At 56.8% G+C, this 165,371-nt stretch carries 130 protein-coding genes, 2 pseudogenes and 2 riboswitches (2 of these 134 running past the window's edge); of the genes and pseudogenes, 55 read left to right on the forward strand and 77 right to left on the reverse strand.

The window, feature by feature from the left end; genetic code table 11:
- The 24 genes from ACZ46I_RS05910 to ACZ46I_RS06025 all read right to left on the reverse strand — a co-directional run.
- Nucleotides 1-2,146, reverse strand: partial view of a RelA/SpoT family protein gene (locus ACZ46I_RS05910; protein WP_464281748.1) — the 5' portion only. It extends 35 nt beyond the left edge of the window; only the first 2,146 of its 2,181 coding nucleotides appear in the window; its start codon is at nt 2,144-2,146; the stop codon falls past the left edge of the window.
- A gap of 170 nt (nt 2,147-2,316) precedes the next feature.
- Nucleotides 2,317-2,724 carry a thioredoxin family protein gene (locus tag ACZ46I_RS05915; RefSeq protein ID WP_013506931.1) on the reverse strand — a complete coding sequence of 136 codons (408 nt, stop codon included), beginning with the start codon at nt 2,722-2,724 and terminating at the stop codon, nt 2,317-2,319.
- An 18-nt stretch (nt 2,725-2,742) separates the two neighbouring features.
- Complete coding sequence (hemC, locus tag ACZ46I_RS05920; protein WP_464281749.1) at nt 2,743-3,669, reverse strand: hydroxymethylbilane synthase; 927 nt, start codon at nt 3,667-3,669, stop codon at nt 2,743-2,745.
- Entirely contained in the window at nt 3,666-4,925 is a 1,260-nt protein-coding gene (hemA, locus tag ACZ46I_RS05925) for a glutamyl-tRNA reductase (protein ID WP_464281750.1), read from the reverse strand. Before hemA ends, hemC begins: the two co-directional genes overlap by 4 nt.
- Nucleotides 4,922-5,734, reverse strand: coding sequence for a cytochrome c biogenesis protein CcsA (ccsA, locus tag ACZ46I_RS05930; protein ID WP_464281751.1), 813 nt, complete (start codon nt 5,732-5,734; stop codon nt 4,922-4,924). The genes hemA and ccsA (ACZ46I_RS05930) overlap by 4 nt, the downstream gene beginning before the upstream one ends.
- 79 nt (nt 5,735-5,813) lie before the next feature.
- Nucleotides 5,814-6,833 (reverse strand): uroporphyrinogen decarboxylase, encoded by a 1,020-nt coding sequence (gene hemE / locus ACZ46I_RS05935; protein ID WP_464281752.1) that lies wholly within the window; start codon nt 6,831-6,833, stop codon nt 5,814-5,816.
- A 73-nt stretch (nt 6,834-6,906) separates the two neighbouring features.
- The gene (locus tag ACZ46I_RS05940; RefSeq protein WP_464281753.1) at nt 6,907-7,965 is read right to left on the reverse strand and encodes a radical SAM protein; all 1,059 of its coding nucleotides are present in this window, start codon (nt 7,963-7,965) and stop codon (nt 6,907-6,909) included.
- Complete coding sequence (ccsA, locus tag ACZ46I_RS05945) at nt 7,965-10,841, reverse strand: cytochrome c biogenesis protein CcsA (RefSeq protein WP_464281754.1); 2,877 nt, start codon at nt 10,839-10,841, stop codon at nt 7,965-7,967. Before ccsA (ACZ46I_RS05945) ends, ACZ46I_RS05940 begins: the two co-directional genes overlap by 1 nt.
- A gap of 259 nt (nt 10,842-11,100) precedes the next feature.
- Nucleotides 11,101-11,664 (reverse strand): CDP-diacylglycerol--glycerol-3-phosphate 3-phosphatidyltransferase, encoded by a 564-nt coding sequence (gene pgsA / locus ACZ46I_RS05950; protein ID WP_013506924.1) that lies wholly within the window; start codon nt 11,662-11,664, stop codon nt 11,101-11,103.
- Between the two features lie 7 nt (nt 11,665-11,671).
- Entirely contained in the window at nt 11,672-11,902 is a 231-nt protein-coding gene (locus tag ACZ46I_RS05955) for a hypothetical protein (RefSeq protein ID WP_464281755.1), read from the reverse strand.
- 1,105 nt (nt 11,903-13,007) lie between these two features.
- On the reverse strand, nt 13,008-15,614 hold the full coding sequence (locus tag ACZ46I_RS05960) for a BamA/TamA family outer membrane protein (protein WP_464281756.1): 2,607 nt from the start codon (nt 15,612-15,614) through the stop codon (nt 13,008-13,010).
- Nucleotides 15,614-19,039, reverse strand: a complete 3,426-nt coding sequence (locus tag ACZ46I_RS05965; protein ID WP_464281757.1) for a translocation/assembly module TamB domain-containing protein — start codon at nt 19,037-19,039, stop codon at nt 15,614-15,616. Before ACZ46I_RS05965 ends, ACZ46I_RS05960 begins: the two co-directional genes overlap by 1 nt.
- 75 nt (nt 19,040-19,114) lie before the next feature.
- A complete protein-coding gene (locus ACZ46I_RS05970) occupies nt 19,115-20,740 on the reverse strand; it encodes a CTP synthase (RefSeq protein WP_464281758.1) in 1,626 nt (541 codons plus the stop codon).
- A 90-nt stretch (nt 20,741-20,830) separates the two neighbouring features.
- Entirely contained in the window at nt 20,831-21,244 is a 414-nt protein-coding gene (acpS, locus tag ACZ46I_RS05975) for a holo-ACP synthase (RefSeq protein ID WP_226508022.1), read from the reverse strand.
- The gene (locus ACZ46I_RS05980) at nt 21,241-21,981 is read right to left on the reverse strand and encodes a pyridoxine 5'-phosphate synthase (protein WP_464281843.1); all 741 of its coding nucleotides are present in this window, start codon (nt 21,979-21,981) and stop codon (nt 21,241-21,243) included. Before ACZ46I_RS05980 ends, acpS begins: the two co-directional genes overlap by 4 nt.
- On the reverse strand, nt 21,981-23,348 hold the full coding sequence (glmM, locus tag ACZ46I_RS05985; protein WP_464281759.1) for a phosphoglucosamine mutase: 1,368 nt from the start codon (nt 23,346-23,348) through the stop codon (nt 21,981-21,983). The genes ACZ46I_RS05980 and glmM overlap by 1 nt, the downstream gene beginning before the upstream one ends.
- Nucleotides 23,349-23,360: 12 nt before the next feature.
- Complete coding sequence (locus ACZ46I_RS05990) at nt 23,361-24,266, reverse strand: CdaR family protein (RefSeq protein WP_464281760.1); 906 nt, start codon at nt 24,264-24,266, stop codon at nt 23,361-23,363.
- The gene (gene cdaA / locus ACZ46I_RS05995) at nt 24,263-25,042 is read right to left on the reverse strand and encodes a diadenylate cyclase CdaA (RefSeq protein WP_013506916.1); all 780 of its coding nucleotides are present in this window, start codon (nt 25,040-25,042) and stop codon (nt 24,263-24,265) included. Before cdaA ends, ACZ46I_RS05990 begins: the two co-directional genes overlap by 4 nt.
- A gap of 30 nt (nt 25,043-25,072) precedes the next feature.
- The gene (folP, locus tag ACZ46I_RS06000; RefSeq protein ID WP_464281761.1) at nt 25,073-25,900 is read right to left on the reverse strand and encodes a dihydropteroate synthase; all 828 of its coding nucleotides are present in this window, start codon (nt 25,898-25,900) and stop codon (nt 25,073-25,075) included.
- 8 nt (nt 25,901-25,908) lie between these two features.
- Nucleotides 25,909-27,864 (reverse strand): ATP-dependent zinc metalloprotease FtsH, encoded by a 1,956-nt coding sequence (ftsH, locus tag ACZ46I_RS06005; protein ID WP_464281762.1) that lies wholly within the window; start codon nt 27,862-27,864, stop codon nt 25,909-25,911.
- 4 nt (nt 27,865-27,868) lie between these two features.
- Nucleotides 27,869-28,405 carry a hypoxanthine phosphoribosyltransferase gene (hpt, locus tag ACZ46I_RS06010; RefSeq protein ID WP_013506913.1) on the reverse strand — a complete coding sequence of 179 codons (537 nt, stop codon included), beginning with the start codon at nt 28,403-28,405 and terminating at the stop codon, nt 27,869-27,871.
- Entirely contained in the window at nt 28,392-29,720 is a 1,329-nt protein-coding gene (gene tilS, locus ACZ46I_RS06015; RefSeq protein WP_464281763.1) for a tRNA lysidine(34) synthetase TilS, read from the reverse strand. Before tilS ends, hpt begins: the two co-directional genes overlap by 14 nt.
- The gene (locus tag ACZ46I_RS06020) at nt 29,710-30,174 is read right to left on the reverse strand and encodes a regulatory protein RecX (RefSeq protein ID WP_464281764.1); all 465 of its coding nucleotides are present in this window, start codon (nt 30,172-30,174) and stop codon (nt 29,710-29,712) included. The genes tilS and ACZ46I_RS06020 overlap by 11 nt, the downstream gene beginning before the upstream one ends.
- Entirely contained in the window at nt 30,164-30,967 is an 804-nt protein-coding gene (locus tag ACZ46I_RS06025) for an RluA family pseudouridine synthase (RefSeq protein ID WP_464281765.1), read from the reverse strand. The genes ACZ46I_RS06020 and ACZ46I_RS06025 overlap by 11 nt, the downstream gene beginning before the upstream one ends.
- Nucleotides 30,968-31,802: 835 nt before the next feature.
- On the opposite strand from ACZ46I_RS06025, the gene ACZ46I_RS06030 reads away from it, so the two are divergent.
- Nucleotides 31,803-32,549 (forward strand): TrmH family RNA methyltransferase, encoded by a 747-nt coding sequence (locus tag ACZ46I_RS06030; protein ID WP_013506908.1) that lies wholly within the window; start codon nt 31,803-31,805, stop codon nt 32,547-32,549.
- Between the two features lie 42 nt (nt 32,550-32,591).
- Here ACZ46I_RS06030 and thyX read toward each other — a convergent pair whose 3' ends face one another.
- The 3 genes from thyX to rho all read right to left on the reverse strand — a co-directional run bounded on the left by thyX (nt 32,592) and on the right by rho (nt 34,958).
- Complete coding sequence (gene thyX / locus ACZ46I_RS06035) at nt 32,592-33,284, reverse strand: FAD-dependent thymidylate synthase (RefSeq protein WP_464281766.1); 693 nt, start codon at nt 33,282-33,284, stop codon at nt 32,592-32,594.
- A 95-nt stretch (nt 33,285-33,379) separates the two neighbouring features.
- Nucleotides 33,380-33,586, reverse strand: coding sequence for a 50S ribosomal protein L31 (gene rpmE / locus ACZ46I_RS06040; protein WP_013506906.1), 207 nt, complete (start codon nt 33,584-33,586; stop codon nt 33,380-33,382).
- 121 nt (nt 33,587-33,707) lie between these two features.
- Entirely contained in the window at nt 33,708-34,958 is a 1,251-nt protein-coding gene (rho, locus tag ACZ46I_RS06045; RefSeq protein WP_013506905.1) for a transcription termination factor Rho, read from the reverse strand.
- A 1,349-nt stretch (nt 34,959-36,307) separates the two neighbouring features.
- Here rho and ACZ46I_RS06050 point away from each other — a divergent pair.
- Both ACZ46I_RS06050 and ACZ46I_RS06055 read left to right on the forward strand, forming a co-directional pair.
- Nucleotides 36,308-37,318, forward strand: a complete 1,011-nt coding sequence (locus ACZ46I_RS06050) for a TAXI family TRAP transporter solute-binding subunit (protein ID WP_464281767.1) — start codon at nt 36,308-36,310, stop codon at nt 37,316-37,318.
- A gap of 105 nt (nt 37,319-37,423) precedes the next feature.
- Nucleotides 37,424-39,457, forward strand: a complete 2,034-nt coding sequence (locus ACZ46I_RS06055) for a TRAP transporter permease (protein ID WP_464281768.1) — start codon at nt 37,424-37,426, stop codon at nt 39,455-39,457.
- A 107-nt stretch (nt 39,458-39,564) separates the two neighbouring features.
- On the opposite strand, the gene mfd is transcribed toward ACZ46I_RS06055, so the two are convergent.
- The gene (gene mfd, locus ACZ46I_RS06060) at nt 39,565-42,711 is read right to left on the reverse strand and encodes a transcription-repair coupling factor (protein ID WP_464281769.1); all 3,147 of its coding nucleotides are present in this window, start codon (nt 42,709-42,711) and stop codon (nt 39,565-39,567) included.
- Nucleotides 42,712-42,820: 109 nt separating this feature from the next.
- Between mfd and pdxA the strand changes: the two genes are divergently transcribed.
- Genes pdxA through dapE form a run of 4 tightly spaced genes read left to right on the forward strand, consistent with a single transcriptional unit; the run spans nt 42,821 to nt 46,367 of the window.
- On the forward strand, nt 42,821-43,879 hold the full coding sequence (pdxA, locus tag ACZ46I_RS06065; protein ID WP_226508010.1) for a 4-hydroxythreonine-4-phosphate dehydrogenase PdxA: 1,059 nt from the start codon (nt 42,821-42,823) through the stop codon (nt 43,877-43,879).
- A complete protein-coding gene (gene rsmA / locus ACZ46I_RS06070) occupies nt 43,876-44,688 on the forward strand; it encodes a 16S rRNA (adenine(1518)-N(6)/adenine(1519)-N(6))-dimethyltransferase RsmA (protein ID WP_464281770.1) in 813 nt (270 codons plus the stop codon). The genes pdxA and rsmA overlap by 4 nt, the downstream gene beginning before the upstream one ends.
- A 3-nt stretch (nt 44,689-44,691) precedes the next feature.
- Complete coding sequence (locus tag ACZ46I_RS06075) at nt 44,692-45,282, forward strand: LolA family protein (RefSeq protein ID WP_226508009.1); 591 nt, start codon at nt 44,692-44,694, stop codon at nt 45,280-45,282.
- The gene (dapE, locus tag ACZ46I_RS06080) at nt 45,279-46,367 is read left to right on the forward strand and encodes a succinyl-diaminopimelate desuccinylase (RefSeq protein WP_013506898.1); all 1,089 of its coding nucleotides are present in this window, start codon (nt 45,279-45,281) and stop codon (nt 46,365-46,367) included. The genes ACZ46I_RS06075 and dapE overlap by 4 nt, the downstream gene beginning before the upstream one ends.
- A gap of 245 nt (nt 46,368-46,612) precedes the next feature.
- Here the strand turns inward: dapE and ACZ46I_RS06085 are convergent, their stop codons facing one another.
- Nucleotides 46,613-47,206 (reverse strand): nitroreductase family protein, encoded by a 594-nt coding sequence (locus ACZ46I_RS06085; protein ID WP_013506897.1) that lies wholly within the window; start codon nt 47,204-47,206, stop codon nt 46,613-46,615.
- A 1,163-nt stretch (nt 47,207-48,369) separates the two neighbouring features.
- Here ACZ46I_RS06085 and ACZ46I_RS06090 point away from each other — a divergent pair.
- The 4 genes from ACZ46I_RS06090 to ACZ46I_RS06105 all read left to right on the forward strand — a co-directional run bounded on the left by ACZ46I_RS06090 (nt 48,370) and on the right by ACZ46I_RS06105 (nt 52,215).
- Nucleotides 48,370-49,632, forward strand: coding sequence for an AAA family ATPase (locus tag ACZ46I_RS06090; RefSeq protein WP_464281771.1), 1,263 nt, complete (start codon nt 48,370-48,372; stop codon nt 49,630-49,632).
- Nucleotides 49,632-50,306 (forward strand): RloB family protein, encoded by a 675-nt coding sequence (locus tag ACZ46I_RS06095; protein WP_226508007.1) that lies wholly within the window; start codon nt 49,632-49,634, stop codon nt 50,304-50,306. Before ACZ46I_RS06090 ends, ACZ46I_RS06095 begins: the two co-directional genes overlap by 1 nt.
- Before the next feature lie 66 nt (nt 50,307-50,372).
- The gene (locus ACZ46I_RS06100; RefSeq protein ID WP_464281772.1) at nt 50,373-50,723 is read left to right on the forward strand and encodes a hypothetical protein; all 351 of its coding nucleotides are present in this window, start codon (nt 50,373-50,375) and stop codon (nt 50,721-50,723) included.
- A gap of 88 nt (nt 50,724-50,811) precedes the next feature.
- Entirely contained in the window at nt 50,812-52,215 is a 1,404-nt protein-coding gene (locus ACZ46I_RS06105; RefSeq protein WP_464281773.1) for a hypothetical protein, read from the forward strand.
- 119 nt (nt 52,216-52,334) lie between these two features.
- Here ACZ46I_RS06105 and ACZ46I_RS06110 read toward each other — a convergent pair whose 3' ends face one another.
- The 5 genes from ACZ46I_RS06110 to ACZ46I_RS06130 form a co-directional block, all read right to left on the reverse strand.
- Nucleotides 52,335-54,968 carry a PKD domain-containing protein gene (locus ACZ46I_RS06110; RefSeq protein ID WP_464281774.1) on the reverse strand — a complete coding sequence of 878 codons (2,634 nt, stop codon included), beginning with the start codon at nt 54,966-54,968 and terminating at the stop codon, nt 52,335-52,337.
- Nucleotides 54,969-55,042: 74 nt separating this feature from the next.
- Nucleotides 55,043-57,874: a TonB-dependent receptor gene (locus tag ACZ46I_RS06115; RefSeq protein ID WP_464281775.1), complete on the reverse strand. Its 2,832-nt coding sequence runs from the start codon at nt 57,872-57,874 to the stop codon at nt 55,043-55,045.
- 172 nt (nt 57,875-58,046) lie between these two features.
- Nucleotides 58,047-59,030 carry a FecR family protein gene (locus tag ACZ46I_RS06120; protein ID WP_464281776.1) on the reverse strand — a complete coding sequence of 328 codons (984 nt, stop codon included), beginning with the start codon at nt 59,028-59,030 and terminating at the stop codon, nt 58,047-58,049.
- A complete protein-coding gene (locus ACZ46I_RS06125; protein ID WP_013506886.1) occupies nt 59,027-59,542 on the reverse strand; it encodes an RNA polymerase sigma factor in 516 nt (171 codons plus the stop codon). Before ACZ46I_RS06125 ends, ACZ46I_RS06120 begins: the two co-directional genes overlap by 4 nt.
- Before the next feature lie 261 nt (nt 59,543-59,803).
- Nucleotides 59,804-60,301 (reverse strand): bacterioferritin, encoded by a 498-nt coding sequence (locus ACZ46I_RS06130; protein ID WP_013506885.1) that lies wholly within the window; start codon nt 60,299-60,301, stop codon nt 59,804-59,806.
- 98 nt (nt 60,302-60,399) lie between these two features.
- Nucleotides 60,400-60,592: riboswitch (cobalamin riboswitch) on the forward strand.
- A 180-nt stretch (nt 60,593-60,772) separates the two neighbouring features.
- Here ACZ46I_RS06130 and ACZ46I_RS06135 point away from each other — a divergent pair.
- From ACZ46I_RS06135 to ACZ46I_RS06210, 16 genes and pseudogenes are all read left to right on the forward strand, one after another.
- Nucleotides 60,773-62,839, forward strand: a complete 2,067-nt coding sequence (locus tag ACZ46I_RS06135) for a ribonucleoside triphosphate reductase (RefSeq protein ID WP_464281777.1) — start codon at nt 60,773-60,775, stop codon at nt 62,837-62,839.
- Nucleotides 62,836-63,009 carry an anaerobic ribonucleoside-triphosphate reductase gene (gene nrdD, locus ACZ46I_RS06140; protein WP_183730385.1) on the forward strand — a complete coding sequence of 58 codons (174 nt, stop codon included), beginning with the start codon at nt 62,836-62,838 and terminating at the stop codon, nt 63,007-63,009. The genes ACZ46I_RS06135 and nrdD overlap by 4 nt, the downstream gene beginning before the upstream one ends.
- On the forward strand, nt 63,006-63,716 hold the full coding sequence (locus tag ACZ46I_RS06145; RefSeq protein WP_464281778.1) for an anaerobic ribonucleoside-triphosphate reductase activating protein: 711 nt from the start codon (nt 63,006-63,008) through the stop codon (nt 63,714-63,716). The genes nrdD and ACZ46I_RS06145 overlap by 4 nt, the downstream gene beginning before the upstream one ends.
- 743 nt (nt 63,717-64,459) lie before the next feature.
- A complete protein-coding gene (vapB, locus tag ACZ46I_RS06150) occupies nt 64,460-64,693 on the forward strand; it encodes a type II toxin-antitoxin system VapB family antitoxin (protein WP_464281779.1) in 234 nt (77 codons plus the stop codon).
- Complete coding sequence (vapC, locus tag ACZ46I_RS06155; protein WP_464281780.1) at nt 64,693-65,100, forward strand: type II toxin-antitoxin system tRNA(fMet)-specific endonuclease VapC; 408 nt, start codon at nt 64,693-64,695, stop codon at nt 65,098-65,100. Before vapB ends, vapC begins: the two co-directional genes overlap by 1 nt.
- 286 nt (nt 65,101-65,386) lie before the next feature.
- The gene (locus ACZ46I_RS06160) at nt 65,387-66,373 is read left to right on the forward strand and encodes a DUF6602 domain-containing protein (protein WP_464281781.1); all 987 of its coding nucleotides are present in this window, start codon (nt 65,387-65,389) and stop codon (nt 66,371-66,373) included.
- 240 nt (nt 66,374-66,613) lie between these two features.
- Nucleotides 66,614-67,444: pseudogene (locus tag ACZ46I_RS06165) on the forward strand (DNA methyltransferase); the annotation flags it as partial.
- Between the two features lie 106 nt (nt 67,445-67,550).
- Entirely contained in the window at nt 67,551-68,765 is a 1,215-nt protein-coding gene (locus ACZ46I_RS06170; RefSeq protein WP_464281596.1) for an ISL3 family transposase, read from the forward strand.
- Nucleotides 68,766-68,939: 174 nt separating this feature from the next.
- Nucleotides 68,940-70,208 (forward strand): annotated as a pseudogene (locus tag ACZ46I_RS06175) (DNA methyltransferase); the annotation flags it as partial.
- Nucleotides 70,208-72,886 (forward strand): DEAD/DEAH box helicase, encoded by a 2,679-nt coding sequence (locus tag ACZ46I_RS06180; protein WP_464281782.1) that lies wholly within the window; start codon nt 70,208-70,210, stop codon nt 72,884-72,886. The pseudogene ACZ46I_RS06175 and the gene ACZ46I_RS06180, both read left to right, overlap by 1 nt.
- Nucleotides 72,887-73,281: 395 nt before the next feature.
- Nucleotides 73,282-73,815: a VOC family protein gene (locus tag ACZ46I_RS06185; protein ID WP_464281783.1), complete on the forward strand. Its 534-nt coding sequence runs from the start codon at nt 73,282-73,284 to the stop codon at nt 73,813-73,815.
- 138 nt (nt 73,816-73,953) lie between these two features.
- Nucleotides 73,954-74,196, forward strand: coding sequence for a DUF6868 family protein (locus ACZ46I_RS06190; protein ID WP_464281784.1), 243 nt, complete (start codon nt 73,954-73,956; stop codon nt 74,194-74,196).
- Between the two features lie 87 nt (nt 74,197-74,283).
- Complete coding sequence (locus tag ACZ46I_RS06195; protein WP_464281785.1) at nt 74,284-74,907, forward strand: class I SAM-dependent methyltransferase; 624 nt, start codon at nt 74,284-74,286, stop codon at nt 74,905-74,907.
- A gap of 150 nt (nt 74,908-75,057) precedes the next feature.
- Entirely contained in the window at nt 75,058-75,504 is a 447-nt protein-coding gene (locus ACZ46I_RS06200; protein ID WP_464281786.1) for a GNAT family N-acetyltransferase, read from the forward strand.
- An 899-nt stretch (nt 75,505-76,403) separates the two neighbouring features.
- Nucleotides 76,404-78,635 carry a hypothetical protein gene (locus tag ACZ46I_RS06205; RefSeq protein WP_464281787.1) on the forward strand — a complete coding sequence of 744 codons (2,232 nt, stop codon included), beginning with the start codon at nt 76,404-76,406 and terminating at the stop codon, nt 78,633-78,635.
- Between the two features lie 196 nt (nt 78,636-78,831).
- Nucleotides 78,832-79,413: a transglutaminase-like domain-containing protein gene (locus tag ACZ46I_RS06210; protein WP_464281788.1), complete on the forward strand. Its 582-nt coding sequence runs from the start codon at nt 78,832-78,834 to the stop codon at nt 79,411-79,413.
- 28 nt (nt 79,414-79,441) lie between these two features.
- Here the strand turns inward: ACZ46I_RS06210 and ACZ46I_RS06215 are convergent, their stop codons facing one another.
- The 6 genes from ACZ46I_RS06215 to ACZ46I_RS06240 all read right to left on the reverse strand — a co-directional run bounded on the left by ACZ46I_RS06215 (nt 79,442) and on the right by ACZ46I_RS06240 (nt 85,729).
- Complete coding sequence (locus ACZ46I_RS06215) at nt 79,442-81,430, reverse strand: methyl-accepting chemotaxis protein (RefSeq protein ID WP_464281789.1); 1,989 nt, start codon at nt 81,428-81,430, stop codon at nt 79,442-79,444.
- Between the two features lie 308 nt (nt 81,431-81,738).
- The gene (locus ACZ46I_RS06220; RefSeq protein ID WP_464281790.1) at nt 81,739-82,107 is read right to left on the reverse strand and encodes an ATP-binding cassette domain-containing protein; all 369 of its coding nucleotides are present in this window, start codon (nt 82,105-82,107) and stop codon (nt 81,739-81,741) included.
- A 90-nt stretch (nt 82,108-82,197) separates the two neighbouring features.
- Complete coding sequence (locus tag ACZ46I_RS06225) at nt 82,198-82,761, reverse strand: FmdE family protein (protein ID WP_464281791.1); 564 nt, start codon at nt 82,759-82,761, stop codon at nt 82,198-82,200.
- Between the two features lie 19 nt (nt 82,762-82,780).
- Nucleotides 82,781-83,548: an ABC transporter ATP-binding protein gene (locus ACZ46I_RS06230; RefSeq protein WP_464281792.1), complete on the reverse strand. Its 768-nt coding sequence runs from the start codon at nt 83,546-83,548 to the stop codon at nt 82,781-82,783.
- On the reverse strand, nt 83,545-84,618 hold the full coding sequence (locus tag ACZ46I_RS06235; protein WP_464281793.1) for a FecCD family ABC transporter permease: 1,074 nt from the start codon (nt 84,616-84,618) through the stop codon (nt 83,545-83,547). Before ACZ46I_RS06235 ends, ACZ46I_RS06230 begins: the two co-directional genes overlap by 4 nt.
- 7 nt (nt 84,619-84,625) lie before the next feature.
- Entirely contained in the window at nt 84,626-85,729 is a 1,104-nt protein-coding gene (locus ACZ46I_RS06240) for an iron ABC transporter substrate-binding protein (RefSeq protein WP_464281794.1), read from the reverse strand.
- 246 nt (nt 85,730-85,975) lie between these two features.
- On the opposite strand from ACZ46I_RS06240, the gene ACZ46I_RS06245 reads away from it, so the two are divergent.
- The 5 genes from ACZ46I_RS06245 (at nt 85,976) to ACZ46I_RS06265 (ending at nt 92,564) form a co-directional block, all read left to right on the forward strand.
- Nucleotides 85,976-88,291 (forward strand): glycosyltransferase, encoded by a 2,316-nt coding sequence (locus ACZ46I_RS06245; RefSeq protein ID WP_464281795.1) that lies wholly within the window; start codon nt 85,976-85,978, stop codon nt 88,289-88,291.
- Nucleotides 88,292-88,429: 138 nt separating this feature from the next.
- A complete protein-coding gene (locus ACZ46I_RS06250) occupies nt 88,430-88,711 on the forward strand; it encodes a hypothetical protein (protein WP_464281796.1) in 282 nt (93 codons plus the stop codon).
- A 298-nt stretch (nt 88,712-89,009) separates the two neighbouring features.
- A complete protein-coding gene (locus ACZ46I_RS06255) occupies nt 89,010-90,353 on the forward strand; it encodes a sigma-54-dependent transcriptional regulator (RefSeq protein WP_013506782.1) in 1,344 nt (447 codons plus the stop codon).
- 194 nt (nt 90,354-90,547) lie between these two features.
- Complete coding sequence (locus ACZ46I_RS06260) at nt 90,548-92,041, forward strand: ammonia-forming cytochrome c nitrite reductase subunit c552 (protein ID WP_464281797.1); 1,494 nt, start codon at nt 90,548-90,550, stop codon at nt 92,039-92,041.
- Between the two features lie 55 nt (nt 92,042-92,096).
- Nucleotides 92,097-92,564 carry a NapC/NirT family cytochrome c gene (locus ACZ46I_RS06265; protein ID WP_464281798.1) on the forward strand — a complete coding sequence of 156 codons (468 nt, stop codon included), beginning with the start codon at nt 92,097-92,099 and terminating at the stop codon, nt 92,562-92,564.
- A 132-nt stretch (nt 92,565-92,696) separates the two neighbouring features.
- On the opposite strand, the gene ACZ46I_RS06270 is transcribed toward ACZ46I_RS06265, so the two are convergent.
- The 12 genes from ACZ46I_RS06270 to ACZ46I_RS06325 all read right to left on the reverse strand — a co-directional run bounded on the left by ACZ46I_RS06270 (nt 92,697) and on the right by ACZ46I_RS06325 (nt 106,300).
- The gene (locus ACZ46I_RS06270; RefSeq protein WP_464281799.1) at nt 92,697-93,077 is read right to left on the reverse strand and encodes a hypothetical protein; all 381 of its coding nucleotides are present in this window, start codon (nt 93,075-93,077) and stop codon (nt 92,697-92,699) included.
- Between the two features lie 116 nt (nt 93,078-93,193).
- The gene (locus tag ACZ46I_RS06275) at nt 93,194-94,327 is read right to left on the reverse strand and encodes a 4Fe-4S binding protein (RefSeq protein WP_464281800.1); all 1,134 of its coding nucleotides are present in this window, start codon (nt 94,325-94,327) and stop codon (nt 93,194-93,196) included.
- A 12-nt stretch (nt 94,328-94,339) separates the two neighbouring features.
- A complete protein-coding gene (locus ACZ46I_RS06280) occupies nt 94,340-95,005 on the reverse strand; it encodes a TorD/DmsD family molecular chaperone (RefSeq protein ID WP_464281801.1) in 666 nt (221 codons plus the stop codon).
- Between the two features lie 133 nt (nt 95,006-95,138).
- Entirely contained in the window at nt 95,139-95,531 is a 393-nt protein-coding gene (locus tag ACZ46I_RS06285; protein WP_464281802.1) for a hypothetical protein, read from the reverse strand.
- A gap of 9 nt (nt 95,532-95,540) precedes the next feature.
- On the reverse strand, nt 95,541-96,002 hold the full coding sequence (locus ACZ46I_RS06290) for a hypothetical protein (protein WP_464281803.1): 462 nt from the start codon (nt 96,000-96,002) through the stop codon (nt 95,541-95,543).
- A gap of 39 nt (nt 96,003-96,041) precedes the next feature.
- A complete protein-coding gene (gene nrfD / locus ACZ46I_RS06295; protein WP_464281804.1) occupies nt 96,042-97,220 on the reverse strand; it encodes an NrfD/PsrC family molybdoenzyme membrane anchor subunit in 1,179 nt (392 codons plus the stop codon).
- A gap of 21 nt (nt 97,221-97,241) precedes the next feature.
- On the reverse strand, nt 97,242-97,994 hold the full coding sequence (locus tag ACZ46I_RS06300; protein ID WP_013506772.1) for a 4Fe-4S dicluster domain-containing protein: 753 nt from the start codon (nt 97,992-97,994) through the stop codon (nt 97,242-97,244).
- 221 nt (nt 97,995-98,215) lie between these two features.
- On the reverse strand, nt 98,216-100,711 hold the full coding sequence (locus tag ACZ46I_RS06305; RefSeq protein ID WP_464281805.1) for a flagellin N-terminal helical domain-containing protein: 2,496 nt from the start codon (nt 100,709-100,711) through the stop codon (nt 98,216-98,218).
- Between the two features lie 407 nt (nt 100,712-101,118).
- Complete coding sequence (locus tag ACZ46I_RS06310) at nt 101,119-101,586, reverse strand: hypothetical protein (RefSeq protein ID WP_464281806.1); 468 nt, start codon at nt 101,584-101,586, stop codon at nt 101,119-101,121.
- Nucleotides 101,587-101,860: 274 nt separating this feature from the next.
- Complete coding sequence (locus tag ACZ46I_RS06315) at nt 101,861-103,303, reverse strand: protein adenylyltransferase SelO (protein WP_464281807.1); 1,443 nt, start codon at nt 103,301-103,303, stop codon at nt 101,861-101,863.
- 223 nt (nt 103,304-103,526) lie between these two features.
- Complete coding sequence (locus tag ACZ46I_RS06320) at nt 103,527-104,027, reverse strand: 3'-5' exonuclease (RefSeq protein ID WP_013506769.1); 501 nt, start codon at nt 104,025-104,027, stop codon at nt 103,527-103,529.
- A gap of 143 nt (nt 104,028-104,170) precedes the next feature.
- Nucleotides 104,171-106,300, reverse strand: coding sequence for a hypothetical protein (locus ACZ46I_RS06325; RefSeq protein ID WP_464281808.1), 2,130 nt, complete (start codon nt 106,298-106,300; stop codon nt 104,171-104,173).
- Between the two features lie 1,298 nt (nt 106,301-107,598).
- On the opposite strand from ACZ46I_RS06325, the gene phnD (ACZ46I_RS06330) reads away from it, so the two are divergent.
- From phnD (ACZ46I_RS06330) to ACZ46I_RS06365, 8 genes are all read left to right on the forward strand, one after another.
- Complete coding sequence (gene phnD, locus ACZ46I_RS06330; RefSeq protein WP_425481179.1) at nt 107,599-108,564, forward strand: phosphate/phosphite/phosphonate ABC transporter substrate-binding protein; 966 nt, start codon at nt 107,599-107,601, stop codon at nt 108,562-108,564.
- 30 nt (nt 108,565-108,594) lie between these two features.
- Entirely contained in the window at nt 108,595-109,557 is a 963-nt protein-coding gene (gene phnD, locus ACZ46I_RS06335; RefSeq protein ID WP_226507973.1) for a phosphate/phosphite/phosphonate ABC transporter substrate-binding protein, read from the forward strand.
- Nucleotides 109,558-109,562: 5 nt separating this feature from the next.
- On the forward strand, nt 109,563-110,393 hold the full coding sequence (phnC, locus tag ACZ46I_RS06340; protein WP_013506765.1) for a phosphonate ABC transporter ATP-binding protein: 831 nt from the start codon (nt 109,563-109,565) through the stop codon (nt 110,391-110,393).
- A gap of 169 nt (nt 110,394-110,562) precedes the next feature.
- Nucleotides 110,563-111,354 carry a phosphonate ABC transporter, permease protein PhnE gene (gene phnE, locus ACZ46I_RS06345; RefSeq protein WP_041726084.1) on the forward strand — a complete coding sequence of 264 codons (792 nt, stop codon included), beginning with the start codon at nt 110,563-110,565 and terminating at the stop codon, nt 111,352-111,354.
- Nucleotides 111,354-112,166 (forward strand): phosphonate ABC transporter, permease protein PhnE, encoded by an 813-nt coding sequence (phnE, locus tag ACZ46I_RS06350; RefSeq protein ID WP_013506763.1) that lies wholly within the window; start codon nt 111,354-111,356, stop codon nt 112,164-112,166. The genes phnE (ACZ46I_RS06345) and phnE (ACZ46I_RS06350) overlap by 1 nt, the downstream gene beginning before the upstream one ends.
- Nucleotides 112,167-112,212: 46 nt before the next feature.
- Nucleotides 112,213-113,202 (forward strand): ABC transporter substrate-binding protein, encoded by a 990-nt coding sequence (locus tag ACZ46I_RS06355; RefSeq protein ID WP_464281809.1) that lies wholly within the window; start codon nt 112,213-112,215, stop codon nt 113,200-113,202.
- Between the two features lie 7 nt (nt 113,203-113,209).
- Nucleotides 113,210-114,307 (forward strand): ABC transporter ATP-binding protein, encoded by a 1,098-nt coding sequence (locus tag ACZ46I_RS06360; protein ID WP_464281810.1) that lies wholly within the window; start codon nt 113,210-113,212, stop codon nt 114,305-114,307.
- Nucleotides 114,307-115,974 (forward strand): ABC transporter permease subunit, encoded by a 1,668-nt coding sequence (locus tag ACZ46I_RS06365; RefSeq protein WP_464281811.1) that lies wholly within the window; start codon nt 114,307-114,309, stop codon nt 115,972-115,974. Before ACZ46I_RS06360 ends, ACZ46I_RS06365 begins: the two co-directional genes overlap by 1 nt.
- Nucleotides 115,975-115,987: 13 nt before the next feature.
- On the opposite strand, the gene ACZ46I_RS06370 is transcribed toward ACZ46I_RS06365, so the two are convergent.
- Nucleotides 115,988-117,082, reverse strand: a complete 1,095-nt coding sequence (locus ACZ46I_RS06370; protein ID WP_464281812.1) for an AAA family ATPase — start codon at nt 117,080-117,082, stop codon at nt 115,988-115,990.
- 142 nt (nt 117,083-117,224) lie between these two features.
- Entirely contained in the window at nt 117,225-117,539 is a 315-nt protein-coding gene (locus ACZ46I_RS06375) for a hypothetical protein (protein ID WP_464281813.1), read from the reverse strand.
- Nucleotides 117,540-117,653: 114 nt separating this feature from the next.
- Here ACZ46I_RS06375 and ACZ46I_RS06380 point away from each other — a divergent pair, with 114 nt between their 5' ends.
- Nucleotides 117,654-119,054 carry an IS4 family transposase gene (locus tag ACZ46I_RS06380; protein ID WP_464280369.1) on the forward strand — a complete coding sequence of 467 codons (1,401 nt, stop codon included), beginning with the start codon at nt 117,654-117,656 and terminating at the stop codon, nt 119,052-119,054.
- On the opposite strand, the gene ACZ46I_RS06385 is transcribed toward ACZ46I_RS06380, so the two are convergent.
- Entirely contained in the window at nt 118,959-119,210 is a 252-nt protein-coding gene (locus tag ACZ46I_RS06385; RefSeq protein ID WP_464281814.1) for a tautomerase family protein, read from the reverse strand. The genes ACZ46I_RS06380 and ACZ46I_RS06385 overlap by 96 nt on opposite strands.
- Nucleotides 119,211-119,467: 257 nt before the next feature.
- Here ACZ46I_RS06385 and ACZ46I_RS06390 point away from each other — a divergent pair, with 257 nt between their 5' ends.
- Nucleotides 119,468-120,841 (forward strand): DEAD/DEAH box helicase, encoded by a 1,374-nt coding sequence (locus ACZ46I_RS06390; RefSeq protein ID WP_226507967.1) that lies wholly within the window; start codon nt 119,468-119,470, stop codon nt 120,839-120,841.
- 627 nt (nt 120,842-121,468) lie between these two features.
- On the opposite strand, the gene ACZ46I_RS06395 is transcribed toward ACZ46I_RS06390, so the two are convergent.
- From ACZ46I_RS06395 to trpD, 3 genes are all read right to left on the reverse strand, one after another.
- Nucleotides 121,469-122,080, reverse strand: coding sequence for a phosphoribosylanthranilate isomerase (locus tag ACZ46I_RS06395; protein ID WP_464281815.1), 612 nt, complete (start codon nt 122,078-122,080; stop codon nt 121,469-121,471).
- Nucleotide 122,081: 1 nt separating this feature from the next.
- The gene (gene trpC, locus ACZ46I_RS06400) at nt 122,082-122,843 is read right to left on the reverse strand and encodes an indole-3-glycerol phosphate synthase TrpC (protein ID WP_013506755.1); all 762 of its coding nucleotides are present in this window, start codon (nt 122,841-122,843) and stop codon (nt 122,082-122,084) included.
- Nucleotides 122,844-123,340: 497 nt separating this feature from the next.
- The gene (gene trpD / locus ACZ46I_RS06405; RefSeq protein WP_083806032.1) at nt 123,341-124,411 is read right to left on the reverse strand and encodes an anthranilate phosphoribosyltransferase; all 1,071 of its coding nucleotides are present in this window, start codon (nt 124,409-124,411) and stop codon (nt 123,341-123,343) included.
- Nucleotides 124,412-124,505: 94 nt separating this feature from the next.
- On the opposite strand from trpD, the gene ACZ46I_RS06410 reads away from it, so the two are divergent.
- On the forward strand, nt 124,506-125,837 hold the full coding sequence (locus ACZ46I_RS06410; protein ID WP_013506753.1) for an SH3 domain-containing C40 family peptidase: 1,332 nt from the start codon (nt 124,506-124,508) through the stop codon (nt 125,835-125,837).
- A 15-nt stretch (nt 125,838-125,852) separates the two neighbouring features.
- Here ACZ46I_RS06410 and ACZ46I_RS06415 read toward each other — a convergent pair whose 3' ends face one another.
- From ACZ46I_RS06415 to ACZ46I_RS06440, 6 genes are all read right to left on the reverse strand, one after another.
- Entirely contained in the window at nt 125,853-126,656 is an 804-nt protein-coding gene (locus ACZ46I_RS06415) for a sulfite exporter TauE/SafE family protein (protein ID WP_013506752.1), read from the reverse strand.
- Between the two features lie 122 nt (nt 126,657-126,778).
- Nucleotides 126,779-128,830: a tetratricopeptide repeat protein gene (locus ACZ46I_RS06420; RefSeq protein WP_464281816.1), complete on the reverse strand. Its 2,052-nt coding sequence runs from the start codon at nt 128,828-128,830 to the stop codon at nt 126,779-126,781.
- A gap of 52 nt (nt 128,831-128,882) precedes the next feature.
- On the reverse strand, nt 128,883-129,041 hold the full coding sequence (gene ccoS / locus ACZ46I_RS06425; RefSeq protein WP_013506750.1) for a cbb3-type cytochrome oxidase assembly protein CcoS: 159 nt from the start codon (nt 129,039-129,041) through the stop codon (nt 128,883-128,885).
- Between the two features lie 1,110 nt (nt 129,042-130,151).
- Complete coding sequence (locus tag ACZ46I_RS06430) at nt 130,152-132,584, reverse strand: heavy metal translocating P-type ATPase (RefSeq protein WP_464281817.1); 2,433 nt, start codon at nt 132,582-132,584, stop codon at nt 130,152-130,154.
- Nucleotides 132,577-133,029 carry a FixH family protein gene (locus ACZ46I_RS06435; RefSeq protein ID WP_464281818.1) on the reverse strand — a complete coding sequence of 151 codons (453 nt, stop codon included), beginning with the start codon at nt 133,027-133,029 and terminating at the stop codon, nt 132,577-132,579. Before ACZ46I_RS06435 ends, ACZ46I_RS06430 begins: the two co-directional genes overlap by 8 nt.
- A gap of 161 nt (nt 133,030-133,190) precedes the next feature.
- The gene (locus tag ACZ46I_RS06440; RefSeq protein WP_464281819.1) at nt 133,191-134,744 is read right to left on the reverse strand and encodes a leucine-rich repeat domain-containing protein; all 1,554 of its coding nucleotides are present in this window, start codon (nt 134,742-134,744) and stop codon (nt 133,191-133,193) included.
- A gap of 385 nt (nt 134,745-135,129) precedes the next feature.
- On the opposite strand from ACZ46I_RS06440, the gene ACZ46I_RS06445 reads away from it, so the two are divergent.
- Nucleotides 135,130-136,812: a hypothetical protein gene (locus tag ACZ46I_RS06445; RefSeq protein WP_464281820.1), complete on the forward strand. Its 1,683-nt coding sequence runs from the start codon at nt 135,130-135,132 to the stop codon at nt 136,810-136,812.
- Nucleotides 136,813-137,317: 505 nt separating this feature from the next.
- Here ACZ46I_RS06445 and ACZ46I_RS06450 read toward each other — a convergent pair.
- From ACZ46I_RS06450 to ACZ46I_RS06485, 8 genes are all read right to left on the reverse strand, one after another.
- Nucleotides 137,318-138,547, reverse strand: coding sequence for a 4Fe-4S dicluster domain-containing protein (locus tag ACZ46I_RS06450; RefSeq protein WP_464281821.1), 1,230 nt, complete (start codon nt 138,545-138,547; stop codon nt 137,318-137,320).
- 68 nt (nt 138,548-138,615) lie between these two features.
- Nucleotides 138,616-139,110 (reverse strand): c-type cytochrome, encoded by a 495-nt coding sequence (locus ACZ46I_RS06455; RefSeq protein ID WP_226507954.1) that lies wholly within the window; start codon nt 139,108-139,110, stop codon nt 138,616-138,618.
- Between the two features lie 4 nt (nt 139,111-139,114).
- Nucleotides 139,115-139,267, reverse strand: a complete 153-nt coding sequence (locus tag ACZ46I_RS06460; RefSeq protein WP_464281822.1) for a cbb3-type cytochrome oxidase subunit 3 — start codon at nt 139,265-139,267, stop codon at nt 139,115-139,117.
- On the reverse strand, nt 139,267-140,121 hold the full coding sequence (gene ccoO / locus ACZ46I_RS06465; protein ID WP_013506741.1) for a cytochrome-c oxidase, cbb3-type subunit II: 855 nt from the start codon (nt 140,119-140,121) through the stop codon (nt 139,267-139,269). The genes ACZ46I_RS06460 and ccoO overlap by 1 nt, the downstream gene beginning before the upstream one ends.
- Nucleotide 140,122: 1 nt before the next feature.
- Nucleotides 140,123-141,538, reverse strand: a complete 1,416-nt coding sequence (locus ACZ46I_RS06470; protein ID WP_464281823.1) for a cbb3-type cytochrome c oxidase subunit I — start codon at nt 141,536-141,538, stop codon at nt 140,123-140,125.
- A gap of 129 nt (nt 141,539-141,667) precedes the next feature.
- Complete coding sequence (locus tag ACZ46I_RS06475; protein ID WP_464281824.1) at nt 141,668-143,098, reverse strand: HoxN/HupN/NixA family nickel/cobalt transporter; 1,431 nt, start codon at nt 143,096-143,098, stop codon at nt 141,668-141,670.
- A gap of 88 nt (nt 143,099-143,186) precedes the next feature.
- The gene (locus ACZ46I_RS06480; RefSeq protein WP_464281825.1) at nt 143,187-144,350 is read right to left on the reverse strand and encodes a trans-sulfuration enzyme family protein; all 1,164 of its coding nucleotides are present in this window, start codon (nt 144,348-144,350) and stop codon (nt 143,187-143,189) included.
- Between the two features lie 479 nt (nt 144,351-144,829).
- Nucleotides 144,830-145,975: a trans-sulfuration enzyme family protein gene (locus tag ACZ46I_RS06485; protein ID WP_464281826.1), complete on the reverse strand. Its 1,146-nt coding sequence runs from the start codon at nt 145,973-145,975 to the stop codon at nt 144,830-144,832.
- A gap of 67 nt (nt 145,976-146,042) precedes the next feature.
- Nucleotides 146,043-146,160, reverse strand: a riboswitch (SAM riboswitch).
- A gap of 903 nt (nt 146,161-147,063) precedes the next feature.
- On the opposite strand from ACZ46I_RS06485, the gene ACZ46I_RS06490 reads away from it, so the two are divergent.
- The 9 genes from ACZ46I_RS06490 to ACZ46I_RS06530 all read left to right on the forward strand — a co-directional run bounded on the left by ACZ46I_RS06490 (nt 147,064) and on the right by ACZ46I_RS06530 (nt 159,215).
- Entirely contained in the window at nt 147,064-147,945 is an 882-nt protein-coding gene (locus ACZ46I_RS06490; RefSeq protein WP_464281827.1) for a tetratricopeptide repeat protein, read from the forward strand.
- Nucleotides 147,946-149,028, forward strand: coding sequence for a coproporphyrinogen-III oxidase family protein (locus ACZ46I_RS06495; RefSeq protein ID WP_464281828.1), 1,083 nt, complete (start codon nt 147,946-147,948; stop codon nt 149,026-149,028). It abuts the gene before it with no gap.
- 328 nt (nt 149,029-149,356) lie between these two features.
- Entirely contained in the window at nt 149,357-151,585 is a 2,229-nt protein-coding gene (locus ACZ46I_RS06500) for an NADP-dependent isocitrate dehydrogenase (protein ID WP_013506733.1), read from the forward strand.
- 50 nt (nt 151,586-151,635) lie between these two features.
- Complete coding sequence (gene mdh, locus ACZ46I_RS06505; protein ID WP_013506732.1) at nt 151,636-152,601, forward strand: malate dehydrogenase; 966 nt, start codon at nt 151,636-151,638, stop codon at nt 152,599-152,601.
- 184 nt (nt 152,602-152,785) lie between these two features.
- Nucleotides 152,786-153,451, forward strand: a complete 666-nt coding sequence (locus ACZ46I_RS06510) for a succinate dehydrogenase cytochrome b subunit (RefSeq protein WP_013506731.1) — start codon at nt 152,786-152,788, stop codon at nt 153,449-153,451.
- A gap of 9 nt (nt 153,452-153,460) precedes the next feature.
- A complete protein-coding gene (locus tag ACZ46I_RS06515) occupies nt 153,461-155,374 on the forward strand; it encodes a fumarate reductase/succinate dehydrogenase flavoprotein subunit (protein ID WP_013506730.1) in 1,914 nt (637 codons plus the stop codon).
- Nucleotides 155,374-156,114, forward strand: a complete 741-nt coding sequence (locus ACZ46I_RS06520) for a succinate dehydrogenase/fumarate reductase iron-sulfur subunit (RefSeq protein ID WP_013506729.1) — start codon at nt 155,374-155,376, stop codon at nt 156,112-156,114. Before ACZ46I_RS06515 ends, ACZ46I_RS06520 begins: the two co-directional genes overlap by 1 nt.
- Before the next feature lie 251 nt (nt 156,115-156,365).
- Nucleotides 156,366-158,192, forward strand: a complete 1,827-nt coding sequence (locus ACZ46I_RS06525; protein WP_013506728.1) for a 2-oxoacid:acceptor oxidoreductase subunit alpha — start codon at nt 156,366-156,368, stop codon at nt 158,190-158,192.
- Nucleotides 158,193-158,195: 3 nt separating this feature from the next.
- The gene (locus ACZ46I_RS06530) at nt 158,196-159,215 is read left to right on the forward strand and encodes a 2-oxoacid:ferredoxin oxidoreductase subunit beta (RefSeq protein ID WP_464281829.1); all 1,020 of its coding nucleotides are present in this window, start codon (nt 158,196-158,198) and stop codon (nt 159,213-159,215) included.
- A gap of 197 nt (nt 159,216-159,412) precedes the next feature.
- Here ACZ46I_RS06530 and ACZ46I_RS06535 read toward each other — a convergent pair whose 3' ends face one another.
- From ACZ46I_RS06535 to ACZ46I_RS06555, 5 genes are read right to left on the reverse strand one after another with little or no spacing between them, the layout of a single operon-like run.
- A complete protein-coding gene (locus tag ACZ46I_RS06535; RefSeq protein ID WP_013506726.1) occupies nt 159,413-160,018 on the reverse strand; it encodes a ribonuclease HII in 606 nt (201 codons plus the stop codon).
- Nucleotides 160,015-160,809 carry a TIGR00282 family metallophosphoesterase gene (locus ACZ46I_RS06540; RefSeq protein WP_013506725.1) on the reverse strand — a complete coding sequence of 265 codons (795 nt, stop codon included), beginning with the start codon at nt 160,807-160,809 and terminating at the stop codon, nt 160,015-160,017. Before ACZ46I_RS06540 ends, ACZ46I_RS06535 begins: the two co-directional genes overlap by 4 nt.
- The gene (gene purF / locus ACZ46I_RS06545) at nt 160,806-162,194 is read right to left on the reverse strand and encodes an amidophosphoribosyltransferase (RefSeq protein WP_013506724.1); all 1,389 of its coding nucleotides are present in this window, start codon (nt 162,192-162,194) and stop codon (nt 160,806-160,808) included. The genes ACZ46I_RS06540 and purF overlap by 4 nt, the downstream gene beginning before the upstream one ends.
- A 14-nt stretch (nt 162,195-162,208) precedes the next feature.
- Nucleotides 162,209-163,195 carry a 2-hydroxyacid dehydrogenase gene (locus ACZ46I_RS06550; protein WP_013506723.1) on the reverse strand — a complete coding sequence of 329 codons (987 nt, stop codon included), beginning with the start codon at nt 163,193-163,195 and terminating at the stop codon, nt 162,209-162,211.
- Between the two features lie 18 nt (nt 163,196-163,213).
- Entirely contained in the window at nt 163,214-164,017 is an 804-nt protein-coding gene (locus tag ACZ46I_RS06555; RefSeq protein ID WP_013506722.1) for a hypothetical protein, read from the reverse strand.
- Nucleotides 164,018-164,116: 99 nt separating this feature from the next.
- On the opposite strand from ACZ46I_RS06555, the gene trpS reads away from it, so the two are divergent.
- The gene (gene trpS / locus ACZ46I_RS06560; RefSeq protein WP_013506721.1) at nt 164,117-165,100 is read left to right on the forward strand and encodes a tryptophan--tRNA ligase; all 984 of its coding nucleotides are present in this window, start codon (nt 164,117-164,119) and stop codon (nt 165,098-165,100) included.
- A protein-coding gene (locus tag ACZ46I_RS06565; RefSeq protein ID WP_013506720.1) for a segregation and condensation protein A crosses the window boundary here: on the forward strand, nt 165,100-165,371 show its beginning. Its footprint extends 436 nt past the window's final position; the window shows 272 of its 708 coding nt (coding positions 1-272); its start codon is at nt 165,100-165,102; its stop codon lies off the right edge, out of view. Before trpS ends, ACZ46I_RS06565 begins: the two co-directional genes overlap by 1 nt.

A 165,371-nucleotide genomic window follows, 5' to 3' on the forward strand; every position in this document is an offset into this window, starting at 1 on the left:
CCCGGTTGCGGATGTGGGTCAGCTGGTCCTTGTGGTTGACTTCAATGGTGAATTCCAGCAAGACTTCAGCGCGGTTGATGTCCTGCTTGACCATGCGGATATTGGTGATATTGGCCTTGTTGTCGCCCAGCACACTGCTGACTCCGGCCAGGACTCCAGGCTGATCCTTGCACAGAACAGTGAAATTCACGGCATAGATATTTTTTGTGGCGGCTTCACTCCAGCTGGCTTCGATCAGGCGCTCGCTGAAGGCGTCTCGCATCTGGGGGCAGTCCTGTTTGTGGATGCTGATGCCACGGCCATGGGTGACATAGCCGATGATGGGGTCCCCGGGCAGGGGGGAACAGCAGTTGGCTACGCGGATGAGAACATCAGAGATGCCCTTGATTTCAATGGTCGAGCCGCGTACCGATTCCTGATGGCGCTCTTTGGCCCCTTCGAAAACCGCTTCATCCTTATGCTTGCCGTGTTCATCCTGCTGTTGGCGTTTGGCGATATCGTCCTCAAAAAGCCGCTCCAGCAGGGTTTTGCAGTTGATCTTATACAGGCCCACGTTGCGGTAGAGTTCATCAAGGCTCGGCATGTGGGAGAGTTCCAGCAGCTTGCTACGGTTCTTGGGGCCGATGCTGTCCAGGGATTTGCGGTAGCTGCGCAGTCCCTTTTCCAGAATATCTTTGCCGCTTTCAATGGCCTTCTGGCGTTCCACTTTGTTCAGATATGAGGTGATGCGGATTCTGGCGCGGTTGGTGCGCACAAACTTGAGCCAGTCCTTGCGGGGGTGCTGCTTGTCGCTGGTGATGATTTCCACGGTATCGCCGTTTTGCAGTCGATGGCGAATGCCCACCATCTTGCCGTTCACATAGCCGCCGGTGCAGTGGTAACCCACTTCCGAGTGGATGGTGAAGGCGAAATCCAGGATGGTGGACTCATCGGGAAGCTCGATGGTGTCTCCCTTGGGGGTAAAGACGTAGACTTCCTTGACGTAGAGCTCCTGGCGCAGGGCCTTGAGGAACTCGCTGGAGTCCTCAAACTCAGCTCCCCCCTCCAGGATGCTCTTGAGCCAGGCAAAGCGCTGCGTCTCGTCATTTTCAGGGTGGACACCTTCCTTATAGGCCCAGTGGGCGGCAATCCCTTCCTCGGCGATCTTGTGCATTTCCGCCGTGCGGATCTGGAATTCCACCTTGAGGCCTTCCGGGCCGATAACCGTGGTGTGCAGGGACTGGTACAGGTTCGACTTCGGGTTGGTGATATAGTCCTTGAGGCGATTGGGAACGGCGCGCCACAGCCGGTGAATCTCCCCCAGAACCAGGTAGCAGTCAGAGACTTTCTCGGTGACGACCCGCAGGGCCAGCAGGTCGAAGAGCTCTTTTGGAGAGACATTCTGTCGCTTGATTTTCTTGTAGATGCTGAAATAGTGTTTCGGCCTGCCGTGCACCTCGCAGGTGATACCCAGACTGGCCAGGTGCTCGCTGATCCTGGCGATGAGCTCATCCACATAGCTCTTGCGGTCACCTTCCCGCGGCTCCACTTCATTGCGGATCATGGCAAAGGTTTCCGGATCAAAGTGTTCCAGGGAGCGATCTTCCAGTTCGGTTTTCATCCAGTTGATCCCCAGGCGATGGGCCAGAGGAGCATAGATATCCAGGGTTTCCTGGGCGATGGCCTTGCGCTTTTCCTCGGGCATGTACTCCAGTGTGCGGATATTATGCAGCCGGTCGGCCAGTTTAATGAGCAGGACGCGGATGTCCTTGGCCATGGCGATGAGCATCTTGCGCAGGGTTTCGGCCTTGACGTCGGAGGACTTGTTGCTCTTTCCCACCATGGTCTCAATTTTGGTAACACCGTCCACCAGGAAGGCCACATCGTGGCCAAATTGCTGCTGGAGCTCTTCAAATGTGGCCGTGGTGTCTTCTATGGTGTCGTGGAGCAGTCCGGCAGTGATGGTGTAAGGATCGAGATTCATGGTGGCGAGCAGATACGCGACTGCCAGGGGATGGCTGATGTAGGGCTCTCCCGATTTGCGCATCAGGCCCCGATGGGCCTGGGCAGCGTAGATATAGGCTTTATTGATAGGAGTGACGTCAACATCTTTGTGGCGCTGGCGTACTTCCGTGAGTATATCGTTGATGCGGATCATCTGAGCCATGGAGTACCTCGTAAATCAGGAACACTTGTATCTTTTTTGCCATGTTTTCGCAAGTGATGGCTTCGGGTTGTCCTGATATGTCGCTCCGGGAATTCATGCTGCGGAAAAATGCAACGGACCCTCTTTCATGGGAAAGAGGGTCCGGGGAGTATATGGGGGAAATACCGGATTCAGCGATGTGCCCGCTGAATAAATTCCTGTACTTTACGGTCGAAGGCACTGGCTTCCATAAACCCGATGTGCCGGTCGATCTCCCTTCCGCTGGGGTCAATGAAGACATAGGTGGGAATAGCGCGAACGCGATATTCCGCCGAGAGCTGGCGATCCACATTGGTGTCTACCATCACGACGCGCAGCGTGTCCTGGTAGTCGGTGATCGTGCGATAGACGGTGGGCTTCATCTGTACACAGGTTGGGCAGCCATCGCCGCCAAAATCAAGCAGAACGGGCATGCCGGAAGCCAGTGCTGCCTCCACTTCGTGGGCCATGCTGATGCCGGGTTCCGAGCGATCAGCACCACAGCCGCTTATGAGCAGGAGAACTGCAAGCAGACTCAGTATTGCGAGTACGTTTTTCACGGAGAACCTCCCGCAAGATCAATTGTTATGATAGACCACGGACAGAATTGCCCGTGCGCCACTGTTGAGCATCTGATTGGCCAGGGTGACCCCCAGCTCTTCTGGGTTATTCCCCTCCAGCTGCCCCTTGACCACTTCTTTGCCATCTACGCTGGCAACCAGGGCGTTCAGGGAAACGCTGCCATTCGCCTTTGGAACAGCATATGCCCCGATGGGCACCTGACAGCCTCCCTCCATGGTGCGCAGCAATGCCCGCTCGGCCAGAACGCACTGGGTGGTGACCGGGTGTCTGAGGAACTCCAGTCGCTCCTTCAGGGCGGTGTCGGCGCTTCGCACCTCCAGGCCGAGGGCGCCTTGGCCAATGGCGGGAATCATGACTTCCGGAGCGATGTACTCTTTGACCAGGTGCTCCAGCTCCAGGCGCTTCATGCCGGCGGCGGCCAGGATTATTCCGTCCATCTGGCGCTCTTCCATGCGCTTGAGGCGGGTCTGCACATTGCCCCGGATGGAGACGATATTCCAGTGGGGATAGAGGGTCAGCAGCTGGGCCTGACGGCGCAGGCTGCTGGTGCCGATGGTGACGTCCTTCAGCTGTCCCAGTTCGGCCATGCTCTTGCCATTGCGGCTGATAAAGGCGTCGCGGGGATCTTCGCGCTCGGTTATGGCAAAAAGCTCAAGGCCTTCGGGAAATTCGGTGGGAACGTCCTTCATGGAGTGTACGGCAATATCAATGGTGCCGTCGATGAGCTCATTTTCGATTTCCTTGACGAAGAGTCCCTTGCCACCGACTTTGGCCAGGGGAGAGTCGAGGATCTTATCGCCTTTGGTGATGATTTTTTTCAGCTCCACCTGTACATCGTCCCAGCGGCTTTCCAGCTCGGCCTTGATGTGCTCAGCCTGCCACAGGGCCAGCTGGCTGGCTCGAGTTCCGATAACTATCTTCATGAACGCTCCAGATCAAAGAGTTTTTTAAAGGTTTCCACATAGAGGGCACTGTTTTCATCATCGCTGAGCAAACGCTTGATGTTGGTCGAAGGAGCGTGAAGAAACTTGTTCATCAGGCGTCGACCGAAGCGCTCCATCTCCTGACGCATTTCGGCAGAGAGTTTGCTGGCGCTTTGTTCAAGCTCGTTGGCGAGAATACCTTCCGCGTTGGCGCGAAAGGCTACAATATACTGACTTATGTCGCGAACTTCAAGCCACTGGAGGTACTGGGCGGTTTCATGTTCAATTATGCCCAGGGCCTTCTCTTTTTCGTGGATGCGGGTGCGCTTGTTTTCTTCCACCACTTCCTGCAGGTCGTCAATATCGTAGCGATAGGCCATGGGAACGTCGTTGACCGATTCCTCCACATCACGGGGTACCGCGATATCGATAAAGAACATGGGGTTTTCCATGCCCCGCTTTTTAATGGCGCGTCGGGCCATATCTTTGGTAATGACGGGTTCCTGGGCGCCGGTGGAGCAGATGACGATATCGCAGGTGTGCAGATAGTCTTCCAGCTTGTCCAGTGTGCAGGCGGTGCCGCTGAACATGGTGGCCAGTCGCTGGGCTCGTTCCAATGTTCGGTTGGCGACAATGAAGTTTCTGACACCGTGGGATGCCAGATGGCGGGCGGCCAGCTCACACATTTCGCCAGCTCCGATAAGCATACACTGCTTTTCATCGAGTTTTTCAAAGATCTTGCGGGCCAGTTCAACGGCGGCAAAGGAAACACTGACCGCGTTCTGAGCAATGCCGGTTTCAGTGCGCACCCGCTTGGCGGCTTTAAACGCTCTGATAAAGAGCTTTTCCAGCTGTGGCAGCTTCTGCAGTTCGCGGGCCGCACGGTAGGCATCCTTGACCTGCCCCAGCACCTGGGGTTCGCCCAGCACCATGGATTCCAGGGAAGAGCTGACTCGAAAGAGGTGGTTGACGGCGTCGGCGCCGGTGAAGAGCTGGGCGCAGCTTTCCAGGCTTTGGAGCTCAAGCTGCGTGGCTGATTGCAGATAAGAGTAGATATGCTTGATGGTCTGTTCAAGGTCTCTGGACGTGCCATAGATTTCCACGCGGTTGCAGGTGGAGACGACAACCACTTCTTTCAGGCCCAGAGCCGCTGGGTCGCTGTGGATGGCCTGCAGGGTATCCGGGCCGAAAGCCAGGCGTTCACGGAATTCGACGGGAGCGGATTTATAACTGAAGCTTAATGCAATCAATGTCATAGCTGGTTCCGGGGGAAGATATGTCCAACGCCAAAAAGGGCCAGGATAATAAGGAACAGGGAGCCGATGACCGCGTATGAAGACTGGCGTGGATCCATGACCCCCAGTTTCGCGGTGAAATAGAGCGATCCGTAAATAAGCCAGGTGACAAAGGAGACCAGAACCTTGGGGTCACCGCTGAGCACGCTGAGGCCGTAGAGCTGGGTGCTCCAGTAGAGGGAGACGAGAATTCCTGCGGTATAGCTGAGAAAGCCCCACAGCAGCGCCTGGTTTTTCAGGCGGATCAGCGAGCCGATACTGGGAATGCGATGAAAGAGGGCTCCCTGTTTTTTATTTTTCAGCTGGTCTTCCATTATCAGATAGAACACCGCGGTACAGGCACACAGGAAAAAAAAGGAAAAGGCAATGGTCACAAGGAGAATATGCAGGGTGAACAGGGAGGACTGCAGGGCTTCAGGCAGGCCGAGGCGTGGTTCACTCATGACCAGCTGGCTGGCGGCGGCAAAGGCGACCAGAGGCATGACAAAGGTGCCGGAAATGGCGAAGCGGTGCTGGTGAGAGAAGATGAGGAAAATGACCAGAATGCAGGCGGCAAACAGCGAAAGCATTATCAGGGGATTTTCCAGGGGAAAGTATCCCGCGTCACGTATGATGATAGCCATGGGGAAGAGCTGGAAGATAAGCCCGCAGGTGGCAAAAAGATATGCAGCCCGCTCTGTGAACTGCGTATCTTTGCTGATATAGCGGAAGAAGAAGATACAGGAGAGCAGATAGGCGATGAAGCTCGCATGCTGAAGGGCACTGACCATGGCGAAATTTCCTTCTCATGCACAAAGGAACCTCCCGTCAACAACAGCACCGTAGTCGACGGGAGGCCCGTTATGCGAATCAGTTAATGGGGTACTCGTGTACCAGTTCCACAACCATTTTGACATTATCGACAGGGGTTTCCGGAGTGATACCGTGGCCGAGGTTGAAAATAAAGCCCTCGCGGCCGTTGTTGCGCCCCAGGATATCGAGCACGCGCTCCTTCAGGAGCTTCTGGTCTGCAAAGAGCAGGGTGGGGTCGAGGTTACCCTGTACGGAGAGATTTCCCGCACGCTGGCGCGCGTCATCCAGGGGGATGCGCCAGTCCAGTCCCATCACATCAGCGCCCGTGGACATCTGAGATTCCAGCAGGTGGGCGTTGTTGCCGATGAAGAAGATAATGGGCACGCTGCGGTTGAGCTGGCCCATCAGGCTCTTCATGTGGGGCAGTACAAAGTGGTCATAGTCCTGGCGGGAGAGGATGCCGCCCCAGGAGTCAAAGATCTGGATGGCATCGGCACCAGCGGCAATCTGGTTGTTCAGGTACTCAGCGGTGACCACCACAAAGGCGCGCATCAGGTCGGAGAAAAGGGCCGGGTCGCTGTACATCATGCGCTTCAGGGTGGGGTAGTTCTTGCTGCCCGCGCCTTCCACGGCGTAGCAGGCCAGGGTGAAGGGAGCGCCGCTGAAGCCGATCAGGGGGACATTGCGGCTGGCCAGCTCCTTCTTGAGCAGCTTGATGGCGTCATAGACAAAGGTGACTTCTCCGGCGGCATCCAGGCGCAGGCTGTCTACGGCCTGGCGGGTCCGGATGGGGTTGGCGATAACCGGTGCCGGATTGAATGCCAGATCCAGGCCCATGGGCTCGAAGGGTACCAGGATATCCGAGAAGAGGATGGCGGCATCCGTGCCGATGATGTCAATGGGCTGAATTGTTACTTCGCAGGCCACTTCCGGCAGTTTACACATTTCCAGGAAGGAGTAGTTCTTGCGCACGGCGCGGTATTCGGGCAGGTAACGGCCTGCCTGGCGCATGAACCACACGGGGGTACGGCTGACGGGTTTGCCGTAACAGGCATTGATGAAATCGTAATTTGGCATGCATTCCTCACTTATTCAGTAATTGAAACGGTAGTACCGCGGACGTTCTCCTGAGTTGCCGGAAGGTCATGTTCTATTGCAATCTCAGGGGAACATAATCGCAAAATGGCTCTTCATCCATGTAGTCGCCGGTGACACTGTAGGCGCGGGCGCGACAGCCGCCGCACACATTGATGTACTCACAGGCTCCGCAGCGCCCTTTGTAGGACTTGAAGTCACGCATGTCCCGAAAGAGCTGGGATTCCTCCCAGATCGTCTGAAAGGGCGTCTCCAGAATATTTCCAGCGCTCAGGGGCAGGTAGCTGCATGGCTTGACGTTCCCCCTGGCATCGATGAAGCAGATGGTCTGGGCGGCAATACAGCCCTTGCCTCCTCCGGTGGAAAAGGTCAGGGAGCGGCGCTCCAGTTTGGTATCGCTTTCGCGGTTGAGCTGGGGCACCATGCGGTAGTAGTGGGGGGCACAGGTGGGGCGCATGAGAATGGCGTCCTCTTCCAGTTTCTCCTGTTCATAGTGCCAGCGCAGGATTTCGTTGTAGTCCTCCTTGGCCACCAGCTCCGCCATCACATCCTCACCCCTTCCGGTGGGCACGATCATGAACATATACCACGCCTTCGCGCCCAGCTCTTTGGCCAGGCGGAAGGTTGCGGCAATATCGTGCTGATTGCGCTTGGTGAATGATGAGTTGATGAGAAAGGGAATGCCATGGGCCTTCAGCAGTCTGGTCGCCCGCACCACAGCGTCAAAGGAGCCGGGCACCTGGCGGAAGTTATCATGAACTTCCGCCGTGGAGCCATCCAGGCTCAGGGAGACCATACGGATGTTGGTGGCTTTCATCTGTTCGCAGATGGCATCGGTCAGCAGGCCACCGTTGGTGGCGATGCAGACACGGAATCCCTTACTGTCGGCATGGCGGGCGATCTCAAAGAGATCGTCCCGCATGAGGGGTTCGCCGCCACTGAGCACAAAGACCGGGGTGCAGAACTCGGCGATGCGGTCCACCAGCTCCAGGGCTTTCGCGGTATCCAGATGGAAAAGATCCTTTTCCATATCGGAAGAGCAGCGGCAGTGGATACACGACAGGTTGCAGCGCTCCGTGCTCTCCCAGGCAATCCACTTGGGAACGAATTCCATCAGCTCTCCCTCGCCAGGGGCATCTTGCCATCACGCTTGGGATAGGAAACCACAAACAGGGCCGTGATAACCACCAGACTGTACCAGACCCAGCTTGGGATTGGCATGGGGTCGCCCCCCGCGTAGGAGTGCAGACCGGAGAGGTAGAAGTTTACCCCGAAGTAGGTCATGAGCACGGTAGAGAAGGAGAGCACGGAACCAACGGCAATCCAGTAGAACTTGTTTTTGAGCTTGGGGATCATATCCATGTGGATGACCAGGCCGTAGATCAGGATGATGATCAGGGACCAGGTTTCCTTGGGATCCCAGCCCCAGTAGCGGCCCCAGGATTCGTTGGCCCAGACCGCGCCCAGGAAGTTTCCGATGGTGAAGAGGCCCAGGCCCACGATCATGGAAATTCGGTTAATGATCATCATGTCCTTGATGGAGGTGTCCAGGTGGGGGCGCTTTTCTGAGCGCACGGCGTACATAACCAGTACCAGCATACCCAGCAGCAGGCTGAGGGCGAAGAAGCCATAGCTGGCGGTGATAACCGCCACGTGGTAGACCAGCCAGTAGGACTTGAGCACAGGCACCAGGTTGGTGATCTGGGGGTTCATGTTGCTCAGGTGGGCCACCATAAGGGCGATGGCACACATGACCGCAGCTGCCGGAGCTGCCGCGTACTGCTTGCGGTGGAAAACCAGACCGGCCAGCACCGTGGACCAGGCAATGTAGATCATGGATTCATAGGCGTTACTCATGGGGGCGTGGCCGGAAACATACCAGCGTATACCCAGACCAATGGTGAAGGCCACGAAGCCCAGGGCCACCAGGGCAAACATCAGGTTATGGAACAGCGGGTAGTACCTATCCAGCAGGTTCTTCCTGCCCTTGCTCTGTTTGATGGGAATAAACATGCGGGCCAGAGCGCCAGCCAGGAAGGCCAGACCCACAAAGAGGAAGTAGGGCATCAGGTTCTTGAAGATGCTGTACTTGTTCAGGAACAGCTCTGCCTTTACTTCGGTTTCGGAAGGAATGGCCTCGGTGGGGTCGTGATCGCGCTGGTACTGGCGGATCTCCTGTACGAAGCGGTCGGCATTGCTCCAGTTGCCGGACTGAATAGCCTGCTCCACAGCGGTGAAGTAGTTGCCATAGAGACGCATGACTTCGCGGCGCTGATCCTCGGGGAAGCGCTCCATGGCTTCGGTGATGGTATACCAGGTGTTGGTAGTGCCCTCCTGGCGGGGGAAGAACTTCCACAGCATGCCGGTGTAGATCATATAGGCGATACTGACCCGCTCATCCACGGTGATGACGGCGCGATCGAAGGTATTGCGCAGGGAGGGGTCCTTCTGGTAGGCCGCTTCCACATAGGGCATAAGGACATACTGGTCGCGCTCGTCGAAGAAGTTGGCAAAGGACGTACGACGCTGGCTGTCGTTGGTGATGCCCAGGATGCGGCGCAGCTGAGGATGTTCCACGCGGATCATCTCCATGTACTGCCAGGCAAAGGGATCCACCATCATGCCCATGATGACCTGGTTGGGAGTGAAGCCCTCCAGGGTGACCGTGCGGGCGATTTTGTAGAGCAGTTCGTTCGTAAAGGTATCCATGGGCTTGATGCGACCGATGGCGGCATCAAGTACCAGCAGCTTGCCGAACTCCTGGGAGTGGCGCAGGTCAAACTGGTCAGGAACTGGCATAACCGGGCGCTGGCGCTGCATACGCTGCTGGGGTGGCTGCTGCTCCGCTGGAGGAGTCTGCTGCATCTGCTGTTGCCCTTCAGCACTTTCCTGATTGGCATATTCGGGGAAGGCCTGAGCGGAGACAGGGTTCAGAACCAGCATGGCTCCGGCCAGCATGGCCACTGCGGTCGCCTTGGCTGTCTGGGCTGTTTTGGCAGTGGAAAGCTGGCGCAGGAGGATGCGGCAGCGGCCCTGGGGCATAAAGAGGCTGACCACCAGTCCCACGGTCAGAAAAAAGTAGCCGATATAGGTGGGCAGTTTGCCGGGGTCTTTGGATACTGACAAGTAGGTACCCAACTCATCCGTATCATAGGACGACTGATAGAAACGGAAGCCCTGGTGGACGAGAATGTGGTTCATGTAAATGTGGAAAGGCTTGGGAGCGCCCAGCTCTTCATCATGGATGATCACATAACTGGAGTAGGAAGCTGGGGAATTGGAGCCGGGGTAGCGATCCAGGGCAAAGCGTTCCAGCTCCAGGCCGAACGGCAGGGGCAGAGGTTTGGCTCCATAGGCCATGACGGCGTCAAGTCCACCGATGGAGATACGCTGGGGGATGCCCTCAAGACCCTGGCCACCGACCAGGTTGATGGTGCGCTCTTCGTTGTTGTAGGAGATGAGCACGCTCAACTGCTTCTGGCGGCCGCCGGTGTGGTTCACGTAGCTGACGGAGAACTCTTTACCATCGACCTTGGTTGTATGGCGGAACGAATTGGAACCCATCTGGGAGATGAGCACTGGCCAGTCCACTTCCTTGTCACCAACGCGCAGCTGGACATAGGTGTCCGTGGAGAGGATGTGGCTGACGGTTTCTCCTTCGCGGATGTGCATCATGCCTTCGTACCCGAAGTAACGAGTCACCATGGCACCCACCAGGATCAGTATCAGGGAGAGGTGCAGCATAAAGGAAAAAATCTTCTCCGGGCGCCACATGCGATAGGTGAAGATATTGGCGATGAAATTCACCACCAGGTAGGCGTAGAGGAACTCAAACCAGCGGGTATTGTAAACCACTGCGCGGGCTGTTTCCGGCCCGTAGTCATTCTCGATAAATGTCGCCATAGCACAGGCCACTGCTATAATAAACAGCACCACCAGCATGGCTTTCATGGAAAGCAAAGCATCGGCATAAGACTTGAAAGACTTCATATCAACTCCAATGACATTCGGGAAGATTCCCGCAAATTCTACTCACACACAACACATCAACATTGCACAGCACACACTTTCCATGCAATCTGATCCATTTTATAACAACCCTGAAGGGCAATGGCAATGATTTGCGACCTGTTCCTGGTGATGCAGGTTCCAGGCGATAGCTGAACGGGATGCTGGCCACTTCGGCCAACCTTGCGCATTCTCGCACAGGCCCTGTGCGGGAACGAGTGAATTCTTCTTCACAGATGGGCTAGCTGAATTCGCCCATCCCCTGTTGCTTGCGGTAGGACCAGTAGTCGGCGAAGTAGCGCCATCCGCTGTAAAGGGAGATGATGATGGATATCCAGAGAATCAGCAGGCCGATGGCATAGATATCCAGGAACCAGATTTTCCAGCTGAGAATCAGCATGATAATGGCAGTAATCTGCAGTCCGGTTTTCCATTTGCCGAAGTTGTCGGCAGGCATTACGTAGCCATGGGAAGAAGCCACGGCACGCAGGGCCGTGACAGCGAACTCACGGGCCAGAATGAGAATGACCGCGTAGGCCGCCAGGTCACCCCGCTCAACCAGACAGATAAGTGCCGCCGCGACTAGAAGCTTATCCGCCACAGGATCCATGATTTTGCCGAAATCAGTCACCAGGTTGTATTTGCGCGCCAGGTAGCCATCGTAATAGTCGGTAATGGCAGCGATGGAGAAGACGGCCACGGAAATCAGATCCATAGTGAAGTTCTTGTAGGCCAAGGTGAATACCAGGAGGGGGATAAGGGCAACGCGCAATATGGTGAGCTGATTGGGAGTATTGATTTTCATGGGATCCTCATGCTGGCTTTATGGTGATCGGAACATCCACCACAACGAAACAGTCTAGCATACCTTTGCCTTTTGCCGAAACACTCAATTTCATAACGCAGCCGGTTGACAAGGCTCTGGCTTCTGCTGAAAAAGTCAGCAGGAACCGCTTACCGCAAATGGGATAATTCATGCAGAGCAGCCATTTTTCTCGCCAAGCCCCAGAGGACGCTGAGAAAAAAAGCAGGTAACCATTCACGGCTCCCCTGCGATTTTTCCAGCAGGAGCGCCAGTATTCCGAGAGCGAGCCCGGATGGTGAGCGGCAGAGACGTAGGTCCTCGGACGAAAGTGAGCGTCTCTGGGAGGAATGCTGGCGCGAGTGCCAACACACCGTGAAGAGTTACAAAAGCAGAAGCTTTCTTTCTGAAGTTTCGCACCCCGAAACGACAGGTTGTTAGCGTCTTCCCTTCTGTCATGCTGAAATGAGGGGGAGTGGTTCTCCACAGACTGCGTCGCTTACATTACCTTTACCTTTTTATAAGTTATTTGCCACTTTTGGATCGCCAAAAGTGGCTGGGAAGCGACCCCCAGTGCTGTCCTTTTCAGCCGTCCGCTTGCCTGGAACTGGGGACCGCAAACAACCGCCCTCCGTGGCTTTTGGTTTGCGGTTGCCGCCGTCGTGGCGGCAACCCTGCGGGTCTACCGCGTTCCAGTCGGCGCGTCCTGGCTGGGCCAGCACACGGGGGAGAGACAGAAGCAGGCCATTCCCCCCCTGAGCCCGTCCGGTGAGTGCGACGCCTGGCTGGCAAGACCCGAACGGGACACTCACAGGAAGTGAGTGGCCCGGCAGCACTGCAGGGAGGCAGGGGTCAGGCAACGCAAAGAGGCCCAGGTGCAAGGCGCGGGCAAAGCGAAGAGGGAGGCGTACTCCCTGTACGTCGCAGTGACGAGCGATGCCCGCAACGCAGCAGATGGGCCTCTTTGAGCAGCCTGCTGCCGGATCTCCAGAACAGGCAAGCAGGCGAGCCGCAAAAACGGGCGTTCGGGGGGCGCGTTTTTGCGTCCTTTTTGCGCGGTCAAAAAGGACAATATCCAGAGTCGAAAAGTGGAATACCAGATAAGTCAAGCATTCAAAATCAATACAGTTTCCGCGCGATAAATGTCAGGATAATAGCACCTTAACCCAAGACAACAAGATGCGAAACTTGAGTTTCTTTGCCTTTTCTCCGCGTACTTCGCGTCTTGAGTGAGCGTAGCGAACGGGCGTGAGAAATGCCTTTCTTTGTGGCTTTGCGGACGTTGTGTGAACCCCGGTTTATACACACTCCCGTATGGTGAATGGAGACAAAGCGGGAACGTGCATTCAGAAGCTGTAGCCGATGGTCAGGTAAATTTCAAAATCGCTGGCCTGGTCTTTGTGGCTTTGAGCCCGGGCGACATCCAGGCGGATGGGGCCGACGGGGGTGCGGTAGCGTATCCCTGTGCCCATGCCGGTGTAGGCTGTGGAGCTGCTGCTGTCTCCCAGGCGCTCGCTGTATACATTGCCGAGGTCGTAAAAAGCCACCAGTTCGAAATTTCCCAGGAAGTGGCGGTATTCAACGCTGAGCAGGTCGTAGGCAAATCCGCCGATTCGGGCTCCCCCGCTGCTGCGGGAGGCGATGTCCTCGTATTTGAAACCACGAATGGAGTTGGCGCCGCCGAGGCGGAAACGGTTTTCCAGGGGAACGGGCAGTGCGTCATCTTCACGGGTAATCTGGCCAGCGGCACCATGGAGTGCGATGACTCCCCGGGGCCAGGGAGGCAGGTAGTAGGTGCCCCTGACGATGCTCGTGTGGTAGTTGCTGAGGTTGGCCGAATCGCTGAGTGAATAGTGCTGGGTGGCGGAAAGCTCATACCCCTGGGTGGGGGAGATGATGTTGTCGGTTCCGTCCTTGCGGATGTTCAGCCCGAAATGGTGATAGGAACTCCTTGGCCAATAGTCAATTCCCTGGACAATTCCCGGGTGAACCGATGAATAGGAGTGGCTGGTGCGCCAGTAGGTTGCTGCCAGCGGGAGCGTGTCCTGCAGGTAGTATCGCACCATCATGGAAAACAGGTCGGTGCGGGACGTGTAGTTGTCGTACTCGTTAGAGGTGTGAGAGAGCGTATAGGCAGTATCTATAGGAATTCCGAAAGAGTGGCTCTCACTGTACTCCAGGGCGGTGACCTGGCGCTTTTCACTGTGCCGCTGGGTCGCGGTTACTTCGCCACCCCGGCCCAGGACGTTGCTGTATCCCACCCGGAACTGCACGTTGGGACCATAGGCCGAGTCATAACCCAGGGAGACAGCGCCGAAGAGATTGTCGCGGTCTTCGGCTTCGACAATATGGTGAACATTGCCGTCCACCAGTAACGGGGTGTACTGGCTGTAGGAGAATATGCGCTCTGCTTCGACAACCCGTCTGGCGCCTTCGATATCAGACGCCCTGGCGAAAGGTTGCATTTGCGGGTGGCCTGTCATGCGGCGGATGTAGCGCCTGGAAGTGTTCTCGGCACCGAAAGTGATAACCCCTGCGCTTCGGAAGCGTTGCCCTTCATCCACCCGCACGAGAACTCCCACGTGGTCGGGTGCCACGTGGCGCTCCACCCGCACCTGTGCTTCCAGGTAGCCGGCTTCAGCGTACACGCGCCGCACTCGCTGAGCGATCAGCTGGGGGTCATCCAGGGAGCGTTCGTTCTCCATATAGAGTTGGTGGAGGGTCATGAGCGCCTGCTGGCGCGTCTGCTCCTCCTCCTGGGCACCATCGTGAACGGCCATGTGCAGGGGCAGGCGCGGAAAGCGCATATCAAAGGACATGGTGGCCTGCCCCCCTTCCTGATCGGTAATGCGGATACGGCTTTCCACCGAGCGGTTCAGCAGCTCCAGGTAGGCCCGGCGCTGGAAGTCCGCCAGGGTCTCCTGCTCCAGGATGCCGTCCTGGAGCTGCTCCTGCAGGCGCTTTTCCAGAGAAGACTGCCATACCGGTGCCTCAATGGTGACAGCCGAGTAGCTTTTGCGGTGCCCCTCTACCCGGATGCGCAGGTGGGGAGCGGCGGGTTCGATGGATATGGATGTCGTGGTGAAGCCATTGCGCAGCATGAAGTTGCGGATGTCATGCTCCAGCAGGGGAATCTCAAATTCATCAATGGCCGAGCGCTGCTCCAGGCGCAGAGACTGCAGGAAGCGCCCGGGGTCTATTCCTTCGGGAACCTCCAGCTCCACGTCCAGCTTGTCACCGGGGAAGAGCCCGATGTAGAGGCTGACGCCCCGACGCTGGTTAAACACGTTGAAGAGCGTCTTGAAGGGGGCCGCGATGGAGAAGCCGGGAAAGGTGCGCTCATTGCGCTCAAAGCTGAAGAAATAGTCGGCCTGGGAGTAACCCTCGGAGAGTGCCTGGGCTTTCCAGTGTTCAAGGGCCTCAATAACCCGTATAGGCCGAAAAAAAGTGCCGGGCAGCACACGGGGAGGGCTTCCGGTTTCACTTCTGCCCACAAAGGAGGTGTCAGTCACCACATAGGGGCTGCCTTCACGGATCTGGATGACCAGAACACAGGTGTAGTCCAGGTTCACCACCTCCACTTCAACGCGGGCGTCCAGGTAGCCTTCCAGGATATAAAAATCCAGTACCTGCTGGCGCAGTTGCCGGATGGCTACGGCATCGGTGCCGGAAGCGGGGAAGGAAGTGATCTGGCTGAACAGGGTACTGTCCAGGAAAGCCCAGTTGCCCTTCAGGACGATTTTTTCAACCGGATAGCGTTGCGACATCTGCAGCAGCAGCTCCTGGTCGTGCACCTGCACCCCTTCCACGCTGAAGTAGGAGAGATTCTCCAGCTGCTTTGCCGTTTCCAGGGCAGTTTCCTGGCTCAGTGGCGTGGGGAAGAGCTGCTGCAGCTTCTCCCGGTCGGCGTCACTTATCCCCATGATGGTTATGGTCAGTATTTCTGCCAGCATCAGCGACCAATCCTGTATTCAATATCTATGCCGTAGGATCCGCCGATATGCTCGCGGCCACGCACGTAGAGGAAATCAAAGATTTTGTAGATCACCTGGAACTGTTGGGTGCCTTCAGCGCTGAGCTCACGGGCAATGCGCACCTCCAGCCGCTGGGAGAGCTCGCTGGTGAGGGCTATATCGGGACTGTCGCTCATCAGACCGCTGGATGAGACGCGGAACGAGGCCTCACCGCGCAGTGCGGGGCCGGTGATCTCATTGAGGGTTTCCGCGATGCGGTTGGCCAGGATATGGGAAGCCGCGGAAGCAGGGGAAAGTCCTTCGTCGTAGCTGCCCAGGAGAAGCAGGCTGATGATGTGCTCCTGGGGAAGACTGGGCACACTGCGGAAGAGAAAGCGCGGCTCGTCACTGGTACCGGTTATGGTAATGACAATCTGGTAGCCTTGCTTGGTGGTGGTCGCGCTGAGGTTCAGGTTTGCGATGAGGCTGTCGCTGAACTCTATTGATCCCCGCTGCAGGGTGTAGGTGTCCCGGTTAAAAAGCAGGCTGCCGGAGAGCACCTGGATTCTGCCGCGTGGATAGACTATTCCATCCTGCAGGCGAATCTGCAGCTGGGGGAGCAGCAGCATACTGCCCTCTGCCATGGAGAAGCGAATGGGAGAAGATGCCTGGACATTCAGGGTCCAGTTGCCGGGAAACTGCAGCAATGGTGAGGTGGGTGCTGCGGCTCCATTGCGGTCAATATTGAGCTGGCCACGCCTGATATCCACGGCGATTTCTCCCTGGGGTTCCGTGGCCGTGTCGCCGCTGACGCTGCCGGAGATATTGAGCAGCAGAACATTGCGCCCCTGTTGATAAAGCACATTGTGCAACTGGTAGCCAGCGGAGTAACTGAGCAGCCCCTGCTCATTCAGTGATGCCGACACCTGGGCCTCGCCAGTGCCATCGCGCCCGACCAGAAAGGCGATATCGTCGATGGAACCCCGGCGGGCCAGGCGATCAATGGTGACATTGGCCCTGAGTTGTCGCATGCGCAGCTGGGGCTGAGCAGCTGCGAACAGCTCTGCCGCAGTGCCGAAGGCGATGGTGCCCCTGATGGTATCGCTGCCCTCGATGGCCACGTCAACGGTGCCTCTGCCTTCCAGAGCACCCTGGGAGATGATGGTTGCCAGAGCCAGGTCAAGGGCACCCTCCACGCGCATGTGCTCCAGGGAGAAGTTCCGGAGCGAGGCCTCAGTCTCGAGGACGCCATGCTCCGTGGACGTGCGCAGGAAGAGCTCCTGGCGACTGGTTTCCCCGCTCATGTCGTGGAGGAATGAACTGCCGTGCAGGGAGACAATCAGGGGGCGCTGCAGGATCATGCGGGTGATGTCGGCGCTGAAGACGCGCTCCGCATAGGTAAGCTCCACATCTCCCCACAGGGAGATATCCTGTTCCGGGTTTTCCAGTTGAATGTTACCCAGGGTTCCTTCAAGGCGTGGCTCAGCAAAGGTTCCTGAGAGGTACAGCCCGTAGCTGTCCAGCAGCAAAGACCACTCGGCAGGCAGGGTGCGCATATAGGAGGAGAGGGGAATATCCTGCCCGGCCGCCCGGAAATTCAGCTTGCCGCCAAAATCCATATTCCCCTGGATTCTGACATGGGAGTGCTCGTCCTCGATGGAGGCGTGGACAAGCTGGTCGAGAAGCGCTCCGCTTACGGAAAGCTTCGGGCTGAACAACCCCTCGCGCCACTGGTGTTCCGCCAGCGACCCCTGCAAGGTAATCTGCAGATCCCGCACTTCGCCTTCAATCTGCCCATCAGCCTCCAGAATGCGTGGCAGAGAGGGAAGATTCGTCAGATTGCCAAAGGCCAGGGCATCCTCGAGTCTGATATTGTGGGCGGTGTAGGGGAAGCGCAGCTGAACATCATCGGCTCCGTAGACAGAGATCTGCCCCTGGCTGACCTGGGCTTCGCCAGTGGATGTGCGTGCGGTGATGCCATGCAGGGTGATATGGTTGAGATCCACCTGCACACTGCCAAAGGCGTGGGTCAGATGCCCCTGGAAGACCCGAAGATCGTTGGAGTCAAAGGCCACATCCACCAGCGGTGAGGTGGCTGGACCGTTGATACTGACCGCAAAGCGCGAGTTGCCGTCGATGAAGTTCACCCAGAAGCTTTCCAGGATGGGGGCCAGGTCGTGAACTTCGCCATGGCTCCACAGGCGAAAGAAGTCAGGACCACTGAAGGCCAGCTCACCGCCCGCTTCCGCAGTGAAGTGTTCAGAATTCAGGGTGCCATCGTGGAAGCGGATACCATGGCGGTCGATATCCATTGCTGTACTGAGCCGGGCTTTCAGGGGCCTGTGGAAAGCGTTATAGGAAAAATCCAGAACACCAGCGCCGCGCAGCACCCCTTCATCAGGGGAGAACGAACCCTCAACTTCGCCGGAAATATCATCAAAATCCAGAAAGCGGATATGGGGCAGCAGGTAGGGGTGCAGGTGAAAGCGGTCAAAGGTGGCCTGCAGGCTGATGGTCTCCAGGTCAAAGGGAACCGTGGCCCGCAGGTGGAAGTCTGATTTGTCCACAGGAGCGAGGTTCACCTCGACCTGCTGCATGTCGCCATGGAACTCTGCGCGCAGATCTGGAAAGGTACCATTGCCCAGAATGGTGGAACGGGAACTTGTGACCGAGCCCTCATGGTGCAGCTCCTGCCACTGGCCATGGGCGCGCACCTGAATATCCAGGCGCGTTTTCAGGAAGCGGATGTCGACGCTGTGGCTGGTTTCCAGGTGCATGTCGATTCCCCGCTGTCCTACGTGCCCCCGGGCACGCAGGACATGATCCTGCCATTCCAGGGCAGCCTCTTCCAGGGAGGCCGCCAGTGCAGCGGGGTGCAATGTGCCCGTGGCTTCAAGGTTCTGTATGGTCTGCCCGTGGAAGGAGAGCTCATCCAGGGTCACCTGGAAATCAAGGGAGCTGTCCATGGCCGCGGTCAGGTTGCTGGCACGGGAGCCATCTGCAAGGGCGATGTCGGTACGTTCAACGCGAATGCCCCGTACCACTGGACTGAAGCGGGCGGTACTCTGGTGCAGCTTGCTGCCCAGCACCTCAGGGTCAAGGGGTTCGCGATCCGGGGGAAAGAGATCGCCGAGGCTGATCTGGCCGTCGGAAATCACCAGCCCCAGGCCGGGTACTGCCAGGGGCCACTTCCAGAACACCGTGATCTGTGCCGACTCGAAAGTGGCCCGGTGGGTCTGGTATTCGATGACCAGGTCGGAGAAGTATATGCCGCGAAGATTGGCCGAAAGGGTGCTGTAGGTGACATCCAGGCCGTGTTCCAGGCGCAGATATTCCACCACCCCTTCAACTTTGCTGGATATCCAGACAATGCTCGCCATGGCGAGGAAAAGTATCAGAAAAAAGATGACCGTGAGTTTTTTCATGGCCGGTATGCCTTTGCCGTCAGTGTTCGCAAAACAGCCACGCTTCGCCGGGTCGTCATGGGGAAGTCAGCTCGCCTACTCCTCTTTGAAGAGTTTGCCACTCTTGACACTGGCTTTGATGAATTCGCGGAAGAGTGGGTGGGCCTTGGATGGCCGCGATTTGAACTCCGGGTGGAACTGGCAGGCCACAAACCAGGGGTGGTTAGGCACTTCAACGATCTCCACCAGGGTATCATCGGGGCTGGTGCCTGAGATGACCAGGCCAGCCTTCCGCAGCTCGTCGCGGTACTTGTTGTTGAACTCCAGGCGGTGGCGGTGGCGCTCGCTGACCAGCTCCTGGCCGTAAGCTTTGTGGGAGAGAGTATCGGGCTGGAGCCTGCAGTCGTATTTGCCCAGGCGCATGGTGCCGCCGAGATTGGTGAGATTTTTCTGGTCGGCCATGAAGTCAATGACAGGGTGCCGGGCCTCGCTGTCAAATTCAATACTGGTGGCTTCCTGTATGCCCAGGACGTTGCGGGCGTATTCAATAACCGCACATTGCATGCCCAGGCAGATACCGAAGAAGGGAACCTTCTTCTCGCGGGCGTAGCGGATGGCCTGAATCTTTCCTTCCACTCCCCGGTCGCCAAAACCGCCGGGAACCAGGATGCCATCAACATCCTGCAACAGGGTTGCTGCCCCCTGGCGCGTCACCTCTTCCGCGTCGATCCACTTGATGTTGACGCGGATGTCGTTTTCGATACCGGCATGGCCGATGCTCTCAGAGAGGGACTTGTAGGCTTCCTTGAGTTTGGCGTACTTGCCAACCACGCCGATGGTGGTCTCTTCAGAAGGATTGATGCTGCGATCCACAATGCGCTGCCACTCGCTCAGGTCGGCCTGGTTATATTCCAGACCCAGCACATCCAGAACCGCCTCGTCAGCTTTTTCATTGTAGAACTGGAGGGGGACGCGGTAGATGGTATCCACATCAATGGCTTCGATGACCCGCTTGGGCTTGACGTTGCAGAACAGGGCGATTTTCTCGCGGATATCGTAGGAAAGGGGGTATTCGGTGCGGCAGAACAGGACATCGGGCTGAATGCCGATTTCGCGCAGCTCCTTGACACTGTGCTGGGTCGGCTTGGTCTTCAGTTCACCGGAGGCGGCCATGTAGGGCACCAGGGTCAGGTGCATGTAGCAGACGTTTTCCCGTCCCACGTCGTAGGCGAACTGACGGATAGCTTCCAGGAACGGCAGGCTTTCAATGTCGCCGACCGTCCCGCCGATTTCCGTCATGATGATGTCGGCGTCCTCGTTGCCCAGGTAGATATGGCGCTTGATTTCGTCGGTGATGTGGGGGATTACCTGCACGGTGCCGCCCAGGTAATCGCCGCGTCGCTCCTTGGTGATGACGTTGTAGTACACCTGGCCGGTGGTGATGTTGGAGTAGCGGTTGGTGGTCATATTGACGAAGCGCTCGTAGTGGCCAAGATCCAGGTCTGTTTCCGCGCCGTCGTCGGTGACGAAGACTTCCCCGTGCTGGTAGGGGCTCATGGTGCCGGGGTCGATATTCAGGTAGGGGTCAAATTTCTGCAGTTTCACCCGGTAGCCGCGAGCCTCCAGCAGGGCTCCGATGCTGGCAGCCGCCAGCCCCTTGCCCAGCGAACTCAGAACGCCTCCCGTGATGAAAATATATTTTTTCTGTGTAAAATTGCTCATCATTCACCTGTGTATGTATCTTGTTTTGAAATATCGGTTTGCCCCGGCGAGGACGGGTGCGCACGAGCCGTCGGGTTTCAGGCTGTGGTGTCAGGAGGTATTGTCATGCTGGCCGTGGGGCACAGGCTGCGAACAGCATAACTCCCCCGTCTCAATCACGCAATAGGCGATGGCGTGCTGGCGGGTATGGGAGAGGGAGAGCTGTACATTGTAGCGCTGACGGTCATTATAACGGCTGAGATTACCGTAAAAAGTGAAAAATGGACGCCCAAGGGGATCGTGGCAGACCTCCATATCCTTGAGGCGACAGTCGCGCAGTCCAGTGCCCATGGCCTTGAGAAAAGCTTCCTTCGCGGCGAAGCGGGCGGCAAAGCGTTCCCGCGAATTGGCAACTCCCGAAGCATATTCGATTTCCACCGGGGTGAAGACCCGCTCCATGAAGTGCAGTTTCATATTGTCGAAGCGCTCCACCTCCACCATATCAATACCGACTCCCTGGATCATGGAAGCTCCCGAAGCCCCATGGACTGGTTGATGACGGTTTTCATCTGCTCCACTGCCCGCTGCATGCCCACGAAAAGAGCGCGGGCGACGATGCTGTGGCCGATATTGAGTTCGCGCATGCCGGGAATCTGGGCAATGGGTCCGACATTGGTGTAGTTGAGGCCGTGGCCCGCATTGAGCTGGAGGCCGATCTGGCGGGTGAAGTGGCTGCTCTCAACAATACGCAGCAGTTCGCGGTTGCTGGTGGCCTCGTCACGGGCGTCGGCGTAGTGGCCGGTGTGAATTTCGATGGCCTGGGCACCACAATCCCTGCTGGCCTGTATCTGCTGCTGATTGGCGTCAATGAAGAAACTGACCCTGATGCCCGCATCCCGAAGGCGTGTCGCGGCTTTCTCCAGCTCACGGGCGTTACCCAGCACATCCAGGCCACCCTCGGTGGTCAGCTCTTCGCGCTTCTCCGGCACCAGGGTGACCTGCAGTGGTCTGGCAGCGCAGGCAATGGCGATCATCTCTTCCGTGCAGGCCATCTCCAGGTTGATGCTGGTGCTGACGGTCTGCATGAGAATATGCACATCGCGATCCTGGATATGGCGACGATCCTCGCGCAGGTGAATGGTGATAGAGTCCGCTCCACCCAGCTCTGCCAGCGCGGCGGCGGCAACAACTTCCGGATCGTGGCCCCTGCGGGCCTGGCGAACCGTGGCAACATGGTCGACATTCACTCCCAGTTTTACCATCATACCCCCCTCGCGGCTATTTCGTTGACGATACACTCAGCGATATCATCGGCGTATTTCTTCAGCGTCTGCTCATCGTCGCCTTCCAGCATGACCCGCACCTTGGGTTCGGTGCCCGAATAGCGCACCAGCACACGGCCACTGCCGCGCAACGCCTGCTCAATGTCATGGATGCGTGCCTGGCTTGCAGGGAGATTCTCCAGGGGGATTTTTTCCGAAACGGAGCGGTTCACCAGCACCTGCGGGTAGCGGGGAATGTCGGCAGCCAGTTCATCAATATGGCGACCGTTTTCCACCATAATGGCCAGCAGCTGCAGGGCACTGATGATGCCATCTCCCGTGGTGGCGTAGTCCAGAAAGACCAGGTGGCCCGACTGCTCGCCACCCAGGTTGAACCCTCCGAAGCGCATGCGATCCAGCACATAGCGGTCGCCAACACTGGTGCGAATGAGTTTGATGTTCATGCCGGCCAGGAAGTGCTCCAGGCCGAGGTTGCTCATGACGGTGGTCACCACGGCACCCCCCTTGAGCAGGGAGCGCTGGTGCATGAAGCGGGCCGCGACGCCGATGATCTGGTCGCCGTCAATAACGTTGCCGTGGCGATCCACCACGATAAGCCGGTCGGCGTCGCCATCCAGGGCAATGCCGATTTCGGCGCCATGGCTGATGACCGCCTGGGCCAGCCCTTCCGGATGGACGGCACCGCACTGTTCATTGATGTTGATCCCATTGGGCTGGGTATTAATGGCAATGGTCTGGGCGCCCAGCTCCGAAAAGACTTCGGGAGCTACCTTGTAGGCGGCGCCGTTGGCGCAGTCCACCACGATCTTCATGCCGTCCAGAGTCATATTGCGGGGAAAGGTTCCCTTGCAGTATTCGATATAGCGCTCCGTGGCACCCTCGATGCGGCGGGCGCGGCCAAGGGCTCCACGACGGGAAGTATAGCGTTCCACATCGTTTTCCAGGACGATGCGCTCCAGCTCTTCTTCCACATTGTCATCCAGTTTGAAGCCATCGCGGTTGAAGAACTTGATGCCGTTGTCAAAGAAAGGGTTGTGGGAGGCACTGATGACAATGCCCGCACTGGCGCGCAGGGTCTTGGTCATCAGGGCGATGCCCGGTGTGGGCAGGGGACCGAGCTGGATAGCGTCCATGCCGGCGCTGGTGATTCCGGCCACCAGGGCGCTCTCCAGCATATAGCCTGAGCGTCGGGTATCCTTGCCGATGACGATCTGGCTTTTCTTGGAAGCATCACGGTCTTTGAATATATGGGCTGCCGCCATTCCCAGCTTCAGCACAAAGTCGGCGGTCATGGGATAGCAGTTGGCTTCCCCCCGTACGCCATCGGTTCCGAAAAATTGTCGCATGTCGTTATCCTCTCATCCCTGTGGTGTGCTTTTCTCCCCAGGGGGCTGTAATAGTGGAATGTACTGGGGATCAGCTTCGATAAATCGCACCCCCTGGGGCAGACCGCGTACCGCGTGTATCTGACCGGAGTCTGCCTGAGCCACGGCCTGCAGAGTCACTGCCTGGAGCGACGCCATGGTGTGGTATTTGCCTTCCAGAGTAAGTGATACCGTTGCGGGCATCAGGAGCTGCTCGCCACTTTCCGTCACAACGACAATATCGTGGAGGGTTCTGGTAACGGTTTTTTCCTCCACCTCTACGGTGATGCGCATTTCCTGGGGCTCCCACTGGATGGACGGTGGCAGGGTCAGGACAGTGTGAATACGCCTGGTTTCCCTGAGCTGGTGAATACTCAGGGGCGCGGTGCGAATAGCGGAGAATGCCTCCCGCTCCTTTTCCGGCACCAGGAGTTTGACCGTTTCCGGCTCCACGAGCACCCGCCTGATTTCATACCCTTCCGCCGGGTCTCCCATGAGCGAGGGCACCACGATGGCATGAATCGGCACGACCGTCTCCAGGTGATAGCGAATCATATTGGGCTTGATGGCCAGAATTTCCAGGCCGAAAGGCACCTTGATGTGCTCCGCGCTCAGGTTCAGCAGGCTCTCCTGGCCCAGGGGCTTGATGCTGACGGGGGCTTCAACACGGCTTTGCTGGAAGAGGCGGCCGGAGAGAATCGTATTGGGGCCGGAAACCTGAACCTCCACGTACTCGGCATCGCTGACGACAGTAATACCCTCGGGGACATCCTGGAAAAAAATGGGGAAAGTCGCGGTAATCGTACTCTTGTCGGTGCTCTTGACAAATGCCCACAGGACAAGGGCAAAGAGCAGAGCCACCACTTTATAGGTGAGGTTATCGGTAACAAAGCGGATCACTTCTTTCCTCCCCGGGGCTTTGGCGAAAAGATATTTTTCAGAACTTTTTTCAGGGTGGTGCTGTCAAGCTTGCGGATGATCTTGCCGCCGATGGCGATACTTATGGTTCCGGTTTCTTCACTGACCACGATGGCCACGCTGTCCGTCTGCTCGGTCACGCCGATGGCGGCGCGGTGGCGGGTTCCAAGCTCCTTGTCGATATCGGGGTTCATGCTGACTGTCAGAAAGCACCCGGCGGCATAGATGCGGTTGTTGCGGATGAGCACAGCGCCGTCATGGATGGGCGCGCTCTCCTGAAAGATAGTGATAAGCAGTTCCTTGCTGGCGATGGCGTCAAGGATAACGGTGATGTCCGCGTAATTATCCAGGTTGCTTTCCCGCTCCAGCACAATCAGGGCGCCGATTTTGCGGGAAGCCAGGTTGACACAGGCCTTGACAATTTCTTCCAGGGTTTCCAGCTGCTTCTCGTCGGACTTGGCAAAGAGGCGGAATATTTCGTTCTGGCCTATGGTGACCAGGAATTTGCGGATCTCAGGGTGGAAAAGGATGATCAGTGCCAGCACCAGATAGCCGGCGATATTCTTCACCAGCCAGTAGATGGTCTTGAGCTCGGCCACATGGGCGACGAAGGAGAGGCCGAGGATCAGCAGAATGGCGCTGAACACCTGTATGGCCGTGGTGCCACGCAAAAAGGTGAGGAGTTTGTACAGGATGACCCATACGAGGAAGATATCTACGGCATCGCGCCAGGTGAGGTTCAGGAGAATATCAAGCATGTCAGTGCCGCCACCGTATCAGTATAGGTATCAGAGCTTGTTGTTATCTGTATGTGCCCACAGTGCCGCCGCCATCTTCAGGGCCTGGACAGTCGCCGCAACGTCATGAACCCGCAGCATGTGCACCCCCTGCCGATATGCCTCCATGGCGACCACCAGGCTGCCGGGCAGGCGCTCCCGGGGGTCTTCCACCTGGCATATCGCGCCGATGAAGCTCTTGCGGCTGGCTCCCAGGTAGGTCTGGTAGCCCAGCTGCCGCAGCCTGCCCATGGACATGATGAGCCGGAGATTGGCCTGGCTGTCCTTGGCAAAGCCGATGCCGGGGTCCAGGAAAAGGCGTCCGGCGCTGCCACCCGCCTCAAGGAATGCCTGTGCCCGCATCGCCAGGTAGTGGTGAACTTCGTCAACCACATCGTCATAGCGCGTCAGCTGCTGCATGACAGCCGGGTTGCCCCGCTTGTGCATGAGGCAGATGTCAACTTCGCGTTCCACTGCCAGGGGGAACATGGCCGGGTCATCTTTTCCGGCGCTGATATCATTGATCATGGTGGCACCACGATCAATGCAGACTCTGGCCACCAGTGCGCTGGTCGTATCCACGCTGATCGGCACCTCGTGGGCAACCAGGGCATCGATCACCGGCAGAATGCGCTTCATCTGCTCTTCGGCACTGACTCTGGCCGCTCCCGGCCGGGTTGACTCGCCACCCACATCAATGATGTGCGCCCCCTCCACCACCATCTGCAGACCACGCTCCACGGCATTGCGCGTCTGCAGGTGACACCCGCCATCGCTGAAAGAGTCGGGGGTGACATTGAGGATACCCGCAATTTTCGGCCAGGGGGCGTAGAGGTTCATGGTAACCTTCAGGATTTTGGTTCGTTCTCGTCAGTTGGCGTGAGGGGTGTCCCCGTGTCACTGGTTTCTTCAGGCTCAGGCTCGCCTGGCGCCTCGGTGCTCTCGTCGACCTCCTGGGTGCGCTGTTTCTTGCGCTCCTCTTCGGAGGTGCTGACTGGCGGTTCATAATCGGGGTGGTATTTCAGGATGATCTCATCCAGCACCGCGCCGTCGATGGTCTCTTCTTCCAGCAGCCGCGCCGAGACATCATTGAGGATGTCCATGTTGGTTTCCAGGATTTCCCTGGCGACACCATAGGCAGTATCGACAATGGACTTGATCTCTTCGTCCACCAGCTCGGCGGTCTTTTCACTGTAGTTCTTATGCTGGGTGATCTCCTTACCCAGGAAGACCTCTTCGTCCTTGCGACCATAGGCCAGGGGACCCAGTTTCGCGCTCATGCCCCATTCGCAGACCATCTTGCGGGCAATGGCCGTGGCCCGTTCAATATCATTGCTGGCACCGGTGGTCATATGGCTCATCACCAGCTCTTCGGCAATGCGGCCGCCCATGAGAACCGATATCTGCTTCTGCAGGTAATCGCTGTCCACGGAGTACTTATCATCCTGGGGCAGGAACTGGGTGACCCCCAGGGCGCGGCCGCGGGGAATGATGGTGACCTTGTGCACGGGATCGGTTCCCTTGAGGAACTTGCCCACAATGGCGTGGCCCGCCTCGTGGTAAGCGGTGTTGCGCTTTTCGTACTCGGACAGAGCCATGCTGCGACGTTCGGGACCCATGGTCACGCGATCCTTGGCATCTTCCAGGTCAACCATGCGCACTTTGATGCGATTGCGGCGAGCCGCCATCAGGGCGGCTTCGTTGACCATATTGCTGATATCGGCACCACTGAAGCCAGGGGTTCCCTTGGCCAGGGTTTCCAGGTTCACGTCCTTGGCCAGGGGAACCTTGGTGGTATGCACTTTCAGAATGCCCAGGCGGCCTTTGACATCGGGCTTGGGGACGACCACCTGGCGGTCGAAGCGCCCGGGGCGCAGCAGGGCGGGGTCAAGAACATCGGGACGGTTGGTGGCCGCGATCAGGATGACGCCTTCATTGGATTCAAAGCCGTCCATTTCCACCAGCAGCTGGTTCAGGGTCTGTTCGCGCTCATCGTGTCCACCACCCAGACCAGCGCCACGGTGGCGACCCACGGCGTCAATTTCGTCGATAAAGATGATGCAGGGAGCGTTCTTCTTGCCCTGTTCAAAGAGATCGCGCACGCGGCTGGCGCCCACGCCCACGAACATCTCCACGAAGTCAGAACCGGAGATACTGAAGAAGGGCACGCCCGCTTCACCGGCGATGGCTTTGGCCAGCAGGGTCTTCCCGGTGCCCGGCGAACCCATGAGCAGAACGCCCTTGGGGATCTTGCCGCCCAGCTTGGTGAACTTCTTGGGGTCTTTGAGGAATTCCACAATTTCCACCAGGTCGTCCTTGGCTTCGTCAATGCCGGCCACATCCTGGAAGGTTATTTTGGTGTTTTCTTCAGTCAGCATCTTGGCACGGGATTTCCCGAAACTCATGGCACGGTTGCCGCCGGACTGCATCTGCCGCATGAAGAAGATCCAGACACCAATCAGCAGCAACATGGGGAACCAGGAGATCAGGATCTGCAGCAGCCAGGGGGTCCCTTCGGGTTCTTTGACTTCAATGCGCAGTCCGCGGGCCTTCAAGGTGGGTATCAGGTCAGGGTCATCGGGGGCGATGGTTTCAATGCGCCGCCCGTCCATGCCGCTGGCGGTGACCTTTTTCCCCTGGATCTGCACCTGGGAGATGGTGCCGCGATCCACCATGGAGATGAACTCACTGTAGGGGATCGTATTCTGGGGAGCAGTCGGGGCGCTGAAGGTATTGAACATCAGAATGACGATCAGTCCGATGACAATCCAGAGCGTGATATTGCGATAGAAATTGTTATTCAAAGTCTTACTCCTCTATGTTCATGATACCGATGCCGGGCAGCTCCCGGAAGCGGTGATTATAGTCGAGTCCGTAGCCAACCACGAAAAGATCGTCGATGACCTCGCCAACGTAGTCGGCCTGCAGGCCGTTGACTCTTCGGGAAGGTTTGTCCAGCAGGCAGCACAGGGCCATTCTGCGGGGATCACGGGTGCGCAGCAGGCGCAGCAGGTGCTCCAGGGTGCGGCCGGTGTCGATGATATCCTCCACAATCAGGACATTGCGGCCCGTAATGGAGCGGCTCATGTCGAAGTCCATCTTGACCGAGCCGGTGGATTCGCTGTCGGCGTAGGATGAAACCTTCATGAAGTCCACTTCCACTTCCAGGTTGTGGCGGGAGAGCTCGCGGGCCAGATCGGCGGTGAAGATGAAGGAACCGTTGAGTATGCATACCAGCAGCAGTGACTGCCCCTCGTAGTCCGCAGCGATTTCGCGGGCCAGTCGCTCAATGGTTTGCTGCAGTTGCTGGGGAGGAATAAGGGTCTGAATATCATAGGATTTCAACAGTATACTCCAGGGTGTCGGAACAGTTTTTTCGGGGGAGAATGGCACCAATGCCTTCAACAAAGATAATCTGGCTGGCACGGTTTTCCACCACCACAAGCGAATCCCGTATCTGGCGGGGAATCTTGCGGTCTATCAGAGCCTTCTTGAGTTTCACATGGCCTCCGGGAAGGGCCAGGGTGTCACCGGGGCGACGGCTGCGGATAATCAGGGGAAAGATAACAAGATTCGCGGGAAGAGAAAACCTCTTTTCGCTCTGGCTGGTAAATTGTGTCAGGCGAAGCTGTTTTCCATTCAGGGAGAACTCTCCGCAACTGACAACAGTCAATGGTGTTACAGGTTTCGCGACAGCGTTGTGGTCGCTGACACGGATATTTTCGTACGCAATCACCAGCTGGCGGCCTCCTCCGGCATCCATGGAGCGCGTACCCTTTGCTGTCAGCAGACGGATAAAGAGCGCCAGCTTTTCTTCGCTGGGAGGGATCCCGTGATGTTGCAGAAAGCGCAGGCAGATCTGTCGCTGTGGGAACGATGCCAGCTGACGAAGATCCGAAACACGCAGAGAGCCTTCCCGGAGTAAGGATGCGAAGAGGGCGTCCAGCTGTTCACTCAGAAACGTCATCCCCTCCTCCATATCCGTGATGAAGCGGCTTTGTATGGATTCCTGAAAGTCAAATTCCTCGCGGAGCAAAGGGATGAGCTGATTGCGTACGCGGTTGCGCAGATAGGAATCCTGGTGGTTGCTGGTGTCTTCGCGCCAGGAGATCTGTTGCCCGGTGGCATAGGCGATGAGTGCTTCCTTGCTGATGGTGCGCAGCGGTCGCAGTGTGTCGGGCTGCTGATGGCTCAGACTACCCAGCAGGCTGCGTCCGCGCAGGATATCCATGAAGATCTTTTCCAGACAGTCATCCTGGGTCATGGCGGTGGCAATGGCAAAGGCCCGACCTGAAAAAAAATCCGTTCCCACCTGGCGAAAAAAGGTGTAGCGCAGGGCGCGGGCTTTGTCCTGGAAGTTGCCCGCCTGCCTTTGCCAGAAGTGCTCATCAACAAAACGGGCGTAGCAGGGGATACCGAGGCGTTCGCAGGTCTGGATTACCAGGCGCGCGTCGGCGCGGGACTCTTCCCCGCGCAGGCCGTGCTCAAGATGGGCCACCACAAGGTTCAGCTTCAGTTCGGGCTGTATTTTTGCCAGCAGGTGCAGCAGTACCATGGAGTCCACTCCCCCGCTGACGGCCACGACCATACTGGTAGAACCACTCCAGCGGCAATACTGTTCCACGGCCCCATGGCAGTGGCGCTCAAGCTCACTCTTCATGGGCCAGCTCCCCGACGTGCTCCATGATCCGGAATATCTCCTGCTGGTCAAACCCGCGACGCCATAACACCTGCTCCAGAGCCCAGCGCCCTTCCTGCAGGGCCTCCTGATACTTGCGCGCAACGCGGCGGGCCAGTTCGTCCAGACGTTCCGCAAAGTGGCGCTCCCGCAGCTCATCCCAGCCTGTGGGCAACGCGATATCCTTCATTCTCAGATAGTGTTCCATATACACCGTGCCATGCAGCTTGCCCAGCTGCTGCCATACAAAGGTGTCAAAGAACAGTTCATCGTTGAGCAGCCCACCGACCTGCTCCAGGATATCGGCAGCCATCTCTTCGCTGTAGCCCTTGCTCAGCAGTTTGTGGCGGATCTCCGCGCTGTGGTAGCCGCGTCGGGAGAGCAGGCGACACACATAGACAAAGCCCCGCTTTGCGTCTGGAGCCTCATACTTCATGGAGTGTCTCCTTGGTAAATGGATCGGGCAGTATTTCTGCCAGCGGCTGTATGGCCTGTGGCAGCAATCCGGCGGGCAGGCGCACCATGATCAGCTGCCGACTGGTGGGATGTTCATAGGAGAGGGCCCAGGCGCACAGGGCGATGGACTGATCGGGTAGTGGAGCGCGAGCGCCGTAGCGCAGGTCGCCCAGGATGGGGCAGCCGATCCTGGAGAGCTGGAAGCGGATCTGGTGCTTACGCCCTGTCTCCAGGCGTATATGCAGCAGGCTGGTATCGGGCAGGTGTTGCAGCACCCGGTAGTGCAGCACGGCGGTTTTGCCCTGTCCATGGCGTCCCGCTATGGCAGTGCCTTCACGGTACTCCAGCAGGTGGCGCAGGGTACCCTCGCTTTCGGAGGGTGCTCCATGGACCAGGGCCAGGTAGTGTTTGTGGATGCGATGCTGGCGAAGCTGTTCCGAGAGGCGCGCCGCGCCTTTGGAAGTACGGGCGAAGACCACCAGCCCGCTGACGGGACGATCCAGCCGCTGAACCATGCCCACGAAGACGTTGCCTGGCTTCTGGTATTCCGCAGCGATGTACTGTCGCACCACTTCCAGCAGGCTGATGTCACCGCTGCTGTCGGACTGCACGGGAATGCGGGCTGGCTTGAATACCACGATGGTATGATTGTCCTGGTGCAAGACCTGGAGTTCACGGTGGCTGAAGCTGGCGGGATCGTGGGCAGTGGCGCTCATGGTTCCTCTCGCGTCACCGGTGAATTTTCCGGTGAACCCGGTGATTTTCTGTGTCATAGTATTGTAACTCAACTTTCGCATCCCCGAAACAGCTGGGTGTCTGGATCGACCCTGATGCCATGCTGGAATGGCCGAAATGATTCTGCACAGACGGGGGTCGCTTGACACTGCCCTCACCCTGTTTATGAGTTTCTTTTGCCACTTTTTACCCGCAAAAAGTGGCGCAAAAGCGGCCCCCAGTGCTGTCCTTTTCAGCCGTCCGCTTGCCTGGAACTGGGGACCGCAAACAACCGCCCTCCATGGCTTTTGGTTTGCGGTTGCCGCCGTCGTGGCGGCAACCCTGCGGGTCCATAGCGTTCCAGTCGGCGCGTCCTGGCTGGGCCAGCACACGGGGGAAAGGCAGAAGCAGGCTGTTCCCCCCTGAGCCCGTCCGGTGAGTGCGACGCCTGGCTGGCAAGACCCGAACGGGACACTCACAGGAAGTGAGTGGTCCGGCAGCACTGCAGGGATGCAGGGGTCAGGCAACGCAAAGAGACCCAGGTGCAAGGCGCGGGCAAAGCAGGAGGGAGGCGTACTCCCTGTACGTCGCAGTGACGAGCGATGCCCGGCAACGCAGCAGATGGGCCTCTTTGAGCAGCCTGCTGCCGGATCTCCAGAACAGGCGAGTAAAGGAGCCGGATAAACGGGCGTTCGGGGGGCGCGTTTTTGTGTCCTTTTTGCGCGGTCAAAAAGGACAATATCCGAAGACGAAAAATGGAATACCAGATGAGTCAAGCACGCAAAATCAATACGGTTTCTGCGTGGCAAACATCAGAGCAACAGTATCTTAAGTCAAGACGACAAGATGCGAGACGTCAGTTGTAACGCAAGAATGGAATTCAGAGGATTTTTCATGAAGCTGATTACCAGTCCGGCCAATCCCACCTATCGTCAACTGCTGCGCCTGCTGCAGGCGCGTGGCATCCGTAAATATCAGCAGGCTCTGGTTTCCGGAGAGAAAATCGTCCGCGAGCTCCTGGCTTCTGGCAGTCCTGAAGTGTTGGCACTGGTGTCCAGCAGCCGCCATGAAAACATCGAAGGGCTCAACGCGGTTTCCCGGCTGGTGCTGGAGCCGGAGCTTTTTCGTCAGCTGGATGTCTGTGGCACGGATTTTCCCCTGGTGCTGGTGCGCTGCGCCCAGCCTGTGGAGTGGGCTGGGAGTCTGCCCGTGGGCACCTGCGTGGCCCTGGCGTTTCAGGATCCCGAGAACGTGGGCAGTGTTCTTCGTTCCAGCGTTGCCTTCGGGGTGCGGGATATTCTCCTGCTGGAGCAGTGCGCCAGCCCCTTTCTGCCCAAAGCCATCCGCGCTTCGGCGGGGGCGGTTTTCCACTGTCGCTTCTTCGCGGGTCCGCGTCTGGAGGATATTTTCCATCTCCCGTATCCGGGGCAGATCGTCAGTCTTTCCGCCGAAGGAAAGCCCCTTGCGGAAACGGTCTTCAGCGATCCCACCATGCTGGTGCCGGGCATTGAGGGCGCCGGCATTCCCGCCCGCTGGCGTGAGCAGTCGGTTTCCATTCCCATGGACGCGGGGGTTGAGTCCCTCAACGCTGCTGTGGCGACTTCCATCGTACTTTATCACATGGCGCAGCGCAGGCGCTGACGCGCTCTTCACTTCGCCCGGCTGTTTCAGCAGTCGCGCAATTCACAAGCCTTCGCGATAACGCTCCCGTACCTGGGCAGTCTTGCCGCAGCACATGCTGCCTTCGGGGCAGGGGCCACGCAGGCAGCCGGGACCCGCGTCGGCAAAGATGGCAGGCGAAACGGTTCTGCACTGTTCGAGCATCTGATCGGCCATGGCGCGGATCTCCCACTGGGCTCGCTCGCAGCAGCGCAGGCTGAAAAAGAGCATCAGTTCGCGGGCGTTCATGGTCAGGATAATACGGGTTTCACAGGCGTTGGGCAGCAGGAAGCGAGCGTCTTCGGCAGGCAGTCCGGCATCCAGGGCTTCCTGGTACCACCGCTGCATGGTGGCCATCTTTTCGGCAAACCACCCTGCTGGCATGGCGGCCATGCTGTCTGGTTCAATATAGGAAAACTGTCCCTGGCGGACATAGCGCTGGGACTGCTGGGAGTAGCTGGCCAGGCGATGGCGGACCAGCTGGTGGGAGCAGGCTCGCGAGATGCCTTCCACGGCGAAGGTGAAGCTGACGTGCTCAAAGACGCTCAGGTGCCCGAGGTCGCGGATCTTCTGGACGAATTTCTGCTTCTCGGTGGCGCTGGCTTCCATGAGCTCTTCAATGTGGGCCGGGCTGTAGCAGAGCCGCGCTGCCGCGTATACGGAACCTTCAGGGTCTTCGGTGTGCTTGAGGAGAACAACGTTGCACTGTGTTTTCATAGGGGTACCTCGGCAGCCTGATAAGAAAAAACCCCGCGGCGGTGAAGTGCTGCGGGGATAAGCTGAAAAAGAAGTGGCAAGAGAGTGGCGGTGCCTTATCCCTTGTTAGCGTACTTCTTGCGGAAGCGCTCAACGCGACCGGCGGTATCCATGACCCGCTCCTGCCCGGTGAATACGGGGTGGCAGCTGGAGCACACGTCGAGCTTGAACTCATCGGAACGTGTGGAAAGGGTTTGTATGACGTTGCCGCACATGCACTCAACGTTGATCTGATTCATCTGGGGGTGGATGCCCTGCTTCATGTTTCCTGACTCCTTGTATTCGTCATATCCATAAGATGTTTTCTCTGAAAAACCCACAAGCGCAATCATCTATCACATCTGTGTGGATTTTTGCAAGCAGTTTTCTGCTCTTTTTGCTTCCCTACTTGTTCATGGTGTCAAAAAATTCCTGGTTGTTCTTGGTATGGCTGAGGCGGTCGATCATGAAATCTGCCGCTTCGTGGGTGGACATGGATTGCAGGAATTTGCGGATGATCCAGGATTTGCGCAGCTCTTCTTCGGTAAAGAGCAGCTCTTCGCGGCGGGTGCCGCTGCGCATGATGTCGATGGCCGGGAAGATGCGGCGTTCGGCCAGTCCGCGATCCAGATACAGCTCCATGTTGCCGGTACTCTTGAACTCCTCGTAGATGACTTCATCCATCTTTGATCCCGTATCCACCAGGGCCGTGGCCAGGATGGTCAGGGAGCCGCCGAATTCGATATTGCGGGCCGCGCCCAGGAAACGCTTGGGCTTATGCAGGGCATTGGCGTCCAGACCACCGGAAAGCACCCGCCCGCTGTGGGGGATGACCGTGTTGTAGGCGCGTGCCAGACGGGTGATGGAATCCAGCAGGATGATGACATCCTTCTTGTGCTCCACCAGGCGCTTGGCCTTGTCGATGACCATTTCAGCCACCTGAATGTGGCGGGTGGGCGGTTCGTCAAAGGTGGAGGAGACCACTTCACCGATGACCGAGCGCTGCATCTCCGTCACTTCTTCGGGGCGCTCGTCAATAAGCAGGACGATCAGGTGGGCTTCGGGGTGGTTATGGGCGATGGCGTTGGCCATATTCTGCAGAAAAACGGTCTTGCCGGCTTTGGGCGGAGCGACGATCAGGCCGCGCTGGCCTTTGCCCACCGGGGCGATGATATCCACCAGGCGGGTGGATATATTTTCCTTGCCGGGCATTTCCAGGTGAATGCGTTCATTGGGGTGCAGGGGGGTGAGGTTGTCGAAGAGCACCTTGGTTTTGGCCTGCTCCGGGCTGGCGTAGTTGATGCTTTCGATCTGCAGCAGGGCGAAGTATTTTTCCCCCTCCTTGGGCGGGCGGATCTCCCCTTCTATGGTGTCGCCGGTCTGCATGCTGAAGCGCTTAATCTGACTGGGGGAGACGTAGATATCGTCGGGGCCGGGCAGGTAATTGTAGTCGGTGGCGCGCAGGAAGCCGAATCCGTCGGGGTGAACTTCCAGAACGCCGCCGCCGAAGATGTGCCCGCCGGACTTGGCGTGCTTGATCAGCAGGTTGAAAATCAGATCCTGGCGCTTGAGAACACTGACTCCCTCTATATTGGCGTCGCGGGCCATCTCGACCAGCTCACTGATGGGAGTGACTTTGAGTACGTTTAAATCCATGGGGGATGAGTCTCCATAATTACGGGGGAAAGTTCGGATGAATAGCTGTGAGGGGAAGGGATGATTCGACAAGGGGATATATACACGGGTACCGGGAAAAGTCAATGGGAAATCCAGTCAAACACCTTGCTAAAAACCGACGAACCGGTATCAGAACACTGTGTGAAAAATTTCCCCATCCCGCGGCATGTTCATGGATTTTGGCCCGAAGAGCCCGTGCATGAACAGGGATTTTTGAGAAAATGTTTGTCCGTGATGCCGCGGATACCGGTGTGGCAGTCTTCAGGGAACGCAGCAGCTTCAGACGGGAGGAAGATTCCATTGATTGTTCAATTATCTCTGCTATGATAATGGAATAAGGTTTGATAGTGCGGGTGCGTTGGCTAATACGGGGATACTGATGTTAAACCTGAGGTATGTGCCAGTGAGAGCCTGATATCTGCACTTGTATAAATCTTACTTCTGAAGTTTCGCACCCCCGAAGCGGCAGGTTGTCGGCGCCGACCTGGATACCATAGTTGGATGGCCAAAATGGTTCTGCACAGACGGCGTCGCTTGACATTGCCCTCATCTTGTTTGTGAGTTTCTTTTGCCACTTTTGGGTCGCCGAAAGTGGCGCAAAAGCGACCCCCAGTGCTGTCCTTATCAGCCGCCCGCTTGCCTGGAACTGGGGACCGCAAACAACCGCCCTCCATGGCTTTGGGTTTGCGGTTGCCGCCGTCGTGGCGGCAACCCTGCGGGTCCATCGCGTTCCAGTCTTCGCGTTCTGGCTGGGCCAGCACACGGGGGAGAAGCAGAGGAAAGCCATTCCCCCCTGAGCCCGTCCGGTGAGTGCGACGCCTGGCTGGCAAGACCCGAAGGGACACTCACAGGAAGTGAGTGGTCCGGCAGCACTGCAGGGATGCAGGGGTCAGGCAACGCAAAGAGGCCCAGGTGCAAGGCGCGGGCAAAGCGAGAAAGGAGGCGTACTCCCTGTACGTCGCAGTGACGAGCGATGCCCGGCAACGCAGCAGATGGGGCTCTTTGAGCAGCCTGCTGCCGGATCTCCAGAACAGGCGAGCCAACGATCCGGAAAAACGGGCGTTCGGGGGGCGCGTTTTTGCGTCCTTTTTGCGCGGTCAAAAAGGACAATATCCGGAAACAAAAAGTGGAATACCAGATAAGTCAAGCATTCAAAATCAATACAGTTTTCGCGCGATAACTGTCAAAATAATAACACCTTAACCTAAGACAACAAGATGCGAAACTTGAGTTACTTGTTCCCGTGGACCGTGATCCATATACTCACGGTAAAACGACATTATGAAATGTCTCTTACGGGAGAAGACAAATTCAAAGGAGAAGTTACTATGGCAGTTGGAAAGCATTTTAAATGGATCGCCCTGGCCGTTGTGGCCATGGCCTTCGCCCTGAGCGGGTGCAGCAGTGATCCTCAGCAGGCTGAAGGTCAGCGTCCCTCGTCCATGACCATCGGTGCCGCGTCTATTGGTGGCGTGTACTATGTGTATGGTGGTGGCTGGTCACAGGTTATTGAGCGCGTTACCGGTATCCCCACTGGTGTTGAGGTGACCGGTGGCCCCAACCACAATATGCAGCTGGTTCACATGGGCGACCTGGAGCTGGGAATGACCACCATGGGCCCCGCCTATGAAGCCTGGTATGGTCTCGAAGCCTGGACCAATGGTATTGAGCACCGCAATGTGCGCGCTATTTTCCCCATGTACAACACCTACTCCCAGTGGTGGGCAACTGTTGCCTCCGGCATTACCAAAATTGAAGACCTGGCTGGCAAGCGCGTAGGCGTTGGTCCCCAGGGCGGAACCGCCGGTACCTTCCACCCCCGCTTCCTTGAGCTGCTGGGCATCAATGCCACCGTACGCCACGCTGGTCTGAGCGACCTGGTTGGACAGCATATGGATGGTCAGCTTGACGCCAACAGCTTTGCCGCCGGTCTGCCCGTTGGTGGTGTTCTGGAGATGGCCAATCAGCGCCGCATCACCATGTTCGGCATTGATGGCGCCAACCGCGAAAAAATCCTCAAAGAGTACCCCTACTTCGCGCCCGCTGTGATTCCCGCTTCCGTCTATGACTTCCTCGACCAGGACGTTGAGACTGTGGGCATCTGGAACATGGCTATCGCCAGCAAAAACCTCCCCGACGACCTGGTGTACGATATCGTCAAGGGCGTGTTTGAAAACCACGAGCGTATGGTAACCACCCACGCTTCCGCCAAGGAAACCCTGGCTGAGAACGTGGTGTTCAACGACTGGATGTGGATGCACCCCGGCGCTATCCGCTACTACGAAGAGCTGGGTATCGAACTGCATCCCAATGTGTACCCCCCGGAGTATCAGCGCTAAGCACGTGATCGATCTTTACCCATGATGAAGAAGCATTTCCGCTCTCTGCGCGAGAGCGGGGGTGCTTTTTTTAAGGCAAAATTCAGGATTACGAAGGATTATTAAATGAGCGACAAAACCCCTAAGGATGCGCAGTTGCAGGCGGACACCCCCAAAGGAACTGCGCAGGAATCGGGCCCCATTAACCTTGATGTTAATGAGGAAATTGAGCTGGCAGCACAGCGCGATATTGGTGGCTGGCTGGGTAAAACCATTGCGGTGGCGGCGGCGGTTATCGCCGGTCTGCACATCTACAGCCTTGTCTTCTACCCCATTGACCCCTGGGTGTTTCGTGTCTTCCACGTCATGACCCTCTCCGTGCTGGGCTTCCTGCTGCTGCCGGGCTGGAGCAGCGCCTCCAAAGCCAAGCCAAACCTTGTGGACTGGACCTTTGCCATCGCCTCGGTGGTGGTTGGCGTGTACATTATCCAGAACTATCAGGTGCTCATGTTCCGCATGGGTGTCCTGCCCACCAAGCTGGATTTCTACATGTCCATCGTGGGCGTCTTCCTGGTGCTGGAGATTGCTCGCCGCGCCAGTGGCTGGGCCCTGCCTATCCTCAGCGGTGTATTCATCGCCTACTCCTTTGCCGGACCCCACCTTCCCGGCGTGCTGAACCACCGTGGTTACAGCATGGAGCGTTTTTTCACCTACATCTACGGGCTTGATGGGGTCTTCAGTGTTCCCATCTCCATTTCTTCCAAGTACATCATCATCTTTATCATCTTCAGCTCCTTCCTGACCGTATCTGGTGTAGGACGCTACTTTGTCCAGTGGGCTTTCTCCGTCAGTGGACACCTGCGCGGCGGGCCTGCCAAGGTTGCCATCCTGGCCAGCGCCCTCATGGGAACCATTAATGGAACCTCCGCCGGGAACGCCGTTGCCACGGGCAGCCTGACCATCCCCCTCATGCGCAAGGTTGGATACCATCCCCGCTTCGCGGCGGCCACCGAAGCCGTGGCTTCCACCGGTGGCCAGATCATGCCCCCCGTTATGGGCGCCGGCGTGTTCATCATGGCCGAAATGACCGGAATTCCCTTCCAGCACATCATGATCGCCGGTATCCTGCCTGCCCTGCTCTACTTTGCCTCCGCCTACTTCATGGTGGACAAGGAAGCCAGCAAACTGGGTCTGATGGGTGTACCCCGCCATATGCTGCCACCTCTGGGCGAGGTCATGAAGAAGGTCTACATGTTCCTGCCGATAGTGATCCTCTTCGGCATGCTCATGATGGGAATGTCCGTTATCCGCTCCGGTTTCTATGCCATCATTGCCGCTCTGGTTATCAGCTGGGTGAACAAGGAAAACCGCATGGGACCATACCGGGTCTTCAAGGCCCTGGAAACTGGTGCCAAGGGCACCATTCAGCTGATGGCCGTGTGTGCCGCCGCTGGTGTTATCATGGGGGTTATCGCCCTCACCGGTATCGGCCTGAAATTTTCCTCGCTGCTGCTGGGCATTGCCGGCACCAGTGAATTCCTGGCCATGTTCTTCGCCATGTGTATTGCCATTATCCTGGGTATGGGCATGCCCACCACGGCAGCCTACGCCGTAGCGGCCTCGGTCGTGGCTCCCGGTCTCATCAGCATGGGAATTCAGCCCCTGCTGGCCCACTTCTTTGTCTTCTACTTCGCCTGCGTATCCGCCATCACGCCTCCCGTGGCTCTGGCATCCTATGCGGCGTCCGCCATCAGTGGTTCCGACCCCATGAAGACCGGGTACACCTCATTCCGCCTGGGAATCGCGGCCTATATCGTTCCCTTCATGTTCTTCTACGCACCTGACCTGCTCATGAACGAAGCCATGATGGAGCTGGCCGGCAGCGGACCCCTTGATGTAGTCCTGCGCTTTGGTACCGCCATGCTGGGTATCTTTGCCCTGGCATCAGCCGTGCAGTCCTGGTTCTTTGGAAAAGTGGATCGCTGGCAGCAGCCCCTGCTCCTGGCAGGCGCCTTCCTGTTGGTCTCACCCAACCACCTGCTTGACCTGAGTGGTCTGGCCATCCTGGTGGCCCTCTACGCCCTGCAGCGCTTTGTGCTCAACAAACGCCAGAGTGGAAAGCCGCAGGCGGTCGCTGAAGATCAGCCGCAAACCAACTAGACACACTGCCTTTCTCCTCTGTCATAGCAAAGCCCCGGGAATTCTCCCGGGGCTTTTTTCATTGCGGCCTGACCTGTGGAATGGATCAGATGGAAAATGTGATGACGTTACTGCCGTATGGCCAGCAGAAAGCGTTCGGTTTTTTCTGTCGATTCCGTTGGCAGGGTCACCTTGCCCTGGGGGTCCAGGGTGAGTTTTCGTTCCACGGCCATCTGGATGATGGTGGCCATGTTCACCCGTGATTTTTCACTGACCATGAAAGAGCTGTTTCTGCTGCCCAGGTAGAGCTGGTCGATGTGCAGCTGGCGGGCGAGGATCTTCATGTGGGTGACCCACAGCAGGCGTTCCACCTCCGGCGGGAGTGAGCCGAAGCGATCGCGCAGCTCGGCGGACAGCCTGGCGATCTCGTCTGCGCTGGTAACGGAGCCGAGGCGCTTGTAGAGGGAGAGGCGCGCCGGCATGTCCTCCACATAGGTTTCCGGAATAAAGGCGGCAGCTTCGGTGCGCACAGAGGGTTCAAAAAGCTCTTCGCTCTGGCCCCTGAGCTGCTGCACGCACTCGCGCAGCATATCGGTGTACATTTCAAAGCCCACAGAGGCAATCTGCCCCGACTGCTCCATGCCCAGCAGGTTTCCGGCACCGCGGATTTCCAGATCGTAGGTGGCCAGGCGGAAGCCGGCCCCCAGGTAGCTCAGCTCCTCGATGACGCGGATGCGTTTCTGGGCGACATCGTGCAAGGTGTCGAAAGGGGGGATGATCAGGTAGCAGAAGGCGCGGCGCTCGCTGCGGCCAACCCGGCCGCGCAGCTGATAGAGCTGGGCCAGCCCCAGGGTATCGGCGCGGTTGATGAATATGGTATTGGCGCGGGGAACATCCAGGCCCGACTCCACGATGGATGAACACACCAGCACGTCGTGCTCTCCGGCGGAAAACTCCAGCATCACCCGCTCCAGCTGAGCCTCGCTCATCTGGCCGTGGGCCACGGCCACCCGCGCTTCGGGAATCAGCCCCTGCACCCGCAGGGCGATGGCGTTGATGGTCTCCACCCGGTTGTGCAGGAAGTAGATCTGACCACCCCGGTGAAATTCGCGCATCAGACCCTGGCGGAGGATCTCATCCTGGAATTCGATGACCTCGGTTTTAATGGCGCGACGATCCTTGGGCGGCGTCTCGATGACACTCATCTTCTTGATGCCGCCCATGGCCATATGCAGGGTGCGCGGAATCGGTGTGGCAGTGAGGGTCAGCACATCCACATTGGCCTTGAACTGTTTCAGTTTTTCCTTATGGGTGACGCCGAAGCGCTGTTCTTCATCAATCACCAGCAGAGCCAGGTTGTGGAAACTCACCCCTTTACCCAGCAGCTTGTGCGTGCCAATGACGATATCGATTTCACCCGCAGCCAGGCGGGCGATCGCGTCCTGATTCTGTTTGGCGGAGCGAAAGCGCGAGAGCATGTCAACGCGAATGCCAAAGGGGGTAAAGCGTTCCCTGAAAGTACGGAAGTGCTGCTCCACCAGAATGGTGGTGGGTGCCAGAATAGCCGCCTGATAGCCTGATTCCACGCATTTCATGGCAGCGCGCAGCGCGATCTCGGTTTTGCCGTACCCCACATCGCCGCACACCAGGCGATCCATGGGATGGGGGCTGCACATGTCCTCAATGGTCTCATTGATGGCCTGCAGCTGGTCTTCAGTCTCCTCGTAGGGAAACTGGGCCACAAACTCATCGTAGAGGCTGCTGTCGCGCAGATAGGTGTGCTCCTTGTGGCGGCGTCGCAGGGCGTCTGTCTGCATCAGGCTCTGGGCAATGTCCTCCACTGATTTGCGGGCACGGCTCTTGCGCTTCTCCCAGCTCTTGGAGCCCATGCGGTCGAGTTTCGGATCACCCGTGTCGGAGCCGATATACTTCTGCACCAGGTGGAACTTGTCGTTGGGTACGTAGAGGATATCGCCACGGGCGTATTCAATCTTCAGGAAGTCGCCGCGGGTTCCGGCGGCGCTCAGGTTTTCGATGCCACGGAAGATGCCCACCCCATACTCCACGTGCACCACGTGGTCGCCGGGCCGCAGCATGGCCAGGTCGGTCAGGTAGGTGGTCATGCCCCGGAAGCGCTGTTCCTTTTTGGGCCTGGAAAGGCCAAAGAGTTCGCGATCGCTGATCAGGACACGGTGATCGTCAATGGCGAAGCTGTCCTGGAAGTCCGCTGGCAGCAGAACCGTGCCCTCCTGAACCGCCAGGGGCTGCTCCAGGTTCTGGGCTTTGATCCCGTGCTCCTGCAGCAGGGCCTGGAATTTGTCGCGGGCCTGCTCCGAACGGTAGCTCAGGAAGGCCAGGGGGGTGCGGCGCAGTATGTCCAGGCACCGCTCAACGCGCTGGCTGATATCCACATGTTCGCCTGCGGGCTCCAGCAGACCGGCTGCTGCCGGTGGTGGTGGCAGCAGGACGCAGTGGGCCGGAATATCGGCCAGGTTCAGCAGAATACGATCGGCACTGATGGACTGACACTGCTGGCGTTCGCGCTGCAGCACCATTTCCAAGTGGTCTGCATCAAAGAGCAGGATATCGGCGTCGCTGACAAAGGAGAACACCGACTGACGCTCCAGCTCCCAGGGAGACTGGCTGTACTCGCGGTACTGCATTACCATCAGCTCCTCCAGACCCTCCAGGCTGGTCTGGGTGTCCACGTCGAAGCGGGTGATGCGCTCCAGCTCCTCGTCAAAGAACTCCAGGCGGAAAGGGCCTCCCGGACAGTAGATATCCATGATATCGCCGCGCAGGGCGAACTGACCGAAGTCATCCACGATGGGAACACGGACGTAACCTTTGTCCACCAGGGTCTGGGCCAGATCGTCTATTTTGTAGCGGTAACCGTGACGCAACTCCATGATGCGCTGGGAAACCGGGGGGATCTTCTGGACAGTACTCTTGTGGGTGGCCACAACCACCGGCGCGCTGCCGCCCACAATGGCGTCGATGGCCTGGGCCCGGGCGGCGGCATTGGGTGCGTAGAAATCGTTGGCCTCCCCCGGCAGGATCTCCCAGGCCGAGAGGTAGACACAGGGAATATTCAGGGAGTTGATGGTGCGGTAGACCTGGCGGGCGCTGTCGTCGTCGGGCAGGCTCAGGAAGAAACGGCGGCCTGTCAGGATATCGTTCTTTGAAGGAAAGAGAATGCGGCGGCCTATCTGGAAACTGATCCAGGAAAGACTCTGGCCGGCAAGGGCATGGGTGGTGTGTTCAAGGGATGGCATGTTCCGTATGATCTCGTTGCGAAATTTTGCACCATAATACCGTATCGGCAGTACCCGTCAATGGGAAAGGCGGATGCCCGGCATCCGGTGGCCGCAGCGGAAAACTCCGATGATTTTTCCGAAACCTGCTCTTGAGCATTTTCAAGACTTCACATACATTATCCAGCAGCTTACCGAAGAGGAATATACCATGCCGCAGTCTGCGACACCCTGCCGCCTCGCCTTCACCCTTGGTGACCCCAATGGCGTTGGCCCGGAGGTCTTCCTGAAGGCCTTCAGCGAAATTACGAAATTGTGCCGCCCCGTGGTCATCGGGGAGCGTGGCACGCTGGAATACTACGGCCAGAAGCTGGGGCTGACGGTGCCCGACTGCGAGTATATGGACAAAGGCTACTATGGTCGCGAACCCCAGCCGGGGAAACTCAGTGCCGCTGCCGGGGCCGCCAGTGCCCGCTACGTCATCTGCGCCATCGAGGAAGCCATGCTGGGAGCGGTGGATGGCATGGTGACCCTGCCCATCAACAAGGAAGCCATCAACCTGGGCGGCTACCACTATGCCGGCCATACCGAGATGCTGGGGGAGTATACCGGCGTCACCAGCCAGTCCATGATGCTGGTGGCAGGCAATATCCGCGTCGTACTGGTCACCACCCATGTGGCCCTGGAGAGCGTGCCCGCTCTGCTCAATCGTCCCCGTATCATGCAGGCCATGGAAAACGCCTATCGCGGCATGATTGAAATCGGCATTGCCCTGCCCCGGGTAGCCGTGTGCGCCCTCAACCCCCATGCCAGCGATGGTGGCGTTTTCGGCTCCCAGGAAGAGCAGATTATCCTGCCCGCCATCAGGGAATATGACAGCACCCACGGCACCAGCACCGCCGGGCCATTGCCCGCCGACAGCCTCTTTGCCCGCATGGCAGCCGGGAATGAATTTGACGTGGCCGTGTGCATGTACCACGACCAGGGCATGATTCCCGTCAAGATGGCCGGATTCGGCGGTGGGGTGAACATCACCATGGGACTGCCCATCGTGCGCACCAGCGTTGATCATGGCACAGCCTTTGGCATCGCCGGCAAGGGGCAGGCCTCCAGCACGAGCCTGGTGGAAGCCACCCGCTGCGCGGTGCGCATTCTTGAGCATCGGCGCAGTTATGGAGGAAAAGCGTGAAAGTCCGCCAGATATTGAATATCCACGGCCTGATGGCCAAGAAATCCCTGGGGCAGAACTTTATCTGCGATGAATCCTTTGTGCAGCGCATCGTCAAGCAAAGCGGCGTGGGACCAGATGATACCGTGCTGGAAATCGGACCCGGGCTGGGGGTAATGACCCGCGTCCTGGGAGAGCGCTCGGCCAGGGTGATCGCCCTGGAGATTGATGGCCAGTTGCTGGACTACCTCAGAAGCAGTGCGCACCTGCCGGAAAATGTCACCCTGGTTCACACCGACGCCCTGCGCTACGACTGGGGCACCCTGCCCGCCGAATGCCGCGTCGTCGCGAACCTGCCCTACAATATATCAAGCCAGATCCTCATGGCCATCGTGGAACACCAGCAGCTGGTGCAGAGCTTCTCGGTCATGCTGCAGCGGGAGATGGCCCTGCGTGCCATGGGCGAAAGCGGCACCAAGGACTTCGGCCCCCTGGCCATCTACCTGCGCCTCTATTACGATCTGGAACTGAGCATCTCCCGTATCCCCCCCAGCGTCTTTTACCCCGCGCCCGGCGTGGAGTCGTCGGTGCTGCAGGGACGGCGACTGCCCCAGCCGCGCTTTCCCGTCGGAGATTTCGTCCGCTTTCAGAAGCTGGTGCGCCTCTCCTTCTCCCACCGCCGCAAGACCCTGAAGAATAATTATCGCGGAACCACCTGGTTTGAAACCTTCATGGATCAGGCGCCCGCCCTGGGAATATCGCCGGAGCTGCGCGCCGAAGCCCTGAGCCTGGAACAGTTCTACCTTCTCTACCGTCTTTTGGAGGATTAGCCTATGTTTGCCATTGCTCCCCTTCTGGTGGCGGCGATATTTTTCGTTGCCACACCTGTCGCCGCCGCATCGGACACGGCCCTGGATATCCTGACCTCCTACCGGAGCCTGCAGGCATCCTTTTCTCAGCAGACCCACTCTTCCGACGGCTTTGTGCAGGAAGGCCGGGGAACCTTCTCCATCTCGAAGGATGCCCGTTCCAGCATGTGGGAGTACACCAGGCCCGAGCGTCAGAAGTACCTCATCCGCGACCACACCCTGTGGCTCTACCTCTACGATGAGCGGGAACTGACCATCATGGATATCGGGGAATTTGAATCCATGAGCTTCTCCATGCTGGATCGCGAAGCCATGGAGCGCATCTACCATGTGCAGGAGAACACCCGCGACACCCTGGTGCTGGAATCCAAAGAGGAACCCGTGGTCTTCATTACCGTCCTGCTGGAGAACAATCTGCCCCGGACCCTGATCTACGAAGGGGCCAGCCTGGATATCACCACCATCACCTTTGATGGCGTGCGCCCCAACATCAGCTTTCCCGCCAGGCACTTTGAGGCCGACACCCCCCGTGGCTGGGAGGTTATCCGCCAATGAGCGAGCCGCAAAGCCTTGATATCCTCCAGGAACTGCTGGCCATCCCCAGCGTCACCGGGGACGAGGAGGCCATTGCTGCCTATGTGGAGCGATTCTGCCGGGAGTTCCTGCCTGCCGGACAGGTTATCCGCAGCGGCAATGCCATTATCGCCCTGCAGCCCTCGCTGAACCCCGCCGCCACCGAAACCATTGTGCTGGCAGGCCATACGGATACCGTCATCAGCCCCAACAACTTCACCGGCAAAATTCACGAAGGCAGGCTCTATGGCCTGGGCAGCAGCGACATGAAGGCCGGCGACGCGGTCATGATGGAGATTATCCGCGCATATGGCCGTCAGTGGGCCGGCGCGTACCATCTGGTACACGTTCTCTATGACGCGGAAGAAGGCCCCTACGAAGAGAACGGCCTCGGCCCCGTGCTGGAAGAGCACGGCCACCTCTTTCGCCAGGCCCTGCTGGCCATCTGCCCCGAACCCACCGATAACCTCGTGCAGGTGGGCTGCCTGGGCACCATTCACGCCACCGTTACCTTCAAGGGCGTGCGCGCCCATTCCGCCCGTCCCTGGCTGGGTGACAACGCCATCTACCAGTCCACCGGCTACCTCAATGCCCTGGCCCAGCTGCAGCCCGTGGATCACACCTTCGGCCAGTTGCTCTACCGTGAAGTGATGCACGCCACCACAACCACCACCAACAACACCAAAAACACCATTCCCGACACCTTCGCCATCAACATCAACTACCGCTTTGCCCCCGGCAAGAGCATCGAGCAGGCCTGCCGTGAAATCGAAGAGCTGGCCTTTGCCCATGGAGCCGCCAGCGTCGACTTCACCGACCTCTCCCCCGCCGGTGATGTCAACCTGGAAAATCCCGCCCTGCAGAAGCTCATCGCCATCAGCGGTCAGCCACCACAATCCAAACAGGCCTGGACGGACGTGGCCCGCTTCAGCCTCTTCGGCCTCGACGCCGTCAACTTCGGCCCCGGCCAGGGCAGTATGGCCCACAAGGAAAACGAGTACGTGGAAATAGCCATGGTTCGGGAGTACGAGCGCATGCTGCTGGAATTTCTTGGCGAGAGAGGCTGACATCCGCACAAGAGGAAAAAAGGGTTCACGCAATACCCTCAGCGACGAGCACTTGTGAGCAACGCCGCAGATGAGTCTTTTCAGCAGCCTGACAGTCGGTGCGTCCTGGCTGGGAAAGACGGGGGAAAGGCAAAAGACAGGCAGCTTCCCCCTCCCTGAGCCCCCCCTTTTTGAACCAGGGAGGGCAAAATCAAATCCCCCATCGCCACACTGTCGATGGGGGATTTTGTATTTTCAGCAAACGGTCAGCGGAAGGTGCGGAAGCGGATGGCATCGTCGATGAACGTTTTCTCGTCGATGGGCTGCTCGTTGGAACCAAAGGGCATCTGCGCCCGCAATTTCCACGAAGCAGGCAGGCCCCAGGTGCGCGCCACTTCTTCGTCAATCAGGGGATTGTAGTGCTGCAGGCTGGCACCGATGCCCACATTGGCCAGGGCCGTCCACACCGCAAACTGCGCCATGCCGCCGGACTGCTCGGAAAAGGTCGGGAAATTCTCAGCATAGAGCGGAAATTGCTGCTGCAGCTCCCGCACAGCGTCCTGATCCTCGAAAAACAGAATGGTGCCGGCGCCAGCCGCGAAACTGTCAATTTTGGCATCGGTACTGGCAAAGTTTTCCGCCGGCACAATGGCGCGCAGGGTCTCCTTGACAATACTCCACAGCTTTTCGCTTTCCCGGCCAAACAGTATCACGACCCGCGAGCTCTGCGAGTTAAAGGAAGAGGGTGCCTGGCGGACAACCTCGCGGATCAGGGCGTCAACCTCGTTTTCCGCCATCGGCAGGGTTTTGCCCAGGGCGTACTGGGTGCGACGCTTTTTCAGAATGTCGATGATATTCATGGGGTACCTCTCAGTGGTTCTGGATTTTTCGCGGTGCAGTGACGCTGGGGCACACGGCATCAGCGCACCTGCGCCGAGGGTGTTCTGGTGTGAACCCTCGAACTCTCTCCAGAGTGTAGGCCTTGAGGATATTTTGTAAAGTAGTCAACGCGAAGAAAGAGAGATTCGGCGGAAGATTTTCCGGCCACTCTTCGCGGGAAAGTCAGGCGTGCGTGCTTCTGATTGCCATGTTGCGCATATCTGAGCTCGTTATTTGACAAATTTCGCCAAAAATGAAAGGATATTTCTCTTATATAGAGATTATATCTGAAGTCCTGCATCTTTTCGCTTTGGGTTAAGGCGTTATTGTCCTGTTATTTTACACACGGAAACCGTATTGGTTTTGCATACTTGACTCATCCGGATATTGTCCTTTTTGACCGCGCAAAAAGGACACAAAAACGCGCCCCCCGAACGCCCGTTTTTCCGGCTCGTTTGCTCGCCTGTCCTGGAGATCCGGCAGACACTGCCTCCCTGCAGTGCTGCCGGACCACTCACTTCCTGTGAGTGTCCCTTCGGGTCTTGCCAGCCAGGCGTCGCACTCACCGGACGGGCTCAGGGGGGGAATGGCCTGCTTCTGCCTCTCCCCCGTGTTCTTTCCCAGCCAGAACGCGCCAACTGTCAGGCTGCTGAAAAGCCTCATCTGCGGCGTTGCTCACCAATGCTCGTCGCTGCGACGTACAGGAAGTACGTCTCACTTCTCACCTTGCTCGCGCCTTGCACCTGAGAGCTTTTCAATTGCCTGCATAACGCGATGGACCCGCAGGGTTACCGCCACGACGGCGGCAACCGCAAACCAAAAGCCACGGAGGGCGGTTGTTTGCGGTCCCCAGTTCCAGGCAAGCGGACGGCTGATAAGGACAGCACTGGGGGCCGCTTCCCAGCCACTTTTTGCGGGTAAAAAGTGGCAAAAGAAACTCATAAACAGGGTGAGGGTAATGTCAAGCACACAGTCTGTGCAGAACTATTTCCGCCATTCCAGCATGGCATCAGGGTCGATCCCGACAACCTGCTGTTTCGGGGCGCAAAACTTCAATTATATGCTATTTTCCCGTAGTCTTGTCTTTCTTTGTGCCCGCGTGGGGCTCTGTCTGTGAATACATTTCCATCCCAAGGAGGTTCCTGTGCTTGTTGAACTGAGCGTGGCCAATTTCCGCTCCCTGCGCGATCAGCAGACCTTCAGCCTGATCAAGGGCAAGGGGAGCGAACTGCAGGAGACCAACAGCTTCAAGGCCAACAGCATGGAGCTGCTTCGATCGGCGGCCATTTATGGCCCCAACGCCGGTGGCAAATCGAACTTTCTGCTGGCCCTGCAGGCCATGAAGCGCGTTGTTCTTGAGTCAGCCACCAGTATGCAAAGGGGTGATCAACTCCCTGTCATGCCCTTCCGCCTTGATCCCGGTACCCGTCTGCAGCCGAGCGAGTTTGAAGTGATCTTCATCGTCGATGGCGTGCGCTATCAGTACGGGTTCGCGGCCACAGCGGAGCGCATCCACGAAGAATGGCTGCTGGCATACCCAAAGCACCGGGCACAGCGCTGGTTTGCCCGCGTCTGGAATGCCAAAGGCGAACAGTACCACTGGGAGTTCGGGAGCCACCTGACGGGGGAAAAACTCCTGTGGCAGAAGTCCACCCGCGACAACGCCCTCTTTCTCTCCACTGCGGTGCAGCTGAACAGCCACCAGCTGCAGCCCGTCTTCGACTGGTTCAGGAGCAGGCTGCGCCTGTCGGGCGTCGGTGGCTGGAGCCCCGACTCCTCTGCACTCCTGTGTGAACAGGCCACAAAGTCACGGATTCTGGATTTCCTGCGGGCAGCGGACCTGGATATCGAAGATGTCCTGGTCGAAAAAACATCACTTGATGTCAAGGCCCTCCCCGAAAGCATGCCGGAGTCCCTGCGCGAAACCATCGCGGAAGATTTCACTGGAAAACAGCTGCTGAAAATTCAGACCGTGCGCACCGGAAGTGATGGCCTGCCGGTGCGGTTTGACCTCGCGGAAGAATCCGACGGCACCCGCAAGGTGTTCGCCTTTGCCGGGCCGTGGCTTGAGGCCCTGAAACACGGGCACGTGCTCTTTATCGATGAACTGCACGATAACCTGCATCCCGAACTGGTGAAGTTCCTGGTGCAGCTGTTTCACCATGAAGAGACCAATCCTCACCACGCCCAGTTGATTTTTACGACCCACGAGACCTCCATCCTCAATCAGGCAATGTTCCGCCGCGATCAGATCTGGTTTTGCGACAAGGACAAAGGCCAGGCCACTGTGCTCTATCCGCTGACCGATTTCAGCCCCCGCAAAGGACGCGAAAACCTGGAACTGGCCTATCTCTCGGGACGCTACGGGGCGCTGCCCTATGTGCGCTCACTGACACGGGAGGGCTGATGGGCACCGATGACCTGTTGCGCAGGCGCGGGGCAAAGGGAGTCGAGTGGCTGCAAAGACGTGCCGCGAAACGCGCCCCTTACACGAAAATCCTGATTGTCTGTGAAGGCGAAAAAACCGAGCCCGGCTATTTTCGGGAAATCTGCGACTACTACAAGCTGAACACCGCTAATGTGGAAGTCTATGGCTGCGGTTATGATCCCGTGGGTGTCGTGGAGTTTGCCAGGCAGCGCTACCGCCAGGAAAAAGACGCCGGTGACCCCTTTGATCGGGTCTACTGCGTCTTTGACCGGGATGACCACGCCCGCTACGGGGAAGCGCTGGACATCCTGACCAGCGCCACACCCAAAGAGACCTATCACGCCATACCCTCGGTACCCTGCTTTGAATACTGGCTGCTGCTGCACTACGTCTACACCACCAGATCCTACGAAACCCTGCCCGGCAACAGCGCGTGCGCGCAACTCCTGAAGGAGCTGCGCACCCATATGAAGCGCTATCGCAAAGGAAAACAGCCCCTTTTCGCCACGCATATCGACCAGCTGGAATTCGCCATGGAGAACGCCCGGCGATCCCTGGAAGCCGCCCGGCAAAGCGGCACCGACAATCCCAGCACCCATGTTCATGAACTGGTGGAGTTTATGCAGGGGATTCGCGAGGCATACGGAGTGTGACAGGCATGATGTCACGTTAAAAAGTTCAATTGCTTACGGAGTTTTATGAGAGCCAGAAATTGCAAAATGAGTCGCTTACTCGAATACATTCTATACGTCGAAGTTGATGATCTTCGTCTGAAATGGCTGTTTGATCACGTGAGAAATTATGGTCTTGCTGCAGCGGTGGTGGCAGCTGGCGTTTTTACTTTTCAGCAAGAAACTGATTTAGTGCTTAGAGTATTTATGGGGAAGATAATAGGAATTGTATTAATGCTAACAGGGCTCATGTTACTTGCGTTCAATTTTTTGCAACCTATTTTGATTATGGTACGATTAAAAATAAGAGGTGTTCCATATTACGCGGTTTATTTTGTTTTATATTTTTCGGCACTTAAGTTTACTTGGGCTCTTGTGAGCTCGTATTTAAATGTTTAGATATGACAGTGCTGTAAATGTTAAATTGTCGTTTCAAATATAGTTGCAATGTTATGGTTTTATGTGAATGACAAGGAGGAGATCTCTCATGCTTACATTTAAGACTCAGCTCCCAGTATCAAGTGATAAGTGCTCAGATGATTTGCTGGAATGTGCAAGAATATGGATAACTGGCAGTCCGCATAGCAACATGAAGGAGAAAATGAGCTCATCACTTACCGATGGATCGTTGGTAGCAACGGGTACTGAGAGTATTTCTTGCTCTGTTTATAAGGACACAAAGCAAGAAATAACAGGAATTCGGTATGAGAAAAAAGAAGACAATGAAATTCGCTGGACAACGGATATTGTTGGATTCTCTGATCTCATTCAAGAGAAATTTTCTATTGCGATACAATTAAGCGTTGACTCAGAACTTCCTGTTGAACATCTCGATAAAGGAAAGCCGCCATATATATTGAAAAATATTATTCAGTATCTTGGAGGAGGAAAGGATGGATGTTTAACAGTGAGCGATGCTCCATATATTTTAAATGATTTAGATATCGAGTTTGCAGAAAATTTGCTGCGAGCAAAATCTGATGCTACTATGCCAATAGTTTATGTCAGTGCAGGCAATGATAATAGGTTGTTTGTTGATGTCGCAAGAGTCGCAAAATCTTTGGCCGGAATGGCTCACGTAGTTGTTGAGCCAAGTCGCTCCTTTTCGTTCAAACTTATGAGAAAGGTATCTGGAGAAAATGCTTATGGTGGTGCAGTGGGAATCTACTGGCCGGATGGCATTGGAAAGTCACTTTTCTTACCGAGTAGATTTACTGATGGCAAAGAAATGCAGAATGCGATTATTGATAAAGTGCGTAATTCTCTATTGTCACAAAGAACAATAAGGGAGTGTACATGGTTTTATCTTCAGGAGCTTTTGGCTCGAAAGAAAATTACAGAGCTCAAAGAGTCAGATTCTAAGAACATAGAAGAGTATATTTATCATTTTGACACAGAGATTGCATCTAAGAACGAGGAGATTCGCCGACTAGAGGAAGAAATATTAAAGATGCGGCATGTCATTCAATTAAAATCCGATCGTATTGATAGGCAAGATAATGACATCGTAGTTCGCTCTACTGAACAAGATTTCTATCAAGCTGAGCGTTTGGATATCCTTATTGATGTTTTGCAAAGTGCTATCAGTGGTGTGGAACAAAATAGTCGCCGCTGGGCTATATTGAAGGATATCGTTGATGGTCATCAAGGTTCGGGAGAGCGGAACTCAATACTTGATAAGTTGAAAAGAATACTCAGTACATATGATTCTATGACAACTGTCATACGAGCTGAACTTATTTCTTTGGGATTTGAAATTTCTGAGGACGGAAAACACTATAAGCTTATATATCGTGGAGATCCCAGGTATTCTTTTGTGCTTTCAAAATCTGGTAGTGATAGACGAGGTGGAAGAAATGCCTTTTCTGACCTTAAGCGCCGCTTGTTCTGATTTTAATGTTGATCAGAGCCAATTACATGGTGAATTACCACCACGCACCCCGGGGGAATCGGTTGAACCGATTCCCCCGGGGCTTTTTTTGGAGGCTCTATTGAGGATGAAGGAAGGCGTTACTGTGCGGGGATGGTGAATATCTGATCACGATAGAAGCCACTGTGGTTTTCCGTGGCGACTTCGGGGATTTCGAAGCTCCACGTCATACGGTACCGCTCCTGGCTCGCTGCGGGGGCAGGAAGCTTGGGTACCCAGATACTGAAGACGACGGTTTCCCCGGCGTTGATGACGGTGGGCAGGTCGCGGAATTCCGGTGTGAAGGTTTCTGATCCTGCAAAGTCCCTTTCATAGGTTACCCCTATGCGTTTTTCCACAAAGGCTTCGACATTCTGGATGTTGAAGCTGCCACCAATGGCGGTGAGTTTGTAGTACTGCGCCACTCCGCCCTGATCGGCAAATTCCGCATAAGTACTGCCTTCAGCAAAAGAGGGGTTGGAAATACGGAAGGGGGGGTAGTGGATGTTGGTCAGATCGCTGCCATCGGCGGAACCCCTTCTGAGATTGGTGTCGTAGAGGTACCCGAGCTGCAGGGCCTGGTAGTCGTCGGGGAAGTCCAGCACGCGCACGGTGAGGGTTGCCGGGTCGCTGAGGTCGGTGCCATCGCTGGCCTGCAGGGTGAAGTGGTAGTCGCCGGGCACGGTAATGCCCGCCTGGCCTCTGCCACGGCCTATGTCCGCGGAGGCCCTTGGCGTTGTGTTAAAGCCTCCCGAGGTAAAGGCTCCGGTGTAGGAGGGCTGGAAGCTGCTGCCGGCGGGCTGTTGCAGTGTGATGTCGTAAAACAGGGGGTCGCCGTCGGGGTCGTAGGCGGTGACACTTACGGTGAAGTTGTCGGTGCAGTGGTAGTGCAAGGTTGATGGATTCGCGCTCCAGCAGCGATCGACAATGGAGCCCAGCTGGTAGGTGTAGATTCCGGTGGTCGCATCATAGTCGATACCATAATAGTCAAAGTGGGTCTCTTTGTATTCATTGCCATTGCTGATGATGACGTTGTTGAATCTCGCATAGGGCGGGTAGTTGGTCAGCTTGGCGTTGACGGTGGCGGTGGAGGGGGTGTAGTTGCCATGGGCCGGGCGGCTGGAGGCACCGTCGTTGTCGGTGACGATCAGCTCGGCGGTGTAGGGGCCGGGCAGGTCGGGTACAAAGCTGGTGCGGGCGGCATTGGGGGTGTTCAGGACGGCATTGCTGCCCGGTGGGGTATAGACCCACTGCCACTGGTACTGCAGGCCGGTGGTGCCGTCCTGGGGGTCACTGCTGTCGCTGCCGTCAAACCAGGCTTCGGTACCCACCAGCACGGTGGTGATGTCGACTTTGGCACTGGGAACCGGGCGGGTGTTGGCACCGGTGCGCACGTGGATGGTCTGTTCGACGGGGTCACTGTCGACGGTGCCGTCGTTGACGCTCAGGCGGATGGTGTAATATCCCTCGATGGGAACATACTCGTCACCCACTTTGGGTGCGGCTATGAAGGGAACGTTGGCGCCGCGCGTGTCCAGCCAATCCTGGGTGTAGTGGGTGGTGGCCTTGAAGGCCTCGGGCACTTCGACCCACTCCCACTTATGGGTCAGCGCATCGCCGTCGTTGTCGTAGGAGCCGGAGTAGAAGTAGGCGTATCCCCAGGCGGAGACTTCGGCTTCTCCCACGCTGCCGCCAAGACCGATGGGATAGTAGTCATAGATAACGGCGACGGGCGGGGTATTGGGATGGCCGTCGGGCTTGGTGACTGTGATGGTGGTGTCTTGCGCGGCGCTCAGGGCGGTGCCGTCAAAGACTTGCAGCTGCACCCTATACGTGCCTACCACGTCGGGGGTGAAGGTGACGGTGACGCCGTCGCGGCTGTCCAGTTCGGCGGAGGAGCCCCTGGGTTTTCTGTCGGTGGTGCTTATGGCCACCGACGTATTGTGCATCAGCGTCCAGTGGTAGCTGAGGGTGTCGCCATCGGCGTCGGAACTGCCGCTGCCGTCCAGGGTGACGGTCTCACCCAGCTCTATTTCATAGGGGCCGCCAGCGTCAGCGACGGGCACGGCGTTGGCCCTGGAAGCATTGATGATGACCTGCAGGGGCTTGCTGCTCTGATCGCCGAAGTGCACCTGCAGGGTTGCGATATAGATGCCTTCGCTGGTGGGGCTGAATCCGGGGGCGGCGCTGGTGGGGTCGTTGAGCTCGTCGGTGCTGCCATCGGGGGGGTTGAGGGTCCACGCGTAGGTGAGTCCGGCGGGGTCTTCGCCTGTGGGGGGCGCGCTGCGACTGCCGTCAAGGACGACCCAGGAGTCGACCAGGCGGTTGAGCAGGGTCGGAGCCACGGCCACCGGCTGGGTATTGGTGGCGGTAATGGTGATCTGGCTGGGCTGACTGATGGCGATATCCTGATTGACTACCCGCAGCTGCACTTCGTAGGTGCCGGGCAGATCGGCCACGAAGGTGGGGTTGCTTGCCGAGGAGTCGGAAAATTCCGCCAGGCTGAGTTCCGGTTTGCTGACAAAGGCCCACTGATAGCTCAGGCTGCCGCCATTGGGCGAACTGCTGGTGGAGCCATCCAGCTGCACGGTGCTGCCCATCTGGACGGTTTCCTGCAGGGCCGTGGCAACGGCGGTGGGTATGGGAGTGGTTTTGTCTTTGCCGTCACTGCCGCAGGCGGCCAGCACCAGCAGCAGGCACAGCAGTATGAAGGTGGGGAACAAAGAACGCTTCATGGTGTTTTCCTTTTTGTCTTGGCGTTTAGGGTTTGCGAAATATGGCAACGGATGACATCGGATTCAGCAGCCTGCTAGAAGTGCAGGGTCATGCTCAGGCGCGCGGTGCGGCCGGGTGCCGGCACCAGGCCCAGGCTGAGGGCGTCCAGGTAGTATTCGTCGGTGAGGTTGTCGATGTTGAAATCCAGTGTCAGCCAGTCGTTGGGCTGGTAGCTGACAAAGAGATCCCACAGGGTGTACTCGTGCCAGGGTATGGGTTGGGTGAATCCGTTGCTGGTGTCGTCGTGGAATTCGGCCATGGTGCGTTGGCCCATGAAGGTACCCCGTGTGCCCAGCTCCAGCTTCCGGGAGAGCAGCCGGACGCCGAGGATGGCGCTGGCGTGCCACTGGGGCGGGATCATATTGTTGATGTAGGAGTTGGAGATGCCGTAATCGGTGCAGTCGTAACGGCGCAGGCTGCCGTGGTGGCACATTTCTATATGGGTGTATTTGGTGCCGGCCAGCTCGGTGAACAGCCAGCCCAGGTCGTAATCCATATTCAGCTCAACACCATGGAAGCTGGCGCTGTCGATATTGCGCATGCGGAAGAATTCCATGGAGTTGGTACTTGACTCCTCCCAGAAATTGACGGAGGTGCGGGTGAGGTAGTCTTTGGTGTAATTGCGGAAATAGGCCAGTTTCAGGCGAAAGGTGTCGTTGGTGGTGAGCATCCCCTCGCGCATGACATTGAGCCCGACTTCGCGGTTCTTGGCGTGCTCCGGCTTGAGTTCAGTATCCATGTTGGGGTTGACGGAAAATCCCTGGGTGGTCTCGAACAGACTGGGCATGCGCATGGCTTCGGCATAACGGGCATACAGCTGGATATCGGCTCTGGGCTCCCAGGTGAGGCTGACAATGGGCGTGGTTCCCGAGCTGCTGCTTTCGTAGTACACCGGGTCACAGGTACCGTCGCCGGAGCTGTCTACGCACAGGCTGCTGGTGTTGCTCACCTCCGCAGCCTTGCGGTCTTCGGTGGAAAAACGCGTGTAGCGCATGCCGGCATCCAGTATGACATTCGGGTGCATGTACCACTGCACGGCGGTGAAGGCACTCAGCTCTTCGCGCAGGCCATCGCGGGAGAAATCATCACCCATCTGCCCGCCCTTGCTGATTCTGGTGGGGCTCAGGTCTTCATGCTGCAGGGAGATTCCGTAGGCCACAACGGGCTGACCGTAACTCCAGAAGTGCATGGTGTTGGAAAGATCGGCGCCGCGACGCTGGTAGTGCTCGGCGGAAGCGGAGCCCATTTCCGTGGCGCTGTTGTTGGAGAAGTCGCCTTCAAGGTAGTAAAAAATATTCTGGCTGCGGGTATCGGTCTGCCACAGGCTGACGAGTATGTCGGCCCAGTCGAGCTCGGCGGGTTGCCAGCGGTAGCGGGCGTTGTAGGTCTCTGCCAGTACGGTGGAGCTGTCGGTCTGGCGTACGGTTCCGAACCACATCAACTGGGAGGGCATGAGTTCGCCGTAGGTGCTGTCGTAGCGCAGGTAGCTCAACTCCAGGCTCTGATCGGCGGGCAGGTGGAACTGGCCCTTGAGCAGCAGGGATTCACTGGCGTAGTTGCTGTTGACGATGCGCTCTTCGGCGCGAAAGCGGGTTGCTCCTTCACGCTTTGGGCGCACTTCGGTGTAGAAGGGCAGTTTGCGCTGATCGGACAGATCCATGTACGGTGTCGGGCCGTGTTTGCCGGCATAGTAGTTCCCCTGGCTGCGCTCGGCGTAGGCGACCAGGAGACTGCCCCAGTCAAAGCGCCGGGCCAGGGCTATGCTGCCGGCGTGGCTTTTGGGGGAGAACAGGCTGGGACGATCCATGCCTTCGGCGGGGGCAAAGCTGTCGGGCAGGGCGTAGGAGCGCCCGGTGTAATGCTGCTGTTCGCAGATATCCGAGCGGGCGCAGTCGATACGATAGACGCCGTCATCATTGATTGCGCCCAGGTGGTAGCCGGCCGGTGTCCCCGCTGCAGGTACAGATCCCGAATTATTGCCCATGAGGGATCCGCGCAGGCGAATGCCCCACTCCTTGCCGGGCTTGATGATGTCGCCGGCTTCAATGGTGCGCATGCTGACGGTTCCGCCGGTGGCTCCGGTACCTTCCGCGCTCATGACCGGGCCCTTGTCGATGCGGATGCCGCCGATCAGGTCGGGATCCACGTAGCTGCGGCTGGAGACGCCGGCATAGCCGCGATAGACGGTGGTTTCCTGGCGCGCGCCGTCGATGAGCACCGGAACGCGACCCTGCCCCTGCATGCCGCGAATATTCACGTCCAGTCCGCCACTGTTGCGGTTTTCACCAATGAGTACACCGGGAGTTCCCTGAAAGATATCGCCTACGGAGGTGCCGCGAAAGCGTTCGATATCCTTCTGGGTGATGATGTTGACCGAGGCGGGAGCGCGAAAGGTGGCGTCGTCTTCGCGGGTACCGCGCACGGTTACGGGAGCCAGGACGACCTGTTCCCGTTCTGTGGGGCGCAGCCCCACCGGAAGCGGGACTCCCTGCAGCTCCTGAAGCTCTGTGACTGGCGTCACGGAAAGCTCCATGTCAGCTGTCCTGTGAGTGGTCAGTGTGATGAGGTTGTTGCCGTTGAGGTGCCACTGGAGTCCGGTTCCCTCCAGCAGTTGCTCCAGAGCCTGGTCACTGCGCCACTGTCCCTGCACTCCCGGCGACTGATGATCCTGGACGATGCGATCATCCACCAGGACATCAATGCCGGTGGCAAGGGAGAACTGCAGGAGGGCGCCGCCCAGTGGCTGGGCGGCTATGGAGAAGCTGTGGAAGGAGGCGAGGTTGGCAGCGGGAGCGGGTATGGCGTTCAGGAAAAGCGCCAGAGCGACAAGCGCGCAGGCACGTACCATGAGGCTGAGTCGGGGCATGCGGTGTTTTCTCCTCTTTTCTGGTTATCGATCCCTCTACCAGGTAAGACGGAAAACCATGCAAAATGTACGGGCCGGTGAAAACATTTTTTGCACAATCTTTAAAAATTCAACGAAGCTAATGTTTATGGCGAGGGTGAGCCCCTGTTGTTTCGTGCGGTTGCGGCATCAGTCAGTTGGCGGATATGCGGATGAAAAAATGGGTGTAGCGGCTCATGCGCACGGGAAAGCTGTTGACGATGCTGATCAGGGCTGCTTCGGGGTCGCTGGCGCTGAATATTCCGGTTACCGGGATGGCGGCCACGTCCGGGTCGACGCTGAAGCGGGCGGTGTGGTAGCGCTCCAGGTCGCGCAGGACTTCACCCAGCGGGGTGTTCTGGTAGAGCAGGCGCTTCTGGCGCCACAGGCCGATGCTGTTGACATCCACGTCGGGCAGGCGCTGGAGACGGCTGGTGTCGTAGTGCAGTACCTGGCCGGGGTTCAGGGTTACCTGGTGCCCCAGGGTGTCAACTTCCACCTGGCCGCTGGCCACGGCGACCCTGGCGCCAGCGGGCTCGAGGCGCAGGTTGAAGCTGGTGCCCAGCACGCGGACTTCGCCTGCGGCGGCTTTTACCCGGAAAGGAGTTGTGTCGGGGGCAACGTCAAAGAACCCTTCGCCATGGCGCAGGGTTACCTGGCGCTGGTGGTTTTCCATCTGGACGCTGATGGCCGAAGCGGCCCCCAGGGAGATGCGGGAGCCGTCTGCCAGGGTAATCTGGCGCAGCTCACCGGCACGGGTGCAGTAGTCTGCGCCCAGGCAGTGCAGACCGGGAGAGTGGTGCAGGCTGATACTTGTGATGCCTGCGACCACCAGAAGGACGGCGGCGGCGGTGGCCAGGGTGGACCAGGCGCGTTGCCGGAGTGCCCGGTGGCGGAAGGTGGTACTGGCCCGGCGCGGGGCCAGGTCCTCCATGCCGTGCCAGATGCGCTGTATTTTCCGCCAGGATTGGGCGTGGATGGGGTTCTGGTCCATCCACGCGGACCAGGCGCGGCGGTCGGTTTCGCTGGCCTGGTCGTCCTGCAGGCGTACAAGCCAGGCGATGGCCTGCTCGTCTGGACACTGGTTCTGGGGTGATGAAAGATCCGGGGTGAAGGAGGTCTCCGGGTGCTGGCTCATGATTTCTCCTGTTGCGTGGCGTACTCATCCAGGCGTCTGGTGCAGTGGGTGAGGGCGCGGGCCATATGTTCCATGATAGTGCTGCGCGTGATGCCAAGCTGTTGTCCGATTTCGCTGTAACTCAACCCTTCCAGGCGCTTGAGCCGGAAGACTTCCCTGGCCCTGGGGGGCAGTTCCGCAATGGCATCCATGAGGATTGCCAGCTCTTCACGGGACAAAGCGGTGTCCTCGGCTGAGGGGGCCCGGCCCATGGCACTTTCCAGCTCTTCGGGGCTGATATCCTCCACGGGCATGTGGCTCGCGGATCGATAGTAGTCGATCAGTACATTGTGGGCAACTTTCAGCAGGTACGCTTTGGGATTGAGCAGGGAAATGGAGCTGCGCAGCAGGCGCAGGAAGGTTTCCTGGGTCAGGTCTGCCGCTGTTCCGGAAGAGGATACGCGGCTGGAGAAATAGCGCAGGATATCCTTGTGGTGGTTGCGGTAGATGTCGTGGGGATTCTGATCTGACATGGATGCCCTCTTCCAGTCGCTCTTCCGGGTGCGTCGCGTTCACGCTGCTTCACCTTCTGGTGAGTGTGGAGGCACGGGCGATCATGTTAGTTTACGCAAACTTTCTAGCGCTTTTTTCGATCCTCTGTCAAGGGTATTCGGGCATTTCAGCAGGAAAGTGCTGTGGGTGAGGCTGTCGCAGGGGTGAAGGGGTGCCGTGGCCAGCAAAAGAAACAGGGAGCGCCGGCTGACGCTCCCTGGATATACATGTTCTGAGGGGTTTTACTCTGCGGGCTGTCCGGCGCTGCGGCTCTTGCTGCGCTCAATGGACTGCAGGGCCAGGTAGTTTTCGCCAAAACGCTTGAGGTTGTCGATTTCGTTGTCATACTGGTCGTAGTGACGCTCTTCATCCATGACCAGATCCTCGAAGAGTTTCTTGGAGACCGAGTCGGCGTTGGTGCCGCACTCGTTGGCCCAGCGGTTATAGTCCATGGCGCTCTGCTCTTCCATTTTGGCAGCCATTTCCAGCATTTTATTCACGTCCTGTTCTGGAATGACATTGGAGCCGGCTTTCATTTCCACATCGCCACCCAGGAAGAGGATGCGCTCGGCCAGACGCTCCACGTGGATCATCTCTTCGATGGCGGTGCGCTTGAAGAGCCCGGCCAGCAGGTCGTAGCCCTGGTCGTCACAGTGAAAGTGGAAATACATATACTGGTGGAGCGCGGCGATTTCTTCAGATACGGCCTTGTTCAGCAGAGCTATACTTTTTTCATGCATGGAATGCCTCCTGATATTCGAGATGGATAAAAATATGCGAGTCCGATGGGCAGATACTACTCCAGAAACCCGTGGCAATCAAGGGAAGCCGGGGGTGGGAAATCTTCCGTTGACATGGTCGCAGAGGCAGGGCACTATATCGATCCGGGATTCAGGGAAGTGCGGTGAAAATCCGTCGCTGCCCCCGCAACTGTAAGCCGGACAAGGCTCCATGCGCCACTGTGACAACACGGGAAGGCGGAGCTGAGGATGATGGCGAGCCAGGATACCTGCCCCGAGAACACACAGCGGAGGGATGTTCCTATGGAAGTTCTGTCTTCACGTTCCCGTCTTTTGTAGCCAGCGCTCTGCGGCCCACGTACCCATTTCTTTTATCACATGCGTACCCCTGCCACTGCCTGCCCGGATATTTGCCGGGATGATGTGCCGTCTTCGCGGACGGACAGTGGCGGAAGCCACGGAGCCTGAACTATGATCACTACTGTCATGAAGCGCGATGGTCGTTTTGTCCCCTTCGACCAGGAGCGCATCGCCACTGCCATCTTCAAGGCCGCCCGTTCGGTGGGCGGCAGCGACCGTAACATTGCCTCGGCCCTCTCCCTGCAGGTGCTGCGCGCCCTGGTGGACCAGTACGGCCAGTACGGTTCCTGCACCGTAGAGCAGGTGCAGGACTGCGTGGAAAAGGTTCTCATCGAGGGTGGCCACGCCAAAACCGCCAAAGCCTATATCATCTACCGCCACCAGCGCGCCGACATGCGGGCCATGACCGAAAGCTTCGAAGGTCTGGAGAGCATCGTGGAATCCTACCTGGGCGGCAGCGACTGGCGGGTCAACGAAAACAGCAACACCACCTATGCGCTGCAGGGGCTCAACAACTACATCTCTTCCACCATCACCGCCCGCTACTGGCTCAATAAGATCTATCCGCGCCAGGTGCAGGAAGCCCACTCCCGTGGCGACTTTCACATTCACGATCTGGGGCTGCTGGCGGTGTACTGCTGCGGCTGGGATCTGAAGGATCTGCTGGTGCGCGGCTTTCGCGGCGTGGCCGGCAAGGTGGAGAGCAAGCCGGCCAAACACCTGCGCTCGGCCCTGGGTCAGGTGGTCAACTTCTTCTACACCCTGCAGGGGGAAGCCGCGGGGGCCCAGGCCTTTGCCAATTTCGATACCTGCCTGGCACCCTTTATCGCCTATGACCAGCTGACCTACCCCGAAGTGAAGCAGGCCATGCAGGAGTTCGTCTTCAACCTGAATATCCCCACCCGCGTGGGATTTCAGACGCCCTTCACCAACCTGACCATGGACCTGTACGTCCCCTCCACCCACCGCGACGAGCCAGTCATCATAGGCGGAAAGCCCCAGGAACGCACCTACGGGGAGTTTCAGGAAGAGATGTTCATGCTCAACCAGGCCTTCATGGAAGTGATGATGGAAGGCGACGCCAAAGGGCGCGTCTTCACCTTCCCCATTCCCACCTATAACGTCAGCCGCGACTTCGACTGGCAGCACCCCATGGTGGGCAGGCTGATGGAGATTACCGCCAAGTACGGCATCCCCTATTTTGCCAACTTCGTCAACAGCGACATGAGCCCCGACGACGCGCGCAGCATGTGCTGTCGCCTGCGTCTGGACAATCGGGAACTGCACAAGCGCGGTGGCGGACTCTTTGGCGCCAATCCCCTGACCGGCTCCATTGGCGTGGTAACCATCAACCTGCCCCGCATCGCCCACAGCGTGGACAGCGAAACGGCCTTCTTTGAGCGGCTGGCCGAGCTGATGGAGCTGGCCCGCGACAGCCTCAAAATCAAACGCAAGGCCCTGGAACGCCTGACGGAAAACGGCCTCTACCCCTATTCCCGCTTTTACCTGCAGGACATTCACCAGCGCTTTGGCGAGTACTGGCGAAACCACTTCAACACCATCGGCATCATCGGCATGAACGAAGCGCTGCTGAACTTTATCGGCGTGGATATCACCCACCCCGAAGGACTGGAATTTTCCCGCCGCGTCATGGAATTCATGCGGGAGCGCCTGGGACAGTTCCAGCTGGAGGAAGACGTGCTCTACAACCTGGAGGCCACCCCCGCCGAAGGCACCTCGTTCCGCCTGGCCCGCAAGGACCGCCAGACCCTTCCCGGCATCATCACCTCCGGTACTGAAGAGCGCCCCTACTACACCAACTCCACCCAGATACCGGTGGAGAAAACCCGCGACCTCTTTGCCGCCCTGGACCATCAGGATCAGCTGCAGCCCCTCTACACCGGGGGGACCGTCTTCCACATCTTCCTGGGCGAAGCCGTGGAGGACGGCACCACCGTGGGCAAACTGCTGGACACCATCACCCGGCGCTACCACCTGCCCTACATCACCATCACACCGACATTTTCCATCTGCCCCGTTCACGGCTACCTCAAGGGCGAGCACACCCACTGCCCCCACTGCGCCCAGGAACAGCGGCAGGAAATTCAGACCCGGATTACCGAACTCAAAGGCCAGGACGGCCTGCACGAAATCAATCTGACAGGAGCACACTCATGAGCCAGCGCGAAGCACAGATTCAACAACTGGAAGAACAACTTGCCAGCATCAAAGGAACCCCCTGCGACATCTACAGCCGTGTCGTGGGCTACCACAGCCCCACCAACCACTGGAACGAAGGCAAAAAAGAGGAATTCGGCAAGCGGGAGACCTTTGCGGTCAACCCATGAGCCACACGCCCACCCTGGTGGCCGATTTCACCCCCGTCAGTCTGCTGGACTTTCCCGGTGAAATCGCCACCACCGTCTTCACCCACGGCTGCAACCTGCGCTGCCGCTACTGCCACAATCCCGCACTCGTCCTGGGACAGCCCGGAAGGAGCCGCCAGGACCAGCTGCTGGAATACATTGACCGGCACCAGATCGGGGCCGTCGCCATCACCGGCGGCGAGCCCCTTTTTCAGCGGGAACTTGAAACCCTGCTGCAACAGCTGCGCAGCCGCAAGATCCGGATCAAACTCGACACCAACGGCACCCTGCCCCATCGCCTGAAACAGGTGCTGGAACAGGAACTGGTGGACTTTGTGGCCGTAGACGTCAAAGCCTTTAATGATGCCGACATGGCCCACATCACCCGCGCCTGCACCAGCATACAGCCTCTGCTGACCAGCCTGGCCCATCTGCGCAGCGCCAGCATCCCCTTTGAACTGCGCCACACCCTCTGGAAACTGCCCGAACCCGAAGAACTGCGCGCCCTGGCCGCCCACTGCGGCAGCGCTCCCCTGGCCCTGCAGTTTCTGCGCGACCGCGCCCCCATGCTGGATAAACGCTTTCGCTCCCCCCTGTCGGCCACCGATTTCACCATCGCGCACCAGCGCTTCGCGCAGGTGTTTTCCCGCGTGATAACACGGGGAGAAAACACGGAAGCCACGAAATAAAGAGGGGAAGATATGCCTCTCGCAAAGCCGCCAGGCTCGCCAAGGAAAGGCAGGGGGGGGTTACCGCGAATGGACGCGGATAAACGCGAATAGATGCAGGGAGCTGTGAAGGCAGGTTTCTCGCGGAGCACGCAGAGGCGCGGGGGAAAGGCAGAAGAGTTGAACCACGGAAAACACGGAAGCCACGGAAAAAAAGGGAAAGACAGACCTCGCGCAAAGCTAGCCAAGGAAAGGCAAGAGGGGATTTCACCGCGAATGGACGCGAATGGACGCGAATGGACGCGAATGGACGCAGGGAGCTGTGAAGGCAGGTTTCTCGCGGAGCACGCAGAGGCGCGGGGAAAAGGCAAAGAGAGATTGAACCACGGAAAACACGGAGGCCACGGAAAAAGAGGGAAAGACATATCTCGCGCCAAGCCGCCAGGCTCGCCAAGGAAAGGCAGGGGGAATTTTACCGCGAATGGACGCAAATATACGCGAATAGGAAAGCAAGTGGGGCGTAAGCGACTGCGTAATCCGCCAGTTGGGATAATATGTCTCACACAAAGTCCACCAAGGCACAGAGAAAGGCACAGTCTCATGCAAAGCTGCGGAGGGAAAGCATAACAGCATTCTTTGGCCGCAGACAAAGGCAGGAAAGGGCAAGCAAGTGAAAACGTAATGGGATTCATGCGTTCGACCCTTGACTTTCCGTGTGGCTGCTCTCAGTATATAGCTAATGTATATACCGAGGAGGTGTCGCCATGGCTACTGGAACCGTATTTGAAAACAACCGAACTCAGGCTGTCAGGCTCCCAGCGGAAACCAGGTTCCCAGAGGGCGTGAAGAAGGTTCATATCCGCGTACATGGCAACGAGCGCATTCTCAGCCCCCAGAATGCCGCCTGGGATTCTTTTTTCAAGGCCTCGGAAAATGTCAGCGATGACTTCATGGAAGAGCGTGCCAGCCAATCCCCACAGGAACGTGAGGAGCTGTGATGCTTCGCTACCTGTTAGACACCAACATCGTTATCTATGTCATCAAGCGTCGGCCCATTGAGCTGCTGGGGAAATTCAACGAAGAAACTGGCCGGATGGCTATCAGCAGCATCACCCTGGCCGAGTTGATGCACGGCGTCGAAAAAAGCGCCCAGCCCACAAAAAACCTTCAGCATGTGGAAGACTTCATTTCCCGCTTGGAAGTGCTGCCATACGCAGCTGCGGCGGCGATGCATTACGGCCATATTCGGGCCACCCTGGAGAGACAGGGAATTCCCATAGGAAGTAACGACCTCCATATCGCTGCCCACAGTCGCAGCGCGGGACTCATCCTGGTGACGAACAACGTTAAGGAGTTTGAGCGAGTGCCCGGACTGCTCTATGAAAACTGGCTTACAGGATTGTAGAATGCAGGGCGGATAAGCGACTGCAGGCAACGCCGCAGATGGGGGGGAGTCTTTTGAACCGATCTGAACCCAGAGCATTTCCATAAGCCGCGTCAGGGGTAAGGTGACGCATCTGCAATTTTCATGGAAGTTAACGGTTTTAATGTAACATTTTTGTGGTATTATGCAGACTGAATCGGCTGTCTGGGCAATGCAGCGCTTCAGGAGTACGGTTTTCGAGAAAGTACATAGCGTTACTTTTGACGCTTAATTATAACTAGGCAGACCCTTCGGACAAAGGAACATAATGAGACTTTACGACATAATTAAATCGGTAGCTAAAAAAACAAATATCGATTATGAAGAAATTACAAAATTAATAGATCACAGAGGAGAAAAGGGTACTGCAAGAGAAGATTTAATAAAAGAATTCCTCCTGCAATATCTTCCACAAAATTTTGGTATTGAGCGCGGATTGATAATAAATTCAAATTTGGAACAAAGCAATCAGCAGGATTTGTATATATATGATAAAAGTATAACACCAAGGTTTATAGATACGGAGCATGTAAAGGTTGTACCTGTTGAGTCCATAGTTAGCATTATTGAAGTCAAATCAGAATTAACAACTGAGGAGCTAAAAAGTGGTTTGGATAATATATGTCGAGTAAGATCGATGGAAAAGTCATTCATTGACGGTTCAATGTCAAGTTATTTTCCATTGGGCTACATATTGGCATTTAAATCACAAATAACATTAAATAAAATTAAAGAAGAATTGACTAAATATTCTGAAGCAAAAAGCCTAGAAAATTTCCCAACATTGATAGTTGTTCTTGATCGTGGCGTTGTTTCAATGACAGATAAAAACAATCCGATGAAATATCAATTATCACCCAATGATAATACTATCTTTGCAATCTCTGAAAACGAAGAGCAAGCTGATAACTTGATGATATTTTACCTGTTATGCTCATATAGTATAAGTATAAAAAGTCACCGTCTTGATGCACCAGATTTAGCTGCATACGCACAAAAATCAGGTTTTGCCAATCTATCAAGGAATTTCCATAGGGATCAATTTAAAGGTGTTACAATTGATTTTGAAGGAAATCCTATGTCAATTGATGGCATGTGTGCTGCGCAGGCATTTTGGAAGGAAGTTTGCGATAAAGGTGAACACATGAAACCAGAAAACTACATTAAGCTGTTGATCCTGCTGGCTGAAGCACTTCCTGATATGAAAAAAGATGTGGGATCAATTATTGATGCAATAAAAGGGAAAAATGCCTAGCAACCGCCTCAACTTGACAAATATTCATGGTTAAAAGTGAAGTTGAGTATATAGAATTCTTAGCCAGAGACGGGGGACTGCCAGCAATTCTGCACAAGTGGATGCCTTTTTGAATTACGCATTAACACCCTTTCAACGTTTTATTTTAGCGATTGATTGAATACATTTTAGCATGTCGCAATTATTTGCCTATGCAGCTTCTACTTGTCGACACAGATAATTTCACTTAAGGATTTACTCATGCTGAAATTAGCAGATCAGGAAAAACAGGAAATAATTCGCTATCTTGAAGCTGGCAAAGAATTGCCTGATAAGTACCGCTTTCTACTGTTCAAGGATAAGCGGGAAGTGGAGCTTGTCTGGAATGGGAAAACAAACGAAGTCTGCAATATTGTGCTGCCATTTCAGACCATTGAGCAGATTGACGAGCCTCGGGCTGAAAATCCGGAAGACACCAATCTGGATGCGCCACTGCTTTTTGATGAGCGCGGTCGCCAGCTACAGGGCTGGACCAACAAGCTCATCTGGGGCGACAACAAGCTGATCCTGTCATCGCTCAAGAACGGCCCGCTGCGCGAGGAGATTGAGAAACAGGGTGGCCTTAAGCTGATTTACATCGACCCGCCGTTCGATGTGGGCGCTGACTTTTCGATGGACATTGAAATAGGTGGAGACACATTCACTAAGAAGCCCAACATCCTCGAAGAGATTGCCTACCGCGACACCTGGGGTAAGGGCGCGGACTCTTTCATCTCCATGATTTACGAGCGGCTGGTGCTGATGCGGGATTTACTGGCAGAGGATGGGAGTATTTATGTGCATTGTGATTGGCGGGTGAATAGTCACATACGTCTTGTAATGGACGAGATTTTTGGTAAAGATAACTTAATCAATGAAGTAGTTTGGCAGCGAACAAATGCTCATAACATGAAATCGCAAGGATATGTTAGAGCAAATGATACTATATGGTTTTACACGAAATCTAACAAGTACTCGTTTAATGAGCAATATACGGACTATAGTGATGCTCAGCTAGGCCGGTACAAAGAAGATAAAGATGGCCGACTCTTTACTGGAAGAGATTTAACGGCTCTTCCGTATTGAGGATACATTGACAAAAAAGTGAGCATGGTGCCATTTATCGGGATTACAACCAAATAATTCCGGGAGAAGCACCATGCCCACCAGTGTTCTTTACCATGCCTACGGCCTTGCTGGCTACGATTACATCCGTACACAGTATCGCGGCAATACCATCAATTTCCATGTCCGGCCCCGTAAAAAGCTGATTCGCTGCCCTGCGTGCCTTGGCCGTTCTGTCATATTGCGAGGCAGTAGCATTCGTCGGTTACGAGGTTTGCCTTTGGGGATCAAGTCCACTTGGTTGCACGTCCACGTTCCACGCATCCAGTGCCTTCAGTGCGGTAGCGTCAGGCGGGTGAGTCTGAAAATAGCCTCTCCACGGTGTTCCTACACCCATGCATTTGCTCGGTATGTGGTCTCCCTTGCCCAAGCTATGAGCCTCATTGATGTAGCACGGCTTCTTGGTATAGGCTGGGACCTGGTCAAGTCCATTTTCAAGCGGTATCTGCATCATCACTATAGTAGCCCTTCACTTGCTGGGCTTGAGTATATCGCCATTGATGAGAAATACACCGGACGCAAACATGGCTTCATTACTCTCGTCATTGACCTTGGTTCAGCCAGGGTCGTATACGTTGGAGCAGGCAAACAGGCAGAAGCGCTTGATGGTTTCTGGAAACGCCTTGGTCGTCGCAAGTCATCTATCAAAGCCGTTGCTGCTGACATGAGTCCGGCTTACCGGTCGGCAGTGCTCGAACACCTTCCATCTGCTGCGTTGGTGTTTGATCGTTTCCATGTCGTCAAGCTTATGAATGAACGCCTTACCGATATTCGCCGCGAGCTGTACCATGAGCTCACAAGTCAGCATGACAGGAGCATTCTCAAAGGCACTCGCTGGATGCTTCTCAAAAATCCGCAGAGCATTGGCGAGCAAACCAGCGATCATGAACGCCTTGAACTTGCCCTGCAGGCCAATCGACCATTGGCGGTTGCCTACTATATGAAAGAAGATCTCCGCCAGATATGGCAACAAACTGACAAGGTAGCTGCCACGGTATTCCTCGATGACTGGATCAACAGGGCTCAGGCATCAGCCATCAAAGGGTTGAAGAAAATGGCCAAAACGCTGGAGAAGCACCGAGAGGGAATCCTGAACTGGTATGATCACCCCATATCAACAGGACCACTTGAGGGGATCAACAACAAAATTGATACCCTCAAAAGGCAAGCCTATGGATACAGAGATATGGAATTCTTCGAGCTCAGAATAAAGGCCCTCCATAATTCAAAGTACGCTTTAACCGGATGAACCGATTTAACGTTTTCTGGTAGAAATCCAGACCGACAATTCGAGTGGCGAGGAACAAAACCGCCAGATAACAGATCGTGGGGGGCGACCTTGGACCAGCTTGAAGCGTGGTGGGATGAAGGGAAAATTCTTCTCAAACGCAATGGAGCGCCGCGGCTGGATGGCCTAAAGACATATTTGGATGAAACCAAAGGCGGGAAACGTTTAACTACGAACTGGAACGATATTGGAAGAGTTGCTAATACGTCCAATGAACGAATTGATTACCCAACCCAGAAGCCTGAAGACTTGCTTGAACGTATCATTAAAGCCTCTTCCAATGAAGGGGACTTGGTAGCTGATTTCTTCTGCGGTTCCGGCACCACTGCCGCCGTGGCCGAGAAGTTGGGGCGCAAGTGGATCGCCTCTGACCTCGGCAAGTTCGCAATCCACACCACCCGCAAGCGCATGATCGGCGTGCAGCGTCAATTAAAAGAAAATGGCAAGGACTACCGTGCCTTTGAAATCCTCAATTTGGGCAAATATGAACGGCAGCACTATATTGGTGTCAATCCAGATCTGCGTGAGGAGCAGAAGCAGCAGCAGTTAGCAGAGAAGGAAACAGCCTTCCTCAACCTCATTCTGCGCGCCTATCAAGCGGAAAAAGTGGTGGGCTTCACTACTTTTTATGGCAAGCGAGCTGGGCGGTTAGTGGCGGTGGGGCCAGTGAACATGCCTGTGACTCGACTACTTGTGGAAGAAATCATTCTGGAGTGCCGCAAAAAGCATATAACAAAAGTGGACGTACTCGGTTTCGAGTTCGAGATGGGCCTATTCCCCAACATACTGGACGAGGCACGCGGCAAAGGCATCGACATCGCACCCAAGTACATCCCTGCTGAGGTGTTCGACAAGAGGGCAGTGGAGAAGAATCAGGTTGTGTTCCATGATGTCTCCTTCATTGAGGTTAAACCTCATGTGAAGAAGAATACAGTGGCGGTGGAGCTGACCGACTTTTCGGTGTTCTATTCCCAGGATTCCATCGCCAACGCCGAAGCCGCCCTGGCTGCAAACAAACGCGCAGGCAGCAAGATTGTGGTGGAAAAGGGCCAGATCGTAAAGGTGAGCAAGGACAGTCAAGGCATCGTCACCCGCGAACAACTCACCCAGCACTGGACCGACTGGATCGACTACTGGTCGGTGGACTTTGACTTCGAGAGTAAGCGCGAGATCGTGCGCATCCAAAACGCGGAAACCGGTGAGACCGAGGAGCAGTGGACCGGCGATTACGTGTTCGAGAACGAATGGCAGAGTTTCCGAACCAAGAAGGATCGCTCCTTGGAGTTGACGAGCGTGGCCCACGAATGTACACCGGGGCGACGCAAGATAGCGGTGAAGGTGGTGGACATCTTCGGTAACGACACCATGACTATTGTGGAAGTGAACGTGGGAGGGAAGAAGTAATGGCGCTGCACCCTGACTTCCCAGAATCTCCGCACGCGATTCTCGATCCGGAAATACGCTGGTTTCCGGCAGATGAAGCCTTGCGTGAAACCAGCATGGAAAAGCTGATGCCGCCGTTGGTAGCGACGCTGCGCAAGAAGGTTAAGGAATTCCGTGACGGTGGCTATGTGGGCGCGTGCGACACCAGTAAGAGCCTGCTTAACTGGTGGTTCAAGGAACCGCACTTGCAAGCGCTGGCCGATGGCACAAACGCACAGTTTCAATACTTCTTCGCCCAGCGTGAGGCGCTGGAGACCATCATCTACTTGTATGACGTGCTGGGCGCAAAGGACAAGTTTGACCTGATGCGTTTCGACAGCAGCGGCGCGGTTTCGGCGCAGATGTTTGACGAAACTTGGCGGCGCTACGTGATCAAGATGGCCACGGGCAGCGGCAAGACCAAGGTTATGAGCCTGGCGCTGGCGTGGAGCTTTTTCCACAAGCTATATGAGCCGGATTCCAAGCTGGCGCGCAATTTCCTGGTCATCACCCCCAATATCATCGTGCTGGATCGCATCTATCATGATTTTCGGGGTTTACGAATTTTCTTTAAAGACCCAGTGTTGCCCGACAACGGTTTCGAAGGCCGCAACTGGCGGGATGATTTTCAACTGACGCTGCATAAGCAAGACGAGGTGAATGTAACCCATCCGGTCGGCAATATCTTTCTGACCAATATCCACCGCGTTTATACGGGCGAGGATATTCCGCTTTCGCCGGATGATGAAGACACCATGGATTATTTTCTGGGCAAACGACCTAGCGGCGCGACCACGGATTCCAAGGTCGATCTGGGCATGATTGTTCGCGATATTGATGAGCTGATGGTGCTCAACGACGAGGCACACCATATTCACGATTCCAGGCTGGCATGGTTCCAGTCAATCCAGGATATTCATAACCGGCTTCTGCAAAGAGGTGAGGCGCTCAGTCTGCAACTGGATGTAACCGCAACGCCCAAGCACAACAATGGCGCGATCTTTGTGCAGACAGTGACGGACTATCCGTTGGTGGAGGCGATTTCGCAGAATGTGGTTAAGCATCCCGTGTTGCCCGATGCTGCCAGCCGCGCCAAACTATCAGAACGCCAAAGCGCGAAGTATACCGAGAAATACGCCGACTATATCGACCTGGGTGTGATCGAATGGCGCAAGGCTTATGAGGAGCATCAGAAGCTTGGAAAAAAGGCCATACTTTTTGTTATGACAGACGACACCAAGAACTGTGATGACGTGGCCGAATACCTGGAAGGGCTTTACCCAGACCTTAAAGATGCTGTGCTGGTAATCCATACGAAGAACAATGGTGAAATATCTGAAGCGGCATCGGGTAAGGCTAAAGAAGAGCTGGAGAAGCTACGTCAGCAATCAAACGAAATTGATTCACCTGAAAGCCCCTACAAAGCGATTGTATCAGTATTGATGCTTAAGGAAGGTTGGGATGTGCGCAATGTCACCACTATTGTCGGGCTGCGCGCTTATTCAGCCAAAAGCAATATCCTACCCGAGCAGACCTTGGGACGAGGATTGCGAAAGATGTATCCGGGAAATATAAAAGAATACGTGAGTATCGTTGGAACAGATGCCTTTATGGATTTTGTCGAATCAATTCAGGCGGAAGGCGTAACACTTGAACGTACTGCCATGGGTAAGGGTACAAAGCCCAAAGCACCACTAGTTGTGGAAATTGATAATGACAACGAAAACAAAAATATTGAAGCCCTGGATATTGAAATACCGGTGCTATCGCCGCGTGTCTATCGTGAGTATAAAAACCTGGATGATCTGGATACTGGAGTTATAACATTCCAGCCTGTGATTTATGAGACCTTCAGCGAGGAGGAGCAGCGCGAGATTGTGTTCAAGGACATTACCACTGGCGAGGTGACGCATACCACGATTCTGGATACCGCTGGAGTGGCAGACTATCGCAGTGTGATTGGCTATTTTACCCAGACCGTGATGAAAGAGCTGCGTCTCGTGAGTGGCTATAACGTACTTTACGGCAAAATCAAGGCGTTTATTCAGGATACGCTGTTCAACCAGGTGGTTGATCTGGAATCACCTAACACGCTGCGCAATCTGTCCGAACTGGTGGCGACCAAAACAGTGATCGAGACTTTCAAAAAAGCAATCAATGACCTGACCGTGCGGGCTAAGGGTGGTGCGGAGATACGGGATACCATCAAGCTGCGTCAGACTCGACCCTTTGTGGTGAAGGACCAGGGCTATCTGATGCCGAAAAAGAGCGTGTTCAATCGTGTGATTGGTGACAGTCATTTTGAGCTGCAATTTGCCAATTTTCTTGAGAATTGCAGCGATGTAGTATCTTACGCGAAGAACTATCTGGCGGTGCACTTTAAGTTGGATTATGTGAATCGAGACGGTGACATAGCGAACTACTACCCTGATTTTTTTGTGAAACTGTCCGATCGCAGTATTGTGGTGGTTGAGACCAAAGGGCAGGAAGACCTGGATGTACCCCTGAAAACCGCGCGGTTGCGCCAATGGTGCGAAGATATCAACGCCGCCCAATCCAATGTCCAATATGATTTTGTGTACGTGGATCAGGAGGGTTTTGAAAAGTACAAACCGAAGAGATTTAGCGATGTCCTTGATGGTTTTCGAGAATATAAATAGTCTGATCATCTATAGTTAACTGTCGATTTTAGCATATAGAGAACGCCAAGTGCGCTGGGATAAGCTGGCAAGAGATCAAGAGGTGAAATTCCCTATCCGGTAAAGCTTAGTGAGTCGCCGCAGCTCTTGGTTATAACTAGTCGTGAGTCCCGTTGATAAGCGTTGTCAGGGGTGTAAGCTTAGCTGATAAATAGCTGGAAGGAATGGGATCTCTGGGATTTGAACAAAAAAAAGCCGACGCGTACACAAACGTGAAGAGGCGCCGGGCGTATTAAATATACACTACTTGTTGAAAAGCATGTTGTCAATACGTGAGCCACAATCAAAAAGAAGCCCCCTTTGTTCGAGCAGCATTCCGCTCTGCACGATCTTGATGAACACGTGGAGGACAGGTCATGAAGAGGATCACGCCATGTCTTGCATTCGGTCATAACGCCAGCGAAGCTGTTGAATTCTACGTTGCGCTTTTCGACGCTGTATTTGGGAATTCGGAGATAAGACGCGTTACTCGCTTTGACGAAAGGGAATTAGAGGAACTTCGGAACGTTCCTGAAATGAGTGATGACATCATGCCAAGCGCTGGCGTGAAGACGATCCGATTCGCGCTCGCAGGTCAGGAGTTTCTTGCTGTTAATGGCGGCGGGTACTTTGGGAAATTCCATGAAAGTATGTCGCTCTATGTCTCCTGCGAAACACAGGAGGAGATTGACAGGTTGTGGAGCAAACTTTCCGAAAACTGCATTGAACAGCAGCCTTGCGGTTGGATAAAAGACCGATTTGGCGTTTCATGGCAGGTTGTGCCGTCTTTTGTCTGGGAGATAGACGAAGGAGAAGACCGGGCAAAAGCTGAGCGAATGAACATTGCAATGTTTTCCATGAAGAAGATCGATATGGCCAAGTTGCGAGAGGTATGCGAGCAGGGCGCATGATGAGATGGATAACCAGCAATGTCGATCTCATGCTCGAAGCCGAACAGTAATGGTATGCGCATAGGCTGGAACTGCGCTGTGCTTCATCCCCGCCGGTGATGCCCGGCGTCGGATGCGGAAAGGTGAAGGTGGAACATCATGGACATTCAGGTGCTGACGAAGTTTTTCATGTGGTGCACGATCTTGAATATGGGGTTGCTGTTTTTTCTATTCCTGATTTTGGCATTTGCCCGTGACTTTGTGTACAAGATGCACGGCGAATGTTTTCCCATGCCGCAGGAGACGTTCAACGTGGTGTTCTACTCGTTCATGGGCATGTACAAGATCATCGTTCTTGTTTTCAACGTAATACCGTGGGCTGCGCTGGCGATTCTCGGGTAAAGAATCGCATTCATCAGACAGGCTCAGGCGACGCGGGCAACCCGCGCACCTGACTGACCTGCGCCGGCTCTTGCAAAGGAGTTCTTCTTGGGACGGTTTGGCGACGATCCTCATGTTTTCTTCAGTCAGGTGTACTCCGATGTCGCCCCGTGGGAGGTGGGCGGGCCGCAACCGGATATGGCTCGCATCCTTGACGAGTACCCACCCGCTGACCCCGTACTCGACCTTGGTTCGGCCACTGGCGATCTCGCTATCAGCCTCGCAATGCAGGGTCATGAAGTTGTTGGCCTCGAATTTGTGAAGTCCGCCGTCGACCAGGCGCGCGACAAAGCGGCTGCGCTTCCGCCGGAAGTCCGCGGCCGCCTGCGCTTTGAGGTTGGCGATGCCACTCGCCCTTCAGCACTGGGGGTGAAGTTCGGTTCGGTTCTCGATTCGGGATTCATCCACCTCCTCGACTCCGAAGAGACCGACCGCTTTGTCACGGATCTCTTTGAGGCTATCACGCCCGGAGGTCGGTACTACCTCCACGAATTTGCCATTGAGTACCCGATCGACAACGTCCCGCGGGCGATCACCGAGGAGGAGATTCACGCCCGCTTCAACCAGGCTTCCGGGTGGCGTGTCATCACAGTGAAGGAGGCCGTGTTTCACAATCGTGTCGCACTGCCGACGCCGGCCATTGTGGCTTGTATTGAGAGGCTCGCGGACTGAGGCTGTGGTGTGTGCGGCTTCAGCGCCATTGGGTTACAGCAGGAGCAGGTGTCTGACACCCACACTGAACCCGACGGCATGCGCTTGCGCAGCAGCGCATATTTGTGCACTCGTTTTGTCATTGCCAGACACTGCAAGAGGTGATTCAAAATGCTGATTGAAAGGGCCACAGCGGCTGACATCCCCGCACTGAGCGATTTGCTGTCAATACTGTTTTCGCAGGAGGCAGAGTTCACTCCAAACCCGGAGGCGCAGCAGCGGGGGCTGGCTCAGATTATTGGCGATCCGGGGATTGGCGCAGTGTTCGTGGCAAAACACGGTGAACAGGTCATTGGTATGGTGAATCTGCTTTTCACTGTATCCACCGCACTGGGTGAGCGGGTTGCCCTGCTGGAAGACATGGTTGTTTCCCCTGCTGTCCGAGGCATGGGGGTGGGCACGAAGCTTCTTGCCGAAGCAATTTCGCACTCGCGGGCGCAAGGCTGCAAGCGCATTACCCTGCTCACTGATCAAAGCAATGTATCAGCCCGGAAGTTCTATGAAAATCAGGGCTTTGTGCTGTCGGATATGGTGCCGATGCGCCTGATACTGGAATAAAACGAGAGAACTTTGATAAGAAACACGGGGTTGAGTATCTGCGCGGGTTGTGGGGCATCAAGCGTACTTCCCGTACATTGCAGTGACGGGCGATTACAGGGCAACTCCGCAGATGAGATTTTCAACGGACTGTAAGGGGGGTATCCGCAGATGGGGAAGTTGGAAGAGTTGAACCACGGAAAACACGGAGGCCACGGAAAAAGAGGGGAAGATTTGCCTCTCGCAAAGCCGCCAGGCTCGCCAAGGAAAGGCAGGAGGAGTTTGACCACGAATGGACGCCAATAAACGCGAATGGATGTAGGGCGGATAAGCGAATGCGCATCCGCCATTCCCCTCCATTGGAGGGGTGGCGCGAAGCGACGGGGTGGTCGTCTTGCAAAGCGGGTGGCCCTGTATTTTTTGCCACAGACAAAGGCAGGAAAGGAAAACCAGACAAAAGCCATGCCTTACCTGTACGACTTTCAGTAATTGGCTTTATCTGCGTAAATCAGCGTAATCAGCGGACGTGTTTTCTCTGCAGATTTCCGCAAGTGACTCAGCAGCCTGTTATGGCTCATGAAATCGATCGGAACCCAGAGCATCTTAACAAGCCGCTTCAGATGTAAAGTTACGCATCTGTCATTTTTGTATTGACTAACGGTATTCCTGTGACTTTGATTGTGGTATTGTGCAGACTGAATCGACTGACTGGGCAATGCAGCGCTTCAAGAGTGCGGCTTTGTAAATTGCATATTTGACGAAGAAACTGGTTCGGATAATAACCTGACAGAAAAGGTACCCTTTATGAAAGAGCTACAGAGTGCATTTCCTGGCGGGAATTTTTATTCGTTACTTTGTACGGTTATTGAGAAAGTACATAGTGCAGTGAACTTTATAGCATAGAAAGTTGGTGTATAATGATGAACAATTGGGAAGAGTTAGAGTATAGTGTAAAAAAATATGCCGAATATATTTGGGATAGAACTGCAGCTCCAGAGCGCATCGAAGGGGTTAATTTTGACTGCGTGTTACACATTCATGATAATGAGATTGTAATTATTGAAGTAACGAAAAATAACTCACTCCAAAAAATACGAGAAGATATAACAAAAATTGAAACTATCGCAATATCATTAATTAGAAAGTTTACGATACTAAAGCCATTTATCGTGTGTGATTTCACGCCAACTCCTGGCATGAGAGATGCTGGTAGGGAGAAACGCATATCTGTCTTGTCATTTAACGAATTTCAAAGATTATATTTTGATTTCCCTTCATATAAAACCCTACGAGATAAACAACAATTTGGCAGTGCAATTGATCCCATATCAGGTGAAAAAGACAACTCCGAATATATTCCTGTAAAGTACATTCTTAAAGATAAAAATACAGAATTATCTGTACAGGAAATCGCAAACCTGATCAAAGCAGGGAATAAAATAATATTAACTGGTGACTATGGCACTGGGAAAAGTCGTTGCTTCGCTGAGCTATTCAAAATATTAGCTGATGATTATTTAAAATGCAAATTAATACCAATAGCCATAGACCTAAAGGATACTTGGGGTCTTGTTTCTGCAGTTGAAATTATTAGAAGGCATTTTAGTCACTTAGGCATTAACGAGAGCAAAATTAATAATATTATAAAATCTTTTCAAAGCGATGGAGTCTGCTTCCTTCTTGATGGCTTTGATGAGGTCGGGTCGAAACCTTGGAGTGAAGACAAGGAAAGCATGCAAATGGTAAGAAGATTTGCATTGCAGGGTGTTTATGACTTAATAAAAAAAACAAATGCTGGAGTCATCGTCTCTGGAAGAGAGCATTATTTTAACAGCAATAAAGAGATGTATTCTGCCCTAGGCTTATCGGAAAACAATGCCATGTTAATTCATTGCAAAGAAGAATTCAGCTATGATGAATTTCAATATTTCCTTGACATTAACAATATTGATGTAGAATTCCCCTCATGGATACCAAAAAAGCCTCTAATCTTAAAAACTTTTTCATCAATGGACGCTAAAGATATAGAGGAAATTTTTGAAGAAAATGACATTAAGTTATGGTTTAAGTTTATTAAGCATATGTGTGATCGGGATTCCCGTATACATCCAGTGCTTGATGGCTCAACTGTTAGGCAGGTGCTCCAAGTTTTAGCGAATTTATCCAGGGAAAAGTCTTCCAGCGTAGGTCCAATTAGCGAAAAAGAAGTATTTGATGCCTTTTATGAAGTAACAAGAACCTATCCCAATGAACAAGCAACAATTATGTTACAACGGCTACCAGGTCTTGGGAGGGTAAGTAGAGAGTCAGGTGAAAGGAATTTTATTGATGAATTTATATTAGATGGACTTAGAGCTTTAGAGCTCCATGATCAACTAATATCAAATTCGCAAAAAAGCTATATGTCCAATTGGCTTCATCCTTTAAAGCATATTGGAACGCGAGTCCTCGCATATAAGATTAATGAAAACAATACCCTTGATATATTTGTCGATCTCTCTAAAGGACTTCTAAGAAAAGAAATAAGAAATAAAGCACTTGTATCAGATATAATTTCCTCCCTAAGTATGTCAAACACAAAAACTATCAACTATAACAATGTAGTTTTTGATGAACCACATTTTGGAATTTTAGATTTCAGAAATTTTAACATTGAGAACCTAGAGCTATCTAATGGAATTATAGAAGAAGTTCACATGGGGAAAAGTGATCCGACTGGAATACTAATAAAAAACTGTGACATATCAAAGATTTATGGCATTTCATCTAAGACAGGTTTGCCAGAATGGATTGTTAATCCACATATTGATCAGTTTGAATTAGTTGATACGCTTGGATCCATTAAAAAATCAGGACTCTCAAAGTCTCAAACAATCCTAGTGTCCATTTTAATTAAAGTCTACAGGCAATATGGTAGAGGAAGGCTTGAGCATACGCTAACAAAAGGCCTATCTCAAGTGGATAAAACTATGCTGAATAGAGTTTTAAAAGTTTTAGTTCAACATGGATTTATCGAATTAAGTAAAGATAGAAAGAAGAACGAAACTATTTATAAGCCTGTAAACAAGCTAAGAAACAGGGTTGAATCTATGCTATCTGAACTTGATACTTCAAACGATGATTTGTGGACAACTGTTTCCGCTCTTAAATAAAAGGCTGCACCGGAGCGCAATAAGCTGCGTCGGGCGAACATTTTTCAGCTTATTATACAAGCAGGCAATTGAAAAATGCTCAGGTGCAAGGCGCTCGCGGAGTACGGAATGAAGCGTACTCTTCGTACGTTGCAGTGACGTGCTACTGCGAACAACACCGCAGATGAGGGTTTTGCAGCAGCCTGAAGGAGTTCCCATGCAGTCCTACCTCGCCGCTACGAATATCATCGACTGGAATCACCCCGATGTTCTCGCCCGCGCCCGTGGGCTTGCTGCTGGTGCGGATTCGGTTCATGCTGTGGCGAAGCGGTGCTTCCAGTGGGTTCGGGATGAGATCAGGCATTCGCGGGATTATCAGCTGCAGGAGGTGACCTGCACGGCTTCGGAGGTGCTGCGTGTCGGCAGTGGTTATTGCTATGCCAAGAGTCATCTGCTTGCGGCGCTGTTGCGGGCCAATGGAATTGCGGCGGGTTTGTGCTATCAGCGTTTAAGTCGCGATGATAACGGAGCGCCTTTTTGCCTGCATGGGCTGAATGCGGTTTTCCTGCCCGATGTTGGCTGGTATCGCGTGGATGCCCGGGGCAACCGGGAGGGTGTCAATGCGCAGTTTACGCCTCCGGTGGAGCAGCTGGCCTATGCGATTCGGCTGCCGGGGGAGGTGGATTTTCCGGATATCCTGCCTGAGCCGTTGCCGGTGGTGGTGGAGGCCCTCCGGTCTTTCAGGACGGCTGATGAGTTGTGGGCTCATTTGCCAGATGTGAAAAAGCCCGTGACCTGAGTTGGTCACGGGCTTTTGATTTCAGGGGTTATCGTGAATTGGTGGCGGCGGCTATCTGGGCGATGGTGGTTTCCTGCAGTTTGAACTGCATGACGGTGCTGCGCAGCTCTTCGGCAACTTTGCTGAGCTGGGTGGAGGAGTTGGAGATTTCCACCAGTTCGCGGGCGCTGCTGTCGGCGATGGCGTTGATGCGTTCCACGTTCCGGGCGATTTCATTGGTGGTGGCGGCTTGTTCTTCGGCTGCCGAGGCGATCTGGGTGATCATGCCCGTGGTGGTGGTGACGTTGCCCATAATCTGGTTGATGGATTCGCCGGCCTGGTCGGCGGACTGGGCGCCCACTTCCACGCGGTCCACATCGGCGGCGACTTTGTCGACGGCATCCTTGGACTGTGCCTGAAACTTGCTGACCATTTCGGATATTTCCCTGGTGGCGGCCTGGGTGCGTTCGGCCAGTTTGCGGACTTCATCGGCAACTACGGCGAATCCGCGGCCGGAGTCGCCGGCGCGGGCGGCTTCAATGGCGGCGTTGAGGGCGAGCAGGTTGGTCTGGTCGGCGATATCGTTGATCACATTGACGATTTCTCCGATGCGCAGGGAGGAGTCGCCAAGTTCCTGGATGACTTCCATGGAGGCTTTGGCGCCGTCGGCGATCTTCAGCATATTCTCCACGGTGGCCATGACGGACTGCTGGCTTTCACCTGCGCCGCGCTGCATTTCCTGGGCCCGCTCGGCGGTGTCGGTGGCGTTGGCGGCGATCTGGCTGATGGTCTGGTTCATCTGTTCGATGGCGGCGGCCAGCTCTCCGGTTTTGGCGCTTTGCTCGTCGATGCCTTCGGAGATGACGGAGACGGTGCTGGAAAGCTCTGAGCTGGAAGAGGCCACATGGTGGGAGAGGTCGTCGATGTCGAGCATGATGCGTCTGATGCGCTGAATAAAGAGGTTAAAGAGGTGGGCCAGGGTTCCCAGCTCATCGCGGCGGCTTTCATCCAGTTGCTGGGTCAGGTCGGCATCGCCTTCGGCGATGTCGCGCAGGCGGTAGATCAGGGCGTCAATGGGGCGCAGCAGTGCCCGGAGCAGGAAGACGATGATCAACGCGCCGGCGATAAGGGCCATCACGGCAATGGTGATCTGGGAGCCCAGCAGGCTTATGACGGGTGCGTAGACTTCGCTGCGGTCGATGGCCACCATGACGAACCAGTCCATGCTTTCCAGGGCGGAGTAGGCCAGCAGTTTTTCACGGCCATTTTCCCGGAAGCTGGCAATGCCCTGTGAGGCTTGCTGCATGTCAGCAATGGTGCGGCTGAGGGAGGGGTCGATGTCGGAGAGTTTTTTCTGCAGGACCAGGTCGCCCTGGTGGTGGGCCAGAATGGTTCCGTCCTTGTGTACCAGGAAGAAGTAGCCGCTTTCGCCGATGGTGCGCGAAAGCACGCTCTGGACGATGGTGTCCATCCATACGTTGGAACTGAGGACGCCACGGAACTGGCCGTGGGCTGTCACGGGGTGCATAAAGGAGAGAATCAGCCCGGCGTCGCGGGTGGCGGTTCGGTAGGGCAGTGTCTGGGAGGCGCCACTGGAGCGCTTGCCTTGCTCATACCAGGGGCGGACGCGGGGGTCGAAGTCGGCGGGCAGATCCAGGTGGCGGGAGGGGTAGAAGCCTCCGTCGGCTTCGGCACCGAAGTAGACGACATCGAAGCCACCCACATTGGCTGTCAGGCCCATGTCACCGATGATTTCCGCCGCGGCCATGGTTCCCGCGCTGCGGTGGTGGGCGAGATCTGCCATATAGGCGTCCCAGTTGGCGCTGAGTTCTTTAGCCATGATGGTGATGCCGTTTTTACGGCTCAGGGACCATTCATCCACCATGGCTGCCAGTTCACGCGACTGGGCCAGCTGGAACTCCTCGGCGCTGTGGCCGAAGGTGGAGCGGGTGGAGAGGTAGGCGTTGCCCACAAGCAGGGCCAGGGTTACCAGGAAAATAGAGAGCATGGAAATGTACATTTTCGTTTTCAGGTTCATGGGTCACCTCAGGAGTACGTTTATCGGTTATCTCTACGAAAAACAAATACAGACGAAGTGGCGCGGAAACGAAAAGTATGAGTGTATTCCCTTGCGGTATACATGTGCTCTGGTGAAGGATGGACAATGCTGTGGGGTTGGTTGAAAAGATGAATCGGGACTTGTCTTATTGCGAACGTGACCAATTATACCAAAAAAATATGGATAACTGTCAAGAAAACAAATCCTTTGGGTCCGACCGGTAAAATCTCTACCCTGAGATGATATATGCCAAGCCCGAACTGTCTGGTGTCGTCGGCAGGATATGGTCATGGACGTCGTGGGGATGGCGGTGGCTTGCCCGATGATAGCGGGAGGCGCGGTACCACAAAGGGGATGCCGCGGTGGTCGATGATTTCAGACTCTATGCCGTAAACCTGCTGAATCAGCTCTTCGGTTATCACTTCCAGGCCACCGTACGCCAGCACCCTTCCCCGGGAGAGAAAGAAAAACCTGTCCGAGTAGTGGATGGCCAGGTTGATGTCGTGCATGGTCATGATGGTGCAGATGCCCCTGGAGTGCACCAGCTCCTCCACCAGGTGCATGGTGTTGTGCTGGTTGGTCATGTCGAGGTTGTTGGAGGGCTCATCCAGAACGAGTACCTGGGGCTCCTGGACAATGGCCCGCGCGATCTGCACCTTCTGAAATTCGCCACCGCTGATCTGGCCGAGGTGGCGCAGGGTACGTGAGCAGGCGTGATGGCACAGCGAGCAACGGGGGCAGATGGGTTACAGCACTTTCTGTTCCACCTGGCGGAAACAGGGAATGCACAGGGTGCGTCCTCCAAAGCGGCGGGTGCGCGACTCCATGGTTTTTTCACCGCAGTGTTCGCAGACCAGGCTTTCCAGAATCACTGCCGGGCGGGGTGCTGGGGTCGGGATCTCTTCTACGCGGAAGAGTGCTTCCAGGGGAGTCTCCATGATGGCGCGGCAGAGGGCTTCGCGCTTTTCCTGTTCGTGGGGGGCGGGCTTTTTCATGGCGGCAAATTCGGCGGGCGGCTGATAGAGGGCGCGCAGGGCCTGATTCGTGTCGGCGCGGTAGAAGCGAAAGGCCATCTTGCCGTGATCCAGGTGGATGAGGTTGCCCTTGCCGAAGGTGCAGCCGGTGAGGAACTGGATGGCGTCGACGCCGCACATGTCTGTCTCCACCACGGCGGTAACGGGTGCCTGGCGATTGTGCCCAACGCGCGCAAGGCACAGTTCGGCGGCGCGGATGCCGATGGTGAGTCCGGGGCAGTGGTGGCCGTGAAAGTCGATGGTGGCCTGAATCTGTTCGGGGGAGATGCTTGTCATATGGAGTTCCTTTACGAAGTTACTGTGGGCAGGTGGCACGTGGTACCACCAGACGGTAGCCGCTGTGCTCAAGAATATCCACCTCCACGCCGTAGACGGCCTGAACGATGGCGGGAGTGACGCCGCTGGCGGCGACATCGGCGTATATGCGGCCCGCTTTGACAAAGACAAAGCGGTCGGCAAAGCGCAGGGCGCTGTTGAGGTCGTGCATGGTCATGATGGCACTGACGGGGTGGCTGCGGGTGATGGCGCGGATGGTCTGCAGGATTTCAAACTGGTTTTTCAGGTCCAGGGAGCTGGTGGGCTCGTCCAGGAGCAGAATATGTGGTTCCTGCACAAGGGCACGGGCGATACAGACTTTCTGAAGCTCGCCGCCGCTCATCTCGTCGAGAAAGCGCAGGCTCAGCTCACCCAGGCCAATGCGCTGCAGGGCGGCTTCGACTTTCTGCAGGTCGTCGCGGGCGGGCCGCCAGCCCATGTGGGGGGTGCGGCCCAGCAGGACGGCATCGAAGGCGGTCATTCTGGCGCTTTCACCGCGCTGGGCCACGTAGCCGAAGTGGCGGGCGATGTCGCGGCTGCCCATGCGCAGGACATTTATGTCTTCAACGGTGATGGTGCCGCCCCGTGGTCGGTGCATGGCGTTGATGCAGCGCAGCAGAGTGGTTTTGCCAACGCCGTTGGGGCCGAGGACGGCCATGAGCTCGCCCTGGTGCAGCTCCAGGTCAATCTGCTGCAGCACGGCGTGTTGGCGGTAGTGGAAATCCAGATCCTTCACCTGCAGTTTCATCGGCGTTGCCTCCGGATAAGCAGGTAAATAAATGCCGGAGCACCGATAAAGGCGGTAAGCACGGAGACGGGGATCATGTGGGGTGCCATGACCAGGCGAGCCACGATATCGGCGGCCAGCAGCAGCGCGGCCCCGACCAGGCAGCTGGCGGGCATGAGAAAGCGGTGATCGTCGCCGATGAAGCGGCGTACGATGTGGGGGCTGATCAGGCCCACGAATCCGATGATACCCAGGAAGGCGACAATGACGGCGGTGATGGCCGAGCAGACGAGCATGCCCACTATACGCAGCCTTTCCACGTTTACGCCCAGGCCACGGGCGGTCTCATCTCCGGCATCGATGGCGTTGTACTGCCAGCGGTGCCAGATGAAGTAGAGGATTCCGGTGCCGACCACGGCCGCCATGATGGCCACTTCATTCCAGCCGGCCCTTCCCACGTCGCCAAAGGCCCAGAAGACGATGGCGGCCAGTTGAACGTCGTCGGCAAAGTACTGCAGGAACATGGTTCCGGCGGAAAACAGAGCCCCCAGCGCCACGCCAGCCAGTACCATCACTTCGGGTGTGGCTCCCCGCAGGCGGGCCAGAGCCACGATGACGAGGGAGGCTGCCAGGCAGAAGAAGAAGGCGCTGACGGTGATCGCCAGGGACTGGGAGGTTTTCAACATGGTCAGCGCCGGGCCGGAGGCTCCGGAGGCTCCCAGGGCCATGACCACCAGGGCTGCGCCGAAAGCGCCCGCCTGGGATATGCCCAGGGTGAAGGGGGAGCCCAGGGGGTTACGCAGAATGGACTGCATGGCGGCTCCGGCAGCGGCCAGTCCGGCTCCGGCCAGAATTGCCGCCAGGGCGTGGGGCAGGCGCATGTTCCACACGATGGCGTTATTGCGGACAGAGTCGCTGGTTCCCAGCAGGGTTCTGAAGACGTCTGCCACGGGTATTCTGGCTGGCCCCAGGCAGAGGGCGGCCAGGAGCAGCAGCAGGCTCAGCAGGGCGCAGATGAGAAGAAAGGTCCGCTTGTGCCTGAGGTAGGCGGTGTATTCAGGGGGAACGATGCCGTGGTGCAGGTGGGCCATGGGTGGCTCAGTTCCTGATGGGGATGGTCTGGAAAACCAGTCCGTCAAACTGCTGTTCCAGTTGACCGAAGACGGGTTTGCCTACCAGGAAGCGGTAGATGTCATCAGCCTTTGTGGCTGGGTCAACATCATGGAACGCTTGAGGGAAGAGCGCGCTGCCGATGTAGTAGGTGTTGGCCAGGATGGAGCCGAAGTTCTGGGTGTAGGAGTTGAAGGGCAGGACGCCACGAATGGTATTTTCCCGCACGGCAGTCAGGTTGGCGTAGGAGGGGTCGGTGCGCAGGGCGTGCAGGCCGTTGTTGGCGGGTTCCAGCATTGAGGTGGAGACATCCAGGAAGAGGCAGGCGGGGTCCCAGGCCAGAAGCTGCTCCTGGGAGACCACGGCATGGGCCGCCTGGGACTGGCGCGAGCCGCTGGCGGCCAGGTTGGTGATTCCCAGCAGTTCAAAGGGTGTGTAGGAGGGCATGGTGGACTGAAAGCCGCGTCCGCCGCGCATGGCGATTCCTCCCACATAGCAGGCGGGGATGGCGGAGGCATCGTGAGTGGCCATGCGTGTTTGCACGTCCTCCAGGGTCTGTTCGAAAAAGGCGATGACCTCTTCGGCCCGCTTCTGCTGGCCAACGATGCTGCCCATAAGGCGCAGGGAGGCGAAGAGGTCGGATTTGCCACTGGTGAGGTCGCCGTAGTTCAGGGTAATGACGGGGATGCCGGTTTTCTGCTGCAGCAGGATGGGGTTGTGCCCGGACTCGGGGGATGTCTTGAATATGACGTCAGGCAGCGGTTCCAGGGTGACAATGCGTTCGGGGTGATCGTGGCCGCGGAACTCGCCAAAGACGGGATAGGTGGCGAACTGGGGGTTGGCCATGGCGTAGGGGCGTGCGTCGGCATCGACTCCCCGCACTTCGATACTGTCAACGCCCACGATCATATGTTGTGCCTGCAGGTAGGTCAGCAGGCGCAGGCAGCCGGGGCCGGAGCAGATGACATGCCTGACTTCAGCGGGAATGCTGACCTGGCGCTGCATGGCATCGGTGATGGTGTGGTTTTGGGCGGCGTGTGCCAGGGGGGAAAGCAGCATGGTACAGAGGAGCAGGAGCAGCAATGGGCGCATGGACACGGGAACCTCCGCTGGTAATACGATTATTGGTTTCGTGTTACTGTATAGCAGCGACACTGTTTCCGGTCAAGGGATGAATGGCGAAATGGGCATGGGTTGGCAGGCTGTTCGGAGGGGAGTTTGCTGGCGCGTTGTTTTTTACAGAAAATTGACAGTTCCCTGACGTTTTTGCGGTTGCCTTGCGCCATGCTGACACCGGTTTCTGTTTGTGTTGAGCGAAAGCTCAGGAAGGTGTGCGCTATGGTTAAAGTCGATCTCCACCTGCACTCGGCGGCTTCCAGCCGTGGTGCGGGTTTTTTTTCCGAAAAACTGCAGATTCAGGAGAGCTATATCACCCCGCGCCAGGTGTACGATACCCTTTTTGAGCGGGGCATGAACCTCTTCACCATCACTGACCACGACAGCATTGACGGCTGCCTGGAGATTGCCCACCTGCCGGGTGCCTTTCTCAGCGAAGAGGTGACGGCCTATTTCCCTGAAGATCGCTGCAAGATTCACGTCATCGCTCTGGATATCAATGAGGAGATTCACCGCGAGATCCAGCGCCTGCGCTACAATGTTTATGAACTGGTGGACTACCTGCAGGGCCGCGAGGTGGAGTCCATACTGGCGCATCCGCTCTATGACATGGACGGCAAGCTGCGCCGTGAGCATATAGAACGCTGTCTGCTGCTGTTTGACAACTGGGAAATGATCAATGGCACCCGCTCGCGCCTCTCTTCCGGCCTGACGGAGGAGATCGTCGCCACGGTAGAGGGTCACGATCTGGAGTTGCTGGCCAACCGCTATGGCTTCAACCGCCGTCGACGGGAGCGCATTGCCTTTACCGGCGGCAGTGATGATCACGCCGGCATGGATATCGGCACCACCTATACCAGCTGTGAGGGCGAAACCCTGGCTGATCTCAAAGATGCCCTGCGGGCGGGAACCACGGAACCCCAGGGCAATCATGGCTCTCCCATGCGCCTGACCCATATGATCATGAGTATTGCCTACCAGTGGGGAAAGGCTCGCAGTGGATCCGAGGGGGTGCTGTTCGAGCACCTGCTGGGCATACAGAAGCCTTCGTTCCTGCAGCGGATGCTTGGCAGTCGCAAGGTGGAGGACTATATTGCCCGGATCGCGGGTATTCACCCTGGCGAGGAGTCCAGGCGCCATGAGATGATGCACAGCTTTTTCAAGAACTTCCTGCCCCACACGGTGCGTCAGTTTTCGGAAGTCCGCGATTTTGACTTCGAGAAGATCAGCTCCCTGGTAGGAAAAACCGTTCTTTCCAGCGTGCCCACGCTGTTTTATACCTCCACCTGCTGGCAGCGGGCTGTGGAAAAACGGCGTTCGCGGCAGATTGCCTGTGCCTTTGGTGTTGGCCGCAAGCACAGCGAGGGCAAGATCGCCTATTTCACCGATACGCTGAGGGAGATCAACGGCGTCGCTCTGACTTCACGCAAGCTGATGGCCATCGCCCGCGAAGAGAATTTCCACATGACCTTCATAACCGCGTACAGCGGTCAGGACAGTGATGAGTTCCACCGGAATTTCGAGCCCATTTTCTCCTTCGCGCTGCCGGAATATGAGGATCTGACCGTCAATATTCCCCACTTCCTGGAGATGCTGGAGTATGTGGATGCCGAGAACTTCGATGTGATCTACGCTGCCACGCCGGGGGTGGTGGGGCTCTATGCCTTTATTATCGCCAAAATCCTCAACATCCCCTATGTCACCACCTTTCATACGGATCTGCCGGCCTATATCCGCGACTATACCGGTGATCACCTCTTCACCCGCAACCTGTGGAGCGCCTTCGCCCTGCTCTTCAATAATTCAGCCCGGGTTCTGGCGCCTTCGCGCGAATACGGACGCATCCTCAAGGCCCATGGCGTAAAGAGAAAGCGCATCGAGGTCTTTTCGCGGGGCGTCAACCACGAGCGTTTCAACCCGGAATTCCGCGAGCCCTCTTTCTGGAGCCGCTTTGACCCGCAGTGCGATGGCAGGAAAATCGTGCTCTTTGTCGGTCGCATCGCGGTGGAGAAGAATATCGATATTTTCATGCAGGCCAGTCAGCTGCTGCAGAATCGCGATGATGTGCGCTTTGTGGTGGTGGGCGATGGCCCCTATCGTCGCGAGCTGGAGGCAAAATACGCTCACAATGTCCTGTTTGTGGGGTTTCTTGAGGGTCGCGATCTTTCGACGGCCTTTGCCTCGGCTGATATTTTCCTCTTCCCCAGCATGACGGAGACCTTTGGCAACGTCATCCTGGAGGCCCAGGCCAGTGGCCTGCCGGCCATTGTATCTGCGGAAGGGGCCACCAGGGAGAACCTCAGGCCCGGCAGTACCGGATTTGTCATCGAAGACAACAATCCCTTCTCCTATGCCGCGAAGGTGCAGGAGCTGCTGGAGAGCCCCGCCCTGCTGGCAAAGATGCGCCAGGAGGCTATCCGTCATATGGCCGATAAGGGGGAGCGGGATCTGCTCATTCAGATGATCGATCTGTTGTCCCTGGGAAAGGTCAGGCAGCGCAGGCCTATTGAGGGTGATGCCCTTGTGGTTTCATCGTGATTCTGCTCCTGATGGGGCTTGGGATAGTTCGCAGAAAAGTATTTTCTTTTCCTTGTATTCTGTTTCGCCAGCCAATATACTCTTTGGAAATTGTGTGCTGAGTTTTTTTGTTACACAAGTGACCGAAGGTGAATCCCGATGCCGTATTTCATTCTGGTTCTGGGGCTGCTGCAGATTGCGACTATTCTCTTTATGCGCTATGCCGGCAAGTGGCTGGTGCCACGCCCTTATGGTAAGGATATAACCGGTATAGCCCGCCACCCCGTGGTTTCACGCCTGCTGCTGTGGTCAAGTGCCCTGTTCAGCGTTTTTCTGATAGTGGTTGCCTTTCAGAGTACTGCCCACGGCTGGTGGTTCCTGGGTGGTTCCGCGGCCCTCTTTCTCCTCTTTACTCCTCCTCCCCACAGTTTCTTTCGCTGATCCGCGTTCTCTTCCCTCTCTGAGTTCTCCTTGTCTGTGTATTTCTGTTTTTGCGACGAAACCCCTGGAACAGCGTTCTGATTTCCCTGGTATGCGCCAGGGTTGTCCGGTAGTTTTTTAATCAGTGAGGTGGATTTTGCCATCTCCATGGTGGAGTGTCATTCGCCGCTATTTCAGTAACTGGCGCTGTTTTCGTTGGTTAAATAACTCTTGAATTCTTTTTCACGAGCGGTGATGTTTTGGAACGGTACTTGCAAATTACGAAAGCGAGCCCGCGTGGGCCGAGAAGGAGCCGCAGATGTCCTATGAAAATGCCAGCATTCTCATAGTCGAAGATGACCTGACCATAGGGGAACACCTGGTCGGTCATTACGGGAGTCTTTACAGTGTTGTCTGGTGCAGCGACATCGCGTCAGCCATCGAAACGGTGAGCTCCCACACCTTTGATCTGGTTCTGCTGGATATGCATCTGCCCGATGGTGAAGGAACCCAGGTGCTGCAGATATTGCCCGATGCGCCGGGAAGCCCCCAGGCAATTATCCTTACGGCCTTCCCCGAACATCAGATGGCTGTTCGCACCATCAAGATGGGAGCTCTGGACTATCTGGAAAAGCCCTTTGATCTGGATGACCTGGATCTGATCGTCGCCAAGGCTCTGCAGCAGAGCTATTCGCGCCAGAAGCTCGCCCTTGGCGATCGGCAGCGCGTTGATGCCCTGGACAGTATCAAGGGTGATTCTGATGCGGTGAACCATGTGAAAGAGCTCATCAGCACCATCGCCCAGTCGCCTGACACCACGGTGCTGATTACCGGCGAAACGGGAACGGGCAAGGAATTGGTGGCCCAGGCCATCCATGAACTGTCGGCGCGCCGCAGTCGCCCCATCGTGCGGGTCAACTGTGCCGCTCTGCCATCAAGTCTGATTGAGGCCGAGCTGTTCGGTTATGAGAAAGGCGCCTACACCGATGCCAAAAAGAGTCGCAAGGGCTACATCGAAATGGCTGCCGGTGGCACGCTCTTCCTGGACGAAATCGGTGAGCTGGGGCTTGAGGTGCAGTCGAAGCTGCTGCGCTTTCTGGAGGCCAAGACATTCACCAAAATCGGTGGCGAGCGGGAGATTCAGGTTGATGTGCGGGTGATTGCCGCCACTAACCGCGATATGGCCAGAATGCTTGAGGATAAATCGTTTCGGAGCGATCTTTACTATCGACTGAATGTGGTGCAGATCAATCTGCCGACCCTGCGGGAGCGCAGTGGAGATATCTCCACTTTGCTTCGGCACTACATTACTCACTACTGTCAGCGTATGGGGAGGCCTGTCCTGGAGCTTGGCGCCGAGATTCTGGCCGAGGCCACGGCCTATCACTGGCCTGGCAACGTGCGCGAGCTGCGGAATGTGGCTGAACGCACGGCTTTGCTGGGAACTTTCCCCAGTCTGCTGGGTGATGGACGAACGCACCAGATGCGTCAGCAAAATGGAGATTCCACTGAAGAGGCCTTTAAAACCCTCGCCGATGTGGAGAGGGAACTGATCATTGCCACGTACCACCGCCTGCAAAAGAACAAGACACGCACGGCGGAGGTTCTGGGGATAAATCGAGTCACTTTGCGCAAAAAACTGGAAGAGTATGGCGTGCAGTAGTGCGAGGAGGATTTATGCAAAGAACGACGGTGTTTTTGCTTATGGGTGTCCTGGTGGGCGCGTTTCTGATGACTATTGTCTCATACGCGGCCGCCACCGGATTTGTTCAATAAGAAGAATGCATTATGGAGGTGCCTCTGGAGAGATGTTCTTTTGCTTTCAAACTTGTTAATAACATGAAAAGGAGAGAAAAGATGCGTAAAACTCTTGCTGTGATCGCAGCGCTCTTTGTGGCTCTGGCCTTCGCCGGGAATGCCGCTGCTGTGAAAATTGATTTGGGTCCGGGGAACGACCAGTTCAAAAACCTGCCCCAGTACCAGTCTTACCTGAAGAACAATGATGACACTCAGATGACCGAGTATGGTGGATCTGTGCCCCATCGCAAGCACGATTGCGTCAATCCGCTGCCCAAGGGCTATGAGCATTGCCAGCCCTACCTGAAGAACCTGTGGCTCGGCTATCCCTTCAGCTACCAGTATGACCGTGCCCGCGGCCATACCTACGCCATCAAGGATATCTTTAAAATTGACCGCATCAACCGTTACAGCGAACAGGCCGGCCTGCCCGCCACCTGCTACAGCTGTAAGACCAACACCATTCCCACCCTCGTGGAAACCTATGGCGATGCTTTCTGGTCCATGAATTTCCACGATTTCCGTACATCACATGATTACGGCAAGCACTCCATCGGCTGTACCAATTGCCACGATGCCGACAACAACATGCAGCTGGTAATTACCCACCCTGCACTGATTGCAGCCCTTGAGCGCACTGGCAAGCCCTGGCAGGACGCTTCCCGCAATGAAATGCGCTCTCTGGTGTGCGCCCAGTGTCACGTTGAATACTACTTCGAAACCGGCGCCCATGGTGTAGCTGCCAAGCCTCACCTGCCTTGGGATCTGGGTATGGACCCTGGCGACATGTACGAGCTTCTGGGCAACGGCATTCCCGAGCGTGATGGCTTTAAAGGCCAGTTCGCTGACTGGACCCATGCCGTATCCAAGACACCTATGATCAAGGTTCAACACCCTGAATACGAAATGTTCTATGACTCTGTTCACGGCGCTGCCGGCGTTTCCTGTGCCGACTGCCACATGCCTCGCATGAAGCAGGGAGCCGTGACTATCACCTCTCACCACTGGACTTCGCCACTGAAAAATGACGAGATGATCCGCGTTTCCTGCCTTGGTTGCCACGACGACAAGTCTACCGGATACCTGCGTGAGCGCGTGATTTTCCATCAGGAGAAGACCTGGAACCAGCTGCTGATCGCCCAGGAGAAATCCGTACGCGCCCACGAAGCTGTCCGTCTGGCCATGGAGTTCAACGGAGTGGATGAGAAGCTGCTGGCTGAAGCCCGTGAGATGGTTCGTAAAGGTCAGTGGTTCTGGGACTTCGTCTCCGCCGAGAACAGTGCTGGCTTCCACAACCCCACCAAGGCCCTTGATACACTGGCCTCTTCACAGCAGTTCAGTGACAAAGCGGTACAGCTGGCCATGCAGGCCACTGGCTACGCCATCGCACCCAAGCTGGAAGGACCTATCGAGAAGCTGGTTCCCCCCATCATGGAGCACAGCCGCAAGCTGCAGCAGAGCCAGGAGCACCTGAACTCTCACAAGTGGCTGCAGTACCTGCCCAAGCTGCCTGAGGCCGAACTGGTCTGGGATGAACAGAAGAAGCTGCGCTGATTGCATCTGGTGAACTGCTAACTGAACAACGATAACCTTCTCACAAGGAGTGCTCATGAAAAACCTCAGCCCCAAAGCATGGATAATAGTGGGAGTTGTTGCCCTCTTTATCATCGTGGGCGGGACAGTGAGCGTGGCCAACAAAACTTCATCTGACAGCTTCTGCATCAGATGCCACGCTTATGAAAAGGTATCCTGGGACCATGGGGATCACCCCGATGTGGGATGCATAGCATGTCATACCAAGGGCATGATGACGGATAAGGTCAAAGGTATCCAGAAAGTGTATCTCACGTCCACCGGCCAGGTTAACCCGCATAACGATCTGCTTCCCAGCTACAAGGAAGCCATTACGGAAAACTGCATCGGCTGTCACCTGAGCCGTGAGCAGCGCTCTCAGCGGCCCATCTTCAGCGCTCGTCACGACGAGTACATGAAGTACCAGGCCACCTGCATGGGCTGCCATGACCCAGGGCACGTGAAGAGCATGCAGAACCAACGCTTTGCCGCCTCACGACGCTAACGCCATAGCGACCTCCTGATACTGCTCCCCTGTGGAAAGTACGCCTCCACAGGGGAGGCTTTTTCCAAAAAGAAAGGCCCCCGCTGTAAATCAGCGGGGGCCTTTTTCCGTAGTCAGCGTTTCGTGTCCAGCTTACTTGGAGAAAGTGTGCAGCTTCACGCGCTCCATGTTCCAGTCAGCAGGCTTGGCTGCAGGAGCTCCGGAGTGGCAGCCGGCACAGGCAGGCATGGCACCGAGAGCCGCTACGCTTCCACCCTTGAGGCTGGCAGCGGCGGTTGTCGCGTCTTTGAGCTTGCCAGCGTCATGGCAGTTGTTACAGGACTTCAGGCCCATGTGCATGGGGTTGGTCATCTTCTGGGTTACGCCTTCAAACTGGATGGGGTGAGCTTTTCCGCCTTGCAGGGCAGCTTCAGGCAGTCCGGCATGGCAGGCGTTACAGGCGGGTGTCTGGGCGTGGGCGCTTACGAGAGCAAGCACAAACACTGACATGAGCAAAAGCAGAGTTTTCTTCATAATGATCTCCTTAAGTAAGAATTCTAACCTGAAAAAATAGTATAAAACGCAGAGGTTGTAAAACCCCATTTTATTGTGAAGTGGAGTTTACAGGCCCTAAGGTCAATGGGGAGGCTTCATTGGGTGTCTGAACAATTTTTCAGGTCCGCAAGAAGGCGTTGCTGGTTCTTTGCCATGGTCTGACAAACCGGGCAGAGTAGTCCGTTTGTTTCTGGATTTTTCACAAACAGATCGTCGCAGCTCTCACAGGCTGCTGTGGCAAACTGGCACAGATCGCGGGTTCCACTGAAAAACTCCCCACAGGTGATGGACTGCAGGGTGAGCAGTTTGCCGGGGCACAGGGCGCAACGCTTGCAGGCGATGCACAGCGTGGGGTCAAAGCGCAGCGAACGCTGATTTTCTGAGTCCAGCCAGTACAGGGCCCTGGTCGGGCAGAGGCGGGTGCACACTTCGCACAGGGTGCACTCACCACCCCTTTCCATGCGTATCTGGCCAAAGGAGTGTCCTGGCAGCACCGTGGCTGAGGAGAGAGGGAAAGGGGTGCGGGAGAGGTACGCAAGCAGCAGTTGCCGCTTGTGGCAGCTGCTTTCACATGTGTCTGGCGCACTGTTCGCAGGAGCTGATGGCGCAATATGAGGTTCGCCGCTTCGGAAGAAGCGCAGCAATGAACGCCTGCTGAGGCCGCTGCCTGAAGAAGGGGGAGCGCCCTTCCCTGTTCGGTCTTTGCTGCTGACCTGCTGGAGCTCAATATCAACGGGGATACGCCAGAAAGCCGACTCCTCCTGCAGGGCAGAGATATGCGAAGGCAGTCCGCCATCGCCATTACACGGGCAGCGCGTACAGTCAGCCGTCAGAATCCGCATTGAAGCGGACTCGCCAGGTGATTCTGCGGCCCTCTGGGCCAGCAGGGAGATATCCACAATCCGCGCGCAGGGAATGCGGATATGCTCCTGCCCGGCGCTTTGCCGGAAACAGCCCAGGGCAAAGTATGGTTTTTCTGTGATATGTCCAGAGATACCGGCATACGGGTGCTGGCGCAGATTGACTGCCAGTACGGGGCACGCGGCCACACAGGCACCGCAGAGGGTGCACCGGTCATGGTCGATGTCAATGCTGGCACCCTGCTGCTGCAGGGCGCCAAAGGGGCAGGCTTCCACGCATCCTGAACAGACAGGGTGTGGCAGCTTGTGATTGAGGCACAGCTGGTGGAAAAAGAGTAGCCGGTCGTCAGTGGTGGCAGGTGATTTCATGATTCTTGAGCGTTACGGCTGGGGCTGCTGATAATCATTGATAATATCGCTCAGGACGACCTGATCTTCCGTAACCATCCCCTGGAGAAGCTGGCAGAACAGGCGGAAAAACTCTTCCTGGGTCTGCTGAACCGCACGCTGGCAAAGGGGGGACACCCAGGGATAGACGAACTGGCGCAGAAACTCCAGCTGTGTCGTGGCATTGGCCAGGGCAGTCGCGATCTCACCTGCTTCGCGGGCCTGTTCTTCACGCACCGCCAGGGAGTAAAGAAATTCCAGCTCTATGCTGATATGGTCGGGCAGCCACTGAATATCTTCGTGGGGCGTCAGCTCATGCTGTTCATACACCTCAAAGACCATCTGGGTCGAGGGGCCGTCAAAGCCCCCGTCTATCCACCAGGAGCCAAAGAGGGGGATAGGCTCCTCCTGGCCGCCGAAGAAGAGGCGGAAGTGCTCCTTGATGATCGCTTCGCTGAATGCTGGCGTCTGATTGATCTGGGAGGCCATTTCGGTGGCAAGCGCCCCAAGCTGTGGCAGTCCGATGTAATCAAAAGCTTCGGCCAGGGTTTCGGTTTCCCAGTCATCGGGCAGCTGCTGCTCGGCAAAGGCGATGAACTTTTCGGAAAACCAGGTGTATATGTAAGCTCGGGCTTCGGAACGATTATCGTGTTTTTGCACAGTGTTCTCCTGGTTCCACGGAGGAATTTGTCGGCAGGTTCAGCCTAGCATAGCCATGGATTTTGCCCCATGGCAAGAAAAAACCCCCAATGCGTCTTGGGGGTTTTTCTTGTTCAGGCTTCTGCGGTGCTGCTTAGTTATCTCTTTTGAAGATATGCAGCCGCAGGTTCTTCGAATCAGCCCAGGTGCCGTAGTAACCGGCAAAGCCGTTTTCGTTGTGGCAGCCGATGCAGTTCGGACGTGAACCCAGTGCCTCTATGCTGCCGCCCAGCAGGCTGGCGCCAGGGGACGATGATTCGCCGAGCCGCTGGACGTCGTGGCAGGAGCTGCAGTTTTTGAGGCCCCCATGCATCTGGTTTGTCATGCGGTTGTGCAGGCCCTCGTACTGAATGGGGTGGGCCTTGCCGCCAGCGAGTTTGTCAGCCGAAATATTGATATGGCACGCGTTGCATGCAAGTGGCGCGGCGTAAGCGTTTACACCGGCAAACACGCAAAGCACCATAAGGGTATAGAGTACTTTTTTCATGCTTTCTCCTTACTGCGCACGCTTGAAGGTATGGGGACGAAGCTTTTCTGAAGTCCAGTCACCCCAGTATCCACCAAATCCGCCTTCGCCGTGGCAGCCGACGCAGGAGGCCGCCAGGCTTTTGATGGAGCCACCGGTAAGGGACTCGGACGCGGTTTCGGCGTTGTGGATATTGGTATGGCAGACCACGCAGGAGGTGAAGCCAAAGTTGCCGTGAATGTGCCCTTGCGCTTCCTGTGTTTCAATGCCCTGTCGCTGGAGCTCGTGGATACGTGGTCCATAGGGGGGCAGCTCGGGGGGCCAGCCAGTCTGGTGGCATGAGCTGCATGCCTGCATGGCGACAAACTCATCGGGGTGAGCTTTGACTTTATAGGGTCCGTCTCCGCGGTACTTGACGATAGCGCTGGCACTGCTGAAGGCCATCAGAATGAACGCCACAGAGAGCAGCAGCGGAATCAGTTTCTTTATCATGGGAGTGCTTCCTTTCTGCAATTGTTTCCTTCGTTTCACTCAGTGTCCGGCTTCATCGAGGGCGTCGGATACCATATCCTCAAACTCCTCGAACTGGAAGAAGTAGGCACCAACCAGGTAGATCAGTCCGAACATGCCGAACAGGCCGGCAAAGAACATGATCTCCAGCATATTGGCGCTGTAGGTTCCCAGTGGCTGACCGAAGGGGGTCTGCAGCTGGCCGATGATAACCAGGTTGACACGTGCCATGACCAGACCCGCGATAACCATGATCGCGGCAATCAGGATGCCGAAGTGAGTGCGGGTTCCCTTGTACAGCAGAATGAAGATCGGGATGATCAGTCCGATAAGCACTTCGCCAATCCAGAAGCGAGCAGCGTATTCGCCGTAGAGAATCCAGTGCAGCTCGGGCTTGTCGGCATAGATACCGGAAGCGTTTTTCCAGAAGACAAAGAACAGCAGGGCGCACACGGCATAGCCGAAGACCTTGCCCATGTCGAGGATGAGCTCATGCATGCGCTGAGACATCTTGCGGTTCTTGGACTTGTAGCTGATGATCAGGATGATGCTCAGGGAAGCCAGTCCGGATACAAAAGCCGACATGATAAAGTAGATGGGCATGTAGGGGCCGAACCACAGAGGCTTGGCGTAGATCATGCCCAGCAGGGCGCCCAGACAGCCGTGGGCGATGACCGCTGAGATAAAGCCCAGGGTTCCCCAGAACTGGGTGGCCTTCAGGTTGCCGCGGATAATGAAGATCAGCTCCATGAGCAGCAGGAAGAAGTACAGACCATAGAACACGCCCATCCAGAACATGGGAGACGCAGGGTTGGGCGAAATGGCGTAATTGTACATCATCCAGGGGCGGCCGATATCCAGGAAGATAGCGGTCATGCCCACGGCCAGGAAGACCAGCGAGGCGAAAACGGCCCGCTTGGCGATCAGCTCGTATTTTTCAATGCCGAACACCGCGCCGAAGGCGGAGATAAAGCACAGGCCCGTACTGGTTACTACGAAGAAGATGTAAGCGGAAACAAAGATGTTCCAGGGCACCGGATCACTGGTGGCCAGCGTGTGCTGACCCTGGAAGAAAATGTACACGGCGGAATACGCGAGAATAAGGCCCAGGGCGCCGGAAACCAGAACCCAGAACCAGGTTCCCATGGTTGGCTTGAGGGGGCCGAAGTTGATCTTTTGAGCTTGAATATTCAGTGACATTGTGTATAGCCTCCTCTGCCCTTAACTTTTATCGCCATTGAAGCGTGTCTGCGTGTTGTACGGGAAGGCGAAGTAGACTTTCGGTTTCGTCTTCTGATCCGGCAACAGGGTGATGGCGTTGCGCTTCCTGATCATCTGGCTGATTTCACTGTCGGGGTCGTCCAGGTTGCCGAAGTAACGGATGCCAACCGGGCACGCCTCAATACAGGCAGGTTTCTGGTCGCGATCGGAGCGGTGGTCACAGAAGGAACACTTTTCCACCACGTGACGGGGGCGGGGCTTGACTTCGGGGTTGAGGTTGTACTGCGCCTGATCGCCGGGGAACGGACGGTACTTGTTGAAGGTGCGCACACCGTAGGGGCAGGCTGTCATGCAGTATTTGCAGCCCATGCACTTGCTGTCATCCTGCATGACTATGCCATCCTTGTCGCGGCGATAGGTTGCAGTGATGGGGCATACCAGGACGCAGGGCGGGCGGTCACAGTGCTGGCAGGCCATGGAGAGGTACGTGCCCTCGGGTTCGATGGGAAGAATCTTGGTGCGGCTCACCTTGGGCCCCACGTTGTTCTCCTTGTTACAGGCAACAGTACACATGTTGCAGCCAACACAGCCGTTGACATCGATGAACATGCCCAATCGCTTCTTGCCACTCTGTCCACTGGATGACGCCTCAGCGGTGCTCACCAGTAACTTGGTAGTCACATGGCTTCCCGCTCCCATGCCGGCAAGAATGCCAGCAGCGGCAGTGGCCCTTAGAAAAGTACGCCTTTTCATAGGTTTCAGACCTCCTGAAATAATTTCTCTCTTCATAGGAAAATACTATAATTCACAAGCTGCGACAATAACAGGAATTGCTATTGATCAGCACCTTTCATCATAACTTTTTTCCCTGGGGTTTGTATACTGTATTCTGAAAAATACGCTGGCCCGGAGACCAGCGTAAACATACGTGCTTTTTTTTTCAAGGGATGGAAATAAAACATATGGCAATTTCTTCATGCGTTGCGCAGCAGGCTCATGACCCCGTCGGGCAGCATATTGGCCTTGCCCAGCATGATGGTCGCCGACTCGGTAAGCATCTGACTGCGCACCAGGTTGCTGATCTCCTTGGCCACATTCACATCGCGGATGCGGCTTTCGGCGGCCTGCATGCTCTCGTGGGCCACGGCCAGGCTGTTGATGGTGTGATCCATGCGATTGGCCACCGCCCCCATTTTCCCCCGCGCTTCCGAAACCATGCCGATGGCCCGGTCAATGCGGGCAATGGCCTCGTTGGCCAGCCCCGTATCCAGCACCATGAGGTTTTCCAGTTCCAGGGCCCGCGAATCCATCCGCCCGATGGGCATGTTGATGCTCTGCCCCGGATTGGCGCCGACCTGGAATGAGGGGGAATTGTCCACCACGTGCAGGGTGAATGGTGATGGGGTGGCCTGGCTGGTGAAGTCGTAACGGGCGCGGCTGTCGTTGAAGCTGGTGTCGATGCCCACATTGCCCTTGACGGCGATATCCATGCCGGGAATCAGGTCGCGCAGCATGGAGCCGCTCACCTCGCCAAATCCCACCGCGCGGCCCGAATGGGCTTCGCTGACCCGCACCATGTAGCGATTCTCCTCCGGATTTTGCAGGGTGGCCAGGTTGAAGCCACCAATCACCGCATCCTCGCCCGCCAGGCCGATGCGCCCCTGGGCTCCGTTGATCAGGGAGCGAAACAGCATGGTTCCCTCCACCGCCGCGTGGGTGCTGTCCAGGCCAGATCCTTTGGCGATGAAATCCACCGCATGGTTGTCCACACTGCTGATTCCCGTACCCATGCCAAGGCCGTTTGTAATGGCCGTGGTGAACTTGCGCTCCACATCGGCGAGGGTGTCACTGCCCTGCAGGGTTACGTTCACCTGGCGATCATTGCCGTAGAGGGTCAGCTGCTGGGGGGCCAGAAAGACGCTGAGGCCGTCGGAAGTCAAAAAGGCGTCAATGTCCTCCAGACGGGTGTAAGCTGAAGCCAGGCCACTGGTTCCACGCACTTCCGCCAGAATGGAGCTGTCCGCTTTGGTGCCCGTGCTGTCAGCCCGTATGTCCAGGGTGATGGAACCGATGCTCACCGAGCCCGTGGAGCTTTCCAGCTGGGCCAGGTGGTAGGTGATCTGCTGGTTGCCATCGGTAAGCTGCATATTCTGAATGCCGCTGCTCTGGGTTTCGATGTAGTAGGCTCCCCGGTAGTCCACCACCGAAGCCGTGCCCACATCGTTGGAGAAGCGTTCGTCAATCTTGATGGCCCCGGCGCCCATGGACATGCTGCCCACGTCAGCCGCTGCAACGGCGGCGTTGATGGAGAAGAGGGCTTTGTCCCCCTGCTTCACATTGCCGGTGACGCTCAGGCTGGCGCCACCGCCAAAAACGGCAGCGCCGTCAAAGGTCTGGGCACCGGACCCCGCCAGGTTCAGCTCACCCGCTACCAGATCCACACTGGCCCAGGCACCCGCTTCGCCGGTCTTCACATCAATAAAGCGCACACTGGCCAGGCCGGTGACATCGGGATTGCTGTCCACATCCACGTCGTCGTCAAAGCGCAGCTCCAGGTAGCCGTGGCGGCCCGCCACAATGCCGCCGAAACTGACAATATTGGTCTGCTGGTTGGCGGTGGCAGCATCCTGCCCGCCCCCGGCGGTGATGGCCCAATTGGAACCCGCCTGCTGGTAGACTCCCATAAATCCAACATTGGCCGCCGTGATGCTGATGGTGCTGTTGCCTTCAATGGTCGTATTGGCCACATCGTAGCTGGTGACATTGATATGGTAGGTGCGCTCGTCCAGGGAGCCGGTGCGCACTCCTTCGGCAGCGTAAATACCCGCAATGCCCGAAGAGTTGGTACTGGCGGTGAGGGCAACTCCGTTCCCCGTGAGAAGATCCCCCGCGAAAGCGCCATCGCGCAGGGTCATGATATTGGAGCGCAGCACCTGGTTCTTGCCTGCTTTGGCGCTCACATCCAGCTGGTAGGTGCCCGACTGCACCCGGTCGCGGATGATGGCTTCCAGGCTGCCGGGGTCAGAGACCGACCAGCGGGCTGCCGCGTCACCACTGAGGAGCTTTTTCGTATTGAACTCAGTGGAACTGGCCACCCGGTCGATCTCCTGGCGCAGCTGGTCGATCTCCCGCTGCACATGCAAGCGGTCACTGGGCGTGTAGGTGTCATTGGCCGCCTGCACCGCCAGCTCGCGCATGCGCTGCAGAATGCCCGCGGTCTCATTGAGCGCGCCGTCAGCCGTCTGAACCAGGGACATGCCGTCCTGGGCATTGGCCATGGCGCGATCCACGCCCCGGATCTGGCCGCGCATCTTCTCGGAAATGGCCAGGCCTGAAGCGTCATCGGAGCCCCGATTGATGCGCATTCCCGAGGCCAGTTTTTCAATGGTCGAAGAGAGCTGCTGGGAGTGAAAACGCAGGGAATTCTGCGAATTCAGCGATGGAATATTGGTGTTGATGTAGCTGGACATGAAATCCTCCATGATAGCTGCGCTGACACCTTGCGAAAAATCCGGTTGCCGTGGCAATCGCGGCACGGTACCCCAGAGCACAGGGAGCCGTCAGCTCCTGGCCTTGCAGACGCCTTGCGCCGGGACATGTGCGTGCACAGCGGTCATCGGATATTTTCAGCGGGCTGCTTATGGAGAAACGGAGTTCAGGAGAAAAGAGAGGGGGAGATCTGCCACGCCATGGAGGATATCCCGCAATCATCTTTTCCTGTCAGCCGAGCCTCAGCAGAAGCCGTCAGCCTTGTTTGCGGAGCTTTCCCTGTGGCCCTGCAGCCACTGCTCCAAAAAAAACAGGAATTCTGCGACATGGTATCCTCCGTGATGGCGTGCCACCGGCACGCAATTCCAATCCATGGAATAGTGAGAAATTACAAAACGCGCATGCCTGTGGTGTTACCTCCTTGTATTGCGCCTGTGCCATGAATTTCCACTCTTTGGAAAGCACAGAAATCGTTGTCAAAGCCGTCCGGAATGGACATGAAAGAAAAGAAACTTCCCTGCGTCGAGAGGACCCCTTCCGTGGTCGTACAGTCGTAAATATAAAAACGGTTTTTTGAAATATCAAGCCATTTTTTCATCAGCGGTTGTGGCGCTCTCTTCAAGGGGCTCGCAGAGCCTTTCGGAAGAAAATACCAGGCAACACGGCAAATCAGGGTTTCCCGCAGAATATCAACAGGCTGCTGAAAAACCCCATCTGCGTGGATATTACCCTTTTTGACCGCGCAAAAAGGGCACAAAAACGCGCCCCCCGAACGCCCGTTTTTCCGGCTCGCCTGCTCGCCTGTTCTGGAGATCCGACAGACACTGCATCCCTGCAGTGCTGCCGGACCACTCACTTCCTGTGAGTGTCCTGTTCAGGTCTTGCCAGCCAGGCGTCGCACTCACCGGACGGGCTCAGGGGGGAACGGCTTGCTTCTGTCTCTCCCCCGTGTTCTTTCCCTGCCAGGACGCACCGACTGTCAGGCTGCTGAAAAGCCTCATCTGCGGTGTTGCTCGCCTTCGCTCGTCATTGCAACGTACGGGGAGTACGCTTCATTCCGCGCTCCGCGAGCGCCTTGCTCCTGAGCATTTTTTAATTGCCTGCGCATTTTGAAGTATTTCAGCAAGCTGTTAAGTGCCGCAAAAAGTCTGATATACCCTTTCCTGCGGGCTGGGCAGCTGTTGATACTCCCGGTCCTGATCGGCCACAGAGTAGGGTGACTTCACCACGGCAAGCAGCCGATGCACCAGGCTCATATCCCCTTCCGCCTCAGCCAGCTTCAAGGCCTGCTCCACCCGGTGGTTGCGGGGAATGACCGCAGGGTTGCTCAGGGACAGAATGTGGGCGCTCTCCCCGCGCTTCAGTGCGGCCCTTTCAATCCTCTGCTCTCGCTTGCCCAGCCACTGCTGCACCGCCTGCGCTTGAAAAAATTCCCTATCCCGCTCTTCCTCGTTCCCCAGGGCAAAAAAGCTGTTGGTAAAATCCTGTTCATGTTTTTCCAACAGCTGCAGCCACTGGCCAATCAGCTGGGCGTCGTCACTTTCGGGAGTCTCCCAGCCCAGTTTGCGGCACATTCCCCCCAGCCACTGCTCATGGAGCTCGCCAGGAAAACCGGCCAGCGTCTGCGTCGCCATTTCTGCCGCCCTGCCGCCATCGGCATCAATCAGGGGTAATAGCGTTTCCGCGAAGCGGGTAAGGTTCCAGTGGGCAATGGTGCCCTGATGGGAGTAGCGATAGCGTCCCTGCCGATCGATGGAGCTGAAAACCGTATCGGGCTGGTAAACATCCAGAAAGGCGCAGGGGCCATAGTCAATGGTCTCGCCGCTGATGGCCATATTGTCCGTATTCATCACCCCATGGATAAAGCCCAGCAACAGCCAGCGGGCAACCAGCGCAGCCTGTTGATCCTGGACCCACTGCAAAAAGGCCAGTGGAGGGCACTCGGACTCGACACACTGGGGCGCCAGCCGCTGCACACTGTAGTCAAACAAGGCCCTGAGAGCCTCAATATCTCCCTGGGCCAGGGCAAACTGAAACGTGCCCACGCGAATATGGCACCTGGCAACACGGGTCAGAATCGCCCCCGGCAACACCTCTTCCCGATACACCGGCTCACCCGATGCCACCACCGCCAAACCGCGCGTCGTAGGTACCCCAAGCGCCGCCATGGCTTCGCTGATAATATACTCCCTGAGCACAGGCCCAAGCGCAGCCCGCCCATCACCATTGCGGGAATAGCGGGTCCGCCCCGAACCCTTCAGCTGAATATCCCACCGCCGCCCCTGCATATCCTCATATTCACCCAGAAGATGAGCGCGGCCATCACCCAGATGGGTGAAGTGACCAAATTGATGACCACTATAGGCCTGGGACAGCGGCTGACTTCCCGGGAAAAGTCGGTTGCCACTGAAAAACTGCGCTTTCTGCAAAGCATCAAGCCCGGTAAAATCCATATTCAAGGCCTGTGCAAGCTCGTCATTCCATAACAAAAGCTCAGGGCTGGTCACGGGAGTCGGTGCAAGGCTCTGGTAAAACATCCCCGGTAATTGCGCGTAGCTTTGTGAGAGTTGCATGGCAGAAGACCTTTCGGGGTGGTGAGTGTGGTGAGGAAAAATAACAGCTTTTTGGAGCATCATACCCTTACCCCGTTCAGGCTGCCAGCGAATGCCGAATCTGGCAGCCCTGTATGCGGCTCAGGCAAAGGTGCGCAGGTTGCAGGCCGACTCATCAGAGGCCATCAGATACCAGGTCTTCCTGCGCTGAAGGGCGTGATAGCTGGCTTTTTCCCGCCATGGTTTACCTCTCCTGGTATAACTCCAGAATAATGCGCGCCGCCGCTTGGGCATCGCTGAGGGCGTCGTGGTGGTTCAATGGTATGCCGAAGTGCTTGCAAAGCGTGTTGAGTTTGTGGTTGACCAGCTGGGGGAGTAGCTTTTTCGCCATACGGCATGAGCAGACAGCGTCGGGAATATTGGCGGCAATGCCACTGGAACGCAGGCAGTGCTGCAGGACGCTCATGTCAAAGGAAGTGTTGTGGGCCACCAACAATGGAGCAGAAACAATATCCGCGGCAATCTCCGGCCACAGCTCACCAAATACCGGTGCACCAGCCACATCCGCAGCAGTCAGGCCGTGAACAGCCGTGTTGAAGGACGCAAAGCGCATGGGTTCCGGGCGAATCAGGCGCGCATACTGTCGCACGATCTGCCGATTCTCCACTACCACAACCCCGATGGCACAGGCGCTCGTGCGTTGTTCATTGGCGGTCTCAAAGTCGATGGCGGTGAAGTTCTGCATGCTGAATGCTCCTGTATTCTGCGTTATTGATTGCAGTCTACCATCGCATGAGGGACATGGAATGAGCAACCTTCTGCCATATGCTCCTCACAATACAGGCAGAAGGACATCATGCCAAACTTCTTGCATACGCTTCGCATGTCTCACCACAAACCGGAAAGTCCCAGCACCCGCCAATAGTTCCAGATGGGGCGATAGAACATGTCAAAACGCCCGGTGGCAACCTGCTCCTCTTCGCGCTGCCAGAAATACAGTTCATGGACGGGGTAGAGGTAGCCAAAGTCGTAGGCGGTGAAGCTCTGGCGTCTGCTGGCAATGTCGCTGACGGGGTAACGGTAGGCGACTTCGCGCTGGCGCACGATGGCCAGGGCTTCGCTTCGGATGCGTTCGGCCTGCTCCAGGTGCTGCTGTGCTGAAGGGGTGGGCTGGTGCCACAGGCGCGGCTTTTCACGGCGGGCGATGGTGGCCTGCAGGGTGGCACTGCGGTGCAGGGCGCGCAGGGCGGTGATATGCAGCCCATCCAGCAGCTCCCGCTCCAGGCCATTGCGGGGCTGGTGTGTCGCGATCAGGGCCAGGCTCTGGTGAGCAAAGGCTTCCAGCTGGCGGACGGGGCCATCCAGCACTGCCTGGGCTTCGGTGGCCGAAGCGCGCTTCATGAGGTGGGCGGGCCGCCGTTCGGGGCGGGGCTGAAATATAAAGTCAAAGGGCGGTGGCGCTTCGGCAAAGGGTTCGAAGGCGGGCAGATAGCGCAGCAGTTCGTGATCCTTCAGGAAGTGATTCTGGAGGTCCAGGGAGCGCTCCATCAACCTGGCCAGCTCCCCGTCCGCAGCCAGATGGTGCAGGCGTCCGGCGGGAAGGGGCTGGCGTTCCTGGCCTTCGTGCCACCACTGCCAGCTCCAGTGGGCGATACTCCAGTCAAAGAGCCAGTAGCCCCACTCCCAGCCGGAACTGAAGGTCACGTGGCCGTCAAGGCCCATGTCGGCGGTGAGCAGGATATCCCGCAGGCGACTGTCCAGATAGGGGAGCAGCAACAGGGGCACGGAATTGTCGAAGGCCACCCAGTAGGAGGATTCGGGCCAGTACCAGGTCTGGCGGCGCTGTACTTCGCAACGGGCCCGTTCGCGCATCCAGTGGAAGTCGCGGTTGCCATAGACACCGGGCAGGGGCTCCTGCAGGTCGTAACACATGACGGTATGGATGAGGATGCCGGAGCGGGGGTCCACCGGGTGTTCACAGTGAATGTCGTTGGTGCCGCCGCCGATGCGGTCGCGGGGATGGATGACGTGGGTGGCGTAAAACAGCGGTGTCTGGAATTCGTCCATGGTCATGCGCTCGATGGCCTCCAGCACGCCGGGGAAGAGGCGACGCATATCGGGCAGGTACTCCCCGGTGGTGGGCTCCAGGATCACCGCGTCCCAGGGTATGGCCATGAGCCATTCCAGGTTGCGGCGCGCCTGGGTGCTGTAGCGTTCGGGCCGCAGGAGTTTGACCAGCTGGAAGGCGTGCTGCTGCAGCATGGAGGCGGAAACCATGACCCCCACCCCCATATCCCGCTGGTGGGCGTAGTCCACAATGGCGCGGGCGTGTTCTGGCCAGTGGTGACGATCCACGGTGCGCAGCAGGTAAAACTGAAAGTGGTTCTGCCCGTTGCGGGCCAGCCAGTCGATATATTCCCGCACCATCTGCAGCGACTCGTTGCCAGGCTGGTGAAGTGCCATTTCCAGCTCCGTGGGGTGCTGGGTGTGCAGGTGAAAGCCCCGCACGGCAAAGCGTGGGCGGGCCCGGAGGTCAAAGTGCTCTGGTAGAGGCCACTGCCGGTATGCGGGGAAAACCGTCTGGCGCGGATGGAGAAACTGGATGCCCAGCTTTTCCTGCAGCAGAGCGTAGATGCCGCTGCTCATTTCCCCCGGTTCGCCTGCGCTGATGGTGATGCGCCGAATGTCCTGCCAGGTGCTGCCGCTCACCCGGAAGCCCGGCTCATCCGATGGCGCATACTCCAGGTGAATCTCCACCGCCATGGCTCCCGAAACCCTGTGGGCAGTGTCACAGCCGAAGGTGGTGTCCAGCAGGGAGCGCGCGTCCAGCAGGGTGCGCTGCAAAGCGGTGGTGGGTGGTCTCTCAAGGGCGTGGTGGAAGCTGATGAAGGGACAACCCGCCTGGGAGTGCTCCATGGCGGCGACACTGGAGTTCAGGCACAGTATGATAAAGACAATGGCTCCGCTGGCGATCTGCCTGAGCCGGGCGCGATCTTCCCTTTTTCCCGTTGGTGACATAGAGGGACGCCTCCTCAGTGACGCACAAGTGAGTAACATTTCCCTGCAGGGTAACAGGGGAGCGCCGAAAGATGTCGGGGAAGTGTAAAAGAGGAGTAAATCATCAAATTTCTCTCCCCTCCCTCCGAAACGGCAGGCTGTTGCGCCGACCCTGATGCCATGCTGAAATGGTTCTGTACAGACTGCGTTTCTTGACATTGCCCTCAGCTTGTTTGTGAGTTTCTTTTGCCACTTTTGACTCGCCAAAAGTGGCGCAAAAGCGGCCCCCAGTGCTGTCCTTATCAGCCGCCCGCTTGCCTGGAACTGGGGACCGCAAACAACCGCCCTCCGTGGCTTTTGGTTTGCGGTTGCCGCCCTCGTGGCGTCAACCCTGCGGGTCTACCGTGTTATACAGGCAATTGAAAAGCTCTCAGGTGCAAGGCGCGGGCAAAGCGAGGAGCGAGGCGTACTCCCTGTACGTCGCAGTGACGAGCGATGCCCGGCAACGCAGCAGATGAGGGCTTTTCAGCAGCCTGACAGTCGGCGCGTCCTGGCTGGGCCAGCCCACGGGGGAAAGGCAGATGCAGACCGTCTCCCCCCTGAGCCCGTCCGGTGAGTGCGACGCCTGGCTGGCAAGACCCGAAGGGACACTCACAGGAAGTGAGTGGTCCGGCAGCACTGCAGGGATGCAGGGGTCAGGCAACGCAAAGAGGCCCAGGTGCAAGGCGCGGGCAAAGCGAGAAAGGAGGCGTACTCCCTGTACGTCGCAGTGACGAGCGATGCCCGGCAACGCCGCAGATGGGCATCTTTGAGCAGCCTGCTGCCGGATCTCCTGAACAGGCGAGCAGGCGATCCGGAAAAACGGGCGTTCGGGGGGCGCGTTTTTGAGTCCTTTTTGCGCGGTCAAAAAGGACAATATCCAGAGTCGAAAAGTGGAACACCAGATGAGTCAAGCATGAAAAATCAATACGGTTTCCGCGTGGTAAACATCAGGACAAGAATGTCTTAAATTAAGGCGACAAGGTGCGAAACTTCAATAAATCCTTTTTCCGGAAGTTTTTTTCCTCTCCACCCTGGCGGCACACTCTTTTACGTTTTCCGCACATTCCCTTAATGCTTCCCGCTGCTGGTTTCTGCATAGTCGCTCACTGAGGACGGCAGGGAGTTGCCGATTCCGGAACGTTTCCGACAAAGGGTCAAGCCCTGTCGGGTCCACCTACGCACAACAGCAATCTGCCTTGCGTGGGTATGGATTCATCGGGTGTCGGCCCCGCATTCGGCGCGTATTTTTTCTGCGCAGGTGAACTATGAACCTATTTATGCGAGGCCGCACCATGGTCACACTTTTCCTGATTGTTTTCAGCCTTGTGGGTGGTGCCAGTGCCAAGGACTGCTTCCGTGGTCAGCTCAGTGAACGTTTCTGTGATCGCAATGGCGATATGGTGGCCGATGTGCCCGCTGATTCCAAAGACTGGATCAACCCCTCCACCCTGATCTTCTCCTACACCCCTGTCGAGGACCCTTCCGTCTATGCCCGCGTGTGGGACGGCTTTATCAAGCACATGGAACAGGTGACCGGCAAGCGCGTCCAGTTTTTCCCGGTGCAGTCCTATGCGGCTCAGTATGAAGCCATGCGGGCCGGACGCCTGCACGTGGCTGGTGTCAACACGGGTGGCGTGCCCGTGGCTGTGAACTGCTCCGGCTTTGTTCCCTTCACCATCATGGCCGCCAAGGACGGAAATTACGGTTATCGCATGGCCTTTATCACCCACCGCGACAGTGGCATAGGCACCCTGGATGACCTGCGCGGCAAGACCATGGCCTTTGTTTCCCCCACCTCCAACTCCGGTTTCAAGGCTCCATCGGCCCTGCTGGAAAAGGAGTACGGCATGGTGGCCGACAAGGATTTCAAAACCGCCTATTCGGGCAAGCACGATAACTCCATCCTGGGCGTGGTCAACCGGGACTATGACGCCGCTGCCATCGCCGACGAGATCATGGTGCGCATGGCGGCCCGCGGTGTGATCAACATGGACGACATCCGGGTCATCTACGAGTCAGAGCCTTTCCCCACCACCGGGTACGGTCACGTGTACAACCTGCATCCCGACCTGGCCGCCAAGGTCAGGGAAGCCTTTCTCACCTTCAACTGGGAAGGCACACTCATGCAGCAGGAGTTTGCTCCCTTCCAGCAGGAACGCTTTATCCCCATCACCTACAAAGAGCACTGGTCAGTGGTACGTGCCATTGACGAGGCCATGGGCGTGAAATACGAGTGTCGCTGACGGCCATAAAAAAAGAATGAGGTGCTTCCGATGAAATATGTATTCCGCAGCATGCTGTTCCTGGTGTTTTCTGTTTTAGCAACACTGAGTGCCCTGGCCCAGGACTGTCCACGGGGTCAGCTCAGCGAGCGTTTCTGTGACCGCAATGGCGACCTGGTGGCTGACCTGCCCGACAATCCCCGCGAGTGGGTCAATCCCTCCACCCTGATTTTCGCCTACACCCCCGTTGAGGATCCCTCGGTGTACGCCCGCGTGTGGGATGGCTTTATCAAGCACATGGAGAAGGTGACCGGCAAGCGTGTCCAGTTCTTCCCCGTTCAGTCAAACGCGGCCCAGTATGAAGCCATGCGGGCTGGACGCCTGCACGTGGCTGGTGTCAACACTGGCGGCAACCCAATTGCCGTCAATTGTGCCGGTTTTGTGCCCTTTGCCATCATGTCGGCGAAGGATGGTTCCTACGGGTATGAGATGGAAATTATCACCTATCCCGGCAGTGGTATTGAGCGCATTGAAGACCTGCGCGGCCGCACCCTGGCCTTTACCTCTCCCACCTCCAACTCCGGCTTTAAGGCTCCTTCAGCCCTGCTGGAAGCAGAATTTGGCCTGCAGGCCGATAAGGACTTCAAGACGGCCTTTTCCGGTCGCCACGACAACTCCATCCTGGGCGTAGCTAACCGCGACTACGATGCCGCCGCCATTGCCAACTCCGTTCTGGGGCGCATGCTGGATCGCGGCGCTGTGGATCAGAGCCGCATCAAGACGATCTATCGCTCCCAGACCTTCCCCACCACTGGGTACGGCCACGTGTACAACCTGCACCCCGATCTGGCGGCCAAGGTCAAGGAAGCCTTCTTCACCTTCGACTGGGAAGGCTCCGCTCTGCAGGAAGAATTTGCCAACGAGGGCCAGTTCCTGCCCATCACCTATAAAGAGCACTGGGCCGTGATCCGCACCATAGATCAGGCCATGGGTGTCACCTACGATTGCCGGTAAACGCCATGCTGTACATTGAAGGTCTCGTCAAACGTTATCCCACCGGCGATCTGGCCCTGAAAGGGGTCAAGCTCGCCGTTCCCCGGGGGCAGGTCATGGCCCTGATCGGGCCGTCGGGAGCGGGCAAAAGTACTCTGATCCGCTGCGTGAACCGACTGGTGGAGCCGACCGATGGCCGAATAACCCTGGGGAATGCGGAGCTGACCGCCCTTGGCTCGGCAGCTCTGCGTCAGCAGCGTCGTCGCATGGGTATGATCTTCCAGGAGTACGCCCTGGTGGAGCGCCTGAGTGTAATGGAAAATGTCCTTTCAGGACGCCTTGGCTATGTGGGTTTCTGGCGCAGTTTCCTGCGCCGCTATCCCCAGGCGGATATCGACGCCGCCTTTGGCCTGCTGGAGCGGGTGGGCCTGGACCACTTCGCCGACAAGCGTGCCGACGCCCTCTCCGGGGGGCAGCGGCAGCGGGTAGGCATCGCCCGCGCTCTGATTCAGGATCCCGATATTCTGCTGGTGGACGAGCCCACCGCCAGCCTGGACCCCAAAACCTCGCGCCAGATCATGCGCCTGATCTGTGAACTGTGCAGCGAGAAGGGTCTGGCAGCGGTCATCAATATTCACGACGTGGCCCTGGCCCAGATGTTCGCCGCCCGCATCGTGGGGCTGCGCCAGGGAGAAATTGTCTTTGACGGCTCTCCGGCGGAGCTGACCGCCGATGCCCTGACCCGCATCTACGGTGAAGAGGACTGGAACGCCTCCATCCAGTGTCTGGATGACGAAGAGGATGATCCGGTTCCCAGCAAGGCCAGCTTTCTGCCCCAGCAGAGCCTGGCCTTTTAGCAGCTTGTTGGAATATCTCAGAATAAGCAGGCAATTGAAAAACCTACAGGTGCAAGGCGCCCGCAAAGCAAGGAGTGAAGCGTACTCCCTGTACGTTGCAGCGACGAGCGACAGCGGGCAACGCCGCAGATGGGGTTTTTTCAGCAGCCTGTTAGGGGAACATGAACTGATGAGCAATCGCACCTGGCAACCAAAGCCTTTTATCGCCAATCCCTGGCAGCGCTATGGGCTCTATGGGGGTATTCTCCTCTACCTGCTGCTGGCAACTGCCAGTGTGGATATCAACTGGATACGAGTCTACGAAGGGTTGGAACGCGGACTGGCCTTTGTGGCTTCCTTTGCCCGTCCCGACTTCAGCAGCCGCTGGGGTGACATTGTGGACGGCATGATCGAAAGCCTGACCATGACCTTCACCTCCACGGTGATCGGCGTGGCTCTCTCCGTTCCCATCGCTCTGGGGGCAGCCCGCAATGTGGCTCCCTTGCCCATCTACATCGCCTGTCGTGGCATTATCTCCATCTCGCGTACCTTCCAGGAAATCATCATCGCCATCCTCTTCGTGGCCATGTTCGGCTTCGGCCCCCTGGCGGGTGTCATCACCCTGGCCTTTGCCACCATCGGCTTCATGGCCAAGCTCATGGCCGAGGACATCGAGGATATCGACCGTTCCCAGGTGGAGGCCATTCGCGCCACCGGCGGCAGCTGGCTGCAGATGGTCTGCTACGGCATTGCGCCCCAGGTCATGCCGCGCCTGATTGGCCTGTCGGTCTACCGCCTGGATATCAACTTCCGCGAAGCGGCCGTCATCGGCATCGTGGGTGCCGGTGGCATCGGTGCTACCCTGAACACGGCTTTTGACCGCTACGAGTACGATACCGCCGCCGCCATTCTGCTGATTATCATCGGCATCGTTCTGATGACCGAATACTTTTCCAGCTTCGTGCGCAAGAGGTTGCAGTAATGCCCGTAATTACCACTGCCGATGGCAGAATCTGGAAACACCGTAATCGTCGCCAGCAGCTGACCCAGTGGGCCTGCTGGTTCTTCGGGGTCTTCCTCTTTCTCTGGTGCTGGCAGATCATTTCCGACAAGACCATCTGGTTCTTCGCCCTGGACGCGCCCCAGCAGGGGGCCGACCTGCTCAGTCGCATGATTCCGCCCCGCTGGACCTACATGGAAAGGCTGTGGAAGCCCCTCTGGGATACCATTAATATTGCCACCCTGGGCACTCTGCTGGGCATCGTGGTGGCCGTGCCCACGGCCTTCATGGCGGCCCGCAACACCACTCCCCACACCATGGTGCGCACAGCGGCCCTGATGGTCATCGTGTCCTCGCGCTCCATCAACTCCCTCATCTGGGCCATGCTGCTGGTGACCATCGTCGGCCCCGGGGTGCTGGCAGGCATAATCGCCATCGCCCTGCGCTCCATCGGCTTCATTGGCAAGCTCCTCTACGAAGCCATCGAAGAGATTGACACCAGCCAGGTGGAAGCCATTGCCGCCACTGGCGCCAATGGGATGCAGGTCATGGCCTATGGCATCGTGCCCCAGGTAATGCCCGCCTTTGCCGGTATCTCCGTCTACCGTTGGGATATCAACATCCGCGAATCCACCGTGCTTGGACTGGTGGGAGCTGGCGGCATCGGCCTGCAGCTCATGGCTTCGGTCAACTCCCTGGCCTGGTCCCAGGTTTCCGTGATTTTCATTGCCATCTTCGTCACCGTACTGGCCAGCGAATGGGTTTCGGCCCGCGTACGCCACGCGATTATCTGAGAAACATGTACTGCAATTATAAATATCAGCAGTAAAAGGAGAGCTTATGTTGCGTCAATTATTTGGGGTTCTTGTCCTGGGAGTTTTTCTGGCAGTATCAGCCCAAGCCAGTAACCGTGTTGTGGTCTACTCTGCCCTGGAAAACGAGGAAATTGAAGCGTATATGCGAGCAGCCCGTGCGGCCCTGCCAGATCTGGACATTCAGGTACTGCGTATTTCAACAGGTGCGCTGGCGGCCAGGGTGAAAGCGGAATCCCGTTCGCCCCAGGCCGACCTTATCTGGGGAACGGCGGCAACCGCCCTTGATCCGCTGGCCAAAGAAGGCATTCTGGAGCCCTATCGCCCCCGCGATGCCCGTCGCATTCCGGCACGTTTCAAAAGCGATCAGGATTTCTGGTATGGCATGACCATGTATATTGGTGGTGTCGCGATCAACACCCGTGAATTACATGATCTGAAACTTCCTCTGCCCACATCCTGGAAAGATCTGACCGACCCGCGCTATCGCGGACTTGTGGTTATGCCCAATCCTGCAGAATCGGGGACAGGTTTCGTCCACGTGAACTCCTGGCTCAGCATTTTCGGCGAAAAGGAAGGTTGGGAGTACATGGAGCAGCTGAACAGCAATGTCCGTCAATACACCTCCAGCGGTTCTGCTCCCGCTCGTCTGGCCGGTTCTGGTGAGGCTGTCGTCGGTCTCTCCCTGGTGCTCAGCATCCAGTCTCAGGCCAATCAGGGCTTTCCCGTGCAGCTGATCTTCCCGAAAGAGGGCGTTGGTTATGAACTGGAAGCAAACGCCCTGGTCAAGGGTGGCCCCAATCCGGTAGCAGCCAAGCGATTTCTTGACTGGGCCATCAGTGAGAATGCCATGAAGTCCTATGCCGTCATGAAAGCCGGTGTCACCATGGAAGGCATTGCCACTTCTGAGAAGCTGCCTCAGCTTGGGGATATTCCTCTCATCTCCATGGATTTCAATAAGGTAGGAGAGACCAAGGACGCGGTGGTGCGTGAGTGGACCAGGCGCTTTGCCAGATAAGCACACCATGTCGACACAAAGCAGTCCACCATTTCTCCAGCTTGATGGCGTCAGGCGTGCCTATGGCGCGGTAAACGCCGTCGACAACATCGACCTGCAGGTGGTCCGGGGGGAGCTACTGACTCTCCTCGGACCTTCCGGTTGCGGCAAGACGACTCTGCTGCGCATGATAACCGGTTTTGAGGGGCTCTGCAGTGGGGCCATCCGCCTGGAAGGGCAGAATATCCATCACCAGCCACCCCAGAAGCGACCGTTCGGGATCGTTTTCCAGAATTACGCCCTGTTTCCCCATATGACGGTGCGGGAGAATATTGCTTTCGGACTGCGCTCACGGCGCTGGAGCCGGCAGGCCATCCATCAGCGGGTTGCCGAGATGCTCGAGCTGGCTGACCTGCAGGCTCATGCCTCCAAATACCCATCCCAGCTCTCAGGTGGTCAGCAGCAGCGGGTAGCCCTGGTGCGCGCCCTGGCACCGGGGCCGCGCGTCCTCCTGCTGGATGAACCCCTCTCGGCTTTGGATGCCAGAATACGGGTACATTTGCGCCAGCAGATACGCCAGTGGCAGCGCGCTTTGGGAATCACCATGATCTATGTCACCCACGACCAGGAAGAAGCCATGGAACTCTCCGATCGGGTGGTGGTCATGAATAGAGGGCGTATAGAGCAGTTGGGGCGGCCCATGGATATTTACCGTTTCCCGGCAACACCTTTTGTGGCGGGTTTTGTGGGGCAGATGAATTTTTTCCATGCCACTGTGGAAGAGGAGAAAATCCACTGGAGTGGCTACATGCTGCGCGCTGACAACATTCCAGTAAATAACCGGGAGATCCTGGCGGGGATTCGCCCCTCAGAGATTGAACTGTTGCCACCGGAATATGCCGGATCAATTGAGAACAGGGTGAAAGCCAGCGTCCGGGAGGTGTGCGCCCTGGGGTCGGTGGTGCGCCTTACCGTGGACGCCGGAAACGGCAGCAGCGCCAGTCAGCTGCACGTGGAGATTCCCCAGGCCCAGGCACGGATACTGGCGTTTGGCGAAGGGCAACAAGTTGTCTTGCGGTTGCCGAAGGAAGCCATACGGGTCTATCCCCGGAAAGGCCAGGCGTAATGAGCCATGGTGAATCGCGTTTTGATCGCCTGCTCCTCTATGGCACCGGAGCCTTCTGCCTGGCAGCCATGTGCATCTTTGTTCTGTGGCCGGTGGTAGAAATATTCTGGCGCAGCCTGCAGGGAAGTCAGGGTTCCCTGAGCTTTGAGCACTATCGCAGCTTTTTTCAGGAACCGCGCACCCTGCGAGCGCTGTGGCGCAGTCTGTACGTCTCGGTGATGAGTACGCTGATTGCGGTGACCTTGGCGTTTCTCTACGCCTATGCCCTGAGTCGCACACGGGTGCCCTTGCGTCCCCTCTGGTTCACCATCGCTCTGCTGCCCCTGATTGCCCCGTCGTTTGTCCAGGCCCTGGCCTTTATCTTTCTCTTCGGTCGCAACGGATTTATCACCCGGGAGCTGCTGGGACTTCGCTGGGACGGGATCTTCGGCGCGACGGGAATTATCTGCTCGGAAGTCTTCTACGTTTTCCCCCAGGCTTTTCTGATTCTTTATGCTGCTTTGCGGGCTGGTGATGCCAGCCTGGAAGAGGCTGCCCAGAGTCTGGGACACAGTTCCTGGAGCACTTTCTGGCACGTGACCTTGCCTGGTGCTCGCTACGGCATAGCCGCCGCTGCATTTCTGGTGTTCAGCCTGGTGATCACCGACTTCGGCAACCCCGCAGCCATCGGTGGCGACTACCAGGTGCTGGCGACAGAGATATACCGTCAGTTCATCGGCCTTTCCGACTTCCCCATGGCGTCAGCGGTCAGTATGGTGCTCCTGATTCCCGCTTTGCTGGCTTTTGTCATGGACCGGTACTTTTCCCGGCAGACTTTTGGCAGCATCAGTGGCAGGGCACGACCCTACAGTGGCCGCCTGCGCTGGTCCTCCCAGGCGCTCTTCACTTCATTTGTAATTGCTATCAGTGCCGCTATCGTACTTATTTATGGTACTCTGGTTGCCGCCTCACTGGTGCACGCCTGGGGCTATGAATATCGCTTTTCCCTGCAGCACTATCAGTTCCCCACGGTGGGTGGCCTCAGCCCGATCTGGACCAGCCTGAAAGTGGCTGTGATCAGCGCCCTGACGGGAGCGACCATTACTTTCCTGGTAGCTTTTCTGATTGTGCGGGGGATTTTCGCCCGCCTGCTGAGTTTCGCCATTTTTCTGCCCGCCGCCATACCCGGACTGGTTCTGGGAATCGGATACATTTTCGCCTTTAATACGGCTCCTCTGCAGCTGACGGGTACAGCGAGTATCCTGGTGGTTGCCAATATGGTGCACTTTCTGACCTTTGCGGTTCTGGTACACCTTGCCAACCTGCGTCAACTGGACGCCTCGGTGAGCGAAGCCGCGCGAAGTCTGGGGGCGGGAGTAACCCGCACCATCGCCTGGGTCATTTTTCCCCTGAACTGGCAGAGTTTTCTGGCCGCCATCAGCTATCTGTTTATTCAGAGTATGGTGACCATCAGTGCCGTTATTTTTCTGGTATCGCCACACGTGCGTCTGGCCAGCGTCTCCATCCTGCAGCTGCTCAATGAAGGACGCACCCAGAGCGCTGCTGCCATGAGTGTACTGCTGGTAGTAGTCATTTTGACCGTGCTGGGTATGCTGCAGGTACTGAATTGGCTTGGCAGGCGGATGATGAGACAAAAAACCAGCAGTCCGAAATATTGTGTTGCCTGAGTTTGTTTCCTGGCTATACAGGTGAGAGCCTTTCCACCCAGAGCTCCAGGGTGCGATCGGGCAGAAAGTAGCGGTCACCGTCACGGTCGAGTATTTCTCTGCCCAGCAGTGCGTCTATGGCAGATTGCAGGGTTTGCTTCTTGATGTGGTGTTCCTGCAGGATTGAGGCGTTATAGACAGCCCGCTTCTGTTTTCCGACAATCTTGAGGGCCGTTTTCTGATTCTGGCTGAGGGTGTCGAAGAGCATGCGGTAGCTGGCGTCTTTGGAAGCAATAATCTCATCCAGGGCCCGGTCAATACTCTCAGGTGTGACAGGGTGTTCCCTTTCCAGGTAGAGCAGGTGGAGAATATTCTGTAACAGTTTGGTTTCACCGTCGGCCAGGGTATACACGTGTTCGATCTGTGCCCGCTCGATGTTCAGATGCCGGGTTGCGTAGGCTTCAATCTCGTCCAGGCAGAGCGGGGGGAGCTCAACGTGGGTGGCCATTTCGTAGAGTGGAGCGCTGTACTCAAAGAGTGAAGTCAGGAGGTGGCGCTTGGAGCCAAGGAATATCCAGGTAATGTTATGGTGCTGCTGTATGTGAGAGCGCAGCAGTGCATCGAGCCGGACGTCGCCTATGGTGGCGATCTGCTGGAATTCGTCAATGGCTACGGCGATACGCTGTTGTTGGGCAATGGTTTCAATGCCCGCCATAAAGTCGGCCAGCATTTCCTCGAAGCTGAGCGTCGCGACAACAGGCCGAATGGTGTACTCCAGCGTGTGGGGATCTATGGCTGGTTCAACCCGCACTCGCTTCAGGAGTGATGTCAACTTTTTGATGGTGGATTTGAGATCGCCTTTGTGGGCAGATGCCAGGGCATCAAGCAGTGCCTGGGCAAAGCCTTCTTTGGAGGTTATGTGAAAAATGTCCGCGTAGAGGCACAGAGTGTCATTTGCCTGTTGCGCAAGCGCATGGCGAATCAACGCGCTTTTGCCCATGCGGCGCTTGGAGTGAATCAGAAGGTTGGTGCTGTGGTGGATTGCCTGGTTGATGCGGGAGAGCTCACGGGAGCGTCCGTAAAACTCTTCGACGCGTGGCAGGCGATCGTGGGCAAAGGGCGACTGCATGGCGATCTCCAGTGGTATGTTTTAAAGATACCGAAAGTATGTGCGCTGGTTGTTGTGCTGTCAATACCTTTGGTATTTTAAATGAGATACCGGATGTATACGGGTGCCACTGGTGCATCGTGCAGCTTTTGCTTCATCCATTTCACTGAGCAGTCTTCCCCACAGCCTCCATGCGCTGGCGATCGGCAGCGGGCAGACTGGCTGACCACTGGGCCTCCTGGCCCGGTTCTGGCAGGATGTGTCCGAATTCGGCCATCTGGGCAGCGGGTAAATCCACCAGATAGACCCACAGGGCACTGGCGGGAGCAGCAGCGGCGGGGCTGCATACCAGCAGAATCTTTTCAATCAGTTTGCGTTTGTCTTCCTCGCTTCTGCCAGCGCGGATCTGTCCGTGGATGAAGATCTGGTCGTGGGCCAGGGGGGCGCCGCCCACAAAGTAATTACTGAAGTTTCGCATCCTTTGATTCTAGCGCAAGGTCTTTAAAAGCTAGCATTTAACTAGCGATGACCCCCGCAATTTGGTATACTTGAGTTAACACAAAACGAGTATCCAAGCCACAGGAGGTCATCAATGGCAAAAGTTACCCTGAGTGATGAAAAACTGCAAGCGCGTCTTCTTGAACAGTTCGAAGTATTACGGGTTTTGCGCATGCTGGACTTTCAGCGTTTGGCCAGGAAGTGTGGCATGAACAAGCAGCAGGGCGAAGATGGGGTGAAGGTCTTTGTCTCCCTGTTTATGGCAGTATTTACCTCCAGCACGATAGCCAGGTTTGTGCGTAAAGCACAGGGCTCCGTATTCAGCCTGAAGAAGGACACTGCCTACCGCTATGCACAGCGCCAGTGCATTCACTGGCGCAAACTGCTTTTGTGTGTTGCCATGCGCGCTGTTGGCATCCTGGGTAAATACTATCCGGATAGTGGACGCTACCTGACTATTGACGACTCCCAGCTGGAAAAGACCGGCAAGCGTATTGAGTACCTGAGCTGGATATTCGACAAGAGCAAGAAGCGCTCAACCATGGGTTTCGAAATACCGTGCCTGAGCTACACCGATGGAACTTCCACTATCCCCATGGACTTTGCCATCAAGTCTTCAGCGAACCGGGTCAGTGAGCATTTGGAACCTGCTGATCTTGATGGGCGCTCGTATGCAGCAAGACGTCGCATGGAAGTGGGAATGAAGAAAACCGACCTGGTGCTGGAAATGCTGAGAAGAGCCCGGAACCAGGGAGTTGAGGCCGATGCGGTACTCTTTGACAGCTGGTATTGCTATCCCAAACTGGTGGGCAAGATTTACCACGAGATCGGCTACAACGTCTGCGCTCAGCTCAAAGCGACAAGGACGATCATGGTGACCTGCCAAGGGAAACCTTACGCAACACAGCAGCTTTGGAATACGGTTGTTCCCAGCCTGCGCGCAAAAGTCATCACCGTGCGCAATGTGGAGGTGGAAGTTCGCTCCATAAGAGCAGACTTCGGCAATACTCCGGTAAAGCTGGTGTTCTGCCGTCCTGTAGACAAGCGCAGCCACTACAAGCCTATTATCCTGCTGAGCACCCTGACCCACCACAGCGAGCAGGAAGTTATAGATACCTATGCCAATCGCTGGTCCATAGAAACGCTTTTTAAGGAGCTCAAGCACACCTGGGACTTTGGCAAAAGCCAGTGCCGCAACTTTGAGTCAAATATCTGCTTTTTAACCATCAGCATGATCAGGAGCATCGTGTTCACCATCATGCAGCGACAAGAAGAAGACTATCGCTACAAAGGAACCCTATTCGAGAAAACCGAGTGCGAGCTGCAAACACTCAGTGTGCTTTTTAATCTCGATCAGTACATTGAGTTCGTCTATGAGCTCTGCGGCGAGATATTGAAGTCAAGCACTGCTGTCTTTGTAGAACAAATCGCTGCATTCCAGCAGAGAATCAAAGACTGCGTCGTCAGCATGCTCTTTCAAGGGTGCGAAACTTGAGTAATTACCGGGCTGCACCTCCACGAAAATAACCTGGGCGAAGTAGGTGGGAGCTCCGGTGATGTCGTGGTGGGCACGGGTGATGGCGGTGGCGAGGTTCTGTTTCTGCTCGGCATTGAGGCGGCCGCTGGGTGCGGTGACGGTATAGGTTGGCATGTCTGGCTCCTTATCGTGCGGGTCGCTGGGTGGATAAGCAGGTTGCGAAAAAAGAAGTATACGAAGAATCTGCGCGGAAATGAAGTGTTCTGCAGCCTTTCATTTGCATTACCTGGTCAAGTGTGGTACAAGCTCTGCATTCCTGCCGCATTTCGGTCTGCGACCTGATCCTTTCGTGTTCAACGAATGTAATTTACCGATTTTTGCCTAGACCGACCCTCTTCTGGGTAGGCGTATAATCAGAAAGACTCTTCCATATGTTATTTTCCGATCTTGGCCTTTCGGCCCCGATTCTGCGTGCCGTTGCCGCTGAAGGCTACACGCAGCCAACTCCTGTCCAACAACAGGCTATTCCCGCCATTCTGCAAGGCAGAGACATTCAGGCGGGTGCCCAGACCGGCACTGGCAAAACTGCCGGCTTCACCCTGCCCATGCTGGAAATTCTGGAGCGCCAGGAAATTCGTGGCCGTCGCCATGTGCGCGCCCTCATCCTGACGCCCACCCGCGAACTGGCAGCCCAGGTAGAGGAAAGTGTACGCACCTATGGCAAGCACCTCTCCCTGAAATCCGCCGTGATCTTCGGTGGGGTTGCCATGGGTCCCCAGCTCGCCAATCTGCGCCGTGGCGTGGACATTGTGGTTGCCACTCCCGGACGCTTGCTGGACCACGTTCAGCAAAAGAGTATTGACCTGTCCAAAGTGGAATTCCTCGTACTCGATGAGGCCGATCGCATGCTGGACATGGGCTTTATCCACGACATCCGCAAGGTTTTGGCCCTGCTGCCCAAAGAGCGCCAGAACCTGCTCTTCTCTGCCACCTTCTCCCGCGAAATCACCGAGCTGGCCAGCAGCTTCATGAAGGATCCGGTGCAGGTGGAAGTGGCCCGTCGCAACACGGCTGCTGAAACCGTCGACCAGGTGGTTCACCTGGTCGACCGCGAGCGCAAGCGTGAGCTGCTTTCCAAGCTTATCAGCGAGGGAAAATGGCAGCAGGTGCTGGTCTTCACCCGCACCAAGCATGGCGCCAACCGCCTGGCCCAGCAGCTGGAAAAAGACGGCATTCACTCCGCTGCCATCCACGGCAACAAGAGCCAGAGTGCTCGCACCAAGGCGCTGGCCGACTTCAAAAAAGGTCAGGTCAGGGTACTGGTGGCCACCGATATTGCCGCCCGTGGACTGGATATTGACGAGTTGCCCCACGTGGTCAACTTTGAACTGCCAAATGTGCCCGAAGACTACGTGCACCGCATCGGCCGCACCGGCCGCGCTGGCAACTGCGGCAAAGCCTGCTCCCTGGTGTGCGTTGATGAAAAACAGCTGCTGAAAGGAATTGAAGGCCTGCTGAAGCGTGACATTCCCCAGGAGCATATCAAGGGTTTTGAACCCGACCCCTCTATCCCGGCTGAGCCCATCCAGAATGGTCGCAATAACCGTCAGGGGCAGGGACGGGCACGCAGTGGAGCGCAGCCCGCGAAAAGCGCCCGCGCGTTCCCCTCAACCTCCACAGGCGCTCGTCCGAAAAGCGCGGGCAGCCGACCCGCCCGTCAGGGAGCCTCTGCCGGCAAGCAGGTCAAATTCCAGGGTGCTTCCCGTGATGGCAAGCCCAGGGTATTTGATTTTCGTTCCCAGTAAACTGGAAGGTTACATAACCAAAACCCCCTCCTGCATCGCAGGAGGGGGTTTTTCTTTAGCAGGCTACCCCTGCGGTGTTACCCACTGCCCTCCATCTGCAACGAGCACTTGTGAGCATCGCCGCAGATGGGGCTTTTCAGCAGCTTGACAGCCTCCGGCGTCCTGGCTGGTCCAGCCCATGGGGAGAGGCAGAAACAAGCCGTTCCCCCCCTGAGCCCGTCCGGTGAGTGCGACGCCTGGCTGGCAAGGCCCGAAGGGGCACTCACAGGAAGTGAGTGGTCCGGCAGCACTGCAGGGAGGCAGGGGTCAGGCAACGCAAAGAGGCCCAGGTGCAAGGCGCGGGCAAAGCGAGGAGCGAGGCGTACTCCCTGTACGTCGCAGTGACGAGCGATGCCCGACAACGCAGCAGATGGGCCTCTTTGAGCAGCCTGCTGCCGGATCTCCAGAGCAGGCGAGCAGGCGATCCGGAAAAACGGGCGTTCGGGGGGCGCGTTTTTGTGTCCTTTTTGCGCGGTCAAAAAGGACAATATCCAGATGAGTCAAGCATGCAGAATCAATACTGCTTCCGCGTAGTAAACATTAGGAAAATAATACCATATCCCGAGACCGCAAGACGCGAAACTTCAGTTATCGTTTTCGGTAAACGGTCTTTACAAAGTCCTCAATCCTCTGCGGGCACTTCACGCCTTTTTCACGCTCTACACCTGAGCTGACGTCTACGGCATACGGTTTCACGGTGTCGATGGCCTGGGCCACGTTCTCCGGGGTCAGGCCACCGGCCAGTATCAATGATGTGCGGCGGGCCAGCCGGGCGGCTTCGCTCCAGTCGGCCTGCACGCCGGCGCCGCCATAGTGGGGGGTCTGGCCGTCGAAGAGCAGCCAGCTTTCAGGGTGTGTGTTCATGAGTTCATGGGCGATGGTGGCGTCGGCGGTGGTGAAGATGGTGCGGGCAAAGAGCTGGCGCAGCTCCAGGTATTGGGCAATGGTTCCATAGTACTGGATGATGCTGGTGCCGGCCTCGCGGGCCATGGCGGCGGCTTCCCGAGGAGCCTGTTTCACCACGAGGCTGACGGTTTCCACAAAGGGGGGCAGCGCCTTGACGATGGCAGCGGTGTGGGCGGGGCTGAGAAAGCGGGGTGAGTCGGGGTAGTGGACAAATCCGAGGGCGTGGACGCCCAACCGGACGCAGTGCTGGGCGGTTTGCGTGTCGCGGATGCCGCAGATTTTGACCCGTGTCATGTCAGCTCTGTCCCATGAGCTGACGCAGGGCGGCGGCGCGGTCCGGCTGTTTGACAAGGTATTCGCCGATGAGGAACATGCGGATGCCCTGACGGGTCATGGATTCAATATCGTCTCGTCCGCCGATGCCGCTTTCACAGACCACGGCCCGGCCCGTAGCGTGGGCGATGGTGACGGAGGTCTGCAAGTCCACATGGAAGGTGGAGAGGTCGCGGTTATTGACGCCCAGCAGGCCGCCGAAGTTGGTGGGCAGTTTGACCAGCTGGTCCTGGTGGTGGACTTCAAAGAGCACGTCCAGGCCGATTTCGCTTGCCAGGTCGTAGAGTTCCTGGGCCTGGGGGGCTTCCAGGGCTTCGCCGATGAGCAGAATGGCATCGGCTCCGATGGCAGCGGCTTCATAGACCTGGGAGGGGTGGATGATGAAATCCTTGCGCAGGACAGGCAGGCTGACGGCCTGGCGCACGGCGCTGAGATACGGGCTGCTGCCCTGGAAGAAGCGCTCGTCGGTCAAGACACTGATGGCGGCGGCACCGCCCTGCTCGTAAGCGCGGGCAATGGCGACGGGATCGAAGTCAGCGCAGATAAGCCCCTTGGAGGGGCTGGCCTTTTTCACCTCGGCCAGAATGGCGATATCTCCGCTGTGCATGGCCGTGACCAGGGAGCGGAAGTCGCTGCGGTCGGCAGCCTGAGCCTTCCAGGTATCGAGCTGGTGAATGCGGTCGGCGATTTCCTGTTGTTTGTGCTGGAGGATGGTGGTGAGCATGGTTCCCTCGAAAAGTATATGATTAACAGCTTGCTGAAATACCTCAAAATACGCAGGCAATTGAAAAATGCTCAGGTGCAAGGCGCTCGCGGAGCGAGGAATGAAGCGTACTCCCCGTACGTTGCAGTGACGCGCGACTGCGAGCAACGCCGCAGATGAGGGTTTTTCAGCAGCCTGTTAAACCTGGAATGAATCATTCAGGACTTACGAATACCGAAAAGACAATTTCCTCTCGCAAAGCCGCAGAGAACGCCAGGGAGACTGTCAGCCAAATCAATTTCCTGGTAACTGTTCACGGTGTAGCTGCACTCGCGCCCGCATTCCTCACGGAGATACTCGCTTTCGTCCGTGGCTCGCTCTCAGAATACTGGCGCTCCTCGTGTCCCCAATGGGCGTAACGAACGGGCGAGAGACCTGTTTCATTCTTCTGGATAAGCGTTCATTCGCGTTTATTTGCGGTCAATTCCTCTCTTTTCCCGGGCCTTGTGTGAAACCTTTTATTCACTGCTGCGGTTAAACTCCACAAAGCGCTGGCAGGCTTCCCAGGCCTTACCGCTGTCCAGCAGTCCCCGGGCGATTTCCACACCTTCGCGGATGTCATCGGTGATTTCGGCGGCGTAGAGGGCGAAGGCGGCGTTGAGGATGACGATATCCCGGCGCGCGCCGCTGATGCTGCCCTTCAGGATACCCAGGGCGATGTCCCGGTTCACTTCGGGGGTGTCTCCCCGAATCTCATCGGGGACCACCTTGTGGAAGCCGATGGTCTCGGGGTTGAACTCCATGGTGCGGATGTCGCCTGCCGTGCCGATGACCACCTTGGTGTCGGCGCACAGGGTCACTTCATCCATGCCATCCATGCCGCTGACCAGCACCACCCGTCTGGAGCCAAGTTCCAGCAGGACTTCGGCCAGGGTTTCCAGGATCTGGGGATCGAAGACGCCCATGAGCTGGTAGGGCGCGCCCGCGGGGTTGGTGAGGGGGCCGAGGATATTGAAGATGGTGCGGATGCCCAGCCCGCGTCGCACAGGGGCGGCGTATTTCATGGCGGGGTGGTGGTTGGCGGCAAAGATAAAGCCCAGGTTGCACTGCTCCAGCGAGGTGGCAATATGCTGAGGCGTGGCGTCCATATGGACGCCGAGGGCGCGGATGAGGTCGGCGCTGCCACTCTTGCTGGAGTTGGAGACGTTGCCGTGTTTGGCCACCTTTATGCCGCCATGGGCGCTGAGCAGCAGGGCCACGGTGGTGGAAATGTTGAAGGTATTGGTGCCGTCGCCGCCGGTGCCGCAGGTGTCCAGCACACGGTTCCGGCGGTGGTCGATGGGGACGTGGATGGAGCGTGAACGCATGGCGGTGGTGGCGGCGACGATTTCATCGCGGCTTTCGCCCTTCATGCGCAGGCCGGTGAGGAAGGCGGCCATCTGGATTTCCGAGCACTGGCCATCCATGATGGCGTTGAAGACCTCGCTGGCCTCCTGGCGGCTCAGATCCTTTCCGGCCAGAACTTTTTCGATGGATGGTCGCAGCATGGGAACTCCGGTACTTGTCAGGTTGCCGGAATAATATCGCATGCCTTCGCCGATTGCAAAACCTCTCTGCTCTTCACCTTGGCTTTGTTTTCGGGTATCCTCCCGGCACTGACCGAATCACCATGCGGGGGCCCTTATGTTTTTGACGCGCGCGCTTCTTCTGATACTTCTTCTGCTCTTCACCACCTGGGGTTGTGCCGGCCGCCAGCCTGTGGTTATCGCCGATCTGGAACGCTACCCCCAATATGTTCAGGCGTATCTGGGCGCGGGCTCTGAAGCGCGGCTGGCAGGGTCCGTCGAACAGCAGCGCTTCGCTTCCGAGTACCTGGATTTCTATTTCGCTCCCTGGGAGGACGGTGGCCCGCACGCTGAATACAATGAGGAGGGCGAACTGGTGAGTCCCTTCTGGGGCATTGAGATTGCCCTGAAGAATCCCGGCTACGGCGAAAACCGCTTGCCCAACGACCCGGCCTGGATAGAGCACCTGATTGCCGAGATGGACGTCATGCACTACCCCTCCCGCTCGGCTGCGGCCATCACGGTGCGCGAAACCCATGTGCGGGTCTTCCCCACCCACAAGCCGCGCTTTTATGATTTTTCCCGTGCGGGAGAGGGGTATCCCTTCGATTACTGGCAGGACTCCCTGCTTTTTGCCAATACCCCGGTGCGCATTGAGCACATGAGCCGTACCGGCGACTGGCTCTTTGTGCAGGCACCCTATGTGCGGGGCTGGGTGCGGGCTCAGGATGTGGCCCTGGTGGATGAACATCAGCGTCGGATTCTGCGGCAGGGGCCGTTTATGGTGATGGTTCGCGACCAGGTGCCGCTGTACGATGAGGCTGGGAGCTATATGATCCATGGTCGCGTGGGCGGGCTGTACCCTGTGGCTGGCGATGGCGCTCTGCTGGTGGCCCTGCGGGATGTTCACGGTCAGGCGCACCTTGAGAAGGCTTCCGTGCCGGCGGTGGATATGGCTCCCTTTCCGCTGCCGCTGACAGCGCAGAATATCGCCCGCGTGGCCGATGCCATGGCCGCAGAGAAGTATGGCTGGGGGGGGATGTATGGCAACCGCGATTGCTCAGCTTTCCTGCGGGATATTTTTACCAGCTTCGGGGTGTGGTTGCCCCGCAACTCCTATCAGCAGGCGCACTTCGTGGAGGAGAATCTCATTGACCTGAGCGCCATGAAGCCCGCCGAGCGAGAACGCTTTATTCGGGAAAACGCGGTGCCCTTCATGACGCTGCTGTGGATGCGTGGCCACGTCATGCTCTATATCGGTGAGCACGAGGGGCAGCCCATGGCGGTACACGATGCCTGGGGTGTGCGCACCCGCTCCTGGGGTCGGGAAGGCCGGGCCATCATGGGAGGCGTGGTGATCACCACGCTGCGTCCGGGACGCGAGCTCTCCAGTGTCCGCTCCGATGCTCTTCTGATCAGCCGCATCCAGGGAATGCGTGTGCTCCCCTGATTGCACCGCAGGGAATCAGGCGACCAGCTCCCAGGCCATCCTGGTGGCAACCACATAGAGGAAGATGGCGAAAAAGCGTTTGAGGCGATCGACGGGCAGGGAGTGGGCCAGGCGCGCGCCCAGGGGGGCGGTCAGCACACTGGCGCAGACAATGCCCGCCAGAGCTGGCAGATAGACGTAGCCGATGCTGTAGGCGGGCAGGCCGGTGACCTGGAGATTGTTGACGATGTAGCCGATGGCTCCGGCAACGGCGATGGGCAGGCCGATAGCCGCCGATGTGCCGATGGCGCGGTGGGCGGTGACATTGCACCACAGCATGAACGGTACCGAGAGTGAGCCTCCGCCGATGCCGACAAAGCTGGATACGGCCCCGATGGTCGAGCCGGTGGCGAACATTCCGGCATTGCCAGGCAGCTGACGTGACGCCTTCGGTTTTTTATTGAGGATGATCTGGGTGGCGATGGTGTACAGGAAGAGGCAGAAAAAACCCTTGAGGAAGTTGCTGGAAAGCTGCGAGGCCACCATGGTGCCCAGGAAGGTTCCCACCAGAATTCCCGGCACTATCCGGCGCACGATGGTCCAGTCAACGGCACCACGGCGATGGTGCGACAGAAAGCTGGAGATGGATGTGAAGATGATGCTGGCCAGGGAGGTGCCCAGGGCCAGATGCATGATATGGTCGGGCTGAATACCCTGCCGCAGAAAACACCATACCAGCAGGGGGACGATCACCACCCCGCCGCCGATACCAAGCAGCCCTGCCAGGAGTCCGGCAATCAGTCCCACCGCCACATACATCACGAGAATTTCCAGTCCCATAGCGTCTCCCAACCCTTCAGCATATTCCCGTCCGGTGGCGGGACCTTCTGTTTCTACCCCATGGAAGAGAAAGTGCCAATCATGTCGCGGACTGTCGGCGGAAAATACGGCTTCACCGGCGTTCAACGGGAGGCAGACTGTTCGGGAACACAGTGCTCCAGGTACTCCTGCCGCAGCAGATCATCGTCTTGCCGGGAAAGGGTCAGATTGTGGCGTGCGTCGCAGTTTCCGGCAGCTTTCCACAGCGTGTGTGCCCGGTCGTGATGACCCAGGCTGGCATGCACTATGGCCAGATTGTTCTGCACAGCCGGATGATCCAGGGGCAGGCGCTGCATATGTCGCAGCGCCTGCTGGAAGTTCCCCTGGTGAAAGTGCATCAGCCCCAGGTTGTGGATGGCGAGCTGGTCAGTGGGTGCGTGGTGGAGGTGGATCGTCAGCTGGCCGATGGCCTCGTTGAAATCACGCAGGTTCCAGTGAGCCAGGGCCAGGTAGAAGCGGCTGAACGGGCAGGTGGGTGAAAACCCCAGCGCCGACTGCAGCATGCTGAGCGCCTGGAGGTTTTCGCCAGCACCCAGAGCGTCCAGGCCACGCTGGAGAAAGAAATATGCCAGATCGTCGTTGGTCAGTGGCGGGGCATGGTCGTCCAGGGCGAGGGGAGCTCTTGCGCCAGCCTGGTATTCCAGCAGGCCGTAATGCAGGGGAGTGCTGTGATAGTCAACGGGGCCAGCGCTGTGGGAGTCAAGGCTTGGAATGATTTTCGGCGTCAGGACGATGACCAGCTCCTGACGGCTCTGCACCCTGCGGTCGGAGCGGAAGAGCCTCCCGAGCACGGGAATCCTGCTGAGTACGGGAATGCCGCTGGTGCTCTCCACGTTTTTTTCGTAGATCAGGCCGCCGATGAAGTAGGAGTGATTATTGCGGGTGCGCAGTATGGTGCGGATCGCCTGTTCCACGGTCTGTGGCTTTTCCCGTTCACCGGAAGCGGGGTTGAAGTTCTCCTCGTAAATCTCCCCCACCACGGGCAATACCTCCAGCAGAATATCCCCATTGTTCACAATGTTGGGTGTCACCGTCAGACTGACGCCGATCTTCACATCTTCAAAATAGGTTCGAGCCTCGCGGACATTGGCGCTGCTCTCGGTGGTTGTCACCTGGTAGGGATAGGTGCGGATGGAGTACACATTGCCCGTTACATTGTTCAGGGTGGTGATGGTGGGGTTGGAAAGGGTATGCACGGTGCCGTGGAGGCTGAGAAACTGCAGAAAGCCCGCGAACTTGCCCGGATTCAGGACCCCCACGGTGTAGTCCAGAACGCCCCGTTCGCCTGCGGTTCCGTCCAGACTGGCTCCCGCCTGGCCCTCAGTGCCGTGGAGGTTGAAGGCGATGGGGGTATCGCTGCCGCTGACCCGGAAGAGGGCCGAGTAGTCCACTCCCATGGTGAGGGAGTCGGAGAGGGATATCTGCAGGATTCGGACCGATATCTCCACCTGCTGGTCGTACAGGCGCCGCACCATGTCAAGGTACGCTTCGATGCGGCGCATGGCCGAAGCATTATCGCTTACCAGGATGGTGCCCGTCAGGTCATTGATGATCACGCGCCCGTCCTCGGAAGCCAGGCTGCTGAGGTTTTCGCGAATGACATTCCATATGCGCTGCCGCTCCGAAGCGTGAGCGGAATCCGTGAGATAGACCGGGGCACTGTTGAGCGGGCTGAAGGATTGTCCGGGCAGAACGGCGCCCTGGGCCAGGTAGTCGAGGGTGAAGGTACGGAAATCATTGCTGCTGATGACCAGGGTGCCGTCACGGCTGGTTATCTGCAGGCCCGCTGCGGTGGCTACGGCATACAGCGCCTCCGGGAGCGCCATCGGACGCGGAAAGGTGAAGGCAATATCCTGTTCAGGAATATCTTCAAGGATGTAGTTTATATGACTGTCCTGGAGCAGAAGATGAATCAGGCTGGACAGAGAGGCGCTGCGCAGGTTGCCGGAGACCGCTGGCAGTGTTGTGGGTGGTGGCTCGGCAAGGGCTTGCCGGGGCAGGTGGAGTTTGCTGATGCGGTAGCTGATTTGCCGGTGATCGCCCTGCTCCGGGGGAGCGTGTGATGGCAGGTCCAGAGCGCGTGAGCATCCGGATGCCACAAGGCAGCAGGTCAGTGCGAGAACGCGCAAATCCATAAATGCTCCTGCATGAAAGTTTTCCTATTGGTATTGCAGGAGACAGTAAAAGTCAAGACTGTTTTTTGTCGTCATCATCATCGAGCATGCGATATTTCGGCCCTTCCATGTCGTCGAACTGGTCCCGTTTCAGAGCCCAGATGAAGATGAGCCAGGCACCGGTGGCAAGACAGAGGCTGAGGATGATGAGGATGATATAGGTGTAGGGCATGGGGGGAGTATACCAGATGAAACCGCAAATGAACGCAAATGGACGCGAAGGAGCAAGAAAAACAAAGAGAAAAAGTAGCTGAAGTTTCGCACCCCCGAAGCGGCAGGTTGTCGGCGCCGACCTGGATACCATAGTTGGATGGCCAAAATGGTTCTGCACAGACGGCGTCGCTTGACATTGCCCTCATCTTGTTTGTGAGTTTCTTTTGCCACTTTTGGGTCGCCGAAAGTGGCGCAAAAGCGACCCCCAGTGCTGTCCTTATCAGCCGCCCGCTTGCCTGGAACTGGGGACCGCAAACAACCGCCCTCCATGGCTTTGGGTTTGCGGTTGCCGCCGTCGTGGCGGCAACCCTGCGGGTCCATCGCGTTCCAGTCTTCGCGTTCTGGCTGGGCCAGCACACGGGGGAGAAGCAGAGGAAAGCCATTCCCCCCTGAGCCCGTCCGGTGAGTGCGACGCCTGGCTGGCAAGACCCGAAGGGACACTCACAGGAAGTGAGTGGTCCGGCAGCACTGCAGGGATGCAGGGGTCAGGCAACGCAAAGAGGCCCAGGTGCAAGGCGCGGGCAAAGCGAGAAAGGAGGCGTACTCCCTGTACGTCGCAGTGACGAGCGATGCCCGGCAACGCAGCAGATGGGGCTCTTTGAGCAGCCTGCTGCCGGATCTCCAGAACAGGCGAGCCAACGATCCGGAAAAACGGGCGTTCGGGGGGCGCGTTTTTGCGTCCTTTTTGCGCGGTCAAAAAGGACAATATCCGGAAACAAAAAGTGGAATACCAGATAAGTCAAGCATTCAAAATCAATACAGTTTTCGCGCGATAACTGTCAAAATAATAACACCTTAACCTAAGACAACAAGATGCGAAACTTGAGGGGTAACCATTCACGGCTACCCTGCGTTTTCTTCAGCAGGAGCGCCAGTATTCCGAGAGCGAGCCCGGATGGCGAGCGGCAGAGACTCGAGCCACGGACGAAAGTGAGCGTCTCTGGGAGGAATGCTGGCGCGAGTACCAACACACTGTAAAGAGTGACGAGAAAATTCTCCAGGAAATGTGGTGAGCGTCAACACTCCGAAAGCGCTTGCCTTCTCCAGGCGTCGCACTCACCGGACGGGCTTAGGGGGGAACGGTCTGCTTCTGCTCTCTGCGCAGTCGCAATGAATTCCCCACCACGCACAGGGAGCTGATGGTCATGGCGGCGGCGGCGTGGATGGGTGCCAGGAAGCCAAGGGCGGCCAGGGGGATGGCGCTGACGTTGTAGATGAAAGCCCAGAAGAGGTTCTGGCGGATGCCGCGCCGGATGCGGCGGGCGATGGTCAGGGCGTCCACGATGCGCAGGGGCTGGGGGCGGGTCAGGACGATGTCGGAGACTTCCAGGGCGACGTCGGTGCCACCGGCCATGGCGCAGCCGATGTGGGCGGTGCTGAGGGCGGGGGCATCGTTGATGCCGTCGCCCACCATCATGACGTGATTTCCGCTGGCCATACGCTGGCTGATCCACTGGGCTTTCTCGGCGGGCAGCTGCTCTGCGTGCACTTCGTCAATGCCCAGCCCCTTGGCGAGGGAGTGCCCGGCGGTCCGGGTATCCCCGGTCAGCAGGGCGGTGCGTATTCCCATGGTGTGCAGGTGTGCGATGGTGGCGGCGCTGTCCTGGCGGGGGGTGTCCTCCAGCAGGATGACGCCGTGGTACTGCTGTTCCAGGGCCACGTGGACAGCGGTGCTGCCTTCGTGGTGCGCTATGGGGGAGCCTGGCACCGGGACGCCGCCTTCGTCCAGCAGGGTGGGAGTGCCCACGCGGATGGTGCCGTGGCGGGTGGGGCAGATTACGCCCTTGCCGGCAATGGCGGTGCTGCTGTGGGGCTCGCTGGGCAGGGGGATCTCCCGTCGGCGCGCTTCTTCCAGAATGCCCCTGGCAATGGGATGGACGCTGCCCTGTTCGGCCATGGCGGCCAGGCGCAGCAGTTCATCCGCAGTGCTGGAGGGAAATGGCTCCACGTGAATGACCCGGGGACGCCCTTCGGTGAGGGTGCCGGTTTTGTCAAAGGCGATGGTGTCGATGCGGGCGGTCATCTCCACAATGTCGCCGCCACGGAAGAGCATGCCGTGCCGTGCTGCGCTGGCGGTGCCCACCAGTACGGCCATGGGTGTGGCCAGGCCCAGGGCGCAGGGGCAGGCGATGATGAGTACGGCCACCGCCGCCAGCAGGGGGGTGGTGTGCTCCGCGGGGAAGGCGCTCCAGTAGGAAAAGGAACCGGCGCTGACCAGCACCACAATAGGCACGAAAACACGGGAGATACTATTGACCAGCTGTTCGATAGGGGCCTTGCGGGACTGGGCCTCTTCCACCACCCGCGCGATACGGGCGATAAAGGATTCGGCGGCGCTGGTGGTTACGCGCACCTGCACCGAGGCGCTCAGGTTCATGGCGCCGGCCAGTACCCGCTCGCCGGCACCGCGCAGCACGGGCAGGGGTTCACCGCTGATGATGGATTCATCCACCTCCGTCTGCCCTTCCAGCACCATTCCATCCACGCTGAAGCGTTCACCGGGGCGCACCAGCACGATATCGCCCACTGCCAGAGAGGCCGTATCCACCGTTTCGGTCTGCCCGTCCCGCAGGCGGCAGGCTGTGGCCGGGGCAACGCGCAGCAGGCGCTCCACCCCCTGCAGCGCCCGGTTGCGGGCCATATTCTCGAAGAGCCGTCCCGCCAGAATCAGGGTGACGATCATGGCGGCGGTGTCAAAATACACTTCCCCATCACTGACCATGGCGTGCAGGCTGGCAAAGTAGGCGGCCAGCACGCCAATGCAGATAAGGGTGTCCATATTGGGCGAGCGGTTGCGCAGGCTGTTCCAGCCTCCCACCAGGAAGGGCCAGCCGGCATAGAAGACCACCGGAGTGGTGACGATGGCGCTGAGCACCTGCATGAGGGCGCGCGCTTCGGCGCTCATGCCCTGGAAGTATCCGGCGTAGAGGGCCAGGGAGTAGCCCATGAGCTGCATGGAGAGGAAGGCCGCCGTAACAAAGCGGATGACGAGGGAGCGCTGTTCCCTGCGACGCGCCTCCTCCACATGGTTCTGCTCGTAGGGGCGGGGCAGGTAGCCCAGACGGGTCAGGGTCTGGAAAATCGTCTGGGCGCTGGTGCGTTCGGGATCAAAGGCCACCCTGGCCCGGTGGGTGCCGTAGTTGAGGCGGGCCTGGGTGACGCCGGGAATTTTCAGCAGCATGCGTTCCACCAGCCACACGCAGGTGGCGCAGCGAATGCCCTCCACAAAAATACTGATGCTGCGCTGGCCGTCCGGTTCCACAGTTGTGTGGCGCTCCAGGTATTCGGCGCTGTAGCGCTCATCGAAAGCCCCTGCGGGCAGACCCTCATCGTCCCACTGGCGCTGCTGGTAGAACTGCTCCAGCCCCGCGCCGCGAATCAAAAGAAAAGCGCTGCGGCAACCGTGGCAGCAGAAGAGGAAGCGCTGGCCGTTTTCCTCGTGGCAGATGGGGGCACCGGCGGGGTTGGGGTCGCCACAGTGGTAGCAGCGGGAATTACTCACCGAGATGCACCAGGAAATTGCGGCTGATGCGGCTTTCATCCCTGGCGAAACTGAAGGTCAGGTGCACTTCCCCCGACAGGTCGGCGGGCAGTGCGGCCTCGTATGCACCCTGGGGATGAGCTTCAAGGGCCAGTTCCATTTCCCCCTGGGAGGTGGCGAGCTCCAGACGGGCAGTGCCGCCCTCCAGGGCGGCTCCTGTGCCGTCCCGCAACGTTATGGACAGCTGGCGACCCGCCAGCTCTGCCGTCGCTACCCAGCCAAGCGTTGCCGCCATGCGCTTTTCCGCCACACTCTCGTAGTATTTCAGGCCGTGCTGGTAGTAAAGGGGGTCGGTGACCGCGCTGACCCCTGTGAAAGCGCGGTGAATCGCCGACGCGCTGAAGAGGAAGAAGGCCGCGAACAGTATGGCAATGCCCAGCCAGGGGGCGGATTTCGGGAAAAGCATGTTCTCTCCTCGGCGGAAGCGTTCTGTGCCGGTTTTGCAGCAGCTTGCCCGTATTCATGCCAGATTTTGGCGCGCCTGTACAGGGAAAGAAGGGGGGGAGGTGAAGGAGATGGTGCAGTGTGAGACCCACCCCTCCGTGGGGAGGGGTGGGTGGGGTGAAGTTATGGGCTGGTGCAGGTAGTGTCTGGATCTACATGTGAAGGGGAAACTCTATCTCCAAAAAGCTCAATGAGGGTTTCCAGCTCACTGCAACTCATGCCCGGATTGTTGTCCAGTTTGATCATTTGAATATTGGTGAGCTCCACCAGTGAGCCGACACCAGTGTCAATCTGGTTGCTCTCCAGTTCAAGCCAGACCAGGTTTGTCAGGGAAGTCAGGGGGCTGATGTCACTGATGGCATTTCCCCGCAGCACAAGATCCCTCAGGCTGTTGCTGAGGGCAGACAAATTCTGGAGGTCACTGATGCTGTTGTAGCGCAGCCCAAGCTGCTCAAGGCTGGTGAGGTTGCCGATATTCTCCGGAATGGCGGTTATTTTGAAACCATCGTCCTGGTCACCAAGGTCGAGCATTTTCAGGCTGGTGATGGCGGCAAGGCCTGAAAAGTCATCTATTCTGTTTTTGTCGAGGTAGAGAAATTCCAATTGGGACAGGTTTGCCAGGTGTGGCAGCTGCTCTTTTATAATGAGATTTCCTGGCAGATCCAGGCCTTTCAATGTGCTGAGCCCAGCCAGGGCAGAGATATCTGCGATATTGTTGTATGACAGGTCAAGATAGATTATAGCGGTAAGGCCACCCACTCCTGAAATATCGCTCATCTGATTATGGGGCAGTGTCACACTCATCAGGCTTGTCATGTTTGCCAGTGAAGGGATAGAGGGTATTTCGTTATTGCGCAGTTCCAGTGCGGTCAGGGTAGTCAGGTCAGTTATGGGCTGCAGCGAATTTACCTTGTTATAGCTGATATTCAACCCCTGCAGGTGAGGTAGTGCGCCAAGTGGGCTGAGGTTGCTGATGTTCTGATGGTTCAGGGTAATGCTGCGCAGGGAGGGAAGGCTGGCAAGGGGAGTCAGGTCTGCAAGTGTAGATGGTTCCTCTGCCGATTCGGTGATCTTCAGGGTTTCCAGGCCAAGTAGATAGTTCTCCATGCCGCTCAGGTTTGTGATGTTTTTTTCCGAGCAGGTCAGTTCATATATCGTGGTGAAAAATCCCATGTCGTGCCCAGCCAGGCACTCCTGCAAGTTGGGGTCAAACTTATTCTGCAGTGTTTCTGCTGTTATACGCTCCGATGGAATAGCCGAGACTTCACTGCTTGGCGCGCTCTCTCCATGCTTGTTCGAAGCGGTTACCACAAAGTAGTAGGTTTTGTAGTTTTCCAGGCCGGTGACAATGGTGTGAGGCTGCAGTTCGGGGTGGGTGGGAGTGAACCTGGTGCCGGTTGTGCCGCTGTCTGGTGTCCGGGAGTAGTATACGTGGTAGGCGGTGGCGTTGTTCACGCCCGTCCAGCTGACAGACACGCCACCATCCACCAGGGAGGCGGAGACATTCCACGGTGTTTCCGGTGCCGTTCCGCCGCCACCTCCTCCGCCCCCGCCGCAGCCGTTCATGAGCGTCAGGAGGGTGATTGCAGCGAGGAAAAGCGAAATCCGTTGGAATCGGAGCAGTAGGCATTGAGCAGGGGAGTCATCGGGAGCGGGCTCGGTACTCTGGGTACTCATGGCGGCCTCCTGTAGAGGGGGGATGTAAAGGCGAAATTTCTGTATCTGTTTGTTGTGAAGTGCTTCAGGGCCGTTAGAGGTAGGAGATTTAATCTCTATGATAGCCTTGTCGCGAAAAGAATCAACGACTTTTTTCATGGGATGTGACGGGCTATTGTGCTTGGAGTGATGGTACGCTCATGTCTGTTTTATGTTTGACGATATTGCAATTTCCAGCAAGAGTTTAGCGAGAAGCGTATCTTGATTGAAAGGCGTAATAGTATTTTGTAGAATAATTATATTGCTTGAAATTTCAGCGATCCTGTAACAATATGTGATTTTAACGGAAATGGCGTTTTATTATTGAGAATGTCACCTGGTTTTATCGGGAAGGGGTGGTGGTGATATGTGGCAGAAGCGAACGATGTATGGGGTATTGTGTGCTCTGCTGGCACTGGTGCTGGCGGGCTGTGGCGGGAGCAGTAGCGGGGGAGGTTCCAGTCCCAAGGGTCCCGTCACACTGGCTGGCTATTGCGACGCAAGCCAGAAGTTTGCCATGGGCAACGAGATTTGCCTTCGCGCAGACAGTAAGCACGGTGAGGGTTATGTTCTTTCCACGGCATTTCAGTGGACGTTGCTGGAGAAGCCCGAAGGGAGTGACGTGAGTATTCCTGGAGGCTGGGGTCCGGGCACCCTGACGTTTACTCCTGACAAGACGGGAGTCTACCGCGTGCGGGTAGTAGGGGATGCTGGGAATCGGCTGAGCGACCCTGTGGATCTGGAAATGGAAGTTCTGCCCTGGAGTGGAGGGGTGCCGATCAGCACACCCGATGCCATTCGTGTTACCCACTTTGAACTGGCTGGTGATGGTAACGGAAACGCTATCGCCATATGGCAGCAACTGGAGCAGGACGAAAATTTCGATGAGGTCTTGCGCCTGTACACGGCAGATTTCAATGCCAACAACGGCTGGGATCCGGCACATCTGCTCAGCGAGGATACGGGGAACGATGGGCCTCATGGTCCACAGGCGGTTCTCCACCAGGATGGACGCGCTGCAGCGATGTGGTTCTGTTATGAAGGATACGAGCTACAGCTCTGCGCGGCGGCGCGCGATTCTGGAAGTTGGAGTAGTGCGGAAGTAATTGGGACTTTTGACGAGTATCCCCATTTAAGCTCAGCAAAGCTTCTGCTGACTCCCACTGGCGAACGACTGGTGTTCCTGCCAACTCAAGACGGTCAATACGGCAGTGGCACCCTCTTTCAGTTCAGTGAGGGCACTCACAGCTGGGAGGAAGTGGGCACGCCCTCCCCCTCCCCATTCTATAGCGCAGTGATGCAAGTGGAGGGAGAAGACCGGCTGGTGCGGGTTGACCGGAAAGCCAGCTACTATGACCCGGACACTCAAGCTTGGGTAGAGTTTGGAGATCCTCGTGGGGATGATGCTACTCCTTGGTCACGGCTCATAGAAGGGGATGGTGCAGGGAATGCCATGTACGTATGGGTCCAGCGTGAGTATGAGGAGGATGAGAGTTCACCGTATCAGCATCGCGATCATTTCTACTCCAGCTACTATGATGGCGAAGAGTGGTCTGTACCGACATTGATTGCCGAGGACACACGCTGGACAGGCAGGAGTTTTCTCACCTTTGAAGGCGATGGAGAGGTGGTTTTCTGGCGATTTATTGAAGAGGATCCCCGAAAGCTCTGGCGCAGTCACTACAGTGACGGTGAGTGGTCGGAGGCCGTGGAAGAGGAGGCTCCTCTGACCCCCCTGCACATAGTTTCCCGATCAGACGAGAACTGGATGGTGATTGGTTCTTCTGGTTCCCAAGCCGAACCCTGGCAGATCGCTTCCTGGCACCACTCTTCCGCGTCCGGCTGGGAAAGTGAGGTCAGGCCCATTGAGAGCGAAAACCCAGGGGGAGTCATCGGCGGTGCGTTTCGCGCCAGCCATGACCAAGAGGGCAACACGGTGCTGATCTGGCGGCAGAGGCACGACCTTGAAGTAAGTTCTGGGCTCCCCTCGGGGTTGTATTCCGCTCGTTATGATGCTCAAAGTGATCGTTGGATCAGGGCCGAGCCGTAGCGTCGTGCGATGAATGCCAGGCGTCTATTGACTATGAACAGCAAAACATTTTGTTTATGGACTTTCCAGTCACTTTGGATTCGTAATCAACCGCCCTCCGTGGCTTTTCAGCAGCCTGACCGTCGGCGCGTTCTGGCCGGGCCAGCCCATGGGGGAAAGGCAGAAACAGGCCGTTCCCCCCTGAGCCCGTCCGGTGAGTGCGACGCCTGGCTGGCAAGACCCGAACGGGACACTCGCAGGAAGTGAGTGGTCCGGCAGCACTGCAGGGAAGCAGTGTCTGCCGGATCTCCAGAACAGGCGAGCAACGATCCGGAAAAACGGGCGTTCGGGGGGCGGCTTTTTTGGTTCTTTTTTGGCCGTACCAAAAAAGAACAACGTACACTCAGCTTGGATGCCAAATGAGTCAAGCAGGGCACGTTGAAGGAGTTTGATTGCGACAAATGACAATTATTGAATGTTTTACGCTGACATCATAGGGATGCGAAACTTCAGTATATGAGTCGCCTCATGGCTGAACTTCCACCACCCGCAGTGTCATCTCATGCACCACATCGCCATCCTGCACCAGCTGCAGGGTGGCGTTTGCTTTTGGCGGGGGTGTTGCGGTCTGCAGGGCGATGGTGATTTCCCTGTTTTCGCCGGCGCTCATGGTGATGGAGTAAGGAATTCCGGGCAGGTGGAAGTGTTCCTGGTCGGCGGGGGCCAGGCGCAGTTGATAGGTGCGCTCGTGCTGGCTGCGGTTGGCGATGCGGGCGGTGTAGAAGGTGATCTGCCGGTTTTCGGAGAGCAGGCGGCTTTCGATGGTGGCGGAGCGGCGGATGGTGAGGCTGGTGTCCGATTGGTTGGTGGCTATGGTGACGAAGGCGGTGGTGGCGATGAGGAATACGCTGCCGATGAGCAGTACGGGAGTGCTGAAGAGCTTGGGCCATGGCTGGTCGTCAATGCCGAAGGTGTAGCGGATGATGCCGCTTTCGCTCTTGCGGGCCATGACCTGGCGACAGGCGTCCAGGCAATTGCCGCAGTTGATGCATTCGATCTGATAGCCTTCCCGGATGTCGATGCCGGTGGGGCAGGCGCGCACGCAGGCGTTGCAGCGGATGCAGCGGTGGGCGTGGGCGGGGTGGTACTGCAGGGTCAGGGTGGCGGGGGTCAGCAGGGTGGTCTGGAAGCGTCCATAGGGGCATATCTGGGTGCAGAAGGTGCGTCGCAGCAGGCTGAGGCTTATGAAGATGGTGGTCGCGCTGAGAAGCCAGCCCATGGTGGCGGCAGCTCCCAGTTCCCATGAGAGCAGGCGCTGGAAAAAAGTCGCTGGTGCCAGAAAATACCAGACGAGGTTGGCGCTGACCAGGAGGGCGAGGATGAGGTTTGTCAGGTGGAAGAGGGTTTTACGCCAAGCGTTGCCGAAGACGTTTCCCCCTTTGACCTGAAGTCCCAGTCGACGGGCGGTGCATTCACTTATATTCATCAGCAGGGTCTGGGGGCAGAACCAGCCGCACCAGGCGCGTCCCAGGATAATGGTGATCAGTACGAAGAGCAGGATGAGGGCCAGGGTCAGGGGCAGCAGCAGGAGTATCTGGTGGGAGGCGATGGTGATGCCGAAGAGGTGCAGCCTGCCAGCGGCAAAGTCCATGCGCAGCAGGGGGCCGCTGGATATTTCGATAAAGGGAATGGTGAGGGCGGTGATGACCAGCAACCACTGGATGGCGCGTCGTTTGGGGGTCAGGGTGGCGGGCATGGTGCTTCCTTGTGCAGGCTGCTGAAAAATCGCCCCTGTGCTGCCAAAGCATCACAGGGGCGGGGTATCTATTCCCTGATAACCGATATGACGTAGTTGGTAATGTCGTCTATCTGGCGTTGGGAGAGCAGGTTGGCCGACGAGGGCATGCCGCCGGGACGTCCTTCGCGGATGCTCTGGAAGACAGCGTCACGGTCAAAGCCGTACTTGTAACGGCTCTTGATGGTCAGGTCGGTGGCAAAGCCACCACCGCCACCCTGGCCGTGGCACATGGCGCACTGATTGTCGTAGAGGTCTTTGCCGCGTTTGATGCTGGCGGGGTCATTGCTGGCCGGAGCTGCCTGGGGTTCGCTGCCCTGCTGCTGGGCGGTGCGTTCCTTATGGGCCTCCATGCGCTGGGCAAAGGCGTCTTCCTGATTCCAGCCGCTGATGAAGTGGTAGCCCATGTAGCCGATGGCCCAGATCACCAGGCCTGCCAGCAGGATGAGGTAGTAGGTGGGCGGGTTCTTTTTACGGTCTTCGCGGATGCCGTCTATTTCGTGGTTGTCATGGTTGTCGCTCATGTCTTCACTCCTGCTTGTCTTCGTCGTCGAGCATGCGGTACTTGGGGTCTTCCAGTCGATTGCGGTTCTTGCGGCTGTAAGTGTACACCACGATGGCCACAAAGATGCCGAAGAGGATGAAGGTGGTGGCCAGGTAGAAAATACTGCCCCAGATCATCACTCGGCCTTCATCAGGGTAATCAGCTTCCAGACGCGGTCGGAGCCCAGGTGGGAGTAGCCGGGCATGCCTTTTTCCATGATGCCGTTGTAGGTGATTTCATAGAGCTGGCTTTCACTTTTGCCACCGCCGCGCAGGGCCGGGCCTATGCCTCCCTGCAGCTCGGCGCCATGGCAGGCGGCGCAGTTCTGGGCGTAGATCTGGCGGGCTTCTGGCAGGACGGAGGCGTCACCGCTATAGGGGTTGGTCAACTCGCCCACGAAGGTGGTGCGGGCGGCTTCGCGCCAGGGAATGCCCGTGCCCAGCTTCTGCATGTAGGCAACCATGGCGTCCATTTCTGTTTTGCCTTCCAGGGCGGCGATTTCCGCATCCGTGTAGGGCAGGCCCAGGGCGCGCATGTTGCGCTCCACGCTGCGGGGGTTCAGCGTGCGGTCACTCAGGAAGGGGTAGGCGGGCATATTGGTTCTGGGGAACATGGAAGCGGGTTCGGCCATGTGCTGGTAGTGCCAGGCGTCGGGATACTTGCCACCTACCCGTGCCAGGTCGGGCCCGGTGCGGCGGGAGCCCCACAGGTGGGGACGGTCGTAGATATACTCACCGGACTTGGAGTATTCGCCGTAGCGCAGCACTTCGGCCACCAGGGGGCGGACGGTCTGGGTGTGACAGTTGTTGCAGCCTTCGCGGATATAGATGTCTCTGCCGGCCTGCTCCAGCGGGCTGTAGGGGGTGACGGTTTCAATGCGGTCGGCTTCGGTGTTTACCCAGAAGAAAGGCAGCACCATGGTGACGATGGTACCCACCAGGATGGTCATGGTGGCCAGAATCAGGAAGAGCAGTGGTTTCTTTTCCCACATCTCAGGCCTCCTTTCCGGCAAGGTTGGCGGCGGGAGCTGTTTCACGCGGCCCCCGCGCGGTCATGACGAGGTTGTAGACGAAGAGGATGACTCCGGCCAGGTAGATGACGCCACTGACGGCGCGTACCCACCAGTAGGGGTACATGGCGGCCACGGTTTCCGAGAAGGTGTAGGTCAGGCTGCCGTCGGCGTTGATACTGTGCCACATGGATGCCTGCTGCAGCCCGGCGATCCACAGGCTGACCGAGTAGATGAGCTGTCCGACGAGCACCAGCCAGAAGTGGGCGTTGGCCAGGGGAATGCTGTAGAGTTCGCGACCGTAGAGCTTGGGGGCCAGATAGTAGATGGCGCCGAACATGACCAGGGAGACCCATCCCAGGGCGCCCATATGGACGTGGCCAGGCACCCATTCGGTATAGTGGATGAAGCCCGAGAAGGAGCGGATGGCCTGCATGGGCCCCTGCAGGGTCTGCAGGCCATAGAAGGTGATGCCCAGGATAAAGAATTTCACCAGGTAGTTGGTGCGCATCTGCTGCCACTGGCCATTCATGGAGAGATAACCGTTAATGACCGAGGCCCAAGAAGGCGCGATGAGCATGATGGAGAAGGCGATGGCCAGCGTCTGTACCCAGTCGGGAACGGGGGTCCACAGCAGGTGGTGGGCACCGGTCCACAGGTACATAAAGATCAGGCTCCAGAAGGCGATGATGGAGAGGCGGTGGCTGTAGATGGGCACACCGGTGGATTTTGGCAGAAAGTAGTAGAAGACGGCCAGGGGTGGTGCTGTCAGCAGCATGGCTACCATGTTATGGCCATACCACCACTGCACATTGGCATCGTTGGTTCCCGCAAAGACCGAGTAGGACTTGAACAGGGAAGCGGGAACGGCCAGGCCGTTGACGATATAGAGTATGGCGATGGCCACGATGGAGGCCATCATGAACCACAGGCTCACGTACATCTGCTCTTCTTTGCGCTTGAAAATGGTCATAAAGATGTTCACGGCGAACATCACCCACATGACGACCACAAGGATATCCAGGGGCCACTCCAGCTCGTGGTACTCCTTGGTGGAGTTGAAGCCAAGCAGCAGGGTAACGACGCCCAGGATGATAATGCTGTTGAAGAGCCACAGCTGGATGCGAGCCAGCTTTTCACTCCAGATGGGGACGCGGCACAGGCGCTGTACCATATAAAAATAGAGGGCGAAGATGGCACACAGGGTCCAACCCAGCAGGGCGCCATTGGTGTGAATGGGTCGCAGGCGTCCGTAGGTGAAATATGGGGCGAAGTTGAGCTGGGGCAAGACGAACTGGAAGGAAATCAGTATGCCAACCAGAATGGCGACTACCCCCCACAGAATACTCCAGTGGGTATAGCTGCGGACAATGTCGTAATTATAGGCTGGTTTGTCCATAAGGCCTCCTGAGATAAGGTAAGTGACCGTGGCAAAAGCAACATGGTTCATTTTGCGAACCGTTGTGCGTGAGTATAGAGCAAGTGGTAAAGTTTCGCACCACTAATTCCGTGGACAGTCGTGACAGATTCAGCCCATGCTGCTCAGTATCAGCAGCACTCCCAGCAGGGCTATGCAGATGATACTGGTATATTCCACGAAGGTGGCCAGGGGCTGGAAGGCATGGCTGAGCACATTTCTGGCAATGATGCTCAGGGCTGCCGCCGCGAAAATAATAATGCCCATGCCCAGGCTCATGGCGGCGGCGGCCAGGAAACCAATGGTGTACAGGCCCATGGAGAGGGCGAAGAGGAAAATGGTGATGGTGCCGGGACAGGGCACAATACCTGCCGAAATCACCAGCATGGCGTCGGAAGTGCGTCCTCCACCACTGCAGGAGGAGCAGCCACAGGCATGGCCCTGGTGCAGGCCATGGTGGGGTTGAGGGTAGCCGGAGCTGTTTTGCTGCCGGACTTTCCAGCGGGCTCGCAGGCGGGTGTAGGCCAGGTGTGCTGCGATCAGTATGATGATGGCACCGGAAACGGGGGTCAGCAGGTTGGTGGTCTGGTGGAGGGCCGTGGTCAGCAGCATGTTCAGCAGGTGCAGCAGGAAAAAGGTGAAGATGAACGCCGAAAAGACGTGGACGATGCCGATGAACAGGGCCATGGAGGCCGCCTTGGCGTAGTTGTGGTGCCCCGCGAGGAAATAGGAGGCCACCAGACTTTTGCCATGGCCAGGGCCGGCTGCGTGGAGCAGGCCGTAGAAAAAGGAGAAGATGATCAGGGAGAGAGCCGCCGCCACGCTGCCTTCGTCGCGGATGGCGCGCATATGGGACTGAATGGTTTCGCTGGCCATGCGCAGTGTCTGGCGCAGGGAGTCGAGCATCCGGTCGTACCAGCCCGCCGGGGAGTCGTCGCGCGTGACGGCAACTTCCGTTTCTGTGCTGGCAATGCCCGGGGCGATGCGCAACACCAGCGTATGGGGGTAGGAATTCAGGTTGTGCTCAACGCCGTAATTTTCGGGAATGGTGTGGCTGAGTCCCTCGGGGCGGAAGAAAAAGCCCAGAAAGCGGCGGGGATCGAAGAATTCCAGTTCCAGGCTGAGTTCACCGCTGACGGGCATATGGATGGGGATCGTAAAGTGGTATGCGGAAACATCCCCCTCAAAGGTGAAGTGAGAATTTTCCACGGCGCGCACCGGAAACGGCTGGCTGTTGATGGTAATGCGGGTGAGGTATTCGTAGGGGACGATGTCGGCTTCAAAGGCGTGCAGGAGCCTCTGCCGTGCCTGGTTGGCGTCGGGTGCTTCGCTGCTGAGGTGACGCAGGACTTCGGTGAAGGAAGGGGAAAAGCGCCAGGTGACCTGGATCGCGTGCAGAACGTCGTCCTCCATTTCCAGGTGAAAGCGCGGGAAGACCACGCCGTCAAAGGCGGAGCAGAGCGCGCAGGCCCGCGCCAGCTGAGGCTGGCTCAGCATGACAACGCTCAGCAGCAGTATGATGAAGCGCAACGGGGTTTTCATGGGAAGAACTTGTAACGGATTTTTCGCGCAAAGGAAAGCCTGCTGTAACTCTTCACGCTGTATTGACCAGCAGGCACAGAGGCGTTTTTCAGCTGCCTGGGGTGTGCAGTGCCTGCTCCAGATCCTGCCACAGGTCATCCACGTCTTCGATGCCAGCGCACAGGCGGATCAGGGTGGGCGAAATGCCCATTTCCTTCTTGACCTCGGCGGGTATGGCGGCGTGGGACATGCTCCAACAGTGGGTGACGATGGTTTCCACGCCACCGAGGCTGGGGGCGATGATGGGCAGCTGCAGTTTGCGCAGAAGGGCCTTTACCTGATCCGATGATGCGAGTTCAAAGGCGAGTACGGCACCGGGGCCATCGGCCTGACGGAAGTGGGTATCGGCCTGGGTAAAGTCGCTGAGGCCGGGGTAATACACTTTTGACACGCTGGGGTGCTGCTGCAGACGCAGAGCCAGGTCGCCGGCATTGCTCTGGGCGGTCTCCAGGCGGATTTTGAGGGTCTTCATGCCCCGCGCCAGCAGGAAGCTGTCAAAGGGGGAGAGCACAGCCCCGAAGGAATTATGGAAGCGCTTGAGGGCTTTGGCCAGCTCGGGGTCGGCGGTGGTTACCAGCCCGGCCAGCAGGTCGCTGTGGCCGCCCAGGAACTTGGTGGCGCTGTGGATGACCACATCGATGCCCAGGGGAATGGGCCGTTGCAACAGGGGCGTCATAAAGGTGTTGTCGATAAAGGTGAGAATATTTCTCTCTCTGGCCAGCTCTGCCACAGCGCGGATATCGGCGATGGTGAAGAGGGGGTTGGAGGGCGTTTCCAGCAGAATACCTCTGGTGTTGGGCTGCAGGGCCGCTTTCAGCGCTTCGAGATCTGCGGTATTGACAAAAGAGCACTGGATGCCCTGCTGGGGCAGGACGCTGGTGACGTAGCGGTAGGTGCCGCCGTAGAGATCGCTGGGGACGATAAGGTGGTCGCCACTGTGCAGAAGGCTCAGGGCAACGCCGATGGCTGCCATGCCGGAGCTGGTGGCAAAGCCCTGGATGCCGCCCTCCAGCAGGGCGATGGTCTGCTCCACGTTCTCGCGGGTGGGATTGGCGCCCCGGCTGTACTCGTATTGTCCGCACTCACCGCTGGGGTGGTGGAAGGTGGACGCCTGATAGATGGGCACGGCGGAGGCGCCGGTGTGGGGGTCGCGGTCGACGGCCTGGTGAACGAGGAGGGTGGCGGGTTTATGGGGGTGATGGGGTGCTGGCATAGGGCCTCCTGTCGAGAGCGGGTCTCGGTTGTTCGTGTATGCAAGGTTGATGCAAAGTATGAGTAATTTTAGAATTTGTCATTGAGCATGATACTTTTTGACCGCGCAAAAAGTATCCAAAAACGCGCCCCCAACGCCCGTTTTTGCGGATCGCCTGCTCGCCTGTTCTGGAGATCCGGCAGCAGGCTGCCCAAAAAGGCCCATCTGCTGCGTTGCCGGTCATCGCTCGTCACTGCGACGTACAGGGAGTACGCCTCGCTCCTGGCTTTGCCCGCGCCTTGCACCTGGGTCTCTTTGCGTTGCCTGACCCCTGCATCCCTGCAGCTCTGCCGGACCACCTGCTTCCTGCAGGTGTCCCGTGCGGGTCTTACCAGCCAGGCTTCACACTCACCGGACGGGCTCAGGGGGAGAGCATGGAAATAGCCATGCTTCTCGCGGTCTTTCCTTGGTGTCTTTGTGGCCTTTGTGTGAGGTCATTTTTATTGGTTTAATGCTTGCTTGAGGTCGGCGATAATATCCTGTACATCCTCCACCCCGACGGAGAGGCGCAGCAGGCATTCGTCAATGCCCAGTCTCAGGCGTTCCGGTTCGGGGATGTCGCCGTGGGTCTGGATGGCGGGGAGGGTCATGAGGCTTTCCACGCCGCCCAGGCTTTCGGCGAAGCTGATCAGTTGTAAGCGGGCGAGGGCGTTGTGGGCAATGCTTTTGTCTTTCACGCGGAAGGAGAGCATGCCGCCGAAGTCGCTGGCCTGGCGTCTGGCGAGGGTGTGGCCGGGGTGGCTTGCCAGGCCGGGATAGTAGACGGTCTGGACGCTGGGGTGCTGCTGCAGCCACTGGGCAACCTGCAGGGCGTTATGGCAGTGGCGCTCCATGCGCAGGGGCAGGGTTTTCAGGCTGCGCAGCAGCAGCCAGCTGTCCTGGGGGGGCAGGATGGCGCCGGTGGAGTTCTGCAGGAAGTAGAGGCGTTCGCCCATTTCGGCGGTGCGTGCCACCAGTACGCCAGAGCACAGGTCGTTATGGCCGCCCAGGTACTTGGTGCCGCTGTGGATGACCACGTCGGCACCAAAGGCGAAGGGCTTTTGCAGCAGGGGGGTCATAAAGGTGTTGTCCACCAGAAAGAGAATCTGGTGCTGCAGGCAGATTCTTCCCAGGGCTTCCAGGTCGCTGATGCCCATGAGGGGATTGCCGGGAGTTTCCACCAGCAGGGCGCGGGTGGCGGGTGTGATGGCGGCACTGACCGCGCTGGCATCGGTGGTGTCCACGTAGGTGGCGCTGATGCCCAGATTATTGAGGACCATGCTCAGCAGGCGGTAGGTTCCGCCGTAGATGTCCTGGGAGGCGATGACATGGTCACCGCTTTTGAAGTGCAGAAAGAGGGTGGTCAGGGCGGCCATGCCCGAGGCAAAGGTCAGGGCGCGGGCGCCGCCTTCCAGGTTTGCCAGTCCTGCTTCCAGGGTGTTGCGGGTGGGGTTGCCGGAGCGGGTGTAGTCGAAGCCGGTGCTTTGGCCGACAGCGGGATGGCGGTAGGTGGCGCTGGGGTAAATGGGGTAGCTGATGGCACCGGTGGCGCTGTCTTTACCGACGCCAATGTGGATAGTCTGGGTGGAAAGCTGCTGTGTGGTCATGGATTCATCCCCCTTTGGGTGGTTTGGGGATGAGTAGGTGGGGTTTTGGGCAAAAAAACCGGCACCGTCCTCATCTTCGCCATAGTGCCTATGGCCAGGAATTAGCACCGATCCCCTGCACTGGTGGTGCCAGGATGGTTGCTGTGGCATCTGCGGGCCTGTCCCTCCGCCACTCTTGATAAAGACGTCAAGTGGGCAGAGGATAGGGGGCGCTGCGGAAAATGTCAAGGAGAAACTATAATTTCAAGCGAAATACTAGAGATTCTGTTTTTTCTTATAATGCAGATATTTCAAGTTCTATCTCAACGTTCGCACCCCGAAACGGCAGGTTATCGGCGCCGACACTGATGTCATGCTGGAATGGCGGAAATAGCTCTGCTCAGGCTGCGTCTCTTGACATTACCTTCATCTTGTTAATGAGTTTTTTGCCACTTTGGACCAGTACACGGGGTGATGCAGAAACAGGCCGTTCGCCCCTGAGCCCGTCCGGTGAGTGTGACGCCTGGCTGGCAAGACCTGAACAGGACACTCACAGGAAGTGAGTGGTCCGGCAGCGCTGCAGGGAGGCAGGGGTCAGGCGAGCCGGAAAAACGGGCGTTCGGGGGGGCGCATTTTTGCGCGGTCAAAAAGGACAATATCTAGAAACGAAGTGTGTGTTGGTACTCGCGCCAGCATTCCTCCCAGAGACGCTCACTTTCGTCCGAGGACCTACGTCTCTGCCGCTCGCCATCCGGGCTCGCTCTCGGAATACTGGCGCTCCTGCTGAAAAAAACGCAGGGTAGCCGTGAATGGTTACGAAACGAAAAGAGAAATATCAGATGAGCTAAGTATGCAAGGTTAATACTGTTTTCAGGTGGTAAATATCATTATCGTGATGTCTTAATTCAAGGCGGTAAGATGCGGAACTTGAGTGTTCTCTATTGTCGCCTGGCGAGAGTTTCGCGGGATGGATATTTTCCACGGGTGAAAACATGGTGGAACTGAAGATTTTGGCCTGGACTGCCGATACGCATAGGAGAAAATCGTTTGAATGCGTGATGGAATCTGATAAAGTCTTTGCAGCACTCAGTATATCGGGGAGTTATGCCATGGAGAAGAGAATGCGTTTTCTGGCTTTTTTGATAGGTGGAGGTCTGCTGGTTACTGCCATGACGGGTTGCGCGGCACTGCGTGGCGGCGCAGAGGAGCCCGCGACTTCCCATTCGGTACCTTTGCAGGTGCAGGTGGATCAGTTGCGCATGGATGTGGGCAATCTGCACCGTGTGAACCAGAACCTGGCCCATGAAAACGCGGCCCTTCGTCAGCAGCTCAACAATCTGACAGTGAATGTTGAATATCTGCGCTCCATGGCTACGACGGCGAATCAGGATATGACTGAGTTAAAGACCCAGAATGCACAGCTGCGTCAGCAGGTGCAGCAGTTGAGGAAAGCCGCTGAAGCTGAAGCCGCAGCTGAAGAGGCCAGGAAAAAAGCTGAAGAAGAAAAGAAGTCAACCAAAGTGGCGAAGCCGTCCACCGGTCCTGCTGCGCCGAAGCCCCAGCAAACCCGTCCCGTGGCCCCCGTAGTGGAGTTTGAATTTGAGGACTACAGCTCTGATCCCTCTCCCCTGTATGACCAGGCCATGAATTTCTACCGTATTGGCGAGTTTCCCCAGGCGCTTATTGCTTTTGATCAGGTATTTAAAAACTTCCCCACCTCCAACCTGGCCGATAATTCCCTCTACTGGATTGGCGAAATTTATTACGCCCAGAATGATTATGTGAGCGCCTTTGAATACTTTGACCGGGTGACGCGCCAGTATCCCGATGGCAGCAAAACCCCCGATGCCTATCTGAAAAAGGGCTTCGCCCTTGAGCGACAGGGCAAGTATGCCGAAGCACTGGATGTACTGAACTACACGGCAAACATGTTCCCCGATCACCCCGTACTGCCACTGGCTGAGCAGATGATCCGACAGCTCACCCAGTAAATGACAACGGCGAAGTTTGGCGTTTATCTGCATGTGCCCTTTTGCAGCAGCAAATGCGCCTACTGTACATTCTATTCGGCGGTGGCCGATGGCGGCACCCGTGAGTCCTATGCCAGGGCGCTGATCCATCAACTGACACAGGTTGATTTCGGTGCCCTTTCCCCTCCTTACACCCTCTATTTCGGTGGTGGCACCCCCTCGCTCCTGCCGCCATCCTTCTTTGCTTCCGTAACACATATTCTGAAGCAGCGTCTTGGCTGTCTGCCCATGGAGGTGACCGTTGAGTGCAATCCTGATGTTGATGTGGCCTGTCTGAGGGACCTGCGGGCAGCCCATGTTACGCGGGTGAGTGTTGGCGTGCAGTCGATGGAGCCGCGCGTTCTTGAGTTGCTTGGGCGGCGGCATCGAATGGCGTCGGACTTTCCGGCGGTTCTGCGCGCAGGGCAGCGGCTTGGACTGGAGGTAGCAGTAGACTTTATGGCCGGAGTACCTGGTGCGCCGGTGGACCAGGTACTCCGGGACCTCGCCTCCTTTGAGTTTGTGGATCATGTCTCTGTCTACATGTTGAGTCTTGAAGCGGGCCATCCCCTGTCGGCAGAGCTGGATGGTGATTTTCAGCATGACTCCTTCAGTCACGCTCGCGACGCCCTTGTCGCCAGGGGTTTTGAGTGGTATGAAATCGCCAACTTTGCCCGTCCTGGGCGGCGCTCTCAGCATAACAGCCTTTACTGGAGCGGCTTGCCCTATGTAGCTCTTGGTGCTGGCGCTGTCGGCTTTTCCGGGTCTGTGCGCTATCGCGTTCCCGAAGATCTGCGGGTATTTTGTGAGCAGGACGGATTGCCTGCGGTATGCATTGAGGAGTATATCGGTGCCAGTGAGCTGCTGCGGGAGCGGATCATGCTTGGGATGCGAACGGCAGATGGCGTCGAGGGCGCTGTGCTGGAGGAATTGTATCCTGCGTGGAGGCAGAAGCTGGCGGGCCCATGGGCTGCCTGCCTGGAAGCGTGCGCGCAGGGACGCTGGCGTATTGCTCCCCGTTTCTGGTTGAATTATGGCGACGTCATGGGGCACTTTTTCCCGTAACCGGTGTATACCGGAGGTATCTGGTAACCTTTGCGCACTCAAGAAATGACACTGACTGGTGGAAGAGATGTGGTGGCGTGGGCTGTGAAATGGAAACTTTGTTTCGGGATGCCACTGGTACTCGCCGGGCCTTGTAAAAGGCGGTCATTTGCTGGCGGAAGTTCCTTTTTTTTCAGGGGTATTCTCCCCTATGTCCATGAAAAACAAACATCTTTTTACTTGACACTTCCGCCTTTAAAACGGTATACACTTTCCCTGAGACGTTTTTTTATTTAGTGGATTGTATACAGTATACTGTATGTGAAGACTTACCTTTTAAGGAGAAAACATGGCAACATCGAAGATTATTTGGACGGAAATTGACGAGGCACCAGCCCTCGCGTCTTACTCGCTGCTTCCCGTTGTGCGTGCGTTTACCAAAGGCACGGGCATTGAAGTTGAGGCCTGGGATATCTCTCTTGCCGGCAGGATTCTCGCCAACTTTCCGGAGTATCTGACAGAAGGCCAGAGAATTCCCGACTACCTGAGCCAAATGGGCGAAGTGGCCAAAACACCTGAAGCCAATATCATAAAACTTCCCAATATCAGCGCCTCTATTCCCCAGCTGCAGGACGCCATCAAGGAACTGCAGTCTCAGGGCTACAAGGTTCCCGACTACCCCGCCAATCCCAAAAACGACGAAGAGAAGAAAATTCAGGAGCAGTATAGCAAGGTTCTGGGCAGTGCCGTGAATCCTGTACTGCGTGAAGGAAACTCCGATCGCCGTGCCGCAGCTTCCGTGAAGAAGTTCGCCCAGATCAACCCCCATAAATTCATGAAGCCCTGGCCTGCAGGTTCCAAAACCCGCGTGGCCCACATGGCTGGCGGCGACTTTTACGCCCATGAAACGGCCACGACTGTTTCCGCTGCCACCAGCGTGAAAATCGAGTTTGTTGGCGCCGATGGCTCCAGCAAAGTGCTCAAGGAAAAAGTCGCCCTGCAGGCTGGCGAAGTGATCGACAGCACCCATATGAACGTGGCTGCCCTGCGCGCGTTTTTTGCCGAGCAGATCCAGGAAGCGAAAAAGGACGGCGTACTGCTCTCCTTGCACCTGAAGGCCACCATGATGAAGATTTCCGATCCCATCATGTTCGGTCACTGTGTTTCCGTGTTCTACAAGGACGCCCTGGAAAAGCACGCTGCCACCATCAAGGAGCTGGGCTTCAACCCCAACTACGGTATCGGTGATCTCTACGAGAAGATGAAGAGTCTGCCCGAGGCCAAGCGCAAGGAAATTGAAGCCGACCTGATGGCTACCTACAAGACCAACTGTGAACTCGCCATGGTTGATTCCAGCAAGGGCATCACCAACCTGCACGTTCCGAACGATATCATTGTCGACGCTTCCATGCCTGTCGTCATCCGTGACGGCGGCAAGATGTGGGGCCCCGATGACGATCTGCACGACTGTATCGCCATGATCCCCGACCGCTGCTACGCTACCATGTATCAGGAAATGGTTGAGGACTGCCAGAAGAATGGCGCTTATGACCCCACTAAAATCGGCAGTGTTTCCAACGTCGGCCTGATGGCTCAGAAGGCCGAAGAGTATGGCTCACATGACAAGACCTTCGAAGCCCCCGGCAACGGAACTATCCGCGTGGTGGACGAGTCCGGCAAGGTTGTGCTTGAGCAGAAGGTTGAAAAGGACGATATCTTCAGAATGTGCCAGGTCAAGGACCTGCCCATCCAGGATTGGGTAAAGCTTGCCGTGACCCGCGCCAAGGCTTCCGGTGCTCCTGCGGTCTTCTGGCTTGATAAGAATCGCGCCCATGATGCGCAGTTGATTCAGAAGGTGGAGAAGTACCTCAAGGATCACGACACCACTGGACTGACCATTGAGATCCTGGCTCCTCGCGATGCCATGCGCTACTCTCTGGAACGTTTCCGTAAGGGCCTTGACACTATCTCTGTCACCGGTAACGTTCTGCGCGACTACCTGACGGATCTCTTCCCGATTATTGAGCTTGGTACCAGCGCCAAGATGCTCTCCATCGTACCCCTGCTCAATGGCGGCGGCCTCTTTGAGACCGGTGCCGGCGGATCTGCTCCCAAGCACGTCCAGCAGTTTGTGAAAGAAGGCTACCTGCGCTGGGATTCTCTGGGTGAGTTCTGCGCCCTGGTACCTTCCCTGGAGCATGTGGCGACGGCCTTCAACAACGCCAAGGCAAAAGTTCTGGCAGACACCCTGGATAAAGCTGTCGGCAAGATTCTCGAAAACGAGAAGTCGCCTGCCCGCAAGGTTGGTCAGATAGATAACCGTGGCAGCCACTTCTACCTGGCGCTCTACTGGGCAGAGGAACTGGCCGCTCAGACCGCCGACAAAGATCTGCAGGCCCGCTTCGCTCCTGTTGCCAAGCAGCTCAAGGACAATGAAGCCAAGATCAACGAAGAGCTGATCGGTGCCCAGGGCAAGCCCATGGATATCGGTGGCTACTTCCACCCCGATGCCCAGAAGACCACCAAAGCTATGCGTCCTAGTGCAACTTTTAACGCTATAGTGGACTCACTTGCGTAAAAGGTGTAAGTAATATCCAGATGAAAATTCTATTCCAAGGAGAGTGGAAAATGGCTCGTAAGAAGATCGCTCTTATCGGTGGCGGCCAGATTGGCGGCGTACTCGCCCAACTGTGCGCCCTGCGTGAGCTCGGCGACGTTGTCATGTTTGACATCGTTGAGGGAATGCCCCAGGGCAAGATGCTTGACCTTGCCGAGGCAAACCGCGTTGATGGCTTCGATGCCGACCTCAAGGGAACCAGTGACTACAAAGACATTGCCGGTTCCGATGTGGTTATCGTTACCGCTGGCCTGCCCCGCAAGCCCGGTATGAGTCGCGACGACCTGCTGTCAACCAACGCCAAGATCATGAAGCAGGTTTCTGAAGGCATCAAGCAGTATGCCCCCAATGCATTTGTCATCGTCATCTCCAACCCTCTGGACGCCATGGTTACCCTGTGCCAGCGCATCACCGGCTTCCCCAAGGAGCGCGTCATGGGTATGGCGGGTGTCCTTGACTCTGCTCGTTTCTCCTGCTTTATCGCGTGGGAGCTGGGTGTTTCCGTCAAAGACGTAAACGCTATGGTTCTGGGTGGACACGGCGACACCATGGTGCCCATCAAGCGCTATGCCAACGTCAACGGTATCCCCGTTTATGAACTGCTGAAGAAAAAGTACAACGGCGACATGCGTAAAGTGGAAGAAGTGATGACTGCCATGGTCGAGCGCACCAAAGGTGCCGGTGGCGAAGTGGTCAAGCTGCTGGGCAATGGCTCCGCGTTCTACTCTCCCGCTTCCTCTGCCATCGCCATGGTCGAGGCGATCCTGGGCGACCAGAAGCGTCTGCTGCCCGTGTGTGCTCTGCTGGAAGGCGAGTACGGCGTGAACGGCTTCTACGTTGGTGTTCCCGTCGTTCTTGGCTCCAAGGGCATTGAGTCCATTGTTCAGATGGACCTGGATGCTGAAGAGCAGAAGCTCTTCGACATCTCCTGCAATGCGGTCAAAGAACTTGTGGAAGCGATGGATAAGCTCCTGTAATGTTTTACGGAATATCCTTGTTTTCCAGTGAGGTATGAACTGGGATATGTATTTCCCGTTTATATTACCAGGGTGCAACATCGCGTTGTGAAATACTGACTTGGTGACTACAGATCGCTTTCAGGAGCGATCTGTAGTCTGCCGTTTGGTATTGCCCAAAAAAAACATGTAGGGAAGAAAAAGTATGCAGTTTATCCAAAGTGCTGTAGGCAGAAAGATCATTATGGCAGTTACCGGCCTGTGTCTGGTGCTGTTCCTCTTCATTCACGCCCTGGGCAACCTGGGCGTGTTCTCAGGCCCTGATGGCATCAACGCGTATGCCGATTTCCTTCACAGTCTTGGTGCAGGCGTATGGCTGTTCCGCATCGCTCTTGGTGCCATTTTTGTCATTCACATTGCCTTTGCCATTCAGCTGACCATGGAAAACATGGCGGCCCGCCCCGATAACTACACGTATAAAAAAGATCTGCGGGCTACCTTCGCCAGCAAGACCATGATCTACACGGGTTTTGTCATTCTGGCTTTTGCCGTTTACCACCTGCTCCACTTCACTATCCGCGTCACCAATCCTGAAATCTACGGATTCGACTCACTGGGACGCTTTGATGTCTTCACCATGGTAGTGAAAGGCTTCAGCAGCGTAGTGGTATCCCTGATCTACCTGATCGCCATGATCGCCCTGGTTCTGCATACGAGCCATGGCATCGGCAGTATGTTCCAGTCTGTGGGTCTGAATAATGACAAGGCGCTGCCTGTGATCCAGAAGGTCGGCAAGGCAGTGGCAATTGTGCTGTTCATCGCGCTTATCAGCACCCCCGTGGCAATTCTTATCGGTATAGTGAGCTTGTAGGAGGCAAATGTGATACTCGACGGAAAATGTCCTTCAGGACACGTGTCCCAGAAGTGGGATAAGCATCGCCAGGACATGAAACTGGTGAACCCCGCCAATAAAAGGAAGTTCAAAGTCCTTATCGTCGGTACTGGCCTTGCCGGTGCCTCAGCCGGAGCTACTCTGGCTGAACTCGGCTACAACGTAGAGGCATTCTGTTATCAGGACAGCGCACGTCGTGCCCACAGTATTGCTGCCCAGGGTGGCATCAACGCTGCCAAAAACTACCAGAACGATGGCGACAGCATCTATCGCCTCTTCTATGACACTGTCAAAGGCGGCGACTTCCGCGCCCGCGAGGCCAACGTCTACCGCCTGGCCCAGGTCAGCGTCAATATCATTGACCAGTGTGTGGCTCAGGGTGTTCCCTTTGCCCGTGAGTACGGCGGATACCTCGATAACCGTTCTTTCGGTGGTGCTCAGGTTTCCCGTACGTTCTATGCCCGTGGCCAGACCGGACAGCAGCTGCTGATCGGTGCCTACCAGGCGTTTTCCCGCCAGGTTGGCCGTGGCGCCATCAAGATGCATCCCCGCACCGAGATGATGGATCTGGTTGTGGTTGATGGTGAGGCCAAAGGTATCACCACCCGCAATATGGTAACCGGCAAGATTGAATCCCACTGGGGCGACGCGGTGCTGCTGTGCACCGGTGGATACGTCAACGTATTCTATCTGTCCACAAACGCCATGGGCTGTAACGTTACCGCCAACTACCGTGCCCACAAAAAGGGTGCTTTCTTTGCCAACCCCTGCTACACGCAGATTCACCCCACCTGTATTCCTGTAACTGGCGATCACCAGTCCAAGCTGACCCTGATGTCCGAGTCCCTGCGTAACGATGGACGCATCTGGGTTCCCAAAGCAACTGGTGACAAACGTCCTGCTCACGAAATCCCCGAGGAAGAGCGCGACTACTACCTGGAGCGCAAGTATCCCAGCTTCGGTAACCTGGCACCCCGTGACATCGCCTCCCGCGCTGCCAAGGAAGCCTGCGATGCTGGCAAGGGTATCGGTGATACAGGCCAGGGGGTTTACCTTGACTACGCCGATTCCATCAAGCGCCTGGGCGAAAGCACTATTCGCGAGCGCTACGGCAACCTCTTCGAAATGTATGAGAAGATCACTGCCGAAAACGCCTACAAACAGCCTATGCGCATCTACCCTGCTCCCCACTACTCCATGGGTGGCCTGTGGGTAGACTACAACCTGCAGAGCAACCTGCCCGGCCTCTTCGTTCTCGGCGAAGCCAACTTCTCCGACCACGGTGCCAACCGTCTGGGCGCCAGCGCCCTCATGCAGGGTCTGGCCGATGGCTATTTCGTTATTCCTTACACCATAGCCAACTACCTGGCTGGTATCACTCCCGGCAAGATCAGAGAAGATCACCCCGAGTTCAAGAAGTCCCAGGAAGAGGTCAGCGAGCGCATGCACCGCTTCCTCAACATCAAGGGCAACAAGACGGCTACCCAGTTCCACAGCGAACTTGGCCGCCTGATGTGGAACAACGTTGGTATGGCACGCAGCGAAGCCAGCCTCAAGGAAGCGCTGGAGAAGATACCCGCGCTGCGTGAGGAGTTCTGGAGCAACCTGAAGGTGACCGGTACCAATGAAGAACTGAACATTGAACTGGAGAAGGCTGGCCGCGTGGCGGACTTCCTGGAGTTCGGTGAACTGATGGCCTATGACGCCCTGAACCGCAACGAGTCCTGTGGTGGTCACTTCCGCGTTGAATACCAGACCGAAGACGGCGAGGCAATGCGTGACGATGAAAACTATTGCTATGTTGCCGCCTGGGAACATAAGGGTGTTGACAAGAAGCCTGAGCTTCACAAGGAGACGTTGAACTTCGAGGAAGTCAAACTGGCAGTAAGGAGCTATAAGTAATGAAACTCACATTATTTGTATGGCGTCAGAAGGACGCGAACTCTCCAGGCAAGCTGGAGCAGTATAAAGCTGATCACGTCAGTCCCGATATGTCTTTCCTGGAAATGCTGGACGTGGTGAATGAAGACCTGGTCAAGCAGGGCATTGATCCCATTGCCTTTGACCACGATTGCCGTGAAGGTATCTGTGGCATGTGCTCACAGGTTATCAATGGTATTCCCCATGGCCCCGAAGAGAAGACCACCGTCTGTCAGCTGCACATGCGCAGCTTTAAAGATGGCGACAGCATCTACATTGAGCCCTGGAGAGCCAAGGCATTCCCCATCATCCGCGACCTGATTGTGGATCGTACCGCTCTGGATAACATCATCGAGTCTGGTGGCTATGTTTCCGCCTCCACTGGCGGTGTGCCTGATGCAAACGCCATCCCCATCTCCAAAATTGATGCCGACAATGCCATGGATGCTGCTGAGTGCATCGGCTGTGGTGCCTGCGTAGCGGCTTGCCCCAACGGCTCCGCCATGCTTTTCACCAGCGCCAAGGTTGCTCACCTGGCATACCTGCCCCAGGGCAAGGTCGAAGCCGCTCAGCGTGTACGCAATATGACGGCCAAGATGAGCGAGCTTGGATTTGGCAACTGCACCAACCACTACGAGTGTGAGGCTGCTTGTCCGAAGGGCGTTAACGTACGCTTTATCGCCAAGCTCAACCGCGAATATCTGAAATCTTACGTTCAGTAAGGGCCCATTTGTTCCATCAAAGCCCCCGGGTTTCCCGGGGGCTTTTTGTGTGCCAGGAGTGGTGAAAAATTTCCCATGCAAGTGTGTAAAGCATTTGCGAAAAAAGGGAATCTTTTTACAGATTTGCCTTGCGAAGCGCAGGTGAGAATGGTATACAATCCGTGAAATGAAAACACTGTTTTAATGCAAGCGGTGTTATTCGTGTTATCGGTGTTTACACACATACATTTATTACTTTCACAGGAGACGTTATGCCACAAGTAAAGGAAAAGAACGTCGAACAGGTAGTCATCAAGTTTACCGGTGACTCCGGGGACGGCATGCAGCTTGTTGGGAACCAGCTCACGGCCCTTTCGGCTCTCAGCGGCAACGATGTTAACTCACTGCCAGACTATCCATCTGAAATTCGCGCCCCTGCGGGGACAGTGGCCGGTATTTCCGGATTTCAGATCTGCCTGGGCAGTAAAAAGATCCACACTGCTGGTGATGCGCCCGATGTTCTTGTTGCCATGAACCCTGCCGCGGTAAAGCACAGCTATGGCTTTGTTGTTCGTGGCGGAATGATCATCACCGACTCCGACACCTTTACCGAAAAGGCGTTGGAGAAGGCTGGATTCAAGACTGACCCTCGCAACGACGGAACCCTGGCCGGTTATGATGTGAAGGCCATCCCCTTCACCACCCTGACCCGCGAAGCCCTGAAAGATCTGGACATGTCCCCGAAGGACAAGGATCGCTGCAAGAACTTCTTTGTTCTCGGCGTTCTGTGCTGGCTCTTCAACAAGGATCCCCAGGAAGTACTTTCCTTTATCACCACCAAGTTCAAAAAGCTGCCCATGGTTGAGCAGGCCAATACCCTGGCGTTCAAGGGCGGCATGAACTATGGCGAAACCATGGTCATGTTCCAGGAACGCTACAACCTGCAGCCTGCCAGCATTCAGCCTGGCCTGTACCGCAATATTTCCGGTAACGAAGCCTCTGCGCTGGCCATCGCCGCAGCCGCCAAGAAATCTGGCCTGCAGGTGGTTCTGGGCTCATACCCCATCACTCCCGCAACCGATATCTTCAGCGAAGCTTCCAAGTACAAGAACCACAATGTCGTCACCATCCAGATGGAAGACGAAATCGGCGGCATCTGCGCTGCTATCGGTGGTTCGCTGGCAGGCAAGCTGGGCGTGACCAACACCTCTGGCCCCGGTCTGGCCCTCAAGTCAGAAGCCCTTGGCCTGGCGGTTATCATGGAAATTCCTCTGGTAATCATTGACGTTCAGCGCGGTGGCCCTTCCACTGGTCTGCCCACCAAAACCGAGCAGTCCGACCTGCTGCAGGCCATGTATGGCCGCAACGGCGACAGCCCCATTCCCGTGCTTGCTGCTTCCACTCCCGATGACTGCTTCGCAGCCACCTATGAAGCCTGTGCGGTAGCGCTGAAATACATGACACCAGTTCTGCTGCTGACTGATGGCTATATCGGACAGGGGACCTGCCCCTGGAAGGTACCCAAGGAAAGCGAACTGCCTGACATTCCTGTCAAATTCTTTACGGAAGGCGAGTACAAGCCGTACCGTCGCGACCCCAAAACTCTGGCTCGCGACTGGGCGATCCCCGGCACAAAAGACCTGCAGCACCGTATCGGCTCCCTGGAAAAAGACGCCCTCACTGGCGCGGTCAGCCACGTACCTGCCAACCACCAGATCATGACCGACACCCGTATGGCGAAAGTCGCTGGTATTGAGGTTCCTGACTGTGAGATCAATGGCGCTGACTCCGGTGAAGTTCTCGTTATCAGCTGGGGCGGAACCTACGGCGCGGTAAAAGGCGCGGTTGACCGTCTGATCTCTGAAGGCAAGTCGGTATCCAGTATCAACCTGCGCTGGATCAACCCCATGCCGAAAAACCTGGGCTCCGTGATCTCTCGCTTCAAGAAAGTGCTCATTCCTGAACTCAACACTGGTCAGCTGAGCGTACTGATTCGCAGCCGGTACCTGGTGGATACCGTTTCCCTGGGCAAAGTCAAGGGCGACCCCTTCCGCGAGTACGAAGTTATCGATAAAGTAAAAGAACTGCTGGGTGAGTGATTTATGACAACAAATGAAGCCAAAATGGATAAGAATTATTTTGCCTCCGCTGCTGAAGTAAAGTGGTGCCCAGGTTGCGGTGACTACGGTATCATGGCTTCCGTGCGTGGTGCCATGGCCAACCGCGGCAAGCCCCGTGATGAAGTTGCTATCGTTTCCGGTATTGGCTGCTCCAGCCGTTTCCCTTACTATATGGAAACCTATGGTTTTCATACCATCCACGGACGCGCAGCGGCCATTGCTACTGGTCTGAAGACCGGCAGCCCCGACCTTGACGTGTGGGTTATTTCCGGTGACGGAGACTCCACTGCTATCGGTGGCAACCACTTCATTCATGCTGTCCGCCGCAACGTAAACCTGAACTATGTCCTCATTAACAACAAAATCTATGGCCTGACCAAGGGTCAGTACTCTCCCACATCCGAACTGGGACAGATCACCAAGACAACTCCATATGGTGTTGTTGACTATCCTATGGTGCCCCTGAAAGTTGCCATGGGCCTTGGCGCTACCTTCATTGCCCGCAGTGTTGACAAGGACATCAAGCTGGGCGAAGAAGTGCTGACACGTGGTGCCAATCACCCTGGATTCTCACTGGTGGAAATGTTCAGTAACTGCGTTATCTTCAACGATGGTTGCCACGAGCAGGTCTCTGGTAAGGAAAAAGAGGATTACACTGTAGTCTGCCGTCATGGCGAAAAGCTGATTTTTGGTAAAGAAAAGGATATGTGTATTGTACGCGATGGCTCCTATGTTCGCGCTGCCAAAGTAGCCGACGTGAAGGAAAGCGAGATCATCGTGCATGATGAGCGTAACGAGCTGCTGGCGTACCAGCTGGCCGGAATGACTCTGGCTGATGGCTTGCCTGTGGCCTATGGCGTACTCTACTGCAACCCTGACAAGAAGAGCTACGAGACCATGGTTCATGAGCAAATGGAAGATGTGAAGAAGAAAAAGCCCGAGACCCTTGACGAGCTGCTCAGCTCCGGTAATACCTGGACGGTATCGGCGACTATCTGCTGACGAGCTGCTCAGCTCCGGTAATACCTGGACGGTATCGGCGACTATCTGCACATCGACTGGCTGCAAGAACGACTGATCCGTTTTTTCACACAGAAAAAGCCCCTGTCCGTTCTGAACGGACAGGGGCTTTTTTGTTTTCTGCTGTGTTGCTGGCTGCTCTGTCTGTTGGGACGAGTCAGACGGATTGCCGCAGGTGTTCAGGCCTCTTGCAGGCGCGTGCAGAATGAACGGCGATGCTGGGGGCACAGGCCATGTTCCCGGATGGCCTGACGGTGCTGCGCGGTTCCGTACCCTTTATGGCGCGCAAACCCGTATTGAGGATAGCGTTGATCCAGCGCTTCCATGAGTTCATCGCGATGGACCTTGGCTACGATTGAGGCGGCAGCGATACTGAGGGAGAGGTTGTCGCCCTTAATGACTTTTTCCCCGCGTACGGCAGGGAAAAAGGAGTTGTCCATGCCGTCAACCAGCAGTAGTTCGGGTGTCATAGGGAGCTGGGAGAGGGCTTGCCACATGGCAAGGCGCGTGGCGTGCAGGATGTTGATGGTATCTATGACTTCGCAATCTACCGTTGCAACACTCCAGGCAAGGCAGCTGTGCCTGATAAGATCGGAGAGGGTTCGGCGCTGTAAAGCACTGAGTTTTTTAGAGTCGCGGATGCGACTGTCAGAAAAATCAGCGGGGAGAATGACCGCTGCGGCACAGACAGGCCCGGCCAGTGGGCCGCGCCCCACTTCATCCACGCCGGCAATATGCTGCGTATGGCAATTACGCCACTGCTGGTCAAATTCATGCAGATTCATGGCTGATGTCGCTGCTCAATGGAGGCAATGCGCTCAATGTGAATGGCTTTTCCTTGCTCGTCAGTTTCTATGAACACGCCCATCAGAGCGGTGTCGCTTGTCTGCACTTCCAGTTTGGTGGGCATGCCCTGCAGAAATCTGGGCATGATGGAAGCTTCGCTCATGCCGATGATGCTGTGAAATGATCCGCACATTCCGGCATCGGTGAGGTAGGCGGTTCCTTTGAATATTCGTTCGTCGGCGGTCTGGATATGGGTATGGGTTCCCACGATGGCGCTGACGCGCCCTGCCAGGTAGTGCAGCATTGCCAGCTTTTCAGACGTGGCTTCAGCGTGGAAATCCACAAAAATCGTTTTGATTTCCGAGGGCAGTGATTCAAGCAGTGCGTCCGCTGTCCGGAAGGGGCAGTCATAGGAACCGCCCATGAATGTTCGACCGATCAGATTCAGGACGGCAATGGTCTGGGTGCTCTGCTCGGAAGTGAATATACCGCACCCACTGCCGGGAACACCGGGAGGGTAGTTGGCCGGACGCAGGATATCGTGAAAATCCTGGAACATGCCCATCACCTCTTTTTTGTCCCAGATATGGTTTCCACTGGTGATGATGTCAATATGGTGGAACTTCATCTCGCTGTAGACACTGCGCGTCAGCCCGAAGCCGCCAGCGCTGTTTTCACCATTGGCAATAGTGAAATCAGGCTGAAAGTGCTGCTGCAGGCCAGGCAGGTAGCGACTGACGGCCTTGCGACCACCCTTGCCGATGATGTCGCCCAGGAAGAGGATCTTCATGTGGTTCCAGCTTCCGGTGAATCGAAGGGAATGGGGTAGTTTCCGTCGAAGCAGGCACTGCAGAAAGTGTTTCGGTCACCGCCTGCCGCCGTGAACATGCCTTCATGGGAGAGGTAGCTCAGCGAGTCGGCAGTGATATAGGTGCAGATCTGTTCCAGGTCGTGGTTACTGGCGATCAGTTCAGAACGGGTGGGGGTGTCCACGCCATAGAAGCAGGGGCAGATGGTCGGTGGAGCGGCAATGCGCATGTGAACTTCTTTGGCGCCGGCATCCCTGATCATTTTGACGATTTTGCGGGAAGTGGTTCCGCGGACTATGGAGTCATCGATGACCACCACTCGCTTTCCTTCCAGCAGGCTCTTCACTGGGTTGAGCTTGATCTTGACGCCGAAGTGGCGAATCGACTGCTTGGGCTCAATGAAGGTTCGGCCCACATAATGGTTGCGAATAAGCCCCATTTCAAAGGGAATGCCGGATTCCTGGGAGAATCCCAGGGTGGGGACAATGCCGCTGTCGGGAACGGGAATGACCACATCGGCATCGACAGGGGCTTCGCGTGCCAGCGTACGACCGAATTCCTTGCGCACATTGTGCACGTAGTTGCCGAACTGGAAGCTGTCGGGGCGGGCAAAGTAAACAAACTCAAAGATACAGAAGGCGCTGCGCTCGGTAACTGGCAGCAGCGGTATGGATTGAAAACCCTTGCCATCAATGACAATCAGCTCACCGGGATTGACTTCACGGATGAAGGTTGCCCCCATGAGATCAAGGGCGCAGGACTCTGAGACCAGTACCAGGCCTTCTTCCAGTTCGCCGAGGATAAGCGGGCGGATGCCCAGGGGGTCGCGAATGCCGTACAGACGCTCGCCATCGGTCATCACGATGCTGTAGGCGCCCCGCACGGTCATAAAGACGCTGCGCAGGGTTTCAATGAAATCCTCATGGCGGGAGCGGGCAATCAGGTGCAACAGGACTTCGGAGTCGTTGGTGGTGCGGAAGATAGCTCCCATGGCTTCCAGTTCGCGGCGCAGCAGGTGGCTGTTGACCAGGTTTCCGTTGTGGGCAAGGCTCAGGCGGCCGCGGTGGTATTCGATATCAAAGGGCTGGGCATTTTCCAGTATGGCCTTGCCGCTGGTGGAGTAACGGTTGTGTCCGATGGCAATGGTGCCCTTGAGCTGATTGAGTTTTTCCTGATCGAAGACTTCGGAAACCAGTCCCCGTCCCTTGTGGGAGGAGAAGCTCCCCCCAGGGAAGCATGCGGTTATGCCTGCGGATTCCTGACCGCGGTGCTGAAAGGCATAGAGGGAGAGGTAAGCATGGTTGGCCGCTTCAGGATTGCCGTAGACCCCGGCAATACCGCATTCATCGTGAAAACAATCGAGCATGTGCTGTCCTTTGTCTATGGTCGGTAATTGAGGCAGTTGGTTGGGATGGTACCCTTACTGAAGACGCTTTCTATGGCGTCAATGCACAGCATGGCCATGTCCATGCGGGTTTTGCGGGTAGCGCTGCCCAGGTGCGGCAACAGCACCACATTGTCCATATCCATGAGCAGCGGTTCGATCAGAGGTTCATGTTCATAGACATCCAGGCCCGCAGCGAAGATGTAACCTTTTTGCAAAGCGAGGGCAAGGTCTTTTTCCCTGATGATTTCCCCCCGCCCGACATTGACCAGGATTGCGGATGATTTCATGGCCTGGAACTCATTGAGGGTGAAGCGGTGACGGGTTTGGGGTGTTGCGGGAGCGCAGATGACGATAATATCGCTTTCCCTGAGCAGGTGCTCGAAGTCCACGGCCGTATAGGGGCCGTCATTGCGCGGGTTGCGGTTATGGTAGATGACGCGCATGCCAAAGGCGGCGGCGCGTCTGGCAACGGCGCTGCCAATGCGGCCCATGCCGAAAATACCGATGGTGGAGCCGCAGAGCTCCTGTCCCAGCAGCATGGTGGGTTGCCAGCCTGTTTTGGTAAAGCCGCCACTGCGAACCAGAATCTCCCCTTCCCGTACCCGGCGCGCTGCTGCCATGAGCAGGGCAAAAGCGGTATCAGCGGTTGCCTCGGTCAGGACGCCCGGAGTGTTGGTGACCATGACACCAAAGCGGCTGGCTGCTTCAATGTCGATGTTATTGGTTCCAACGGCATAATTGCACAGGAGCTTCAGGGGTGTCTGTTCATGGCGCCCCAGTGCGCTGAGCACTTTTTCATCGAATGAGTCGGACAGCATGGAAATGATCGCTTCGCAACCGCGTGCCTTCTCTATCAAGTCGTCCGCATCGCGATAACCGCTCAGGTCACGTACGTTAAATTTCTGCTGCAGAACAGCCATGGCTTCATCAAGCAGGGGGGAGGTGATGCCGAGGGTAAAGGGAAGTTGGGACTGGATCATGCAAGACTCCTGAAAAAGTTAATCGTGAAAAAAAGGGAGGCGCTGCAGAAGCGACCGGAAAAAATGGGGGAAGGTGAGCTTGAGGAAATACAGGCCGATGATGCTGATGATAGCCCAGGCAACCCACTGACTATAGCCGCGTTCCGCGATCAGGATGAGCTCACCGTCGCTCTGCTCAATGCGATAGGCGGGGCGTCCAAGGGTGCGAACCTCCATGCCCGGAACAAGTGGCACGGTGACGCGGCTTTTGGAGGGAAGCGCCAGGGTGACGGTTGTTCCGCCCGGTGCGACCGAGTTCAGGATCAGAATACCACGATCTATGCTCCCGTCAAAAGGCCTGGCAATATGAAAAGTTGATGGCAGGGGCAGACGCAGCTCCGGGCGCAGAAGCAGCGGGTGGCTGGGATTGGGGTTGCTGATGACATAGGATGCCAGTAGCATGTTCTCCCACTGACTGATGGTGAGGGTAATCGCTGGAGTGTGCGGCGCGATGATGGGTGGGGCGAGCTTCATGCGGTAGGAGATAACCTCGTCAGGCGGAAGCTGAAGCGGTGAGGAGAAGATACGGGTCTGCATATAGGTGATGACAACAATATGTGGTGAATCGGGGGCGAGATTTTCCACAAGTGCATAGGTGGCTCGCTGTTCATAGGCAAGTGTGGCTTCCGCGCTTTCTTCAGCGCTGTGGCTGAAAACCTGGATCAGGGGCAACTCCTGGAACGAGTCGGTATCCATGGCAATCTGGATCTCCAGACTGCCGCCCATGGCCGTCGAAGTACTGATCAGGCAGAGCAGGATGCTCGCAAAGAGAAAAAAACGCATTATCTTTCCTCTGGGTTCTCCCCGGGTATTCTGTGACTGGATTTTCCTATGCGCAGGCATTATACTCATTTCCCACGGAAAAACAAAAATGAGGAAACCATGAAAAAATCCATTCTCAGCGGTATGAGACCCACCGGGAAACTTCATCTGGGAAACTATTTCGGTGCCCTGCAGAATTGGGTGCTGTTGCAGAACGAGGGCTATGACTGCCACTTTTTTGTCGCCGACTGGCACGCGATTACCACGAAACACGATGAGACCGGGGGTATTCGCGAAAACAGTATCGCTATGGTGAAAGACTGGCTTGCCGCAGGTCTTGATCCCGATAAATCCACCATATTTGTTCAGTCACTGGTGAAGCAGCACGCGGAGCTTTTTACCATACTGGCCATGATTACGCCTGTGGGCTGGCTGGAGCGGTGCCCCACCTATAAAGAGCAAAAAGAGCAGCTGGGCGAAAGCAAGACCGCCAACTATGGCTTTCTCGGATATCCCGTGCTGCAGGCTGCAGATATTCTCATGTACGACCCCGACTTTGTTCCCGTTGGCGAGGATCAGCTGCCCCATCTGGAGATAACCCGGGAAATTGCCCGTCGCTTTAACTTTCTCTATGGCGAGACGTTCAAGGAGCCCCAGGCCAAGCTGACTGAGGTGCCCAAGCTGCCAGGTACTGATGGTCGTAAAATGAGCAAGTCATACGGGAACGTGATAGATCTGTGTGAAGGCAGTGATGAACTGTGGCAGAAAACCCGCATGATGGTGACAGATCCCGCCAGGGTGCGCAAAACCGATCCTGGAGACCCCAAGCTCTGCTCGGTGTTTGATTTCCATAAACTCTTCAGCCCGCAGGAACAGCGCGATGAGGTTTGCGCTGGCTGCACTGGTGCCACCATTGGCTGCATGGACTGCAAGAAGATGCTTTTCGCGAATCTGGACTCCTTTATTGCTCCCATGCGTGAAAGGCGCGCGGCCATCAGTGATCAGGCAGCACTGGACATTATGCACCAGGGGTCGCTTCGCGCTGCTGCTGTGGCTGAAGCGCACATGAAGCGCGTACGTTCCCATATGAGTCTGGAGATCTGATGTACAGTATCAGTGTACAGGACTTCGAAGGTCCCATGGACCTGCTGTTGCACCTTATCTATAAAAACGAGATGGATATCACCACTATCAGCATCAGTGCCATCGCCGATGAATACCTGGAGTATATTGAAACCATGCAGGATCTCGCACTGGACGTCTGCGGCGACTTCTTTGTGATGGCATCGACCCTGGCGCTGATCAAGAGCCGTGCCCTGCTTGCTGAAAGCGAAGGTGCAGGTGAAGAGGTTGCCAAAGAGCTTGTGCAGAAGCT

Source organism: Desulfurispirillum alkaliphilum (assembly GCF_055378285.1).

Coding starts and splice junctions, on each gene's coding strand:
- hemC (WP_464281749.1), bottom strand. CDS start 3,669: ATGAAGATAGTTATCGGAACTCGAGCCAGCCAGCTGGCCCTGTGGCAG.
- hemA (WP_464281750.1), bottom strand. CDS start 4,925: ATGACATTGATTGCATTAAGCTTCAGTTATAAATCCGCTCCCGTCGAA.
- ccsA (WP_464281751.1), bottom strand. CDS start 5,734: ATGGTCAGTGCCCTTCAGCATGCGAGCTTCATCGCCTATCTGCTCTCC.
- hemE (WP_464281752.1), bottom strand. CDS start 6,833: ATGCCAAATTACGATTTCATCAATGCCTGTTACGGCAAACCCGTCAGC.
- ACZ46I_RS05940 (WP_464281753.1), bottom strand. CDS start 7,965: ATGGAATTCGTTCCCAAGTGGATTGCCTGGGAGAGCACGGAGCGCTGC.
- ccsA (WP_464281754.1), bottom strand. CDS start 10,841: ATGAAGTCTTTCAAGTCTTATGCCGATGCTTTGCTTTCCATGAAAGCC.
- pgsA (WP_013506924.1), bottom strand. CDS start 11,664: ATGAAAATCAATACTCCCAATCAGCTCACCATATTGCGCGTTGCCCTT.
- ACZ46I_RS05960 (WP_464281756.1), bottom strand. CDS start 15,614: ATGCTGGCAGAAATACTGACCATAACCATCATGGGGATAAGTGACGCC.
- ACZ46I_RS05965 (WP_464281757.1), bottom strand. CDS start 19,039: ATGAAAAAACTCACGGTCATCTTTTTTCTGATACTTTTCCTCGCCATG.
- ACZ46I_RS05970 (WP_464281758.1), bottom strand. CDS start 20,740: ATGAGCAATTTTACACAGAAAAAATATATTTTCATCACGGGAGGCGTT.
- acpS (WP_226508022.1), bottom strand. CDS start 21,244: ATGATCCAGGGAGTCGGTATTGATATGGTGGAGGTGGAGCGCTTCGAC.
- ACZ46I_RS05980 (WP_464281843.1), bottom strand. CDS start 21,981: ATGGTAAAACTGGGAGTGAATGTCGACCATGTTGCCACGGTTCGCCAG.
- glmM (WP_464281759.1), bottom strand. CDS start 23,348: ATGCGACAATTTTTCGGAACCGATGGCGTACGGGGGGAAGCCAACTGC.
- cdaA (WP_013506916.1), bottom strand. CDS start 25,042: ATGCTTGATATTCTCCTGAACCTCACCTGGCGCGATGCCGTAGATATC.
- folP (WP_464281761.1), bottom strand. CDS start 25,900: ATGAACCTCTACGCCCCCTGGCCGAAAATTGCGGGTATCCTCAATGTC.
- tilS (WP_464281763.1), bottom strand. CDS start 29,720: ATGAAGAGTGAGCTTGAGCGCCACTGCCATGGGGCCGTGGAACAGTAT.
- ACZ46I_RS06020 (WP_464281764.1), bottom strand. CDS start 30,174: ATGAAGTATGAGGCTCCAGACGCAAAGCGGGGCTTTGTCTATGTGTGT.
- ACZ46I_RS06025 (WP_464281765.1), bottom strand. CDS start 30,967: ATGACACAGAAAATCACCGGGTTCACCGGAAAATTCACCGGTGACGCG.
- ACZ46I_RS06030 (WP_013506908.1), top strand. CDS start 31,803: ATGAAGCTGATTACCAGTCCGGCCAATCCCACCTATCGTCAACTGCTG.
- thyX (WP_464281766.1), bottom strand. CDS start 33,284: ATGAAAACACAGTGCAACGTTGTTCTCCTCAAGCACACCGAAGACCCT.
- rpmE (WP_013506906.1), bottom strand. CDS start 33,586: ATGAAGCAGGGCATCCACCCCCAGATGAATCAGATCAACGTTGAGTGC.
- rho (WP_013506905.1), bottom strand. CDS start 34,958: ATGGATTTAAACGTACTCAAAGTCACTCCCATCAGTGAGCTGGTCGAG.
- ACZ46I_RS06050 (WP_464281767.1), top strand. CDS start 36,308: ATGGCAGTTGGAAAGCATTTTAAATGGATCGCCCTGGCCGTTGTGGCC.
- ACZ46I_RS06055 (WP_464281768.1), top strand. CDS start 37,424: ATGAGCGACAAAACCCCTAAGGATGCGCAGTTGCAGGCGGACACCCCC.
- mfd (WP_464281769.1), bottom strand. CDS start 42,711: ATGCCATCCCTTGAACACACCACCCATGCCCTTGCCGGCCAGAGTCTT.
- pdxA (WP_226508010.1), top strand. CDS start 42,821: ATGATTTTTCCGAAACCTGCTCTTGAGCATTTTCAAGACTTCACATAC.
- ACZ46I_RS06075 (WP_226508009.1), top strand. CDS start 44,692: ATGTTTGCCATTGCTCCCCTTCTGGTGGCGGCGATATTTTTCGTTGCC.
- dapE (WP_013506898.1), top strand. CDS start 45,279: ATGAGCGAGCCGCAAAGCCTTGATATCCTCCAGGAACTGCTGGCCATC.
- ACZ46I_RS06085 (WP_013506897.1), bottom strand. CDS start 47,206: ATGAATATCATCGACATTCTGAAAAAGCGTCGCACCCAGTACGCCCTG.
- ACZ46I_RS06095 (WP_226508007.1), top strand. CDS start 49,632: ATGGGCACCGATGACCTGTTGCGCAGGCGCGGGGCAAAGGGAGTCGAG.
- ACZ46I_RS06100 (WP_464281772.1), top strand. CDS start 50,373: ATGAGTCGCTTACTCGAATACATTCTATACGTCGAAGTTGATGATCTT.
- ACZ46I_RS06105 (WP_464281773.1), top strand. CDS start 50,812: ATGCTTACATTTAAGACTCAGCTCCCAGTATCAAGTGATAAGTGCTCA.
- ACZ46I_RS06110 (WP_464281774.1), bottom strand. CDS start 54,968: ATGAAGCGTTCTTTGTTCCCCACCTTCATACTGCTGTGCCTGCTGCTG.
- ACZ46I_RS06115 (WP_464281775.1), bottom strand. CDS start 57,874: ATGCCCCGACTCAGCCTCATGGTACGTGCCTGCGCGCTTGTCGCTCTG.
- ACZ46I_RS06120 (WP_464281776.1), bottom strand. CDS start 59,030: ATGAGCCAGCACCCGGAGACCTCCTTCACCCCGGATCTTTCATCACCC.
- ACZ46I_RS06125 (WP_013506886.1), bottom strand. CDS start 59,542: ATGTCAGATCAGAATCCCCACGACATCTACCGCAACCACCACAAGGAT.
- ACZ46I_RS06130 (WP_013506885.1), bottom strand. CDS start 60,301: ATGCATGAAAAAAGTATAGCTCTGCTGAACAAGGCCGTATCTGAAGAA.
- ACZ46I_RS06135 (WP_464281777.1), top strand. CDS start 60,773: ATGATCACTACTGTCATGAAGCGCGATGGTCGTTTTGTCCCCTTCGAC.
- nrdD (WP_183730385.1), top strand. CDS start 62,836: ATGAGCCAGCGCGAAGCACAGATTCAACAACTGGAAGAACAACTTGCC.
- ACZ46I_RS06145 (WP_464281778.1), top strand. CDS start 63,006: ATGAGCCACACGCCCACCCTGGTGGCCGATTTCACCCCCGTCAGTCTG.
- vapB (WP_464281779.1), top strand. CDS start 64,460: ATGGCTACTGGAACCGTATTTGAAAACAACCGAACTCAGGCTGTCAGG.
- vapC (WP_464281780.1), top strand. CDS start 64,693: ATGCTTCGCTACCTGTTAGACACCAACATCGTTATCTATGTCATCAAG.
- ACZ46I_RS06160 (WP_464281781.1), top strand. CDS start 65,387: ATGAGACTTTACGACATAATTAAATCGGTAGCTAAAAAAACAAATATC.
- ACZ46I_RS06170 (WP_464281596.1), top strand. CDS start 67,551: ATGCCCACCAGTGTTCTTTACCATGCCTACGGCCTTGCTGGCTACGAT.
- ACZ46I_RS06180 (WP_464281782.1), top strand. CDS start 70,208: ATGGCGCTGCACCCTGACTTCCCAGAATCTCCGCACGCGATTCTCGAT.
- ACZ46I_RS06185 (WP_464281783.1), top strand. CDS start 73,282: ATGAAGAGGATCACGCCATGTCTTGCATTCGGTCATAACGCCAGCGAA.
- ACZ46I_RS06190 (WP_464281784.1), top strand. CDS start 73,954: ATGGACATTCAGGTGCTGACGAAGTTTTTCATGTGGTGCACGATCTTG.
- ACZ46I_RS06200 (WP_464281786.1), top strand. CDS start 75,058: ATGCTGATTGAAAGGGCCACAGCGGCTGACATCCCCGCACTGAGCGAT.
- ACZ46I_RS06205 (WP_464281787.1), top strand. CDS start 76,404: ATGAACAATTGGGAAGAGTTAGAGTATAGTGTAAAAAAATATGCCGAA.
- ACZ46I_RS06210 (WP_464281788.1), top strand. CDS start 78,832: ATGCAGTCCTACCTCGCCGCTACGAATATCATCGACTGGAATCACCCC.
- ACZ46I_RS06215 (WP_464281789.1), bottom strand. CDS start 81,430: ATGAACCTGAAAACGAAAATGTACATTTCCATGCTCTCTATTTTCCTG.
- ACZ46I_RS06225 (WP_464281791.1), bottom strand. CDS start 82,761: ATGACAAGCATCTCCCCCGAACAGATTCAGGCCACCATCGACTTTCAC.
- ACZ46I_RS06230 (WP_464281792.1), bottom strand. CDS start 83,548: ATGAAACTGCAGGTGAAGGATCTGGATTTCCACTACCGCCAACACGCC.
- ACZ46I_RS06235 (WP_464281793.1), bottom strand. CDS start 84,618: ATGGCCCACCTGCACCACGGCATCGTTCCCCCTGAATACACCGCCTAC.
- ACZ46I_RS06240 (WP_464281794.1), bottom strand. CDS start 85,729: ATGCGCCCATTGCTGCTCCTGCTCCTCTGTACCATGCTGCTTTCCCCC.
- ACZ46I_RS06245 (WP_464281795.1), top strand. CDS start 85,976: ATGGTTAAAGTCGATCTCCACCTGCACTCGGCGGCTTCCAGCCGTGGT.
- ACZ46I_RS06250 (WP_464281796.1), top strand. CDS start 88,430: ATGCCGTATTTCATTCTGGTTCTGGGGCTGCTGCAGATTGCGACTATT.
- ACZ46I_RS06255 (WP_013506782.1), top strand. CDS start 89,010: ATGTCCTATGAAAATGCCAGCATTCTCATAGTCGAAGATGACCTGACC.
- ACZ46I_RS06260 (WP_464281797.1), top strand. CDS start 90,548: ATGCGTAAAACTCTTGCTGTGATCGCAGCGCTCTTTGTGGCTCTGGCC.
- ACZ46I_RS06265 (WP_464281798.1), top strand. CDS start 92,097: ATGAAAAACCTCAGCCCCAAAGCATGGATAATAGTGGGAGTTGTTGCC.
- ACZ46I_RS06270 (WP_464281799.1), bottom strand. CDS start 93,077: ATGAAGAAAACTCTGCTTTTGCTCATGTCAGTGTTTGTGCTTGCTCTC.
- ACZ46I_RS06275 (WP_464281800.1), bottom strand. CDS start 94,327: ATGAAATCACCTGCCACCACTGACGACCGGCTACTCTTTTTCCACCAG.
- ACZ46I_RS06285 (WP_464281802.1), bottom strand. CDS start 95,531: ATGAAAAAAGTACTCTATACCCTTATGGTGCTTTGCGTGTTTGCCGGT.
- ACZ46I_RS06290 (WP_464281803.1), bottom strand. CDS start 96,002: ATGATAAAGAAACTGATTCCGCTGCTGCTCTCTGTGGCGTTCATTCTG.
- nrfD (WP_464281804.1), bottom strand. CDS start 97,220: ATGTCACTGAATATTCAAGCTCAAAAGATCAACTTCGGCCCCCTCAAG.
- ACZ46I_RS06300 (WP_013506772.1), bottom strand. CDS start 97,994: ATGAAAAGGCGTACTTTTCTAAGGGCCACTGCCGCTGCTGGCATTCTT.
- ACZ46I_RS06305 (WP_464281805.1), bottom strand. CDS start 100,711: ATGTCCAGCTACATCAACACCAATATTCCATCGCTGAATTCGCAGAAT.
- ACZ46I_RS06315 (WP_464281807.1), bottom strand. CDS start 103,303: ATGCAACTCTCACAAAGCTACGCGCAATTACCGGGGATGTTTTACCAG.
- ACZ46I_RS06320 (WP_013506769.1), bottom strand. CDS start 104,027: ATGCAGAACTTCACCGCCATCGACTTTGAGACCGCCAATGAACAACGC.
- ACZ46I_RS06325 (WP_464281808.1), bottom strand. CDS start 106,300: ATGTCACCAACGGGAAAAAGGGAAGATCGCGCCCGGCTCAGGCAGATC.
- phnD (WP_425481179.1), top strand. CDS start 107,599: ATGCGAGGCCGCACCATGGTCACACTTTTCCTGATTGTTTTCAGCCTT.
- phnD (WP_226507973.1), top strand. CDS start 108,595: ATGAAATATGTATTCCGCAGCATGCTGTTCCTGGTGTTTTCTGTTTTA.
- phnC (WP_013506765.1), top strand. CDS start 109,563: ATGCTGTACATTGAAGGTCTCGTCAAACGTTATCCCACCGGCGATCTG.
- phnE (WP_041726084.1), top strand. CDS start 110,563: ATGAGCAATCGCACCTGGCAACCAAAGCCTTTTATCGCCAATCCCTGG.
- phnE (WP_013506763.1), top strand. CDS start 111,354: ATGCCCGTAATTACCACTGCCGATGGCAGAATCTGGAAACACCGTAAT.
- ACZ46I_RS06355 (WP_464281809.1), top strand. CDS start 112,213: ATGTTGCGTCAATTATTTGGGGTTCTTGTCCTGGGAGTTTTTCTGGCA.
- ACZ46I_RS06360 (WP_464281810.1), top strand. CDS start 113,210: ATGTCGACACAAAGCAGTCCACCATTTCTCCAGCTTGATGGCGTCAGG.
- ACZ46I_RS06365 (WP_464281811.1), top strand. CDS start 114,307: ATGAGCCATGGTGAATCGCGTTTTGATCGCCTGCTCCTCTATGGCACC.
- ACZ46I_RS06370 (WP_464281812.1), bottom strand. CDS start 117,082: ATGCAGTCGCCCTTTGCCCACGATCGCCTGCCACGCGTCGAAGAGTTT.
- ACZ46I_RS06375 (WP_464281813.1), bottom strand. CDS start 117,539: ATGCGAAACTTCAGTAATTACTTTGTGGGCGGCGCCCCCCTGGCCCAC.
- ACZ46I_RS06380 (WP_464280369.1), top strand. CDS start 117,654: ATGGCAAAAGTTACCCTGAGTGATGAAAAACTGCAAGCGCGTCTTCTT.
- ACZ46I_RS06385 (WP_464281814.1), bottom strand. CDS start 119,210: ATGCCAACCTATACCGTCACCGCACCCAGCGGCCGCCTCAATGCCGAG.
- ACZ46I_RS06390 (WP_226507967.1), top strand. CDS start 119,468: ATGTTATTTTCCGATCTTGGCCTTTCGGCCCCGATTCTGCGTGCCGTT.
- ACZ46I_RS06395 (WP_464281815.1), bottom strand. CDS start 122,080: ATGACACGGGTCAAAATCTGCGGCATCCGCGACACGCAAACCGCCCAG.
- trpC (WP_013506755.1), bottom strand. CDS start 122,843: ATGCTCACCACCATCCTCCAGCACAAACAACAGGAAATCGCCGACCGC.
- trpD (WP_083806032.1), bottom strand. CDS start 124,411: ATGCGATATTATTCCGGCAACCTGACAAGTACCGGAGTTCCCATGCTG.
- ACZ46I_RS06410 (WP_013506753.1), top strand. CDS start 124,506: ATGTTTTTGACGCGCGCGCTTCTTCTGATACTTCTTCTGCTCTTCACC.
- ACZ46I_RS06415 (WP_013506752.1), bottom strand. CDS start 126,656: ATGGGACTGGAAATTCTCGTGATGTATGTGGCGGTGGGACTGATTGCC.
- ACZ46I_RS06420 (WP_464281816.1), bottom strand. CDS start 128,830: ATGGATTTGCGCGTTCTCGCACTGACCTGCTGCCTTGTGGCATCCGGA.
- ccoS (WP_013506750.1), bottom strand. CDS start 129,041: ATGCCCTACACCTATATCATCCTCATCATCCTCAGCCTCTGTCTTGCC.
- ACZ46I_RS06435 (WP_464281818.1), bottom strand. CDS start 133,029: ATGCTTTTCCCGAAATCCGCCCCCTGGCTGGGCATTGCCATACTGTTC.
- ACZ46I_RS06440 (WP_464281819.1), bottom strand. CDS start 134,744: ATGAGTACCCAGAGTACCGAGCCCGCTCCCGATGACTCCCCTGCTCAA.
- ACZ46I_RS06445 (WP_464281820.1), top strand. CDS start 135,130: ATGTGGCAGAAGCGAACGATGTATGGGGTATTGTGTGCTCTGCTGGCA.
- ACZ46I_RS06450 (WP_464281821.1), bottom strand. CDS start 138,547: ATGCCCGCCACCCTGACCCCCAAACGACGCGCCATCCAGTGGTTGCTG.
- ACZ46I_RS06455 (WP_226507954.1), bottom strand. CDS start 139,110: ATGAGCGACAACCATGACAACCACGAAATAGACGGCATCCGCGAAGAC.
- ACZ46I_RS06460 (WP_464281822.1), bottom strand. CDS start 139,267: ATGATCTGGGGCAGTATTTTCTACCTGGCCACCACCTTCATCCTCTTC.
- ccoO (WP_013506741.1), bottom strand. CDS start 140,121: ATGTGGGAAAAGAAACCACTGCTCTTCCTGATTCTGGCCACCATGACC.
- ACZ46I_RS06470 (WP_464281823.1), bottom strand. CDS start 141,538: ATGGACAAACCAGCCTATAATTACGACATTGTCCGCAGCTATACCCAC.
- ACZ46I_RS06475 (WP_464281824.1), bottom strand. CDS start 143,098: ATGAAAACCCCGTTGCGCTTCATCATACTGCTGCTGAGCGTTGTCATG.
- ACZ46I_RS06480 (WP_464281825.1), bottom strand. CDS start 144,350: ATGCCAGCACCCCATCACCCCCATAAACCCGCCACCCTCCTCGTTCAC.
- ACZ46I_RS06485 (WP_464281826.1), bottom strand. CDS start 145,975: ATGACCACACAGCAGCTTTCCACCCAGACTATCCACATTGGCGTCGGT.
- ACZ46I_RS06490 (WP_464281827.1), top strand. CDS start 147,064: ATGGAGAAGAGAATGCGTTTTCTGGCTTTTTTGATAGGTGGAGGTCTG.
- ACZ46I_RS06495 (WP_464281828.1), top strand. CDS start 147,946: ATGACAACGGCGAAGTTTGGCGTTTATCTGCATGTGCCCTTTTGCAGC.
- ACZ46I_RS06500 (WP_013506733.1), top strand. CDS start 149,357: ATGGCAACATCGAAGATTATTTGGACGGAAATTGACGAGGCACCAGCC.
- mdh (WP_013506732.1), top strand. CDS start 151,636: ATGGCTCGTAAGAAGATCGCTCTTATCGGTGGCGGCCAGATTGGCGGC.
- ACZ46I_RS06510 (WP_013506731.1), top strand. CDS start 152,786: ATGCAGTTTATCCAAAGTGCTGTAGGCAGAAAGATCATTATGGCAGTT.
- ACZ46I_RS06520 (WP_013506729.1), top strand. CDS start 155,374: ATGAAACTCACATTATTTGTATGGCGTCAGAAGGACGCGAACTCTCCA.
- ACZ46I_RS06525 (WP_013506728.1), top strand. CDS start 156,366: ATGCCACAAGTAAAGGAAAAGAACGTCGAACAGGTAGTCATCAAGTTT.
- ACZ46I_RS06530 (WP_464281829.1), top strand. CDS start 158,196: ATGACAACAAATGAAGCCAAAATGGATAAGAATTATTTTGCCTCCGCT.
- ACZ46I_RS06535 (WP_013506726.1), bottom strand. CDS start 160,018: ATGAATCTGCATGAATTTGACCAGCAGTGGCGTAATTGCCATACGCAG.
- ACZ46I_RS06540 (WP_013506725.1), bottom strand. CDS start 160,809: ATGAAGATCCTCTTCCTGGGCGACATCATCGGCAAGGGTGGTCGCAAG.
- purF (WP_013506724.1), bottom strand. CDS start 162,194: ATGCTCGATTGTTTTCACGATGAATGCGGTATTGCCGGGGTCTACGGC.
- ACZ46I_RS06550 (WP_013506723.1), bottom strand. CDS start 163,195: ATGATCCAGTCCCAACTTCCCTTTACCCTCGGCATCACCTCCCCCCTG.
- ACZ46I_RS06555 (WP_013506722.1), bottom strand. CDS start 164,017: ATGCGTTTTTTTCTCTTTGCGAGCATCCTGCTCTGCCTGATCAGTACT.
- trpS (WP_013506721.1), top strand. CDS start 164,117: ATGAAAAAATCCATTCTCAGCGGTATGAGACCCACCGGGAAACTTCAT.